We start from the raw sequence: 230686 nt of genomic DNA on the forward strand, positions 1-230686 counted from the left end.
CTCACGACGGTGATCTCGGCGCGGTGTGTCCTCACCCCCATCCGGACACAGGTGCCCACCACGAGTTCGAGGATCTCGTCAGAGACCGTGACCGAAGGCAGCAGCCGTTGCGCTTCGAAGATCTTCTCCCTCACATCGCCCTGTTCGGATGTGCAGGAGCGCGCGAACCCGTCCGGGTCTGCTTCGAACCCCTCCGCGACCTTCACGATCGCCATCCGCTTCGCGACGTCCTCGATCCCCTCGACGCTCACCTGGAGCCCGAAACGGTCGAGGAGTTGAGGGCGGAGTTCTCCCTCCTCCGGGTTCATCGTCCCGATGAGGATGAACCGCGCCGGGTGGGAGAGGGAGATCCCCTCGCGCTCAACGACATTCACACCCATCGCAGCGGCATCGAGGAGCACGTCGGCAACATGATCATCGAGGAGATTGACCTCGTCGATGTAGAGGATCCCCCGGTTCACGCCGGCGAGGATACCAGGCTCGATCGCCCTGACCCCCTCCTTGATCGCCCGCTCGATGTCGATCGTCCCGCAGAGCCGATCTTCGGTCACACCGAGAGGGAGGTCGACGACCCTGACCTGTCTCTTTTCTGCCGTGATGCCACCGGTCCGCATCTTTTCCGCACAGGCCTCGCACATCTCCCTGAGGGTCGCCGGGTTGCAGTTGAACGGACACCCTTCCGAGACCTCGATCTCGGGAAGAAGTGCCGCGAGCGCCCTCACCGCGGTGGACTTTGCCGTTCCTTTCTCACCCCTGATCAGGACTCCGCCGATCCTGGGATTGATCGCATTGAGAAGAAGGGCCTTTTTCATCTCTTCCTGCCCGATGATCGCGGTGAAAGGGAGGACGTGCCTCCGTGCATGGAAAACCATTCACAAAAATTCTCGTCCCCTCCGTAATAAACTTTTCATAATTGGTGTTATGAAAAACAAGCCCGATTATTTTGAATAATATCACGTATGAGAACCCTCCGGATGCTACCGTTCCCGTCGATCAGGAATAATGTGCCGGAGACCGAGAAGAACAGATCCTGAAGATGATGATTCCGCCCGCATAAGGGCGATAAATAGCCCCATATGCCGCAACAGCCCGAAGAAAAGCGATCAATATCAGAATATGTATTTCATACCGAATCCTATGAATTCATAATACGTCAGCGGCAACAATATATGATATCATCGAAGTCGAGTCCTTCTCCAAACGGTTCAAGACCATCGCGATCGTCAACCCGCTCACCTACCCCGTCACCGGGATCCGGTCCTTCACCATCGGCGCCCTCTGCCTCTTCACGCTGCCCCGGAGCGCCGTGAAGCATATGGTGCTGACGCGATACCGCCGGAGAGGGTCACAGAACACCGTCAGACCCGGAGCCCTGGCCCTGATCTTCGGGCGGAGAGAGAGTACCAGATCGTTCATCACGGATGAAAGCGATCTCTCCTCATGTCTCGTCGACAGAATCCGACTTCCCACCCTTCACAGACCACAGGACACGACCTCATACCGGGCGACACCGTCGACCTCGCCACCCTCCGGGCGATGAAGGAGGACAACGATATCGAGGTCTGGATCTACTTCGACGAAGACCTCGCCCGCTCCTCCTCCATCGAAGCAGACCTGAAGGCCTTCGAGTTCGTCGCCGAACCCGCTCGCCCCTTCCTGGAACTGCGCCGCTTCCTCCAGTACATGGAGAGCAGGGAACCGGGTTTCACAGAGACGATCGGAAGTATGAAAACCGAGGTTGTCGCCGTCGGCGAACGGGAGGCCTTCTGCGCCTGCGTCCTCTGCCCCAGGTCGTACGTGAAGGTGCTGCTCAGGTGAATTTTTTCGGTTGTGTAGAATTTGACATGAACCCCGGGCTCAAGCATACGTGATGAAAATTTCTCGTTGCAGTTCTCCTGAGTGCGGAGGGATACTTGATTCCTCTCCTCGCAACAGGGCACCTGAAGGATACTGTTCAATTGCCGCCCCCCGGTTATCTTCACCGTGGGGGGTCCGGGGGGCAACGCCCCCACGGTGCGAGAGGGCAGTGAAAATTCTTCAGTGGGGGCGGCACTCAGTTCACCTGCAGGTCCACCTCGCACCTATCGATCAAGCAGAAGAGAAGAACACCGGGAAAAGATCCTGAAAAACGCGACACCGTCCCCCGGCATCCCATCAGAAACATAACGGCACAGAATCAGCGACGCCATCCCCCCTGCCTGCAGCCAGAGGAGACAGAAGGGACTCCGCCACTGTCCACATCTTAAAAAATTATTCTGGAGAGAGGGAATTCACGCCAGATAATCGTCAGGCTTCGGGATCTGTTCCTTCAGACCCTTACGCTTCCTGATGCTCATCACGACCTCGCTCAGGAGACCGGACGGCACCATCTCGAACCCGGCAAACTCGGTGGACCACATCGCACGCCCTTCGGTCGCCGACCTGAGGTCGCCCGCAAACCCGAAGAGTTCGGCCACCGGCGCCCTGCCGACGACAGTGATCGTGTCGCCGATGCTCTGCATGTCAAAGACCTGGCCGCGCCGACCCTGGATCTGACCCGTAGCAGCACCCATCTGGTCCATCGGGACCGTGATCTGGATCTTCTGCATCGGCTCAAGGAGCGTGTCGCCTGCCATGAGGACACCGGCCTTGACCGCCGACCTGACCGCAGGGATGACCTGGGCGGGACCGCGGTGGATGGCGTCCTCGTGGAGCTTCACATCGACGAGGCGGATCTTGAGGTTCTGAACCTCTTCCTCGGCGAGCGGACCGCCGGCGAGAGCCTCGCGCCAGCCCTCGAAGACCAGTTCCATCGTCTCGTTGAGGTACTGGATACCCTTGGTCATGTCGAAGAAGGCGTTCGTGCCGTGGATAGCCTTGATATTCTTGGCCTCGTCCTTCTCCATACCTGCCTCCATAAGGGCTTCACGCCGTTCGATTTCAGGCAGGTTCATGGAGATCTCACCGCTCTTGATCAACTCGACGATCTTCGGGTCCATCGGTTCGAGTTCGATGTAGAACCTGTTGTGGCGGTTCGGGGACTTGCCCTCCACCGGTCCGGCCTTCTGGGAGACCGTCTCACGGTAGACGACGATCGGCGGGGAGGTGACGATCTCGACACCCTTGTCCCTCGCGATCCTCCCGGTGATGATCTCAAGGTGGAGTTCGCCCATCCCTGAGATGAGGTGCTCGCCGGTCTCCTCGTTGATGGTGACCTTGACCGTCGGGTCTTCCTTGGCGACCTGACGGAGCACGGTGACGAGCTTCGGGAGGTCCTTCATGTTCTTCGCCTCGACGGCGACGGTCATGACCGGCTCGGAGTAGTGCTGGAGGGACTCGAACGGAGTCATCTCCATCATCGACGTGACGGTGGAGCCGACGATGGCGTCCTTGAGACCGGTGACGGCGGCGATGTTGCCGGCGCAGAGGCTCTCGACCTCGATCCTCTCGGGGCCCATGAAGATACCGACCTGCTGGAGACGGTTGGACTTGCCGGCGGTGCCGGAGATGTAGACCTCTTCACCGCGGCGAAGCGTGCCGGAGAAGAGACGACCGGTGGCAACCTCACCCGCATGCGGGTCGAAGGAGATGTCGGTGACCATCATGGCGACCGGCCCCTTCGGGTCGCAGTCGATCATGGACTTGCCAACCTGAGAATCATAGTCGCCGTGCCAGATGATGTGGACACGACGGTCCTGTGCCTCGATCGGGTTTGGCAGGTGCCTGACGACCATATCAAGGAGAACCTCGGCGAGCGGGCTCTTCTTGGCGAGGGTCTTCATGTCCTCGGCGCGGCAGCGATCAAAGACCTCGCCGAAGTTGACGCCAGACTTCTTCATGAACGGAGCAGAGACCGCCCAGTTGTACAGTGCCGAGCCGAATGCGACGGTGCCCTTTGCAGCGTCGAGCTTCCAGCCTTCGTTGTACATCTTCTCGTTCATGCCCTTGATGAGCTTGTTCACCTTGTCGATGACACGGCCGAGACGGATCTGCATCTCGGTGGCATCGACCTGGAGCTCGTTGATCAGGCGGTCGACCTTGTTGATGAACAGGACAGGCTTGACACCCTCCTTGAGGGCCTGGCGGAGCACTGTCTCGGTCTGGGGCATGGTGCCCTCGACAGCGTCCACGACGACAACCGCGCCGTCCACCGCGCGCATCGCACGGGTGACGTCGCCACCGAAGTCGACGTGACCGGGGGTGTCGATCATGTTGATGAGGTACTCGTCGCCGGAGTACTCGTGGACCATCGAGACGTTGGACGAGTCGATGGTGATCCCGCGGGCCTGCTCCTCCTCGTCAGAGTCCATGAAGAGCTGACGACCGGCGAGTTCCTCGGAGATCATCCCGGCGCCTGCAAGCAGGTTGTCCGAGAGGGTGGTCTTTCCGTGGTCGATGTGTGCTACAATACCAATGTTACGGATCCGCTCCGGCTTGTCCATCAGCTCGGTGACCCGCTCTACCATCTTTTTTCTTCTAGTCATGGAAACGCCTCAGAACTCAAAAAAAAGTTATTTATCGTGCAGCCTTGGCAACACGCTCGCGTTCCTCTTTCTTTGAGACCGAGAAGCACTTGGCGTCACCCTTGGCTGCGGCGATCAACTCGTCGGCAAGGACGTCGGAGGCCGACCGCCTGCTCTTGTGAGAGCCATTATAGGTTGCGGTGGCGAGGAACCCGATAGCCGCATCCACCCGGCGCTGCGGGGCGGTGTCGACGGACTTGGGGACATTGATACCACCGTATTTCAGACGAACCGTCTCCTCGCGGGGGCCCGCATTGGAGACTGCATCGACAAGCACCTGGGCCGGGTTGTTCTTCGTCTTCTGGTAGACCCGTTCAAAGGCCCGCTCGACGATCCCGATTGCCACCTGCTTCTTGCCGGTGTTGTGTTCGGTCTGCATGATCTTGTTGATCAGCCGCTCAACGATGAGCATCTCGCTCTTTGCAAACTGCTGCTGCGAGAGTTTCCCGCAGGAGTGCGGCACGATCATGGAGGTGAGGTTGACGTACCTGGCAAGGCCGGGGTCGTTGATCTGCACCTCAGAGAGATCCCACTTGTTGAAGAGGAGCCTCTTTACACCGCTTTCTTGCGGTTCTTCTGCCTCGACAGGAACTTCTACTTCAGTCATCACGATCACCTGCGCGGCTTCTCCTTACGGCCGAGGACCATCTCAGGGAGAGATACGTCGTTGACCTTGGTCACCGCAAAACGGACACCAGGGATATCACCCTTGGAACGGCCGAGACGGCCGCCGATACCTTCGATTGTCACTTCGTCGTGCTCGTCGATGAAGTTGATAGCACCGTCGCCGACGGCAAACGCCGTGACCTGACGGCCGTTCTTGATCAACTGGACACGCACGCACTTTCTGATTGCCGAGTTCGGCTGTTTGGCCTCGACACCAACCTTCTCGAGCACGATGCCGCGGGCCTGTGGGGCGCCCTCGAGCGGGTCAGACTTAATGTCGAGCATCAATTCACGACGTGCGTAGTTCACATCGTTCCAACGAGTCTTGTTGGCCTCGCGCTTCAGCTTTCTGGCTGCAAATTTTCCCTTTCCCATTGAATACCCTCTCTGGAGTCGAATTCCTGGATGTGGATACTCCTCACTGTGGTATATACCAAAGCGCGGATTGAATTTATGTATTGTCCATCATCCAGAAACCTGGTAGTATTCATGAGACGTACTGTATAATAATCTTATATCCCCGCCCGCCGAATGATACATGATGGTCACCTGTATCTACAAGGTCGCGCACTTTGACGCGAGCCACCGCCTGCTCCATTACCAGGGCAAATGCAACCGGCTCCACGGTCACCGGTGGCGGGTGGAGGTCTGGGTGAAGGGGACGCCGGACCCGCGGACCGGGATCCTCGTCGACTTCAATACCATAAAGGACGTGGTGGACCGCTTCGACCACCAGGTCATCCTCAACGAGGAGGATCCCATGGCAGAATGTCTGGGGCATTTCCAGGAGGTCGTGACCACGACGGGCGACCCGACGAGCGAGGTGCTCGCAGCGGTCATCGCCGACCTCATCAATAGGGCGTGTGCCGAGGAGGGGAGCGATGCAACGGTGACAAAGATCAGGGTCTGGGAGGCCGAGACCTGCTACGCGGAGATCGAGTATGCGGGTCTGTGAGATCTTCGGGTCCCTCCAGGGAGAGGGGATACACCAGGGCCGACCCACCACTTTTCTCCGCCTTGCCGGGTGCAACCTGCGGTGCCGGTGGTGCGATACGCCGGGAGCGCAGGATCCGCGCCAGGGCGAAGAGGTGAGTGTCGATGTCGTCCTCGACCAGATCTGGCGGATGCGTCGTCGGCACGTCTGCATCACCGGCGGCGAACCGCTCCTCCAGGCAGGGGAGGTGGCCGAGATGTGCCGCCGCCTCCACCGGATGGACTACACCGTCGAGATCGAGACGAACGGGACCGTCGACTTCCGTCCGGTCCAGCCGTTTGCGTCCGTCTGCATGGATGTCAAGTGTCCGTCGTCGGGGGAGAAGAGCGACATCGCCCTTCTCCAGCATATCAGGGCCTCCGACTCGGTGAAGTTCGTCGTCGGCGATGCCCGCGACCTCACGTATGCCGAAGAGGTCATCACTCGCTGCCCGGTCAGGGGCGAGGTTTTCATCTCGCCGGTCTATGGATCGGACGAGCGTGGGATCGCCGCCTGGGTGCTCAACTCAGGCCTGCCGGTGCGGTTCCAGATCCAGCTCCATAAACACCTGGAGATGAGATGACGATGCGAGCGGTATGTCTTCTTTCAGGCGGGATGGACTCGACCACCCTCGCCTATACGGCAGCAGAGATGGGCTACGAGATCCTGGCCCTCCACCTCACCTATGGCCAGCGGACCGAGGAGAAGGAACGGGCGTGTGCAGAGAAGATCGCCGGGCTCCTCGGTGCCGAAGAGTTCTGTAAGGTGGACGTGGGGTACTTCAGTCAGTTCGGGGCGAGCGCCCTGGTCGACCCCTCGATCCCGGTCAAGGACTTCAGGGAGGAGCAGGACGGCGTCCCGAAGACCTATGTGCCGTTCAGGAACGGGAACCTCCTCGCGATGGCGGTCAGTTATGCCGAGTCTCGGGACGCCGACGCCGTCTTTATCGGGGTGCAGTCGTCCGATTTCTCAGGCTATCCTGACTGCAGGCCTGAGTTCATCGAGGCCTTCCAGCGTGCGGTGGATCTTGGAACCGCACGGGAAAAGCCGATCACACTGATGACCCCCTTTGTCAGGATGAACAAGACCGAGATTCTCAGGAAAGGTCTGGCTCTCGACGTGCCCTACGAGCACACCTGGTCCTGTTACCAGAACTCGGACGCCGCGTGCGGGGTCTGCGAGTCCTGCCACTTCAGGCTCGAAGCGTTCAGGGCCCTGGGGATCGAAGACCCGATTCCATACGTGGAGAGAGCATGACTGAGATCTATGCAGGGAAACGCCTGAAGGTGGAGTTGAATAAGTTCACCCTGCCAGACGGAAGGGAGAAGGAGCGGGTCGTCGTGAGACCGGGGAACGCGGCGGCGATGCTCCCGATCGAGGACGACCATTGCTACCTGATCCGGCAATACCGGTTTGCGATCGGGGAGTACATCTACGAGGCCCCGGCCGGCACCCTCGACCCCGGCGAAGCACCGGTCGAGACGGCGCACCGGGAGTTGATCGAGGAGTGCAGACTGGCGGCGGCGGAGATGATCCCGCACGGGTTCGTCTACACCACCCCCGGTTTCTCGGACGAGAAGATCTACCTCTTCGAGGCACGGGGGCTGACGCCGTCGCACGAGTTCGACCCCGACGACGACGAGATGATCGAGGTCGTGCGGGTGCCGCTCTCCGAGGTGAGAGCGATGTGCCGGGACGGCCGGATCGCCGACGCCAAGACGATTGCGATCGTCTGCCGGTGCCTCAGGTGAAGGCCTGTACGCCGGGATGCGTGTGGTTTATCTGACGCTGAAGAGAACACATACTAGCTTTGAAGATTGGTGAGCCAAGAGATGACCGAGAATGTGGAGATGGACAGTGCGAGGCAGCGCTACGAGTTCAAAAAGATGCTCGAACGACTGGAAGCGAAGCAAGGAAGCGGGACCGAACTTATTTCGCTCTATATCCCGCCTGACAAACAGATCTATGACGTGACGGCCCAGTTGCGAGACGAGTTCGGACAGTGCTCGAACATCAAGAGCAAGCAGACCAGAACCAATGTGCAGAGCGCCATCTCTTCCATCCTCTCCAGGCTCAAGTACTTCAAAAAACCCCCCGAAAACGGCATAGCGATCTTCTGCGGGACCGTCAGCACGGTCGGCGACCGCACCGATCTTGCGTGCGAGATCGTCCATCCTCCGGAGCCGTTGAACCTCTATATGTACCGGTGTTCTTCCTCCTTCGAACTCGAGCCCCTCAAGGAAATGCTTGAGGAGAAATATGTTTACGGTCTCCTGGTCATCGACCGAAGAGAGGCTTACTGGGGGTTCCTGAGAGGCAACCGGATCGAACCGATCGGCGGATCGACCTCGACGGTCCCTGGCAAGCAGCGAAAGGGAGGTCAGTCTTCGGCTCGTTTCCAGCGGCTGCGACTCATCGCCATCAACGAGTTCTACAAGAAGGTCGGCGACCACTCAAGCGAGATCTTCATGGCCGAGAAGGACTTCTTCGAACGGTTCAAGGGTCTGCTCATCGGCGGCCCGTCCCCGACGAAGGAGGAGTTCAACGAGGGCGGGTACCTCCACCATGAGGTCCAGAAGCGGGTGCTCGGGCTCTTCGATGTGGCCTACACCAATGAGAGCGGTCTCTCCGAACTGGTCGACAGCGCCCAGGACGCCCTCAAGGGTCTGACCGTCGTGGAAGAGAAGCAGGTGATGGAACATTTCCTGAAAGAACTGGTCAAAGACGACGGGGTCGCCGCCTACGGTGAGGAGAGCGTGAGGCGCAACCTGGAGACGGGGTCGGTCGATACCCTCATTCTTTCAGAACGGCTGCGGGAGACCCGCCTGAAGATCACCTGCGGCAATTGCGGCTACTCGAAGGACGAGACGATCCGGAACGAGCCCGGCAAGACGGTCAAGGATCTCGATCTCGGGATCTGTCCGAAGTGCAGTTCACCGCTCCGTATCGAGGAGGAGACCGACATCATCGACGAACTGACGGCCCTGGCCGACCAGAGCGGGACGAACGTCGAGATCATATCAGATGAATTTGAAGAGGGGTCGATGCTCTTCTCCGCCTTCGGCGGGATCGCAGCGATCCTCAGGTACAGGACGGGATACTGATGTTCATCGAAACACGAAAGGAGATTGAGGAGGCACTCCGGGCATGCACCGGAGAGGAGGACGTCGACGTCGTCGATGGTGGCGAACACGCCGACTTTGCAACGACGATCGCCTTTGCCCTGGCAAAGAAGCAGCGCAAATCTCCGGTGGTCATTGCAGGCGAACTGGCGACAGCACTGAAAGAGAACCTTGCACCGGCGGGAATCGTCGTCGAGTCGATGGGGCCCTACATCAACTTCACCGTGGGCGAGGCGTACATCCAGGAGGCGTTGAAGGCCGCCCTGGAGCCCGGTTTCGGGAAACTCCCGGCACACACCGAGCGGGTGCTGCTGGAGCACACGAGCGCCAACCCCAACGGCCCTCTCCATGTCGGGCATATCAGGAACTCGATCATCGGCGACACCCTGGCGCGGGTCTTCAGGAAGGCAGGCTATCCCCTCGAAGTCCAGTACTATGTCAACGACATGGGCCGCCAGATCGCCATCGTCTCGTGGGGCTTTGACAATCTCGATATCCCGGCCGACGAGGACGAGAAGGAAGACCACCACATCGCCAGGGTCTATGTGGCCGCAAACCGGGCGATCGAGGCGAAGCCCGAGATCAAGGCGGAGATCGACCGCCGGATGAAACTCATCGAGGAGGGCGACGCCGAGACCGCGAGGAAGTTCAGGGAGGTCGTCTCCCACTGTCTCGACGGGTTCAAGACGACGATGGGTAGGCTCAACGTCGTGCACGACCGGTTTGTCTGGGAGTCGGACTTTGTCCGCAACGGCGACATGGACCGGATCATCGGCCGGATCGAGCGTCTGCCCGAGGCGAGGCACGAGGAGACCCTTGCCCTCGACCTGACCGAGTGCGGGTTCGAGAAGAACTATGTGATCCGGCGGTCTGACGGGACGTCGGTCTATGCGGCCCGTGACCTTGCCTATCATACCTGGAAGGGACGGAACTTCGACCGGATCATCGATGTCCTGGGCGCGGACCACAAACTCATCGGGGCGCAGCTCCAGTGTACCCTGAAGCTCCTCGGCGAGAAGGCGCCCGAGATCGTCAACTTCGAGTTCGTCTCCCTGCCCGAGGGTTCGATGTCGACGCGGGCCGGGAAGTTCATCTCGGCCGACGAACTCGTCGCCGAGGTGACGAACAAGGCCTTTGCCGAGGTCTCGGAACGCCGGCCCGAACTCCCCGAGTGCGACCGCGAGCGGATCGCGAGGTCGGTCGCCCTCGCGGCGATCAGGTACGATATCGTCAAGATCTCGCCAGAGAAGTCGACGGTCTTTGACTGGGAGGAGGCCCTCAACTTCGAACGGCAGAGCGGACCGTACGTCCAGTACTCGCATGCACGCGCCTCTTCGATCCTGGAGAAGGCGGGCGAGTTCGAACCTGCCTTCGTCTTCACCGAGGAGCACGAGGTGGCACTGGCAAAAGAGATCGCCCGCTTCCCGGCGGTCGTCGACCAGGTGGTTCGCGATCTCCGCCCGCACTTGCTGGCGGCGTACGCCCGCGACCTTGCGGACCTCTTCAACTCCTTCTACCGGTACGTGCCGGTGCTGAAGAGCGAGGGGGTGACCAGGCAGAGCAGGCTTACCCTTGTGAAGGCGGCACAGAATACCCTCAAGGAAGCCCTGGAGACGCTTGGTATCGATGCGATCACCACGATGTAAAGACGATAGTCCGAGGGCGGCCCTGCAGAAGCAGGGCTACCAGTTTTTTTCCCCCGCGTCCACGGCGGCGGTGAAGCCGTGCATGTGGAACAAGCGCTCCCTGAAGGGGGGCGAGATGTGCTACAAGCACCAGTTCTACGGGATCACCAGCCACCGGTGCGTGCAGATGACCCCGACGCTGCGGTGCAACCAGCGCTGTCTTTTCTGCTGGCGGTCCTTCGAGTACGAGGTGGAGGAGGCGGAGGAGTGTCCGCCGGAGGAGATCTTCGCGAACCTGAGAAGGCTCCAGAAGCGGGCGCTCTCGGGGTACAAGGTCTCGCCGTACGTGACCGAGGAGCGGTTCAAGGAGGCGCTCGAACCCGACATGGTCGCGATCTCGCTCTCCGGCGAGCCGACCTGCTACTCGCGTCTGCCAGAACTGATCGACATGCTCAACGACGACGGGTACACGACGTTCCTGGTCTCGAACGGGACGCACCCGGAGATGATCGAACGGTGCCGCCCGTACCAGACCTATGTCTCGGTGGACGCACCGGACCGCGAGACCTATCTCGAACTCTGCAACCCTATCGAGGACTTCTGGGAGAAGATCCAGGAGAGTCTGGGGCTGCTTGCGTCCAGGCGGTCGGCGGTCCGCACGACGATCGTCAAGGGGATGAACGATTTCGACCCTGCCGGGTATGCGGCGATGTACGATGCGGCGAGGCCGAAGTATATCGAGATCAAGGGATATATGTATCTTGGATACAGTCGTAACCGTCTGTCACGGGAGAACATGCCCGAGCACGCCGAGGTCCACCGGTTTGCCGAGGCGGTCGCGGGGCACAGCGAATATGAGATCACGGACGAGTCCCCGATTTCGCGGGTCGTCTTGATGGAGAGAGTGGAATGAGGTTTGATCCGGAAGAATGGAAGGAACGTGCACGCAAGGACTTTGAGGCGGCGTGGCATGAGGGGCCGCAGGTCCTGGACCAGCCAGGGATAGCGGGGACGTACCCACGGAAGTTTTACCCGCGGGCGCGCCCGCACCCGATCGCGGAGACGATCCAGCGGCTCCGCGAGGTGTACCTGGAGATGGGCTTTGCGGAGGCGCGGGTCCCGCTCTTCATCGAGGAGCAGGATGTGTACAAGCAGTTCGGGCCCGAGGCGAGCGCCGTCCTGGACCGGGTCTTCTACCTGGGCGGGCTGCCGCGTCCGAACGTGGGGATCGGCAAGAAGCGTCTGGAGGAGATCGGGGCGATCCTGGGCCGCGAGGTCACCGACGTTGAGGAAGAAAAACTCCGCGAGACGCTCCACGGCTACAAGAAGGGGACGGTCGACGGGGACGAACTGACCCACGAACTTGCGGCGGTCCTCTCCTGCGACGACGGTCTGGTGGTCAGGATCATGGACGAGGTCTTCCCCGAGTTCAAAGAACTCGCACCCGAGTCCTCCCGCACGACGCTGCGCTCGCACATGACCTCGGGATGGTTCCTCACCCTCGGGGCGATGTGGGAGAAGGCGGCCCTGCCGGTCAGGATGTTCTCGATTGACCGGTGTTTCCGCCGCGAGCAGGAGGAGGGGCCGACCAGGTTGATGACCTACCACTCGGCCTCCTGCATCGTGGCCGGGGAGGACGTGACGATCGAGGACGGCAAGGCGGTCTCCGAGGCGCTCCTCTCGGCCTTCGGGTTCACCGACTTCGAGTTCCGGCCCGATGAGAAGCGCTCCAAATATTATATCCCCGACACCCAGACCGAGGTCTACGCGAAGCACCCGGAGCTCGGGTGGGTCGAGGTGGCCACTTTCGGGATGTACTCACCGGCGGCCCTGGCGCAGTACGGCGTCGGCGTGCCGGTGATGAACCTGGGCCTGGGCGTCGAGCGTCTGGCGATGATCGAGTATCAGGCCGACGATATCAGGGCGCTCACGTACCCGCAGTTCTTCCCGCAGCACCTCACCGACCTGGACCTCGCCCGGGCGGTCAGGCCGCGGGAGGAACCGCAGACCGCCACGGGACGCGAGATCGCCGAGGCCGTCGTCGCGACGGCGACCGAACACGCCGCCGAACCCTCGCCCTGCGCCTTCACCGCGTGGGAGGGCGACCTCTTCGGCCGGAAGGTCCGCGTCTCGGTCGTCGAGGACGAAGAAGACTCCAAGCTCTGCGGCCCGGCGACCTTCAACGAGATCTATGTCCAGGACGGCAAGGTGCTCGGCGTCCCCGACACCCCGCAGTTCGGGAAGGTCAGGAAGAAGGGCACCCCGGCGCATCTCTCGTACGTCCAGACGGTGGCGGCCCTCGCGGCGGCGAGGATCGAGGAGGCCGTCCGCTGCGGCGAGGAGACGAGCGTGCAGGTGAAGATGGCGAAGGTGCCCTCTGACGTGAACCTCAGGATCGCGGGGCACGCGATGCGGTACCTGACTGATAATAACAAGAAGATCGATCTCCGCGGGCCGGTGTTTGTGACGGTAAGGGCGGAGATTGTGGAATAATTTTTTTTGAGAAGGGCCGGGATATCCGGGCTTTCATTGTGTTCCTGTCACGAATCCCCACGTGATCCTACGTCTCGATCACCGTCCATACGCCGAGCCGCATACAGCGCAATGCATGCTATCAGGACTGAGAGAGGAGCGCCGTACCGGATGATCGCGTCTGAAGCACCCTCTCCGGTCATGAGGTAATGAGAGAGATCATAAGCGAGGAGAAGAGCGCCCAGGATCAGACCGATCTTCCAGATCCATATCAGGTCGTTTTTGATCTCCACGACCTGAGATCTATCTTTTGTAATATATACGCGTTGCGAACAGATCCTTTTCATGTCGCATCGACTTCATAGGGCCGGGAAGACGGTGAGACCCCAAAATATTTCTATATCATACATCAGCATCTCACGAGACCGAGATCATGGACGAACCGTGCGGACCTTCGTGGCAATGTGGAGACCGGCGCCAGATTGACCGGAAGACACCGGCTTGCATTATCCTTCAGTCCTCGTTTATATTCTCATACCCTGGTACTGCATATGAAGGATAGAGATAGAAGATCGTTGTTTTGTTATAAACCAGTGCAACTCTCTCGTTTTTCTGGTCGAAGACATGATAGGTTCTCGAAATCTTCTCCAGCGCCTGGTGGTACCCTTCCGGAAGGGGCCCTGAAATTGGAGTCGCATACCAGTATTCTGCGCCACAGTACCCATCGAGGGTGCGCCTCTCCTGTTCGTCGACACCGATGAAGAACGATAACTCATCTTTCTGGAACTCGACCTCGACATACGTTCTGTCTGGATCCGATTCTTCGCGTTTCATGGTTGCTGAAGTCATGGTCCACCCTCCTTCAAGGAGAATCCCCGTCCGGGATCATCGAGAAGGATAGAGATAACCGAAGAGAGATTTGCAGTGAAATTTTCCCTCTCCTTTATCTCTATGTCTGAGAGGTTGATTGGTATCGTCGTACTTCCGTTCTCATAATAAAGGATCATAGGAAGTTTTTCCTCCATCGATTCGTTTCCGGTTGGAGGGCCTGTGTTCACACACCCAGCACAGGCGAAGAGGAGGATCATGATAAAAATAGATAGTATTTTTTGCATTAAAATCCCTCATTTGCCGTATTGAGTCTCACCTTTGAAGAACTTCGAATCATGTCCTCGGAACAATACCCTGTGATCTCTCCTCGCAAGAACGAACACAAGACCATGCCTCAGGGCATTATGGGGTTCATTCAGTGTCCTGACAATACAACAGAGACCCACCATGAGATCATTGTGATCTATACGTCAGCAATTATCTCTGAAGTAACATATATTTATTGTGAGCAGTTCCTCTACCCATCCAGTCCAGCTCAAGGGACTTCATACCCGTCGACCCCAAAAACCATCAGAAGGGCTTTGTTGAAACCCCAACTTTTTCCTGATGCAAGCGCGATTCAACTGCCTTCCAAAATCTTCTCGCCGGGGGCGCTGCCCCTCGGACCCCTCGGGATGAAGATTGGGACGGGAAGGCTCAATCAATGACGATAAAGAGCGTATTGCCGCCCCCCGCCTATCGAATCGCACGGGGGGACTCGGGGGGCGGCCAGTCCCCCGCAGAGAGAGCAATCCAGATGATTTCAACAGAGCCTACCAGACACAAAGATTGATAGGACATCCCACCGACCATGTGCATAATCGAGGAGGGTAGACCATGAGCGGCATCGAAACAGACGTGAGGGAGATCAAGGAGAACATCAGAGTGCTCACCGAAAAGATCGATGAACTCCTCCATGAAAGAGAGACGGCAGCGATGATGAAACTCTCAGAGCAGTCGCTCTCCACATTCCTGAACGAAGAGCCCGATCTCTATACGGTCAGAGATGTCAGGGTCGTGTATCGATGAAAGGGAAGATTGTTCTGATACCTTTCCCCTTCACCGATCTCACCGCAGCAAAACTGCGCCCGGCACTTGTCCTTCATGAGGGCGACCAGGATGTCGTCCTCGCATTCATATCATCACGAATCCCTGCCAGACCGAATCCGGCAGGGGTCATGGTCCCCGTTTCAGATCCCGGCTTTGCGAAAAGCGGCCTCAAAGTCGATTCGGTGATCCGGCTGGATAAGGTCGCAACCGTTCTGAAAGATCTGGTGGTCGGAGAACTTGGAGAACTCGATAACGACCTCAGGACAGAGGTCAATACAAAACTGCCCTCTGTGTTCAGGTTATGATCTGAGGGCGCCGTCCGGGTAACCCCTCCACCCTGAGTCGATGCATTCGATCAAGATTATGGAACTTTATGGGCGCGCCCATAATTATGGACCAAAATCTCATTTCGACGGGCCCTCCTCCCGGACAGAATACACACCTCTCCGCGCTCCCCTCATTAAACCGGAGATCCATTCCAGGAGGTCATCCCTGAAATATTCACGGCTCGAACCATCCCGTGGATCAAAAACATTTTTCGACCCGGTAAAATTGCTTTTCTGGAGTGCACGTGCCGGGGGGCTGGCCGCCCCCCCGGACCCCCGACGTCAGGATAGGGGGAGGACGGCAAACCCCCACCATACAAAAGAAGCCATCGGGGGAAACTCACTTCGATAGAACAGCCCCTGTTCTTCATAAAGGCGATACAGCAACCTTCCCCCTATCGTCCGCGGGGGAGGGTGCGGGAGGGGGTGGCAACCCCCTCCCGGTCGGGAGTTCTGTGATATGCTCCAGGAGAAGACGGTACACGCTCGCCCGGCCCGAATGAAAAATTCAGGATAGCCTCTGGAAGAAAAATCGGATCTCATGCAGGTACATCCCACGACCGAATTCAAAAGGAGAAAAGAAAGAGTTTCACCTATTTCTTAGAAGGGCCGATCCATTCGATCGCGTTCCAAAAATGTATACGAATGTATCAAAAATGTATTCAAATCACGAAACTCCAGACATCAAAGTTCTTCCACAGGAAAGAACTCATCCCCCTCAAGGATGCGATTCCAGCGCCGGTCCAGCGAGGCGATCGCCCGCTCTTCGATCAACCGCTTGAGAATCTGATCGTCGCTCTCACCCTCGCATCCCATCTCCCTCAGAAGAATCAGCGTCTCCTCCGAGATGGTGATCTGTGCCGCGGCAGTCATCAAAGAGAGTGATCTCCGGCAGCGGAACATAAGGGTTTCGGACCGGAGCGTTCACGCGTGGTACCGCCTTCGCACGATAAAAATCGGCTCTTGAGAAACCATCCTCTTTTCATCACCGCAACCCCCCGGTGAACCCAACCCATCGCCTTCCCACATGCTCGCGGCGGGGGCGTTGCCCCCCGCCCCCGGGATTGCGATCGGGCCGGGAAGGCGGAGCGATGACCATGAAGAGGGGGTTTCCGCCCGCCGACCATCTTCGCGCGGGCGGCCAGTCCCCCCCGCAGAGATCGTTATACCAAAGATTCTACAGGGCCGAAAAAAACAAAAAAAAAGTTCAGCCCGTCCCCGGCTCTTCGAAGCCATACAACCATGCACACCAGAGTTCAGACCGATTGGAGACAATGATCCGGGATCCAAAGGAAAAGATCAAGATTATAGAACCATTATGGGGGTGCCCATACCATGAGCCATGAGGTTATGGACTTGATTATGGGCGCACCCATAAAATCCATTCCTGCATATGGGCAAGCCCATATCCTATGGACGAGGATCTCATTTCGACCAAACCTCATCTCGCACCGGCAACGGTACGCCGGACGCAAAGATTGATAGGACGTCCCACCGATCAGGTGCATGATCGAGGAGGGCGGACCATGACCGACATCGAAGCAGACGCCAGAAAGATCAAGGAACGCACAGAAGTGCTCACCGAAACGATCGACGAACTCCTCCATGAAAGAGAGACGGCGGCGATGATGAAACTCTCAGAGCGGTCGCTCTCCACGTTCCTGAACGAAGAGCCCGATCTCTATACGGTCAGAGACATAAGATCAGAAGAAAACATTCCGCCCCCTCAAACCCTCCATTGAATCTTCCCCGTCACAACCTTTATCCCCGCCCCCTACAGATCTCCCCTCATGAAGTCCCGGGAGGAGGTGCTTGCCACCCTCGCAAGCCTCAAAGACGAACTCTCGATCCGTTTCCATGTCAGGCGGATCGGAGTCTTCGGGTCGGTCTCCCGCGGCGAACAGACGCCGGAGAGCGACATCGACATCCTAGTCGAGTTCTCCCGGCCGGTCGGTTTTTTTACCTTCATGGAACTGGAAGCATTTCTCTCCGAACACCTTGCAGCCCCGGTCGACCTGGTGACACCCGACGCCGTCAAACCGGTCATGAAGGAGAGGATCGCGGCGGAAACGGCCTATGTCTGAGCCCGACCCGGTTCTCTCCTGTCATGACATCCTCGAAGCCATCGATCGTATCGAACGCTATACGGGGCCCATAACTTTTGAAAACTTTTTGCAGGATACGAAAACACAGGACGCCGTGATCAGAAACCTCGAAATCATCGGAGAAGCGGTGAAAAATCTCCCTGCCGATTTCACGAAGGCGCACCCCGGGGTGGAATGGCGTGCCGTCGCCGGGATGCGGGACAAACTCATCCACCATTACTTCGGTGTCGACATGAGGATCGTCTGGGAGACGGCACGCACCGACCTCCCGCTTTTTCGGGGCCGGGTCGAGTCGATCCTTAGAATACTGTCGTGAGACCGGACGACATCCGCCCCATCACAAGATCCATTTCATCCATACCCCGCCACAACCGATCGATCCAGTTGGAGAGGAAAGAAATGCGCCGCATCAGTTGCCGCATTCTTCTGCGGAAAGGACGGGAAGGAGGTTACACCGTCATGGTACCGACGCTCCCGGGTTGCGTCGCCTTCGGCGGCACGATCGAGGAGGCGATCGAGGTGTACCTCGAAGACCTGACCGAAAGAGGAGAAGAGATCCCGACCGAGAAGGACACCCTCGAAGCGTACGCCTGAGAGGCAGAGGACAGGATCACTCTCTGAATGATCACACCCTGCCTTCCCGGCCCTATCGCAATCCCGGGGGTCCGGGGAGCGTGCGGGAAGGCGTGATGATCAGACGTGCCGGCACCCCTGTCGCAGAATCTTCACTGCCGTCTCGCACCGGGGGATCCCCCGACTCGTCCCCGATTCAAGCGATATACCCGGAGATCATGTAATAATTCCCATTATACTCTACAATTTTTCCGTCATATCTCTCCCTTATGGTCATAAATTCGTCATCTGTTAATTCTATTCCGCTCCTTCCGTCAGCCCTGATCGTTCTGTTTACCGCCGGGAGGTCTTTGAGGTCAGCATCATCGATCCTGACAAGTTCCCATCCGGCACGAATGAAATCATCCGCTGTGCTGTCCCTGGGGATTTCAGGATATTCCCCGTTGCTGATATTGAATAGAAGGAGGAAACTCCCATCCAATCTTCCAGGCGGCCCTTCCGGGACTACATCGTCTGAAGAGTACGCATAATGGAGGATCCTCTCAGGGCACCTGGTGTCGGGCACTCCGGTGCTATCGGTATAGTATTCTGTGTAATTGACCCGGATCCTGCTCAAGAGCGTCCGATCACTGACCGTCAGCACAACCTCGCTCTTCTCGACATCGAGCAGCGTGCCGGCAAAAGAATAGATCCCGATGCTGCGGGATTCGGTATCAGTTGTATGCTCCTGAAGATCAGTCTTGAAGACCTGTCCTCCAAGAGAGAGAGTCAGGGGTTCGCCGCGGAGCAGCACGTCCCTGATCTTCTGCGTGTCAAAGACCACGACGTCGTACTCCGTGATCGATCGAGGGATGTCGAGTTCCTCACACTTCTCCGGAGAGAGGTCTCTTCTCTCTGTCATCGACTCGATACAGAACACCGTCTCTGGAGAGGGGGCGCTCGTCTCATTCACGGTATCGATACCTGCCGGCGTGATGTTCTGCTGCTGTGTGGGGTAGGCGGTATTCCCACCGGCGACCACGAGCATGATCACAAGTGCGCCGAGTGCTCCGATCAGAAATATTGCCACCAATACAGGTTTTTCTGGAAGCATTCCGCCACCTCAAATACAAACGACACTATCTCCGGACATTTTCGACCACCACACCTCAAGAATTATCATTTGTTTTATATATTGGCTCTGGGCTGATCCTCTACATGTCGGGCCACGCTCATGGGATCTCAGATCTTTCGACCCAAAAAAATCAGTAAAAAAATATAAATCTCTTGAATTCGGCGTACTTTCTGCCATGCCGTCACTCTCGCTCTCTCATCACCGGCGTTCTTCAAGACGAAAATCCCCGGCCCTGAGGATCACATGTGATTCGAAAACACACCTCAAGCATACCGCGTGAAAATTGTTCAGAACAGATCTCCGGCGTGTGGAAAGATCCTTGCTCTCCTCCCTGATCAATGCTCCATCGCCACCCCCCGGCGCGAGAGAACAGTCGAAATGTCTTCATCCTTCCAGTGGGGCGGCACGTCTGATCATCCGTGACCCTCGTCCTTGTGCCCTTCGATCTCATGCCCTCCCACCAGCCGCACCAGCGACCGCCAGACCCCCCAATAAGGCAACCTTAAGACCCCCGCCACCCATTCACCCACATGCACCGAAAGAAAAAAACAGACGGCAGCCCCCGTGACCACCTGTGCGCCAACACCGGTTCAAGGAGCATTGCCGACAAACCCTCGACCCGCCGGATGACGAACCCGATCGCCGCCGCCCTCGACACACTCTTCCCGGCGGGCGGCGTCGTGGAACTCCGCGCCCTCGCCGACCGGTTCACCCACTCCGGCTACTTCGACGACTATGCAAAACTCACGGCCGCCGCCGAGGCGCTCGACGCCGATCCTGAAGTGAAGGGGATCTATGTCACCCTCAACGTCGTGGACCCGGCGCTCCTCGCAAGGCGGGCGAACCGTGTGAAGATGCGGCTGACGCGCCACGATCCCACCACCGCCGACGCCGACATCCTCCGTCGCCGGTGGTTGCCCATCGACCTCGACCCGGTGCGGCCGAGCGGCGTGTCGTCGACCGACGAGGAACACGACGCGGCGCTTGCACGGGCCGATACGATCGCCGGATGGCTCTCCGGGCAGGGCTTCCCTGATCCGATCAAAGCCGACTCAGGCAACGGCGCCCACCTCCTCTACCGGATCGACCTTCCGAACGACGACGGGGCGACGGCCCTGGTGAAAGGCGTGCTCGCCACCCTGGACATGGTCTTCTCCGACGATGTGGTCGTCGTCGATACGGCGAACGTCAACGCCGGCCGCATCTGGAAATTGTATGGGACGGTCTCGCGCAAAGGCGACCACACCCGGGACCGCCCGCACCGGCGGGCAAAGATCCTCTCGGCGTCCGAGCACGCGGAGATCGTCACGCCCGAAATGCTCCGGGCGATCGCCGCCCCCCTCCCCGTCGATGCCCCGGCGCCGCCGAAAGGGAAGAAGGCGTTCGACCTCGACGCATGGCTTTCAAAGCACGGGATCGGCGTGCGGAGCACCAGAGCCTGGCAGGGCGGGACGCTCTACGTCCTGGAGGACTGCCCCTTCAGCGGCGCCCACCGCGACGGGGCGTTCGCGATTCAGTTCCCGAGCGGCGCGATCCATGCCGGATGCCACCATACGAGTTGCGGCGGCGGGGCGCAGCGGTGGCCTGAGTTGCGGGCCATGCACGAGCAGAAGCGGCAGAGCAGAACCCCCCCGCCGCCCGAAGCCGAAGCCGACGCGGTCAGGGAACGGGCGATGGAGATCCTCACCCGCGGCGACCCCCTCGCCTTCATCCTCGACACCTTCCACCGGGAGCACGTCGGCGACCACACCGTCGCCGAGTGCCTCGTCCTCTCGGTCGCCTCCCAGTCGGTCGAGAACACGCACGGCCTCCACGTCGCCATCTCCGGCATCTCCGGGAAAGGCAAGACCCACACCTGCGAGACCATGCTCGACCTCATCCCGAAAGCCTTCCAGATCACAGGCACGGTCTCGGACAAAGCGCTCTACTACCACGACGACCTCAGGTCAGGCAGCGTCTTTCTCTTCGACGACGTCTCCCTCTCCGACGACATGCAGGAACTTCTCAAGTCGGCCACCACCCGGTTCAGAGAACCCATCGAGCACCGGACCCTCACCACCGACCGCCGCCTGCGGGTCTGCACCATCCCGGAGCGCTGCGTCTGGTGGCTCGCGAAGGTGGAGAGCGTCGGCGACGACCAGGTGATGAACCGCATGCTCACCGTCTGGATCGACGACTCGAATCATCAGGATCTGGAGGTGCTCGGCCACATGAAAGCGGCAGAGGCAAAGCGCCGGCGCGACCGGGAGCAGGACGAGGACGTGCACGTCTGCCGTGCCATCTGGGAGATCCTCAAGGAGCGGACCGTCTACGTCCGCATCCCCTTCGCGACGCGGATCTCTTTCCAGTCGGCCAGGAACCGCCGCAACCCGGCCATGCTCTTCGACCTCATCAAGGCCTTCGCCCTGCTCAAGTTCTACCAGCGCGAGCAGGACGAGGACGGGAGCCTCATCGCCACCCGCGAGGACTTCGACGCCGCCCGCCGGGTGTTCCTTGCGATCAACCGCGACGCCGGCGGGCAGGAGACGAAACAGACCAGGAACGAGGCGGCGGCGCTGGAGACGATCGCGGCGATGGGCCTGGAGATCTTCACGATCAGGCAACTGCAGGACGCCCTCGGGCTTTCATATCAGAAGACCTACCGTCTGCTCCACGGCTACTCCAACAACAAAACGACCTACACCGGCATCCTGGACAAGTGCCCGGCGGTGAGTCTCATCGACGCCACGGTGGCCGAAGAACGGTACGGGATCGAGATGAAACGCCGGGAACATTATTTCTCGTTCGATTACCGGGTCTACCGCGAGTGGGCGGCGAATGCGGATGTCTGGCTCGACGACGATCCCGACTCTTTCACCCTCGCGCCCGGTTTACACCCGGCGGGTGAAAACCAGACGGCCGCGGAAGAGAGCCGATCATGACCCTGATTGGTGTATAGAGTACATAGAGAGAAGTGTGTACAGGTACCCCCGATAATTTACACACATTTCCAGGAACACCCGGCACACCTGATCGGTGGCCGGGCGGCTCCGGCTGTGAAAACGTGAAGGGTGTAAACGATGGGAGACAAACTGGCATTCAGGTCGCCATTCCCGGATCGACCGGCACAGGCGAGGGCGTTCTCGGCGCAAACCGGAAGTAAAAGAGTGAAAACCGTTGTAAAGGTGTAAACCACCGCCGGAAGAGGAGCGGCACGCCGATCATTTCGACCGGGGAAACGACGGAAAAAAGGGCGTGGCACCCTGCACCCACTCGCATGCATCGCCGTCGGCCTTCTCAGATCCGCCGGGAATCAGGGACGCTCCATCAGAAAGAAAAGTCTATTGCACACTTGACGGCAAATATCTCTATATGAAACAGATATTCTGGATCGCCCTTCTTCTTGCAGGCATGCTCCTCGCATGCGGCTGCACAGAACAGGGCACCGCTCCCCAGACACCGACGCCGACGCCAACGGCAACGGCGACAGTGACGCCGACACCGAACGCTACCGCGACCGTCACCCCTGCCGCATCGCTCCCGGTCGAGCTCTCCTCGTCCAGCCCCTACGCCACGCTCTCCCTCGACGCCGGCGTGCTCTTCGTCTCGTTCCACGCCGAAGAGGCACAGAAGATGGAGATCAATTTCGCGAATGCCACGCAGGGATTCGCCGAGATGGATGAGTTCTCCATGACCGGACCGTACAACGGATCGGTCGTCTACGAGATCCCGCAGAAAGACGAATATCTGCTGAACATCTCCGGGACCGGCGCATGGACCGCGGAAGCCTCAAGGTATGTCCCCGGCGAAGGCCTCAAAGCGCCGCTGAACCTCACCGGCACCGGGACCGAGGTTCCATCGGCGGTGTACCTGGAGCAGGGGCAGTATGTATTCGAGCGAAACGAGACCGGTGAAGCCTCGCCGCTGTACATCATGAGACACGCGAACGGCAGTTACCTCATGGACGCAAACCTCTCCCGTAGCCAGACCGCATTCGGCGTGCTGTCCACGGAAACCTCAAAGAACCTCACCATCTCAGAGTCGGGCACGTACATCCTGAGCGTCATCGCCAGCGAGAACCCGGCCCCATGGTCGGTCTCCATCTCCCCGGCAAACGAAAGCGCTTCGGCCTGAAACCGCGAACCCCGGGCGCCGTCGCAGACGCGGCGGCTCCGGTCTCTCCCCCCTTTTTTATCCGGCACCTGCCAGAAGATAATTATGCTCCAGGAAGGATCTCCCCTCCACCGACGATGAACGACAACGCACCCATCGACCTGAAGGCGATCGCACGGGGCGCCATGCAATCCTACGGCTTCTATTCCGGATTCTCCCGCGCTGTCGAGCGGGAGGTCGACATCATCGAGGCGCCGGCCGCCCCCGAGGACGTCGCCGACCTCCGGTCTCTCCTCTGGTCGTCCATCGACAACATCGACTCCATGGACCTCGACCAGATCGAGCACTGCGAACGCACCCGCCGCGGCGGGATCCTGGTCAGGGTGGCGATCGCCGACGTGGACGCCGCCGTCCCGAGGGCCTCGGCGACCGACCGGCACGCCGCCCACAACGGCACCGCGGTCTACACCGGCGTCGAGACCTTCTCCATGCTCCCGGAACGCCTCTCGCACGGGATCACCTCGCTGCTCCCGGGTGGACCGGGCCGCCTCGCGATCGTCGTGGAGTATACCGTCCGCAGGGACGGGAGTACCCGGCCGGGACGGATCTACCGGGCGGTCGTCTCAAACCGGGCAAAACTCGTCTACGAAGAGGTCGGGGACTGGCTGGAAGGCGTCGGCGGTCCACCTGCGACCGTCTCCGATCTTCCCGGCCTGAAAGAGCAACTCCTCCTCCAGGACGAGGCGGCCCGCCGCCTGCGAAGGCACCGGATCGAGCACGGGGCGCTCGACCTCGAGACCATCGAGGCCAGGGCCGTGATGGAGGAGGGGACGGTGACGAGCCTCGTCGTCCCGCGGCAGAACGCCGCCCGGCGCCTCATCGAGGAGTTCATGATCGGGGCCAACCGGGCGATGACAGCATTCCTGGACGGGGCCGGCGTCCCGATGATCCAGCGGGTCGTGCTGCGGCCGAAGAACTGGGAGGGGATCGTGAAGACCGCCGCAGAATATGGCTGGCGCCTCCCGGCGAGACCCAGCGCGAAGGCCCTCTCGAAATTTCTCGCCAGACAGAAGAAGGCCGATCCCGAACGGTTCCCCGACCTCTCCCTGACGATCGTGAAACTCATCGGGCACGGGATCTACCTGCCCCTCGGACCCGGCGAACCCCCGTACGGCCACTTCGGCCTCGCGGTCACCGACTACACCCACGGCACCGCCCCGAACCGGCGCTACGTCGACGTGATCATCCAGCGCCTGATCAAGGCGGCCCTCCGCGGGGAGCGGTGCCCGTACACCCGCGACGAACTCGAAGACCTCGCCGCATGGCTGACCAACCGCGAGATCGCCTCCGAGAAGGTGGAGCGGTTCATGCGCAAGGCGGCGGCCGCGGTGCTCTTGCAGGACCGGACCGGCGAGGTCTTCGACGCCATCGTCACCGGCGCCTCGGAGAAAGGGACGTACGTCAGGCTCCTCGACCTCCCGGTCGAAGGACGGGTCATGGAGGGCGAACTCGGGCTCTTCGTCGGGAAAAAAGTCCGCGTCCGCCTGATACGCACCGACCCGTACAGCGGCTACATCGATTTCGAACGGGTCTGGGGGCGAGAACGCTCCCATCTCACCCGCACGCCTGCACGCACGCCATACAGATCGCGATCTCGAGGACGGTGAGGCCCCCGATCTCGAGGAAGACGAGAGCGTGGGGAAGGCCGCCGAGAAACCGCCAGATAAGAAGAGTTCCGGCCCCGAGAAGGATCACCAGCCCGTTCAGGACCACGAGGAGAAGCGAGGCTGTCGTGAGCCACAGGAGGGCGGTGGCGGTGGCACCGAGTCGAAAGCCGTTCGAGAGACCGAGGAACACGACGCCGTTCCGGGGCGAGGGGGAGATCATGGAATGGCGGGAATGAGGCGGGAAAAGGGCTAAACATTCTGAAATGAAGCGCGGGGATAAAAGGAGATTTTTAAGAGTCCGATAATCTCCTAAACGGTGAAAAAATACTTAAAAGAGAGATCCCGACGCGGAGGGCCTCACGGCCCCCTCTCCAGACCGGCCGCACCCAATATATAGCATCGACAATGAGATCCTGACATTCAGATGGAAATTAAACCCGAGATCCTCGAAAAAATCAGAGAGCGGCAGGTGTCCGTCGAACAGTACTCCTCCCCACAGGCGACGCGGAACGCCGACGCCGTCCGGAGAAAAACCGACCCGGCCAGACCAGAAGAGCCCGTCATCCGCCCGCCCTTCTACCGCGACGCCGACCGGATCCTCCACTCCAAGGCCTACACCCGCTACATCGACAAGACCCAGGTCTTCTATCTCATCGACAACGACCACATCACTCACCGCGTCCTTCACGTGCAACTCGTCTCCAAGATCGCCCGCACCATCGGCCGGGCCCTCGGGCTCAACGAGGACCTCATCGAGGCGATCGCCCTCGGCCACGACATCGGGCACGTCCCCTTCGGGCACAAGGGCGAGGAGTTTCTCAACGAGATCTGCGTGCGGGAGGGGATCGGCGTCTTCAAGCACAACCTCCAGAGCATCCAGTCCCTCGACGTCATCGAAGACCTTGACCTCACCCTCCAGACCCTGGACGGCGTCCTCTGCCATGACGGCGAGCGCTTCGTCCGCCGCCTCCGGCCGACCGGATCTCTCGACGCGGCAACGCTCACGTCCAAGCGCGAGCAGATCCGGCGAGGGGCGGACGACCCGCCGGTCCTTCCGTCCACGATGGAGGGGTGCGTCGTCAGGGCCGCGGACGTCATCGCCTACCTTGGCCGCGACCTCCAGGACGCGATCGAGGTCGGGCTGATCGACGAGGACGACGAAGAACTCCTCGCGATCTGCCGTGATAGTCTCGGCATCGAGGATTACCAGACGATCAACTGGACGGTCATCGACACCCTCATCAAAGATCTGATCAACGAGAGTTTCGGAGAGGCGGAGATCGCGTTTTCCCGCGATGCCGCTGAGGGAGTGACGCGGATGCAGGAGTTCAGCATCGACCGCATCTACCAGAACCCCAGACTCACCGCCCAGCAGGAAAAGATCAGAACGATGTTCGTCACCCTCTTCGACCACTTCTCCGGCGACCTGGCGGAGGGGAAGGCGGACTCCCCCATCGCCACCGAATTTCTCGACGCCTCCTGGGTCTCCCGGACATATCTCGAGCATGCACGCGACGGCGAGAAGGTGCGCGACTTCATCGCGGGGATGACCGACCGCTACTTTGCCGAGACATTCCAGGTGGTCACCATTCCCGAACGGGTCAGGGGCACCTACCGGAGAGCATAGGAGGAGAGAACCCGCACTCCTCATATCCTCCCGCACCAAAAGTATCACTGATGCCAGACGCCGCCGACCGCATCCATGCCGCTGTCCCCCGCCTCGCCGCCTGCCAGACCAGAGGCGAACTCGGCGAGGCGATCGCGGAGGAACTGAAGCGATACTCTCTCTTCGATCTCCAGGTCATCGGCGGCGGCATGAAAAAAGAGGTCGACCCCCTCCCCGAACCCTACCGGAGCCGCGCCCGCCCGTACTTCGAGGAGCAACTTTTCGGGGCCTATCACCGGGCGATGAAGGCGTACCGGAGCGGGAGTTTCAGGGGGATGGACGAGGCGATCCCTGACCGCGAGCGCTTCGAGCGGTTCGTCGCCCTCGTCCCCGACGGGTGCCTCAAGAAGGAGCCGGAGACCGACTTCGGTCTCGGAGGAGCGCTCAACACGCTCTTCTATTATCTCGTCACCGGGTATGCGATGTTTGTCGAGGGCGGCCCCGGCCACCCGGTCGGCACCCCCTTCCCCGGCGGGTTCGCGGTGGAGCGCCGGGGCAAGAGGTACCTCTGCCCGATCCGGGACAAAGAGGAGGACGTCCCCTTCTCGATCTGCAATGTCTGCCCGGCGGAGCAGATGGAAGGGGTGTGACCCCCCGGAAAAAAGATTGTTTTTATCTCTTCTTCCGGAAGGCGCAGATCACACCGGCCAGGACCAGAGCCGCACCGACGCCGGCCACCTTCAACCAGGGAAGACCGCCTGAAGAAACCGGTTCTTCTGATGTCGCTACGCCATCCGATGTCTCCGCCAGGGCACCGACAGACGCTGTCTTCGTCACCCCGACAGAGGTGGTTTCAGATGGCGGCGTCACGGGTACAGGTTCGGCGAAGATTGCAAAGGTGGTGAAGTGGGACGTCCTGGCAATGACCTGGCGCTTCGCCGGGTTGAGCTTCGTCCTGAGCCGCTCCCAGGTGTCGGTCTTCGTGTTGTACCACCTGACCACAAACTCCTCGCCGGCGCCGAGGCTTTCCCACTCATCCTCGGTGAGGGTGAAAACGATCTCCACCGCCGGGTCGAACGTCGCCCCGTCGGGGCCGCACTTCAGGCCGGAACCGACCTGCCTGAGGTCGTCGTCGCCGGTTTCGGGAAGGCTCCCGGCAGAGATCTGTTTGACGCTGACCCTCTCCAGGGGCCTGCCGAAGAGGTCCAATGCCCTGACGCCTGTGTCGAGGGAGAGGGAGCCGTTCTTCTCGGTGGTCAGGACGACGGTCATGGTCTCGACCGTGCCGTTCACATTGAGTTCAAGATAGGCGCTCCCGATCTGTTCGACCACCTGAGGAACAGGCTGAGCCGGGGGACGCGGTGCGGCACCGCCGCCTCCGCCTCCGCCTCCTCCACCGCCGCCCGAGGGTGCGCCGGCCTTTGTGACGACAAAACTGAGGTTCTCGTAACTGTCGTCGCTGTTGGGCGAGTGCAGCGCATCGGTCAGGGCGGCCACCGCATCCCCGGCCGAGAGTTTGCCGAGATCGATCGTCTCCCCCTCTGCCGTCACCATCCAGGACTGTTTCCCTGCTTCAGCGGAGGGCCTGACATTGAAGATGCCGTCGGCCATCGGGTGCTGGACGATTACGGAATACGATCCTGAGAGTTTCTTCGTCTCGTCGGCCTTGAGGGTGTAGGCAAAGGTTCCGTCGTCGGCGACCGGCACCGGTGCCCCGACGACCCGACGGTTCGCGCCGAAGATCCAGAGCTGGAGCGTCTCGGGACTGCCGGTGGCCCCACCCGAGATCAACAGGGCGTCGCCCTGCTTGAGACTTGACTGATCGAGGGTGGCGGCGAGAGTAGGTCTGTGTAAGGACACGTCTACCGCGGCATGCCTCACCCGATGCAGGTGGGCGGCGTCGATAGCATGTCCGTAGAGATCATGGTCCGTGGCTGCAGCATAGAACGTATAGGTGCCGGGGTCGGGCGGCCAGACCGTGGAGGAGGTGTCCCATTGATATTCCCAGGTGCCGTCGGTCGCCACCTCACAGACAACATAGTTTCCATCTGACACGGGGGTACCAAGATTGTCGGGCGGGCACCCATCGCCGAGGTTCGGGCCGTGCACGAAGAGGTAGAGCGTGTCGGTGTCGGCGGCGGTGCCGGAGAACGTGATCGTGTCGCCGATCGCGTAGTTCCCATCTCCTTCGAAGGTGGTGGTGACGCCGTGCTCTCCGATCATGATGGAGAGAGCGTTATAAAGATCGTCGGATCCCGACGCCGTCATCGCATCGACGAGGGCACTTTCGGCCTCTGAGGCAGTCAGAGGGCCGAGGTCGATGAGGTTTCCGGCGGCGTCCTCGATCTGGTACGGCTTCCCATCCGCCGGGGCCGGGAGGACGTTGAAGATGCGGTCCGTCATCGGGTGCTGGACAAGGACCCTGACATCCCCGGAAAGGGCGGCGGACTCCCCGGTCCCCAGCACATACTCGTAGGTGCCGTCGTCGGCGACCGGCACGGAGACACCCGGAACCTTGGAGCCGTCCCCGAGGGCCCAGACACGGACAGTCGCCGGACTGCCGGTCGCCGTTCCCGAGACCTCAAGGCCCTCCCCCTTCAGGATATATGTACTCCGATTGAAGGAAGCGGAGAGAGTGGGCCGCGTCAGGGTCATGGTCGCCGTGGCGTTTCGCACCCCGTCGAGGTGGCTGCGGTCCACCGCGTGCCCGCCGAGGTCGTGGTCGCGGTCCGCGGCATAGAGGGTGTAGGTGCTGGCAGCAAGAGCGCCGCGGAGGGCGGCGGTGTCCCACCGATACTCCCAGGTGTCGTCTGCCGCCACCTCACAGATGACATAGTTCCCCTCCGACGCCGCGGCACCGAGATCGTCGGGCGCGACACCGTCGCCGAGGTCCCCACCGGTCAGGAAGAGATAGACCTTCTCGCTCCCGCTGTTGGTGCCCGAGATCGTCACTTCGTTACCCAGGACAAAGATCCCCGCGCCCTCCACGGCAACCGTCATCCCGTCGTCGTCGACGGTGAAAGAGGTCTCCGCATGGATGTCGTCTGAACCCGATCCCTCGATGGCGGAGAGGAGGGTGGCGACGGCTTCGGATGGGAGACAGGCGCCGAGGTCGATCCGACCCCCTGCTCCGTCCCGGATCTGGTACGGTTTCCCTTCCGCTGGCTCGGGACACACATTGAAGACGCCGTCATACATCGGGTGCTGGACGACGACGAAGTACTGCCCGTCGGGGAGGTTCGCGGTCACGTCGCCCCCGAGGGTGTACTCGAAGGAACCATCGCTCTGAACCGGTGCGACGATGCCAAACGCCGGGCGCTCTCTCCCGATGATCCAGATCAAAACCTCGTCAGGATCGCCATCGGCATACCCACTCACTTTGAATTCGTCGCCCCCGGCGATCCCGGACGCACCGTCATCAAGCGTCACCTTCGGTTCTTTCAGGTAGACACCGATGGTCTGGTACTTCACGTCCTTCAGGTTTGTCTGGCTGACGAGGCCGTCGGCGTTCTCTCTCTTGCTGGCCGCGTAGATGGTGTAGGTGCCCTGGTTCTGGAGGGCACCGAGGGGGGCGGTGTCCCACCGGTACTCCCAGGTCTCGTCGGACTCGACATCGCACCTGACCGCACCGTCGATGTCGAGATCGGTCTTGAGCCCGATGTCTTCAAGCGAGACGCCGTTGCGGTTCCAGAGGTCCCACCCGGTCATGAAGAGGAAGACTTCGTCGTTTTCGGTGTTGGTACCCGAGATCTTGATCTCCTCACCGAGGTAGTAGGTGCCCGCCCCCTCTGCGGTGATGGTGACCTCGCCCTCCTGGATCGTTACCCCGACGGCGTCGTTCCTGTCCTCATCCCCGGGGTCGACGACGCTGATGGTGAAGGAGCGGGGCGTGGTGTCGGAACTGGTCGAGAGACCGACCGTCCTGAAGCCGCTGTCGCGGGTCTGCACGATTGCAGCGGTCCGGTCGGGGAAGTGGGTACCGTCCCCGGCACGTCTCTCGTTCGCAAAGGCGGCGGCAGGCGCGTCAGGGAAGGGAGCGTCGCCAATGATCTCCACGCCCGGTTGACCCATCTTGATCAGCGGGTAACCGGCGTCACTGATGCTGGCGTCCTCAATGAAGAGGTAATACTGCTTTTTGGACTCGCCGCTGACAGTCACACAGAAGTCGTTGCTCCTGACAATGTTCTCCCTGTTAGCCTCAATGCTGACATTGGTCGACGCGGCGGCGATCTCGCCGGCAGGGGCGGGGCCTTCTTCGGCACTCAGAGCGAGGGTGTCGTTCCCGGCACCTCCATCATAAGTGGTATTTCCGCCGCCGCTCTCAACGAGATCCGATGCCGCTGCAGGAAGAGCGAGGAGCATGAAGGCCACCAGGACAACAGCAAAGACATGCATTCTATTCGAGATCATATTCTTTTACCTCGTCTTTTTTTCCGGGGGATGCGACTCGTCAGGCAGATCAACCTCAAAATCAAGATCTGAGAGCGACCGAGATGAATCAAAGAGCCAATAAAGACCTAATGACGAATCATAACCCCATATATGGTTAGATCCATACATTTGGCTCCGCATATAGTTTTCGATATATGATTTGATCCTGCCCAAACAGTTAACCACAATCATTGAACTCAAATGGACGCACGGCGGGGGGTCTCAAAATGGATATCGATAAAACAAAAAAAAGATAGAAAAACGGCCCTGTTGAATTCCTCTTCTGGAGTGAACATAAGGGCTGCTCACACCCCTGCCCCTCCGTGATGGACCGGCAGAGGATGGGAACACCCTCTGAACGATTCCCCGCCCGCCTTCCCGCCCTATCGCAATCCCGGGGGTTCCGGGGGCAACGCCCCCGGCGAGAGCGTAGGGGGAAGGCACGTCGATCAGAAGGGTCCCCCCGCCAGAAGAACGAGAAATGTTACCCTGCTCTCCCTCGCCGGGGGGAGAAAACCCTGACCCCTCCACGGCGAAGATAACCGAGGGGCGGCGAAGTGCTCGGTTCCCGTCACCCTCAAGGCCGGAAGAAGAGGGATTGAGGGTTTCAACAGAGCCAGAAAAACCCGGAGAAACCTCCCCGGTTCAGTCCGCCATCTTCCGGTAAAAAAATGTCACAAAGAAGACCTGGAGAAGGAGAAGCCCGACCGAGATGTAGGCCATCGTATACCCGACCATCTCATATCCAGGCAAGGCCTCCCGCCCCGCGATGAGCGCCATCCCGCCGACCGCAAGAGCGGGTGCCGCGATCATGACGGTCAGGTACGCCGCCTTCCCCGCGATCATCCCGGTCATCTCGTCCTTCTCCACCTCGCCGCTGACATACCGCTTTCGAAGGAGGAGGACGGCAAAGAGACCGGCAAACCAGGCGGCGATCGCAATGAGCGGCGACTTTTCCGCCACCGCCGCCCCGATCCCGGCAGCCATGGCGATGACGATGAAGAGTTTCACAATCTTGAAATGTTTGTTGTCCATGATACGGAGTCCCCTGAAGTTTGAAATATCTAACATCAAGTTAGATATTCCCAACATATCAGGGTGTCGGCACCACAGAATTCCATCCAATCCCTGAAGAGGGGGACGAAAGATCCCCGCCGCTCCGCAGCCCGAAGGTGAAGGGCTCTGAGAAGACGAGCGTGGGGTCGCCGGTCGCCGGGTCGAGGGGGCCGTCGCGGAGGTAGAACTTCACCGTCATCTCGCCGTTATCCAGGTCTGAACAGACATTCCAGAGCGTCCTGATGGGGAAGGGGTGGCCCGCACCCTCGGAGTCGTCGTCGGCATGGGCATAGACGCGGGCGAGAGCCGCCTCCGCATCGGCGGGCGAGGAGAGACCATGATGGGTTTCGAGCGCATCGGCAAGGGTCAGGTGGCGATGGAAGGTGTTGTACGACTTGTTCTCCGGCACCTCCGGGAAGGTCGAGGCGTCGGGGTATCGGAAGACCGCGTGGTTGGTCATGATGAAGGGATCGTCTGCCGCGTCGGTGAAGTGGACGTCGCCGTTCGTCGGGTCGATCTCGACGATGGAGGCATTGCCCGAACGATCGTAGACCATGAAGTGCATCCCCGAGACCGGGAAGTAGACGCGACTGTTGAGGATGATCATCTTCGCCTCGTCGACGGTCGCCGCCTGGTCGAGGACCGACCGGATCATCTGCAACCCGTTCAGACCCGAGGCATTGCCGCCATAGAGGGGCGAGGCGCTCGGCGTGAACCCGCCCACCGCAAAGGTCGCAACCCCGAGCCCGGCGGAGTTGACCCCGTCGAAGACACCCGACATCAGGTCCATGGACCCGACGGCAAGGGAGGCATACCCCTCGTCGGGATAGAGTTCCATCACGTAGGTCCGCGAGAAGAGGGCGTTCCCTTCATCGGTGGTATTGAGGCAGACCAGCACGTCGACCGGCACCATATAGTAGTCCATGTTCCGGCACGCCATCGCGTGGCCGGCGGTCGTGGTGTTCGGCGGGTAATAGATCATCGAACAGGCAAATGACCCGAGGTCATAGGGCAGGCCGCTGGTGTCATGGGTCGTGTTCGCCGGGTCCACGCCGTATGCCGAGGCGACGCCGAGCATCCTCTCGTAGAGCACCGGCGCGTTCCTCTGGAGATATTCCCGGCGGGCATCCGCATGCAGACGGTCGGAGAACGAGGAGAGGTTCGAGACGCCGTAATCGTCCTGTGCAATTTTTCCAAGGGCCGAGCCGATCTCCTCGTTCGTCCCCGCCACCACGATGTGGCGCACCTCCATGAAGGTGCCCGGTTCCTTCTGGAGCACCACCTCATCGGTGACGGTCGGCACGTCGCCGACCTCGGGAGAATACGCCAGAGCAGGCGATAGCAGCACAGATATCATGAGAAGCATGAGAGATATCCTGTACAACTGGAAAAATATCATATTAAAATCCTGATTCTGCCTCAAAAAAACATTCCGATATTCATTTCGACGATAGAGAGATCAAAAGGGCATATTTCAGATATTAGAGATGAAAAATGCGACCACATACCCCTGACCACAGCAGGCACGAAACCATCGATCTCTTCACAACCTTTTCATAGCACCACACCGATTCACCGGGAACCGCGGGGGGCGGCACCGATGTTCCCGGACCTCAAACCAAAGCCAGAGTTGAGCAAGAGCGATAAGAAGCAGGGGCTCTCGATGGTAATCTGGGACGGCCTGGCCACGCAGGCGATGGTCACCCTCACCGGTGGGATCTTCCTCGTCGCCTTTGCCCTGGAACTCGGCGCCTCCAACACCGTCATCGGCCTTCTTGCCGCCATCCCCCCGCTTGCCGAACTCCTCCAGGTTCCATCGGTCTATATTATCAGGAAAGTGCGGAACCGACGACTCATCACCGTCACCGCCTCGACCGCCGCCAGACTGGTCTGGTTGCTCATCGCCGCCATCCCCTTCCTCTTCGGGACAGAATCGGGAGTATGGGTACTTGTCGGGGCGATGCTCTGTTACTCGACCATCTCGTCGATCTCCCATTGTTCCTGGAACTCCTGGATGCACGACCTTGTCCCGCAACAGAAGATCGGCGCCTTCTTCTCGCGCCGGATGGGGATGTCGACCGCCCTGGCGATCCCACTCTCAGTCGCCGCCGCCCTCTTCGTCGACACCTGGAAAGTCAATCCGGGGGGCGAGGTCGTGGCCTATGCTCTGCTCTTCTTCGGGGGGTGCATCGCCGGACTGATCGGCGTCATCTTCCTTGCCAGAACTCCGGAGCCTGAACTTGGTGAAGATCAGAAACCCGACTTCGGTGAAGTGTTAAAGGAGCCTTTTGCCGACAAAAACTTCAGGAATCTTCTCATATTCCTGGGTTCCTGGAACTTCGCCATCAACCTCGCCGCCCCGTTCTTCACCGTCTACATGCTCCAGCGGATCGGTCTCGATATCTCATGGGTGATCGCCCTCGCCGTGATGAGCCAGATCGTCTCCATCATCTTCTTCAGGGTCTGGGGGGAGGTCGCCGACCTCTTCAGTCACAAGTCGGTCCTGCAACTCAGCGGCCCGATCTTCATCCTGGCCATCATCGCCTGGACCTTCACCACCCTCCCCGACCCCTACATCCTCACCGTCCCCATTCTCATCGTGATCCATATCCTCATCGGCCTCTCGACCGCCGGCGTCACGCTCTCGACCAACTACATCGGACTCAAACTCGCACCAAAAGGTAAGGGCACTGCATATCTCATGGCCTCGAGCATCATGACCTATCTTGCCGCCGGGGTCGCCCCGATCCTTGGCGGGGTCTTTGTCGATTTTTTCGCCTCACGCGAGGTCGCCCTCACCATCACCTTCAGCGACCCTTCGGGCGTCCTCATCCTCCGCCCCCTCGACTTCCAGCACTGGGACTTCTTCTTCTTCTTCGCTTTTCTCATCGGTCTTTACTCCCTCCACCGCCTCTCTTTTGTCAGAGAAGAGGGAGAGGAAAAGAAGCGGGTCGTCGTCCACGAACTCCTCACCGAGGTGCGTCGGGAGATGCGCAACCTCTCCACCGCCGGCGGGTTGCGGATGATGGTCAGCCCACCGGTATCGGAGTACCTTAAACCACCGAAAAAAGAGAAAAGACGGCGAAAACCGGTCTGGGAAGAAGAGGGGGAGCAAACAATTTAGAAGAACGCCCGGCGTCGGGCTTTGTAGAATTTGACATGAACCCCGGGTTCAAGGCTTATACACGATTCAACAAAGCCGATTTTTGGGCTTTGTAGAAATCCTCCCCTCTTCTGGGTACAAGCATGACCCAACCACCTTCCCGATGCTCGCGCCGGGGACGCTGCCCCCGGACCCCCGGTATGAAAACAGGGTTGGTAAGGCAAAATCAGCGAACATGAAGAGAGAGAGAGTTCCCGTCCCCTGTCCTATCTTGACGCGGGGGGACCGGGGGGCGACTAGCCCCCCGCAGAGATAACCACCTGGAGGATTTCCTATGACCTCTCCCTTCCAGACCGCACAGAGAGGGGAGACGTTAACTCTATCTAACATAAAGTGCGATATACCGCACAGATGCCTGCATGAAGACACAATACCTCCTCCAGATCTGCGCCGGTGTCCCGGTGGCGGCGGCCGGCATCGCCCTCACGCTCACCGGCACAGACACCACTCTCTCCTCGGCCCTCATCGTGGTCGGGACCGGGATGGTCACTCTCGGAATTTTCAGACACCGCCGTTTCGGCGACGGGATCGAGTCAGACGAGAGGACGGAGAGCATCGACGCCAGGGCCGCGACGAGATCGTGGTTCGTCACTCTCCTCTTCCTCTGCACCCTCTTCGGGGTCAACGAACTCGGCCTCCTCGCCTTCGACATCAGAACCACCATTCTGGCGACGATCCTGGTCATGGCTCTCTCGGGGATGATCTTCTCATGGCACCTCGCACGGAGGGTCGCGGCCTGAGGTGATGGATATGGACAGAAAAACACGATCCATCTTCCGGACCGTCATGGGCACCCTCTGGCTCCTCGTCGGGGTCGCCGGGACGGTCATGGGCAGGCAGGACACAACGGTGTCGGGCATGTTCGTCACCATCGGGATCATTATCCTTGTCTTCTCGGGGGAGCGGGCGATCTCGGCGGAGGTGTTTCAATGGTGGCTCTTCAGGAAGGGGGATCTGGAATGAAGCAAAAAAGAAAAGAAAATTACTGGCTCGGCCTGGTCGCCGGACTTCTCCTCATCACCGCGGCGATACCGGCCCGGGCCGTCTTTACGGACCAGCCGCGGATCGCCCTCTTCATCATCGTGGCAGGTGCGGCCCTGATCATCACGAGTATGACCGGGATCTATCTCAGGTCGCGGAAAGAAGAGGCAGAGGATCCGGACGAACGCGACAAAAAAATCCGGAGGGCAGCGTTTTCGGACTCGTGGATCATTACGTTCTGGTTCGCAACGGTCCTCCTCTGCATTGACTTCACCGGCATCGTTGAACTGCAGACCACCGATGTGCTTATGGCTATATTTTATGCTATGGGCATCAGTGCGACATTCTTCGGATGGAAATACAGAGAGAAGGGGGACGCGGAATGACTCTCACGCGAAACAGTCTCGTCGTCAGCGCCGCCGGCCTCCTTGTGACATGGCTCGGCCTCACCCTCGTCTGGCTCGGCGTCGTTGACGAGAAGAGCCCGGTCACCCTGGTCCTGGTCCTCGGCGGCATGATCGGAGTCTTTCTCCCGGCCCTGCGACAGACGTACCAGGACGAGATAGCCAGGTTCCCGGCAGATGTCGTCAGGAGGGCATGGTACGTAGGGTGTGCCGCAGGAGCGGCGACGGTCGTCGTCTTCATCGCCCTCAGGGCGGCAACGGCGGGCGACCCGAAGTTGCACACCCTCTTTTCTCTCCCGGTCGCGGCGATCGCCGGGGTTTTCATCTTTATGGTGACGGAAAAGAGCGTGATCAGGATCTTATCCAGGCAGAGAGGCGATCGTGATGACTGAGGACTCCGAATCTCCCGCGACCATCGCCCCCTCCCCCACCAGCACACAACATCTAAAAAGGAGTAATCTATGAGCATCATTAAGGTCAAAAATCTCAAAAAAATCTTCAATGGGAGAGAAGTCCTCGAAGGGATCTCCTTCTCCGTCGAAAAGGGAGAGGTCTTCGGCTTCCTCGGCCCGAACGGCGCCGGAAAGACCACGACAGTCCGCTGTGTCCTGGGGCTCCTCCACCCCGATGCAGGGAGTGTCGAAGTTCTCGGCGGAGATCTGGGAACCGATGACCCACTGCGCCGGCGTGTCGGCGTGCTCCTCGAAAGCAACGGTCTCTCCGACCGACTCACCGCCCAGGAGAACCTCGACTACTTCGCCAGGCTCTACGACCTGCAGAACCCTGAAGAGAGAGTCGCCGAGATGCTCAGGTTTGTCGGACTCGAAGAACGCAAGGACAACCCGGTCGGCACCTTCTCGACCGGGATGAAACGAAAACTCGGGATCGCACGGGCCGTCCTCAACGACCCCGAGGTTCTCTTCCTGGACGAACCTTCCTCCGGCCTGGACCCGGAGGCACAGTTGATGGTCCGCGACCTCATCCTCGACCTCTCGAAGAAAGAGGGAATGACCGTATTCCTCAACTCGCACAACCTCGACGAAGTCCAGCGGGTCTGCACCTCGGTGGCCATCCTCCACCAGGGGCGCATCCGTGCATTCGACACCGTCGAACGACTCAGAGGAGAGGAGAAAGGCACCCACCTTGAGGTCGTCCTCGGGGATCCGGCCTCGGCAGAACGAGCCTCCGAGATCCTGCGGGGGATGCCCGGCATCACCGAGGTCGATCGTGAGAACGAGAGCGTCACCGCAATCCTCACCGACGGAAGCGCCGCAGCGGCGGTCAGAGAACTGGTCCAGGCCGGCTGTGCCGTTGAAGAAATCAGAAAGGTCCGGAGGTCTCTGGAACAGATCTATCTTGAGGCCGTGCACCAGGCGGAGGGGTCGACATGAGCAGCATCATGACCGTGGCGCAGAAGGAGGCGAGGTTGATCCTCATGTCCAGACAGACGCTCATCTCGGCGATCATCATCGTCGCCGTCTTCTCGCTGACGATGGTTCCGACCATCCTGAGCATCGAGGGAGAGGAGGGCAACTCGATCGACCAGGCACTCTTCATGCTCCCGGTGGTCATCGGGGTCTTCCTGGGATACATCTTCACTGCCCAGGTCTTCCTGCGCGAGAAGACCGAAGGCACCATCGAGACCCTCCTCTGCACACCCATCTCACTCCGAAACCTCTGGGCGGGAAAGGTCATCGGGACCGTCGTCCCGGCTTACGCCCTCACACTTGTCGGCGTGCTGCTGATCGTGGGTACGGCCTCCACGCTCGGAGGAGAAACCGTCCTCCCCTCTCCCCCGATCATCGCCCATCTCCTGACGGTGGTGCCAGCGTTCATTGCCGCCGCCGTCGGGGGACTGGGTTTTGTCCAGCTCCTCCTCGGACTGAAAGAGAACCAGATCATCAATGTCATCATTATCTTCCTGGTGATCTTCTCCTTCTCACTCATGACAGGATTGCTGGACCCGGCATTCGGGATCGGTTGGAGTATGGTCGGCAGCCTCGCCGCCGTCGCCGCCGTACTCCTCCTCATCCTTGCCTGGGGGACGAGGTACCTGAACAAAGAGCGGATCGTGACCACCATACCGTGATGCCTGATGCAGACACGGATGCGTGAATATCGGGCCCGCCTCGGGCTCACCCAGGAGGAACTTGCCAGGCGGGTCGGGGTGCGCCGGGAGACGATCGTCTTCCTGGAGAAGGGGAAGTACAACCCTTCTCTCCGTCTGGCCTGGCGGGTCGTCCGCGAACTCGGGGCACAGATCGAAGAGGTCTTCGTCCTCGGGGAAGAGGATCTCGAGTGATGAACAGAGACGAGGTGATGGCCCGCCTACACACCCTCGCCGACCCGGCGTACCGGGAAGGGATGACGCGTTTCGGCCTTTCGGATCAGAACGCCGTCGGCGTCCGGGTTCCGGAACTGCGCAAACTTGCGAGGGAGATCAAAAAAGATCACGCCCTTGCCGTCGCACTCTGGGAGGAAAGTTCCAGGGAGGCGAAGATCCTCGCCACCCTCATCGATGATCCGGCACAGGTGACTCACGCACAGATGGAGGCCTGGGCCGGCGTGTTCGATTCCTGGGAGATCTGCGACCTGTGCTGTCAGAACCTCTTCGTCCTGACACCTCACGCCAGAAAGACGGCCGAGGCATGGATGCGGCGTGACAAAGAGTATGTGAAGAGGGCCGGATTCGTTCTGGTTGCAAAACTCGCCCGCGCCGAGAAGGACAGCGACGACGAATGGTTTCTCGCATCGTTCGATGCGATCAGGGCCGGGGCAAAAGACCCGCGCAACTTTGTGAAGAAGGCGGTGAGCTGGGCCCTCCGGGAGATCGGGAAACGGAACGAAAGATGTCGGGAGGAGGCGATCGCCCTGGCGGAGGAACTCGCGGCATCCAACGACCCGACCCAACGATGGATCGGAAAAGACACCCTCCGCGATCTCAACTGAGACCGAGAGCATACACCGCCGCACCAAGGAGAGGGGCGCGGCCCTCAAGAGGGCTGACCACAATCTCAGGGGTCGGGAGGTAGCGGTCGAGATGCGGGCACATGTGCCTGATGAGAAGGGCACCGTGGGCCCGCGCGATCGGGCCGTCCAGGACGATCACCTCAGGCGAATAGGCGACGATGATGTCGGAGAATGCCCGCGCACTGATCGCTCCGAGGGCGTCCATGAACGCACCGGCCAGAGAGTCGCCCCGCGCCGCCGCGCCCAGGATCCCTCGACTGGACGAGGCATCAAATGAAGAGGCCGGGAGATTGTTTTTCGCCAGCCATGCCGCAAAAAATCGGGGCATCCCGGTCCCGGATGCGTAGGCCTCCCAGTGGCCGGCGTGGCCGCAACCGCAGGAGAGGGCATACTCTGAGTCCACAAAGAGATGGCCCACCTCCCCGGCATTCCCGTCCCTGCCCTGGAGGAGTCGGCCGCCGACCACCGCTCCCCCACCGATCCCGGTCGAGAGTGTCAGGTACACCAGGTTGTCCACACCCTGTCCGGCTCCAAGCCACCGCTCGCCTAGGGCCCCGGCCCGGCAGTCGTTGAGAAGCCTGACCGGCAGACCGAACCGTTCAAAGAGCGGTGCGACAAGGGGGACTTCCTCAAAAGCCATGTTCGGCGAGCAGACGACCCGACCGGATGTCAGGTCGAGGGGACCGGCCGAGGCCACCCCGATCCCTGCAGCGCGGGACCAGCCAGGGATCGAGGCGATCGCATCTCCGACCGCCCGGGCCACCACCTCGCCCGATGCCCCCTCTCTCGGAGTGTCTCCTCGTACAAAATCCCTCACACAACCCTCAGACGTGACAAGGGCCGTACGGTAATGAGTCGCCCCGATGTCCACAGCGATGACGGAACCCTCTCCCATCCATCAGACCTTGCACCGCAGAGCATATCAGGGCATTTGTCCTTCCAGAAGGACCGTGACCGACCGCCTCACCTGAGGGAGGAGCGCGTCGCGGTTCTCCCGGGTAACCACAAAAATCTCCATGTCAGGTCTGGCCTTCACTTCCTCGACGAAGGGATCGCCGCGCAGCGCAGCCGTCGCTACGACCGGCATGGGGCCGTCGAGGAGATCGGTTACCAGTTCTCGAAAGTGCTCAGAGAGACATTCCATCCTCCCGATCTCATCGATCACCACAAGACCGGCCTCTGGTCGGTCAAAGGGCGTCGTCTCCAGGAAAGCCTCGAACGCCTGGAGATCGACACCATACCGCCCGACGCGGTGATGACTGATCGAGTGGACATGCGCAAAGAGCGCCCTGCGGCCGTCAAAACCGACCAGTTCAAACCCGGTCCGCTCACCCTGATCCCGTATCTCCTGGGTGTAAAAACCCACAACCCCGGGGAGACCGCGGACCGCCCGCCGAACCAGTGTCGTCTTCCCCGCCGCCGGTGCTCCGGTTACCAGCAAATTTTTCATCATATCACCTCCGTATGCCCCGTAAAAATTCCAGGATCAATCGATCACGCCTCCTCTTTTCTTCGGACCGTCATCTCGCAATGGGTGTCCCCCATACACCTGGCACGGACAAAACGCAGGGTATAAGCCGGGTTGAGGGACTCGACCGCCGCAAGAGAGAAGGGCAGGCACCACGAGAACCCGGTCTCCTCTCCGGCCCCCGCCTCACGCAACGTCCCCTGATGAGGACAGCCCTTCATGATGAGTGTCGCCGACGCCTCTGAGGTGCCGAGGATTGAGATCCTGAATTCAGGACCGAAGATCACGGCCGTACCGGCCTGCAAAGCCTCACAGATCTCCTCTGCCGATCCGGTCGGGAAACCGAAGGTTCCAGCGATCGTCTTCACCTCCTGTCCCAGAGTGTACCAGACCATCTGCTCGCGCTCCCCGGGATCCTCTCTCTCATCCCTGAGGGCGCGGGCATACAGGGCCGGCAGGAGAGAGGCCGCCCGGGCTGCAAACCGCCACCGCACCAGAGGCCGGATCTCCTCGATCAGGTCGCGCCCCACCGCCACCATCTCCGACAGCCGACGGCCCTCTCAGCGCCTCGGCTCGATCTGCACCTCGCACCGCCGGTCGCCAACACAGATCCCGCTCCTGTACGTGACTCCATACTCGGGGTTGAGTGAGGACACCGCTGTAGCGGTGTATGCACGGCAGGCCGGACAGAGTGAGTTCGTCTCTTCACCGACCTCACGGGCCCTGGAGACCATCGGGCATGCCGTCGTATACAATGCTGCACAGTCTCGACCCTCTGCAACCTTCACCTCTCCCTGGAGCTCCGGGCCGAGGAGGAGCACCGAAAGAGTCCCGAATGCGCGGGCAACATCCCCTGCATCCCTGAGGGGGAAGTTGAAGGCACGCGCCAGCCCGGCCTGACTCTTTCCGATCTCCTCCCAGACCTCCTCGTCCAGGTCTTCAAAGCCACTCCCAAACCGCCCCCTTATCGCCCGGCCATATGCGATCGGGATCGCTGTCGTTGCCCGAGTGGCAAGACTCCAGCGAACCTCGGCCGGGATCTGGTTCATTTCAACCATGGCTCACACCTCCGCACCGCCACCCATCAGCGGTGCAACAGAGACATCTCGCACCTGATATAAATATTACCGGAAAACAAAAGGAGCATATCATATCGGCCCTGAGATCCTCTTCGAGGCCTCATCAACATTTTCCTGTTCAGTAGTTCCTGTTCGACCACCGGTTACCCGACCACCCCGGTCGGGACGGGGGGACAGGTATATATACTGGCTGTCGGGAATCCCCACAGAACACATAAACCGGGGGAGACGTGAAATATGCGTACCATACCAGATTGGGCAGGCATCGCCATGATCGCCCTGCTCTGTTCAAGTGTCCTTGTTGTCTCGGGAGTGGTGCCCTTTCTCAGGCCGGCCGCAGTATATCCTTCCATCACGCCGGTGGCCGGAAGTGACGACCTTGATCCCGCTGAATTCGTATTCCCATTCGAAAAAGAACAATACCGCCTGCAGATGCCGGTAGACGCTGCCGTGTATGGCGGGGCAAGGGGGGGGGCAAAAAACGCCATTCTGTACGAAGATCTTGCAGATGAAATATGGATGGCCGATTACTACCGGGCCTTTCTTGAAGATCCCCATCAGGAAGACCTGTACACCGGTCTACTCAGGGCCTTCGAAGAAGTTCGAAACAAAAAAAACCTCGACTCCGATCGCTATCTTGAGATGATCACGGCGTTCGTGCAGGCAATCCCATACCAGGTCCATCCTCCCGACACCCCCCCCAAGTTCCCGGTGGAGACCGTCGCCGAACGGAAAGGGGACTGTGACGATAAAAGTCTCCTGCTCGCAGCCCTCCTTTCCAGAGAGGGCTATGACGTCGCGCTCTTTAATTTCGTGGACGACGGACACATGGCGGTAGGCGTTGCGAGTGACGGGAATACCTTTTGCCAGACCGGATACGCCTATATCGAGACAACCGACTCAGGTTTCGTCGGGTCTGTCCCTGACAACCTCGCAGGCGGGGTGACCCTCAACGAGGAACCCCAGGTGATCAGGATCGGGAACGGGACCATCAGATATACGAGCGGTGCCGAGACCGCCTACATCATCTCACGAGAAAAGGAGGCGAAAGAGGCTGCAGGCACGATCAACGAGAATATCGCCCACTATTCAGAGGCGCTCAGAACATCTGAAGAGAGACTCAGAGAAGAAAAAACCTCGATAATAACTCTGCTCGACATGGGAGATACTGCAGGCTACAATGCGGAAGTAATACCATTCAACAGGGACGTGAGAACCTACAATCAGAATCTCACCACCTACCAGAGCAAGGTGGAGCAGTACGACCGGATCGCAGGCATCTACAACTATATCCTCGAGCACCGCCATGACCGGGCCGGTACCTACCGGTGGCTTCTCGACCACCCGCTTCCGGCATAAATCGGTTCCCGGCTCTGTGCCCGGGCCTTCCAGATTACCCTGGAAATCTGGTTCCTGCGCTGGACCGCCGGGTAATCCTTTGCCCGCTGTGCGAGTGCAGAGAAGGTCATGTCTTCCATGATCATGCTGGGGGCGTGGGGGTATATGACTCTGGACCGGGCGGGGGGTGAAAGTGTCGTGCAGACGCGACAACGGTATTTATCCCCGGCGCGTGATATACTCTGAAGAGATACCCATGCTCAAAATCGAGAACCTGAAGGTCAAAATCGGGGACCGTGAGGTCCTCCATGGGATCGATCTTCAGATCAATGACGGGGAGACCCATGTCCTCATGGGACCGAATGGCTCCGGGAAGAGCACCCTTCTCATGACCATCATGGGGTTTGGCAACTATGAGATCACCGATGGGCGGATCATCTACAATGGCAGGGACATCACCCACATGCCCATTCATGACCGGGCGAAAATGGGTATTGGCATGCTATTCCAGCGCCCGCCAACCATATCGGGCCTGAAACTCGGCAAGCTCCTTTCGGCCGTCTCAGGCGGAAAGACCGGCGACATCCCGGCTTTCGCCAGGACGGTGAATATGGAGAACTTTCTTGAGCGCGACATCAACAAAGGGTTTTCAGGCGGTGAGATCAAGCGGAGCGAAGTGTTGCAGTTGATGGTGCAACGGCCTGACTTCGTGATGATCGACGAACCCGAGAGCGGGGTCGACCTGGAGAATATCGCACTGATGGGCAACTCGATCGCCCAGCTCCTCCAGAAAGACCAGCATATCGTGAACCGTCAGAAGAGCGGATTGATCATCACGCACACCGGCCATATCCTCAACTACATCGAGGCCGACTTCGGTCATGTGATGATCGACGGGCAGATCAGGTGTCACGGGAACCCGCGTGAGATCCTGAGTGTAATCAAGGAAAAAGGCTACAAGGAGTGCCTCGCATGCCAGCAGATATGAACGAGTTTTTCAGACTGCCCGAGTCAGAGCGGGAGCGGCTCACCGAGACCGGTCTTGAGGTCGGGCTTGAGAACCGGTGCGGGAGCTTCTTCCAGATGGACCAGGAGATCGTCCAGACCACCTGCTCCAGCGAAGGGGTCGAGGTCCTTGCCCTCCAGGATGCCCTTGATCGCTACGACTGGATGGAAGAGCGGTACTGGAACGCGGTCAAGAAGGACAAGGACAAATACACGAAGTACGTGGCAAAGCAGGAGAAACCCCGGGGCGTCGTCGTCATCGCCCACAAGGGAACCCGGACCGTCTACCCGGTCCAGGCCTGCCTGTACCTCTCTGCCGAACCGGTCCAGACCGTGCACAACATCATGATCGCCGAAGAAGGCGCCGAACTCCATGTCATCTCCGGGTGCGCGAGTGCCGCCGGGGCCAAAAGCGGCTCGCATCTCGGCATCACCGAGTTCTATGTCGGGAAAGACGCCCAGATCACCTCGACGATGATCCACAACTGGAACCCGCACATCTCGGTCTACCCGAGGAGCGCAGCAGTCGTCGAAGAGAACGGGGTCTTCCTCTCCAACTACATCTGCATGCAGCCGGTGTCACGGGTCCAGATGTACCCCGAAGCGCGGCTTGCTGAGAACGCCACCGCCAGATTCTCTTCCATCGTCGTCGCCCACCCGGGTTCGCACCTCGACCTCGGTTCACGCGCCATCCTCCAGGGCAAGGGGAGCAGTGCCGAACTGCTCACCAGGGCGATCACCAGGGGCGGGACCGTCATCTCCCGCGGCCATGTGCAGGGCACGACCGAGGAGACGAAAGGGCACATTGAGTGCCGGGGACTGATCCTGGAAGACGGGATCATCCATGCCATCCCCGAGATCGAGGGGCAGGTCACCGGCACCGAACTCACCCACGAGGCGGCGGTCGGCAAGATCGCAAAGGACGAGATCGAGTACCTGATGGCCCGCGGTCTCTCCGAAGAAGAGGCGACGGCGACGATCATCCGCGGCTTCCTCGACGTCAAGATCGAGGGACTGCCGCCGGTGCTCCAGCAGCAGATCGACGCCGCGATCGACGCCGCAGAATCGGGGTTCTGAGGGGATGACTGAGGAGTTCACGCATGAGCGCCACCAGATGGTGGAGCGCCAGATCAGGGCGCGGGGAGTATCGGACACCCGGGTTCTCTCTGCCATGCGCGACCTCCCGCGTCACCTCTTCGTCCCCCCCGGCCTGAGAGCGGCGTCCTACGGAGACCATCCTCTCCCGATCGGGAGCGGGCAGACGATCTCCCAGCCCTACATCGTCGCCGTGATGACCGAACTCCTCGAAGTGGAGCCTGAAGATCGGGTGCTCGAGATCGGGAGCGGGAGCGGGTACCAGGCGGCCATCCTTGGGAAACTGGCACACGAGGTCTGGAGCATCGAACGCCTCCCCGAAATTGCCGACATGGCGCGCCAGAACCTGGCAACGGTCGGTGCGGAGAATGTCCATGTGGTCGCGGCGAACGGGACGCTGGGCCTCCCCGAACATGCCCCCTTCGATGCCATCATCATCACCGCCGGCACCCCGTCGGTCCCGCAGCCGCTCTTCGACCAACTCGCCGACGGCGGACGGCTCGTCGCCCCGGTCGGCGGGCGCGAACTCCAGTTCCTGGTCGTGTACACCCGGCAGGGCGACGAGATCATCCACCGTTCCTGGGGGGCGGTATGTTTCGTTCCGCTCATCGGGAGACATGGGTGGGAGGAGGGAGACCTTGTTCTATGACATCACCCGCGCCCTCACCGAAGAGATCCTCATCTTTCCGGGTGACCCGGCGCCGGTCTTCAGACAGGAGGATCACGGGGAGTATCTCCTCTCCCTCCTCTCCCTCTCGACGCACACCGGCACCCACATCGACGCCCCCTCCCACTATCTAAAAAACAACCGGACCGTCGACCTGATCGACCCGGCCAGACTGATCGGCCGGTGCCGCGTCCTCGACCTCGGCGAGCGGACGGCCATCACACGGGCCGACCTGGAGGGACGGGTCGGCGGGACCGGACGTATCCTCCTCAGGACCTGGTTCTCCGGGGAAACAGCGTTCAACCCGGAATTTCCCCACCTCACCCAGGACGCTGCATCATTCCTCGTCGAGCAGGGGATCTCCTGCGTCGGGATCGACTCCCCCTCCATCGAGGCCTATGACGGGGACGGCTCGGTCCACCGCACCCTCCTGCAGAGAGAGATAGCCATAATCGAACTCCTCGACCTCTCGGGCGTGCCCAAAGGTGACTATTATATGGCCGCACTCCCACTCCGGCTCGAAGGGCTCGACGGGTCACCGGCACGGGTGATCCTCTCCGACCAACCCATTTCATGAGGTGAATATGAATCTGATCGCATCTGCTGTTGCCGAACTCAAAGAACAGATCAAAGACTCGGGGTGCGAGGACGGTGTCGTCGCCCTCGCCCGGAACGCAACCAGACCTCTCTGCCAGTACCCGCGGGGGATGTGTGTGGAGGCCCGTTTCGGTGACCGCACCGGGCATGTCGTCACCACCGACCCCATCGAGGTCGCGACCCGCATCTCCTTCATGTACGGGGCCCCGCTCAAGAGTCCGGTCGAACGGACCGCGGCCTGCGCGATCCTCAACGCCGTCACCGGGTTCTTCTGTATCAACCGGAAGATGAACGCCTGCGACCGGGCGCACCATGCCCCGTGCCTCGCCGAACTCGCCGCAACACTCGAAGGCAAACAGGTCTGTCTCGTCGGCGAAGCGGAGGGGGTCGCCGCGGTGCTCGGAGCGTCGGTCACCGCAACACCGGAGGAGGCCGATGTCCTCCTGGTCACCGGCCCCGGACTCATCTCAGACGAGGGACTTGCCGCGGTCGAAAAGGCCCTCGGGGAAAAACAGGTGATCTTTCTCGGCCCTTCGACCGCAGGGGTGGCCACTGTTCTCGGGATAGAACACTGGTGCCCTTACGGGAACTGAATCCCTTCTTTTTTGGACCCTGTAGAATTTGACATACACCCCGGGCTCAAGCATCCGTGATGAAAATTTCTCGTTGCAGTTCTCCCGAATGCGGAGGGATACTTGATTCCTCTCCTCGCAACAGGGCACCTGAAGGATACTGTTCAATTGCCGCCCCTCGGCCATCTTCATCCATGGGGGGTCCGGGGGCAACGCCCCCCGGCGCAAGAAGGCGGTGAAGAATCTTTGGTCGGGGCAGCGATTGAGAGAGTTCAAGGATCCTTCCACACTCCAAAACGCTGCTCAGAACAATGTTCATACGACATGCCTGAGGCATGCTCCCGACTCATGCCCGATTCTACACAACCACAAAGCCCCTTCTTTTCCCGGGCGGCGCGCCCGATCCGAAACCTCATATTCTGTGACAGACCATTACCACGCATGCTTTTCGGCTCTTCAGGGATCAGAAGAAGATACTCAGGAGCATTTCCCGGGCTGGCCGCCAAGGTCGGGGTTGCCGTCGGAAAGAACGGCCTGAGCGCAGCCGTCGGCAGGGACACCAGGGTGACCGGACAACTCATAGCCGACGCCGTCACCTCCGGCATACTCTCGGCCGGCGCCGATGTCTATGACTGCGGGATTGCCCCCACACCGACCATCGCCTGCGCCGCCCGCGGCCACGCCCTCGGGGTGATGGTCACCGCCTCGCACAACCCGGAAGAGTACAACGGGATCAAACTCCTCAATCCTGACGGTTCCTCCTTCACCTCGGTCCAGCAACAGGAGACCGAGGAGGCACTTCAAGCCGATCACCTGACCGGGTGGGAGGAGCAGGGGCGGGTCCGGCCCCTCGACGCCGTCTCGATCCACATAAAGGCGATCCTCGATCAGGTTAATGTCCCTGAAGAACTGAACGCCGTCGTCGACTGCGGCAACGGAGCGGGGAGCGTGATCACCCCCCGCCTCCTCGCGGACGGGGGCGTCCATGTCCTGGCCCTTAACGCCAACCCCGAGGGCCGGTTTGTCAGGCCCTCCGAACCCCTGGAAGAGCACCTCCCGTACATGCCCGCCATGATCAGAAAACAGAACGCCGCCTGCGGGATCATTCATGACGGCGACGCAGACCGAATGATGGCCTTCGACGGGTCGGGCAGGTACATCGGCGGCGACCACCTCATGATGCTCTTCGCCGAGTACCTCGGAGCAAAACAGGTCGTCACCACCGCCGATGCCTCGATGGCCATTGAAGAGATCGCCGAGGTGCGGCGGACCCCGGTCGGGGACACCTACGTCTCAGAAGAACTTCTGAAATGGGGAGATTTCGGAGGCGAAGCGTCAGGGGCCTGGATATTCCCGAAAAATTCTCTCTGCCCGGACGGGATCTATGCGGGCGCGCTCCTCTGCGAGATCGCAGGCGAGTGGAACCTCGCAGAGACCGTCGCCGCCATGCCCAGTTACCCGATCCTGCGCGACTCGGTCAGACTCGACGACGCCCGCGAGGTGATGACCGCAATGGGCGCCGCCGTCCCGACCGACGGGATCAGGATCGAGGAGGAGGACGGGTGGTGTCTTGTCCGGGCGAGCGGGACCGAGCCGAAGGTGCGGTTCACCGCCGAGGGCAGGGATCTGGCCGCGGCAAAACGGATGATGGAGACCGGGAAAGAACGACTGAGAACCGCACATCAGGGGAGGGACATCTGATGGAGTGCGTCATCCTCGCCGCCGGCGAAGGCACCAGGATGCGTCCGCTCACCGCCGACCGCCCGAAGGTGATGCTTCCTCTCGTCAACCGCCCGATGCTCGAACACCTTGTCTGCGCCGTCAGGGACGCCGGGATCACCACCATGATACTTGTCGTCGGCTACGGCGAACGGGAAGTGCGGGAGTGGTTCGGCGACGGGAGCCGTTTCGGAGTCTCGATACGGTACGTCACCCAGCGCCATCAACTCGGTACGGGCGACGCCCTCATGGCTACGAAGGGCCTGACCACCGGCAGGTTCCTGATGCTCAACGGGGACATGATCGTCGAGAGCGGCGACCTTACCGCCCTCTGCCGGATGGGCGCCCCCTGCATGGGAGTGCATGAGTCAGATCACCCCCAGGACTACGGTGTCGTCACCCTGGAAGGCGACCAGATCACCGGGCTCGAGGAGAAGTCAAAGCATCCCAGGAGCACCTGGATCAATGCCGGGGTCTACCTCTTCGACCAGGAGATCTATGCGAGGACCGAAGGCATCTCCCTCTCAGGACGCGGCGAGTACGAACTCACCGACGCCCTCGAAGGATACATCCGCGAAGGCAGTCTCAGGACCTATCCCCTCGGCACCTGGATGGACGTCGGGGCGCCATGGGATCTCCTCGACGCCAACGCCACGCTCCTCGCCGGGATGGACACATCCTGCGAGGGCACCGTCGAGGAGGGCGTCGTCGTCCACGGCAAACTCATCGTGGGCAAAAACTCGGTCGTCAAGGCCGGAACCTACATCGAGGGAGACTGCATCATCGGCGAAGAATGCACCGTGGGGCCGCACGCCTACCTCCGGGGTTCGACCACCATTGGCGACCGCTGTCACATAGGCCATTCGGTCGAGGTGAAAAACTCGATCATCTTCGCGGAGACCAAGATCCCGCACTTCAACTACATCGGAGACTCGGTCATCGGAGGCCACTGCAACTTCGGTGCAGGGACGAAAGTGGCAAACCTCAGGCACGACCACGGCATCATCAAGGTCAACGGCCGTTCAACAGGGAGAAAGAAGTTCGGGGCCATCATCGGCGACCATGTCCTCTTCGGGATCAACTGTTCGGTGAATGTGGGCAGCGTCATCGGGAGTTACTCACTCATCGGACCGCACAGTCTCGTTGAAGGGACACTGCAGGACCGGACCGTGATCAGGTAGGTGAATGAAGATGCAGGCAGTCATTCTTGCAGCAGGAGAGGGCAAACGTCTCCGCCCCCTCACCCATGCGGTGCCTAAGGCGATGGTACCGGTGGCCAACCGCCCGATCATCGAGTACATCGTGCGGGCACTGGAGAAGAACGGGATCAGAGATATCATCGTCGTTGTCGGATACCAGAAAGAGCGGGTGATCAGGTATCTCAACAGCCTTGATCTCCCGGTGAGGGTCGTCGTCCAGGAACGGCAACTCGGCACCGCCCATGCCCTGCAGTGCGCCGCCCAGTTCATCAAGGAGGACTTCCTCCTCCTGCCAGGGGACAACTACATCGACACGGCATCGATCGCACGGATCATGCAGCAGAAAAACGCCGTCCTGACCTGGGAACACCCCTACCCCTCCAACTTCGGAGTGCTCACGATCAAAGACGGTCTTGTCAGGCAGGTCATCGAGAAACCGGACGAAGCCCCCGGGTTCACCGTCTCGACCGGGATCTTCTCCCTCGAACCAGGCTTCCTCGATTATCTCGAGAGCACCGAGATCCCGGACGCCATCAATGCCATGATCGCAGCCGACACGCCGCTCAAGGCGGTCAGGGCCGCAGACTGGCAGGACGCCATCTACCCCTGGGACCTTCTGCGGCTGAACGCCGCCCTTCTCCGGGACGTCACCCAGGAAAGGGGCGGGAAGATCGGATCGAACGTGGTGATCAGAGGCCCGGTCTCCATCGGGCGGGGGACCACCATCGGCCCGAACACCACCATCCTCGGACCGGTGGTGATCGGCGAGGACTGTGCGATCGGTCCCAACTGTGTTGTCCTCCCTGAGACCAGCATCGGTGCCAGAACCGAGATCGAACCCTTCACGATGATCGGGCGGTCCCTCATCCTTGACGATGTCAGGATCGGTTCGCACGCCCGGATCACCGATGCCGTCATCGGGACCGGGTCGCACCTTGGCGACCACATGACCACCGTGCCGCACAAGACCATTTTCTCCATCGAGGGCGAGTTGATCAGGGCGAAGTTCGGCGCCATTGTCGGCGACAACGTCAGAACCGCTCCATTTTGCGTGCTCAAAAATTGCATCATCGGCAATGGTGCAGAGGTGGAAGATGGAAAAACGATCTATGGCGATGTCCCGGATGGAGCAAGAATTATATAAAATATAAAAAAATAGGCAGAAGGACAACAGAGAGTGATGCTGTTTGTGCGGGATTGTGGGATACATCGGATGGCGAGACGCTGCCCCCCTCGTTATCGAAGGCCTGAAAAGGCTTGAGTACCGGGGTTACGACTCTTTCGGAGTCGCCACCGAAAACGGCCAGATCAGGGTCGTGAAAAAAAGCGGGAGGATCTCAGAGAACGGCGCAGATCTCACATCTCTCACCGGGCAGATCGGAATCGGCCACACGCGCTGGGCGACCCACGGGGTGCCAAACGACACCAACGCCCACCCTCACACCGACTGTACCGGCCGGATCGCCGTGGTCCACAACGGGATCATCGAGAACTACGCGCTCCTCAAGAGGAAACTCATCGAGAGGGGGCACCGGTTCAAGAGCGAGACCGACACCGAGGTGATCGCTCACCTGATCGAGGAATACTACAAGGGCGACCTCCTGACCGCAGTCGGCGAAACGCTCCGCCACCTCGAGGGCTCGTACGCCGTTCTGGCCATCGCCGAGAACGATCCCAGGATCATCGTCGCCAGGAAGAGCAGTCCCCTCGTCCTCGGGATAGGAGACGGCGAGATGCTCTGCGCCTCAGACATCACCCCGCTCCTCGAACACACCGAGCGCGCAGTCTTCCTTAAAGACGGGGACATCGCCGCCCTCACCCCCTCGCGCATCGACATCTATCATGACGGCGTCCCGGTCGAGCGGTCGGTCGACCACATTACCTGGAGCCTTGACGACGCCCGCAAAGGTGGGTTCGAACATTATATGCTCAAGGAGATCTACGAGCAGCCAAAGGTCTTCTTCGACACCGTCAAGTCGACCGAGAACGACAGCCGCCTGCCAATGCTCAGGATCCCGGCCGAGGTGACGGTGGTCGCCTGCGGCACGTCGTACCATGCGGCCCTCATCTTCCGCTACCTCGCAGAGGAGTACAGCCACAAACGAGTGAGTGTGGAATTTGCCTCAGAGTTCAAATATTACACCCCGCCGATCAGAGACATGGTCATCGCAGTGACCCAGTCGGGAGAGACTGCAGACACGCTCGCTGCGATCGAACGGGCAAAATCCAGAAACTGCTCGACCCTTGCGATCACCAATGTCCTGGGAAGTTCGATCACCAGAATCGCCGACTGGACTCTCTTCATGTGTGCGGGACCGGAGATCTCGGTCGCCGCGACCAAGTCCTTCACCGCACAACTGGCGGTCTTTATGGCGATTCTCAACGAGATGTGCGACGGGAGGTTCACCGACACCCTTGCCCGCGCCCATTGCTCTGTCGAGCGGGTGCTCTCGTACGAACTCGAAGACGCGGTCGCGATCATCAAAAATGCCTCGGAGATGTTCTATGTCGGCCGCGGGGTCTTCTACCCGGTGGCGCTCGAAGGGGCACTGAAGATGAAGGAGATCTCATACATCCATGCCGAGGGATACGCAGCCGGCGAACTGAAACACGGCCCCTTCGCCCTCCTCTCCGAGGAGACGCCGGTGGTCGCGATCTGCACCCCCTCGCCGACCTATGGTGTAATGCTCTCCAACATCAAGGAGATGAAGGCGCGCGGCGCCCCGGTCATCGGCATCGGGGCCGAAGGAGACACCGAAGCCCAGAGTATCGTCGATGTCTTCATCCCGGTCCCCGAAGACCACCAGATCGTCCAGGCGCTCACGGTCTCGGTGGTCCTCCAGCTCCTCGCGTACCATACCGCCATAGCCTTAAACCGGGATATCGATAAACCTAGAAACCTAGCTAAGAGTGTGACCGTCGAATGATCGAATACGGCAGGAACAGAGTAGGAGAGGGTGCACGCATCTTTGATCCGGTCACCCTCGGATTCCCCTCACGAGACCGGATGGGGAATGAGGACTATCTCGGAACCATTATCGGGAGAGATGCAGTCCTCAGGTCGGGGACCGTGATCTACTGCGATGTAGAGATCGGCGACGGGTTCTCGACCGGGCATAACGTAATGATCAGGGAGCGGACCAAGATCGGGAACCATGTGGCTGTCGGCACCGCAACGGTGATCGAGGGCGACAGTGTCATCGGCGACCATGTCTCCCTCCAGAGCATGGTCTACATCCCGACAAACACCTCCATCGGCGACCGCGTCTTCATCGGGCCGAACGCCGTCCTCACCAACGATCGCTACCCGCCTCGGGGGCAGGCCCCTCTCCAGGGCCCGGCGATCAGGGACGGGGTCTCGATCGGAGCCGGCGCGGTGCTCCTCCCCGGGATCACCATCGGCGAAGGGGCGCTCGTAGCCGCAGGTTCGATCGTCACCCACGACGTCCCCGAGCAGATGATGGCCATCGGTTCACCGGCGCGCTTCGTCGACCTCCCTCAGGGGATGCGTGACTGAGATGGGTGTCCCGATCGCTCGTCCCCTCCTGGGGACAGAAGAAGCGGACGCGGTCTCAGCCGTCCTTGCCTCCGGGATGGTAGCCCAGGGTGAACAGACTGCGAGGTTTGAGGAAGAGTTCGCTGGTTTCTGCGGCGCATCACATGCCGTGGCGACGAATTCAGGGACGTCCGCCCTCCACGCAGCGCTGCTCGCCGCAGGCGTGGAGCCCGGCGACGAGGTGATCGTTCCGGCTTTCTCCTTCATCGCCACGGCGACGGCGGTCTCGATGTGCGGGGCGACCCCGGCCTTTGCCGATGTCGAAGAGGCGACGGCGACCATCGACCCCGAGTCGGCCGCGACACTGGTGACGCCCAGGACAAAGGCCGTCATCGGCGTCCACCTCTACGGTCAACCCTGCGATGCAGGGGCCATCAATGATCTCTGTGCCGATAGGAATCTCATCTTCATCGAAGACGCCGCCCAGGCCCACGGCGCAGAATATCACGGCAAAAAGACCGGATCACTCGGAGACCTCGCCTGTTTCTCGTTCTATGCCACCAAGAACATGACCACCGGGGAGGGCGGGATGGTCACGACCGGAGACGATGAGTATGCCACTCATCTCAGGAGGATCATCAACCATGGCCAGGCCGAGAAATACCTCCACACCGAACTCGGCTACAACTACCGGATGACCGATATCGCCGCAGCCGTCGGGCGGGTGCAACTCGAAAAACTCCCGGCATTCAACCAGCGCCGCCGGGAGACGGCCACCTATTATACCAGACACATCCGCGTCGGCGGGCTGCTGACCCCGGTCGTCACCCCTGACCGGAGTCATGTCTGGCACCAGTATGTCATGCGGGCCACCCCGGCATGTCCGTTGAGTCGGGATGACCTGATGGCACGACTGAGAAAGAAGGGGATCGGGACGGCCGTCCACTATCCTGTTCCCATCAACAAACAGCCGCTCTATCAGGCGAAATTTTCGTCCTGCCCGGTCTCCGAGCGTCTCGCCGCCTCGGTCTTCTCCATTCCGGTTCACCCCGCCGTCAACGACGAGGAACGGGCATATATTGCCGCAACGATCAACGAGGTGGTCTGAGATGGATGCAGGCGTCATCGGGACCGGGGTGATGGGCAGAAACCACGTCAGGGTCTACTCCGAACTCAAGGAGGTCGAAACCACCTATGTCTACGACCTCGACACCGCGGCCGCAGAACAGGTCGCGGCGACGACCGGTGCGGAGGTCTGTACCTCGATGGACGAACTCCTCAGGAAGGCCGAGTGCGTCTCGGTCTGTGTCCCGACCCCCTATCACTTCTCGACCGCACGCCAGGTCATCAACGCCGGGGTCAACACCCTCATCGAGAAACCGATCTGCCTCACCGCAGAAGAGGGCGAACAACTCCTCGCCGAGATCCCTGACGACATCACCGTCGGCGTCGGACACATTGAACGCTTCAACCCCATCGTCGAGGAGATCAAAGGCCTGGTCACCAATCCGCTCTATGTCCAGGTCTCCAGGCACAACCCGACCTCCGCCAGGGTCACCGGTTCCTCGGTCGTCGAGGATCTGATGATCCACGACATCGACGTCGTCCTCAACGCCCTCTTCTCGGGATCGCACACCCTCACCAGCACCGGCACCCAGGACATCGCCTCGGCCCTCTTCACCTTCGGTACCACCCCGGTCTACCTCTCGGCCTCAAGGAAGGCCTCCAAGAAGGTACGGACGATCTATATCGAGGAGGAGGAGGCGACGATCGAGGGCGACTTCATGACCCAGGAGGTCTATGTCTACCGCAAGCCGGGGGCGTACGGTCTGGAGGACGGCCATTACCGGCAGGAGAACATCATCGAGAAAGTACTCGTCAACAAGGTCGAGCCCCTCAAGACCGAACTCCAGGCCTTTGTCCGCGCAGCGCGGGACGGGACGCCCTTCCCGGTCACACCGGCACAGGGACTTGCAAACCTCAGGGTCTGCGAAGAGATCAAGAAAGGGCTCCTCGCCTGAGTGAGAGAGAAGGCACACCATGACAGACACACTCAGCGAACTGATCAAAGCACGGGGGCCGATCCGACGGATCGGGGTTGTCGGGATGGGCTATGTCGGCACCCCGGCCGCCGCCCTCTTCGCCGACTTACCAGAAATCAAAGAAGTTATTGGTTTTGAACGCGGCTCTCCCGTCTCGGAGGAGAAAGTCGCCACCCTCAACCGCGGCGAGTGTCCGCTGAAAGGAGAGGAACCAGGGCTTGCCGAACTGATCAAAAAGGTCGTGGCGGCCGGCACCTTCAGGGCCACCGGCGACTATGCCCCGGTCACCGACCTGGACGCCGTGACCATCTCGGTCCAGACACCGTTCAGGAACAAAAAAGACCTGATCCCCGACTACACCCCCCTTAAAAGCGCACTCCGTTCGGTCGGCGAGCACCTAACCGAAGGGACGCTTGTCGTCGTCGAGTCGACGGTCACCCCCGGCACCACCGTCGGCATGGCCAGGGAGATTCTGGAGGAGGCCTCCGGCCTCGTTGCCGGGGAGGGCTTTGCCCTGGCGCACGCCCCCGAGCGGGTGATGGTCGGGCGGTTGCTCAAAAACATCAAGGAACACGACCGGTGCGTCGGCGGGATCGACGAGGCGAGCACCGCCCGCGCCGTCGAACTCTACGCCCCGCTCCTCACCGCCGGCCATGTCATCCCGATGACCGCCACCGCCGCCGAGGTCACCAAGACCGCCGAGAACACCTTCCGAGACCTCCAGATCGCCGCCGCAAACCAGCTCGCCCTGTACTGCGAGGCGATGGGCGTCAACTTCTACGAGGTCCGCACCGGTATCGCCTCGCTCAAGGGCGAGGGGATCACTCGCGCCATCCTCTGGCCCGGGGCTGGCGTCGGCGGCCACTGTCTCACCAAGGACACCTATCACCTGGAGCGGGGAGTGCGGGCCCCCGGAGCAGGGGCCCTCGACTTCCCGGCGGACCGCGAGTCCCTGTACACCCTCGCACGAGGGATCAACGACTTCATGCCCCATCACATGCTCACCCTGACCGGATCTGCACTTGAACAGGCCGACAAGGATCTGGACGGCGCAAAGATCGCCCTCCTCGGATGGGCCTTCATCGCAGACTCAGACGATGCCCGCGAGAGTCCTTCCGAGACCTATTACGAGGCCGCAACCGCCGCCGGGGCAGAGGTCAGGGTCCACGACCCGTGGGTCAGGCATGCCGACGAAGCGGAGATCTCAGACGATCTCGAAGCGGTGCTCTCAGGCGCCGACGCCGTCGCCCTTTTTACCGCCCACCGTGAATACCGCAGCCTCGATCCCGAGAGGGTGAAGACCCTCTGCGGATGCGAACACCCGGCCGTCATCGACGGAAGGAACCTCATCGCACCCGACCCCTGGATCGAGGCCGGGTTCTCATACCGCGGCATCGGGAGAGGCGACAGAAACACCCACACCCTCCGGTGATCACCCATGAAAATTCTGCTCGTTTCAACCCAGGACTACATCCACCACCCGGTCCCGTCACGCCACCACTACATCTTCGAGGAACTCGCCACCAGACATGAGGTGCATGTCCCTCATTTCCATGTGAGCAACGGGCCCGAGCGGCCCACCCGCCTCCATGTCCACGAGGCGACCCTCTTCCCCTTCAAGAGTCCGGTTCTCCATTACACGACAAACGCCCCCTATCATGCGGCGGTGATGAACCGGATCATCAAGGAAAATGAGATCGACGTGGTGGTCGCAGGCCACCTCCTCGCAGGAACCGCAGTGATCAGGGCCGCACAGAAGAGAGAGATCCCTGTCGTCTTCGACCTGAAAGACTGGCTCCCTGACTCTGCAGCGGCCTATTATCATAACCCCCTCCTGAAGGATACCATCTACAAGACTGTCTGGGCAATCACCAGATACAATCTCGACCACAGCACGGCGATCACAACCGTATCTCCGTCACTGGTCGATCGGCTCAAAGAGCATGGTTATTCTTCTCAGTTGATCACAAACGGGGTGAATACTGATTATTTCAAACCGATGGACGACTCGGCAAAGAGAGAAGTCCTCGGAATACCTGAAGATACCTTTGTAGTTGGGTTCTCCGGCAGTATTGAACGGTTTTTCGACCTTGAATGGGTTATAAAATCCTTCAAAAAAGTTCTTGCCTTCCATGAAAATTCGGTTCTCCTGATCGTCGGCGGTTCACTCTTCACGACTTATGACCAGGAACTCAAGATCCTAGCAGAACGCCTTGGACTGAAAGACAAAATCATCTTCACCGGAACCGTCCCTTACCCGGAGATGCCTGAATATGTCGCCTGCATGGACGTATGTCTTATTCCATTCTCATCTGCGACCTGGGACAATATCGCCCTCCCGAACAAGTTCTTCGAGTACTCAGCCTGCGGCAAACCGATCCTCTCTACTCCAGTCCCTGATGTGATGAAGATCGCACAGGAGAACTACATTGTCTACCGCTCGGAAGAAGAATTCCTGGAACAAATAAAGGACTTGATCCAGACACCGCGCCGGTATGACCTTGATCTCTCTGATTACAGCTGGAAGGTGAAGGCACAGGAGTTCGAGGATCTCTTCACCAGACTTCTCCGGAATGGTCGATCATAATTATAATTACAAGAAATTAAATCATCAGATCACAAAGATCGTTGCAATATCAAAGAAATGCAGAGGTATCATATGGATTTAACAGCGCTTTCAAAGAAGCGGAACTACATCGTCATCGGCCTGGTCGCCCTCTTCACCGTGCTTGCACTCTGGGTCAGACTTATCCCGATGGCCGGCCTTACCGCATCAGGGGAGGTGAACCTCCTCGGCAACGACGCCTGGTATAACTTCAGGCAGGTCGAATTACTTGTCGCAAACGGGCTTGCATATGCCTGGTTCGACCCGATGACCCTCTACCCCACCGGCGACACCATCCACTGGGGGCCGCTCTTCACCACCATCGCGGCGGTCTTCACCATCCTCACCGGGGCATCCACCCCGCCAGAGATGGCCGTCGCCGCTTCAATGATCCCGGCCTTTATGGGCGCGGCGATGGTCCCGCTCGTCTATCTCATCGGCAGGAGACTTGCCGACTGGAAGAGCGGGCTCTTTGCCGCTGCGTTCATGGCTTTTGTCGGGGGTGCGTATTTTTACCGTTCCATCTTCGGCTTTCTCGACCACCATATCGCAGAGACCCTCTTTGCGACTATCTTTGCCCTCGCCTATATTGTCGCGATCTCAAAGGGACGCGAGCAGAGCGTGGATCTCAGGTCGGTCGAGACATTGAAACGGCCGGCCATTCTCGGTGCGGTCGCGGGCGTCGCCTATCTTCTCGGGCTCTTCGTGATGCCGACGATGATCCTCTTCGCCCTGATCGTGGCCATTTACACCCTATTCCAGTTCATCTTCGACGCCTGGCAGGGACGGGAGAGTGCCGACCTCCTGGTGATCAACACCGTGCTCTTCGCGGTGGCGACCGTCGGGCTCCTCATCTTCGGGCTCAAGCACGAGGGCTTCGGCTTCGCCAGGTATTCACTCGGGCACGTACTCTCGTACCTGCTGATCATCGCCGGCACCTGGGCACTCTATCTCCTGGCCAGAGTTACAAAGGAACGTCCAAAATACATATATCCCCTCTCGCTTCTGGGGATCAGTGTCTTCGGCCTCATCGGCATGATGATCGTCGCACCAGACATCTATGCAATCTTTGTCAGTAACTTCCTCGGTTTCTTTGGCCAATCAGCCCAGATCCTCACTGTCATGGAGGCAGCTCCCTGGAGCTTCGAGAAGGCCTGGTATGCCTTCGGATACGGCCTGGTCCTGATGGCCGGGGGCCTCGCCGTCCTGGGCTATGGAGCGGTTGCGAAGCGGCGGCCAGAACACCTCTTTGTTCTTGTCTGGTCGGCCCTCCTCCTCATCTCCACCTGGCGGCACCTCAGGTATGAGTATTACCTCGCCGTCAATGTCGCCCTCCTCGCCGGGCTCTGTGCCGGCACGGTCTTTGACTGGGGATGGAAGGGGCTTGCAACATCCAGAACGCGCGTTCAACCACAGAAAGAAGAGACGAATACCGGCAAGGGGAAGAAGAAAAACACCCCGAAAAAGTCGGAAAAGAAAGCCTCCGGGCCGGACCCGATGCAGATCCTCGGCATGATCATAACAGGGATCCTCTCCATCGCCTTCATCTTCACCTCGGCCCAGGCAAACATCGGTTTTTCAGAGAGCATGGGGTTGTACGGCGGGATGAACCACCCCGACGACCAGCAGTGGCAGGAGGCGCTTTTCTGGATGAATGAGCACACGCCAGACCCGGGCGTCGACTACTACCAGATCTATGAGAAGGAAGGCTTCCAGTACCCGCCCGAGTCGTACGGCGTGATGTCCTGGTGGGACTATGGCCACTTTATCACCACCATCGCCCACCGGATCCCGAACGCCAACCCCTTCCAGCACGGGGTTGTCGGCCCGAACGGCGTTGCAGCCTTCTTCGTGACCGGGGACGAGGACGAAGCGGTAAGGATCATGGAGGCCGACGGCACGAAGTACATCATGACCGACTATAAGATGGATAATACCGCGGTATTTGACGCAATGGCGACCTGGGACGATCCTGTGAATAAATCAGCACCATACAAACCGTATTTCCTCTTCCAGGATCCCGGGAATCCAGGTACATTCCAGACGGCCCAGATGTATGGGCCGGCCTATTTCGAGTCCATGACTTCGAAGCTCCACAACTTCGACGGTTCGATGGTCGAACCCTCACAGGTACTCTACGTCGAATATGCCGAAGCAGGGGCGTCCGGGTATTCCATGCCGGTGATCACCAATGCCGGGATGATGAATGCCACAGAGGCTGAGGCAAAGGTCGGGGCCTTCAATGCCAACGCAAAGTCGGGGATGAAGGCTGCCATCTACGGGACAGGGAGCCGGGTCGACCTCCCGCCGGAGAAGGTGCCGGCCCTCCATCACTTCAGACTGGTCTTCGAGTCAAGCGGAAGTATACTAAGCGCACTGTATCCAGGCACGCCCGACATCAAGAATGTCAAGGTCTTCGAGTACGTTCAGGGCGCGCGGATCAAAGGCGAGGGAACGATCGAGGTTGACCTCGTCACCAACACCGGACGGGCCTTCACCTATCGGCAGGAGAGCGTGAACGGCGAATTCGTGGTGCCGTACTCCACCACCGGGACATCGTACGACGTAAAAGCGACCGGACCGTACCGGATCGTCGGGACCGGGACGACCGTCGACGTCCCGGAGAACGCCGTGATGCAGGGGTTGGTCGTCGGGGCATGAGGTGTGCTGCGGTCACCGGGAAGGTGTTTGCCAGGCACGACATGGAGGCCTATCCGGGCACCTCCCATGCCGAGACCGGGGCGCGCCTGCGGGAGGTGCTCACCGGCCTCCCGCCTGATGTCCCGGTCCGCCCCCCGGTGGCCGCCGACCAGGCGGCGATCGAACGTGTCCATGATCCGGCCTATGTCAGATGGGTCTTCGAGATGGCCCGCGGCGGGCGATTTCTGGACGCAAACACCTATATCTCGCCGCAGGGCGTCCAGACGGCAATGATGGCGGCGGGGTCCGCTCATGCCGCCGTCGAGAGGGCCCTGGACGGCGAGAACTCTTTTGCGCTTGTCCGCCCTCCGGGCCATCATGCCGAACCCGACCGGCAGATGGGCTTCTGCATCTTCAACAACGTGGCCGTGGCCGCGGCAGAGATCCTGGAGGAGGTGGGCCGGGTGGCGATCCTTGACTGGGATCTGCACCACGGCAATGGGACACAGAAGATCTTTTATTCATCGGAGAACGTGCTCTTCTGCTCGGTCCATCAACGGGAAAGTTTTCCCGGGACCGGATGGCCCGAGGAGATCGGGACCGGCCGGGGAAAGGGCTGCTCGCTCAACGCCCCGCTGGCGCCGGGGTCCGGGCTCGCGGATTATCTCCACATCTTCTCGGAGGTCTTTCTCCCGGCGATCCGCGCACACCGTCCCGACGTGGTCATCGTCTCGGCCGGGCAGGACGGACTCGCCGACGACCCGCACGGTTCGATGCGGCTTGCACCCCGCGACTACGGGGACCTGACCGCACAACTCCTCTCCCTGGACCTCCCGCTGGCCCTGGTCCTCGAGGGGGGCTACGGCCCCTCGCACGGGCAGGCCGTGGCCTCGATCTTTGCAGCCCTGAAGGGGGGAATCTCTGTTCCTGAAGAGTCAGGGGTGCCGGGGCGTTCGACGACAGCCCTCGCAGAAAAATTGAAGAGATTGATCTATTACTGAGGCCGCTTTCCCGGGATGCGGTCCTTGTTCATATGGGAGACCTCGAAGCCGGGGACGATCACCCGCACCACCGGGACGCAGGTTCTCGTGAGGTCGCAGACCAGGACGTGTTCTGCCACCTTCCCGACCTCGTCGAGGGCCACCCCGATATCTTCGTCAAAATAGTCGGTGGCAAGGTTCGGGAGAGACTCGATCGGGACATCCTCTGCCTCCCTGAACCACTCTCTGTTGATCCGCTTCATCCGGTCATACCCGATCCGCTCCAGGAACTCCTGCCTGCCCGGGTTGACCCGGCCTCCCTGGAGTTGGCTGGCGCGGCTCTGCGCCACCTCGGTGAGCGCCCTGAGCGCTGCGATCTCCGGGTCGAGATGCGTGCCCGCACCCATCACCAGGAGGGAGGGATCCTTCGTGACCGTGTCATCGGCAGCCGCGGCAACCGTTGGGATCCCGGTCTTCCCTTCGAGGAGCCAGAGATGGATCGCGATGCCGTTCTCCTCAAAGATCTCAAGGAGATCACGCACCGGCCCGGACGCGCCGACCGCTATCCTGGTACCCATATTGTGCCGGCGTTCAGCGCTCGATAGGCAATCTCGTTCGATCACCTCAAGAAGAGCATGGAGGACCGCCTCCTCCATTACATTGCCCGAGGCAAGCCCGTTGGTATCGGAGATGAAGAGAGGAACGGTCATCCCCAGACAGTCATAGGGATGGAAGACCGCGTTGCTCGGGACCAGGAGTTCCTCCTCGTTGAGAAGATCCCAACCAGGGGTCCAGTGAAGTTTCTCGTTTTTCTCAAGGGCTCTTGGGAGGATGATTTCCTCGGGATCGAGAGCACGGCGGTGACCGAGTTCCTCGAAACTCGCATACTCCATATGATCGCCATGATACTCGCCCGAATATCGTTCGACCGCCTCCATCATCGCAGAGACCTTCGCCTGGAGCGGGCCCTTTCCCTTGCCTGCATGATACTTCGACGCACCGAGTGCGGCGCCAGGGCGGTATGCCGAGAAACACGGGATCCGGAGTCGATCCGATTCGGTCATCTCCTCGACCGAGACCACACCGATCTCCTCCATGAGGGGCTCGATAACCTTCAGGGTTTCTTCCGGGGATCTCGTACGATGGGTGCCATCGTAAAACTGTTTTTCGATGTGGGTGAAGGTGAGGGACATTATAAAGGAATTAGTGGGGTTCTATTTTATACCTTCACGCTCCACAATCCTTCATGGACGCCACTGAGGTCGCTGTGGGGATGGCAGTTCGCTACCCCAGGACCGGCACGGCCGGGAATGTGGCCAGGATCGAGGTGATCGAGGACGAGACCTTTGCCGCACTCGATTCCACCGGGCTCCTGTACCGCGTCGATACCCTTGAGCCTGCCGCCCATCCGACCCGCCATCACGCCAAGAAAAGCAGAGATCTTGAGAGCCTTGTCAGGAAGGAGGCCGAGTTCGGCAAAGACATCAGCGATGCCTGGCAGAACATCGACAACGCCTGCGAGGGCGGAGGTTAATCCACCTCTTCCTCGTTCCCGAGCGGAATTGTTGTCAGCTTCACTGACTCCACCCCTTTCTGCGACATGAGCCGCTCTGCGATCTTTTTTAGTTCGGTACCGTCGCCGCGCAGGAGGATCACCTCAAGGCACTGGTCGTGGCTGAGGTGGGCATGCATCGAGGCCTGGATGGTCTTGATATATTCGTGCTGGATGTCGGTGATCGTCTGGAGGAGACCGCGCTGATCATGATCATAGACCATCGTGATCACACCCTGCCGTTCACCCTTGACATCAGACATCCACTGATAATAGGTGATGTAACTCCTTATCGCGTCCCGTATACCCTCCGACCGGGAAGAGTAACCCCTGGCACCGATGATCCCATCGAACTTGTCAAGGAGATTCTTTGGAAGAGAGATCCCGATCCTGGAGAGTTCGCTGTCATGCTGCATGATATGGTATAGTACGCACGACAATATAAAGAATGCAGGTTGGGGTAACAATAAATCAGTACTTCGACCGGACGAGAGGCATACGTAGTGTGTGTGCCATCCTGAAACAAACCAGAAATCGGACCTCTGCCACCGGCACCGATTTATCTATAAAGACTGCGATATATATGGGAAGGGAGGTTTGAAGCAGTTTGCATGACGTAACGGTACCAAACGTCAATATCGGGCTCGTCGGCCACGTGGACCATGGCAAGACGACGCTCGTCTCAGGGTTAACCGGGGCCTGGACCGACCGGCACAGCGAGGAGATGAAACGGGGCATCTCGATCAGGCTTGGATATGCCGACGCCACCTTTTACCAGTGTGAGAAACACGAGGGCAGCGAGGCATTCTCAACGCAGTCGACATGCCCGATCTGTGGCGGACCATGTGAGCCGTTCAGGACAGTCTCGTTCGTCGACGCTCCGGGTCACGAGACCCTGATGGCGACGATGCTTTCGGGTTCTGCTCTGATGGACGGGGCGATGCTTGTCATCGCCGCCAACGAGCCCTGCCCGCAGCCACAGACAAAGGAACACCTGATGGCCCTGGAACTGGTGGGAATCAAGAATATCGTCATCGTTCAGAACAAGATCGATGTCGTCTCACAGGCCGAAGCCGTCAAACATTACCAGCAGATCAAGCAGTTCGTGAAGGGGACCATCGCTGAGAACGCACCCATCATCCCGGTTTCTGCACAGAAAGGGATCAATATCGGTGCCCTCATCGAGGCGCTCAACGAGTACATCCCCTCGCCCGAACGTGACCCCGAGGCCAGAGCCCAGATGCTCATCGCACGGTCCTTTGATATCAACAAACCAGGCTCGCACTGGCGCGAGATGAAGGGCGGAGTCATCGGGGGATCTCTGGTCAACGGTGTCATCAAGGACGGCGACGAGATCGAGATCCGGCCGGGTATCAGGACCGAGGTGGAGAACAAAACCGTCTGGGAACCGATCCAGACAAAGGTCGTCTCGATCCACACCGGAACGACAAAAGTCGCTGAAGCGACACCAGGCGGGCTGATGGCTCTCGGGACAAAACTCGATCCGGCGATCACCAAGAGCGATACGCTGGTCGGGCAGGTCGCGGGACATATCGGCGAGCTTCCGCCGGTCAGGGATCAACTCGTCTTCGAGGTGAAACTGATGGACCGTGTCGTCGGTTCGGGCAGCGAACTTGATATCGCCCCGCTGAAACACCGCGAGCCATTGATGCTCTCGGTGGGCACGGCCGTCACTGTCGGCGTCGTGACCAACACCAAGAAGGATCTGGCCGAGGTGGTCCTGAAACGCCCGGTCTGTGCTGAAGTCGGGGCACGGATCGCAATCAGCCGACAGGTCGAAGGGAGATGGCGGCTGATCGGGATGGGCACCCTCACCGAGTGAAGGTGCTCCTCGACACAAACGCCCTCATGATGCCGGTGCAGTTCCGGATCGATCTCTTCGACGAACTCCGGTCCCTGCTGGGGGGGTACGAGCCGCTGGTGCTCAGAGACGTCGTCGGGGAACTGAACGGACTGGCAAGAGGAGGGGGGAACGATGCCGCAGCGGCACGGGCCGGCCTCCTCTTTGCAGAACGCTGCAGAACAGTCGAGGGTAAGAGTACAGCCCCGTCGGTCGACGAACGAGTGGCTGCATATGCACAGACCGAAGGGTGCATGGTGGTGACAAATGACCGCCGTCTGCGGGAAGACCTGCTTGCAGCGGGTGTCCCTGTCATCTCCCTGAGAAAACAGAAGAAATTGGAACTACTGAGGAGTTAGCATGTATTATCGTGTGACGCTCCAGGACAAGGTCAGGGTGCCCCCGCACCGCCTTGGTGAGGACCTGGAGATTGTGATCCTGGACGAGCTCCAGAAGCAGCTCGAAGGGAGCATTGACAAAGAGATCGGGATCTTCATCGCCGTGACCACGATCGACGAGATCGGCGAGGGCGAGATCGTCCCCGGCGATGGGGCGGTATACTATGACGTGGCCTTCGAGGCGCTGGTGCTCAGGCTTGTCCTCCAGGAAGTGGTCGAGGGCGAGGTCGTCGAGACGACCGGCTTTGGAGCATTTATCTCGCTTGGCCCCATCGATGCCATGCTCCACGTGAGCCAGATCTCAGACGAATTCATCACCTACGACGAGAAGAACAACACCCTCAACTGCCAGGAGTCCGGGCGCTCGATCCAGGTGGGCGACGCGATCCGCTGCCGGGTGGTCACTCTGAGTCTCAACGAGCGTGAGCCCAGGGAGAGCAAGATCGGTCTGACGATGCGGCAGGCCGGCCTGGGAACCGAGAAGTGGCTGGACGAGGAACGCGAACAGGAGAAGAGTGAGTAAAAATGGCGACGGCGCGGAAGAAGAAACTGCTGAAGGTCTGCAGGGACTGCCACAAGGTGGTGGAGGGCGAGGTCTGCGTGACCTGCGGGTCCAGCAATCTGACTGAAGATTGGGCGGGCTACCTGGTCATCGTCGATCCAAACCGTTCCGAGATAGCGAAGCGGATGAATCTCGAGATGCCCGGAAGATACGCTCTGAAGGTTCGCTGATGTTGCTCCTGCCCGAAGAGCACAGAAAACATTTCAAAGAACCTTTCGGAGAACTCTTCCCCGAACTGGAAGATGCCCTCCCGACAATTGAAGGGAAGACCATCTACACCGTCGGAGATGTAGTGACGCACAACTTCCTTGCGGCCGGAGGGACGCCGGCGATCGCAGTGATCGACGGCTATACGATGCGTTCTCCATGTGGAAGGACTCCTCTCCTCCTCTTCAAACGGGTGCAGGTACAAAACCCGGCAGGCGCCCTGACCGATGAACTCATCGAGGCACTGGAGGAGGCGGTCAGGAACCCGCCGACCCTGATCATGGTTGAGGGAGAGGAGGACCTTGCGGTGATCCCTCTCGCGCTCATCGCACCGGAGGGTTCGGTCATTCTCTACGGTCAGCCCGGCGAAGGGGTCGTTGTCTGCAGGGTGACCGCAGATCTTAAAATAGCCGCAAAAGACCTCCTTTCTCTTTTTGTCCCCGCATAGGCCTGGCCCGGGCACCAGGCACCATGTTTTAAATAACCATGTCGACAATATTTGAGGGATATCGATGGAATTTAAGATCACCCGTGACTACCGGAACGAACTCCTGAGCCGGAGGGAACTCTACTTCACTCTCTCATATGAGGGTGCTACCCCCTCCCGGGCCGAGATCCTCGGGAAGCTGGGCGCAATGTTCGACGCCAAGAGAGAACTGATGGTGCTTGACTCGATGAAGAAGCAGTTTGGCAAAATGGAGCTCGAGGGTGTCGCCAGGATCTATGACACCGCAGACGACCTCGCAAAGACCGAGCGCGAATACCTTGTCAAGCGCAGCGCCGAGGTAAAGGCCGAGGAGGCCGAGTAACTATGGCGGCAAAGAAAAAGGCAGCGGCACCCGCGGCAGCGGTTAAGCGGAGCGCATTCTTCAAGGTCGAGGGCGAGACGGCTGTGCCGCAGCGGAAGTACTGTCCCCGCTGTGGGCCCGGTGTCTTCCTGGCCCAGCACAAGGACCGCCTTGCCTGTGGGAAGTGCGGCTATACCGAGTTCACCAAATAAGCGGAATGCAGAAGGGCGATAAGGTACTGGGGATCGAAGGGACAGCCTGGAACCTCAGTGCCGCTGTTTTTGGTGACGGCCTCATCTCCCTCTACTCAAAGCCGTATCAGCCGGTAAGTGGGGGGATTCATCCGCGAGAGGCGGCCCAGCACCATGCCTCCGAGATGCGGGAGGTCATTGCCAGGGTGCTCACCGCACCTGAGGAGATCGAGGCTGTGGCCTTCTCGCAGGGGCCGGGGCTCGGGCCATGCTTACGAACGGTGGCAACGGCAGCGAGAGCGCTCGCCCTCGCCCTGGACGTGCCCCTGGTCGGCGTGAACCATTGCGTCGCCCATGTGGAGATCGGTCGCTGGGCGACAGGGTGTGTGGATCCCATTACGCTGTACACCTCGGGGGCGAACACCCAGGTGTTCGGGTACCTGAACGGGCGGTACCGGATCTTCGGGGAGACGCTGGACATCGGGCTTGGAAACGGGCTCGACAAGTTCGCACGGAGCAAGAACCTCCCCCATCCGGGTGGGCCGAAGATCGAGGCGCTCGCACGAGGAGGGAACTATATCGATCTTCCCTACACCGTGAAAGGGATGGACCTCGCGTTTTCCGGGTTGATCTCCGCGGCACAGGAGAGCACGGCCCCGATCGAGGATGTCTGCCATTCTCTCCAGGAGACAGCCTTCGCCATGTGCGTCGAGGTGACCGAGCGGGCCCTGGCCCAGGCGGGCAAGGACGAGGTGCTGCTCGTCGGCGGGGTCGCCGCCAACACCCGTCTGCGCGAGATGCTCCGGACGATGTGCGAGGAGCGGGGGGCCAGGCTCTTCGTACCTGAACCGCAGTTCTGCGGGGACAACGGAGCGATGATCGCCTACACCGGCAAGGTCATGTTCGAGGCCGGGGCGACATTGCCGGTCGAGGCCTCCAGGGCGAACTCCCATTACCGGGCCGACGAGGTCGAGGTGGTCTGGCGGCATGACGACGAGACCGAGGTGCCCGAGGTCGGTCCTCGCCGGGGGGCCGAGGCGCTCGTCACCATCGGCGAGGAGACCGTGATCAAGAGGCGGGTCTCGAAGTCGTACCGGGTGGAGGCTCTCGACAGCAGACTGATCGCCGAACGGACGCGGGCAGAGGCGCGGCTCATCGCCGCCGCACGGAAGGCAGGGGTGGCGACCCCGATCATCGTCGATGTCTCGGGAGACACGATCACGATGGAGCGGGTGGAGGGCCCCCTGCTCAGGGACGCGCCGACGCCTGAGAATCTGGAACTCGCAGGTGTCGCGGTCGGCCGCCTTCACGGCGCGGGGATCATGCACGGCGACCTGACCACCTCGAACATGATCGAGCGCGATGGCCGGTGCGTGCTCATCGACTTCGGACTGGCCCATGCATCCGCGGAGGTCGAGGACCAGGGGGTGGACCTCCATGTCCTCTTCCAGATCCTGGAGAGCACGACCGAGAACCCCACAGACCTGAAGGAGAGTTTTATGCGGGGGTACGCCTCGGCCTTCCCCGGCGCGGCGGTGGCCGCAAAGCGGGAGCATGAGGTCGAACTGAGGGGGCGTTACCTCTGAGGCGGATCGCGGTGGTGACCTCCAACCCCCACAAGGTCGAGGAGGTGGCCAGTTTCTTCGCCGGGGTGGCAGAGGTCGAGCATGTCAGGATGGAGATCCCGGAGTACCGGGATGACGACGTGAGAGTCATCGCGCGGGAGAAGGCGCGGTATGCCTACTCCCAACTTGGCCAGGCGCTCATCGTGGACGATACGGCCTTCTCCATCGATGCGCTGAAGGGGTTCCCGGGCCCGTACGCGGCATATGTGCAGGACCGGATCGGAAACGACGGGATCCTGAAGTTGATGGAGGGCGTCACCGACCGGCGGGCGCACTTCGAGACGGCGATCGCCTACGCGGACGGCGAGGGCGAGGTGCATATCTTCTCGGGCGTGGTCGAAGGAGAGGTCACCGGAGAGGCGCGGGGCGAGGAGGGCTTCGGGTACGACCCGATCTTCGCCGTCGGAAGACGTACCTTTGCCGAGATCCCCCTCGGAGAGAAGAGCAAAATGTCCCATCGGGCGCGGGCGCTCGCGTCCTTCAGGGCCTGGCTTGAGGATCAATAAACCTTAAGTCGGCGAACATCATTGTACTTAGAACTGATTGCGTGGTGAGATAAGATATGGCACGGTTCCCCGAAGCTGAAGCACGGCTGCTCAATGTCAAGATCTGCATGCGTTGCAACGCACGGAACGCGGTACGGGCAACACAGTGTCGCAAGTGCGGCTACAAGCACCTGCGCCCAAAGAACAAGGACCGCAAGGCCTGATCACGGGAAGAACAGAGGGGGACTTGTGCCGGCAGGGGGGCCGGCGAGCCCTCACCATTCTTTTGTGTATTCGTTTTGCTGAGCCGTAGGTTCGGCTCACACACTGTAATAGGTGACTTTCTTTCCTTTCTCAGAGTATTCGCCGGCAAAGGTTTCGAGGTTGCGCTTGTACCCGATCCGATCGACGACGCCGAGTGCACGCAGATGTTCCCGCACCTGCATCACGTCCGCTTCGTCGCTCCAGTCGCGGGTGTAGACATAGACCACTTTGCGGTCGTCGCGTGAGTCGGGGTTCGGTCTGGCAGTGCTCACCTTCGCGGAGATGCCGAGGTCGCCGGCAAGGGTGGCGTCACGAATTTTCTTCCAGAGGGCGTCGACTCCTGAGATATCGGAGAAGATGAGCCATTTTCCGGCCTGTTCATCGTTGGGGCTGAGATCCTGGACCGCGGGGTTGTCGACGGTGATCCAGTACATCTGCGTGGTTCTGGTGGGGACGACCCCCTCGCCGGCCATGACCATCCGGTAGACTGCTTCGGTACTCCCAAAGCGCGTGAGGAGGGCGTCGGCGAGGGGGGGGTAGTCCCTGGAGAATCCGGCAAAGATCGCATCGAAGTCATTGAAAAAGTCGATCCCTGCTTCGACGCGGGAGAAGAGGGGGGCGCCGCGTGCTTCGAGCCCTCTGCTCAGCAGGATCTCAAAGATGCCGTAGGCGGCATCGGCAAGGGTATCGAAATCGACCTCATCCATGATTCATTTCTTGGAGAGAGGATGAAAAAAGGTTGTCATCCGGGCCGCGCCCGGTATCACGGGATAGGTCAGGCTCTGAGGGCGTCGGCCACGAGGGTCGCGGCCCGTTCGCCGGAGAGGAGCATGCCGCCAAAGATGGGACCCATCCGGCACTCGCCCGCGACGGCGTTGGCGGCCATGCCGCAGACCCAGAGGCCGGGGAAGACTTCTCTGGTGTGGTCGACAATCCTGGTCTCGGCCCGCTCGGCCCACATGTAGCCCTCGCCTTTGATCGCGAGGTCGGCACCCTTGCGGGCGACCATGTGGGAGATGGTGGCGTCGTGACCGGTGGCGTCGACGACGGCGCGGCACCTGATGGTGAGGGGGTCGACGTGGAGGCCGGCCATCTCGACCGGGCTCCAGTTGATGACCAGGCCGGAGACGCGGCCGTCGCCCTTGACGACGACGTCTTCGACGGCGATGAGGTTAAAGAACTCGGCGCCGGCGGTGCAGGCGCCGGCAGTGAGTTTGGAGACGGCCTCCACCGACTTCGCGACATGGTAGCCCGACTCGAACTCGGCCGAGACGATGCCAAAGTGATCGAGGAGGTGTTTTGCGCTGTCCTGGACGACGATCCTGGGGAACATCATCCCGCCGCCCCACATGCCCCCGCCGATGGAGAGTTTCTTCTCAATGAGCGCTACCTTGAGGCCGTTCTCGGCAAGAAGCGCGGCGCAGGCGATCCCCGAGGGTCCGCCGCCGACGACCGCGACGTCGAGGTCGAGGTACTCGGTCATTGTCTCCATCTGGGTGGCCAGGATCGCCCTGCTGATTGTCACTTCATCGAGTTCCATCGCTTCCACTTCGCAGAACAGATAGGGCATCACCCTACAAATAGCCACTCTCCGGCAGGGGTAAAGACAGAGGTATTATGAAGAGGGAAGGTACAGTGAATATCTGATAGTAATATGAAATGGAAGCGTGATCTGGGGCTCACGATGAGACAGATTATGACCTGGGCACTCCTGCTCCTGGTCTATCTGGTCTTTCTCACGATCCTCGGAACTTTGTTCGGTGTCGGGCCGTGGACGCTCATCGGTATCGCCTTCGTGATAGCGTTCGCTCAGTATTTCTTCTCGGACAAACTGGTGCTGATGAGCACCGGGGCCCGCGAGGTGTCGCCCGAGGAGTATCCCGTGCTCCACGACGTGGTGGAGAAACTGGCCGCCGAGGCCGGGATCCCCAAGCCGCGGGTCGCGGTGATGCCCACCCCGGTCCCGAACGCCTTTGCGACGGGGCGGAGCCCGAGCCATGCGGTGGTCGCGGCGACCGATTCGATCCTGCGTCTGCTCACCCGCGATGAACTCGAAGCGGTGCTTGCCCATGAGATTGCCCATGTGAAGAACCGAGACGTGATGACTCTCACCATTGCGAGTTTCCTTGCGATGGTGGCGGCGATCATCATGCAGAACGCCTGGCTCTTCTCCATCGCGGACCGCCGGGAAGGGGGCGCATGGATGGCCGCATGGGCCGTCTCCATCGTCGTCTGGATCGTCTCCACGCTGTTGATCAGATCGCTCTCCCGGTACCGGGAGTTCGCGGCGGACCGCGGCAGCGCATACATCACGGGGAACCCGAAGGCGCTCGTCTCCGCGCTCTACAAGATCAGCGGACGGATGGACATGGTGCCTGCCGAGAAGAGGAGAGAGGTCGAGGGGGCAAACGCCTTCTTCATCCTCCCGGCCATCTCGGGCAACACCCTGATGGAGCTCTTCTCCACCCACCCGACCCTGGAGAAGCGGGTGGAGGCGCTTGAGGCGCTCGAAGAAGAAGTCCGGTATATGCCGAGGTAACCCCTCGGGCAATACCATTTTATCTTCAGGGCGCGAATATTGTAAGGTATTCCCATACGGAATGCAACGCATCGATGGTCTAGTGGTATGACTTTGGCCTTCCAAGCCAATAGCCCGGGTTCAATTCCCGGTCGATGCATCGCTTTTGAAAAGATTGTTCTGAGCAGAGGAGCGCAGGCTTGTGCGCGGTTTCCGGTTCGTGCACGGAGCGAGGTGGTTGGCGGCACGGCGCCGGGAAGAAGATTTATTACCGCCCTGCACCTACCTATATAAGGACACGGGCTCGTGGTCTAGCTGGTTATGACGTCGCCTTCACACGGCGGAGGTCCTGAGTTCGAATCTCAGCGGGCCCACTTATCTTGCCATTTTTACAGATTTAGACCGATTCCACCATTACATTTGTTTGAAGATCGTACGTAGCGTTATCGGCCAATTGTCCAGTTCTTGGAGATCTATATTCTGGAACAAGTAATTCTCCGATTACATTGGGGCATGCCTCCGTTTCTGAACTCTATAGATTACAGCCGTTTTCGCTTTTTCCTCCTCGTTTCATATCTCTCATGTCCCCGATAGATCAATGAATATATCAGAGATGGCATCTACGCTGTACAACATATCCTGGCGGTGGAACAGCGATGGGGACCGACATAAACCTCTGTGTTGAGATCAAAGGAAGAAATGATGACGAGTGGAGACCGATCCTGGTTCCCAATCCCTACTATGACAAGGCCAACCTGGAATCAAAGCCTTACTCCCCGTCCAGAATGTACAATATACGAAACTCCGATCTGTTCGCGATATTGGCTGGCTTGGGAAACAGGACAATCAGTCCCAGTGGCGACAAATACGACAAGTTTACCATAATCTCCGAGCCGCGAGGTCTGCCTCCCGACGTTTCGCAGGAAGTCAGGGAAGAGCACGAGACGCTTTTGAAGGGTTACGATGGATGGGATGAGGAGGACTTCTATACATCGTGGCTTACGATCGGTGAGATCCTTGCTTTCGACTGGGACCAGTTTGTGACAATCAAGATCAACGTCAGTGAAAAAAACTATCTGAATATCATGAACGATAGGCCATTGGTTTATGATGGTGATCTAGACCTGCATAAAATCAGGAATATCTCTCGATCCGAGATGGACCGGATCATCAAGGGAGAAATTCCCAGGGAGGAGGGCACTTTTTACTACTCACTTATTGAAAAAGATATAACCTACCGCGAGCGCGTCGGCCCATTTCTAGAATTTTGCGAATACCTCGACTTCCAATTCAGTACTGGCAGCAATGCTGAGCGGGGCTCGAACGTCAGGCTCGTTTTCTGGTTTGATTTCTGAACGCATCGATAATGATAGTAAAAAAACCATTTTTTGGCTCTGTAGAATTAGGCATGAACGTGGGGTTCGAGCATACGTGATGAAAATTTCTCGTCACTTGCTCTCTCTCTCTTTTCAAGACAGGAGAATCGGTGGGGATCGTATTCCATCGCCGCCCCCACCATCTTCGGTCCGTGGGGGGTCTCGGGGGGTGAAACCCCCTCGGCGCGAGATGGCAGGGAAATCTCGACGATGGGGGGCGGCTGATCCATGAGAAGAATTTTCTATCCTCTGTGTATTGGCTTCAACGTGATATGACGAGTTCAAACTCTTATGCAAACCTGAAGAGAGGATCTTCGGGATCATTTTTCCATGAAAACCCCATTGAAATCAGAAATAGAATTCAATGTGTCGGTTTTCATTGGTTCAACTTGAGGCTCTTGCCTCATGCTGTTTCATGGTAAACCCTCATTTTTTTGGTTCGAGTATGATTCAACCTCCTTCCTCTATCTTCACACCCCCCGGCGAAGAGAATGATCGAGAGGATTTTTACAAAACCTTAGGAACCTTATTCACTGATGTTCTCGATATCTCGAATGTTTAAATGAGTCTTTAAATAAATAATAACCAGAAATTGGGAAAAAATTCATAAGGGTTTAATATGTACATATATTCCCCAGGCATATTATAAAATAAAGGATTTTAATGACATTCAAAAGAGAATTCGTGCAAGATGATCACGTCGGAGGCCGTACTATGAAAAAAACTATTGTTGTCCAGCGAAATGATCCAGATACCGATGCTGCTACCAATTCGCGGAAGCTGGCAGAACTCAAGGAGTTAGCACATGCTGCGGATTATGTGGTTGTTGGCACATTTGTGCAATCAATATATCCTAACAGGAAATACCAGATAGGTCCCGGGAAAGTGGATGACCTTGCAGGGCTTGTGGAATCTCTGGATGCTGAAAAAGTAATTTTTAACAACCAGCTGTCAATGACGCAGATCTACAATATCTCTGAGACGTGCAAATGTGAAGTAATGGACAGGTTCCAGCTTATTCTTGAGATATTTGCTGCAAGAGCCACTACAAGACGTGCAAAACTACAGGTAGAACTTGCGAAATTACGATATGAACATCCTAAAGCAAGATCTATTGTTTCCCTGCAGAAGAAGGATGAAAGGCAGGGCTTTATGGGTCTTGGAAGTTATGAGGATTCTTATGAGCAGGATATTAAGAAAAAGATCGTAAGAATCAGGACCGAACTTCTTCAGCATGGAAATGGGAGCGAGTCACTTCGCAGTTTCAGGCATGAAAGAGGATTTTCCCTTGTAGCTCTGGCAGGTTATACGAATGCGGGAAAAAGTACTCTTTTCCAGTCACTTGTAGAGGAAGAGACAGTAGTCAAGGACATGCTCTTTACGACACTATCTCCTACCACACGTTCTCTCATGGTTAATAACAGAAAAATGCTTCTGACCGATACTGTGGGATTTATCGAAGACCTCCCACACTTGATGGTGGATGCGTTCAAGTCAACGCTTGATGAGATATTCCTGGCCGATATCATTCTTCTTGTGGTGGATATGAGTGATCCGGTGGATATTATCAGACAAAAACTGGCTGTCAGTCATGATATCTTCGGGGAGAGAGCAGACGGTGTTGTGATCGTTACTGCTCTTAACAAGGCCGATCTTCTTTCTGATGAAGAACTGCAGGAAAAAATGGAAGTGATCAGTGATCTTGCTCCTGCTCCTGTCATGATATCTGCAAGATCAGGAGAAGGTCTTGACGAACTTAAACGGGTTCTCTATGAGAACCTTCCTGAATGGGAACATTGCAGGATATCTGTCCCGATGTCCGAAGAGGGTATATCCATGGTATCGTGGCTTTATGATGAAGGCATTGTGCACACGATCGAGTATGGGGATGCTATTCGCATGGAAATAGAAGCAAGGGATGAAATAATTCAAAAAGTGAAGCCTTTCGCCATGTATTCTTAATAATGTTCACAGAAAATTCATCGATTGCCAGATGAGTGAGATAAAGCAGGTTTTGCACTACTTCAGAGCACTCTGCCAGACTATCCCTGCGTATGCCGATCATCCTGAACACCGGTTTGACGGTGGGGCTCGCCGCCCCCCGATCCCCTGGCGTCACGATAGGTCGTGGACTGCAACGCACCCGTCATGGTCATCCATTCTGCCTTCCCGATCCTATCTTGATCCAGGGGCCCGGTGGCCGCGCCCCCGGTGAAAGGGTAAGGGAAGGCGTGATGATCAAAACGTGCCGCCCTCAATCGTTAAATCTTCACCGCCGTCTCGCGCCGGGGACAAGTGCCCCCACGACGATGATAAGTGGGGCAGCGATGGAACAAGATCCCCATCGGTTCTTCAGTCTTGAAAAGAGAGATCAAGCGACGAAAAATGTTCATCAGGTATGCTTGAGGCACCCTCTCACTTCATGCCCAATTCTACAAAGTAAATTCATCAAAATCCTTCTCCCTTTTGTATTTTGATAAATACGAATCCCGCTGTGGGTTCAAATGAAGCCGGATATCGCTGGCTGAAAAATTTCCTGGGTGACGCCTTCAATGTAATTCGTGTGCCACTGGTGCCTGAGATTCTCCATCTTGACTGTGTGCTTTCGGTTCCCAGAACGGGTCTTGCAATCCTATGTCCTGAAGCGTTTGCAGAAGGCATCCCGAAAGTGCTTGAAGACTTTGATACAATATCGGTTTCTCTGGAAGATGCCTCAAGGCTGGCTGTCAATGGTCTGCCCGTTGATGAAAGTCATTACATCATGTCCTTCAACGATCACAACGACAATGAATATATCAGGGAAGAATTGGAAAAACGGGGAATTTCTGTTTATCCGGTGTATTTCGGGGTTCACAACGGACAGGGCGGAAGTCTGCGGTGTGCAACCCAGGCACTGATTCGCAGGCGTGAACAATAATCAGTGATGAGGGAAGTCTTCGTACGGCAAAGAACAGGATCGCGAAGCCATGACCGAAACCAACTCCTCCGGGGTTTACGAAAATTGTGCGGATCCTCGTCTTATTACTTGCCGGACGTCTTCGATCGACCTACAACTCAATACACGATACAGGACTTCGAACAGAGGTTGTGGGAATACGGGATCCCCCCATCACACCACTTCGAGCACTTTCCCGACCACGGACTCAAGATCCTCACCCGAAGACGCAACGGTGAGATCGGCATACCTCTCGTAGAGCGGGACCCGCCAGTCGTACATCTCGCGGAGACTCTGGCCCGGGAGGAGGAGTAAACCCCGGGTCGTGATGTTCTTGAGCCTCTTTGCCATCTCGTCATACGAGATCTCGAGGTACACAACTACCCCTCCGGCCTTCAGGTGCGCCATCGCATCTTCGCTGCACACCACGCTGCCGCCCGTCGCGATCACCGCATGGCCGGGGTGAAGGGAGAGGATCGTCTCCTCCTCGATCCGCCCGAACGCATCCGGCCCGTCCTCGTCGAGGATCTCCTGCAGCATCCTTCCGGTCCGTTCCTGGATCAGGATATCGGTATCGATGAACTGGATGCCGAGGGATTTTGCAAGGATGACGCCCACGGTGCTCTTCCCCGCACCGGGCATGCCGATGAGGACGATGTTTTTGTGATAATGCATACGGCTCTCCCGGGACCCGGTGGACTCAAGGCCCCTCTATTGGTACCCGGGATGGGATCCTGGGGGGGATGAAGGTTTTGTCCCGGAAAATGAGTGCGTCCTGCAGGGATACCTGTACAGGAGGGCAGAAGAGGGAGACGGCTCTCCGTCGTGTATCGCATGCAGGGGAGGGGGCGCCCGGTCCCATTTTTACACATCTCTGGTGCATGGTCAGTGCTCAGGGGTGCAGATCCGCCATCGTCGCCGGGCGGGTCAGTGGGGGTATGCCCCCGGGTATCGGGAAGAAAAACATCTATGTATGAGACATCCCTCTCCTCCTCCATGGAAAACCGACCCCTGAAAGTTCTCGTCATTATGGGCAGCCCCCGCAGGGCAAATACCTACCACGCAGCCGAACGGATCCGCGAGATCCTCCAGGAGAACGCACCGGTGGACTGGGAATATGTCATGCTGCGGGACGTCAGCCTGGAGCAGTGCCGCGGGTGCTATACCTGCTTCGAGCGGGGGGAGGAGCACTGCCCGATCAAGGACGACGCAGCCCTTCTTGAGCGGAAGATGCACGACGCGGACGGAGTAATCTTTGCCACCCCGGTATATGGTTTCCAGGTCTCGGGATTGATGAAGGTCTTCATCGACCGCCATTCCTATATCTTTCACCGGCCCCGGTTCTTCCGGCAGAAGGCGCTTCTCCTCACCAGCGCCGGAGTGATGGGGAACAAAGACGTGCTGGAGTACCTCAACGCCGTGGCCCGCATATGGGGCTTTGAGGTTGCCGGCCGGGCGGGGATCACCTCCCACGCGACCATGGGCCCCCTCCCTGCCTACCGGCTGTGGGAGAACGAAGAGAAGTTGCAGGCGGCGGCAGGGGCCTTTCTCGCCGCACTCCGGAGGGGAACGCGCTCAAAACCGGGATTCTTCGACGTGATGGCGTTCCATATCGGGAGAGCCCCCTGCGATGAGTTAGGCGAACGGTCTCCTGCGGATCACGCCTACTGGACCGACCGGAGGTGGCTCCAGAAGGGAAGACGCTATTATGTGGATGTGCCGGTCAATCCTGTCTACCATGCACTCGGCACGCTCGCGGAATGGTACATGCGGCGGCAGATACGAAAGGATCTGAGGGAAATCGGTTGAACCGGGGCAGATGCAGAAGATGAGAAGGGCTTGCTATGATCACTACGGAATGAGGCGTGGTATGAGTCATGGAACTCCTCGAAGAGGCGGGCTTTGTTCCATCGCGGACTTCAATTCTTAACGAGAATCAAATCGGCATTAAGACTAATTCAAATAGCAAACACAAAAGGAGTTATGGAAAAGAAATACTTTCAAATTCATGGGATTCCAGCAATTCTCTGGGGTTCCCGCTCAAATAAATTATATCTATACATACACGGACAGGCCGGGCGTAAAGAAGAAGCTGAAGCGTTTGCTCATATAGCCTGTCATTATGCGTGGCAAGTTTTGAGTATCGACTTGCCCGAACATGGAGAACGCACAAGAGAAACAAATTCATTTGACCCGTGGCACGTCGTGCCAGAACTATTGTCTGTTATGGAATATATCAAAGGCCGGTGGACACACATTTCTCTATTTGCGAACAGCATTGGTGCATGGTTCAGTATATTGAGTTTTGAAAACGAACAGCTGGAAAAAAGCCTTTTTGTTTCCCCTATTCTTGATATGAAACAACTTATTTCCAATATGATGCTCCGGGCAAATGTATCGGAAACAGAGCTTGAGCGTGAACGTATTATCACCACTTCCTCTGGACAAACTCTTTCGTGGGAATATCTCCTCTATGCTCAAAATCACCCGATTACACAATGGGAGGTTCCAACAGCAATATTGTATGGCGAGCATGACGAACTTACCGATCATACTGTTGTAGAAAAATTTGTGCAACATTTTCATTGCAATCTAACTATTATGAAAAACGGGGAACACTGGTTTCATACCTCAGAACAATTGGAGGTCTTAAATTATTGGATCAAAACGTGCCTTCGAGAATAAACTATCAAAACCCCTCCCCCTTCCTCAATTTGACAGAGATCCCCTGCACAACGATCCTGCTCATGATCTCTTCCCGCAACCGCTCAGGGAGCCTTCCCGACTGCCAATCCCGCTCCCCGGCAACATCACCCCCGACCGCCGCGACAACTTTCAGGGCATAGTACGCCGCCCCGTAGGCGTGCTGCGGGACATGCGCAGTCGCCACCGCCTGGCCTGCGGCACGCGCCGCAAAACAGGCCGCGTCATTCTCTTTCGCCTCGCGGGCGGCGGCATGAGCGGCAAGAGAAGCGCCGCGGATCTCGGCCATCCTGAACACGCCCGTACGGACCCATCTCCGACACGTTTCGATGGCATGACGCGGCCGTTCGTCTCCCGGATATGCACGCTCAAAATATGGAAGCACCCGCTCTGCGCAGTCCGCGGCCCAGGTCGCCATCGAGATCTGATCTTCCCTGCGGTATTTTTTCACAAACAATTTTTGGGCTTTGTAAATCATTGTGATGGTTCTCTTCGACGGGAGGAAGACGGACGTCCGGATCGACGACGACGATCCCGACCCTTTCACCTTCGCGCCCGGTTTACACCCCGCGGGTGGCAACGTGACGACCGAGGGAAAAAGCCGATCATGACCTGGATCTGTGTACAGAGTACATAGAGAGAAGTGTGTACAGGTACCCCTGATAATTTACACACGATCCGGAGAACACCCGGCACCGGTGAGAAGGATAGGTCCCCGGTCGTGATCCGGGCGCGAGTGAAAACGACCGTGAGTACGCCGCATGCATGCTCAGATCGTCGAACGACGGTTGGCCGGCGAGAGATCTCCGGGTGTAAACCGGGCGCGAAGAAGAAAAATAGATCTCTAGATCTGTAGAATCAGGCATGAACCCGAAGATCATGCCGAATTCTCCAGAACCGAATAAACCGGTTGGAGCCGGGATTCGTTCTCCCGGCCCCTTCCGATCCTAACCCGTCGGATCGAACTTTATGGCCCGGTCGTACACGATCTCGTTGTAGGACGGCCCGGTTTTCGTAGCATTCTCCAGGTAACTCCTCCAGATAATGTAGAGCGGCTGGTCAGGCTCGATGCCGTAACTTCCTATACCGGAGGGAACCTCGAAGCAGTGCGGGTCACCCTCGCAATCCCTCGCGATCGTGTAGACATACAGGTACTTCGCATTGGGATTGTCAGGGAGGTACTCCTCGGCAGTCCCGCTGAAGTCCGCGTCGGTGATCGATCCGACGCCGTTCCACACATCCGCTCCATATAAGGAGAAGCTCGAGTACGTCGCCTTGCCCGTGGCTACGTGGTTGACCCCGTAGACGATGATGAACTCATTCGTATCATTGCCGAGGGTGAGCGGCGGGTTTCGCAGGAAGTCGTAGTACTGCGTGGTGTCGAAGAAGGGCGGCGTCGGCGAATTGACAGTCTGGTTCGCGCTCCATAAATACGCGGCATCGTTGCTCGGCCCCACTCCATCGATCCCCCGCTGGATAGCATCATTCCCCATCGGGAAGCCGATACTCGTCGGAAGCTCCGTGGCAGTCAGGTTGCCGTGTTTCTCAAGAATCGCGTTCCTGAGATCTTCGAGATCGTCGGTAAGGTCAAGTTCCGTCTTCCCGGTTCCCCGGACTCTCAGTTCCGGGTACCCGTACGGATCGAGTTCTGTCGTGTTTTTCGGCGTCACGCGGAAGACAGTCGCAGGAGTGTTGTTGATGTACTCAGCACCGGCCTCCTTGTCGGCGAAAAGGGCCGGGCGGATAAATAGGCCGAACGTATCTGAGTCGTTTTCGAGGCCCAGGTTCAGGACGGATGAGGGAAACACCTGGGTGTTCATCATGCCGTCCGAATATCCTGCCGATCGAGCGGCGGCACGGACGCGCTCGTCAATGCCCCTGTCGGCCGTGGCGACGATCATCGTCGTCCGGTTGAACGGATCTCCCGACCCTCCGTTCGTGTTGATGACCTTGTTGTTCAGCGAATCGGCGATGTTGGAAAAGATCCACCTGGTCTCGGTTCCATACGTCCTGCTCATGAGATAATTATCGTACCCGAAGTACCTGCACTCCGGCGGCGTCTGTCCTACGAAAACAACGGCTTCGTTGGGACCGAGATTCCAGAAGGAAGATGTGTTCCCGCTCATTCCAAGCGTTTTCGCAATTTCTGCTATCCGCTCGTCGACCGGATAGCCGGGTGCCGGTGGAACGAAATACGCCAGATACTTTGTGGCGGGATTGTTTCCATATGCAGAAGGCATCACCCCTGAATCATAGAGTTTGATGAGATCGAAATACCCGATCTCGCCTTCCTGCACGATGAACCCGTCCTCTTCTAACGCTTTCTGGAACGCGTCCACGTCACCTGTTTCTCCAGTCTGTGCAAGGCCATGCCCTACCAGCATGGCCACGAGTACTGCAAAGAGGATGTACCGTCTCAAACTCTTCCCCCCTCTGCGGGTGGAATACCATCCGGATGAGAAAAAGTTTTGGTTGTTTCCCGGCCCGACCGCTCGACCCCCTCAATTTCGGCGACCGGAATGTTCATGGGCCGCCACGCACTCTCTCTATCCGGGTGTCGCTTCAATGGATGAATTCATGCAGGCCGCCATCGAAGAAGCCAGAAAGGGACTGAACGAAGGCGGGATCCCCATCGGCTCGGTGCTGGTGATCGACGGTACGATCGTCGGTCGGGGACACAATCGCAGGGTGCAGAAGGGCAGCGCCATTTTACACGCCGAGATGGACTGCCTGGAAAACGCGGGCCGGCTCAAGCCCGGCGATTACCGTCGGGCGGCGCTGTACTCGACGCTTTCCCCCTGCGATATGTGCAGCGGTGCAGTCCTCCTCTACAAAATACCTCGGGTCGTGATCGGCGAAAACCGGACATTCCAGGGACCGGAGGAGTATCTCCGTTCGCGGGGCGTCGAAGTGGTCGTCCTGGACGATGAGGAGTGCGTGCGGATGATGTCGGAGTTCATTGCCGAGAATCCGGAGGTGTGGGACGAGGATATTGGGGAGGAGTAGAGAGATCATACCTTTTCGGGAGGAGGACGCCCCCGATAATCGAAGATACGAATCGAACTTTTCAGTGGGAAGTGCCCTGAATCATATCTCGACGAAACCAGCGAGAAGAAACAGAAGTGCAACGGTTGACTTCACAATCGGACAGAGTTTCATCGCGAGAATGGGGGTTCTGGCGCCGGTGAGGAAGGTCCACATCGCCAGCACGATGAGAATGACGGCGGAGGACCGGAGTACGATCACGGAAACAGGATTCTCCACTCCCGCCGAAAAAGCGACGAGAGCGGCAAGGGCACCGATGAAAATGAGTGTCAATCCCTCTGCAACCCATTCCATCGTGATGATCCTCCGGTTATCCTCAGATATCGGCCCAAAACCGGCAACCACCGACTTCACCGGCGCAATATGTGCCGCACCCCAGAGTATGCTTATCAGGGAACCGACGTAGACGAGGAGATCCGCACTCACCAGGCCATCCACGGCGACGGGTATGCAGGGAACGATTATTATGTGTATCGGCACTTTCCGTCCGGTATAGTCGAGGGCAAACGGCCGCCCAGCGACGCGCTGTTCTCTTCGTCACGATGGATTGTCTGCGTGGCCGGCAAGCGCCTCCTTAACCCCGGCACCCTACGAGAGAGAGTCCCGGCACGAGCATGAGAGAGCAAGGGATCATCTGTCTCTTCCGCCGGACTGGCAACGGGTGTTATGACGGGAGGGCAGATCATCCAATCTACAATCCGTGGAATAGTTGCGTGGATAACTATCCCCTCTGTTGTCAGGCTATATGTCGAACGAAATGTTTCCGTTTCGGAAACAAAACATTTCTGATCCGGGAACAATGTCGGACGCGCCAGCCCAATACTTCATCACATCGCCCAGATCTTTTGATCACACCATTCGGTTCAAAAACAGATCAAACCTCAACACCCAAGAAAAAGAGAAACCCCACCCACCCCGAAAAAAATAGTATCGGGAAGATTATCCTGAGACCTTACGCAACGTGCATGAAGCGGTCGACCAGTTCGCCAATCGCTTCTTTGTCGCCGTACAACTTCTCGCTGAGACCCTTGTCCTCATAGGCCTTGAGCGACGCCACCCTGCTGTCGATCATGCCGGCGGGGAAGATCCCGTTCTCCTCGAAGATCGCACGCTTGGCGGCGAGGGCGTCGGCCGACTCCCAGCACGATGCCGGGAGCTGTTCGAGCTGGTCCAGACGCTCGCGGTACTCGGGCTTGAAGATGTTCACGTCGACGTAGAGCTTCTTTGCCAGTTCGAGAGCGTCGGGCATGTTGATGCCGCGCAGCGAGGTGACGATGAGACCGGCGATCATCAGGTAGGGATCAGCCGAGCCGTCGGGCACCCTGAACTCGATCGTCTGCTTGGACGGGCGCTCCGTCGTGAGACCGCGGTCGTACGGGTTGGCGTCCTGGGTCATGTGGTGGGCACCGGTCCAGCCCAGGGGCACGCGGACCACGACCGAGCGGTTGCGGTCGCCCCAGCAGACGTTGGTGGGCGCCTCCTGGTGCGGCACGAGCCTGAGGTACGAGGTCGGGATGGTGTCGCCAAAGGCGGTCAGGGCGTCGGCGGCATCGAGGATACCGGCGATCATCTTCCTGGCGAGCGGGCTCAACTTCCCTCCCTCGACCATCAGGTTCTGACCATCCTTCTCGACGAGCATGTGGAAGTGCATCCCGCTCCCCGCCTTGCCGACGGTGATCTTGGGGGCAAAGCTGATCTCGACACCGTATTGGTACCCGAGCATCCGCAGAATCCACTTCGCGATGATCAACTGCTCCGCGGCCTCCTCGACCGGCATGGGCAGGAACTCGATCTCGTGCTGCTCGAAGTACTGATCTTCAGTGCTGAAGCAGCCGACCTCGGAGTGGCCGTACTTGATCTTGCCGCCGGCCTTTGCGATCAACCGCAGCGCCTCGGTCCGCAGATCCTCGAACTTGGCGAAGGGTGCGGCGGTGTGGTAGCCCTTCTGGTCGAGGCCGGGGTAGAGATCCTCACGCTCGCTGATCACATAGTATTCCAGCTCGCCGAGGGTCTTGAAGACGCCGCCGGTCTGTCTGGTGAACTCTTCGTTGGCCTTGCGCAGGACATACCCCGGAGCGCTCTCCAGGGGCTTGCCCTCGTAGTCATAGTACGAACAGAGGATCTCGAGCGTCGGCACCTCGGTAAACGGATTGACAAAAGCGGTCCGATAGCGCGGGATCACATACAGGTCGCTGCTCCCCGCTTCGATGAACGAGAAGATGTTGCTCCCGTCGACCCGCTCACCATCGGAGAGGATGGCGTCGAGGTGTTCCTTCGAAGAGATGATAAAGTTGAGCGTCTTGAGCTTGCCGTCCTCTGCAGCATAGCGGAAATTCACCATCTCGATACCATTTTCATAGCAAAAACGAATAATATCGTCTTTGGTAAATTCTGACGACGGCTTCTTGAGGAAGCGGACGAGGTCGTTTGGATTCATCAAGATCTCAGAGTCTTTCATGAGGTTCGGGGTACGTTACGACCGTATGGTTAATCATCTTTTCCTGCACGCTATGTCATGATCGAAGGGCGCCTCTCCCCCAAAACAATTGCATCGCATGATTTTAATAAAAATATACTGGTTATGATATACCCATTCCTGAAGATATCAAAAATCTGGGACAGGTTTCACACCGTCGGTCTGCCCTCTCACGCACCCGCCCAGGGGTGGCGAGGAGTCATTTCAAGATGGAAATATCCTCATAATTCAGGGAGAGAGGGGAAACGCCCCAGCGGAACGCGGCAGGTCCCGGCGGCGAACATTCCCAGTTCAATATACAAGATAGGGCCACGTAGAAATCCCCATACTCTTTACAGACCACTCTGATCCCACACCATCCCACATCAATCGCGCCCGGCGGGGCATGACCATACGATTGGCAGGAAGAGAGTGTGTGCCGCCCCCCACCTATTCTCGTCATGGAGGGATCGGGGGAGGAGCACCTTAGCATTCCTCGTCCTCCCGGTGGAGTGGCCCGTCGATCACGTCGGTGCCGGTCGGAGTCATCCCTGATTCACACTCCAGAAGAGGATTTCTGGAGAGCCAAAAAAAAATTTATCCCTGGCAGCCGGCAGGGCCTTCATCATCCTGTGTCGGACCGAAAACGACCTCAAGGACGCCGTTCCGGTAAGTCATCCACTCCACTTCAAGATCAAAGGAAGGGAGATCGACCTGCTTGCTGTACTGCCTCCCATGGTTCGCCGCGTCGATGTGCAGCACCGAACCCTCCTGCCAGACTCTGATCTCCTCCTCCTGCATCCCGGGGATCTCGGCGGTCACCAGATATTGTCGCTCGGTCTCCTGGACCTCGACCCAGGGCTCGTTCTGGTTCTCGTCATCTTCGACCACGTCCCCGCCGCTTATCTGGGACCAGACCGGTGGCAGGACATGACACCGCCCCCCCTGGATCATCAGGTCGACCCTGAACGCGATCGACCGGCCAGTGCCTTCCGCCATCGCCCGGCAGACCATCCGCCTGATATATTCATTGAGTTGCTGGAAATCTTCGTCTGGAATTTCAGAGTACATACTGATTGTGCCCCCCTTGTGGGTCCGTCGCCCGCAGGCTTGTCCACAAAAATATACTGGCCGCGGGATAATAGGAGTTTGGATGAGGGCACCCACGACCATTATTTGTGGTACGGCTCTCCCCGCAGGATTCTGAACGCACGGTAGACTTGCTCAAGAAGGATAACTCTGACCAGGGTATGGAGGAAGGTCATCCTCGAAAGCGAGAGGCGGAGATCAGAACGGACATAAACCGCATCGGAAAGACCCAGGGGTCCGCCGATCAGAAACGAAACATCCCGCACCCCCTCGATCTCCCACCGGCCAAAGTGCTCGGCGAGTTCTTCGCTCGACCATGCCACACCCGCGGGGTCGAGCGCGACGACCAGGGCACCGTCAGGGACTGCGGCAAGCAACCGTTCCCCCTCCCGCTCCTTGACCTGCACCTCCTCGGCCGGAGAGGCGTTCTTCGGGATCCGCTCGTCCCGCACCTCGACGACCTTCGCCCCCCCGTATGGACCCAGACGTTTCTCGTACTCTGCGATCCCCTCGGCAATGTAGCGCTCCTTCGCCTTCCCGACGGCGACGACACTGATCCGCATATCTGTCCCTCCCTTATTCCTCTATCAGGAGGATATTTACCCGCTCACTCCAGCGCCCCGATGTCCTCGTCCCAGAGTGTCGGGCGATCCAGAATAAACCGGTGCATCATCTCACGGCATGCGAGCAGGTCGAGGTCGACCACCTCGACCCCGTGCTCCTCCAGAAAGTCCCGGGCCCCGGCAAAGTTCGCCGACTCCCCGACGACCACCCGCGGGATCCCGAACTGGACCACCGCCCCGGCACAGAGATAGCAGGGCATCAGGGTGGAGTACAGGACACAGTCCCCATACCTCCCGACCCGCCCGGCATTCCGGAGACAATCGATCTCGGCATGGAGAATGGGATCGTCCTCCTGCACCCGGCGGTTGTGCCCGCGGCCGATCACCGCACCGTCCCGCACCAGCACCGCACCGATCGGGATACCCCCCTCGGCAAGGGAGGCCCGCGCCTCCCGCGCCGCCTCTCCCATGAACCGATCCATCAGTCTCACGATCGTACCTGCGTGTCATCAGATATAGAGTCTCCCAACCGGGCCTGCTCCACGGACAGAAAAATCTCTAAATAATAAAGATAACTGGATGAGTGGTGATAGCATGCAGAGAAAATACACCATTTTCCTTGTCGCCGTGCTTTTTGCTGGAATGATCGCCATTGCCAGCGCAGCAACCAGCGACGAAGGTCTGATCGGCGGGGACAAAGGCTACTTCGCCGTACACTGTAATGTCGACGGGGCGAAGGTCTACTTTGACGACGACCTGAAGGGCGAGATCAAGGACGGCCGCCTCCTGGTCGAAGTCTACACCACCGCAACGCCGTACAAGACGATCAGCGTCGAGGCGGACGGGTACCAGACGCACACCGCACCGATCCTCGAGTACCCGGCAAAAGACCAGACCGTGGACCTGACGGTGACCCTGGAGCAGGCACCCATCGGCGGGGACAAGGGGGCATACCTGGTGAAGTGCAATGTCGACGGAGCAAAGGTCTACTTTGACAACGACTTCAAGGGCGAGGTCAAAGACGGAGAACTCCTTGTCGAGATCTACACCACCGGCACCCCGTACAAGATGATCAGCGTCGAGGCAGACGGTTATGAGACCTACACCGCACCGATCGAGACCTACCCGGCAAAGGGTGAGAGCGTCGAACTCGACGTCACCCTCGAGCAGGCACCCATCGGTGGGGACAAGGGGGCATATCTGGTGAAGTGCAACGTCGAGGGTGCGGCGGTCTTCTTTGACGGCGACCTGAAGGGCGAGATCAAGGACGGAAAACTCCTTGTCGAGATCTTCACCACCGGCACGCCGTATAAGACGATCACCGTCGAGGCGCCCGGCTACCAGTCCTCGACCGTGCAGATCCAGCAGCACCCGGCAAAGGGTGAGACCGTCGAGGTCGACGTCACCCTCACGCCTGAGCCAACGCAGACCCAGACGCCTCTCTCCCTCTTCCCTGTACTCGGGGCGCTCGGGCTCTGCAGCGCACTCTTCCTGTTCTACAGGAAAAACTAACTCTTTTTTCCAGAGAGGCGCTCGAAGAAGGGGCGTTTCAGTTGACCGATCTCATAGTCGAAGTAGTCCACCCACTCGGCAACGAGCGAGGACTTCTTCTCTCCGGCGGCGAGGCGTGCCTCCAGCGCGGCGATCTCGGCCGCGAGTTCCCGGCGCTGCCGGTCCAGTTCTGCCCTGAGGCCTTCGATCTCCAGGGCCTGCCTGGCAACCTGGCCCTTGAGATCGCGGGCCTCCAGATAGGCGAGGGTGACCGGGGACGGCTCGGACTCTCCCTCATCTCCGTCACCCGCGGGTGCCACGGCAACCACAACCGGCCTCTGTTCCCCTCCACCCGCGGCCTCCTCGGCCAGACGTTTCACTGTCTCGACGGCGGCAGGGGCATACAGACGGACCGGCCCGATGCTCCGGCCGCGGAAGAGGTCGGGATAAGTATGGAGATACTCCCGCACCTCGTCCTCCGGGAGGCCGGCAAGGTCGGCGATCTCGGCAGGCTTCAGATAGACCATTCCTGTCTTCATGACTGAGCAGATCATCCCCCCGACACCGGAAAAAGTCTCCCATTTCGCACGACATGCGGTCTACACATCCCGGAGCAGGGGAAATAGGCGCACCCCACGCATCCAAGAGATTATATAATGTGCAGATCATCTCCCGCCCATGACCCTCTATGCGGAAGTACTGGACAAGATCGCGGCCCTGCTCACCGCCGCCTTCGGGCTGGTCGCCGCACTGGCATGGAACGGGGCGATCCAGGAACTCTTCAAGGAAGTCTTCGGGACGGCGGAGAACCTGACCGCACAGACCATCTATGCCGTCGTGGTGACGCTCATCGCCGTGCTGGTCACCATCCTGATCGCACGGGCGGCCGCCAGAGCAAAAGAAGAGACAAAGACGTGAAGGGGAAGACCCTTCACGGGATAAGCCATCCGAAGAGACCCTGGGCATCGGTCTCGTTCTGCACGAGAGCGGAGAGCCTGGCCTGGTCTTCTTCCATCACGGCGAGTTGATTCATCAGGAGTGTCCTGGTCTGGTTGTCGCAGGTGCAGTTCTCGACGAGCCGCTGCATCTCACGGATCTGCTCGGAGGTCTGATTGAGGTTCTGGCACAGGGCCGCCACCGCCTCCTGATCGCCGCCGAAGAGGAGACGGGTCAACCCCTGTCTCTCCTGGATCTGCTGCTCAGCCATCATCCTGGTCTGGACCGAGTTGTTGAACTCTCTGGCGATCGCCGAGATGTTCCCCCCGATCCCACCGTCCATCTCGCCCGCGGCAAGGAGGGTGTGAACCGCTGTCCGGACCTGGTTCTGGTTCTTCCAGGTCGAGGGCGGCCAGGTGAAATTTTCGGAGAGGTCAACGGTACCGTTCGTGCCGTTCACCGTGGAGGGGAGACGCTTCGCAAGTCCCGGAGGGAGAGGCTTCGTCGCATTCTCATCCTGGGGCAGGCGCTTGGCAATGCCGGGCGGGATCTTCTTGGTGGGTTTGACCACAGGCACCTGGTCGCTCTCGTTTCCAGCGATCTCAGGGACGTCTTCTGTTTCGTTCTCAGCGACGTCCGGAATGTCGTCGGTCTCGTTCCCGGCAAGAGGTGCGATCGACGTCATCACATCGCCCTGGGAAGGGCCAGCGTTTTTTTCCCATCCCTTCTCATGGACGTTGCCCTTCTCTCCGGGGACCGCAAGGGCAGGGGCGGCAAGGAGGAGGAGGGCGATCATCAGTACGGCTGCTCGATATTTCACAGGAATCACCGACACGATCTCTGCCGACCACACTATATGAGAATTCTGAACTTCTGAGTTGGATAAAAAAGGAGGAGGTTCAGACCGCAGGGGCGTACCGTTTCCAGAGGAGGACGATCCCGCCGAGCAGGGCGACGACCGCCAGGAGGGCCCCGCACCCCAGGAACACACTCTCCCTGAAGAGGGAGAGAAGGGCGGTGGTTCCGAGGGCGATCCCGAAACTGCTGATGACGCTCCCGGTCAGCACGCACCCCACCACGACTGCGGGGGTCAGTCCCATGATCCGTCCGAGGATGGTGGCATTCATCCCGCCGGAACCCTGGAACGGAACGATCACAAAGATGGTCAGTCCGACGGTGGAGAGGCGCCCGAGCCAGGGGTGGGCCTCGATGTACGAATGGCCACCCTCCATCACCCGTCCGATCCATGGGCCGACGAACGGGATCTTCAGGGTCAGGTCGAGGTTGAGGGCGACAAAGAGCGAGGTGCTCAGATCGATGACGACGATGATCATCGCCAGGAGCCACCAGGGTTCTCCAAGCCCTATCCCCACCGGGATCACCGATTCTTTCCCGGCCGGCGGGACGATGTACGCCGCAAGCAGTCCCGCGAGGGTCAGGTAGTCCTCGTGAGGCGTGGTCAGGAAAAGAGAAATGAGTAGAGCGGCGACGAGTCCGAAGGGGAGGGCCAGTTTTACCGCCCGATCGACCACGGGGTTGGGGTGGAATGAGACCTCCTTGGTGAGCAGCATCCCTGTCATCTCTCTCTGTAGGTTGGTGTCGGCCCCTTATCAAGGAGAGCCACGCGGCGAAGCATATACCCCGCGGCGACGAGAACGAGGAGAAGAACGATCCCCAAAATAAGTCCCCCGCCCGCAAGAGAGAGGGCTGTCTCGGCCCCGAGGGCAAGGAGGGTCGACCCGACTGCTGCTCCGAGAGTGACACCACAGATCACCCAGCGTTCGCCAAGGCCCAGGAGCCGGCCCACCACCGCTCCGCCGACCCCGCCCGAACCCTCCATCGGCAGGGAGGTGAAGAGAACGAGCCCCGCGTACGAGAGGCCCAGGAGCCAGGGCCTCCGTTCGAGAACGGTCCTGCCGGTCTCGACCACACCGGCCAGCCACGGCCCGACATAGGGGAGGGAGAGAACGAGATCAAAGTTGAGGGCGACGACGAGGCAGCCGACGACGTCCACATAGGTGCAGGTGAGCGCGGTCAGCCACCAGGGTTGGCCGAGGGCCGCGGCCAGCGGGATGAGCGCCTCACGCCCGACCGGCGGGACGACATAGGCCGCCATCAGGCCCGTATAGAAGACCGCCTCATCGGGGAAGACGAGAAAGAGAAAAAGAACGTAGAGGGGGTAGAGGAGAAGAGGGAGGACCAGCCTCCCGAAACGCCCACGCAGGTCTGCATATGAAAGTACCCGCCCTCCTCCGGCCATGTCACCACGATCTCTTCGCCCCCACATAAAATGGTGGCGACCGGGGCCATGCGGAACAAGAATCAGCGCCGGGTTCGCTCTTCGAGGATCCGCCCGACGATCTGGGACGAACTGGCAAGCGGCCCTTCGTATCGTCCGATCCTCGCCACGTCGGCCCGCAGCCCCCGCTCCTGTAAGGCCCTCTTCAGATCGTCCTCTTTGAAGAACTGGTTGAAACCGAGGGTGATCACGTCGGGATCGATCTCTCTGATCGGGTCGAAGATGTCGCCCTCCACCCCGAGCCGCGCGTGGTCGACCGGCTTGAGGGCCCGAACCATCGCGAGGCGCTGCTCCTGCGGGATGATCGGCTGCGGTTTGTGGCGGACATTGACGTCCCGTGCGACGATCACCCAGAGCTCGTCGCCGAGCTTCTTCGACTCCTCCAGATAGAAGAGGTGGCCGGGGTGGAGGAGGTCAAAGGTGCCGGTGGCGACGACCCGCCTCACCGGATCACCTCCAGGTCGTAGGGCTGGCCGCTGGCGGTGAAGCACCGCCAGTCGTCAGGGCCGTACGGCCACCCGATGATGAGGTGGTAGCGCCCGGTCCTGGGGAAAAAACCGAGGTCCGCGTCGGAAGGACGGATGACCCCGTTCGGATGGGAGTGCGCGCTCCCCGCGGTGTGGGTGTCGAGGGGAAGCATATCCAGAAAGACGCTGGCGCTTTCCTCATTGCTCGTCGTCCCGGGTACGAGGTTGAGTTCGCTGATGACGCCGTCGGTCTCCCTGAGTATCGCGGCAAACTCGTTCGGATGGTTTTCCGCCCCGAGCCTGAGGAGGAGGTCAAGAAGGTCGGCAGAGATGCCTCTGATCTTCATAGGTCTATGGGTGTTGGGTGCCATGCCCAATGAATGATTGGATCAGGGCCTGAATCAGAACGGTCCGTCCTGGACATAACTCCTGCCCAGGGCGAGGGCCAGTTCGGCCCGTGCCAGTTCCCGGCCCAGATAGGCGGCATGGTCGAGGCGGGTGACGCATCCGTCTCCGATGAGAGCAGCGGTCAGGTCGGCGGCGGTGCGGCCGCGATAGAGCCGCCCCTTCTGAGCGGCGAGGATCATTCCGCCGTCAACGGCGATCCTGATGTTCCCGGCAGGGTCGGGGACGAACTCCTCAGGTGCGGGGGACACGTCGACGACCTCTCCCTCAGGAAGCGGTTCCTGCCGGCGGCGTTTCTCCTTGAGGACGAGGAGGTCGATCCCGAGATCCTTGGGGTACGGGTGCTCGCCGAGGGCGGCCATCATCTCGGTCGCCCGACGCATCTCGGCCACCGACCCCCTCGTCTTGTCCGAGTGTTCGCTGGTGAAGATCACGGCGGCCCCGACCTCATGGGCACACGCGGCCAGGAGGGCGTTGGCCCCGACCGAGTCGGCGTCGATGAGTTCGACAACATTGCCCGCCCCAAAGAAGAGGGGGCACCCAATGTCCGCGAAGTTCCCGAGCGAGTCCACCAACCCCGATCCCGCTGGCTGGAGGAGGGGGTCGGCGATGAGGGCACCGATCCCGGCCCCCCTCGCGGCGGCGAGATTCGCGTCAAGCCCGGTCTCGCCGGGGACGACGACTGCCGCCGCCCCGGCCGCGGCCACAGCAGCCCCCACCGCCGGGATGTTTCCTTCATGGAGGGAGAGGATCAGGTCCGCCCTCGGGAGCGCCGCCAGGATCAGGGTCGGGTCCTGGGTGTCGGCGGCGAGGGGACCGTCGATCCCTTCCAGTGCCGCGAAACATCGTTCGACATCGGCGGGCGCGGCATCGAACCCGAAACCCAGGTCGACGATGTCGGCGCCCCGCGCGAAGAAGTCCTCCACCGCCGCACGGAGGTCGGGGTGACGGTGGGCATCCATGATCTCGGCGAGCACCTTCATCCGCGATCCGCCGCCGATCTTGACCTCCCTGATCATGATCTCAGGCTCGGCCGCCGCCTCGGCCGCGGCGATCCGCCGGTATGCCGCCTCACGTCGTTCGGCTGCGAAGAGTTCGTCGGCCGGGACCGTCCGTGAAAGGACCACCCTCCCGATACGCGAGAGGACCATTCCCAGGTCGGCCGCATGGCGCGGCCCCAGATAGATCGGGACGCCGGTCTCCTCCTCGACCGCTGCAAAGGAGGCCGTCGACATTCCTGAGACCATCACCAGGTCATACTCGCCCCGAACGATGATCTCCCGCAACTGGCCGGGGGTGAGGAACGCGGCGATCTCGCCGGTGACCACCACCTCCGCGTCAAAACCGGCGGCGACCTTCCGAACGACCGCGGCGGTCGCCTCGCCGGTAGGGAGCAGGATCCGCATACCATTCCTTAATAGTCGGGAGGGGAAAAATGGTATGATCTTATGCTGAGATGCGACCTGCATGTCCACTCACGCTATTCACGCGACGGTGAGAGCAGTATCGAGGAGATCCTCAGACGGGCCGAGGCCGTTGGGCTCGACGCCGTGGCGATCACCGACCACGACACCGTCGAGGGCGCGCTCGCTGCGCTCTCGTACAAAAGTCCGGTCATTGTCATTCCCGGAACCGAGATCTCGACAAAACAGGGGCACCTCCTGGCGCTCGGCGTCTCCGAGGCCTTCCCGAAAGGCATGGACTTCTTCGAAGCCGTCCACCGCGCTCGGGAGGCGGGGGCCGTCCTCATCCTTCCCCACCCGTACCATATGTGGCGCCACGGCGTCGGACAGAAACTGAAGGCCGGGCCGTCCCTGGTGGACGCCATCGAGGTCTTCAACAGCCGCTACATCACAGGCACCGCGAACCGGAAGGCAGCCATGGTCGCCCGATCCCTCGGCAAACCCTGCGTCGGCGGGAGCGACGCCCACCAGGCAAGGTTTGTCGGCTACGGCTACACCCTCGTCGACGCCGAACCCGACCTGGCCTCCATCCTCGAAGCCATCCGGGCCGGGCGGACCGCGGCGGGGGGGCGGATGACCCCCCTCAAGTCGTACACCAGGCAGTCCCTGAAGAGTTCGTGGAAGAAGATCAAGGCCAGGATACCCAAATGAGGCTTGCCTTCAGGATCGGCTACTGGGGCGATGAGTTCTTCGGCTCCCAGGTGCAGCCCGAGGTCAGGACCGTCGAAGGGGACGTGGCCGAGGTCTGCAGGAGACTCGGACTCTTCGACGATCCACGGGAGGCGCGCTTCTCCTTTGCCGGGAGGACCGACCGCGGTGTCCATGCCGCCGGGCAGGTCTGTGCCTTCACCACCGCCGAGCCCGAACGAGCGGTCGCCGCCCTGCGGTACGAACTCCCGGCAGACATCTGGACCACCGGATGGGCCGAGGTCGATGACTGGTTCAGCCCGAGAAAGGAGGCGACCGCCCGGACATACCGCTACTTTTTCGACGAGCACCCTGGCGACACCGCCCTGATGGACCTGGCGGCAGAGGCGTTTCTCGGCGAGCACGACTTCACCCTCCTCTCCAGACGGAGCGAACGCAACCCGGTGCGCCGGGTGCATGCCGCCAGGGTCTTTGATGAGGACGACTTCTGTGTCTTCGAGGTGACCGCGGAGAGTTTTCTCTGGAACATGGTGCGGTGCATGGCCTCGGCCCTCGCCGCGGTCGGGCGGGGAGACGAGAACCCCGGATGGATCGAGGAGATCCTCAGGGGAGAGGGGGAGAGACGTCTCCCTGCCGCACCGTCGGGCGGTCTGATCCTCGCGGACGTCGCATATCCCTTCCCCTTCACTCCCCTCCCTCCATCACCGAAGGCAGAACGGGCTCTTATCAGGCGAGAAAGAGAGTTCACGTTGAAAAAAAGAGTGAGTGCAACCCTACATGGGCTGAGCCTGGATCTCCCGGGGGAGGAGCAGGTTGATGATGAACTCAGGGATCTGCCGTGAGGTCTTGACCGTGAGGAAGAAATTCGCTTTTCCCTCAACAAGCCCTTGATACTTCATGAGCATCTTGAAGTCGGTGGACAGAAGGGTGACGCCAAAGATCTTCATGCCGGCATGGTGCTCTGCCACTTCACTCTCCTGGCCGACAACGATTTTTTCCCTGTTGCCATTGACATCGAGAATCAGTTCATCCCCATAACTGAGCACCATCATCTTGACGTTCCCGACTGTGACAGGTTCGCCGTCAGGGAACCAGACATTGTAGGTCACCGTGTACGGGTAGGTGGAACCCGGTGTCGGATCCCCGAACTCAACCTGGAGGGTGAAGGCGGCCGCAACGGCAAGGAGCAGGAGCAGCCCGAAGACCCCGAGAACAGCCTTCTTCTTCCCGCTCATTTTTTTCTGCTCAGGGGCCGGGGGAGACGGAGGAGATGTTGTTGGCTGCTCAACCGGCTCTGACCGGTCCGGCTGGATAGAGTCAGCCGGGGGGACGATGCCGTCCGCCGCGTCATTGTAGGTATGTTCTTCGGTCATGGTGTCTCGCGGGAGAGTGAGTCTCTGCACCATTTATGCGTGCTGGATTATGCCGGAAAGGAGGGAGGGCCGGACCAACAAACCCAAGTCAGCGCGCACCCAATCTATGTGCATCCACAGCAATCTACAAGAACACACCGACAAATGTAATGATCAATAATGAGCATCTATCACTGGTGAGGAGTTGAGTACGATTTCTGAGATTCCAAAGGAGGAGTACATCACGACCTGCACCGCGGCCTGTGCCGGATGTAGTTCGTCGCTGTCCCTCCGTTATGTCCTGAAGGCGGCCGGGCCAGACACGGTCCTGGTCGTCCCGGCATGTTGCACGAGTGTCATCCAGGGGATGTATCCGAACACCTCCTTCAATGTACCGGTGTACAACATCGCCTTTGCAGCGGCTGCAGCCTGTGCCTCAGGTATGAGCAAGGCGTTCAAGAGTGCAGGGAAGAAGACCAACGTCATCGTCTATGCCGGAGACGGCGGGACGGTCGACATCGGGATACAGGCGCTTTCGGGCGCATTCGAACGCGGCACCAATTTCCTGTACATCTGCTATGACAACGAGGCCTACGGGAACACCGGGATGCAGCGTTCCGGTGCGACGCCGCTTGGCGCCCTGACCACCACCACACCGGCCGGGAAGACCGAGACGAAAAAAGATCTCGACCAGATCGTGGCCGCCCACAATCCCCCGTACATGGCGACCGCGTGCAGCGCCTATCCGCTTGACCTGTACAAGAAGGTCAAGAAGGCACTCTCGATCGAAGGGCCGAAGTTCATCCACATCCTGGCGCCCTGTCCGCCGGGGTGGCGGTACAACTCCGACAAGACGATCGAGATCGGGAAACTCGCCGTCAAGACCGGGTCGTGGGTGCTGTACGAGCGCGAGTACGGCAAACTCACCGTCTCCGGTCCGTCCAGGACGGCGCTGAAAAAGCCGCACCCGATCGAGGAGTATATCCGCGCCCAGGGCCGGTTCAAGAAGGCCACGCCTGAGATCGTCGCCGAGCTCCAGCAGAGCATCGAGAAGAATCTTGCACGGATCAAGAAGGAGGAGGAAGGCATATGTTGATGATCTCAACCGGCAACAAGGCCATCGCAGCGGCGGTCAAGCAGGCCCGGCCGTCGGTCGTCGCCGCCTATCCGATCACCCCGCAGACCGAGATCATCGAGCAGATCGCCTCCTATGTCGCGAACGGCGAGGTCGAGACCGAGTATATCCCGGTCGAGAGCGAGCACTCGGCGATGGCGGCATGCATCGGGGCCTCGGTCACGGGCGTGCGGACTTTCACGGCAACGAGTTCGCACGGGTTGCTGTACATGCACGAGATGCTCCACTGGGCTGCGGGCGCACGTCTGCCCATCGTGATGGCAAACGTGAACCGCGCGGTGGGGCCGGGGTGGAACACCTGGGCCGAGCACACCGACGCCTTCTCCCAGCGCGACACCGGGTGGCTCCAGGTCTTCGTGGGCACCGTGCAGGAGGCCTATGACGCCACGCTCATGGCCTTCAGGATCGCAGAGGACGAGCGGGTGCTCCTGCCGGTGATGGTCAACCTCGACGGCTTCACCCTCTCGCATATCATGCAGTCCCTGGAGACCGTCGACCTCGGCGACTTCATCCCGCCGACCAGACTCCCGTACGCGATCGACGTGAAGAACCCGATGGGCTACGGGCCGATGACCGGGCCTGACGACTATTTCAGGTTCAGGTGGGATATCGAGCGCTCGATGCGGGACGCCCGCGACGTGATCCGCGAGACCGAGGAGGAGTTTGCCAGGCGTTTCGGCAGGAAGTACGGTCCGGCCGAGGAATACCTGTGCGAGGATGCCGAGGTCGTCGTCGTCTCGATGGGCACCCTCGGCAAGGAGGCCGAAGTGGCCGTCGACCTTCTCCGCAAGGAAGGGGTCAAGGCCGGTTCGATGCGCCTGCGCTGGTTCAGACCTTTCCCCGACCTCGACCTGAAGGGACGGGAGGTCGTGGTCATCGACCGCGATTACTCGTTCGGCTTCGGCGGGGTCGTGGCGGCTTCGCTCAAGGCGAAGACCGGGATCGAGTGCTACAATGTGATCGCCGGCCTCGGCGGGCAGGAGGTCACGTACGACGATATCGCCGACTTCGTGCGGAACCGTCGGATCGGTGAAGAGATGTGGTTCGGGGTGAGCGAGTAATGTACGAGATTCGGATACATTCCCGCGGCGGACAGGGCGGCGTGACCGCGGCCCGTCTCCTTGCCCTTGCGGCCTTCAGGGACGGGAAACACGCGACCGCATGTCCCTTCTACGGCGCCGAGCGCCGGGGCGCACCGGTCGTCTCCTTCGTGCGGATCGACGATGCGCCGATCAAGATCTACTCGCAGATCCGCAACCCCGACATGGTGGTCGTCCTGGACGCCTCGGTCATGGAGACCGTGGACGTCCTCCACGGCCTCAAGGAGGGCGGCAAGGTCGTGGTCAACAGCGAGCACCCCCAGGAGTTCCCGGGCTTTGCCTCCTATCATGTCGACCTGACCGGGATCGCCCTGGCCCAGGATCTCGCCATCGCGGGGACGCCCATCGTCAACACCCCCTTCCTGGGTGCGGCGGCTAAACTCGGGATCGTCTCCGTCGAGTCGGTCAGGCAGGCGATCCGGGAGATGTTCGCGGACGAACGGAACGTGAAGGTGGCTGAGGCCGCCTACGAGGAGTTGGTCATATGAGAGAACGGCTTGCACTGAGCAGACCGAAGAAGGGCGCATGCGGGCTCACCGGGTCGTGGCGGGTCTTCCGCCCGGTCGTGGACAGGGAGAAGTGCAACCAGTGCGGTATCTGCGAGATCCACTGCCCCGACGCGGTCATCGACGAGGAACTGAACATCGACCTGGACTTCTGCAAGGGCTGCGGGATCTGCGCGGATGTCTGCCCGAAGAAGGCCATCACGATGGTCAGGGAAGAGAAGTAACTGCATTCGGGGGCGTCGGCCCCTTTTCTTTTTTCGGCTCTGTAGAATCGGGCATGAACCGAGCGCCCGCTTCAAGCATACCGGATGAAAATCTATATCGCAGTCCCCCAGGGTGCGGAAGGATCAATCCATGATCCCCCGTCCTTGAGACAGGGCAACGGTCAGAAATCTCTCGGCCTTGCCGCTCCCGCCTATCCTCTGTCCGTGGGGGGCCCGAGGGGCACCCGCCCCCCGGCGCGAGACATCTGGAAAATATCTGTAATGGGGGCGGCACATCCGATCATCACGCCTTCCCACATCAATCGCGCCGGGGGCGCTGCCCCCGGACCCCCGGGATGAAGATAGGGTCGGGAAGGCATCATAGATGCTCCTGAAGGTGGGGTTGTCGCCCCGGTCCTATCAGTCAGGCGGGGGGAGCGGGGGCGGCCAGAAATTGATCGCCCTGCCGCCCCCATCCTGTCTTCGTCCTGGGGCCGGGGGGCAAGGCCCCCCGGCGCGAGACAGCGATGAAGATTCTTCGAGGGGGCGGCCCCCTCAATCCCCCGGAGTCCCCACGTCACCCGTGCATACCCTTTTGACTCAGGCAGAGAGACCAGAGAGATACGATGATCCGGGCAAACAGCACGCGGCGGGAGGTCGCTCTCGTCCACTGCCGTCGATATGACGAAGAGGAGGTCTTTCGGTCCGTCGAAAGAGCCGTCGATCTCATCGGCGGGATCGGGAGATATATCAAACCGGGAAGCCGGGTGCTCCTCAAGCCCAACCTCCTGATGGGAGCGGGGCCTGAGCGTGCAGTCACCACCCACCCGGCAGTGGTCTGCGCGGTCGCCCGCCTCCTCTCGGCCCATGGATGTACGGTGATCATCGCCGATTCTCCGGGGGCCGGGACGCGCTATACGAGACGCAACCTGGAACATGCCTACGAGACGGCCGGGTTCACCGCGGCCGCGGCGTATCCGGGGGTGAGCCTGAGCACCGACACCTCGTCTCAGGAAGTTTCCTGTCCAGAGGGGAAGGTGATGAAGCGCTTCTCGATCATCGACGAGGCACTCAACGCCGACGCCATCGTTGTCGTCTCCAAGGCGAAGACCCACCTCTTCACCACCTACTCCGGCGCCGTCAAGAACCTCTTCGGCGTCGTCCCCGGCCTTGAGAAACCGGTTTTTCATGCACGGTTCAGGCAGACGGAACATTTCGCCGAGATGCTCCTCGACCTCAACACCTGTGTCGTCCCGGTCCTCCATGTGATGGACGCCGTCATCGGGATGGAGGGCGACGGCCCGATGTCGGGATCGCCAAGACCGATCGGTGCCGTCCTCGCCTCTCCCGATCCCACGGCCGTCGACATCGTCACGGCGCGATTGATGGGAATGGACCCGGCCACACTCCCGACGATCAACGCAGCGGTCGGCCGGGGATGGGTGAGCCCAAACTTCGATGAGATCAAGGTGGTCGGCGACGACGAGGCGGCGGTGGCCGTCCCTGACTTCAGGCACCCCTCCACCCACCCGGCAGCCCCTGCCGTCTCCTTCCTCAACAGGCAGGTGCTCCGCTTCATGCAGGGACGCGGGACGCTCACCAGGCCCCTGCCTCTCCCCGACCCTGCACGCTGCACCGGGTGCGGGCGGTGCGTCCTCACCTGCCCGGTGAATGCCATCGCCCTTGAGAACGGAAGGGCCGTGGTTGAGGAGGAGAGATGCATCCGATGCTATTGCTGCCACGAGATGTGTGAGGAAGGGGCGATCGATCTGAAGCAGGGCCCCCTATCCAGGTTCGTCTCAAGGTTCCTGCCATGATCCTTTATCCCCGCGAAAATATCCCCCAAATCAATTTTTAGCCAAAATATAGGCACATAATTCAGAAAAACTATTTTTTAAATTCTCTTTCGCCATACCGGGCACCCAAAAGACCCAGAATTCCACCATGAGAGGAAGAATGCAGAAATTATTCATTTAAAATGATATAATAATCCCGTAACACCAGTAGATCAAATAGAATAGAATATATATCATTGCATGGAGATGATCATCCACCCAGGACCTACACCCGGGCACAGAGGAAGAACCTCTCACCCATGGTCTCGGCACCCAGGGGCGGCAATCCATGGGACCTGACAGAGAGCGACCGGCCGCACTCCCCCCACACACCAGACAGGAGACGACCATGCCAGATCACGAAAACATTATTGAAAGGTCTCAGGACGAGGCCACCATAACCAGGGTGATCCTGAAAGGGATGGACCAGGCCCCCGCACCCATCCAGGTCATTGACCCCGAGTACCGTATCCTCTACCTTAACCAGGCCGCAGCCGACCTGATCGGAGTACGGGCAGAAGACTGCATCGGGAAACCCTGCCATGCCATCTTCAGGAACAACCTCTGCAACTCTGAAGCATGTCCCTGCAGAAATGCCATGAAGAGCGGGCAGACCGAGACTGCGAGGACAGAACTCACCGGCGGATGCTGGATCGATTGCAGTGGAGCACCGCTGAAAGACGAGTCCGGACAGATCATCGGAGCCGTCGAATTCATCCAGGACGTCACGACACAGGTCAGAGCGGCCAGAAACCTCCTTGAGGTCGGCGAAGAGGCACAACAGGGCAACCTCTCGGTCAGGGCAAGCCTCGATGCCGAAGGCGACTTCCTCGAGATCGCGGAGAATGTCAATACTCTCCTCGATGCTGTCACCGAACCCTTCCAGATCGCCGCAACCGTCATCCAGGAGATCGGAAGAGGTAAGATCCCGGAGAGAATCAACGGTGAATACGAGGGCGACTTCAAAATCCTCATCGACGACATCAATCGCTGCATCGATGAGCTCTCAGCCCTTTCCAGCGCCAATGCCGTGCTGAAGCGGATGACCCTGAACGACTACACCCAGCGGGTCGAGGGGGACTTCAACGGCATCTACGCCGACATCGCCGCAGAGATCAACACCGTCATCGACCGCCTCCTCGTCGTGCAGAATGTAAGCGCTCACATCGCCGAAGGCAACCTCTCAGACCTCGACGCCCTCAAGAAAGTCGGCAAACGGTCAGAGAATGATCAGATTCTGCCGGCACTCATCACCATGGAGGAGAGCCTCACCGCTCTTGTCGAGGATACCGAGCGGCTCGCAGAAGCCGGAGCAGCAGGGAACCTCTCGGTCAGGGCCGACGTCACGCGCCACAAGGGCTCCTTTGCCGAAGCCGTGAGCGGGGTCAACCGTCTTTTCGACGTCGTCGTCCAGCCGCTCGACGAAGGGATGAATATCGCCGCCGCCCTTGCAGAGGGAGATTATACCAGGCCGTTCTCTGAGGACATCCGGGTTTCAGGCGACTTCAAGCGCTTCAAAGATTCACTCAATCAGATCATCGTCAAAGGGAACGCCGTCTTCAGGAAAGTCCAGGAAGCAGCAGAACAGGTCCAGTACGGCACCCTTGAGGCGAGCAAGGGCGGGGACCAGATCGCCAAGGCCGCCGAACAGGTGGCAAACACCAGCCAGCAGTGCGCCGACCTGAACAAGACGACCCTCACCAAGATGGAGGATGTCAGCCGGCGGATCAGCGATCTCTCCGCCTCCAACGAGGAAGTTGCAAGCACCTCCCAGGAGATCCTCAGCCGCGCCGATCTGGTGGCCCAGAAAGGGCGCGACACCCAGGAACTCGGAAGGGAGGCCAACGAGAAGATCGGAGTCGTCGAAAAGATTGCTCACGAGAGCGTGGAGGACATCACCCAGCTCAACAACGAGATGCACGAGATCGATAAGATCGTCAAGTTGATCACCGACATCTCCAACCAGACCAACCTGCTGGCCCTCAACGCCGCGATCGAGGCGGCACGGGCAGGAGAACACGGCCGCGGCTTTGCCGTCGTTGCAGGGGAGGTGAGAAACCTCGCCGGCGAGTCGAAGAAGGCTACCAACGACATCGAGAACCTCATCTCATCCATCCAGGCGAAGAGCGAGAAGACGGCCACGGCGATCAGCTCGGCAAACAACGAGATCACCGCAAGCGTCCAGAGCGTGAACAACGCCATCCTCGCCCTCAACGAGATCGTGGAGGGCGCAGTCGCCGTGACCCATGACATGGGCGAGATCGCCCGGGCTATCGAGGACCAGGCAAACACCACCAACACCGTCGTCCAGATCGTCGAGGACGGGACGGCGATGACGCGGGAGAGCCTTAATCAGGTCGAAGATCTTGCCGCCCTCGCTGAAGAGACAAGCGCCTCCACCGAGGAGATCGGGAGCGCGGTCCACGAGCTCAACAGGCTGGCAAGTGATCTGGCTGATGAGATGAAGAAGTTCAAGGTCTGATAAAGGAGGTGAATGGCATGGGAGAGACCATCGATATCGTGGCATTTGAACTCGGGGGCACACGGTATGCCCTCGACATCCTCCTTGCCCGTGAGATCGTGGAGATGCTGCCGGTCACCCCGGTGCCTCGGGCACCATCCCACATCTCCGGGGTGATCAACCTCAGGGGCGAGGTTACCAATATCATCGACCTCGGCACCCTCCTCCAGATCCCTGAACACCAGACTGTCCAGAACAAGAAGATCATCGTCCTCGTCCCCGATGTCACCGGCGGGTCCAACATCGGAATGATCGTCGATGATGTCCACTCGGTGATGCAGGTTGCAGAGAAAGACATCGAGGCGATGGATTCCTCGCTCTGCCGCGAGGCCTATGTGAAGGGGATCATAAGGGCCGGCACGACGACAGACGAAGGAGGGGTCGGAGGCGACCTCATCATCTGGATAGATATAAAGAAGGCCCTCGAAGACCTCGAATGCTTCTGAACGACCGGCACCAGCACGCACCACAATCTCAGATCTACCGGACCCCGGAAAACCATATATACCGTACCGACAGTCTCTCAACCGGGGGAGACGTATGGACACCTTTGAGGAGAAAGTCCGGGCGATGAAGAATATGGCCCCTGAAGAAGTTCAGGCGGCGGTTGAGAAGTTGAAATCGATGTGCGTCTGCCAGGGATGTCCGTCGTACAACCGGTGTGCTAAGGAGGGAAACGAGTCCCTCTTCTGCAGTTCCGGAAAAAGTTTCATGTGCATCAGCGATGAGAAGAGTTGCATCTGTCCCACCTGCCCGGTCCCAAAGGAGATGGGGCTGAAGTACACCTTCTTCTGCACCCGCGGGGCCGAGAAGGCGCAGCGGTACGAGCACACCGTCTGGGGGACGAAGATGGTCTGAAAGACCATCTTCCTGATTTTTTTCTCAAAAAAAGTTGGCTCCTCACTGTTTCTTGTGAGTGAAATCTCTGTTAAACCCTTCCGGATTGATCTCGTTGCGGGAGTGGCCGGCCCCCCGATTCCCCGCACGGACCGGGGGGGCAGAGAACAAGAACACCCTCTGAACGGTCACCCCAATCTTCATCCCTGGAGTCCGGGGACAGCGCCCCCGGCACGATTCGTGCGGGAAGGCACGTCGATCAGAAGGGCCGCCCCAAAAGACCGATCTGAACCTGCCGCCTCTCGCCGGGAGGCGGCGGTTAAGTGGTGCCCTTCTCGCCTTCTTTGCTGAGAGAGGGATCAAGGATCCTCCACACCTCGAAACACTACTCAAAACAATGTTCAATCGCGTATGCTTGAGGCCGGGGTTCATGTCTGATTCAACAGAGCCATATTTTCAGTCTTCAGATCCGGTGCCGCCGACCTGCCTCCTGCTCCCCGGTCTGGCAGAAGGAGGAGCAGGCCGAGCACTGTCGGGCACAGGGCTCGACCCGGATCGTCACGTTCGCACCGGGGAACGCACACCTGATGTCGGCCTCGATATGTTTCACAAGGTCGAAGGCCATCTGGAGACTGTCGTCCTGTGAGACGACAAGGTGGAGATCGATGAAACGCTCTGATCCGGCACGCCGAGTTCTGAGTGCGTGGAAATCGACGATATCTGAGGAGTGGTCACAGATGATCCGCCTGATTCTCTCCTCTTCCTCAAGCGGGAGAGCATGGTCGGTGAGATCAGAGAAGGCCCGGCCGGTCAGGTCACAGGCCGCCTTCATGATCATCACCGCAACGCCGAGAGCGAAAACAGCGTCGAGGACGACGAGGCCGGTGAGCCTGATAGCCACGAGCCCGGCAAACATGGCAAGGGAAGAGTACACATCGGTTCGCAGGTGCCAGGCATCGCTTTCGAGCGCGATCGACCCGGTCTCCTTCGCCACCCGCATCAGGCGGGAGGATACATACCAGTTCACGCCGGCAGAGAGGAGCATCACAGCCATGCCGAACCCGAGGGCCTCCATGGCAAGCCCCCCGCCACCGGCGATGAGGGTGCCCGCCGCTTCCCTGATGATCATAAGGGCCGCCACAAAGATGAGGATCGCCTCGATAAACCCTGAAAAGTCCTCAAATTTGCCGTGACCGAAACGGTGACAGGCGTCGGCAGGCTCCGACGCTTTTTTCACCGACAAAAAGGCGATACCCGAGGCTACAAGGTCGATCCCCGAATGAATCGCCTCGGAGATGATGCTGACCGATCCGATCGCACACCCAACGGCGAGTTTCATCGCCACGAGAAGGGTATTCGAGATTACCGAGAGACGTGCAGTCTTCTGCTTCACCAGATCCACAGAACCCGTATCTTCCCGAATGATATCACCATGAAGGGCGGAAGATCACCCATCGATAACTTTTATGATTTGCGCTTGAGCGGGATAGGGGTTGTGATCGCCATCCCGCGTGGCCGGGCTCACCATCTCCTCCAGTGCTTGTAGCCCTCCATCACCAGGACAAGGGATACGGCGACGGCAAGCAGGGAGAGCCAGATCGAGAGGGAGACCGGCGCGACGCCGAGGACACTTTGCATGAAGGGCGTCTGCATCGCAAGGAGGTGTATGCCCTGCGCCGCGACCACGCCGACGACCAGGAGGGGGTTTGCAGTGAGAGGCACCCGCAAGATCGACCGGCGCTCAGAACGGCAGTTGAAGGCGTGGGCGTTCTCCATGAAAACCATAAAGAGGAGGAGAACATTTCGTGCGGCCTCGTCCGTCCACCCTGCCGAGAGCAGCCAGGCCCAGAGGAGGAAGGCTGTCACCCCGATATATCCCCCCGAGACCAGGGTCTGTTCCACCATCTGGCGGTTGAAGATCCCCTCTTCAGGCGGCCTGGGCCTCCGTCCCATCACGTCTGGTTCCCCCGCCTCGAAGGCGAGGGCGACGTCCTGAATCCCGTTCGTCACCAGGTTAAGCCAGAGGAGTTGCACCGCGAGGAGCGGGATGGAGAGGCCGGCAAGGAGAGCGAGCGTAAAGAGGAGCACCTCGGCGGCGCCGGTCGAGATGAGGAGATAGGTGACCTTTCTGATATTGTCATAGGTGCCACGACCCCCCTCGATCCCGGTCACGATCGAGGAGAAGGCGTCGTCGGTGATGATGATCGAAGCGGTGTCCTTTGCCAGGTCGGTGCCTGACCCCATCGCCACCCCGATGTTCGCACGCCTCAGGGCCGGGGCGTCGTTCGCACCATCGCCAGTCACCGCGACGAAGTGCCCGGCCCCCTGGAGGGCGGCCACGATCTCGGACTTCTGGAGTGGGGCGACCCGCGAGAAGACCTGTCCGATCCTGACCAGGTCACGGTAGTGATCGCCATCAGGTTCTCCGGCCTCGTCGAGATCCTCACCGGTGACGAGGTCCGCCTCCGAGGAGGCGATGCCGAGGTTTCGGGCGATCGCCAGAGCCGTCGCCGGGTGGTCGCCGGTGACCATGATCACCCGGATCCCGGCCTGCCGGGAGGTCTTCACCGCCGCCGCGGCGTCGTGCCTGAGCGGGTCGATAAAACAGGCGAGGCCGAGGAAGGTGAGAGGCGGGATGTCCTCCTCGTCAAAGGGAGTGTCCACACCCCCGGTGATCTCGCCGTTCGCCACACCGATGACCCGGTACCCTGCGGCAGCCAGGTGGGCCGCCACTTCCGCCGCATCCCCGGGGGCCGACGGGCACCTCGGGATCACCACCTCGGGCGCACCCTTGAAGGCGACCCTGACCGAGCCGTCTTCCCGATAGAAGGTCGCCGCATACCGGCGCTCGGGCTCGAAAGGAATCTCGGCGAGGAGCGACACCTCGCCCTGCACCGTCTCGGGGGAGAGACCAAGTTTGTAGCCGCAGGCAAGGAATGCCACATCGATGGAGTCTCCGTAGTGCGCCCACTCACCGCCTTTTCGCTCCAGCACTGCCTCGTTGCAGAGCATCGCAGCCCCGACCATCTCCTGCAGACGCAAGAATTCTTTTTCTTCCGGCGGCAGACCGTCGGCGTCGGTCACCCTCCCCTCCCCGCGGTACCCCTCACCGAGGACCGTGTACCGGCCCTCGTCAGGGAGCACGATGAGAGTCAGGGTCTGCTCGTTGACAGTGAGCGTCCCGGTCTTGTCGCTTGCGATGCAGGTGCAACTCCCAAGCCCCTCGACCGCAGCGAGATTCCTGACCACGACATTTCGCCTGGCGATCCTGCTGACCCCCAGGGAGAGAGCGACAGTGATCGCCACCGGCAGACCCTCTGGAATCGCCGAGACGGCGAGGGCGACGGCCATGAAGAAGACCTCGACCGCCGGGATACCCCGGAGGAGGGCGGCCACTGCGAGGAACGCACTCGCTCCGACGACGAGCACTCCCACCCATCTGGAGAACTCCTCTATCCTGATGAGGAGGGGGGGCTTTGTCACCTCCATCGCCGAGATGCTTGTTGCGATCTTCCCGACCTCGGTCCCTCTGCCGGTGGCGATCACCACCCCGCACCCCCGGCCCGAGATGACGGTGGACCCTGCATAGGCCATGTTTTTGCGGCCCATCAGGGGCGTATCGGCATCGACCGTACCGGTGACCTTCCCGGCAGGGACTGATTCCCCGCTGAGGAGGGACTCGTCTATCGAGAGGGTGTTCTCCCGAAAGATCCTGAGATCGGCAGGGACGCGGCTCCCTGGTTCCAGGAGGACGATGTCACCCGGCACCACCTCTTCGGCCGGCACCCCCATCTCCGCCCCGTCCCGCCTGACACGGGCGGCGATCCTGAGGAGTGCCCTGAGTGCCGCCGCACTCTGTTCCGCCTTCCACTCCTGCACCATTCCGAGGATAGCATTGAGGAAAATGACCGCGAAGATAAAGAGAGCATCGGTAGACTCCCCGATCAGCAGGGAGAGGACGCCGGCCACGATCAGGATGAAGATGAGCGGACTCTTGAACTGACGGAGAAAGACCTGGAAGACTGACGGTGGTTTTCGCGTGGGGAGAGCGTTTTTTCCATAGACCGAGAGGCGTGCCGCGGCCTCGGCGGCGGTGAGACCCGGAGGTGACGAACCGATCGCAGCAAGCACCTCCTCGTCCGGCAGGGCGTGCCAGAGAGGCTCGGCCCCGTCCGCAGGCATTGCCGTCCACCCCCGCGCCGAGTATCGGTCGGTCAACTATATCGCCCTTGCGGGAATGCAGGGCCATTCAACAGATCCGAACTCCATTGCCCGGAGAAAAGAGGGGGCAGGATACCCCTGAACACCAATTATTCGGTGATCATCGTCCCGACGCCGGCGTCGGTGAAGAGTTCGAGGAGGATGCTGTGCGTCTTGTTGCCGTTGACCACATGGGCATACGGCACCCCGCCCTTCACGGCCCTCACGCAGGACTCGATCTTGGGGATCATCCCGCCCGAGATGGTCCCGTCGGCCATCAGTTCCTCGGTCTCCACGGCCCGCAGACGGCGGAAGACCTGGGTCCGCTCCCGGTCCATCACGCCGTCGACATCGGTGAGGTTGACGAGTTTGAAGGCGCCGAGCGCGACGGCGATCTCCCCTGCCGCCGTATCGGCGTTGATGTTCAGGTTCCGACCGGCCCGGTCGATCGCGATCGGGGCCATGACCGTGATGTATCCGGTCTCCAGGAGGGTGGTGAGCAGCGCCGGGTTGATCCCCTCGATCTCCCCGACATAGCCGAGATCGACCTCACGCTCCTCATCACCGATCCGCACCATCTGGGCGCTGATCTTTCTGGCGAGAATTATGTTGCCGTCGTTGCCCGAGATCCCGACGGCCCGATCCCCCTCGCGGGCGATGAGCGAGACGATACCCTTGTTGATCTTGCCGACCAGGACCATCTGGGCGATCTCAAGGGTCTCGGCATCGGTGATCCGCAGGCCCCCGACAAACTCGGGTTCCTTGCCCATGGCCCGCATCTTCTCGGTGATCTCGGGGCCACCGCCATGCACGACGACGACCTTCATCCCCACATAGTGGAGGAGGACGATGTCGCGGATCGCGTTCTCCAGGGTATCAGGATCGACCATGGCATGCCCGCCGAGTTTGATCACGATGGTCCTGCCATGAAACTGCTGGATATAGGGCAGGGCCTCCATCAGGACTTCTTCACGCCTCATGTTGTATACTTCCCGTTGATCTCGACATAGTTCTCGGTCAGGTCGCACCCCCACGCGACTGCCGAACCCTCGCCGGCCGCAAGGTCGAGGGAGAAGACGACCCGCTTCCCGTGCATCGCCTCCTTGGCACGCACCAGGTCGGAGACGATCGTCCCGTCCCTGACAAGTTCGGTCAGCGTCGGTCCCTCGCCGATGGTGAGGGAGACGAGGTCGGGGTCGAACCCGACGCCGGCCCGCCCGGCCGCCGCGATCACCCGGCCCCAGTTCGGATCCTCACCGTACACCGCCGTCTTGACAAGCGGCGAGGCCACGACCGTCCTGGCCACCGCCTCTGCCGCCGCCTCGTCGGGGGCGCCGACGACCTGCACCTCAAGAAGTTTGGTCGCGCCCTCGCCGTCCGCGGCGATCTGTTTGGCCAGGGAGATGCAGCACGCCTCAAGCGCCGCGTCGAACGCCGCCCGCGGCACCGGCCCGGCCTCGCCGGTGGCCGTGCAGAAGGCCGAGTCATTGGTGCTCTCGTCCCCGTCGACCACGACGCGGTTGAAACTCCGGCGCACCGCCGAGCGGAGTGACGCCCGGAGATCTTCAGCCCCGATCTCGGCGTCGGTGTAGATGAAGGCAAGCATCGTTCCCATGTTCGGGGCGATCATCCCGCTTCCTTTGCAGATCCCGGCGACCGTAAACCCGTCGGCCTCCACGAGGGCATGCTTCTCGGCGAGGTCGGTGGTCATGATCGACCTCGCGGCGGCGGTCTCGCCCTCCTCAGAGTGGGCGAGATGTGGGACGACCTCCGCACACTGCCGACCGATCAGGTCGAGGTCGAGGTACCGCCCGATCACCCCGGTGCTCGCCACCCCGATCCGCTCAGGCTCCAGGCCAAGGGATGCGCCGGCGATACGGCGCATCTCGGCGGCGTCGGCAAGCCCGCGCTCGCCGGTATAGGCATTCGCACACCCGGAGTTCACGACGATGGCGTCGAGGCGACCGGCCTTGATCGCCTCACGCATCAACAGAACCGGAGCGGCAGCGACCAGGTTGGAGGTGGAGGTCGCCGCGGCCGTGCCGCTCGCCCTGATCACCGCAAGCCCGTACTTCCCCTCCTTCATCCCGGCGGCTTCGACGCCCCGGACTGCGCAGATACTCCTCACGACTCTTCACTCTCCTCGTACGAGACACCAAGCCCCTGGACGATATCACGGCGGGCGATGATCCCGATCAGCCGCCCTTCCTCAACGACCGGCAGGCGGGCGATCCCTTCCCGCAGCATCAGTCCCGCTGCCTCCTCGATCCCGGCATCAGGGCCGATGGTGACCGGCGGCATCGACATCACCCGGCGGACCGGGGTCTTTCCAATGTCTGAGAGGGCCGCCCGGGTCCTCTCCCAGTTGATCATCTCCCTGATCGGAACCTCGATGAACTCAAGGGGGGAGGGGAGCCAGAGATCTTCTGAGAGTTCTCCGGTCTTGAGGAGCGAGAGGACATCGGCCTCGGTGATCACCCCGACCAGTTCCTCTCCGTCCATCACCGGCAGGCCTCCCACATCGTGCTTACGCAACAGGGCCGCTGCCTCCCTGACCGTTGCGTCGGCCCGGACAGTCACCGGCCCCCCTGTCATGATCTCCCTGACTTTCATGGTCTCCATCTCCTCCTCATTATGGCATGCAGGGCGGGGTCATAAGTCCGTCGTTCTCCGCGAACCCGCAGATGATATTCATATTCTGGATTGCCTGTCCTGCAGCGCCTTTGACAAGGTTGTCGATCGCCGAGACGACGACGACCCGCTCGTCCCGCGCCTCAAACCAGATGTCGCAGAAGTTGCTCCCGCGCACCGCACCGAGGGAGGGTTTCTGGAGACGGACGAAGAACTCGTCTTTGTAGAACTCCTGGTACCGCGCCTCCACCTCCTCCTGGGTCATGGGATCGTCCATGATGATATGGGCGGTGGTGAGGATCCCGCGGTTCACCGGCACGAGGTGCGGGGTGAAGAAACAGCGCGCCTTCGAGCCGAGGCGGCCGAGTTCCTGTTCCATCTCGGCGAGGTGGCGGTGGCCGGTCAACTTGTACGGCATCACGCCGTCGGCTACATTGGGATAGTGGGTGGTCGGGGAGGGGTTGACCCCCGAGCCCGAGACGCCGGTCTTCGAGTCATAGATCACATAGCGTGCACCGGACGCAAGCGGCGCCGACGCAAGGGTGGCCCCGGTCGGGAAACACCCGGGGTTCGAGACAAATTGCTTCCCCTTCACCTCTTCCCGGTGGAGTTCGGGGAGGCCGTACGGCGCCTCGAAGTAGTCGGTATGAGTGACCCCGTAGACCTTTTCATAGACATCCCGCGGCAGGCGGTAGTCGGCGGAGAGGTCGACGACCTTCATGCCCCGCTCAAGGAATCCGCCGGCATAGTGCATAGCGGCGGTGTGCGGCACCGCAAGAAAGGCGACGTCGGCATCGATATCTTCGACTGCGGGGTTGGTGAAGGCGAGGTCAGTGTATCCTTTGAGATGGGGGTGGACCGCGGCGACCGGCCGGCCCTCCTCTTTCCGGGAGGTGGCGGCGACCACCTCGGCCGAGGAGTGGCCCTGAAGGAGGCGGAACAACTCGCCCCCGGTATAGCCCGATGCCCCGACGATAGCAACATCCATACAGGACAATATACCGGAGGAAAAATTTAATCCTTTGGAGTAGCCAGGAGGAGTTCTCCGGCCAGACGCCGAATCTCTTCCCGGTTTTCAAGCCCTTCCAGAAGATCAGGGGGAAGCGCACCCACACCGTACTTTGCCCCGACATAGGCACCGCAGATGAAGGCAATGGTATCGGTGTTCCCTCCTATATTGGCCGCCACATAAAGGAGGCTCTCAGGGTCGTCGTATCGGTTCATCAGGAAGAAGGCAATCGGGATGGTCTGATAGATCGAGACGTCGCTTCCGATAACCGGGAGAGCACCTTCAAGACTGATCCCCTCGCGTTCGAGTTCGACCGCCCGCCTGAGCCGCGCCCCGAGTTCGGGATCCTCGGACGAGGCGCTGCGCAGAGCGAGGGCGAACGGATCCTCGACCGAGCGGAGGACAGCCGAGATGAGGAACCCGACGGTCACGGTTCCGGCCAGGGCCGCCGGGTGGGTATGGGTGACCGAGCAGGCCTTCGCAAGCCGCCCGGAGAGGTCGACCGGATCCAAATACTTGAGGGCAAAGGGAACCGCAAGGGGAACACAGCCTGCGGTGTCCGAGTTCACGCCGCTCCGGTCAGGCCCGACGACGAGCAGATGCTCGCAGGCCGTCATCACAGAACCGTCCGGGAACCTGAGGTCTCCGGAGAGGCAGAGACGCGAGAGGTCGGCGGCGTACCGTTCCTCAGAATAGGCACCCGATGCGAGAAGGGCCGCCACGAGAAGCATGATCTGGCTGTCCTCAGTGTACTGCCCGGGCTCAAGGCCGGCGTTCGGGTGCCGCTTCCATGCCCGCCGGTAACCCCGCTGCATATGCGAGAGGCTCATCGGAGCGGTCTCCCCCGGCATCCCCAGGGCGTCACCGATGGCCGCCCCGAGCATGCACCCACTGAAACGGTCCAGCATCAGATCGCTATTCTCCGGGGGCATGATAAGTTCTTCGCCCGATCATCCCGGATACAAACCCGCACAGGAAAAATAAAAGAACGATGCGCTTAGGCTCTGTTGAAACCTCTTCTGGAGGCTGTGTGGAAATCCTCTGGGTCGTTATCTCTGCGGGGGGCTGGCCGTCCCCCGGTCCCCCCGCGTCAGGATAGGAGGGGGGGACGGTAACCTCCCTCTTCATGTTCGTTGAAGGTGCCTTCCCGCCCCCATCGCAATCCCGGGGGTCCGGGGGCAGAGCCCCCGGCACAAGCATGGGGGAAGGCATGCCAATCAGACAGACCGCCCCAACAGGGCGACAAAGAATGCTGAGCTGCTTTCTCGCACCGGGGAGAGACCCCGGACCCCCACATATGAGGATGGCCGGGAGGCGGCGAGTGAACAGTGTTCGGGGGAGGGATCAAGGATCCTTCCATACCCCGGAGAACTGCGAGGAGAGATGTTCATGCGGTATGCCCGAGGCATGCTCTCGCCTCATGAGCGATCCCGGAGAGCCAAAAAATCTCAGACCCCTCGCGTGGAGAGTACGCGCCTGACCTCGGCAAAGAGTTCATCGATGGGGTACGGCTTCCTGACCACCCCGGCAAAACCGTACTCCTGGTACGAACTCATCACCGGATCCGTGGAATACCCACTTGATACGATCGCTTTCACCGACGGATCGGTCTTTCGAAGTTTTTGAATCGCTTCGACACCACCCATACCGCCAGGGACGGTCAGGTCCATGATGACAAGGTCAAAAGGACGCCCTGATACATAGGCCGCGGTGTATCGCCTCACCGCCTCACCGCCTTCAGACGCCGCAGTGACACAATAGCCCTCGCTTTCAAGGAGAGGAACAATCGAAGAGAGCACGCCTTCATCGTCATCCATAAAGAGAATGTATGCATCACTCTCAGGGGCATGCTCCCCCGTCTCCATACAACTGCCCTGCCATACCCCTCCCTTCCTGACTGAATTTGCAGGGAGGTAGACAGTAAAGACCGAACCGTCCTGATCAGATACAACGGTGACATATCCGCCGTGGTTTTTGACGATCGAACGGACCGTGGCAAGTCCAAGACCGCGCCCTTCTCCCTTCGTGGTAAAATAGGGATCAAAGATCCTGGGGAGGTGATCTGCCGGGATCCCAGTGCCTGTATCAGCGACAGAGAGAACAATATAACAACCTGCCGGGATCTGGCCGTTCTCACTGAAAATTCTATTTCTGGCTTCGGTCCGGATCGTTCCCCCACCCGGCATCGCCTGCTCGGCATTGATCATCAGGTTCTGAATGACCTGAGAGAACTGTGCCGGATCGATACTCACCTGCCAGAGATCGGGATCGAAAGTGGCCTTAAAGGAAGATTTTGTCCCCCTGAGGACAAACTCTGCGGTCCCGATGATAAGAGAGGAGAAATCCGGCGGTTCGACGGTTTCAAGGACAGGGGCACCACCACGCGAGAAGGTGAGGAGTTGCTGGGTAATTATCCGCGCCTTTTTCACCGCTTTCTCCGCCTCCCTCAAATTCTCTTCAGGAGAACACCCCGCTTCGATCTTCATCCTGGATAGGGTGATGTTCCCGAGAACCGAAGTGAGAACATTGTTGAAGTCATGGGCGATCCCACCGGCAAGGAGTCCGATCGACTCGAGTTTCTCGTTTCTCAGGTGCTCCTCCTCCATCGCCTTCTCCATGGTCACATCCCTGATCGACTCGATGCTTCCCACGACCTTGCCGTCCTGGTCGATGATGGGGGAGGCGGTCGCAGAGAGAGAGAGAGATCGACCGTCCTTAACCTGCAGATCAGATATGACTGAGGAGAGGATCAACCCGTCCATACGCCGGACTTCAGGATACAGCGCCCGCACCTCTTCGTCTTCGGCCTCGACCAGGTCAATGAGAACAGGTCGACGCCTGCCATAGAAGGGGATGGCATAGGCATGTTCCCCCTCTCCCAGGATCTCCTCCTTCCGGACACCGGTCAGTTCCTCCATCGCACGGTTCCAGGACACGACCCGCCCGCAACAGTCGGTGACCAGGATCGCGTCAGGAAGATGTTCTATGGTGTCGTTGAGGTGACGGTTCGCGATCATCAGTGCTTCCTCTGCCCGCCGGGTATCCGTAATATCTCTGATGAAGACCGCAAGCCTTGTCACTTCACCGTCGCAGCCACTGACCGGGGAGACCCTGACAAGACAGGCCCGCTCTCCCCACGCTGTCTCAAACTGAACAGACTTCCCTGATAATATCGCAGACCCAAAGGCCTCGGACAGACCAGGAGCAAATACCGGATCAACCATCTCCTCTCTATCCCGACAGGTAAGAGATGTCTCCCCTCCGAAAGCCACCCGGGCGGGCTCGTTGTATGAGACAATCCGCCCCTCACGATCAGCCAGAAAGGCGAGGTCCGGCGTTGCGTCGAGGAGCACCCTGGCCGTCTCCTCACTCTCTCTGAGGGCCTCTCCGACATGGTGACGCTGGAGGGCGATCGCAGTCTGGTTCATAAAGGCCTCGATAATATCGGCGTTTTTGAGCCTGGCACTTTCCTTCATCAGGATAATCGCAGACCCGAATATCCGATCTCTTCTGACAAACGGGACCACATAAGCCGCAAAAATCCCCAGTTTTGATTCTAGAGATCTACAAGTCTTGTAAGGAACCGTCTCAAGCATGATCTCATGGAGACCTGGGGCCCTGATGATCCCTCGTTCGGTGGTAAAGAGTTCCTCCACCTGATCGGTGATCGTAAATCTGGATCCAACAACATCAGACCCCAGCGCGTTTGCATAGATGGCGCGCTCTTCTTCTTGAGCAAGAACGACCCGCGTACAGAAGGACCGATCCTTCAGGTCATATGAATTCACGGTAACGATACTCTTCCCGGCCAGCGACTGGATCTGTCTCCCGATGAAGTCATAGATCTCAGGCCCTCCATCCATCTCGACAAAGGCCATCGCCGTACCCGAGAGGAGGCCAATGTTCCGGGCGTATCGCATCTGCTGGCACTCTGCCTCCCCCTGCTCGACAAGACCTCTGATGACAACGATCACGCCCTCCGAAAAGGGAGATACGGCCAATCCAGGTCCAGGAATGAGCGATAATTCTACAGGAAACCTTGTACCGTCCTTTTTCAGACAGATACCCTGCCGATATCCATGACCACGGATGAAACCACCGGTCCAGGATCGAGCACCCCGAACTGCCGTGACGATCTTGCGGTGGAACGCGCGTCCACCCTCCGGGACGACAAGATCGATGAAATCGGCGCCAAGAGCCTCCTCCTTGGAGTAGCCAAAGGTCGCAATGGCTGCATCGTCCCATCCGATCACCTTTGCCTCCCTGGAGATGGATATAACTGCATGACGGGATCTGAAGGCGGGTAGAGAGCATCCCTGATCCATTATTACAGTCCCTATCGAGAGATATTCAGTGACCGCCCCATCCGAGCCCCTGAGATTCCTGGAAAACCATAAGATGCGTGTCTCTGTGCCATCCTTCTTGATCACCCTGGTCTCATGCGGAGACTCCCCTTCCGGGTCTGCAGCAACCGCTTCCACCTGATGAATGAGCGGTCGACCATCTGATTCATACTCAGGGAGGAACGTCCCGAGAAGGGGTTTATCCAGGAGTTCTTCTGGAGTATATCCGAGATAATCGGCACCTGACTTCTCGATATACGTGATCCGATGTTTCGGAGTCCATTTAAGGATGATACTCCCCATGTGGCGGTCCTGGAAAGATGGATCAAATGATCCCTCCCATGCAAGAAGACCCTGCTCTTCAAAGGTGTCGAGAATATACTCGGTCCCGCGAGAGACGATCCGCTGGCTCTTCCAGGAAAAAAATCTCTCTCCACCGGAGAGAAAACGGCAGAGCGTACCTTCCGGTGCACCGCCCGGGACTCCCACTTCTCCTCCCCGCAGAACGACATACTGAAAAAAACGCGAGGCATCAGAACCCACAAGAGCACGATACCGTCTGCCTATGATCTCGGCCATAGCCGGACTGACATAGACGATCCTTCCGTCATCAGGCCGTGTCACGAGAGAGACGAATGCGAGGGCATCCAGAACTGTCTGCCACGGCTCTTCGTCTGCTGGCCAGGCCTCCTCCACACGCGGGGGCATATGGATGATAGTGATAGGGCAGAGCTACAAATAAATATCGAAACGAAACCTATTGCCGAAAAGAACGATCGGAGCACATAATCGAGCCCAAATTATAATGGTGGCCAAAATTTAATATTTTTCCAGTGGAGACGATCCGTCCACTCCGGTTGACGGCACCAAAAATTTTCTGATCTGAGCAGGAAGGAGAGAACCAAAGATCACCCTTTCCTCCTCTGTGAAGAGGCAGCACCAGACGAAGAGAAGATATAATATTCCAATCGCGCCTGAAATGACTCCGAGTTCAAGCCAACTCTCGATAGGAACCAGACCACCGAGTACGAGAGATACAAGAGCAATGGCCAGGGTAGCAAACGCCACTGCCACCAGAGGCTTGAAGAACGCCCTCACCGGGATGGAGAGCACCTTCGCACTGTACCATGGCATGAATATGCTGCTCTTGACCGTGAAAAGTATCGCCCCGGCTGCAGCAACACCAAAGACTCCCCACCCGGCACCCACAACAAGCCAGAGTGCAAGAAGGACATTTGCAGCACCGAGAACGATCGTTGCAATCCCCGGAATCTTCACTTTGGAGTACGAGACCGCGACATGATTGAGTGGGAGCACCGCGAGATTCACCCCCAGAGGGATGACCAACAGAACCAGGAGAGGTGCAAGGCCCGCATGCTCCGCCCCTACCCAGAGGGTCAGGAGTTCAGATCCAAATCCACAAATGAGTCCGACAGGAAGAGCCAGGGCCAGACCCATGCACTTCACCGAAGAGATGGCCATACGTTTGATTTCTGCGAACATCTCCCTGGCATAATAGATGAATATCATCGGGGCGATTACCCCGGCGAGTACGCCCCCCATGGTCCGCAGAAGAATGCTCCAGGTAAGAGCGACGGCATATTCTCCGCCGGCAAACGGACCGAGAAAGATATTGACGATGATCAGATCGACCTGGAGGAAGAGGAGGGATCCGATCTCGTTGACGAGCATCCAGCTCCCGAAGACCGACATCTCCTTCAGAGAGCTTCTGTTAAATGACCTGAGTCTGACCGAGAGTTGGGGCGTGAGCACCCGCCAGGCACCGATCATGAGGAAGAGAAGGAAGAAGGAGGTCACAAGGTAGGCGACACCGACATAGCCGAGACGAGGTGCGGCCCAGAGGAAGAGGGCGACGATCAGCCCCACCTCGAGGATACGGCCGAAGGCCTCCACGATATTATAGAGGTCAAGTCGGTTGTGAGCAAAAAAGGAGACGCTGAATGTACTCCCAACGGTCCTGATGAGAAACGAGATGTGAATCCCGAGAAAGAGGTAGATCACATCGGTCAGTTCGCCTGAAGGAACATTGAAGACGGCATCGACATTGAAGGCGAGGAGGAAGACGAGCGGGAAGACCAGGAAGACTGCAAGTCCCACGATCCCGAAGAAGGCCGTGTTGAAGGTGAGGTTGGCGCGGGTGTACTCCTGGCGTTGCAGGTCGACAGTGAGGTAGCGCGCGACGGTGAAGTTAAGAGAACGGGTGGCGAGACCGAGATAGGTCGTAACCGTGATCGCAAGGGGTATGAGCCCGTATGCGGCGATTCCGAGGGTTGAGATGAAGAAAGGCGTCAGCCAGAAACCGGTTACAACATTCACAATAAATAGAAGGATATTGGAGATGAGGTTGAGGGGAAACTGCCCCACAAAACTTCTGTTCACCTCGACGTGATCTTGATCTTCCATATTCCCCCCGCGGGACAAAACGGCGCTCTCAGACAGGGGGATGAAAAATACCTATCAGTCACCCCCCGGGGAAGAGATGCGGATGTTAAATAAAAAGATTTCTGTCCCATGAGAGAGGTCGCGAGAGGGAAAATTAAATATACCAGAGAGCGAGCCAAACAGTATCAATGACATGACCCCGGAAGGAAGGGCGCCCGCGGTCTCAGTGGTCGTCCCCCTCTATAACAAGGCCCCATATGTCAGGCGGGCACTTCAATCCGTCCTATCTCAGACGTTCCAGGACTTTGAAGTGATCGTTGTGGACGACGGTTCCACCGATGGAGGGCACCTCATGGTCGGAGAGGGGAGTGACTCCAGAGTGAGACTCATCACTCAGGAGAACAAGGGCGCTTCTGCGGCGCGAAACCTTGGAGTCCGCGAGGCGCGAGCCAGGTGGATCGCCTTCCTTGACGCTGATGACGAATGGTTGCCCACGTTTCTCGCAACCGTGATGAGGCTGCAGGACCGATTCCCCGGGGCCGGCGCTTATGCCACCGCATGGATGAAGATAGAGGAAGAAGAGGGGGAGAGATGGCAGGCGACTTACCGGAGGGTGCCGACGCCCCCATGGGAAGGGTACCTTCCCAGTTACTTTCTTGCCGCCGCAAATGCCGACCAGCCGGTGATCTCGTCGGCGGTGATGGTCCCGAAGGAAGTCATCCTTGAGGTCGGGGGATTTCCGGAGGGAACCCCGGTGGGAGAAGATGTGATCACCTGGTTCAGGATCGCCCTCACCAGAGAGATCGTCTTCACGTGGGAGGCCGGTGCGGTCTATCATATGGAGGCGACAAACAGAAGTGCCGATGAGGCACGAAACCCATATTGGACGCATAAAATTATAGATGAAGCACATTCAGCCCTTATGAACGGCCTGGTCCCGAAGAGAAAAGTACCCGAGGTGAGGGAGTTCATTGCAGGAAAACAGCTCTACCTTGCCTCCTCCATGCTCAGGCAGGGGATGCGGATGGAGGCGCGGGCATATCTTGAAGCATGCGTGACCGAACGCTTTTCTGCGGAAAAAATGCGTCTCTCCTTCCTGGCAGCCCTGCCCAGCTGGGCCTATCTGGCCCTTTCGGTGGCACACCAGCGGACCCGCGGGCTGGAGTGAAGTTCATTCTTCCTTATGAGAGACGATCAGATCTGACCGATGGGGCAGGGCCCCTACACGGTCTAAAATGAGAAGAAGGTGAAGGGCCTGTTCCCCTCATCTCCCACGGTCTGAATTCTCGTTTTCGACGCCTTCCCCTGATTCACCGGATATGTGGCCCTTCCGTCGCTTTTCTCCTCTGTCGGGAGGACGATTATCTCGCCCTCTGCTTTAGAGGCACCACCCGGGCCGACGACCGAGAAGGTCACGGTGTAGTTCCCGGGTTCTTCGTATCGGTGGACCGGTGCGGGTTCAAGAGAGGACGTGCCATCCCCGAAGTCCCAGGCCTGTGCTCTGACATCGCCTTCGATGACGTCGGTGAACTGCACGGTCAGCGGCGCCTCGCCCGAGGTGACATTCGTCTCGAAGGCGGCGTCCAGGAGTGTGGTTTCGTTGTTCTCATCTACCGGAGTTGTTTCGATGAACTGAACCTCAATGGGGGTGTCGCCCGATGTGGGGTCTACACTCTTACTGGCCTTCACGAGATTTGGATCGCCTTTCAAGAACGTTTTCGCGACAGTGTCGCTCCCTGCGCTATTCGTGACGGTGAGTTTGACCGTATAGTACCCGTAAGGCAGGTCGTAGTAACTATGGGACGGGTTCGGATCAGTCGAGGTCTCGCCGTCGCCGAAGTCCCAGAAGTACGAACGCGGGAATGTACCGGTACAGTTGTTGGAGAACTGGGTGCCGGGCAGATAATCCATCAGATACGATGCACTGAAATCGGCGGTGGGGGGCTCGGCTTCCCCTCTGGTGATCTCGAAGGCGTCGATACGCCCGCCACCGTCAGGGAAGGTGAGCCTGAGCACATGCCGGCCTTCAGGGAGATCGATCATCGTGTCAGCCGTCCTGAAACCTCCATAGATCTTTGGCATCCTCACCTCACCGACTTCGGTGCCATCCACCGAGAGGAGAACAGGTTTTTCTCCGCTCACGGAATCGTGCCCCAGCATGAAGGCCGCACGATACCGGCCGGCCTTGGGGATATCGACGGTGTACTCCACCCATTCCCCCGAATATATGGCGTAGATGAAGATGACGCCGTCACGCTCCAGAAGGTCGACCCCCTCGTCTCTGTACGCCCCGCCCCAGTTCTTGCCGGGATCACTGTCATGATAGGCGACGTCCGCACCGCCAAGGTCGAAGTCCTCGGCCTCGATACGGCAGGGGACGGTGTGGTTTGTGTACGGCTCCTGGACAGGGTCGGGCGAGACGACGACGATCTCCTTGCTGATGGAGGAGGAGAATAGCGAATGGCTGGTGAGCGTGAGCGTCACGATGTGGACGCCGGCGTCGGTGAAGATATGAGTCGGGTTCTCCTCATCTGAACTCCCGCCGTCACCGAAGTCCCAGGCGTACGAGAACGGCCCCGTGCCGGTGGTCCGGCTGGCGAACCCGACCGCGAGCGGCAGATCGCCGGAAGTCACATTCATCTCGAATTCAGCGCGCGGAGCCTCCACATCCCCTTTCAGCACTGTGATCGCATCGATGAACATCTCTCCTTCATCAAATGAGAGATCCAGAACCTGTTTCCCTGGAGAATCGATCCGGAACTGGTCCGGGAAGGTCTGGAAGATCATATCGTCGAGTTTTCGATACACAGAGACGCTCGCATCCTCCGAACCAGGAGAATGGAGGGTGCATCTTGCCCCGTGATCGAGAGCATGGGCGTGGAAGACTGCCGTATAGACTCCAGCCTCAGGGACGTCGACGGTGTACCTCACCCACTCGCCGGGCTCGGTGTGGCCAATGGCGGTGACACCGTCGATCTCGACGAGATCCACATCGTCGGAGCGATAGGTCGAGTTGCCCTGATTCCCTTCGTTTTTATCGTGGTACGCAACCTCTTCACCACCCCAATCATAGTCTTCGGCCTCGATACGGCATGGAAGAGTGTGGGTGCGATAGGGTTTCTGGTCGGGTTCGAAGACGGTGATGACGGTGCAGGCCTTCGAGGTGCTCCCGTCACTGCCGTCGACCGTGAGCCAGACCTCGTACACCCCGGACGTGCCGAAGAGATGGAATGGGTGCTGTTCATCAGACACCTCGCCATCACCGAAGTCCCATGACCAGCCGTTCGCGTTGAGCGAGGTGTCGGTGAACTGCACCGCAAGCGGAGGCTCGCCTGAGGTGACGTTTGCCGAGAAATCGGCCACCGGCGCTGCTGTCCCACCCTTCGTGAAAATGACGGCGTCGGCGTTCACCCACCCCTGCGGGAAGGTGAGGCGGAGCACGTGCGTCCCGGCCGGAAGGTCGACCTCGGTCTCGACCGTCTTGTAATTACCCCACCCGCCGGTGTTCGGCGAGGTCACCCGACCGACCTCAGTGCCGTCCACCGAGAGGACGCACTCCTTGCCGGCCTGTGGAGTGGCGAGGAGGAGGGCGGCCGTGTACGTACCTGCCTCCTCGATCTCGACGGTGTACTCAAGCCACTCCCCAGGGTAGGCGTACGAGGTGGTGACCGCACCGTTCCAGCTTTCGAGGTCGACGTCGTCTGAGCGGTAGTCAGAGTTCCCCTGGTTGCCGGTCTCGGTGTCGTGGTATGCGACGCCCTCGCCGCCGAGGTCATAATCCTCGGCCTCGATACGACACGGGAGTGCGTGGTTTTTGAAGGGCACCTGCCCACCCTCGCCGGTGACGGTGATCTCATGGCCGGATGTTCTCAATCCATATGGGCTGTCGACGGTCAGGACCACATGGTACGTCCCCGCTCTGATAAATTCATGGAGCGGGTTTTCTTCGTCGGAAGTCGTGCCATCGTCGAAATTCCAGGAGTACGAGAACGGCTGAGTCCCGGTGACCCCGCTCGTGAACTGCACTGCAAGGGGTGCCTCGCCTGACGTGACATTCGCCGATGTCTCTACAGATGGGGGTGACGGGTCTCCCACATACCAGGGAATATGTATGCTGTCGAGGTTCACTCCCCCCTCCGGGAAGGTGACCCGCACCACATGTGTGCCCTCCGGGAGATCGACAAAGATCTCGACCGGTTCGAAGGCACTCCAGTCCCCGGTGTTCAGGGCGGTCACGCGGCCGACCTCGGCGCCGTCCACCGAGATGACGCATTCCTTGCCGCTCTGAGGTGTAGCCGCTTCTAGGGTTATCTTGTAGTTTTTGGATTTCTCGATGTCAAGCGTATATTCGACCCACTCTCCCGGCTCGGTGTGCGAGATGGCCGTTACTTTGCCCCAGGTCGTGAGGTCCACCCCTTCTTCCCGATATGCACCGCCCTGGTTCACTTCAGGGTCGGCGTCATGGTATGCGACGCCTTCGCCGCCGAGATCATAGTCCTCCGCCTCGATCAGGTAGGGGAAGGACGGGATCTTGAAGGGCGCCTGCCCCTCCGGCGTGGTGACCGTGATCGCCTGGCTGGTCGAGTTTTTATACCCATAGTTGCCTTCGGCTTCAAATGTCACCGTGTAGATCCCATCCTCGGCGAAGAGATGTTCCATCTCGTTCTGGTCCTCGATCTCCGGGCTTCCATCGCCGAAATTCCAGGAGGTACTGACGGTACCTTCCGGGGGAACCCCGGTGAACCTGACCGCCAGCGGGGCCTTGCCCGAGGTGACGTTGGCTTCAAAACTGATTGCACCGAGATCGCGGTCATCGTAGAGATATGTTTCGCGGAGATGTTTTGTTACTTCAGAACTACCGGCACTGTTCGTGACGGTGAGCGAAATCTTCGGTCTTGAATAATAGTCAAACCTATGACATGGGTTTTCCTCGGTCGATGTCGATCCGTCGTCGAATTCCCAGAAGTATGTCATGGGATGGGCGCCGGTGGACGTACTCACCAGACGGTATGGGGCAATCCCGGGAGTGCGCCCGAACTCATAAAGCCGTTTCATTTCAAAGTCCGCAACCGGCGGTTCCACCGCGGCCCCTCTGGTAAAAGTGACGGCATCGAGATTCACTCCTCCCTCAGGGAAGGCGAACCTGAGCACGTGCTGGCCGGCAGGGAGATCGACCACCGCATCGACGCTCCTGAAGGCCTCTCCCGGGTCTGCCAGCATGGCAGGCACCTTCACCGCCTCTGCGCTGTCTACCGAGAGGGTGCAGTGTTTTACGAGACCATATTCTTCCGGATTGTCCGGGACCATATGGAAGGTCGCCATATACTCGCCGGCTTCAGTGATGTTCACGGTGTACTCCACCCACTCAAGCGGGGCGGTATCCATGATCGCGACCGCTCCGCCCATCTCACCGAGGTCCACATCGTCGGAGCGATAGGTCGAATCGCCCCGGTTCCCGGGTCCGGCGTCATAATATGCGATGCACTCATCACCCAGGTCATAGTCCTCGGCCTCGATACGGCATGGAAGAGTATGGTTCTTGAATGGATACCGGGCCTGACCCGGCGGGGTTACGGTGATCTCCTTGAGGGCGATTTCATCAAACATACCACATTTTGCCTCAAGTTTCACTACGTAGACCCCCGGATTCTCAAAGACATGGACCGGATGCTGCTCGGTCGAAGTCCCGCCGTCTCCGAAGTACCACCGCCAGGCTGTTGCATGGGGAGAGTGATCGGTGAACTGTACTGCTAGCGGTGCCTCGCCGGAGGTGATATTACGCGTGAAATTCGCGATAGTCCTGGGATTGCCGACACGGACACAATTTTCGCGAATGATGGTATTCTCACCGGCCGCGTTCTGGACGGTGAGTCTCACCGAGTAATGCCCCTCTTCGACATACCTATGCCGTGGGTTTTCTTCTTCGGAAGTGCTCCCATCGCCAAAGTCCCAGGTATGGGTGAGCGGCGGCGTGCCGGTGGAATGGCTCGTGAAGCAGACGGTATGCGGTACATGGCCTGAGATGAAAGTTGCCGAGAAGTTCGCGACCGGCGCCTCCAGATCCTCCTTCGTGAAGATGACGGCATCGGCGTTCACCCACCCCTGCGGGAAGGTGAGGCGGAGCACATGCGTCCCGGCCGGGAGATCGACAGAGGTCTCGACCATCTCATAGGTGCCCCACCCGCCGGTGTTCGGCGAGGTCACTCTCCTGACCGCGGTGCCGTCCACCGAGAGGACGCACTCTTTGCCGGCCTGCGGCGTCGCGAGGAGGAAGCCAGCCGTGTACCTTCCGGTCTCTTCGATATCGACGGTGTACTCCAGCCACTCGCCCGGATAGGCGTACGAGGTGGTGACCGCACCGTTCCAGCCTTCAAGATCGACATCGTCGGAACGATAATCTGAATTGCCCTGGTTGCCGGCCTCGGTGTCGTGGTACGCGATCCCCTCGCCACCCAGGTCGTAGTCCTCGACCTCAATGCGGCCCGGGAGAGTGTGGTCCTTGAATGGCGTCTGGCCCCCTTGACCGGTGACGATGATCTCGTCCTCCGTAGATGCGGTGCCGCCCGGACCGGTGACGGTCAGGGTGACCGTGTAGGTGCCGGCGTCCTCGTAGACATGCACCGGATGATCTTCATCTGAGGCCTCACCATCGCCGAATGTCCAGGCACACTCGGTCGCATGGAGCGAGGTGTCGGTGAACTGCACCGAAAGCGGTGCTTCGCCGGAGGTGGGGTCCGCGGTGAAACTCGCGACCGGTTGCTGATACCCGACCACGATCAGGTCTTCACGCACGAGCATATCCTCGCCAGCCCCGTTGCTTACCGTGAGCGTCACCGAATACGTACCCTCCCCGGCATAGAGATGCACCGGATTTTCTTCGGTTGAAGTCCCACCGTCCCCGAACTCCCAGGAGTACGTGAGCGGCGGGGTGCCGGTGCACTGGCTCATGAACTGGACGGCAAGTGGCGGAGCACCTGCAGTGACGTTTGCCGAGAAGTCCGCGACCGGTGCCGCCGGACCCTCCTTCGTGAAGGTCAGAGCATCGGTGTTCACCCACCCCTGCGGGAAGGTGAGGCGGAGCACATGCACCCCGGCCGGGAGATCGACAGAGGTCTCGACCTTCTCGTAGGTGCCCCAACTTCCGGTATTCCGCGAGGTCACCCTTCCAACCTCAGTGCCGTCCACCGAGAGGACGCACTCCTTACCGTTCTGCGGGGTGGCGAGGAGGAAACCGGCCATGTACCTCCCGGCCTCATCAATGCGAACGGTGTATTCCAGCCACTCGCCAGGGAAGGCGTACGAGGTTGTGACCGCACCGTTCCAGCCCTCGAGGTCGACATCGTCGGAACGATAATCTGAATTGCCCTGGTTACTGACCTCGGTGTCGTGGTATGCGATTCCCTCGCCGCCGAGGTCGTAGTCCTCGGCCTCGATGCGGCCCGGGAGAGTGTGGTCCTTGAAGGGCGTCTGGCCCCCTTCGCCGGTGACGACGATCTCGTCCTCCGCAGAGGCAGTGCCGCCCGGACCGGTGACTGTCAGGGTGACCGTGTAGATGCCGGTGTCCTCGTAGACATACACCGGATGATCTTCATCTGAGGTCTCACCATCGCCGAATGTCCAGGCACATTCGGTCGCGTGGAGCGAGGTGTCGGTGAACTGCACCGAAAGCGGGGCCTCACCTGAAGTGGGATCCGCCGTGAAACTCGCGACCGGTTTCTGGTACCCGACCACGATCAAGTCGTCGCGGACGAGCGTGTCCTCGCCGGCCTCGTTCCTGACTGTGAGCGTCACCGGATACGTGCCGTCGGTGGCATAGAGATGTATCGGATTTTCCTCAGTTGAATTCTCGCCGTCACCGAACTCCCATGAGTACGTGAGCGGCGGGGTGCCGGTCGAGGTGCTTGTGAACTGGACGGCAAGCGGCGGAGCACCTGAGGTGATGTTCGCCGAGAAGTCCGCGACCGGCGCCGCAGGCCCCTCCTTCGTGAAGGTGACGGCGTCGGCGTTCACCCACCCCTGCGGGAAGACGACGCGGAGCACATGCGTCCCGGCCGGCAGGTCGACCCCGGTCTCAATCGTCTCGTAGGTGCCCCACCCACCGGTGTTCGGTGCGGTCACTCTCCCGACCACGACGCCGTCCACCAAGAGGATGCACTCCTTGCCGGCCTGCGGCGTCGCGAGGCTGAAACCAGCCGTGTACCTCCCGGCCTCCTCGATCTCGACAGTGTACTCGAGCCACTCACCAGGATAGGCGTACGAGGTAGTGATTGCGCCATCCCAGAATTCAAGGTCGACGTCCTCGGAACGGTAGTCAGAGTTACCCTGGTTCCCGGTCTCGGTGTCGTGGTACGCCACTCCCTCACCACCGAGGTCATAGTCCTCGGCCTCGATGCGGCCGGGGAGGGCGTGGTCCTTGAAGGGCGTCTGGCCGGCACTGGATGCAAGGACGACGATCTTCTCCTGAGGGAAGAAGGAACCTTCACTTTCCTTCTCCCCAGCAGGGAGGACGATGATCTCGCCCTCCACTTTAGAGGCCCCACCCGGGCCGACGACCGTGAAGGTCACGGTGTAGTTCCCGGGTTCTTCGTACCGGTGGACCGGTGCGGGTTCGAGAGAGGACGTGCCATCCCCGAAGTCCCAGGCCTGCGCCCTGACATCGCCTTCGATGACGTCGGTGAACTGTACTGTCAGCGGCGCCTCGCCCGACGTGACGTTTGTCTCGAACGCGGCGTCCAGGATTGCGGTTTCGTTGTTCTCATCTACCGGAGTTGTTTCGATGAACCGGACCTCAATAGGTGTGTCGCCTGAGGTGGGGTACGCACTCTTGCTGGCCTTCATGATACTTGAATAGCCTCTCAAGAACGTTTTCGCGACGGTGTCGCTCCCTGCACTATTCGTGACGGTGAGTTTCACCGTATAATATCCATATGGCATGCCGAGGTAACTGTGGAACGGGTTAGGCTCAGTCGAGATCTCGCCGTCGCCGAAGTCCCAGAAGTACGAACGCGGGAACGTACCGGTACAGTTGTTGGAGAACTGGATGCTGCTCAGATCATCGTGCAGAGTATATGCACTGAAATCAGCAACCGGAGGCTCGTCCTCTCCTCTTGTGAGATAAAAGGCGTCGATACTACCTGCGCCTTCCGGGAATGTCAGCCGCAACACATGCCTGCCGGCCGGCAGTTCGATCTCGCCGCCATAGACTATCTCAAGGGAATCTTCGGCTCCGGTGTTCGGGCAGACGATCCGCACGATCTCTGAACCATCCATCGAAAGGATGCACTCTTTCCCGTCCTCAAGGGCCGCCAGGTTGAAGGACGTCATGTACGTCCCGGCAACCGGGATATCGACAGTATACTCCAGCCACTCTCCCGGATCAATAGAATAGACAGATTCCCCCCACCAGTCAATGTCCACACCCTCGGTTCGCCTGTGGTACGATCCACCCTGATTTACTTCAGGATCGCTGTCATGGTAGGCGACCCCTTCGCCACCCACATCAAAGTCTTCGGCCTCGATGCAACAGGGGAGTTCGTGATGTTTGTAAGGAGCCTGGCCATCCTCGGCGACGGCGGTGATCTGAAGAACGTCTGGGGTGGATCCATACCGATTCTCAACAGTCAGGATCACATCGTATGTCCCTGCCCGGGTGAACTGATGGACGGGGTTCTCCTCCTCGGAAGTTATACCGTCACCGAAATCCCAGGAGTACGAGAACGGTTGAGTTCCGGTGAAATTGCTCGTGAACTGTACTGTCAGGGGTGCTTCGCCCGAGGTGACGTTCGCCGTGGCCCTCCCCATCGGTCGTGTACTATCTCCCCGATCAAACCTGATTCTGTCGAGGTTCACCTCTCCCTGGGGAAATGTGACTCTCAGGATATGTTTGCCTTCCGGGAGATCGACAAAGATCTCGACCGGTTCGAAAGCACTCCAGGTGCCGGTGTTGGGTGCCGTCACGCGGCCGACCTCGGTGCCGTCCACCGAGAGGACGCACTCCTTCCCGCTCTGTGGAGTGGCCACATCGAATATAACTTTGTAGTTCTTCGATTCACGGATGTCAAGAGTGTACTCGACCCACTCTCCGGGTTCCGTATGTGAGATGGCCGTAACCTTGTCCCAGGTCGTGAGGTCCACGCCTTCCTCTCTGTACGCACCGCCCTGATTTACCCCCGGGTCGGTGTCATGGTAGGCGACGCCCTCGCCGCCGAGGTCATAGTCCTCCGCCTCGATACGAGAGGGAGTATAGGGAGGGAGATACCGGTCTTTAAAGGGTAACTGCCCCTCCGGGGTGGTGACCGTGATCATTTTGGTGGTCGAGTTGCCACGCCCATAGGTGCCTCTGGCCCCGAATCTCACCTCATATGTCCCATGATCGGTGAAGACATGCTCCAACTCATTCTGGTTCTCGATCTCCGGAGTGCCGTCACCGAACCACCAGTAGGTACTGACAGCGCCCGCCGGCGGATCCCCAGTGAACCTGACCGCAAGCGGGGCCTCGCCGGAGGTTACGTTGGCCTCGAAACTGATCTCGCCAAGGCCTGGCTCACGATGATAAAGACTTTTAGTTATCTCAGAACTGCCTGCACTGTTCGTTACAGTGAGTGTGATCTGATAATCCGGAGCTCCTTCTCCATCATAGAACACAGTATGCGGATTATCCACCGTACATGTCGTTCCATCACCATAATCCCAGAAGTAAGTCATGGGATGGGTGCCGGTGGATGTGCTCACCAGACTGTACGCATCGGTACAGGGATCAGTAGGTACATTAAGAAATTTCACTTCAAAGTCCGCGACCGGCGGTTCCACCGTGCCCCGCCTGGTTAAGGTGACGGCGTCGAGATTCACTCCTCCCTCAGGGAAGGCGAACCTGAGCACATGCCGACCTTCAGGGAGATCGACCACCGCATCGACGCCATGGAAGGTCTCTCCGGGTTCGGCCATCATGGCAGGTACCTGCACCGCCCCTGACCCATCTACCGAGAGAATGCAGTGTTTTACGATGTAATATTCATCGGGATCGTCGGGGACCATGTGGAAGGTCGCCATATATTCGCCGGCTTCCGGGATCTCAACGGTGTACTCCGCCCACTCGAGCGGGTTGGTATCCACGATCGCGACTGCCCCGTCCATCTCCCCGAGGTCGACATCGTCGGAGCGGTAGGTCGAATCGCCCCGGTTTCGGGGCTCGGCGTCATAATATGCGACGTAATCCCCACCGAGATCATAATCCTCGGCCTCGATGCGGCATGGAAGAGTATGGTTCTTGAACGGATGCTGGGCCTGACCTGCCGGAGAGACGGTGATCTCCTTGATAACAGAAGCGGGATAGTAACCGCTTGAGGTCTCAAGTTTCACCGCGTAGAATCCCGGGATCTCATAGACATGGACGGGGTGTTGTTCGGTCGAAGTACCTCCGTCTCCGAAGTACCACCGCCAACCGGCCGGATAGTCGGAGGTATCGGTGAACTGTACCGCAAGGGGTGCTTCTCCAGAGGTGACATTACAGGTAAAATCCGCGACAATCCTGGCATCACCGACATGAACATAGTTTTCGCGGATGGTGGTGTTTTCACCGACCTCGTTTTCGACCGTGAGTCTCACCGAGTAGTACCCCTCGTCAACATAGACATGCTCTGGATTCTCTTCGTCAGAAGTACCCCCGTCGCCGAAGTCCCAGGCATAGGTCAGCGGCGGCGTGCCGGTGGAATCGCTCCAGAACCGCACGGTAAGCGGCGGATCGCCATATGGGTATCCCGCCGTGAATAGTGCAACCGGTGCCTCCAGATTCTCTTTCGTGAAGGTGACAGCATCGGTGTTCACCCACCCCTGCGTGAAGGTGAGACGGAGCACATGCACCCCGACCGGGAGATCGACCTCGGTCTCGACCGTCTCATAGGTGCCCCACCCACCGGTATTCGGCGAGGTCACCCGTCCGACCTCGGTACCGTCCACCGAGAGGACGCACTCCTTACCGTTCTGCGGGGTCGCGAGGAGGAAGCCAGCGGTGTACCTTCCGGCCTCTTCGATGTGGACAGTGTACTCGAGCCACTCGCCGGGATAGGCGTACGAGGTGGTGACCGCACCGTTCCAGCCTTCAAGGTCGACGTCGTCGGAGCGGTAGTCCGAGTTGCCCTGGTTCCCAGCCTGGGTGTCGTGGTATGCAACGCCCTCGCCGCCGAGGTCGTAGTCCTCGGCCTCGATACGGCCGGGGAGGGCGTGGTCCTTGAAGGGCGTCTGCCCCCCTTCGCCGGTGACGATGATCTCGTCCTCAGCAGAGGCGGTGCCGCCCGGACCGGTGACCGTCAGAGAGACCGTGTGGGTGCCCGGGTTCTCGTAGAGATGCACCGGATTTGCATCGGTTGAAGTATCGCCGTCACCAAATGTCCAGGCACATTCGGTTGCGTGGAGCGAGGTGTCGGTGAACTGCACCGTCAAGGGTACCTCACCTGAGGTGGGGTCCGCGGTGAAGCTCGCAACCGGTTGCTGGTACCCGACTACGACGAGATCCTCACGGACGACCGTGTCCGCGCCGGCCTCGTTCTGCACCGTGAGCGTCACCGTGTACGTCCTCTCCTCGGCATAGAGATGCACCGGATTGGGATCGGTTGAGGTCTCGCCGTCACCGAACTCCCACGAGTAGGCGAGCGGCGGGGTGCCGGTGCAGTGGCTCGTGAACTGGACAGCAAGTGGCGGAGCACCTGAGGTGACGTTCGCCAAGAAGTCCGCGACCGGTGCCGCCGGGCCTTCCTTCGTAAAGGTGACGGCGTCGGCGTTCACCCAGCCCTGCGGGAAGGTGAGACGGAGCACATGCGTCCCGGCCGGGAGATCGACTTCGGTCTCGACTGTCTCATAGATGCCCCAGCCACCGGTGTTCGGCGAGGTCACCCTCGCAACATCTGAACCGTCCACCGAGAGGATACACTCCTTGCCGTTCTGCGGCGTCGCAAGACTGAAGATAGCGGTGTACCTCCCGGCCTCATCGATGTGGACGGTGTACTCCAGCCACTCGCCGGGATACGCGTACGAGGTCGTGACCGCACCGTTCCAGCCTTCAAGGTCGACGTCGTCCGAGCGGTAGTCCGAGTTACCCTGGTTGCCCGCCTCGGTGTCATGGTACGCGACCCCCTCGCCACCTAGGTCATAGTCTTCGGCCTCGATCCGGCCGGGGAGGCCGTGGTTCTTGAAGGGCGTCTGGCCGTCCTCGCCGGTGACGAGAATCTCGTCCTCCGCAGAGGCAATGCCGCCCGGACCGGTGACGGTCAGGGTGACCGTGTAGGTGCCAGGACTCTCGTAGACATGCACCGGATTTTCCTCTGTCGAAGTCTCGCCGTCACCAAATGTCCAGGCGCATTCGGTCGCGTGGAACGAGGTGTCGGCGAACTGTACCGAAAGCGGCGCCTCACCGGAAGAGGGGGCCGCCGTGAAACTCGCAACCGGTTGCTGGTACCCGACCACGATCAGGTCGTCGCGGACGAGCGTGTCCTCGCCGGCCTCGTTCCTGACTGTGAGCGTCACCGGATACGTGCCATCAGTGGCATAGAGATACACCGGATTTTCTTTGGTTGAAGTCCCACCGTCCCCGAACTCCCAGGAGTATGTGAGCGGCGGGGTGCCGGTGGAGTCGCTTGTGAACTGCACCACTAGAGGCGGTTCACCAGAGGTGACGTTCGCCGAGAAGTCCGCGATCGGTGCCGCCGGACCCTCCTTCGTGAAGGTGATGGCGTCGGCGTTCACCCACCCCTGCGGGAAGGTGAGCCTGAGCACATGCATCCCGGCTGGCAGGTCGACCTCGGTCTCGACTGTCTCGTAGGTACCCCAACTCCCGGTATTCCGCGAGGCCACACGTCCGACTTCGGTGCCGTCCACCGAGAGGACGCACTCCTTGCCTTCCTGCGGAGTGGCGAGGATGAAACCGGCCGTATATATGCCATCTTCTGGGATGTCGACGGTGTACTCCAGCCACTCGCCGGGGTAGGCATACGAGGTGGTGACCGCACCGTTCCACTCCTCGAGGTCGACGTCGTCGGAGCGGCAGTCGGAGTTGCCCTGGTTGCCGGCCTCGGTGTCGTGGTACGCCACTCCCTCCCCGCCGAGGTCATAGTCCTCGGCCTCGATACGGCACGGGAGTGCATGGGTCTTGAAAGGCGTCTGCCCGCCGCCGGGTGCGAGGACCGTGATCTCCTCCTGCGCAGAAGCAGTGCCCCCCGGACCGGTGACCGTGAGTTTCACGGTGTAGATGCCGGGACTGGTATAGGTGTGGGCCGGATCCTGCCCGGTCGAAGTACCGCCGTCACCGAAGTTCCACTGCCAGGCGGTTGCATGGCGGGAGGTGTCGGTGAACTGCACCGAAAGCGGCGCCTCGCCGGAGGTGACATTCGCCGTAAAACCAGCCAGGGGTGCGGGATGGCCGACCTCAATCAGGCCCTCGTGGATGACGGTGTCGCTCCCGGCACTGTTGGTCGCCGTGAGCCGTACGGTGTAGGTGCCCTCCTCGACATAGACATGCACCGGATTTTCCGCAATCGAAGTCCCGCCGTCGCCGAACTCCCAGGCATACGTGAGGGGCCCGGCGCCGGTCACCTGGCTGGTGAAGCGGACTGCAAGTGGCGGGGCGCCGGTGGTGACATTCGCCGCGAAATCCGCCACAGGCGCCGCCGGACCAACCTTTGTGATCTCAAATGAGTCCAGGTTCAGACCGCCACCCATCGTGACCCTTATCACATGGCGGCCCTCGGAAAGGGCGATCGCAGCAGGCGTCTCCACGGTGGTGAAGCCTGACCATCCGTTCTTCGGCGCCCTCACCGTTGCCCCACGCACACCGTCCACTGCGAGATCCAGGCTCTGACCTTCCAGGTCTGAAGTCATTCTGAAAGAGAAGAGATAGTTCCCGGCGTCGGAGACGTCCACCGTATATTCCAGCCACTCCCCTCTCGCGGTGTAGCCGACATTGACGACCCCGATGCTCTCCCATCTCTCGATATCCACATCGTCACTCCTGAAGGCACCTCCCTGGTTCCCCCTGGTGGCGTCATGGTAGGCGACACCCTCGCCACCATAGTCGTACTCCTCGGCCTCCACCCGGCAGGGAACCGTCCGCGCCACATAGGGTTCTGACTGACCACCGGTCACGACGACATACTCATTCTTCACCTCACCTGCAGTCCCGAACTCATTGGTGACCTTGAAAGAGACCGTGTAGCGGCCTGGAGATGAGTAGGTGTGCTCGGGATCTTTTCCGGTTGCATCAGTGACCCCGTCCCCGTTAAAGTCCCAGGCATACTCAAAAGGGGGTGTTCCCCCCGGGCTCCCGGTGAACCTGACTTTGAGCGGGGCCTTTCCATTCCGTGGATCCGCGGTAAAATCTGCCGACGGGATTGAAGGCCTTGGTAAGGCAGAAGAGAGAACCTCGTACCACCGGTCGGCCATCTTCTTCTCTCCCTGGTGGTTGGGATGAAGGTGATCCCTGAGGTCGGTGCCGACATTAAACCCGGAATTCTGGTCGACAAGTATGACCCTGGACTGAGATGTGTCCAGAGATTCTACCAGACCCGGGATCTCTGCATTGTATGCATCCACATATTGTGTGTAGAACGAAAACTTCATCGGGATGATCTCTGCGATGTAGACGGTGACCCTCGGATTGTACTCCCTGAGAATCCCGACGACCGCCCTGAGATCCTCGACGGTCTCATTGGCCACCTTCACAGGGGACTTGGGATAGCCCTGCTGGAGGAGGTCGTTGGTGCCCAGGTGGATGAGCACATGGTCGGGTGTATCCCCCCTCGTCTTGAGGGTGTCCAGCCAGACCGAGAGGTTCCCGTTCTGAGGTTCGTACTCAGCGTTCCCAAAGGCAACATGATCTGTCCGCCACCCGGGTCGCCCCTCATTGTCCTTATCAAAATCAAGTTGGAAATCCGGGCCCGGCCGGGTTCCGACAAAATTCACCTCATAACCATTCTCATTCAACAGGTTCCATAGGTGATACCGATAACTCGGATAATTTACACCACTCTGCTCGTCGATCGCCCCGGCCGTAACCGAATCACCCAGAGGCAGGATCTTCGTCTCATCACCTGCCGCCGAGACCATTCCGACGACAACAATACTGAATAGAACTAGCGATAACAAAATAAAACGTCTCGTAACCCGTCCCCCCATAGACATTGAATGTGAGGGGAGATATTTATTATAATATATAAATATTCCCAGATCGTTTGATCGTTCTGTGGAATTAAAAGAAATATAATAAAATAATATCCATAAATATTCCACCTAATATGGATAAGGCCAATAAAGTAATTCAAATGGAGAATTTAAGAATTTTTGATAATATCTATCCGAGCCAAGATCGCCGGAATGCATATATATAGAGAACTTCTCTCAAAGGGTGATCCTGACGGGGGAGACGAGGTGGAGAGAGATAAAGTCGCCATTCTGATCATCAACTGGAACGGTAAGGAAGACACGCTGGAATGCATCAGGTCACTGCAGGAGCAGGACTACCCGGCATGCGAGATCATCGTCATCGACAACGGATCGATCGACGGTTCGGCCGATGCCTTCAGGGCCATCGAACCGCCGATTAATCTTATTGAGAGCGAAAAAAACCTGGGATTCGCAGGCGGGATCAATCTCGGGGTTACCTATGCGATGGAGCACGGGATGCCCTACACACTCATCTACAACAACGACACCATCGCCGATCCCAGGATGGTCCGCAGCCTGGTTGAGATCCTGGAATCAGATCCGACTGTGGGGATCGTCACCGGCAAAGTCTATGACTACTATATTCCGGACCGGCTCCTTGTGGTGGGCAAAAAAATCAACTTCTCCACCGGCCGGATGTTTAATGAAGGGTATTCAGAGACCGACCGGGGACAGCACGACGAAATACGCGAATACTCATATATCGACGGGGTCTTCTGGCTTTCAAGGACCGAGGTCTTTCAGACAGTCGGGTTCTTCGATACCAGTTATTTCTATCAGTTCGAAGAAGTGGACTTCTGTGCCCGGGCAAACAAGCACTACCGGATCCTCTACACCCCACACGCAAAGATATGGCACAAAGGAGGAAAAAGCGTCGGCGGACGCAAGAGTCCGACTGAGGTCTACTACTTTGCCAGGAACAAGTTCATCTTCATGCGCCGGTATGCCACACAACGACAGTTCCTGACATTTCTCCTCCACCAGGTTCTGGTGGACAACCCCAGAGAACTCGGTGGGGCCCTGATAAAAGGGCGGTTTAACACACTTCTACCGCAAATCCGGGGAGTTGCGGACGGGGTCCGCAAGGCAAAAATGGAATCCCCGTCCATTCCCGGAAAATATGGGGGATGAAGTCCAACGGCAAGACGCCGGACCACACCCCATTCAAGAGCCGGATGTGCTGGCAAAGGAGAACTTGTCGAGGTTCAGAGAACCACCGAACGCCATTCTGATGGCGTGTTCTCCGGCGGGGAGAGCGATGCTCTTCTTCACCGTCGTGAACTTACCCCACGACCCGGTGTTCGGCGAGGTCACGGTCCCGACCTCTTTCCCGTCGACAAGTACTTTCATCGACTGCCCGCTCATGGCGGAGGCGACGACGAACTCGGCATCATATGTCCCTGCTCTCGGGACGTCAACGGTGTACTGGAGCCATTCGCCAGGGAAGGCATAGGCAATGGTGGTGACTCCGCTGTCCTTCCAGGACTCGATGTCGACACCGTCCGTACGGTACGCACCGCCTCTGTTCTCCACGTCCCTGTCATGGTAGGCGACGCCTTCGCCACCCTCGTCATAGTCTTCGGCCTGGATCGTAAACGAAACAGACTCCTGACCGGCGGTGACCGCAACCTTGTCAAGGTTCAGGGAGCCATCGAAGACAATCCTGATGGCATGCTCGCCGGCAGGAAGTTCAAGGCTCTTCTTCACCGTCGTGAACGTGCCCCACGAACCAGTGTTCGGCGAGGTCACGGTCCCGACTTCCTTACCGTCGACGAGCACCTTCATGGACTGCCCGTTCATGGCGGAGGCAACGGTGAACGCAACATCGTACGTCCCGGCCTCGGCAACATCGACAGTGTACTGGAGCCATTCACCCGCATAGGCATAGGCAATGGTGGTGACACCAGTCTTCTCCCAGTTTTCGATATCGACACCGTCCTTGCGGTAATCTCCACCCTCGTTCACGGCGTCGGTGTCATGATAGGCGACACCTTCGCCGCCTTCGTCATAATCTTCGGCTTCAAATGTCCCCGGAAGGGCGATTGCCGTCTTCTCTCCAGGGTTTGAACCCGATGAATCAGATGCCGAAAGCACCATCTTGTCGAAGTTCAGGGAACCGTCGAAGACGATCCTGATGATATGCTTCCCGGCAGGGAGGTCGATGTTCTTCTTTACTGTCGTGAACGTGCCCCACGAACCGGTGTTCGGCGAGGTCACGGTCTCGACTTCCTTGCCGTCGACGAGCACCTTCATGGACTGCCCGTTCATGGCAGAGGCAACAGTGAACGCAACATCGTACGTCCCGGCCTCGGCGACATCAATGGTGTACTGGAGCCACTCGCCAGGGAATGCATAGGCGATGGTGGTGACACCACTGGTTTTCCAGGATTCAATATCGACGCCATCCTGACGGTAATCACCGCCTTCGTTCACAGCGTCGGTGTCATGGTAGGCGACATCCTCGCCGCCTTCATCATAATCTTCGGCCTCGATGGTGCCGGGGACCGCAGTCCCCGCTTCAGAGCCAGAGCCATTGTCCGGGTTTGAGCCCGAAGAGGTGTTCTGGACAAAGGCGATCTTGTCCAGATTCAGGGATCCGTCGAAGGCAACTTTGAGCGTGTGGTCGCCAGCGGAGAGGTCAAAACTCTTCTTCACCGTGGTAAAGGTACCCCATGAACCGGTGTTCGGGGCTTCAACAGCGGCGATCTCTTCGCCATCAATGAGCACCTTCACGGACTGTCCATTCATGGCGGAGGCGACGGTGAAATCGACGTCATATGTCCCGGCCTCGGTGACATTGACCGAGTACTGGAGCCACTCACCTGGATAGGCATAGGCGATGGTGGTTGCACCGGTCTTCTCCCAGTATTCAATATCGACGCCGTCCTTGCGGTATTCTCCGCCTTCGTTCACGGCGTCGGTGTCATGATAGGCAACACCCTCTCCACCCTGATCATAGTCCTCGGCCTCGACCGTGCCGGGGAGAGTGTGCCTCTCCACCGGCTCGGGGTTCGGGTCGGGGTTCGGGTCAGGAGTCGGGGTTGGGGTTGGGTCCACCGGATCGGTGGACTTCTTGATCACCAGTCCTGATGTGTCCACGCCTGAAGACGGTGAGACAATCTTGAACGGGTTCTCCGCATAGTTGCCGGTTGCCGTTCCTTCGATGACATCGTTCACACCGTAGTGTGAGTACAGGATGTTCTCAGGCCCGCCTTCGACAGTCAGATCGAAGTACGAGTTCTGGCATGGCAGATCCCGACCGATGGCGGGGTAGTACTTCCCGAGCCTGATCATGGAGCCGTCAACACCCTCCGCGTTGATGATCTTGAAGTTCTCGAACCTCACGTCATTGGTGTTCGAGGCATCGATGGCGTACCCGCCTGCGTTCTCGCTCACACAGTTGGTGAAGACGTTCGGAGAGTTGAAGCCGTTCCAGTGAATCAGGAAGTAGTCAGAGGCTTCCGAGTCCTTGGAGTAGCAGTTCTCGAACTTCGCACCGTTCGACGACCAGATCATGAACCCGTGATGGTTCCCGATCGCCGTGCAGTCCTTCACCGTGACACCGTTGTTGAGGAAGAATCCTGCACCGAAGATGAGGTTCATGTCCCGCTGGGTGTCAGACTCAGGGAAACGTGCCTGTTTCCTGATACCATTGTCCTTGCTTGTACAGTTCTCGAAGACGACGTTCTTCACTGCAGGGGCTGGTTCGATGTGGAAACCGGATTCCCAGTTGTCCTCTGCATAGCAGTCCTTGATGAGAGCGTTCTCAAGGTCGTTGTGCTCTGCGAAGATGAACCCCGCAGTCCACGGGTGCGAGTTGTCGTTGGCACCACACCGGATCGCCTTGCAGTTCTCATACGTGATGTTAGAGACCTTCAGGCCAGCACTGGTTGCATCGATGTTGAATCCTGTCCAGGTCAGATCGATGGCCGTGCAGTCCTTGAACGAGATGTCAGTGAGGTCGTGCCCGGGGCACCAGACTGTGAAACCGCCGTTCATTCTCGTGTCACCGGTTACGGTCACACTCTGGACAGAGACGTGACTGTACTGAATCCAGACAGCACCCTGACCCGAGATGGTAAAACCCTCAAGGTGAGTGTTCTCATTAGCGAATACACCATCCCAGGTACCGCGGATATCGATCCTGGTCTTGTCTTCGCCTGAACCCATGAGCGTTGTTCCCGGTGCCATTTTGATACTGCCGTCAGAGTTGTACGTCCCGGCAGCAAGGTGAACCGTGCCACCGTTCCCGGCCGCGTTGAGCGCGTTCGTAATCTCGATCTGGTCAGATTTTCCGTCACAGACATAGTCTGCCTGTGTCTTTGCATCCTGCGAACTGTCAGAGGCGGCCACATTGAGCGTGGCAGCACTGACCGCAGGCGCCAGACATATGAGCACTGACGCCAGGAGCAGGAGGCGCAACATTGATCTATTGTTCATGGAATGTTCCTCATGTTCATCCCCCCGTCAAGATCAATTTTAACACAATGTACTTTTAAACATTGTGATCGAGAACTATTCAATCTCATAAATTATTTTGTGAATTTAATAACAAAGAGAGGAAATTCAAAATAATTTCCACAAAATAGGATAAGAGACATCGTCGAATAATTATCCAATATGAAGATGATTCCAGACGACATATCAGATTTCAATCTGTAATTCATTGATTAAATGGGTTTCTAAAGATCGAGATAATATTCAACAAGGGTACGCCAATAAAACAATCCGAATATAAAGAAAAAAACGACGATTATGACATATATGAGCATGAACGCCCTGATCATCCCCGAGCGCAGGCAGATAAAATCTTCGGAAAAAAATAGAATATTAATATCACACCATAATTAAAATTTGAGGCAATTTAGCGGAATGACCCGATCACCGGAGAACTCAACTCGAAAATCTGCCCAAAAATGTTCAAATGCTCAAAAATAATAGAGATTCGGCGTTTTATTGAATTCCTCATCTCGAATAGACATCAGTGACTGACCACACACACCCTGCGTGACCAGGAGGCAGAGGACGGGATCACTCTCCGAATGATTCCCCGCCCGCCTTCCCCCCCATGGCAATCCCAGAGGTTCGGGGGCAGCGCCCCCGGCGTGTATGGTGTGGGAAGGCATGTCGATCAGACGGGCCACCCCCACAGAAGAACGAAAAACTTTATCCTGCTCTCTCTCGCCGGGGGGAGACCCCCCGGACCCTCCCACGGCGAAGATAGCCGGGGGGCGGCGAATTTCTCGGTTCCTGGCACCCTCAAGGCTAGAAAAAGAGGAATTGAAGGTTTTAACGGAGCCATTATTTTCAACTCTGAAAAATCTGAGATACTCGTGAAAAGATACCATGAACAATATCGAAGAGTGGCCCGATTATCGGGATACCTGGTCGCCTTTCATCGATATATTCCTCCCCTCCACCATCAATCGAGAGATTCGAGACCACAACCTCACCCAGAGCCTCGTTTCTGATTCCTGCAGAGATCGAATCCCCGGAGATCACCGTATCCAGCACGCTCACCGTACCAGCATCAGGAAGAGTCTCACTGACACAGACCCCGACTCCCGACCCACCCATGACGATCCGCATTCCTTCGATGGTGACGCCCCCTGTCGTCTTCCCGCCAACCCCTCGCCGACCATCACTTGCGATCAGGAGGGGACATGAACCGGAGGTTTCGATCCCCCCCGAAAGCGTGAGGTCGCGCCCGAGATATACATAGACAATATTCGGCGAACCGCCACCCATCACGTTCAGGTCAAAGGAAGAGGCTTCACAAGGATAGTCCTGGCCAAGAGACGGCTCATAGCCCCCGATCTGAATGCAGGAATGACCGTCACCTGCCGGAGAAAATGCAGAGAAGTTCTCAAATCTAAGGTTTGCAGCATTCCGAATCGAAAGGGCATGTCGGCCGGCCTCGGTACTCACACAGTTTACAAAGGAGTTGCCAGTGGTGTACCCACTGTGGTGAACGATTGCGAAATCGTCTGTAAGTGATCGCACCGCAGAACAACCATCAAAATGTGCCCCATCCGTTGACCAGAGAAAAAAACCCCGGTAATTCTCTTCGGCGGCGCAGTTCTTCAGGGTGACCGCATTGTTCATAGTAAATCCGGCACCGAAAGTCAGCCCATTTAATTCAGGAGGGCCGGAATCAGGAAAAAGAAGGTTTTTTCGGATGCCATTCCTCATAGCCGTGCAGTTCTCGATGACCACGTTCTTTACCGAGACCTCAGGTTCAATATGGAATCCCGACTCCCAGTTGTCTTCAGCAGAGCAGTCCCTGACCGTAACATCTTCGAGATCGTTGTGTTCAGCAAGAATGAACCCGGCAGACCATGGATGCGAATTGTCATCGGCACCACACCGGACGGCCCGGCACCGTTCGTACCGCAGACCCCGTACCAGAATCGATTCTCCTCTTCCATCTACATTGAAACCCGTCCAGGTGAGGTCAATGGCAGCGCAGTCCTCAAAGACCACATCCTCGATGATCCGCCCCTCCGCCCAGACTGTGAATCCGCCATTCATCCGCGGATCGCCGGTCACCGTCACCTGCTGAATCCGGACATGACTCCCCTGCACCCAGACCGCACCATTCCCGGAGATCGTCAGGTTGCGTAGAATAGTGTGATCTTTTGCAAAAACCCCGATCCATCCACCCGAGAACTCAAGAATTGTCTTTCCCTCACCTGAACCCTCCAGACAAAAACCGTCTCTAAGGGTTATCGAATCATCGCAATGGTATGTCCCGGGTTTTAAGAGGGCCTTCCCACCATTTCCAGCTCTTTCCAGGGCCTTCTGAATTTCAATCTGATCAGAGATACCATCACAGAGATAGTCTACGCCCTCCGCCTCCGAAGACTCGACAGTGGCGACAGTAATAACCCCTGCAGATACTGGAACCCCGGAGAAGATCGGGATAATCAGTACGACAAAGAGCCATGACCCGGTTAGCCGGCTCATGCCCCCAAGAAGGATGTGGGGGGATATAAATCCTCTCACCCAGGAGGCACAAAACATATATATGACCGCAGGAGGATAAGGGCTCACGATGTCCTCTAAAGGACTTTCAACGATCATACTCGCCGACCTGAACAGGTATTATTCCTATCATAGCAGAGACATCACCGCCACAGGAAAACTTGCCATCATCAGAGCGGTCACTTTCCATCTCATATTCTCCAGAGGTTTCAGAGCGATCTTCTGTTACCGTCTACGCAACCATGCAGAAAAAAAGAAAATCCCCTTCCTCGGCAGCCTGGTCGGGATCGTCGATATCCTCTTAAACAGCATTGAGATCCACCCACAGGCCAGGATCGGACCCGGACTCTTTATCCCGCACCCACAGTGCATCGTCATTGGGGCCAAGACGGTCCTTGGTTCCAATATCACCATAAATCAGGGGGTCACCGTCGGGGCATCCCCGGGCAAAGATATTGGCGGGCAGACCGAACCGGTGGTTGAGGATAATGTCCTTCTTGGAGCCGGTGCGAAGATTATCGGCCCTGTCACCATCGGCAAAAACGCTATGATCGGTGCAAACGCCGTCGTAGTCAAAGATGTGCCTGCCTGGGCGGTTGCCGTCGGGGTACCCGCAGGAGTCGTCAACAGAGTGGAGATCCCATACCACGAACTTCTCAAACTCACATCACAGAGACAGATTACCTGAAGAGGTCGTCCCAAAACTGGCTCTGTTGAATTCGGCATGAACCCTGGGCCCAAGCATACACAATGGACATTGTTCTGAGTAGTGTTTCGAGGTATGGAGGGATCCCTGATCCCTTTCTTAGCAAAGGGGAGGAGGAGGGCACCAATCTCAACACCGCCCCTCGGCAAAGATGAGCAGAGGGGGCACCACAGGCTTCACGATCTCTTCCTGGCAATCGTATGACCGTGCATCCCAATCTTCGCATGCGGTCCGGAGGTCGCAACCCCCGGGCGAGTGCGAAGGAAGACGCGGGAACAGAAAGATATGAAAAAAGTCTGAGGGTTTTCAACAACCCCAAATCGACAATTTTTTCGAGGACTCAATCAGGTTCTGGGATGGGGTCAAAGACAACTGCTGTTCCTCCATCATAGATCTTTCCCCTGCCCACAACGATCGAATGCATCGGAAGATGGACCGGAACCCTGACCACCTTCCTGTATGCAGTCACTTTCACAGATTCACTTCTGAGATTTGCAGCCCCAAAAAAGAGATAAGAATCGTCAGGGGCATGTTTCCCCTCGGCAGCCATCGTCCAGGAATTCATCGCCGCAAAACCCCTTACAACCAGCCAGGAAATATCGTCTCCGTACAAATATCGGTCCTTACGTTCAGCGTCGCCAGCCGTTTTGGCAAGCCAGGACGCACCCACAACCTCAGGTTCTGAAAAAATCGGATACTCTTCAATTTCAGAGAGAGCCAGGGATGTTGGTCCGTCATCGGCAATCTCAAAGACAAAACCGGCGTTGAAGAGGAAAAAAACTGCAAGAAAGAGAGAGATCAGGGCCCGGCTCCAGGCGGTAACCGCCCCCGGCCTCCTCTTTCTGAACGGCCCTGCGATCAGACCGACGATCACCATGGCGCCGTATACAAAGAAGGGAGCAATGAAAATAAGCGATATCTGGTAAAGTCTTGAGGTATTCAGGGCGCTCGAAAAATATGGGAGGGCAATTCCCGCCACACAGAGGCCAAGGAACATGATGGAGAGAGCATAGTAATCTTTTGAGAACCTGGACTTCAACACTGCAAAAAGCGGCACCGAGATTATCCCAAGGGCGATAAGTACCTGAGAAACGAGTTGGAGAGACTTATAGAGTTCATGCAGAGGCGTATCCGTCGGAGAGAGGATAATATGCAATCCCTGTGACGCATCAGACATGAAAAGTTCATCCTGGAGACTGCTCAGAACACTCTCGCCGATCTCGGCGGCGGACTTAAACGCGGCGGCTTCACTGGTGAAGAGGTACCAGATGAGAATAAAAGCACAGAATACAAGGACAAAAGAGACACTGATCATCCGACGTGCCTTTCCAGTCAGAACAGGAGAGAAGAAAGAACACCAACACATCAGCCTTTTCACCACCCTGCCGACCACATTACGCTCGGCAAGAAGAAGGACGAGGATCGAAGGAACAAGGGCGGCAAAAAAGAGATACGTGAGGCCGTAATGCGAAGTCACCAGCCCGAAGGCAAAGAGAGCCATCAAGAACGCACGGTGTGATCGTTCGAGTGCATGATCCAGGAATACAAGCACAATGAGGACAAGAAAGAGTTCAGCGACCTGTTGGCGTGCAAGCTGGAGCATCTCGGTGAAGAAGACATAGAAAGAAACAAAGAAGAAGGCTCCAAAAAAAGCGGTCAAAGAAGACGTCTGCTGGCGATACGCCGCATAGAGGCCGAGAGGAACAAGTGAGAAAAAAAACGGATAGATCAACTTGAATACCCAGACTGGAGAGATAGCACAGAAACCGGAGAAGAGCGGGATGAGCATCACGATCGAGAGCATGGCATTGACATTTGAGTACAGGGTATGATCCCAGAGCCCGCTTTGAGCGGCAAGACTTCCATAATAGAGTTCCTCATTGATATCCCACCCCCATACATGTCCTGAAATCAGGACGGTATGGAGGAGAAGAGAGAGTCCAATTGAGAAGATAGCAAGAGGATAGATCTCCTCATGGAACACCCTCCCCGATCCGATCAAGAGGGGGATGCAGGCGATCAAAAGTATTACACCCATCAGAACAACACTCGTCCCCCATAATTCTTTTGCATAGGCCCCAAGTCCGGTGAGCAGAGGTAAAAAGATAAAGAAGAGGAAGGGCAGGCCTTTCGGATAAGAGATACCAGGCGTAGGCACCACTTCAGACCGCCGATCAACGATGAACGCTATGACCAGAAGAAAGATCAGGACCATACTCATCCAGAGGAGGAGATAAGAACCTGAGAGCGGACTCATGATACCGAAGACGGGGAGAAGCATGTTCATGGCAAATCCCAGGATCATCCAGAGAATAAGGCTCAAACCAACGGTATACAACAGAGTTCTGATTCCACCTACTCCTCTGATTTCCATCACACGCAATAGACAGAGCCCGGGGACAAAAGTGAGGAGAAAAAAACCGGCTGTCTGCCTGAGAAGGGGGATGCCTCCCCCCATCCCGTCGAGAGCAACCGAACCCCAGAAGAGAAGGAGGAGGGAAAAAGAGACTGTGACAATACGCCGCCAGGACCAGCGATGAATTTCAAGATCCAGCATACCTACTCTTCTCCCTGATTGAACTGCGGTATACCTCTCGTGTCCGCCTGGCAACAACATCCCATGAGAGTTCAGCCCGCATCTTCTGGTAACCGGCCTCACCCATCTCTGTGCCTCCCTTCGGATCGGTGAGAAGGCTTATCAATGCTCCCTCAAGCGCATCGACGTCCCGGGGCTGTACGACACGACCGGTTCTCCCATCATCCACAACCTCGGGAATACTCCCGACTGCGGTCACGACCACCGGTTTCCTGAAGGCGTACGCGATCGGGATTATCCCTGTCTGGGTACCCTCGATGTATGGGAGAACTACTACCGAGGCCTGCTTGAAGAAACCCGCGACCTCATCGTCTCTAATATATCGGTTATGCACCTCACACCAGGCAGGATCTATGGCCGCCTGATATGGTGAGAGATCCCCGCTCCCGGCGATGACCAGTCTGGCATCGGGAACACTCCGTACGACGCCGGGCATCGCATCCAGAAGATAGGACAACCCTTTATAATCCTCTATCCTCCCAAAAAAGAGGATGGTTCCTGTTTCTTCAGCAGATCCGCCATTATCCTCATAGTCCCCGAAAAAGGCATAATCCCCATGCGGGATCACATGACACTTCTCACCTGCACCGAGAACCTCTTTCGCCCACTGCCCGTGGACTATGACAGCGTCCGAGCAGGAGATATAGGCCTCATTGCTGATGACCTGGTCAAATGCCCTGCTACCTGTGTGGGGCCTGACATCATGGATGGTGGTCACCAGCGGGTATTTCCGTAAAAACGGAAAAAACAGGAGAAACCAGGGAGGAGTGAGCTGGAAATGGATGACTTCAGGTCTCTCTTGCTGCAGGGCCGTAAGAAATCGGACTGCCCTGGGGAGATAAGCAGTGTTCACAATAAAATTCCGGAGTGTATTTCCGACCGGCAGTTCCTTCACCCTCACCTTCGGCGAGAAATTCTGCCGATCTACCCCCACAGGGGCGAAGAGCACGGTCTCATCCTCCTCGGCAAGGGCATTTGCAAGTTGGGAGACATAGTGAACGATCCCGCCCGAGACATTATCGGTGACCAGCAGCACCTTCAATTCCGGGCCACCTCCCGAAAGGCTCTGATATATTGGTCTGCGATCCCCGACCATTTGAGATTTTCAAGGGCGTAACGGCGTGCATTCGTCGCATGGGCTGCGACACCGTTCTCAAGATAGGCGGCCACCGAACTGGCGGCAACAGTGGGTTGTGACGGATCGATGACCAGACCGGCATTCGCCTCCTTCACCAGACCAAGGGTGGGGATATCAGAAACGATGCTAGGGAGACCGGAAGAGAGAGCTTCCAGAAGAGTAAGCGGTTGCCCCTCATACCGTGAGGTCATCAGATAGAGATCTGCAACGGCATAGAGAGACGGGACATCTTCCCACGGCATTCTCCCAGGGAATATAGCATTTCTCACGCCTTTTTCTGCGGCATATGCTCTGGTCGCCTCAAGGAGAGAGCCATGACCTGCTGCAACCAGGGTGAGGTCGTCACGCAGGTGTTCAAGTTCCGAGAAGAGATCAACCATACCGAAAGGATTCTTCTGCGGGATGAAACGACCAACTGAGAGCACGACCGTGCGACCATCAGGAATGCCTAACCGCTCCCGTAAATCTCCGGGGTCAGACGAAGGGGAAAAACGATCCGTGTCGACACCATTCGGGATGTACCTGACCTTCTGCGGGTCCACTCCCATCCCGACAATCTCGTCGCAGACACCACGACTCACCCCGGTGAAGAAGGCGCTGTCCGGGAAAGACTGCAGACACCGGCGCTCACAGAGAGAAGAGAATCTCTTATAGGCCTTGATGTGACGGGCAGTGCTGTCCGGCCAGTGAGTATACTCGCCATACGAGGTCGAATGCAGAGTCGCAACACATCGGTTGAACGGCACCCTGCCTGGAAACATCGGCTGATGCATCCAGACTGCATCATAATCGCCCTCTCGGAGTCTTCTGGTGACGGTATGCCAGTAATGGAAGAGCCCTCCGACCCCAAACCGCATGATGAGGGAGCGATTCCCCAGTTTGATGTCCGGACCAGTCGGCGAGGCCACGGTGCATGTGATCCCGCGTTCTTCAAGTTTCTTCACCACATTATAGGTGACGTTGGCAATCCCTGTCCCGTATGGATAATATTCAAAACTGCAGATCAACAGATTCATGGTATCGTTCCTTCAGCCCTCTTTCTCAGGAGAGTGGGCACTGTGGGGCGGTATCCCGTCCTGTGCAAGTGCCCCCCTGTCCAGGACTGATCTGACAAGGGTCTCGATCTCATGGGACCACCTCCCCCTGATAACGTCCCAGGAAAAACGCTCTCTGACCGACCTTTGCGCCGATGCACCAAGTCCTCTGGCGATTTCAGGATGTTCGATGAGGAACGTGATCCGCTTTACCAGCGCCTCTCTGTCCCCCGGACGGACAAGAAAACCATTCTTGCCGTCAGTGATGATCTCACGCGTCCCGCCCACATCGGTCGCCACAACGGCACATCCTGCCGCACATGCCTCGATCACCGAGGTGGGCAGGCCCTCGGAGTACGAGGGGTTGACAAAAATCGTGGTCGACGTGAGGATCTCGGGGATCTCGTCATGTGAAATGGTGCCGAGAAATGAGACTCCCCTCATCCCCGATGCAATCTCCTCAAGATCGAACCTGTACGGGCCGTCGCCCACGATTTTCAGGTTCACTCCCTCCGGGAGGGAGGGATAAATCGAGAGGAGATCCTGGACCCCCTTCCCGTAGACCAACCTCCCGATGAAGGTGATGTCGACCGAAGGACGATCGCCGTTGCCTCCGGCCTGTGCAGCCCTGAAAGGTGCAAGGTCGATGCCGTTGTGGAGCACCCGCGGGCTTTCGGCACCAAGATGACTGAGGAATTCGGCAGCTGCAGCCGATACACCAAACGTAGCCGCGGCATCCCTGACGATCATAGATCCGATGGTGTGATCATAGACCTCAGCGAGTGCCAACGCGGCCCGCCCCTCCAGGTAGGGATGGGAGGAGCCGTGCTCAAGGTGGACGAGCGGGATCTTTTTGACCTTTGCCACAAGCCATCCCAGCAGAGTGACAGAGAAAAACCTGGTGTTCGTGCAGACAGCATGATAGTCTCCCCTCAGGATCCTGATGAAGAGGTGGAGCGCGGCAGGAGAAGGAAGAGGCACCGGATATCGTGCGCCGAGCAGGTTCAGAGAAGGGAACCGCAGAACGTGAACTTCACCATATTCTTCAGTCTGAGGAGCATGGTCGGTGTTGCAGGTGACCACATCCACCTTATAGCCCACTCGAACAAGATTCTGAGAGAGTTCATAGGTCACCTTCTCAAGTCCACCAATCCTTGGCGGAAACCCGGCGGTAAAGATAACAATATGATCTTTTTCGATACCTTTCGGTACTCGATCTCTTGATATAGATCCCTGAATAGCCGTCCCCCCCGCGTAAGGCCACTCTTACGTAACCAGTATTGCTGGTTCATGGGGGATATTGAATATAAATGTTTCTCTCCCTCCAGGGAGACCTATGTCCCAATATCCACAATAATAACCCATTCCCGAGAATTACCGATACATTGCCCGGGATATTCTGCGAAAAGTTCTCGAAAAAGAGAGGTGTCCGGTCCTTCAGCAGTCCCTGAGGGCTGCAGCAAAGCGGGCCCTGATCTCCTGAGGGGTAAGAGGGATATTGCCGACCGATGCATTTCCAGGCCTGAGCATCACATGAATGAAGTTCGGACCCTCATCGGCTGAAGCAGCCATCACTGCCCCGATCTCTTCAGGGCTCCCGACCTTCCAGGTCCTGGTAAAGCCGCTGGCCCGAGCCAGGAGTTCAAGATCGACATTGGCGGCCGCATAGGTGGGCTGATTGCCGGTGGAACCAAAGGCCCCGTTGTCCAGACCGATCACCGTGAGGTTTTCCGGGGCGGCGGCCGCCACCACAGAGAGGACCGAGGAGCCCAGGAGACTGCCGTCACCGTCGATGACGACCACCCGGCGGTCGGTACCAAGAGCGAGCCCGAGGCCGATGGGCGTCGCCTGCGTGTATGAACCAAGCATATAGAAGGTGAGCGGGCGGTCCAGAACTGCATACAGTTCCTTGCTCGGGACACCGATGTTCGAGACGACTGCAGCGTCCCCCAGATAGGGGGCCAGGGTCCTGATGGCGTCATATCGTGCCATCGTCGGTTCCCCAATTTCGGCATCATAGACGAGCGTCGAGTGCCGGGCCCGCACCGGTACGATGCGGGAGACCGCAGGGCATGCCTCGCCTTCCCAGACCTTCGGCGAGATGAGGGCGACGTGCGGGCGGGAATGGGCGAAGGCGTCCTCGACCACCTCGCCGATCTGCGGGAGGTCGGAGGGCTCGGCGATGATCGTATAGGTGATCCCGAGGGCGTCGAGCACGCCGGGCAACTGGCTGTTGAAGGGGATCTGGGCGGGGATCCGTTCCTCGTAGACCCCGCGCCAGCTCGCGAGCACTGGCAAAGGAAGGCCGAAGGTGACGGTGAGCGACATGATCGCATTGAGCATATTCCCGAGGCCCGAACTCTGGATGACCACCACCGGGCGCAGCCCGGCAAGCACGGCGCCGGCGGCGATCCCGACGCCGTCTTCCTCGCGGGTGAGGCCGACGGTCCGGATCCGATCGGGCAGGAGGAAGCAGAGGTCCCCGGCCCGGTCGCAGGGGAGGGTGAGGGTGAGGTCGACTCCGACATCCTCGAGGATCGTACAGACGAGATCTTCATGCATGGTTTCTCACCCATGATAGGACGTCGCCGGCAAGAGCGGTTGTCTCGACCCCGGCGGAGACCCGGAACGCCGGTTCGATCCGGTACTGCTCGTGATCCTCGGCGACCCGCCGATACCCGCCGCCGGTGAGATTGAGGAGGACGATCTCGTCAGGGCCGACCGATCCGGTCTCGACGGCGTCGGCCAGGGCGGCGAGCGCGACCGCGGCCGCCGGATCGAGATCGATCCCCTCGGCCTCCTCGCACCAGCGCGCCGCTGCCTCCGCGGCAGGGTTGGTGACCGCATGCATCGTCCCCCTGGTGGCCGTGAGGGTGTCGAAGACCCCGCCCCCGATCCCATAGGGAGGCTTCCGATTGGTCAGCACGTCGGCGTAGACCGCAGCGACCGCCGTGCGGGCGTCGGGCATATCGGTCGCCGGCACGATCTCCCGCCGCGCGACCTCCCATGCCCTGACCATCGGGACGAAGGGGAGGTTCTGGACAAGGTGAAGACGCGGGAGGGCCTGCCCGAACCGTCCGTCCCCGACCAGTCGCATCGCCGCTTCCCACGCGGCGATCCCGCCGGTCCCGCTCCCGACCGCCTGGAAGTAGCGGTCAGGGAGACGCCCGATGGTGACCGCCGCGTCGAGCATCACCGTGCCCATCCCGTCCCGTCTCGCGACATTTCTGGCCCCGCCCTCAGGAAGGAGGGAGGGGTGGGCGCAGAGGGCGTCGGCGACGGCGATGGTGTCCGAATAGTCGCCGTCCACCAGGACCATACAGACCCCGTCGGTCTCGACGGTCGTCCAGAGACGCGTGGCGGCCTTCTCAGGCACCACCACTACGACCTGTCCCCCGGTGGCGGCGACGGTCTGGCAGAAGGCCCGACCGGTGTTCCCTGCCGAGGCCACGACCAGCGTACCGTCTCCGGTCTCCCTCACCCTGACCATCGTGGGCAGGGCTTCCAGTTCTTTGAACGAACAGGTATGGATCTCGGCGCCCCGTTCCGGCCAGTAGCCGTTGAAACCGATATACAGATTCTTGAGCCCGAGGTCGCGGGCCAGGCCCTCGCTCCGGTAGGTCACCGGCCCGGCCGCGGCCTTCAGCGTCCCCTCGACCGGGAGCCAGTCGGCGAAACGGAATATTCCGGGTTCGTTCCTGACACCCAATTTTTTTCTCTGGTATCTGGCCCTGATCAGTGCATCGCACCCCTGCGGACATGAGAGCGTGTAATGATCCTCAAGGACCACTCCGCACCCGGGACAGACGAGTTCATAGTGTCGCATCTTCTTTTCACCTCTAGAGTTCAAATGATCCGTCCAGGAGAGCGCCTTTGAGGCGCACACAGAGTTCTTCAGCCTTCTTCCGGTCAGACTGCCGCATGGTGATCGGGACCGTCACACCGGCGACGTCGAGGGTTCCGAGGTCGGCATGGACCGAGCCCCCCGTACAGGCGACCGCACAGGCCCCGCACGAGGCGCAGAGGCAGGGGTCGATCCCCTGACCGACCAGGAAGGCCCCGGTCGGACAGATCGCAGTCGCCCGACATGGTTCGCAGAAGAGGCAGGTGGAGGGTTCATAGACCACCTCGTGATCGGTCCCCCGCCAGACCTCCGCGTAGGTGGTCCTCGTAAAAGGCCGCCGGTCCTTGATATCGGCGACCGGAAGGGCGACCTCATCGTCCAGGACCGACAGGGCGTCGATCGAGCCCTGATCCAGCACCGGGATCGGGGCGGCGATGCTGGTGATGCACTCCGGGCCTGCGGCCGTGACGAACCCGCCGCAGGTGCAGGGGTCCATCCCTTTCATCTCGGCAAAGACCGAGAGGTTCGGTTTCTCCGGCGTACTTCTCGTCCCCTCGCCCATCACCAGACCAGGGGCCCCGTTCAGCAGCACTCGAGCGCCGGGCCCCAGCACCCTGAGCGCGGGGTCGTTCTCCACCGGACTGATCTCGCCGCATCCGCTGACCGAGGCCTCGGCACAGGAGCCTTTCAGGCCGGTCACCGAGAAGATCGTCTCCTCTGGGGCGGCAGAGCAGTTCACAAAAGCGGTGTAGTTCTTGAAGGCGCTCCTGGTGGTAAAGAGGCGGGCGGTGCCGCAGTCGTCGAGGGTGAACTCGGCTTCATAGGTCCGCCCTCTCGCATCGACCTCCACATGGACCTCTTTCCCTGCCGCAAGGTCGGCGAAGAGGTGGCCGCCGCCATAGCGTGCCCCCAGATGGGCGGTGCCATAGACGATCATATCGACGAGACCGAGGCGTTCGTTCGGGCAGGGGCCGGGATAGGCCGGGACACCGTTGAGCCTCACCGCCTCTGCACGGCCGAAGGTGCCTGGCGGCGCGACCGGGACCGAGAGGAGAGCGGCGGTCCCTGACATCACTCCGCAGGTCCCGCAGGTGACCACGTCCACGTCCACGGGCCCCGGACGCTCCCTGGCCCTGACCCGCGCCTTGAACTCCGACGCAGTCAGAACGACGGCCTCCCCATCCCTGACACGCTCCCTGATCTCAGAGATCGTCTTCATATGATGACGTCCTCCACCCGCACATGCAACCCCTCCGGGCGCTCCACTATCATATTGGTAACCCCGGTATGGGCGAGGGCCATCATGCAGAAGCCGGGGAGAAACCGCTGGCGTTTTCCGAAGACCGGGGGAGAGGAGAGATGGGTGGCCATCCCCTCGAACCCGAGCATATGATAGGCCCTGACGTCGTGGTACTCCCCTTCCCTGGAGAACTCGGGGCCGACGACATGACCGGTGATCACCCCGGTGACGGGGTCGGCCTCGATCACCCTGATCACATGCTGGACAGGGCAACCTGCGCCCATCGGGCGGCCGACGACGATCTCGCCCTCCGCGATCTCCCACCGCTCCACGAGGTCCGGCCTGAAGGGGAGGACGATCTTCCTGGCCGAGGGTTCGCCGGGAAGGGGGTCGATGACAAAGTCGTAGGCATTGCCGACGAAGTCCCGGCCCGTATAGATCGCATCGGGGGCGACGATACAGGCCTCACCCGCGGAGAAGGGGCAGTCGGCGACAGATCGTTCCCCTGCGGCGACCATCTCCATGAACGCCTCACAGGTCCGCGCCCCGCAGAGCCCGCAGTTTTTTCCGGGCGGTGTCCACCCCATCTAATCACCCCGGAAGAGGTTGCCCGCATCCCCGAGTCTTCTGACGACCCCGAAATGGTGCTGCCACCCGATCTCTTTCTTGCCGACACAGACGGTGCAGACACCGAGGGGCGGGACACCGCGGAGTTCGACGGTGGCAGCGTCCCGCACCTCGTCGGCCTCTGCGATCCTCCGGAGCAGATAGCGCATGCCGGTTCCCTGCACCGCGTTCGTCTCCACGATCTCGATCTCGGGCGCCACCTCCCTGATCCCCTCCCTGAAGACCTCCTTCTCGGCCTGCGAGACGAGGTCGATCCTGGTGACGACCGCCACGTCCGCGAGGCCGATCATCGGCCCCATCTTGAGGGGGGCGTGGGTGCCCGAGACGGCGCTGAGGACGACAATGCCGAGGGCCTGGGTGACGTACGGCGAACACCTGAGGCAGAGGCCTGCAGACTCGACGATGAGGATGGACGCCTCTTCCTTCTCCGCCCACCTGAGGGCGTCGGCCATCACCATGATCCCGGCATGGTCGGGGCAGAGGTCGCCGGAGTAGACTTTCCGTGTGGGGATGCTGAACTCGGTTGCAAGTTCTTCGTCCTCGAAGGCCCGGACGACGTCGATCTTGAGGTAGGCCGCTTTCTCCCCGGTCCCGAGGTTCCTGAGGATCTGGCGGACGACCGCTGTCTTGCCGGCCGAAGGGGGTCCGGCAATGACGACCAGTTTCATACTGCCTGCACCCCGCCGGTGATGGCCTCGCCCGCACGTATCCGTTCTCTGAGACGGCAGAGGATGCCGTCCATCTTTTTCACCGCTGAAAGGGCCTCGTCTTCGCTGTCGGTGTGTTCGATGACCCTGACGACCGTGCCGTTCCGCATCACGACCCTCCTATCGCACATCAGGGCGACGAGGGGGTCGTGGGTGACGAAGACCACCGCCTTCTGGTAGCGGCGGAGCACCTCGATCACCCGGTCCTTGAAGATCCCGGCATTCTCGACCTCGTCCAGGATGATCACGGGCGTGCTCCCGACGAGGATCGCGTCCGCCACCATCAGGGACCTGGTCTGCCCGCCTGAGAGGGAGGTCATCCGCGCCCCCGGCGTGATCTTCTCGCCGGTGAACTCGTTTGCAAGGGCGATCGTCTCGCTGATGATCTCGTCCCCTTCGATCTTTCGCGACCTGACATGCATCTCCAGAAACGCCGCGACCTTGAGGTCGGCGAGGCATTTGGTGTTCTGGGTGATGAGGGCGATCGGCTTTTTCGCCGGATCACGTACATAGTCGTCGGGAGGTATCGCTCCGTTGACGAGGACGGTCCGTCCGGTGACGGTGTCGTCCCTGGCAAAGACTTCGATGTCATTGATGAATGCACTCTTCCCCGATCCGGTCGGGCCGACGATGGCGAGGGTCTCGCCCGGTCTGATGACGATCCGGTCGAAGTGCTCGGTCTCGCCGTTCTTGTCCCTTCCGGGGAGGACGGTGATCTCGGTGACCTGCAGGTCCATGCAGGGGCGTTTTTCTCCGGGGTCAGATAAGAGTATCTTTGTGTCATATCATTGTGTGACAGAAAGAAAAAAATAACACTAAATGAGTACAGAAAGACATCAATATTCTCTGAAGATCTCCGGTCGCCAGACCGCACCCTGGCCAGATGGAGAGTACAGACCCGGTCTCTGGACAGATGTCGGGAGAGGAACAGGGGGATGCGGCCCCTCAGTGGTCAAAATGGAGGACGACACGGCACCGCCCGTTCTCCTCTGCACTCCGGGCCGTGTCGGCGTACTGCCCTGCCATGTACCAGGCGAATGCGGCAAAACCGAGGTCGTCTTCGAGCATCTCCTCCTCCGTGGGACGGGAGGCAGGGAAGGCCAGCGCCTGCCCGGTATAGCCGACCGCAAGGTCGAGGTTCAGTTCGTCGAAGGAAGCCGAGACCTCGACAGGGCCGTCGGTGAGAGACCCCATCGTGCCCTCCGCGACCTCGGTGGCCGCGGCGACGGCGCGGACGACCACCTCCTCGCGGGCGCCCCACTCCTCCCCTTTGCGCTGGAGGAAGGCCTCGATCTCCCTGGACGCGGCTGCACCCGGTTCGATCACGATGCTCTCCTCCTGCCTGATGCCGAACCTGAGGGCGAGGTTGAGCACGATGGCGGTGATGGTCGCCAGGGTGATCGAAGAGGCGAAGACAGGTTCGAAGATGGGGGGGACGTCCTCGAAGACGTACGGGACAAACTGGACGGAGAGGCCGAAGACCAGGGAGAGGCCGATGACCAGCACCTTCCGCGTGTCCATCATCCTGGAGAGCATCGTCGTGATCCCCACCATGATCAGGAAGGCGCAGATGTAGACGACGACCGCACCGATGACATAGATCGGCACCAGGGAGAAGGCGGTCGTCGCCTTCGGGACGAAGGCGCAGACGACGAGCGCCCCGCCGAAGAGGAAACCGATGTACCTGCTCGTGATCCGGGAGGCGACCGAGATGCCGAGTTCGGAGGAGGCGGTGGAGACGCCCGGCGAACCGATAACACCGGCAAAGACGTTCGTGAGCCCCATCGTGAAGACGCCGTCCCTGATATTCTCCATGTCGGGCCTGACCCAGGCGGCGTCATTCACCCGCTGCCCGATCGTAACATTGGTGATCGTCTGGATCGTCGTCGCGATCACGGCGATGAGAAAGATCGGGAGCAGACGGAGATCGAAGGACCAGAAGAAGTACGAGAGGTCAGGGGCCTGGAGGAGGGGGGCCGCCATCACCTGCTCGAGAGCGTCGGCCGGGTACAGGCCGAGGAGATAACTCGCGCCAAGGCCGACGGCAAGGGCGGTGATGATCGCGTTCGCCTCATACTTCTCGCCGAACCGGGGCGAGATGACGAGGACCGCAAGGGTGAGGACGGCCACGCCGACACCGGCGGGGACAAAACCGGCAGTGTCCGTCCCGCCGGTCATGCCGAGAAAACTCTGGATCCCGAAGGGGATGAGGGAGAAGCCGAGGACCGTGATGACCATCCCCATCACCTCGGGCGGGAAGAGGACGCGTAGTTCCCTGACGACGCGGGAGAGGCCCATCTGGAGAAGGCCGGCGACGGCGGTCATGCCGAACGCGAGGGCGAGGCCGCCTGCCTGGGCGGCATGGAGGGTCGCCACCAGGAAGGACTCGTCGCAGGCGTTCGGCATCAGGTAGCCGCAGCCGATGCCGCGCCCGCGAAGGGCCTGGAGGGCGGTGCCTACTCCTTCGGCAATGAGAAGGGAGGAGAGGAGGGCCGCCGTCATTGCGGGCGGACCCCCGACGGCCGCGACGATGATGATCGGGATCATCAGGGAGAGGGCGACGTGCTGGACGACGAACTGGAGGGTGAAGGGCACCGCTACCGACGCGGGCGGGCGTTCGTCAACGCTGTACACGAGGTCTTCAGGTCGCCTGCTCATGGTCCCCTCCCTGTGCTGTCATCTTCATCTCCTGTCTCCTAGTGGTCGAAGTGCAGGTGGAGCGTGCACCTGCACGAAAGGTCGCTCGCATCGGCCATGCCGCCGGCGCCGGTCGTCAATCGCCCGCCCTCACCTGACCGCCGCGTCAGGTACGAGACGAAGACCTCCAGGTTGAACTCGTCGAAACGCATGATCACCCGCACTGGCGCCTCGGTCACTCCCTGGGCCTCGATGTCCCTGATACAGGCCTGCACTGCCTTTACCGCCCGGGAAAAGACCTCCTTGCGTGCCCCCCACGCCCTGGCCGGCCCCATCATCGCCGCATTCACGTCGGCAGGCGATCCTGCCACAGGGTCGTGGAAGAACTCGACGGTGTCCTTCACCCCCACCTGGTACAGGGCATTGAGGAGGATCGCAAGGAGGGCGGCGACGGTGAGGGAGGTCCCGAAGGCCGGGGAGAAGAGGTCGCTCATGCCCGCGATCTTCTCCGAGACCAGGTCGATCCCGACCCCGATCGCCAGGGGGACGCCGATGACCAGGGACCGCCGGGAGTCGAGCATGCGGGAGGAGATGATCGCAAGACCCGAGACGATGATGAAGGAGACGGCAAAGAGGGAGACGGCGGCAAGAACGGACGCGGGCACGGAGGTCAGAGCCCTGATAAGCAGGGGTGAACACCCGGCGAGGATGAGGAGGATGCCGGCAGCGATACCGATGATCCGGGAGAAGGCGCCGTTCGCGATAGAGACCCCGACGGCCGCAGGCGACGCACCGACGCCGGCGCCGCCGATCAAGCCGGAAAAGGCGGTGGCAAGGCCGGTGACGAGGACGCCCTTCTCGATGTTCCCGAAGTCCGGCCTCTGCCATGCCTGGTTGGTGCTCACCTGGCAGAGGGTGAAGGTGCCGAGGTCGTTGAAGACGGTGCAGAAACCGGCGACAAAGAAAGGCACGAGGAGGGCGGCGTCGAAGGACCAGCCGATCTTCAGGGGGTCGGGGAGGGCGAAGAGAGGGGCGGCGGCGATCCCGGCGATCTCGGCAGGGCCGAAGGCGCCGGTGGCGACGGCGATGAGCCAGCCCGCGCAGATGCCGAGCATGATCCCGGCGGTCCTGACCGCCCCGCGGCCATAGACGTAGACCACGACGAGGAAGCCGAGGAGGAGGATGCTTGTGACGGCCGAGGCGATGTCGGTGCCCGGACCTGAGCCGTACTTCCCCATGAACGCGGGCATGATGTGGCTGATGAGCATGATGCCGAGCATGAGGAGGATCATGCCGGCGATCTCGACAGGGAAGTACTTCCTGAGGCGGGAGATGTAGCGTGAGAATCCGGCCTGGGCGAGGCCGGTCACCGTCGTCATGCCGAGGAGGAGGGAGAGGCCGCCGGTCTTGACGGCGAGGACCATCGGCCCGAGGTATGCGGCCGAAAGGGTGTACGGCGCAAGGTATTGGACGCCGAAGCCCCGGTACCCGACGGCATTCACGACCGTCGCCGCACCGGAGGCGATCGCGATGCCGCCGATGAGGACGAGGAGGTCGTCGTCGCCGATGCCGGCGGCTCCGGCCAGGGCAGCGATGACCTGGAGGCTGATCACGAAGAGGAAGAGGTGCTGGACGGCGAGCACCAGCGTGACCGACCATGGCGGACGGTCGTCCGGCCTGTACACCATGCCCGGCAGTTTCACGATAAATAGTGGAGATTCTGCGGAAAAAAACCTGTGGTTTTCGCTTTGTAGAATCGCTCATAAAACGAAGTTTCAGGCGGTTCTTTGAAAACCACCTCAGAGGTTTCGATCGTATGCCGCCGGCCTGAGGAGGGGCATCAGCCTGGCGATGTGGTAGCCGCAGATGACGGAGATCCTCTCGCCGAAGGCGGCGTCGAGGGCCGGATCGCCGGTGTCGACGAAGAGGGCCGGTGTTGCGGCGAGTTTGCCGGGCGTGGCGACGACGATAAGGTTCTCCGGCCCCGCGGCCCTGAGCACCGCGGGGGTGATCGGCCCGGTGCCCCGGCCGATGACCGCACCCTGCGCCCCGATCGGGCTGACGATGATCCTGCACCGGCCGGCACTCTCGATATGCGCGAGGAGGGCGGCCTCGTCGGCGTCAGGGGCGGCAACCTTCCCGTCCACGACCACGTCCACGCCAAGGAGGGTCGCCTCGATCCCGGCCTCCCGTGCGATCGCGGCCGTGGTGCCCCCGGCCCCGAGGACAACGCAGCCGCCCGCCCGGATCAGGTCGGCCATGAAACGGGCGATGCCATCGAGGGCGGCGGCCTCGTCCCCGAAAGAGGCCTCCTTCCCGCACTGCACACGGCCGGGGAGGAAGGGGATCCTGGCCGTCGCGTAGAGGCGGGCCCGCAGGTCGCCCTGCCTGTACGCCTCCTCGTCAATGTCCATCACCTCGGCCTCGCGGAGGGCGTAGTCCCCGGCAAGGACCTCGCCCACCGCGGCGGGACGGACCGCAAAGACGCCCGAGTACATCTTCACGCCCGCGGGGATGCCGAGGATGGGGGTCTCCCCCGCAGCCGCCGCGACGTCCCGCGCCGTGCCGTCGCCTCCGCAGAAGAGGATGAGGTCGGCCCCGGCATCGACACAGGCCCTGACAGCGGCGCGGGTGTCGTCGGCCGTCGTCTCCGGGCCTCGGGGAGTATGGACGACCTCGTACTCCCTGATGCCCCCGGCGTCCAGGGCGTCGGCCCCCATCGCCCCACTGGAGGTGAGAAAGCGGAGGGGGAGACCCCGGAGAGAGAGGAGGGCCTCGACCGCACGCGTCCCCGCCCGCGGCAGCGCTCCCCGCCGCCGCGCCTCGTCAGCCGTCCCGTCCGTCCCCTTCAGGCCGACCGTGCCGCCGAGGCCGGCGAGGGGGTTGATCACAAGCCCGATCGTCGTCATGGAGATGCAGAGTATGCCGCCGGAGAGGGAAAAAGATGTATGAGAGGGAGGGAAGGGTCGAGCATGAAGGCGCCAAATGAGGAGGAGAGAAACCGGGAGAGGATGTCTGACATCAGTTTCCGCATCATGTCTGTCCTCTTCAGGATCCAGGACCTGGTCTGGCCCCCCGATCGCCTCATCGACCGGATCGGGATCAGGGAGGGGATGGTCGTGGTGGACTATGGCTGCGGCCCGGGCAGGTATATCGCGGGGGCGTCCGGGCGGGTCGGCAGGACAGGCCGCCTCTACGCCGTCGACATCCATGAACTGGCGATCGAGGCGGTGAAAAGACGGGTCAGGGAGGAAAATCTTGCCAATGTCGTCCCTGTCCTCGCACGCGGCTACGACTCGGGCATACCTGCCGGGACGGTGGACCTCGCCTATGCCCTCGATATGTTCCACATGATCGAAGATCCGTCCGTCTTCCTCGGAGAACTCCGCAGGATCATAAAACCCGACGGCATGCTCGTGATCGACGACGGCCACCAGCCGCGCACGACGACCCTGAAAAAGATCCGTGCCTCGGGACTGTGGGAGGTCGCGGAGGAGACCGCGGCATTTCTGCGGTGCCGCCCAAAAAAATGAGATAAATGGCGCGGGTACCGCCTTTCCCAAAAACAGAGAGAGGGTCAAGCCCCTTCCCTGACGGCCCCACACAGTCCGGCGACGAAACTCTTCAGTTCGGCGCACATCACATCACTGTCCCCCGGATGTCGCTCGACGATCTCCACGATCGCGCTGCCGGCGATCACGCCGTCCGCCCCCGCGGCCGCGAGCGCCCTGACCTGGGCGGGGCCGGCGATCCCGAAGCCCACGGCGATGGGGAGGGGGGTGCGTGACCGCAACGCGGCGATCCTCTCCTCCATGCCGGGGGGGAGGCCCGCCCTCGCGCCGGTGACGCCCTGCACAGAGACGAGATAGAGGAAACCCCCGGCATGGTCGATGATGCGGTCCAGCCGCTCGTCAGGGGTGTTCGGGGCCACGAGAAAGATCTGGTCGAGGCCGTGCCGCCGTGCCGCGGCGACGGCCTCCCCCGACTCCTCGGGCGGCATGTCTGGTATGATCACCCCGTCGGCCCCGGCCGCGGCCGCCTCTCCGTAGAAACGATCGATACCGCGGACATAGACGATGTTATACGCCGTCATCAGGACGATCGGGACGGCGGTTCCCTCCCTCACGGCCCGCACCAGGTCGAAGATCCGGGCCGGCGTCGTCCCGGCCGCAAGGGCCCGCACGTTCGCCCGCCGGATCGTCGGGCCATCGGCGATGGGGTCGGTGAAGGGAACGCCGATCTCGATGATGTCCGCCCCGGCATCGACGACCGACCGCAACGCCGCAAGAGAGGTCGCGGGGTCGGGGTCGCCGCCCGTCAGGTAGGCGATGCAGGCCGGCCTGCCGAGGCCTGAGAAGAGGGGCCCGATCCGGCTCATATCGCCACCCCCATCCTCGCCGCGACCTCTGCCACGTCCTTGTCCCCCCGCCCGGAGAGGGTGACGACGACGATGTCATCCCCGTCCATCTCCCGGGCCATCTTCACCGCGTGGGCGACCGCATGGGCCGACTCCAGGGCCGGGATGATCCCTTCCCGCCGCGAGAGGAGGGAGAAAGCGGCAAGGGCCTCCTTGTCGGTGACCACGACGTACTCGGCCCGCCCGGCGTCCTTCAGCATGCCGTGCTCGGGCCCGACGCCCGGGTAGTCGAGGCCTGCCGAGACCGAATGGGTCTCCAGGACCTGCCCGTCCCTGTCCTGGAGGAGGTACGAGAGGGCGCCCTGGAGCACACCCTTCGTCCCGGCGCAGAGGGTGGCCCCGTGCTTCCCGGTCGAGAGGCCCTCGCCCCCGGCCTCCACCCCGACAAGGCGCACATCGTCGCCGAGGAACGGATGGAAGGTGCCGATAGCGTTCGAGCCCCCGCCGACACAGGCGACCACCGCCGTGGGCAGACGCCCCTCGGCTTTCAGGACCTGTTCCCTCATCTCCCTCCCGATGACGCACTGAAAGTCCCTGACCATCGTCGGATAGGGATGCGGGCCCACCGCGGAGCCGAGGAGATAGTAGGTCTCCGCGGGACGGGCGATCCAGTCGCGCAGGGCCTCGCTGACCGCGTCCTTCAGGGTGCGGCTGCCTGTCCGCACAGGGTGGACCGTCGCCCCGAGGAGTTCCATTCTGAAGACGTTCAGCCGCTGCCTGGCCATGTCCACCTCCCCCATGTAGACCTCGACAGGGATGCCCAGGGCCGCGCCCGCGATCGCCGTCGCCACGCCGTGCTGGCCGGCGCCGGTCTCCGCGATGATCCTGGTCTTGCCCATGTGCCGCGCCAGCAGGGCCTGCCCCAGGGTGTTGTTGATCTTGTGTGCGCCACCGTGGAGGAGGTCCTCCCTCTTCAGGTAGATCCGGCAGCCGAGGTCGCGGGAGAGGTTCCGGCAGTACGTGAGGGGAGTCTCTCTCCCGGCAAAGGTCGAGAGGTACCCCTCCAGTTCGGCCTGAAAGGGGGGGTCGTTCTTCGCGCGTTCATAGGCGGCCTCAAGCGCCCCGAGTTCCCCCATCAGGGTCTCCGGGACGAACTGGCCGCCGAATTCACCGAAATATCCCTTCTTCATGGGGATATGCTCCTGCATGCCATGATAAATTCCGTCATCTTTCGTGTGTTCTTAATGCCCGGGCTGTCTTCGACGCCCGACGAGACGTCCACCCCGTACGGCCGCACGGCCCTCGCCGCCTCGCCGACGTTGTCCGGTGTCAGGCCGCCGGAGAGGAGGACAGGGACAGGCGACCGCAGGACAAGCGACCGGGCCTCATCCAGATCATACCGCCTTCCTGTGCCCTCGCTCCGGTCGAGGAGGATGGCGTCGTACCTTCCGGCAGGGGGCATCCCGTCGGCGACCGCCCTGATCACCGCCACGCTCGGCGGTACAGGGAGGTCGCAGTAGAGTTGCACCGCAGTCGGGCCGAGGGCGAGAACCTCGTCGAGTTCTGCCGGGTCGTCTGTCCGCGAGACGCAGATCCTGGCCGTGGAGGGGCCGAGGGCGGCGAAGATCTCGGCCGCCTTTTCAGGGGCGACCGACCGCGGCGAGTCGGAGAAGAGGACGACACCGATCGCATCGGCACCGGCCTTTTCGGCGGCAAGGGCGTCGGTGGCCCGCGTGATCCCGCAGATCTTCACGCGCATACCAGCCTCTCCAGTCTCTTTCCCGGGTTCGCCGAGGACATGAGGGCCGAACCGACGAGAAACGCATCGCAGTACGGCCGCAGGGCCCGGACGTCGCAGGGCCAGACGACGCCACTCTCGGAGACGACGATCCGGCCCTCGCCGGTGACGAGGGGAGCGAGTCTCTGTGTGGTGTGCAGGTCGATGGCCATCGTGGAGAGGTTCCGGTTGTTGATCCCTATCAGGGACGCACCGGCGGCGCAGGCGAGTCCAGCCTCCTCCCTGGTCCTCACCTCCACCAGGGGTTCGAGACCGAGGGAGAGGGAGAGGTCCACGAACCGTCCGAGGTCGCGGCCGAGCACACCGGCGATGAGGAGGACGGCGTCGGCCCCGAGCGCCGCCGTCTCCCTGAGCTGGAGTTCGTCGACGATGAAGTCCTTCCTCAAGACAGGGACAGGTGCGACCTCCCGCACCCGCCCGAGGTTGCCGGTGCTCCCCCCGAAGAAGAAGGGCTCGGTCAGCACAGAAAGTCCGGCGCACCCGCCGGCGACCAATGCGCGGGCCAGCGCCTCGGGGGGGACGCCGCAGTGGAGGTGGCCGCGCGAGGGCGAGGCGTACTTCACCTCCGCGATGACCGCGTTCCTCCGTTCAGAGGTGCGGATCGCCTTCGTCAGGCTGAACCGCCCTGAGGCCCGGTGGTCGGGGATGTGCCCGGTCGCCTCAAGCCCGGCCACCCGCTCGCGGGTGCGGGCGAGGATCTCGTCCAGGATCATCGGGCACCTCCTGTCGCCCTGACAAGGGCATCGAGCTTCTGCCGCGCCTCTCCTGAATCGATCGAATCTTTCGCACGGCGAAGGCCGTCCCCGAGGCATCCGGCCCTTCCCCCGAGATAGATCGCGGCGGCAGCGTTGAGGAGGACGATGTCGCGGGCAGGCCCGTGCTCGCCGTCGAGCATGCCCCCGAGGATCGCCGCGTTCTCGGCCGCGTCCCCGCCGGCAAGGTCGGAGAGAGAGGCCGGCGGGATCCCGAAGTCCTCGCAGGCGAGGTCATAGGTCAGGACCGCCCCCTCGCGGAGTTCGGCGACACGGGTCGGCCCCACGGTGCTGATCTCGTCGATGCCGCTCCCGTGGACCGCCATTGCCCGCCCGACGCCGAGGCTCTTCAATACCGCGGCGACCGTCTCCACGAGCGCCGGGCTGTAGACGCCGACGAGTTGCGCCTCCGCACCGGCCGGATTTGCAAGAGGGCCGAGGAGGTTGAAGACCGTCCTGATACCGAGTTCTGATCTCGGCCCGGCCACCCGGCCGAGGGCCGGGTGGTACGCCGGTGCATAGAGGAAGACAATCCCGACCTCCTCGACGACCTCCCGGGCGCGTTCAGGTCCGAGGTCGAGGCCCACACCGAGGGCGGCGAGGACGTCGGCCGATCCGCACCTGCTTGTTGCGCTCCGGTTGCCGTGCTTCACGACAGGCACGCCGGCGCCGGCGACGACAAAGGCCGCCGCGGTGCTGATATTGAAGGTGCTGCTACCGTCTCCGCCGGTGCCACAGGTGTCGACGAGGACGCCATCGACCCGCGGCATGATCCTGAGGGAGGCCTCGCGCATCGCCTGTGCAAACGCGGAGATTTCATCTACAGACTCGCCTTTCATCCTCATTGCGGCAAGAAAACCACCGACCTGTGCCGGGGTGGCGACGCCGCAGAGGATCTCGCGCATGACCTCTCCCGCCTCTCTGCCGGAGAGTTCGCGGCCCTCGGCCACCCGGACGATCGCCTCCCTGATCATGCCCGCACCCCCTTTCCGGCAAGGAAATTCCTGATGATCCGGTCACCCTCGGGAGAGAGGATGCTCTCCGGGTGGAACTGGATGCCGTCTATGGGATAGTCCCGGTGTCTGACGCCCATCACATAACCGTCGTCCAGACTCGTCGCCGTGACCTCCAGTTCCCGCGGGAGGCTGTTTCGGTCGGCCACCAGCGAATGGTACCGGGTGGCGTCGAAGGGATCGGGAACGCCGTCGAAGATCCCGGTGCCGTCGTGGACGATCCGGGAGGTCTTGCCGTGCATCAGACGCCCGGCCCTCGTCACCCGCCCACCGAAGACGGTGCAGATCGCCTGGTGGCCGAGACAGATCCCGAGAGTCGGGACCTCGCGGCAGATTGTCCTGAGGGCGTCCAGACAGAGCCCCGACTCTTCGGGCGTCCCGGGACCCGGGGAGAGGATGATCCGGTCGCAGTCGATCTCCCGGAGCACCGACGCAGGGGTGTCGTTCCTGACGACGATCGGATCGCTGCCGAACTTTCCGACCTGCTGATAGAGGTTGTAGGTGAAACTGTCATAGCAGTCGATGATGAGCACTCTCATAGGTCGCTCCTCCCCTGTGCGATCGCCCGGAGCATGGCCGCAGCCTTGTTCCTGGTCTCTTCCCACTCGTTTTCGGGGATGGAATCGGCGACGATGCCGGCGCCGACCTGGACCGACGCCGTCCCGTCCTCGAGGACAACGGTCCTGATCGCGATGGCAAGGTCCATATCGCCGTCGAAACCGACATGCCCGACAGCACCGGCATAGATGCCGCGGGGGCAGGGCTCCAGGTCGTCGATGATCTGCATCGCCCTGATCTTCGGGGCGCCCGAGACCGTGCCTGCCGGGAAGCATGATGTGAAGGCATCGAAAGAGTCGTACCGGTCGTCGAGCGACCCCTCCACCGTGGAGACGATATGCTGGACATGGGAGTACTTCTCGACGCCCATGAACGCGGGCAGGCGGACCGAGCCATAGGTGCAGACCCTGCCGAGGTCGTTTCTGGCGAGGTCGACGAGCATCGTGTGCTCGGCGCGTTCCTTCGTGTCGGCAAGGAGATCCTCTCCGAGGCGGTCGTCCTCCTCAGGGGTCGCACCTCTCGGCCGCGTCCCGGCGATCGGGACGGTCGTGACCGCCCCCTTCTCCACGCGAACGAGCATCTCGGGACTTGCTCCGGCGACCTGCTGGTCCCCGAAGTCCAGGAAGTACATGTACGGACCCGGGTTGATCGCCCTGAGCGCCCTATAGATCGCAAAGGGGTCGCCCGGGTAGTCGCAGTCGATCCGCCGGGACAGGACGCCCTGAAAGATGTCGCCTGCCGCGATGTGCTCTTTCATCCTCAGGACGGCGGCCTCGAAGGCCTCCTTCGAGACGGTCGAGCGGCAGGGGAGGTCAATCCCTGCGGCTTCGGGTCGGGCTCTCTCTTCCTCCGGTTCGAGGGTCCGGATCTGTGTAACCAGCGCCCTGATCCTTGCCCTGCTCTCCTCGTACGCCCTGAGAGGGTCTGTGTCTTCGGTCAGCAGGGGGCTTGAGAAGATGTACATCCTGCCGGCGAGGTGGTCGAAGACGATACAGTCCTGTGCAAGGAGAAGCCTGGCCAGGGGGGCGTCGGGACCGTCCCGGCGACCGGGCCCGACCTTCGGATGGAGACGGTGGACGAGGTCGTACGCGAAGTAACCGACAAAACCCCCGAAATATCTCGGGGCGCCGACATCGGCGACAGTAAACCTGCCGAGGATAGACCTGACCATCTCGACCGGGTCGGCCCCATCAGGAGAGGCAGCGACCCGGACAAAGGGCCGCGTGCCGCTGATCTCGACCGTCTCCCCCAGGGAGATCCTGAGGGCCGGGCCGACCCCGATCACCGAGTAGCGTGCACTCCGGTCACTTCCCTCCATCGACTCGAGGAGAAAACCGACGCCGTCGCAGAGCCCGACATAGACTCCCGGAGGCGTCACAGGGGGAAGGGGAAGCTCCTGGCAGAGAGGAATGATAAGGGGCCGGGACCGCCCCTCTGCAGCGGCAAGAAATTCCTGATAACCCGGCTTGAATATCTCTGTTTCACCGATTACGGCACTATCCATTCCACCGGCATCACCCCACCTTCGGCAGGTGCGCGAGCGATTCGCGGATCAGCTCGGCCGGGTATTCGTAGTCAGGGAGGCCGCCCGCAAGATAGGCATCATAGCTTGCGAAGTCGAAGTTGCCGTGGCCCGAGTTGTTGAAGAGGATCACCTTCTCCTCGCCGGTCTTCCGGCAGGCGAGGGCGGCGTCGATCGCCACCTTCACGGCATGGGCCGCCTCGGGGGCGACGATGATCCCCTCGGTCCTCGCGAAGGTGAGGGCGGCATCGAAGACCTCGTTCTGGTGGCAGGAGACGGCCCGCACCGCCCCGGCGTCGGCGAGGTGGGCGACCAGAGGCGAGACGCCGTGGTACCGCAGCCCGCCCGCGTGGATCGCCGGCGGCACGAAGTCGTGGCCCAGGGTGAACATCTTCAGGAGGGGAGTGAGGCCCGCGATGTCGCCGTAGTCGTAGGCGAAGAGCCCCTTCGTGAGGGTCGGGCAGGCCGCGGGTTCGACGCCGACGACGTCGGTCTCCGGGTGCTTCCCGCGGAGTTTGTCCCCGACAAAGGGGAAGGCGAGGCCGGCGAAGTTCGAACCGCCGCCGACGGAGCCGATGACCATGTCGGGATAGGCGTCGTCCATCGCCAGCTGCTCCCGCGCCTCAAGGCCGATGACCGTCTGGTGGAGACAGACATGGTTCAGGACCGAACCGAGGGCGTAGTTTGTATTTTTATGATGCACCGCGTCCTCCACCGCCTCGGAGATCGCGATGCCCAGGCTCCCCGGCGTGTCCGGGTGATCGGCAAGGACCTTCCTGCCCGCGTCCGTCCTCTCGCTCGGCGACGGGATGCACTCGGCCCCGTAGACCTGCATCATGCTCTTCCGGTACGGTTTCTGGGCGTAGGACGACCTGACCATGTACACGGTGCAGGCCATGCCGAAGAGGGCGGTCGCAAAGGCGAGGGAGGAACCCCACTGCCCGGCGCCGGTCTCTGTGGCGATACGCTCGACACCTTCCTTCATATTGTAATAGGCCTGCGGCACCGCCGTGTTCGGCTTGTGGCTGCCCGGCGGGCTGACACCCTCCCACTTGTAATAGATCCTCGCCGGCGTCTTCAGGTACTTTTCGAGGCGCCGCGCCCTGTACAGGGGGCTCGGCCTCCAGAGCCTGAGGATGTCCCGCACCTCGTCGGGGATGGGGACGGAGCGCTCGGTCGCCATCTCCTGCCTGATCAGTTCGCGGGGAAAGATGGCCGCCAGGTCATCAGGCACCACCGGTTTTCCCGTGCCCGGGTGAAGAGGCGGGGCGAGAGGCGTCGGCAGGTCGGCCTGAATGTTGTACCAGGCCTTCGGGATGGCGTCCTCGTCCAGGAGGATCTTCGTCTGCATGAAAGGGAGTACACAATGAACATAGATATACATTGTGGAACAGAACGTTACATCGGAGATTGGAGACGCCGGGCATGGCCCGATTTTATAGAGCAGGACGATTCATGATGATGGAGATGGACGGCATTGCAGGGGCCCTGATTCTCGGCCTCGTCATCGGTCTTTCAGGCGCCCTTGCGCCGGGACCGACCCTGGTGGCGACGATCAGGGGGGCGCTCGCGGAGGGGTGGGCGGCAGGGCCGAAGGTCGCGGCCGGGCACGCCGCCCTGGAGACGGCGGTCTTCCTCGCCGTCGTCGCAGGCCTCGGGATTGCAGCCGCGTCTGTCGGCCCCGCGGTCGCCCTTCTCGGCGGGGCGGCCCTCGTCGTCTTCGGCGCGATGACCATCAGGGAGAGCAGGACCGCGGTGCTGGAGGCCGCTCCTGCCGGGACGGCTGGGAACCCGTACGTCGCCGGGGCCATAACGAGCGCTGCAAACCCCTATTTCTGGATCTGGTGGCTCACCATCGGAGCCGGCCTCCTCCTTGACGGCCTCGCCGGGGGTCTGGCCGTCGCCGGCGCCTTCATGATCGGCCACTGGGCCGCGGACTTCGGGTGGTTCGGGCTCGTCGCCGCGGCCACCGCGGGAGGGAGGAGAGTCATGAGCGTCGGGCAGTACCGCCTCGTCCTCGGCGCATGCGGCCTCTTCCTCATCCTCTTCGGGGCGTCGTACCTCTGGCGGGCCTTCGCCTGAGGGTCATCTCTCGCCCGCGGACCGTGCCGCGGCATCGTCGTACACGCGGGCCTTCCCCCGCACCTCGCCCTTCTTTGCCCGCGGGCTGAGACGGTCGAGCACGACAGAGGCCGGGTCGGCACCGGAGAGAAGGGCGAGCGCGTCGACGATCTCGGACCTCGACGGGATGGGGCCGACAAACCGCGCCGTAAAATCGATCTCGATCCTCCGCCTCTCCTCCTCCCTCTCGTACCGGGAAAAATCGATGTCCATGTCTCACCATGCAAGAGGAAAAGAGTTGAAGGTTTGGGAACGTGGCTCTGTTGAATCGAGCATGAACCGGGGGCACGCCTCAGGCACGCCGGCATGAAAATCTTTCATCGCTGATCTTCGGAGTGTGGAAGGATCGGCTCTGTTGAATCGGGCATGAACCCCTGGCTCAAGTGTACGCCATGAAAATTGCTGAGTAGCGTTTCGAGGCGTGGAGGGATCCTTGATCCCTCTCTTAGCAAAGGAGGCGAGAAGGGCACCATTCAATCGCCACCCCCCGGTTATCTTCGCCGTGGGGGGTCCGGGGTCTCTCTCCCCAGCACCGGACGGCAGGTTCAAATCTTTTGGTTGGGGGGGCACTTCTGATGGATGTGCCTTCCCCCATCTTCACGCCGGGGTCGCTGCCCCCGAGACCCCCGAGATGAAGATAGGAGCGGGAAGGTGGAGGGCTGATCATTCAGAAGATGCCTCTGACCTCTGCGTATCAGTCATGCAGAGGCTCGGGGCGATTAAATATTTATTCGCCACTACTGAGCAGATATTCTGGATCATTTTCATGGTAATTGCTCATGAAGCGAACGCACGCTTCATGCATACCATATGAAAATTTCATGTTGCAGGTCTCCGGGGCATGGAGGGATCGAGATGAAACGCCGGGAACCTTGGACCCGACCCTTACACCCTCGCGCCCGGTTCGCGCCAGGGTGGTGGCAATGTGGCGATCGAGGAAAAAAGTTGATCATGACCCGGATCTGTGTACAGAATACATAGAGAGAAGTGTGTACAGTTACCCCTGATAATTTGCACACGATCCGGAGAACACCCGGTACCGGTGATCGTGAGGTAGGTTTCCCCGGTCGTGATCCCGGCGCGAGTGTAAACAACATGGAGCACCCCGCATGCATGCTCCGATCATCGATCGAGGGTTGCTGGCGAGCCATTATCCGGTGCAAGCCAGGCGAGAAGAAGAAAATAACTCTCTGGTCCTGTAGAATTTGCCATGAGCGGGGGGCACGCCTCAAGCATACTGGATGAAAATTTCTTGTCGCTCGATCTCCGGGTGTTGAAATAGTTTAGATCCCTCTTTTCAGGACATAGGATCAGTGGAGGTGCTGTTCAAGCGCCGCCCCTCGGTTATCCTCATACGTGGGGAGTCCGGGGGGTCTCCCCCCGGCGCGAGACGACGGTGAAGATTCTACGATCAAGGGCGGCAATTGAACGTATCCTTCAGGGGCCCTGTTGCGAGGAGAGGAATCAAGTATCCCTCCGCACTCAGGAGAACTACAACGAGATATTTTCATCACGTATGCTTGAACCCGGGGTTCATGAACAATTCTACAAGGCTGAGATTCTTATTATTTCTCAGAATTCATCAAGATCTGCACCCTGCAATGTCAGCATCGAACACATTGAAGGACACCATCCCCCTTTATACAACCCGAAATAAATTCTCGCTGAAAACTTGAACCAACCTATTCAATCCCTCTCTCGAACAGAATCGATGAACTCATCATCGTCTGCAGCCCACACACATCGCCCATATCTTCTTATATCATCTCAACCATGCTCAATCGTGGTTTCCATGACAGGAGAAGAGATGGTCAGAGTAACCGCCGAAGAGCTCAGGAACTTCATCACAGCAAAGGCGGTCATTGGTGAACCCCTCGACCTTGGAGATAAGGTCGTCTTTTCGATCGCACGATTCGGGTTTGCTTTCGGTGCCGGAGCAGGAAGAGGAAAAGAATCTGAGAAAGGCGGAGAAGGAGTGGGAGAAGGAGGAGGAGCAGGAGGGGGTGTCGATCCTATCGCTCTGCTCGTCGTCCATAAGGATGTAAAGGGCCCAGGAGGCGTCCAGATCTTTCCGATGACCAAGAAAGGGATGGTCGCGGAAGTGATCGAGACGATCGGGGAGAGCATCCCGCCGGTGATCGAGCAACTGGCCTCTGTCATCGGAGAGAAAAAGCAGGAAGCAGAGAAACCTGAAGAGGAGTAGTCGTCCAGAACCATGGGAGGCAGCGAAATAATCCTCCTCTGCACCCTTCTAGGATTTGTCGGCCTCTTCATGTTCCTGATCCTCCTCATACCATTACGGATCAGAGGAGGCGGATCGTTTGAGGGCGGAGACTGGGCGATCGCCCTCACTGCGAATTGGGCGGCCGCGGGGATCAGAGTGGAAGGCGGAGAGAAGTGGAAGATGACCTTCCTCCTCAGCAGGACACCGGTGATGAGAGTGTGCCTGCCTTCAGATGAAAAAATTCTTGAGACAGAGGAAGCGGAAGCGGAGGAAGAAGTGACGTTGCCGGGTCTGAAAGCGGTCAGAGAGGCAGGCTCGACACTCCCATATCTATTCCAGTATTTCAGGCAGATCATTGCCCATACCGGCCTTGAAAAAGTCTCTCTCTGGTTTCGCGGGGGATTCGGAGACCCGGTTACAACCGGCGAAGTTTTCGGTGCAGTGCAGGCATTGAACGGAGTTCTGTGGCCGACACCAATACACCTGAAGATGGAACCCCTCTTCGCAGAGGGTGAACCCGCCGGAGAGGGGGAGATCGCCTTCAACATCAGACGACCGGTTGCTCTCCTCGTCTCCGGGGCACGCCTGATCATTCAGCCTGAAGTCCGCACCACCATCCAGAGAGCAACACGGAGAGACGAATGAAAGATATCGTCGTCGGAGAAGCAGTCGTCACCGGTGACAGGGCAGTGGTTCCCTTCATAAAAGAAATCGAACTCTCGGGCGCGGGAGGGATCCTCTATTCGGCGCGACCGGTCGCTCTCATCGTCGCTGAAACCGGGAGTACGCTTCTCTTCCGTCTCGACACCGGGGTGTCCCTCTCTGAAGAGACGATCCACAAGGGGGTAGAACAGGCCTCTGATGCCCTCAAGAGAGAATGAAACCGGCTCTGTTGAATACCTCTTCTGGAGTGACCATGAGGGGCTGCTCACACCCTTGCCCATATGTGATGGTTCGGCAGAGGACGGGAACCCCCTCTGAACAATCACCGCCAGCCTCCTCCCCTATCGCAATCCCGGGGGTTCCAGGGGCAGAGCCCCCGGCGTAAGCGTGCGGGAAGGCACGTCGATCAGAAGATCTTTTGAACAATTTTCATCGCGTATGCTTGAGCCAGGGGTTCATGCCTGATTCAAAAGAGCCATCAGACCAATATCTCCACAGAAAGAACACCTCCCACTGTTACCTCATGATCACCCTAACCCCTGAAGCGTGAAAGGCGGTTGCAACACTTAGTAGCAAGTCACGAACAAAAGACCACCAATAAATGCGCTTGAACGACGAAAATTTTTGACCGCGAAAAAATCCTCTGTACTAATCTTTGTGCGGGAGGCTGACCGCCCCCTGGTTCCCCACGTGAAGAGAGCGCCGGGGACGCCAACACCCTCTCCATGATCTCCCCTCTGCCTTCCCGACCCAATCGCAATCCCAGGGGTCCGGGGGTAGCGCCCCCGGCGCGAGGGTGGGGGAAGGCATGGGATCGGACAAGCCGTCCCACAGAAAAACGAAGAAATTTTTGCCACTCTCTCGCACCGGGGGGAGACACCCCGGACCCCCCCCGCAGCGAGGATAGAGGCGGGGCGGCGACGAAGTGATGATCCCTCGCTGCCCCACCGTGAAGAGTGTAATCAACAGCCCCCCGGCCAGACATTTGAGGGGTGACTCGCCACTCGATCGAGTTCTCAGTCAAGAAACCCTGGCTTAAAGAAGATGGGATCGAGCCTATGGAAGTCATGATGATACATTACATGACGGCACCTGGCGGCGGTGACCCTCGGCGCTCTGCGGCGGACCTAATCCTCCTCTTTTTCCCACCATATGTGCGCAGCGCGCGAGCGTTCCCGCATGACCAGGCCGTCTCCCTCCGCGACAAGCCACCACCCCAGGGCCTCGCGCACCACCTTTTCCTGTCCTGCATCGGTCACCCCGAACTTCGGAGCATAGTGGACAAGGGCCTCCTCAAGATCTCTAAAATGTTCTTCCTCGAAGAGAGGCATCATGCTCAGGTTCGGATGGAGCCCCATCTGCCAGAGGAGATTAAAGACCACGTCGGCCTTCGGGACCGGACAGTATGGTGCTCCATGGAGGGAAGGCCAGATCTCGAGGTAGTGCCGTTCCCATCCGGGGAGATCAGCGAACCAGAAGAGATGCACCGATTCTGAGGAGACGGCGTCCATCTTCTTCAGGGCCGCCGCGAGGTCTTCCATCGCAAGGGAGAACGAGGCAATGACAAGGTCGTACGGCCCCTCCAGATCGCGGGCGGGCACCACCGCCTCCCACCGCTTCTGCACCACCCGTATGTTCTTCTGACCACTTGCACCGGTTTTTTCTTCGATAACCGACACCATTCCTGCAGCAGGTTCCACTGCGGTGACCGACTTCACCCGCCCGGCGATAGGAAGAGCAAGGGTTCCGGGGCCGGCACCAATATCGAGGACCGAGATCCCCGAAGCCAGAGGGAGGAGGGCCAGCGTCGCGGCCACCCGCTCAGCCGGCACCCTGTACTCTGCCGCCACCCTTCTTTTGCCCCAGAGATCTCTTCCAGTCCTGAAACCCGGGACCGAATGATTCTCTCTGATCATCTCCGCCCAGACCCTATTCCAGTCCGTCTCCCCTGCTTCCATGGACTATAATAGATTTGAAGAGACAAAAAAATGGTTCTAGCCCCCTTATGATCCACAGATGGGGATAAGGCTCATATGCAGGACCGGACAATCACTCTCCGGTGACGCTGCCTATGGACAAGACTGGTGTTGCAATGATTGTCGTGGGGTTGGTCCTGATTGCCGCCGGCATCTACGGGATCACCCTCCTCACCCCTGAAGTGGTGACCTTCCTGATCGGTCTCATCGAACTCGCCATCGTGATCATCGGCCTCGGACTCCTCGTGGTCGGCGTGATCATGGCAAAAGAGTGATCATTATTCTGGAGCACAGACAGCGGGCCTTCATACCCCTGTCCATTTTCTCCTGCAGAAATGAGTGATGAAAAATAGTTCTTCAGTTTTTCGGTCCGACGCCCCCCCGCCGATCTTCGCCGTGGGGGAGTTCGGGGGGTCGCTCCCCGACACTCGCACCTCAGAAATACTACAGAGCCTATTTCTCGTTCTCCTTCGCCTTCTTCCACGAGCGAAAGATCACCGCACCGGCAATCACCGCAACGACAAGAATGAGCACAACAGCGGTTATCGGGAAGGACTGACCCTCTCCCTCTCCACCGGTCGGGAGCGTGGCCTTGACCCCGATCATGACGGTCGTCGAGTAGGTGTTCCCGTCGGCATCCTTATAATCGATGACTAGGGGGACTTCGGTGGCGTTCTCCACCTTGAAGGTGACATCGAAGTTTGCAAGGTCGTCAGGGTCGAGAGACGCAACCGGATAGACCTGGTTCGGGTCCACAGGCACTGCCGGGTCACCAGTGGTGATCACCACCGCCTTCGCCACCTCGAGACCGGTGTTGGTGACATCGCCGTTCGCCCGGTAGTGCCCCCCTTCTGCAGTGACTTCAACCCCTGAGACCACGATCTCGGCCCGCTTTTTGTCCTCTGAGAAGACAATCGGGAGGGGCACCTCGATGTCCCGCTGGTTGTCGCCGTTCCGGTAACGGAGGGTGAAGACCAGATCAGTCTCTTCAGCAGGAGTAATGTTGAAGGTGACCTCGCCAGCCTGGTCAGGCTCAAGGGCGCCGATGAAGGCGCTCGTCGGGGTGACCTCAAGGCTCTGACCTGACGGTACGACCGAGACACCGTTGATCGGGCCGGCACGCGGGTTGCTCACCGACACCCGCACGATCTCCTTCTTGTCCCTGACAAATGAGTCAGGTCTGGAGGTGACAGAGAACCGCGGCTCTGTCCCGTCCACCTTCACCGGGACAGGATACCTCAGTGACCCTGCATCTCTGAAGTCGAGGACAAAGACCGGGTAAAAGGTTCCTTCATTCAGCGAGGCCTTTACCCTGAAGGTGAAGGTGGCCTCGTTCCCCGGCCCCAGGGCTCCGAATGTCTGATAAGGGTTATTGATGACTGCCACGTTCTTCTCAGTATACAACCGAGCACTGCTGATCGGGACACTCTCTTCGGCGGTGTTCTTTATCGTCACGGTGACCGTCGCCTCGTCGCCAGGCATCAGAAGTGCCGGATCGGTCTGGAACCCGAGGACCGTCACTCTCGCCGCATTCTCCTCACCGTTGACTGCCGCCGCAGTTGTCGGAAGGAGAAAGAGGAAGACCATGAAAAATATCCACATCGCCCGCATCTAGAGAACTCCCAGCGACCAGATCTGAATGATGATATATATCCCCACCGGCACCCCGACGGTGATGGCCGCGTTGCGCAGGGTGAGGGAGCGTGCATGCCGCATCCCGAAGATCCAGATGTTCGCGGACCAGAGGATAAATAGAATCCCAAGAATTGCGGACATCATGGTCATCGGAGAACTGGCGATCGCCTGGCCAAATGCCTCCGCTCCGGCCGGGGTGGTCGGGTCGACCTGCGGGAGTACAATGGAGGGGGCGTAATAGAGGATGGCCACAGACGAGAGCACATACCCTAAGACCATCGGGAGAAAGCCATAGCCCACTGCCTCAAAACTCTTTTTTATATCGCCTACACCCCTTAAAACCGCTGAAAGGAGATGGAAAACGATTACGAACAGAATAAAAATGAAAATCGTACCTATAAGAGAGAACAAAGCCGCAATGACTCCTCCAATCCAGAGAAACGACTGGGCCTCGGGGGGAAGAAGCGGCCCCATGATCCCGACCATCGTGTATGCACCCGGTGCTGCAGCAAGCCCGGCTAGCAGGACAAACAGCAACGGGAACTTCAGTCCGGCCTCCTGACCCGCCCTCTCTCTGAAGAAAGCATCGGGGTTGAGAAGGAGGTCGACAATCCAGTGACTCATGGTGATCTCTGGAACGTCCATGCCATATAAATATAAGGCGCTTATTCCTCCAGCGCCAGGAGGATCGCCTTCCTGAAGATTATCTCAGGAACGACGCATCCCGCATGTGCACCGGAGGCATAGGCAATCTCCGGATGACCGAGTTCCTCCATCCTTGATGGGCCGGTGCAGTAGGCCGCGGCACCCGCGACTTCGTCAACCAGATCCTCCAATGGGATCTCATTGAAGAAGACCTCGGATCTGTCGTCAGCGGTCTCTTCCACCCTTATCTCAATCTCGATCCCGTTCTCCTCAAGGAGAGGGCGCATCTCACTCAAGACCGCACCCAGTGAGCGACCGGTATCGGTGGTGCGATACTGACATCTCACCCCCACGCCCCGACGCCAGAGGACAACAAACCGGTTTTTCATCAGGCTACCTCCCGGTTCCGCATCAACATACCCCACAGGATTGAGAGCAGACCATATCAACCTGCGCCGGGGGGAACATCAGGTCACCCCCGCTTTCTGAGATAAGCCTGCACCTTCTCCGACTCGATCCATCCCTTATCAAGACGGTCAATGATCTCATCGATGATCCTGGCCTGTTCAAGGATCCGCTCCGTATCTTCCTCTGTGCAGTTGAGATCGGCAAGCCCAACGATCACCGAGAGGGGGTTTCTGATCTCATCCCCGAGAGTGGCGAACTGGGCGATGTTCCGATCGATCTGAGCATATGCCTCTTCACGGGCCTGCTCCATCTCCCGGCGCTCGGTGACGTCACGCACCACCCCCTGGATCCCGGTCACCACACCTCCGATCATGATGGGGGCGGCATTGATCTCGAGGTACCTGGGGGATCCGTCCTTCGCACGGATAGAGACCGCAACACCTTCAACCGCGTTGCCACCTTTAAGAGCACTATTTGCCTCTTCCACTATTTTTCGCCAGTTTTCATCGAGATCGACAAAGTATGATTTCCCGACGAACTCTTCTGGATCATAACCGGCAACCCTCCTGATAGAGGGGGAGAGATAGGTATACCGCCCTTCTGCGTCGGTGATAAATATTATATCGAAACTGCGCTCTGCAATCCCACGGAACATCTCCTCGCTTTTTCTCAGGGCAATTTCGGTCTTTTTTCTCACGCTAACAGTATATCCCAGAAACGTAACCAGGAGAAGAAGGATCACAAGAGCAAAGATCACCACCGTCAGGACGTCGCGATCAATCTCGACGGCCGTCTTGGGGGCATTGATCACTATGCTCCCGGCCGGGAGATCCGACTCCTGAAGATCGAACCGTTCTAACTGGTGATAATCGAAGGTGTACACCCCTTGCAGATCTTTTTTGATCGGGATTGTCGAAGCGGACTCGCCCTCGAGGATCCGCAGGGCCGTTCCACCCGCTGCAGTCCCCTGCTCTCTCCCTGAGGTGAGACGGCCACCTATCAGCCCTTCACCCAGATAGATATTCCAGACCCCATAGACAGGAACCGAAGAGGCATTTGAAACATCGCTGATCACTTCGGCATAATCATACGAGGTGCCGTCAGGGTCCAGATAATAGGTCATCAGGAGGACGACCGCATCGGGAGGGAGAGTTGAGACATCTTCCAGAGTCTGGTCAAAACTCTGCTCCGCCGGCGAGATGATCTCAATACGACCGCGATATTCTTCGGCCGCCCTCTCGATCACCTTCTGATTGGAAAGACCGGTCTCTGATCGGTCGTTGACGACATAGACTCTCCGCACGTCTGGATCAAGGGTGATGGCGGCATGTATGGTGCCGACCACATCGTAGGCCTCGACAATCCCGGTGCAGTCTTCCCAGTCATCAAGGTACGAGTCTTCGAAGTAGTTCACCCCGCAGAACACGACCGGGACACCCGGAAAGAGGTCGTCGTGATATTCGCGCAGAAAATGGAAGGCGTACTCGTCGGAGCAGATGATCACGTCAAAAGAGGTACCTGCATACTTGACCTTCAAAAGGTCGAGCATCTTCTCTGCATACCCGGGCGAGTCCACCCGTGGCATATCCATATATTCAATGTACAGATCGACGTCCTGTTCCGGGCCGTCCAGAACCGAACACACCCCGTCCGTCACATCGTCGCTCCAGGAGAGACCGTCATAGTAGGAATGAAGAAGAAGGACATTGTGATGATTGTCCGGGACAGTTGCTCCGACCGGTGAAAAAGGGGTGATTATAAGGGAAAATAAAATGAGAACCAGGAGGAAAACCTTCCAGACGCCACCCCTGCCGTCGGAACCGGGCCTTCCTGTCATCTTCTCAGGCACCGCCTCGCTCTAATTCCCACTCTTCCAGAGCCTGATACGGTGCATCGCCTCTTTCAGGGTCTCAAGGGAGGCCGCATAACTGACCCGTATCCAGCCAGGAGCGTTGAAGGCACTGCCCGGCGTCGCAGCCACGTGCGCCTTGTTGAGCCACTCGTGAGCGATGGCCATGTCGTCGCCTTCCACCTTCACGAAGGCGTAGAAGGCACCGTCCGGTGGGGCGACCGTGTAGCCCATCGAACCGAACTCGTCGAGCATGTACATCCGGCGCCGCTCGAACTCCTGCCGCATTGCCTCGACACAGGACTGGTCGCCGGTGAGGGCCGCCACCCCGCCCCACATCACGAAGGTGGTCGGATGAGAGACAGAGTGCTGCTGGACCTTGACCATCTGGCGGAGGATCGGCAGCGGTGCCACCGCATAGCCAAGCCGCCACCCGGTCATCGCATAGGCCTTCGAGAACCCATTGATGGTTACCGTCCGCTCGGCCATGTCGCCGATGGAAGCAAGAGAGAGATGTTCTCTCCCATAGATGAGTTTCTCGTAGATCTCGTCTGAAAGGGCGATGAGATCATAATCTTCACAGAGGTCGGCGACCAGTTTGAGCGATGCCTGCGAGAGGACGGTTCCAGCCGGGTTGGATGGGGAGTTGACCACGATCATCCTGGTCTTCTGCCCCACCCGTTCAAGGATCGAGTCGTCGATCTGGAAGTCAGGCTCATCCATCATATGATGGACGACCCGGCCTCCGGCCATCTGGACGCAGGGTTCATAACTAACCCAGGCGGGGTCCGGGAGGATGACCTCATCGCCGGGGTTGAGGCATGCCTGCATCACCTCATAAATGGCACTCTTGGCCCCGCAGGTGGCGATGACCTGTTCGGGCCCGCAGGGGATCCGGTTCTCGGTCCGGCACTTCTCCGCCACCGCGTGCAGGAGTTCGGGGATACCGTTTGAAGGGGCATAGTGCGTCTCGCCCCTCTTCAAGGCATCACAGCAGGCCTGCACGATGTGTTCCGGGGTATCGAAGTCGGGCTCGCCGATAGAGAGAGAGATCACGTCGATCCCCTCTCTCTTCATCCGCTTGGCGGCGTCCGAGATCTCGATCGTCGCCGACGGGGCGACAGCACCGACCTTCTCAGAGAGGGCTCTCATCCTAATCTCTGCACCATCTTGATGGCCGACTCGACCGCACGCTTTGCATAGTCGATCCGCTCGTTGGCCTCAAGTCTGGTCATGCCAGGCCCGGAGATCCCGAGAGCTACGGGCTTGTTGTATTCTAGGGAGAGGTCGATGATCTTACGGGCGGCGTGCTGGACCACGATCTCGTCGTGCTGCGTCGCACCTTCGATGACGCAGCCGATGGTCACGACGGCGTCGACCTTCCCGTCTTCCAGCATCTTCTTGATCGCAAGGGGCATGTCGTAGGCGCCGGGCACATAGAAGCACTCGGTCACCTCTGCGCCCAGGAACTTCGCGTGCTCCCGGCCCTCGATCTCCATCATATAGGTGATGTCGCGGTTGAATTCCGCCACGACGAAGCCAAGTTTGATTGTCATGGTGATCTCCTCGATTGATCCTTTTTCCGGTCTTCTTTTATTCCTGCCGGTCTACTGCCTGGCCGGGCCGGCGTCTTTGAAGCCCTGCCGCTGCCCGGTGCCGGCCATTCTGGTCAGCACCTCCGGGCGGAGGACGAGGTTCACGGCATTTTCGGCATGCTCTCTCGTCCGCCGCTCGGCAAGCCATGCAAGTTCCTGGTCGTCTCCGGCCTCGTCCTCATGGACAAAGACCTCGATGATATGGTGGTTGGTCATCAGTTGAGCGAGCATCAAGCCCTGGGAGGCCTCGTGGGCACAGAGTTTGTCTTTCTCCTGCCCGCCCGGCATTCCGAGGGCGATGACGATGTCGCAACCTCGCTCTTCGATGAGTTTCTTACAGGCCACCGGGAGATCCTTGAATCCCGGAACCGTAGTGCGTTCGATCGCCACGCTGGCGTGCCGCTTCAGCTCGTTGATGGCGATCGCGCCCATGTTGACGCGTGCAAAGGTGGTGTCGGCAACCCCGACCTTCATGGGTTCAGCACCTCTGCCGCGGCCTCGACACCGTCACCCACACCGGCGACGCCGGCCTTGCGGAGTGCGTGCTGGACTGCGGCGAGAGTGGCGAGGATCTCCGGGGCGCTGACCGCACCCATCGAACCGATGCGGAAGATCTTGCCCTTGAGGTGGTCCTGGCCGCCGGCGATCTCAATGCCCATCTGCTTGACCCTGCCGCCCACGTCGGCGACACCTTCGGGCATCCGCACCGCGGTGACGGTGTTCGAATAGGCCGAGTGTTCGTCGAGCTGCGGGAACATCTCAAGTCCCCAGGCGGCGACGGCGGCGCGGACCGAGGCCGACATCCTGCGGTGCCGGGCGACCCTGGCTTCCATACCCTCTTCCTTGATCATCATCAGGGCCTCGTGGAGACCGAGGAACAGCGGCACGGCCGGGGTGTACGGGGTCTGCATCGGCTCCTTATGGGCGCTCTTCCTGCATGCCGCAAGGTCGAGGTAGAAGGGCCGGTCTTCGACGATCCGGTCCCATGCCCGGTCGGAGACGGTGACGGCAGCGAGGCCTGCCGGGGCGGCGAGGCACTTCTGCGACCCGACGATGGCGACATCGACTCCCCACTCGTCGACGAGGACTTCGTCACCGCCAACCGAGGTGACGCCGTCCATCACAAAGAGGGCGTCATGTTTGCGGGCAAGGCGTCCGACTTCCTTCGCCGGATTGAGGATACCGGCGGAGGTCTCGTTGTGGACCATCGTCACCATCTCGGCGCCGTTCTCAAGGGCCTCCTCAAGGGCGGCGAGGTCGACTGGTGTCCCCCACTCGGAGGCGATCTCGGTTGCATCGCCGTTCCGCGCCGCGATCTGGTAGAGTCGGTCGCCGAACTTACCGTTGACAAGCGAGGCGATCTTCTTCCCCTTCCCGAAGTTGGAGATCGCGGCGTCCATCCCGGCGGTACCAGAGCCACTGAGAATAAAGACCTCATTCTCTGTCCCAAAGCACTCTTTGAGAACCGCAACACTCTCGGTATACGCGGCGCCGAACTCAGGGCCGCGGTGGTTGATGGCCTGACGCATCATGGCCTGGCACACCCGTTCAGGGAGCGGGACCGGGCCCGGCAGCATCAGAAGTCGTACGTCTTCCATAGGTACAGGTTTGATTTGCCGTACGTGGCAATGTAGATTGCCCCCGGTAGGGGCCGGGACAAGGCATAACCGTCCCGCCCCCCTATCTTGGAAGAAGACCTGGAGATAAAATCATGCCAGATGTTGCGGTCATCACAGGATCGGCCTCGGACAGCGCAATCGCCGAGAAGGCCACATCTATGCTCACTGAATACGGGATCTCATATGATGTCCAGGTGATCTCGGCCCACCGGGATCCTGAGCGCCTGGACGAGTATGTGAAGGCCTCGGACGCGAAGGTCTTCATCTGCATCGCCGGGATGTCGGCGGCCCTCCCCGGCGTCGTCGCGTCCAAAACAAAGAAACCGGTGATCGGGGTGCCGGTCTCAGGCAAACTCCTCGGCGGCCTCGACGCCCTCCTCTCGGTGGTGCAGATGCCGAAGGGGGTGCCGGTTGCGTGTGTCGCCGTGGACGGCGGCGAGAACGCTGCTCACCTTGCGGCACGGATCCTGGGCGTGGCGTAAAGGTCACACCGGGGGTTCACGCATCCGTACCTCCTCATGACTGGGTGGAGACGGTGGATGGAAGAGCATGATGAGAAAAGAGCGCATGAAGAGCGTGGTGCCCCCTATCTTCGCCGCGGAGGATCTTGCATTGGGGGCGTGCCCCCCCCGACATAATTCAGGTGAACCCCTCTATTCGGCTCTGTCGCATTCCTCTTCTGAGTAAACACGAGGGATTGACCACACCCTTTCCCCTGCACGACAGATCGGCAGAGGACAGGATCACCCTCTGAACGATTACCCCGCCTCCCTATCTCAATCGCAACCCTGGAGCCCATGGGCTGCCTGAGTTCTCTCCCGAATGCATCCCTGATATTGCGGCACCCTTCAGAGTTCGAACTGCTCCATATCCATCGCAAGGTGCGGGGTGTCCCACGCGAGGAGGTGGCTCGCATGGGTGCACCGGAACTCGGCAGGCGCCAGTTCTTCGGCGAGTTGCAGGGCGTCGGCATAGTTCATGTGCTTGGTGATGGTGAACCCTTCAGGTACAATGGTGTCCAGAACCAGGAGGTCGGCGCCGGAGAGGCACGCTTTGCTGGCGCGGGAGAGGCGGGCGCTGGTGTCGGCAGTAAGGGCGAGGACCGCACCCTCGTATTCGACCCGCACCCCAAAAGTCGGCATGGGGGGATGGTTGACCGGGAAGAGTGTGATCCTGGCACCGAAGAGGTCGAAGGGGCGGTACGGCTCGACGGTGTGTTTGTCCAGGGGGAGGAACGAGAAGACCGAACCCGCGTACTCCATCGTCGGGGCCGCAGCATAGACCGGTGGGATCTTCTGGACCCGGTAAAATTCGCCGTAGCCCATGAAGTGGTCGTAATGGCCGTGGGTCCAGATGACGGCGTCGATGTGGGGCGAGCCAGCGGCCATGAGTTGGGCCCGCAGGTCAGGGCCGGTATCGACCAGAATATGCTTCTCTCCGACCTCGATGAGCGTCGCTGAGCGGAGCCGTTGCCGGCCGTTGGTACGCGCAAAGGTACAGACCGGGCAGGAGCACCCGATCTTCGGCGTGCCGATGGCGTCCCCTGTCCCGAGCAACGTGACTTTCATGTTATCCCCACGAACACCCGCGGATGACGCTCCGGTTCGCCACCTGGGCGAACGCACTCTCGATATCCTCCTGGGAGACTGTGCGGCGGCCGTCCATCAGGGCCGAGAGCACCGCCTCCTTGACGGTCATCTTCAGGTCGGCACCTGAGAAACCCTCGGTTCGTGCGGCGACGGTGTCGAGGTCGCACTTGCACGCAAGGGTCCGGGTGACCGTCCTGAGGATTGCCGCACGCATCGCCTCGTCAGGGAGGCCAAACTCCACGACCTCGTCGAAACGACGCCAGGCCGCCTGATCGAGGAGTTGCGGGTGGTTCGTAGCCCCGATAAGGAGGACACCGTTTCTGACCAGACTGACCTTGTCGATGTTTTTGAGGAGCATGTTCACCGCCCGCTTCATCGCCCCGTGGTCGTCGGAGACGCGGCTCTTGGCCACAAAGTCGAACTCGTCGATGAAGAGGATACAGGGAGAGAGGTTTCTGGCGAGATCGAAGATCCGGTCGATGTTCTTTGAGGTCTCGCCCAGATACTGCGAGGTGATCATCGAGAGGCGCACCTCCAGCACCGGCATATGAAGTTCGTGGGAGATGGCAAGAGCGAGCGAGGTCTTGCCGGTGCCCGGAGGGCCGACGAAGAGAAGTTTGCCGACCTCGGCGATATTGTGCTCTTTCAGGAAGTCACGGTTCTCGATCGCGGTCCTGATCCGTCTGATCACCTCGAGTTGGTCCTCGGTGCAAACAAGGCCGTCCATCTGCTGCTCGATCTCTGAAGAGGCGTTGACGATGACAAGTTCCAGGGCCTCGTTCATCTTCTCGTCCTTTGCGGTGAGGCTTGCGATTTTGTGGTCGAGGTAGGCCCTGGAGTCGGCGAACCTGGGGTTCTTCGCCCTGACCTCCTCGTATTTCACCTCAAGGGAGTCGTAGTCCCCAACGTAAAAGGCGAGCACCGGATTCTTCTCCACCATCTCTTTCCCGCCATGGGTGGCGAACCACACCGACGCCGCACGGAGGTCGGTGAGGTGATACTGGAGTTTGAGGGTATCAAACTCGACGAAAGGATTTTTGACGAGATCTTTGAGCGGTTCCTCCGAAGAGCCAACCGCCCGCTTGAGCAGACCTTCGGTGATCATGACCGGACGCTTCACCTCGGCGGCATCGGGGCCGGCGAGGAAGAGGGTCCGGCATTGAGGAGGGAGGTCGTCCAGATCGAGCTGAGGATTCGTGTTGTAGACCTCAGCCGTCAGGAGATGCTCTATCAGACGAAGGACTTCGTCTCTGTTGTCAGCACATGGCATGGGTTCCAACATCACCTATGGTGGGGGAGTATCAATAATACTATCTCATCGGGTCGTCACAATGGCGCCGTCTGCGGTGACGATGAGGGTGTGCTCGGCCTGCGATACGAAGGAACCCTCCACATCATGGAGTACCGGGTAGCCGTAGACGACTCCCTGCCGCACCAGCCCTGCAAGAGCAAGTTCGATCTTCTCCTGCGGGAGCCAGCGGCGGGAAAACGGCATGCCCCGCCGATCTCTCACTTTCGAGAGGATGCGCTTTGCTGAGGGGAGGCGTACCGGTTTTACGTCGACCTGCTGGTAGATCTCGATCCTGGAACGGTCGCCCACCCGCCCGCTGCCGGTGGTGGCGAAGGGTTCGATGGCGATGGCCATGCCTTCCTCGAGGACGGCCCCCCCCTGGATCCCGATGTTCGGGATAGTGGGGTCGGTGTGGATCGAGTACGATGCCAGGCCGTGGCCGGTGAGGTTTGCCACCGGCTGATATCCTCTTCCTTCGATCTCGGCCTGGATCGCCGCACCGATCTCGCCGGTGGTGACGCCGGGTCTGACCAGGTCGATCGCCCGGTCGAGAGCGGCCCTGGAGGCCTCGACCAGGTCGGCGTGTCCGCCGAGGTCGACCGAGAGGGCGGTGTCGGCGATACAGCCCTCGATGGCGACGCCGAGGTCGAGTTTGACCAGGTCGCCCTCGGCAAAAATCCGTTCGTCGCCTGCCGAGGCGGTGTCGTGGGCAGCGTCGGCGTTGAGCGAGAGGTTGAGGGGGAAGGCGATCTGGGCGCCGGCGTCCAGGATCTTTCCTTCCATGGTCTCTACGACTTCGAGGACCGAGGCCCCGACCGTCACCATCTTCTCGCCGTCGTGCAGGATCGTGTGTGCAAGACGACCTGCTTCCAGATAATATTCCATCTCTTCTTCGTTCATAAGATCAGATCCCGTGTATACCGGGTAAAGCGGTCAAAGCCCGACTGCGTGACCGCACCCATATTTTCAACTCGTATGCCGCCGATGCCCGGATAGTAGAGGCCGGGCTCGACGGTCACGACGTTTCCGGCCTCGAGGGGGGCGCCGGAGGGGGAGAGCGAGGGGCCCTCGTGGACTTCGAGCCCAACCCCGTGGCCGAGGGAGTGGATGAACCCTCGGTTCTCGCTCTCGTACCCCTTCTCCTTGAAAAGGTCGACAACAGCGTTGTGGACGGCCGACCCCTCGACGCCGGCGGCGATGAGGGACTCGCCCAGGGCCACGGCCTCGCAGACGGCGGCGTGCATCCCGGCGATCTCAGGGGAAGGTTCGCCTTTCACGACTGTCCGGGTCATGTCGGCATGGTAGCCGGTCGCGTCGTGCTGGGGGAAGAGGTCGATGACGACCGGTTCGTCTTCGAGAAGCGGGCCGTCGCCCTGGCGGTGCGGCATCGCCGTCTCTTTCCCGCAGGAGACGATGGTGTCTCTCGCGGTGTAGCCGCGCTCCATCAGGTAGGTGTGCATCGCCGTCCGCACCCCCCCGGAGGTGAGCGGGGCGTCATCGAGGTAGAGCACCCCATTTTTCGGAGTCGAGCGCCGGATCATCGATATCCCGATGTCCATCGCTGTCTCGGTCGCCTGCTGTGCGGCCCTGATCGCGGCGAGTTCGCGGGAGGTCTTGACGGCCCGCATCGAGCGGACCGCGCCTTTCTCGTCGGCGACGACCCCGGTCTGCTCTTCGAGGAGTTTGCCAAGCCAGTACGGGAAAGATTTCGGGACCATGACGGGGCCCTCCCCGACAAGCGAAACGGCGGTGCGGGCAAGGGCCCGCCAGGGGTCTTTCTCTTCGTCCAGGAATTTCAGAAATCCCGACTCGGCCCGGGTCACCGGGATAGCCGAGGACTCGGTGGCCGCCCGCTCGTATTCCATCTGGGGTACGACAAGCATCCCGGTCTCGCCTCTTTTCTTCAGGTACAGGAGGGGATCGGAAACCTGGAACCCGGTGAGGTACCTGAAGTCCGCGTCCGCCGAGGAGGCATAGAGCAGATATGCCGAACATTCGGCGGCAGCAAGAGCATCGTCCAGTTTTTCCATGAGATCATCCGTGCCGGAAGGTATTCCGGCCGTTCTGTGTAGGTATGGCCGGGAGACCACAAGTACTTTTAGAAGGACGCACAAGTACGATCGATGGAGGAAGCGGACAAACAGGTCTTCAAATGGAAGTTCTGGAAACTCACGATCGTCCTGAACATCATCATCATCATGGTTGCCCTCGCGATAGGGCTCTTCTTCAAACTGCCTTCACCCCTCGGACCATCCATCGCCACCGTCCTCATCCTCGCAGACCTCCCGCTCATCTGGTACTTCAGGAAGGACTATTACCGGACCAAGGCGTGGCTGGACGTCCATGCCGGGCCGTCGGAGAAGGATGATTGATCATGCTTGAGAAACTGAAGACAGAGATCGAACTGCTGGGCCGGCACCTCGAGGTGCTCAGGGTGGTCGCGGCCCACCAACCGATCGGGATCATGAAACTCGCCGATATCCTGGGCCTCCCCTATCATCGGGTCCGCTACTCGTTGCGGGTCCTCGAAGGGATGGGGTACATCAGGGCCTCGTCCTCAGGGGCGGTGGCGACCGAGCGCGCGCTCGAGTACCTCGACGGCCTGGACACCGAGATCGACGAGATGATCGAACTTCTCGAGGGGATGCGCGACGCCCCATCCCATAATCTTTAATAGGAACGAAAAGATAGGTATTAGGGCGCAAGATGCGCATTGCCGCCATAACTCAGTTGGTAGAGTGGCTGGCTGTTAACCAGCATGTCACAGGTTCGAGTCCTGTTGGCGGCGTATCTTCTTCTTTTGTGAATTCAACGCTGAAAGAGAGCGTATGCTCCGTTGTGGTACGGTCTTAGAGAGCCCGGACTTCGACATACGTCTGATATAATCGAGGGCGGCAACACCCCCCTCATGTTCATCGATTATGCCTTCCCGGCCCAATCTTCATTCCGGGGGTCCGGTGGCTGCGACCGGAGGGAACTTGAGAACACGGAAAATCGAAGATTTTCCTGTTCAGGCAAATCTTTGATTTGCCATGGACCCGCAGGTCTTCGATAGAGCCCCCGGCGCGATTGATACGGGAAGGAACGTCGATCAGACGGGCCGCCCCACCAGAAGGGTGATGATTTCTCAATTGCTCTCTCCCGCCGGCGGAGACCCCCGGACCCCCCACGGCGAAGATAGGCCGAGGCAGGCGAGGCACCCCCTCCCGATCGTGAGTTCCGGGATATGCCCTCAGCCTATTTTTCCCATATCGTTTTCACCCGACCGACGACGTGCTCTCGTACAGCACGGCCCCTTCAGGAGTCATGATCGTGATCGAGATCCCGACACATTCTCCTTTCTCCCTCGGCACACCGATCACGATCGGGTCGGCGGCGTCGACCCCCTCGAAGCGTTGCCGGTCCACATTCGCCCGGGTGGTGTCGTCCACCCGCACCTCGTAGATCACCAGATAGTCGGAGACGTCCGTGCCGGTCGGGACGAACGAGAAGACGACCCGATCGTCAAACGCACCTGCCGTCTCGTAAAAGGGTCCGATCTCGCCAGCGGCGATATCGACGCGGGCCGGTTTTTCCACAGGCGTGGGCGGGTGCTCGGGCGGCGGTGCGGTGCAGCCCGAGACGAGGAGGGCGGCACACAGACAGCAGAGAAGGACGAGGGGTGTGGGTCGGATGTTCATCGCAGGATAAACGTGGGGGAGAGAAAAAAATGTGATGGGAGGGCAGGTTCCACCGCCGGAAGAGATAGAGACCCGCGCCGAGCGGGCCATCAGATCAGAACGGTAAATAATCACTCTTCAGGGCTGTCCACCTCAGGACACCTCTCCCCCTGGCTCCGTCCGCATCCAGCGATCCGGATCGCCTTCCCGTGGACGAGGGCGTCGGCGACTTTGCGTCTGGCCTCGTGGAGGTCGCGCCAGAGGGTCTTTCTTGAGACGCCGACCGCTTCGGCTGCCGCCGTCTGGTCCATATCCTCCAGATCGACGAGCCTGAGGGCCTCCACCTCCTCGGGGAGGAGGAGGACAACCTCTTCGGGCCGCCCGCAGAGGGGGCCGAAGCACCGGAACGAGGCGCCACCCTGAATCATCCGGCGAGCCCTGGGTCGCCCTCTCCCGCGACCGCAGCACCTGCCCTCGCCACTGTCATCCATCAAAGACCAAGCTCCTCTGCAAGCTTCTCTTTGATCTGATATAGGGCCTCTGACGCCGGCGACTCGGTTGAGGTGACCGGCACGCCCCGGCGCACTGCGGCCACCACCGACGGGTCGAAGGGCACCTTGCCGAGAAGGAGAAGTCCTTCGTCCTTGCAGACACGTTCGATCTCCCCGCATACGTTGGCTTCGAGATCGAAACGGTTGATGACCACAAAGATCCGCACGCCGAAGCGCCGGGAGACGTTGACGACTCGTTTGAGGTCGTGGAGGGCCGAGAGTCCGGGCTCGGTGACAACCACCACAGCGTCCATCCCGCTGACCGTCGAGATGAGCGGGCATCCGATGCCGGGCGGCCCGTCGGCAAGGAGAAGCCGGCTCTCGCCGGCCATCGCCTCGGCCTGTTTTCGCACCTCGTGGACGAGCAGCCCCGAGTTGCCTGAACCAGGGTAGAGCCTCGCGTGGGAGAGGTGGCCGCGGGTGGTCGAGGAGGCGAGTACCTCGCCGGCCTGGTACGGCTGCATCGTCACCGCCTCGGCGGGGCAGACGTGGACGCAGACACCGCATCCCTCGCATTTCAAGGGGTCGACACAATACTCCTTCGCCTCTTCATGGATCGCACCGAACCGACAGGCGGCCTGGCAGCGCCCACAGAAGAGACAGAGTTCATGATCGATCTCAGCCTTCTCCAGTCCCATGAAGGGTTCGGAACCGATCAGATCGCCGTCGAGAAGAAGCCCGAGATTGGCGGCTTCTACATCGCAGTCGGCGAGCACCTGCCCGTTCGCGAAGAGGTCGGCAAGGGCGGCGGTGACCATCGTCTTCCCGGTCCCGCCCTTCCCGCTGATCACGGCAAGCCTGATCATGCCCTCACCTCGCAGCGCCTCGCGACCTCGACCCAGAGTTCGGCGAACCGTTCCTCCCATCCGGGGAGATCGCGGGCGATGAGTCCGCCCCGATTCTGGACCGCCGCGACGCCGCGGTCGAAGGGGATGGTCATCAGGACCGGGAGGTCGTGCTCGGAGCAGAAGGTAAGGGCCGTCTCGTCCTCGCCGTCGCTCCGGTTGATCACCACGCCGGCCGGAACCCCGAGGGCCGCGGCCGCCCTCACCGCGAGGTCGAGGTCGTGGAGGCCGAAGGGTGTCGACTCAGTGACCAGGATGCAGAAGTCGGAGCCTTCGAGGGTCTCTATCACCGGGCAGGCGACACCCGGCGAGGCGTCGTAGACGATCCGTCCTTCTTCACCTGCCGCTTCCTTGGCGGCGGCGACGACCTTCGGCGCCAGGACTTCGCCCTCATGCATCACGCCCGAGACCAGGGTGAGACCGGGGAGGGGATGCGAGGTGTTGACCACGCCGACCTCTCGCCCGACCTCGGTGACGGCCCCGGACGGACAGACCAGGAGACATCCGCCGCACGAGTGACAGAGTTCGGCGAAGAAGAGGACGCGGTCTTTGAGGACGGTGAGCGCCCCGTACCGGCAGAAATGCCCGCACTCCCCGCAGAGGGTGCAGCGTTCGGGATCGATCGCGGGGACCGGGACCGGCACCCCTTTCTCCTCACTTTCTCCGGGAAAAAAGAGATGGAGGTTGGGCTCTTCCACGTCGCAGTCGACGAGGGTCACCCCGCCCCTCCGTGCGAGGGCATAGGCAAGGTTTGCCGAGACCGTCGTCTTCCCGGTCCCTCCTTTCCCGCTGGCTACCACGATCTTCATATCGACGGTCAGAGGATCTCTGAGAGGTCGCCCTGTGTATAGTCCTCAAGGGCCTGGGCAACGGTCGCGGCGTTCCCAAAGCTGTAGACCTTGATCCCGGCCGCCTTGAGAGCGGTGGCGGCGTTGCCACCGAGTTGGCCGGTGAGCAGAACGGTGGCGCCGTGGTCGACGAGCACCTGAGCGGAACGGGGGCCGACGCCGCCTGCGGCATCGACGAGTTCGTTCTTGACCGAGACAAAGGTTCCGGCATCGGTGTCGGCAAAGATAAAGTACGGCGCCCGGCCAAACCTGGGCTCGACCGCGGCCTCAGCGCCCTCTCCCTTCGCGGTGATGCAGACGATCAATGACATCCCCCGTCGCAGTTGTCGTGTCCCTCTTCGCCCTGGGTGCAGGTGCTCTCCCCTGAAGTGAGGTGACCGGCGGCGTACTCCGCGGCTACGGCGTCGATCTCCCCGGCGATCCCGATGAAGACCTCCACCCCGTTTGCGTGGAAGAGGTCGACGGCCCGCGGGCCCATACCACCGGCGATGACGGCGTTGACACCGTGCTCGGCGAGGAACGCCGGGAGGCGTCCGGGCTCATGGCCGGGGCTGAGAAGGTCGGCCTGCCTGGCGAGGTTCCCGCCTTCCACTTCAAAGATCGCGTATTTCTCACAGTGTCCAAAATGTGCTGAGACGATCTCTCCGTCTTTTGCAATCGCGAGTTTCATCTATATTCCACCTCCGCGACCGGCGGGGGCCTGGCCGTGCCGCCGGTGCACAGACATAATTTGTACTCATATGCGCATAAAGAAAAACCCTCCGGTCCTGGCACCAGGTGAGGACGGTGACGACCCTCTTCTGGCGAGAGCGATGCACGACTTCATAGGAGCGCACAAATTATTTCAGGGGACAGGGCGATGTATATCAGTCTCATCTTTCCGGGCCCGTAGCTTAGTGGTGGAGCGTCCGGCTCATAACCGGACGGCCGTGGGTTCGAATCCCTCCGGGCCCATGTTATTTTGGATAAATATTGTTTAAAAGCAGTCAAATTCTACATATAACGGTTAAAATACAATATTATCCAAATCGGGGCACTTAAATTCCATAATTTTACAGATCTCCATCCCCCTCTCCCGACAATGTGAAAGCGCATATTCTCCTTTTTCCCCCGTATTCCTTTTCTTTTGTCCTGATATCTCATTTCCTTCTACTTTTCTACTGTCCGTACAGTTCTGTATCTGTCCGGACAGTTTCGGATCGTCCGAACACCTCATGTAACGTGGGCCGTGCGTGAGGAGGACTCCATTGAATGATGCGCCACCCGTCCGCTGATATGTCGGCGCTCTTGACCCTCCTCCATACTCTCTGAACCCCAGTAGAGGAGATCCTCTTTAGGCCTCCGTCCTTGATCCGTCTATTCAGATGTCCTTCTTGCTGGGAGGGAGCGATCTCCCCAACTAACCTCTGGCCTCCATACTATCCAAGAGAATACTCCTTCAAAACAAGAGAAATAGAGGAGAAGAGAATAGAAAAGAAGAAATATCCTAGGAGAGGAAAAGGAGAGTTCTCCAAGAGAAATAGAAATTACACAGGAGAAAAGAAGAGTAAAAAAGAGAGAAAGTCTCACAGACTTCAGAGAAGAGAACAGACGCCTCTATGGTGAAGAAACAGATCTATGGATGCGGAAAGGTCAATCCGCTCACGGCGGGGAGAGAGTTCGGCCAGATCGTGGACGGAGCGATCGCGCAGTTCATCTCGCAGTCGGATGAAAAAATCACTTTCAAGATCGAGATCGAAGTGGAGGATGAGAAAGATTTTGATGAGAACCTTCAGCAGGGGACACGGTAGAACCGTGCTGTCCTCCACATCAAAAAAGCAGAGTCTAAAGCGGAATGAAGAAAATTCTCCATTTTTTCTCCACCTTGTTCAAGATAATGACGATATCCTTGGAGGGATGATAAACGCCCATACAATCCCCTTCAGGGTAGATGAAAGAGAAAACATCCCCCTCAATACCATCTAAGAAAATCATTGAATTAATGACTTAGATTAAATAAAATCATCGAGATCCAATGGATTAGTGGAAATCGCTGTTAGAATACAAAATATTCTTAGAGGTATAATTGATATAACCCGCATTAAATTTCGTCTCATCAGAAATTAGAGGCGACTTAATTGCCAAAAATGACTGCTGCCCCTCTATCCACTGTAATATTAAGTCCCTTTGTTTTTGGGTAAAGTTAATTTCACGAATTAAGTCTTCGACTTCATCGATACAGAACCCCCTTAGTTTTGCACGGAATATAAACAGAATGGGATCAAGGATTGTATTATCGATGGATCGTATTTTATCAAATATCTGAGATTTATCATAATAACTGGCATTAACAGATTTAAACTTGTAGGAGCAAATATATTGTTCATACTCCACCATTGGGGCGATTATGAGGAACAGGTTGAATAAATCATCAGCGGTATAATTGATAACATATTTCTGAAAAGCATCCATCATATGTTGGAAATGTTCTGAGAATGGTGAGTTTTGTATTGGTATTGTATTTGTTGACCACGGAACAGGAATAAGTTGCATCTGCTGGCAAAGATATGAAATGCGACTAAGAACTATACTGGGATCATGAGTATTACAGATCAAATCTGTCAAATTTGAAAAAACGCAATCAATAATTGATGAAGTCAATACAGGAGAAGTGCCGTGGATAATATTAACCGAGAACAAAACCCCTGGGCCATATGTTTCAATAATATCATCTAATGGTATAATCTGATAATAAACCCCATCCAAGGCATTAAACCGGTTATTTTTACATAGTGAGTAAATTTGTCTTTTATTTTCTTGAAAAACTTCAAATATCAACTTATCCAATCCAAGGTGATCTGAAACGATTTTTTTCTCCTTTATCTCATAGTAGAATGAAAAGTAAGGGAGAACCGAAAATACACTTAATGCAGAAGATGCTCTATCATTTTCACTACAATTTATGCCATTGGATATATACTCAATCAAAGATTTACGAATGGGAATTATATTGACAGTATCTGCGGTCACCAATGGATATATAAGCTCATTAATAGGCATGCTTTCATTGAAATAGGATCCATTCTGTTTCGCATCTAGATTCAAGTCAATGCATAAGGCCATACAAGAAAAAACTATGTTTTTCGTCACATCAGGAGAAGGCGCAATAAACTCAAGAGAACGCACAACAAAGGATAAAAGATTGAATCGAGATTGAAGATTCATTCCTTCACTTGCATCAAGAATTAAAGACAGCAATTCATTCGCAGCATCTTCTTGATTTCTATTCTGGATTTGGAGAGATAATTGGGCGACTAAATCCCATTCGCCATTACTTATTTTTGGCAATAGGAAGTTACCCAGATCTTCAGGAGACTTATAATTCCTGACCAAAAAATATGCAGTAAAATATTCTAAAAAGGTTCTATGTGTGAATTGGTATAGGTTATCACTGATACCAGGGGAACCCACTTCAGAAAATACCCATGCTCGACCTTTACAAAACTTAACAAATTTCTTTGCAGTTAACAAGGCCATATCAGGGTCATCATATCTTTTAGGATAGAGATAATTCTCTGTTAATTCTATGAACGTTCTTTCTGGGACACCCGTTTGTAGTTTCTCATTTGAATACACTTCATTAGCAATGTACATCAGTGTTGGTCTTAAATGGGCTTCAAAGGAGACATCAGAATCTATTCCTCTTATTTTATCCCACCTCTCAAATAGCAATTCAGAACATTTTCCATAGACATCAGGACGATTTTTAGGGATATATCCTTCTCCACGGTATAATTCACACATTAATGATAGCATGAGTGGGTTTGAACGCAAATCCTTCACACTAATACTTTCATTTAAGAAAGAAACGACATTTTCAACTATTTCTTTATCATCCGAGTTCAGATTATGTTTGAACCATTTCTCAACATATTCCTTCACTTGTTTGTTGTTAAAATCAGAGATATAGTACTTCTTAAACCGATCTTTGCTTAGGGGGGCCTGTTCATATCCTACTTTTCTCGATGTCACAAGTATAGGAACAGATGGGTATAGATCGCAGAATGACTCTATGTTATCACTAATAGTCCGCCTCTTACTGGTGTCTAATAGTTCATCAAGACCATCAAAAATTACAAATGCCCGTCCATTCATCAATAAATATTCAAAAGCTCCAGCAGGGGGTTTTTGTTGATACAAACTTCTTGAGATTTCTTCGATATATTCAAGAATTGAACAATGGTTGGACTCGAATTTAGTCCCATAATCACGTAATACTACCAGTATTGGCGTAACATCTCTTCCACCAAGTTGTTTAGATGTAAAACCTCTTCCAAAATCATAACACAATTTGTAGGTTAGAGTTGTCTTCCCAGCACCAGGATCACCCAAAACAACCGAACGATATATCAAAGAGACAAAATCCTCACAGGCTATCAATTTGCGATTTTCAACATCTGGACTCATTGAATCTAAAAAATTAGGGAAAACATAAAGGTCATCAAGAAGTATTTTTTCTGCGTTTTTGAAGTGTGCTGTGCTTAAATACTTATAACGTTCAGTAACTTGGCGTCGATATTTCCTTTCAAATTCAAGATATTGTTGCACGGTAGGTTTATCATTGCTTTCAAGTTTTCGAATATTGTAGTTTAAATTCTCTAACTCATCCTGCAACATCCTAAATCTGAGATTTTCCATCATTTCATGCGCGAAAAGACTGCCTCTCCTAATATCCTCCACATATACATTTGCGCAACCTGCTATTAATGCATCAAAAAGAGAATCCGAAATTTTGACGATATTGTCTTCGGTTAGATCTAAATGAAGTAACAATAATTTTCCGAATTCACGACGTATCATATCAATATTCGCGTCATGATCTTTTTTTAGGACTTTTGCAGAAAATATTTGCCTAACAACAGTTTCCACTTCCTGAGATCGAAGGAAAACCTCGATCTGCCTTACATCATGCCCATTGTTTGTTTCAATTTTCTCAACAGCAGAACTAACAATATCAGAAAGTTCTCTGTCGGTTTGAAGATCTCGTCGAAATTTCCTAGATACTTCACCAAATAATTGGAAGGTAGCATTAGAAATTACACCAATAATAGCCTCAGCAATCACCACTCAGATCTCCCTTAAGATCAATACCAAACCTTCTGTGAGAGCAAATAAAATCCTTTCCTTTTAATAAAATTTTAAAAAGAATTCAAATCATCCTAATCGACAGGAGATAGCATAATACGAGATCAAATAGGAACAAAAAAGATCCCCAAAGATTTTGAGATTTATGCTGTTATAAAAAGACCGCAAATACTCTAAAATTAAGAAGGCACGTAATATCTTTATTGGGCTCTGTAGAAACCCTCACCATTTCTAGGTACGAGCGTGATTCAACCGCCTTCCCCCATCTTCTCGCCGGGGGCTAGCACCCCGGACCCCTGGGATGAAGATAGGGCCGGGAAGGCAAAATCAATCGTCATGAAGAGCGTAATGCCGCCCCTCGCCTATCTTCGCGCGGGGGGACCGGGGGGCGGCCAGCCCCCCGCAGAGATATTCAGCAAGAGGTTTTCTACAAGGCCCTTTATTGAGCGAATTCGTTTGTTAAACTATAGAAGTGCCATGTTCTTTCATGCTGAGGAAACCGAAAGGAGCATTCCTCCCGCCTTCTGCATGAATTTTTCCGCGTGTGTTTTTTCGTCTTGATTTATTTCCGATATGGCCTTCTTCTTGAATTATCTCGCCATTCTGTTGCGTCCGGCTCATAACCGGACGGCCGTGGGTTCGAATCCCTCCGGGCCCATCTTTTCCTTCATAATCGTTCCCGAGTATCCATCAGATCAGCCAACGGCGTCGTTTCCTTTTTGCTCCTGCAGGTCGCCCCGTCGCCGCCAGAAGAGGTACCCCAGCAGCGCCGAGACCACCGCGAGCCCGAGCCCGAACTCGGTCGTGATATAGAGCGTCGCCCCGGCCGGGACGGTCAGAGGGTCGAAGACGCCCTGGATGAGAAGGTTATGGCTGCCATGATACAGCACCGCCGGCCAGAAACTGCCAGAACGGAGCCTGAGCCAGGCGAGCATGGTGGCGATCCCGACGATGGAGACAGTGAAGCAGAGGAGAGCGTACGAGGTCTGGGTGCCCGAAGTGTAGAGCCCAACAAGGATGAGCGGATAGTGCCACACGCCCCAGATGAGCCCGGAGAGGAGAGCAGTGCGGGTGAAGGTGGTGCACCGGTACAGCCCCGGCACCAGCACCCCGCGCCACCCGAGTTCCTCCCCGAGACCCAGAAATATGCTCTGCGGGAGGGCGAGCAACGCCGCACCGACCAGCATAAAGGCGACACCGTCACCCAGGATACTGCCCGGCCCAATGAACCAGACCGGGAGATAGATCACAAGACAGTAGAGAAGCGGGATGAGAAGGGCGAAGAGCAGGTATCGGAGGGGGCCGGGCGGCCACCCCATCCCCCGCAGGGAACGTTCAAAGACCATCTGGGTGATCAAACCCGCTACGGCCGGCGACCACATCAGGCCGACGACCAGCGCGGGTTCAAGATCACCGGCGGCGGCGATCAGGTACCAGAAGACCGAACTGAAGGCAAAGACCAGCACCACATAGAGGCCGACTTTGAAGATGGCACGCCGCCGGGCCGTCTCAGATACAGCATCTCGACGATCCATGAACCTCCCTGGTCACTGAGATGATATGGGGATATCGATCCCCCCGACCGGTTCCCCTCGATACATGGTGGGCTGAACACTACCTCGTCTCAGAGTCGGCATAATAATTCGCGAGCACCACCCCGGCGATGATCAGGACGCTCGCAACGGCGTGGTAGGAGAGGAACGTCTCCTGCAACACGAGCACACCAGCAACCACCGAGACCACGACCGAGAGGTTCTGGATGATGCCCACCTGCGCCGCTTCCAGTTCTTTCAGGCTGTACATCGCGAGAAACGAGGTCGCAACCGAGGTGAAGAGGGCGAGGTACAGGATCTCAATGAGAAAATCGGTACTTCCGAGCAGCACGAGCGTGCCGTCAAGGTCCAGGCCCTCGCACCCCACCGCCGCAGCGAGAAAAACCACACATCCGCAGAGCATCATGAGAAAGGTCAGGCTCACGGGGTCGATGGTGCGGGAGAGACGTCGGCCCATCACGATGTACAGGGAGGTAGCAAAGACCGAGAGGACGGTCAGGACCAGACCCAGGGTGCTGACCCCAGCCTCGCCGATCCCCTCCATCAGGAAGAGGAAGACGATCCCCGCGATGGAGACGAAGAAGCAGACGAACTGTTTCGCATTGACCCGTTCCCCCAGGAGCACGAGACCGAGGACCCCTACACAGACCGGCGTGAAGGCCGAGATGATCCCCGCCTCCGACGAGGATATCGAGAGTAGACCAAAGGCCTGCAGAGAGAAGAAGAGGATCGGTTGGGCAAGAAGAAGGACCATGAGATCGCGGAGCCCAGTTCTCGGAAGACGCACGCTGATCACCCCGGCCGCGACCAGGGCCAGCATCACCAGAAACGAGAGGGTGAAACGGAAGGCAAGCGTCGTGAACGGTTCGGCAGAGTCCAGGGACTCCTTGACGAAGAGGAAACTCAGACCGATAAAGGAGGCATTCAAAACGGCTGCCAGGTACGCGATCGTCCTTTGATCCATGAAATCCCAATAAATTGTGAGAACCGAGCAGATACGTCTTTTGAAGCACACACGCTGAATAATTCGGGATTTATTCTCATCACCACATCAGGTCCGGATTCGCAGACCTGGCACGATTGCGGCCCGGTACCCCCCAGGAGAGGAAAAATGGCGATGGACATGATCCATGAATGTTCGACCGCCACGATACACGGGATCGCGCTGAAAGAACGTTCTCAGGAAAAAAGAGGAGACCCGGAAAAAATACCGGAATATCGAAATTTCATGCAACGGCCGTACGGTCTGGCCCGCCTTCCGGCCAACCCCGTCACCGGTAGATATATATGTTTATTTTTATATTTCGGTGTGTCTGGTGATTACATGGTCACTCGTGAAGAGATCTATAACGAATCAAAACGGGAGATCGCGGACAGTCTCCCAAAAATTCTCGTAGAGATCGTCATCGCATTCCTGATCTGGCTCTTTTCAGTTTACATCTTCATTCCACTCGCCGGAACACTGAGCGACCCGACCTTCCTCGGCCTGATCGGGCTCCAGTCACTGATCTCAGGGATCGTCATCGTCGCGCTCATCATCATCTTCATTGCCATCCTCAAGGAGGTCATCGACGTCACCAACGCCATTGCAGGGTATGCGACGCTCGCCTTTACCAAAGGTGAAGTTTCAAGTGACAAACTGAGCCGTTACCAGAGCGGGTTCAGGCTGATCGGTTACGTGCTCCTTGCCATCATCGCTTACCTCTTCTTCCTGCCGCTGATCGCCGGCATCCTCGGAGTACTCGCCGGCGTGATCTTGGTGCTCCTGGTCATCTGGGCGATCATCGTCCTCTTCCAGGCGGGGAGGATCTTCTCGGCAGAGATCGAAGAAAAGGCCGCCGATTTTTCAAAGCGCGTTGAAAAACTGAAAGAAGAAGGGGAACCAGAGGAGAAAAAAGCGTGAAAACGTGACAGGCCGGACATGAAAAGAATCCCCATTTTTTCCATTCTTCTGATGATCACGCTTGGTCTCACCGTCATCATTCCACATTTCCCGTTCCTCCTCGAATCGGCGGCATCGGCCCTCGGGATCGGTTTCGATCAGGTGCTCGCCCTCTTCATCGTCTTCATGCTCCTGCTGGCGATCCTTCTCTGTGTCCTCTTTGTCCTGGAGTCTGTCGCCATCCTCAGAGCACACTTCCCATCCGCCCGGAGCAGGCCGGAGAGACAGTCGTGACCGGGGATGTCTCTCTCTCATCGCTCGCCTGCCTCCTCGTCATCGTGGCTATCCTGACGGCGGGCATGCACCTCGCCGCCGCCCTGGTGAACCCCGTCCTCTTCGCGTTCGTCCTCTCAATCCTCACCACCCCCATCGTCCACCGCCTCGAAGCAAAAGGCATGCCCAGGTGGACGGCCGCGCTCGTCTGCGTCGGGGCGATCGTCGGGATCAGCCTGGCCCTGATCGCCTTTCTGAGCGCTTCGGTCATCCAGCTGGACCGGGCGCTCCCTGCCTACCAGGATCTCTTGAAGACACAGACCACCGGCCTTCAGGCAATGCTCGCCGGATGGGGGATCGATCTCGACCTCCAACCGCCCACATCATCAGAACAGGGATCGTTCATCCCACCCCTCGAAACGATCCTCACCGACCTCTCAGCCCTGGTGATCGATTTTCTGGTGATCATCATCGTCACCGTCTTCATGCTCCTCGAAGTCTCTGGCATCGAAAGAGAGAAGGAAATAACACCGTCGGTTGCAGACCTCCTCATCGGGTTCGGTGAGAAGTTGAACGGCTACGTGACCGCGAAATTCAGGGCCAGTCTGGCGACCGGTCTCATCACGACCGGCATTTTTCTGGTCATAGGTATCGAGACGCCGTTCCTGTGGGGACTGCTCATCTTTCTGCTGAGTTTCATCCCGTTCCTCGGGCTTCCCATCGCCTCCGTCCCTCCCATCGGACTGGCATGGCTGCAACACGGACTGGGCGGCGCACTCATCGTCCTGGTCGGGATCGCCGTCGTCGACCTTGTCTCCAGGAGCGTGTTCATCTCCGAACCCCCCGAACGGAGACTCGAACTCTCGCCGCTCGTCATCGTTCTCTCGGTCTTCTTCTGGACCTGGGTGCTGGGTGTCCCCGGACTGTTTCTGGCAGTCCCGCTCACGCTGATGGCGAAGGCCGTGCTGGAATACTCCGATGAAACCCGGTGGATCGCCGGTCTCCTTGGGCCCGCAGAATAATGGGGAAGACAGGCGTCAGGCGGAAAGTCGCCGGAAAAACACTCGGCACCGCCACCCTCATCGCGATCTTCCTCATCCTCGCAGGATCACTCGTGATGCGGATCCTGCATTTCTCCAGGGGTGCACTCGCCGTGGCCGGCGGACTGATCCTCCTTGTCCTCGCTCTGCGCATGTGCTTGCCGGCGGGGAGAAAGAAACCCCCGGCCCAATGAACGAGGAGCGCCTCATGGAAATGGCCATCCCGCTCCTCCTCAACCCGATCGGTATGAACATAACGGTGGAAGGATTCCCCAAACCCCACACACACCCTTTACGATCGTTTTTCTCTTTGCTTGTCTCTCCTTTGCCTTCCCCACCCGATCCCGGAGGAGTACGGGGACTCGAACCCCCGGCGAAGGCGAAAAGGAAGGCGAATATTCAGAGGGACACAACGACAGAAGGATAAAAATTTCAACAGAGCCAAAAAAGAGAGTGGTTCAGAAATTGGGCGGCAAAAGTACGCCGTTGATCCCGTAGACTACGCCGTTGCCAGCCTCGATCTCTGACGTGGCCACCCTGATGCCGTTCACCGTCACATTGCCACCGACGGTTGCAACCTCGATCGAGGTTCCAGCAAGTGTCGTCAGGTTTGTGGGTGCTGCAAAATCAGCCGGAGTATACGTGCCTTCCACGATGTGACCGAGGACTAAAGGCCGCAGATCAATCTCAGGATATGCCCGCATCTCGGTCTCCTTGTCCCGTGGGATATACTCCTCCACCCCCTCATCGAGCGGTACAAAGATCGTATACGGTCCCGGACCGGAAAGATCCTCATTGACCTCGGTCAGGTACACGAAGTCGAGAAAGGTGCGGTAGCTCCCGGCCTTAATCATCTCATTGACCAGGGTGTCGGCAACCTCAGCCGATGTCCCGGTCTCGTTCTCCATCCCGATGACCGCGGCAGGTGTTTCCTCCGCCGTTGTTTCGACCGGAAGAGGTGTTGGTGTCGGTGTCGACGGTGCCTGCTGGGTACAACCCGCAATGAATGCCACTCCTACAACACAGAGGAGCACATAGAGCAGGATCAATTTTTTCATCCCAAATCCCCCCATATTCCGCTGAGCGGTTTTACTATCCAGAACACAATCTCACATATATACATTTTTATAATTGACGTGCCCCGCCCACTGCAGAAGAAACCCCGGAAACAAAGACTGAGGGCTATAATTCTTCTATCTTCAGATCCGCCGCCAGCATTTCACCCAAACATAAAAGCAGGCAGATAAATACCCCCACACCCCAGTCCCTTCTATGCAATGCCCGGTCTGCGGTGCCGCCTGTCTTCAGGACGCAGGTTCGGTGCTCGACACCCTCCAGAACGTCTTCGCCCCCTGCGACAGGTGCGCCGCCGTCCCCCTCGACAAACGCCGTCCTCTCCCCGCGGATTATGAACCGGCACCCCCCTGCCGATGCGGGCACCGGTTCATCGACGACGTCTTCGCCGCCTGCTACCTGATCTTCATCGAAGAAGGGATCTTCACCGGCGCTGAGGCGCTCGGTGCCATCGCCACCCCGGTCGTCAACCCCGGGTTTGTGATGGCCTCCCCTCCTTTCCTCCCCCAGCATAGTCTCGTCATCCTCTCCCCGCACCCGAACCTCACAGCGGCCGACCGGATCGTCCGCGAGGTGCCTGAAGTGCAGGGGGTTGTCCGGACAGGCGCGACCGTCCCGGGTGTCGGACCCGATGGAGCCCTCGCCTCCCACACCCTGCTGGCAGGCTGCGACGTCCAGGCAAACATCTTCCCGACATCTTTCGGAGACCTTGTGGTGTACAAGGAACTCTCGTGTCTCCACCTCGAGTTCCCGCTCCCTGCCAATCCGAAGATCCGCGCCGTCGAACGGGCATTACGACGCGAGAAGCCGAGCGTCTTTGTCGATGCCTGTTGCGGGGCCGGCACCCTCGGCCTCGCCGCCGCGCTCGCGGGAACCCCCGAAGTCGTCTTCAACGACGCCTACGGCCCGGCGACCTTCTGGACGGCGGTCAACCTCATGGTAAACCGCAAAGCACTGCTCATCGATGAGGTCATCCTCCATTCCGAACGTAGCGACCTTCCTGCAGTCAGCAGTGAGCCAATCCTCGTTGCCGAAGGCCTCGGAGAACAACACATCGCCGTTTACCTGGGTGACTTCAATCGCCTCCCGGCCGCCTTCCCACCGGCTTCCCGGAGCCTTACCGCGCTTGACATCTTTGGAAAAGAGGAAAACCAGGCCTGCGCGGCCGCGCTCGATCGGTGGAAGAATGCCGGGGGAGGGAAGGCATTTATCCCGTGAGCCATAGTATATATGGGGACTAGCCTGGGTGGTTAGGCGTCACCTGTAAGCCGAAAACGCCGATACGCGGCGGGCGAAGTCCGAGGAAGGCCTTGGCGATCTGTAGGCGCCCTGTGCTTCCCGACTGAGAAGCCTTGTCCCATGAGGTCGATGGCCAGGGATCGATGCTCCGTAGGGAGCGGAGACCTGTTGTCGCGGAAACCGGTCCAGGCCCGGAAGGGAGCAGACTTACCGTGAACATACGGCGCCCATGGGAGTGCGGGGTGGAGAAGGGGAGCCCCGGCAAGTGCAGGCACGCATTGTCGACCAAGGACACGTCCCCAACTATTGATTTCTATGGCAAAAGTCACGATCATCGGAGCCACCGGGAGACTGGGCTCTTTTGCATCCCATCCCATCGCCGGGATCCCGCGTGTGGACGAGGTTCTCCTTATGGGAAGACCGGGCAGAGAAAACCTGCTTGCCGGACTTGCTCACGACCTCACCGACTCGTGTGCTGCCAGAGGGATCTGGACTGAAATCTCTTCAAGCACCAGAGAAGAGGACTGCGCCGACTCAGATATCATCGTGATCACCGCAGGTGCTCCGCGGCACGAAGGGCAGGACCGTATCGATCTCGCCCTCGCAAATGCCAGGATCATCAGACCTATCGCGGAGTCGGTCGGACGCCACGCCCCGAACGCTATCGTCATGATGGTTACGAACCCGGTCGACGTGATGACCGCGGTCGCCCTCCGATACTCGGGGATGGAGCCAAAACAGGTCTTCGGCCTGGGTACCCATCTCGACTCGATGCGACTCAAGGCGCTCATCGCCGATTACTTCCATGTCCATGTGAGCGAGGTCCACACCAGGATCATCGGCGAACATGGGGAGAGCATGGTCCCGCTCTGGTCGGCAACGACGATCGGCGGCATCAGGATCTCGAACCTGCCGGCATTTTCGGGCCTGCCGATGGACGAGATGATGCAGCGGGTCAAGAGCAGCGGGAGTTTTATTATCAAGAACAACGGGGCTACTATTTACGGCCCTGGCGACGCAATCGCCACCCTCGTCGAGACGATTCTGGGCAACGAGAACCGGATCCTCACGGTCTCCAGTTACATCAAGAGCGAAGTCCACAATGTCGGCGACGCCTGTATCGGGGTGCCGGCGCGGGTCAACCGCAGGGGTGTCTTTCCGGTACCGATCCGGATCGAGGAGAGCGAACTCGATGCCTTCCGCAGTTCTGTCGGAAAGATCCGGGCAATCACCGGAGAAATTCTGGAAAAATTGGAATAATTTTAGATCATCCGGTTGACATCGGTGATCTCGGCGCTCGCGATGCCTTCGACACCGGCGAGCTCGGACTCAAGCGCGTCAGTCGCACCTTCTTCGTCCTCGATGACCGCGGCGACCTTCAGTGCCGAGAGACCAAAACCGATCGGCTCCTCCTGAATGTCGTCAACGCCCGGTGCTGCAGCCCTGACCGCTTCTTTCAACGCCTCGATCGGAATTTCGGCTGATTCGGGCATCAGTTTCAGAATGACTGCCACTTTTCCCATATTCTTCACGGCCCCTGGAACCCGCACTTGGTACAGGTGTATCCGATGCTCTGTTCCCTGCACTGCGGGCAGCGCCTGATCTCATTCCCACATTTCGGACACGCAAACTTGGTTGCTCCGCCTTCCGCGAGCGGGGCATTACATGAGGTGCATTTCTCCATAGCCATAGAAAATCCCCAACAAAGAGTTATTGATCTTTGCACCTAGCGACAATTAAATGCTTGGATGGACGCGGGTGCAGACCACCCGCTCTTCTCTGAGGAGCGCAGCAAGGCGGCCTGCTGAACGCCCGTTGACTATTTTAGCCCAGATATGATGCTCAAAGAGATACGAAAGGAGGGAAAGGTCGACCTCCTCACAGGCATAGGGCTCAAAAACTTCCGAGACAAATGTGCCGTCTTTCGTAAGCCCATCAACCGATTTAACCATTACAAGAGGGATTCCGAGTTCGCCGGCGACCCAGGCGGCGATGGTGTCGGAGGTGATCTCCCAGGAGTGGGGGAGAGGGTCGCGGGCTCGCATGAGGGTGTACGGAAGAAGAACTGAAGGACGGTCAGGGACTACCAGGTCTCCGGTCGGGTGCAGCCCGAATGAAGAGAGGTACCACCCATAGGCCTCCATCGCTGAGATGGCCATCCAGTGGGCCGGGGTGGATGGGGGATCGAGGGCGCGGACGGCGTCGGCGAACCCTCCACCCCCGGGAACGATCAGGGCAGGCCGGCCTGCGTCGATGATCTCGTCGACGACCGCGCCGGCACGGTCCATCAGGCTCCCTCCGATCTTGACGACGACCGCCGTTTCCATAGGATCAAGGTGGGTGAGAGGGATATAAAAAGCAGGGCGGGCCACAGAGATCCATGCTGCGGCGCGCCCCCCTCTGCCTGCTCATCGCCTTAACACTCCTCGCCGCGCCGGTGGCGGCTGTCCAGATCGTCGAGTTCTGTCCCGACCCCTACCGCGCCGGAGAGCCGGACGAGTATTTTGTCCTTGAAGCGGAGGGAAGTCTCGATGGTGTCGCCGTCACCGACGGCGAAGGGACGCTCAAGTTTCCGCCGAACTCAATGGCTACAGGCCAGGTGACAGTAGCCAGAGAGGCGACCGGATTCCTCCGGACCCATGGCCGTCTCCCCGACTATGAGATCCTGGACACCGACCCCACCGTCTCCGGGGTGCTCGGGGGGGGGCGGTTCAGGCTGGCCAACAAAGAGGACAGCATCGCTCTTCTCATTGACGGGGCCACCGTCCAGGAGGTCGAATGGCCCGAGGATGTCGAGGCCAGGGAAGGGCAGGTCCACTTCCTCGAGGGTGGCGTCTGGGATCCCCACCCCCGACTCCTGGGCCAGTCGCGCTTTTTTCCCGAGACCTTCGAGAACGCCACCGTCACCCTCTTCGTCTCCCCTGATTGCTCGTACGAGGTCTTTGAGAGTGCTCTCGGTACGGCGAAGAAAAGGGTCGAGGTCAATGTCTATGAGTTCACCCATCCCGGGATCGCAGCGATGCTTGCAGAGGCCGGAGACCGGGGTGTCGAGGTCTCGGTCCTTCTGGAGGGTGGGCCGGTCGGTGGGATCTCCCCCGAGGAAGAGGCGGTCGCGGCGACACTCACCGCCCACGGGGCCGAGGTCAGGATGATGACCTCGACCCCTGAGGCCCATGCGAAGTACCGTTTCGACCATGCCAAGTACTTCGTCGTCGACAACGAGAGTGTCCTGATCACCTCGGAGAATTTCAAACCAAGTGGGATCCCTGAACCCGGTATGAGAGGAAACCGGGGTTGGGGCGCGTGGGTGGAGGACACGAGGGTCGCGAGATATTTTGCGACCGTCTACAGGTGGGACACCAGAGGCGGCGACATTGCCGCCGCGCCCACCGGCGGGAGGCCCGGAGAGGACGGCGGTTATGAAGAGTATGACCCGGCCTTCTCCCCTCTGACCGTCAGGGGGGCGCGGGTGACACCGATCCTCGCCCCGGAAACAAGTTCTATGGTCGTCAATCTCATTGCCGAAGCAGATGAACAGGTTCTCATCGAGCAGGCATCCATCAGAAACAGCACTGCGGGTGGACCAAACCGGTTCCTGGCCGCGGCGATCGATGCCGCCAGGCGGGGGGTCGAGGTGCGGGTGCTCCTTGACGCTGCCTGGTTCAATGTCGAGGGCGCAAAGGACAACGATGAGATGGTGACCTGGATCAACGAGGTCGCCAGGACAGAGAAACTCCCACTTGAGGCGAGGTGCATCGACCTGGACGCCGCCGGACTTGTCAAGGTCCACACCAAGGGCGTGATCGTCGACAACAGCAGCGTGCTCATCTCAAGTATCAACTGGAACGACAACTCGGCAGATTTCAACCGGGAGGCCGGCGTCATCATCGAACATCCGGAGGCCGCTGGATATTTTGTCGCTGCCTTCGAAGCCGACTGGGAGGCAGGGGGACAAACTCTGAATGAGACCTACGATAGCAGACTCATATGGGCAGCCGGTATCGTCTTCGTCTTCTTTATCCTCTACCTGTTGAGGAGGAAAAGGCGTTAATCAGCCTGTTCGGATCCTGAGAAAAAGAGAGTTCTTTGCGTTCAGATCGCCTCAGCAACTTCCTGAGGCCTGCACTCGTAGATGATCTGGCGTGCGTCCTTGAAGTTGAACTTCTCGATGATGAGATTGTTCTCCTTCAGCCTCTTCAGGGCATATCTGACCGTCCGCGGAGCAAGACTCGAGTTCCTGACGAGATCTTTGTGCGTCATCGCACCACCGTCCTCAAGGATCAGAAGTACCTTCCTCGAGGAGGGAGGGAGGGAGGTTTGGTGCATACACTATAGTTAACAACGTTAACATAAGAAGGTATCGGGCACATATATAAAAGATCACAATATATTTACTATGCTTGATCTCCCCGAAAAACGCGCCCTCATCATCCTGATCGGAATATCGACCCTTCTTCTTCTTGTTCATGCGGGTCTCGATCATGTGGGGAGCGCGGCCTTTGCCACGCCCTGGAGCCCTGATGTAGAGGACGGCACCTTCGTCCTCCTCCGCGGCGAGGTGGGAAATGTGCGCGCCCTGAGTGGCGGTCACCTCCTCGCAGAGGTGAACGGGACACGGGTTTTCCTGCCTGCCGGAGTCGCGGCCAGGGTGGAGGTCAAAGAAGGAACTTTTGTGCAGGTCGCGGGAACAGTCCAGACCTATCAGGGGAAAAAAGAAGTGGTGGTCAGGTCGGCCTCTGACCTCACCCTCATTTGATCGGCATCGTCGCCCAGTCGGGGAGGGCCGGGGTGAAGCCGAGGGCCCACATCACGACGGTGAAGATGAAGAAGGTCCAGAGTCCGACCCCGATGAAGTTGAGCACCCAGCCCGAGCGCATCAGGTCCTTCATGTCGATGTACCCCGAGGCATAGGCGACGGCGTTCGGCGGTGTGGCAACCGGGAGCATGAAGGCCATCGAGGTACAGACGGCCACGGTGAGCATCAACATGTAGGGGTGGATCCCCATCGAGACCGAGGTGACCGCCATGATCGGCATCATCAGGGAGGCCATCGCCGTGTTGGAGGTCACCTCGGTGAGGAGCGAGACAGCGATCCCGACGATCAGGACAAGCAGGACAATGGGCAGTCCACCGAACATGGCGAGTTGTTCGACGATCACGTTCGCAAGTCCGCTCTTGATGAAGGCGACCGAGAGACAGATCCCGCCGCCGAAGAGGATAAGAATCCCCCAGGGGATCTTCACCGCCCATTCCCAGTCCATCGTGTAGATTCCCTTCTTGCGGTCCACCGGGAGGAGGAAGAGGAGGAGGGCGCCGGCAATCGCTATAGTCGAGTCGTGGATGCCCGGGAAGATCATGTCCAGACCCGGGATCGTGAAGTCGCCGAGGTACTTGGTCTTCGCAAAGATCCAGGCAAGGGCCGTGAGGACAAAGACCATCAGGGTCCACCGCTCGCCGCGGCTCATACGGCCGAGGTCCTCCATCTGGTGGTCGATGATATCCTCGGCATGGGCTACTTTTGTGGGAAGGTGGCGGTATGAGCCATAGGTGAGCCAGAACCAGGTGAGCGGGATGAAGATCATGACCAGCGGGACGCCAAACTTCATCCACGAGAAGAAGTCGATCGCCGGGGCAGCCGGGAAGAGTGCCTTCATCTGGGCGGCGAAGATCCCGTTGGGCGGGGTGCCGATGAGGGTGGCGATCCCGCCGATGTTCGCCGCATAGGCGATGGAAATAACGATAGCCTCAGAGAAATCCCGCTGCTGCGGGGTCATGTCTTTGAGAAGGGTGCTGGCATTGGGGATGATGGTGGTGATGATCGCGATCGCGATCGGGATCATCATCATCGCCGTAGCGGTGTTGGATATCCACATCGAGAGGAAGGCGGTCGCAATCATGAACCCGAGGATCAGTCGTCTCGGACTCGTTCCAACCACTTTTATGATGTTGAGGGCGATTCTGCGGTGGAGACCCCATCGCTGCATCGACATGGCGATGATGAAGCCGCCCATAAAGAGGAAGATAACTTTGTCGGCATAGGGTGCCGTCGCCTCCGTCGGTGTCAGGACACCGAGGGCAGGGAAGAGCACCACAGGTAGGAGGGCGGTTGCCTCAAGGGGAACGGCTTCGGTGATCCACCAGATGATCATCAGAAGCGTGACGGCGGCGACATATCTCGCCGACGTCGGGAGCACGGTCTGGTCGATGGGGGCAAAAACGAGTGCCAAAAACACAAGCACCCCAAGGACTCTCCCTACCGTTTTTTTCATCGGATTGAAAGATTGGAATTGGTAATATTTCTAATATTCTCTTTGGATGCAGAAACGGACACATTATCCATTAATCTCCGATTTTAAGATAAATTTCTGATTTTTCAAGTATATAAACCGATATCTCGCCCAAAAATAATATCCCCATATCTTCGGGACTGCGGCAAATAACCTGATCAGAGGCGTTTTTCTGGATCTGATCGAAAAAAATGAGTTCAGATGTCCAGAGAGTTCTACAGATGTCCAAAAAAAGTGAAATCACCGCAGGAACGGGTCAGAGTTACTTACCCCCTTCTGCAGCCTCAATACCTTCACTTTGGTCACCTGAAAGGTTCAAATCAAGGAATGGCCCCCTTGATGGCAGGGAAAGATCCAATTCTGGAGTTATATCAAGCAGAACCCTGACGCGCTCTGTCGTGCACCCGAGGAGGTGGCCGCCACCGTTCCGGTCATCGGAAAGAAAATGGAGATGAAAACCTGATACACCGACTCCCTCCAGATACGCAGGGAGATAGAAACCGACTATCGTCCCTTCAGTCCGATCAAAGGAGAAGACATGCTGGTCTGCAGTCACTTCGACAAGAGGCGGATACGGGGCCTCCTGCCGGTCTACGCTCCTGGCCGTGAGGTTGGCAAAGGTGCCTTCGACCACCACGGCGCACGGGAGATTCTCTGAGGGGAGTGCGTCCCGGATCGCCGCTTCGAGGGTCGGCAGATCGAGGGGCCCCGAGAGCTCGAGGGTGATGTCTGGACTGAAGGACGTGACCGATGCATAGGGAGTTCGTACCGTAGGATCAACAGCATGCACTGATCCGTCACCGCACACCTGCCAGGCCCTGCCGTCCAGGATGATCAACTCGCCGTCAAGGGTGTTGAGGGTACCGATCCCGGTGTCGCCCTTCTCCAGCAGGGTGCCGATCTCGGTCTCACCGTCGTACACTCCTTGAAGAAGGGCACTGAGAGTCGAAACCTGAAACAGTGTCTCACTCTCCCCGATGTTCCCGGCAAAACTATCATAAAAAGAGGAGGAAGCGAAGATTCCGGCCACCGCAATGACCATCAAGAAGAGGGCAAGTTTCCATTCCTGGGGTTTCATGGGTCGTTCCCTCTGCCAAGAGGGGTGACCGTCGTCTTCTTTCCGACGATCACCGAATAGGTGTCGACTTCCTTGTTGTACTTCACCTTTACATTAGCGAAGAAGAGAAGATCCCCATATTCTGCAGTCAGGAGAGACGCATTCTCTTCGTTCATGGCATACTCCGGAAGGACGGCATACACCGGTTTCTTCGTCGTCCCGTCACAGATCTTGACTACATGTCGTTTCTCGTCCCCGATCTCCCCCGACATCCTGGCGGCACAGAGGTTGACCTGCCTGCCGACATGAGAGGAGAGGGCACCGAGATGGGCCGACTTCGCCGGTCTCTCCAGATCTCCCCAGCGCGTGAGGCCGTCAGCGCGCAGCACGGCATACGAGACCTTGATATCGGTGTTCCTGAACCGATACCCTTCTTTTCCGGCGACAAGGGCCTCCATGAGTCTTGGGGGTCTGATCTCCGGGCCGCTCTCGAAGGTCCAGCAACGTTCGGGCTGGCAGGGGGCACCCCAGAGATAGGTGCAGGGGGCATAGACTGTCATCCCGCTGCCGACGAGGGCGCGCTGCACCTCGCGCAGGCCGGTCGAGGTCTCTTTCTCGGCGGGCTCGGCGAGGAGAATCGATCCCTCCGGGGAGAGGAATCGGGCATATCCGGCAACAAGATCAGCTTTTTCCTCCGATCCAAGGCCCCGGAGTTCATTGAGGACATTGGAAAATACGATGAGGTCGAAAGAGCCCGTGAGGACGTCCTCAGGCGGGTTACAGAGGTCGGCCATGACCGGATCCCTGACTGAAACCACCCCTTTGTGTCCGGCATATGGCCTGACAATCGCCGCGTAAGCCTCAAGGTTTTCCTCAGACCGGTCAAGACCGGTGACCTCAGCGGTCGCTCCTTCAAGTCTCCCGAAATAATCAACGACCGCGGCCGAGACGACGCCCGGACCGCATCCCACATCGAGTACCCTCAGATGGCGGGGAAGGAGCCCCTCGGTCACGAGACGGTGAAGGAGAAGTTCGGTCTGGACAAGGTAGACCGGGGTGTGATAGGCCAGATAGGCGAAGACATTATAGCCCTTCTCGTACGAGATCTCCCGCCGTCGGCCCCGAGCCCAGTACTGCCCTTTCTGGGCGACGACCGCCGCCCTGATCCGTTCGAGGACGACCCTGTCGTCCCAGGCCTTCCCGGTTTTTCTGCCGATGTATTCTTCGATCAACCGTTCAAGCCGTCTCGGCACCCGTGGAGCCGAAAAAAAGACCTCCTGTTTCCTGGCCCCCTCAGGAGAAAGGAGAAGTGGGTCAGAGGGTCGCGTCATAGAGAATGTATCGCTTCCTGCCCATATACGCTTACGGGCCGGTGACATCCCCCGAGGAGACGAGACCGGTGATACACCCGGTCTCATCCCGCACGATGGTATTGTGCCAGAGAACCTCCACCTCACGCCCATCTCTGGTGATGACAGGGGTGGTCTCTTCCTCGGGTGGGACGACGACCCCCTCCATCAACCGTCTGAAATTTCCTTCAAACCTCTCCCTGAGGGAGGCCGGGACGAGAGTTGCAAACCAATTCTTCCCCACAAGTTCATCTTCACGGTACCCGAGGATCCGGCACCCCATCCGATTCATCCGCTCGATCGTCCCATCGGTTCTGATCACCGCGATCATCACCCCGGCCACCTCGAGGTAGCGCTCGGCCCGGTCACGCTCCATTCGCACTCTTTCCTGGGCATGGATGCGGCCGATCACATTACTGACCTGCGCGGCGACCGTCTCAAGGGCATGCGTGGCGTAGGCCGGGACCACAGCATGGTGACGGGATGCTACAACCAGGACTGCAACCGGCAGACCCTGACACATGATCGGCCTGGAAGCCACGACAGCAAGTGTCTCATCTGCAAAAGGACCAAGTGCCGGATCGGTTGTCGCAAGCACGACACCAGGACAGGATTTCACCTCTCCCTCAAGGAAAGGACCCACCGCCGGACCCGCAGGAACCCTGGCCATTGCTTCAGAGAATTTTTCGGAGAGACCGGACGCACCGACAAGAATCAGGTCACCAGTTGTCTCGTCGACCGCAAAGACAACACCGGCCTCCATTCCTGACACCTGAAGAGAGGTCTTGAGGCAGAGAGAGAGAGCCTCACCAAGGCCCGTCGCCGATCCCAGAGCCAGAGCAAGGTCTCGCTGCTCGCGCAGGAGGAGATCGGCCCTTACATGAGTTGTGATGTCGCAGATGATGGAGAGGATATACTTTAACTCGCCGTCCCCACCTGAGATCGGGATCTTCTTGACCTGAAGGAAATGTTTTTCTCTCCCTTTGAGGGTGACCGCAGTCTCAGGGCATTCATAAGGGACCATCCGCTTTCGGACCTCTTCCTCCCCGCAGGACATGAAAGGAACGAGGTGAGGGGGGAAGATCTCCTCGTCTCTCTTCCCGGTGAACTCTTTCGAGCACATCCCCGCAAATTCCTCAGCCGCCCGATTGAAGAAGACATAGGTTCCTTCTCTGACCTCTTTGACAAAGACCATATCAGGGATGTTCTGGACGATCGAATGGAGAAACGACTTCCAACCTCGCATGCGCCGTTCTGCCTGCTGTCGCTCGGTGACATCCCTGGCCACCATCCGATAACCGGCAAAACACCCTATCTCATCAAAATTGGGAGTGCCGCTCGCTTCAAAGACGATCCTGCCACCATTCCGATGCATCATCGGAATTGAAACCATGGAAAAGGGCTTCTTCGAATGGAGATGTTCTTCGAGACGTTTTTTCACCTTCTCATGCTCTGCCGGAGGGACGAAGTCCATGATATTGTGCCCTTCGACTTCTTCAGGAGCATAGCCAAGAAGGTCAAAACTCTTCGGGCTGACATAGACAAAGGTCCAGGCCTCGTCTATATTCCAGATGATGTCGTTGATGTCCTCGACAAGGGCCCTGAACTTCGCTTCTCCCTCCCTGAGTGCCTCTTCTGAACGCTTCTGCTCGGTGATGTCTTCGAGAAGAATGGTGATTCCCGGACTGCCGTCATTGAAGACAGTCGAAAGGACTTTCATCCTGAAGAAGAGTTCGCCATCAGCCCTGAGAAACCGGACCTCCTCGACGACATCCTGCCCTTCGAGGGCGGCCTCGATACGGCCCCGGATCAGGGGGTGATCAAAGGCTGAGAGGCGGGACTCACCCAGGGGTTTTCCGACCACTTCATCCCGGGTGGCCTGAACGACCTCAAGGACACGGTCGTTGGCCTGGACAACGGTGAATTCATGGTTGAGGACGAAGACACCATCCGCGGAGAGGTTGATCACCGCCGAGAGGGGGACGCGCTGGGAGAGATAGAAGACCTTGGCCTTGCCATAGGTGCGCATCTCCAACTCACCGGCGATGAGGAGCATATCAAGATATCTGGAGACGGTGTTTCTGTTGACCCCGAGGCCCCTTGAGAGATCGCTGACCGACATGCCACGCGGATTCGCCTTCAGTCGGTCCAGGATCCGGGAGATCTCTTCAGGATAGGGGTTCATGCCATATTTAATCTGCCACCGGCCAGTACTTATCGGTTTCGCTGATGCGAGGCATTGTGCTCGACCATATTGCCTCACCTCAATGCAAGGCAATAAACGAAAATAATATATATCACTAAAAGCAACATAGTGATCGCCGGTGCCTTGTCGGACACGGGGAAGTTCGAACAGGGCGGCAGCAACAGACAGGAACACACAGCAGCAGGCACCAGTTATCACCTGAGCACGATAATTCACCTACGAACTATCACCTAACTCAAAGAGGCATCATGACACACAGGCGGCGCCTGCATGCTACCACCTCTCAATACGTCAACATTCATCCGGCGGGGGGGCGGACACCCTCCCACCTGTGCAACAATACACGTACACTCCTCATAGGGGGGATCTATCCCCCCAATTCCCACTCCTGACAGACATTTCTCCGACATCTTCAGATCAATACGAGTATCTCTCTGTATGCCCCAATGACACAGACGAGAGGTACGCGAGATGGAGATCACCGTTGCACGCAGCTTCTTCTGGGAGCATATTTGGGCCACCCTCTGGGAAGAGAACGACGCGGACCCCGAGGAGTCAGCACTCCTTCATCTCTTTCTCATCAGACGGGGGCGTGACATTGGTTTTGCTGCCCATGTCGCCACAGAGGCATTCTCGGATGAACAAGCGAAGAAGAAGTTCAGAGAAGCACTTTCGAGGGCACTCTCCAGAGATGTCCCGGAACTCGCAGGGAAGGAGCGAACAGACTATTTCTGGCATTGTTATATCGAGAAACTCGAGAGAGGAGACCTCCGCGGCGCACGGATGATGGAGACGGCCCTTGCCGCAGGCGTCGGGACCGATGACGGCTATCTTGCCCCACCGGTCCCGGCAGGGGAATCTCCGGGGATGCGGTGCTGGACACAGCAGGAGAAGGCGATCGTGACCCACCTGGCCAGGTGGTCAGACCTCTACTTCGAGGCGCCTTTCTTCACCGACTTTCCGAAGACCCAGATCATCCCGGCAGAACTTGAAACCGCCTCATTTACCTTCGTCACCCTTGGAAAATTGCTCGGAGGTGCGATACCACCAGGCGGTGCAGAATCATTCGAGAAGTATGTCGACGACGCAGCGGCAAGTATCGCCCTCTTCTGGTTTATCGGGATGAAGAGAAAGGAACAGATCGCTCTTCTCAACACCACATATCCTTTCTCTATCGAGGAAGAGACTCTGGATGCTTTCGTCGACCTTTTTGACGACTATGAAACGCTCCTTGAGGATGCCACCGATCTGGTCAGGCGAGGGTTTGGCGAAGAGGCCAGGACGGTTTACGCCTATATCATCCTCCATGATCGGAACCCGATCCATAGACACGCGGCATACACAAACCTGGCCGTACTCTTCAGAGATGATGACGAAACCGGCAGGGCGGTCGAATGTGCGGAACGGGCCCTCTCCGTCCTGGAGGCCGGAGCAGATCCTGATCCGCATCTTCTCGCTCTCGCCAGAAAAGACGTCGGAGAGACCAATTTTCTGGACGGAAATATCGAGAGCGCAGGAATTGCCATCTCCTCAGCCATCCGGGCGGCAGAAGATCTCCCCCCTGAACAGGCCGCCCCGCTCCTCTGGGGAATCGCCTCATCCCTGCGGCGGATCGGACAATTTGAAGACGAGTACGCTGTTCTGACCAGGGTTCTGGATCTTGAAGATACCGGTGAGGCCATGGACGCCGCCATGGAGAGACTCTTCTCTATGGACCAATACGCTAAGCCGAACGGCACCTTCGACCGGAAAGGGCTGTTCGAAGTCGAGAAGAGACGTAAATATCTCGATTATTTCGGGAAAGGAGCTGCACTTCTCCAGACCTTCCAGTTCGAGCGGGCGATCACATGCTTTGAGGCGGCGCTCTCCCTCTCCAGGGACCCCGAACTCCTCAGGAACACCGGGATCGCCCACCGCCTCTATGGTTCGCCCGAGAAGGCCCGGACCCTCCTGGAGGAGGTGCTCGAGGGTTGCTCGGACGACCTCTATGCCCTTGTCCACCTTGGCCTCCTCGTCGGCGGGGATAGAGGAAGAGATCGGATCAGAACGGCGGTGGACGAGGCTGTCAGGCAGGGTGCCGACCTCGCCCTGGTGCTTTACCCGGTGGTGCAACATGCCGCCTTCAGCCCGGAGGACGGGATCATCACCAAGATTGAGCGATACGCCGACCTTCCGACACAGGAGGGGAAGCGCAGTCTCTTCTACCTCGGGGTCGGCACCGCCCTCGCTGACCTGGGCTTTCAGCAGGAGGCAAACACCTGCTACCGCCGCGCCCTGAAGGCGAACCCACCCGCACCGGTGCGGGCGCGGGTGCTCAGGAACATAGGTGCCCTGGCCGCCGACGGGGACGAATATGAGCGCGCCGCCTCGCTCCTCGGGCAGGCCCTCCTGGCTGCCCCCAGAGATCCGACGGTCTGGCACCGCCTCTCCCGCGTCAGGACGGCCCTCGGCGATGCAGGCGGGGCGGCCGAAGCAGCAAGAGAGGCCGCACGCCTTGCCCCGACAGACGAAACATATCAGCAGGAGAAGGTCCTCAGGGCCGCAAAAGAAGAGGTGCCACCTCCGGCGCCGGAGGATCCAATCGCAGCAGAACTCATCACCGCAGGCGAACGTCTGATCGAGCACCAGGCAGGGGTACCGGCCGCGCTCAGGGCCTATGCAGCCGCCGCCGCCCGACTCGGCCTCGACCCGGATGAGCAGACCCGCGAAGGGAACGCCCTCTCAGAGCGGGCGAGACTCTTCACCCTCATTAGAGGCGCCTGAGACGAGAGTGCGCCGCACCGCCGCGACCAGGTCGGCGGTGTCGGTCACCACCTCGGCCGACTCTTCGAGCATCAGGTTGACATGTTCGCAGGGTCCGGCCCGGCGGAAATCAGTTCTCAGGGCCACGGCCGGGATGCCGCGCCCGGCCGCATACCCCATCTCCCACGAAGTTCCCGAATCGGCATCCGCACCGTCCACGACCGCAAGGACGAGATCGACACCGCGAAGAACCTCCACATGGCGCTCGAAGATTTGCCGGCGACCGCCCATATCGCAAACCGCCCCGTCGTCCCCCGCCTCCTGCGGGAGATAGACCTCGTAGCGGTGCTCCTCAAGGAGGTCGCGCACCTGCCGGTTGAACGCCCGCTCGGCCTCGGAGAAGAGGGGCGCGGCAAAGTAGATATGGTAACGCGCGAAGTCGTAGACATCGACCGCCTCGATCTCAGGGAACCTGGAGAGGAAGGCACCGCGTCCAGGAACCCGCGCATCGTACCAGGTCCGGTTCACCCCGCAACAAGGGGAGGAGTCGACGCCGACGATACAGAGGGGGGGACCGCGAGCGGCGATGACCCTCCACACCTCCTCTTCCATCCGGTCGAGGACGGCGCAAAAGTCCGGGGTATCGAGGCGCTCCACGAAGGTCGAGGGCGGACGGGGGCGCCCCAGGTAGGCGGTCTCAGGACAGGGGAGAGGGACGACCTCAATCCCGAAGCGTCGGCAGCGCTCCAGCACTCTCCTGAAGGCTTCGAGATCTGCGGGCCCGGTGATCCCCTCGGCACGGAGGGAGGAGTCGAGGACGCATGGTGCGCAGAGGACATACATTCATCTTCACTCTGTCCCAAACCGAGATAGATGATACGCCTCTATGCCTTCAGGGACAACTCCTGCGACCCCAGGAAGTGCACGGTCAAGAGGATGGAGAAGTGGGAGATGGTGAGGGTGGTCGACTCCCTCGACCGCATCCCTCGTTCCTCGCTCATCCTCGACCCGACGGCCGAGCAGGCCCTCTCCCCGGCAGACAGGGGCATCCCCTCGATCACTGCACTCGACTGTTCCTGGGAGGTGCTTGATACCCGGACGATCAAACGGTGGCCGACCCGCCGGGCCCTCCCGTACCTCGTCGCCGCCAACCCGGTGAACTTCGGCAGGCCGCTGCGCCTCACCTCGGTCGAAGCCTTTGCAGCGGCGCTGTACATTCTCGGTGAGGAGGATCAGGCCAGACAGGTTCTCTCCAAGTTCAACTGGGGCCTGCACTTCCTCGAACTGAACGCCGAACCCCTCGGCGAGTACGCGGCGGCGAAAAATTCTGCCGAGGTCGTGGAGATCCAGAGTTATTACCTCTGATCACCTTTTCTTCTCCTTCTCCATATATTCCCGCACCTTTCGCTCCTCCCACTCAGGCCCCAGGATACGCCCACCCAGAAACGTCCCCACAGCATGAAAGAGGAGCCCGACTCCCCAGAAGAGAGTCACCCAGTAGAACCACCATGCTCCGGGCGAAGTGACCGCATTGATCGCGAAGAGCAAGAGGTTGACGACCAGATAGATCCCCAAATGTTCATAGAATCCCCGCAGTTCCCGCACCCTTTTCTGTGCCCGTTCATACGATTCTTCTTCCATAATTATTCACCTCCAGATCCGTAGCGCCGGGATGCCCGCACAGGCGATCATCTCCGGGCGGGCGGGGTTCACGTACTCTTTCACCATCATTCTTGCCGAAAAATGGGGGGCGGTGCTCTTGATAACCCCCTCCACTGTTTCATCAGGTCTCCGTTCATCAGGTTCGTCCGGATGCGGCCAGGAGATATATAGATATGGCATATTATGCCACATTCAAAATATTCTCCATTAGAGACGACTTCTATGCCTCAAATCATCAAATTTAAATAAAAATAGAATAAAGGATCGCAAGACCATGGATAAAATATATATAAAATCACAAACATCAAAGCCCGCCGCCACGCCCGACTCTCTGGCAGGAGGAGGAAGAAATACACAGAAGGTGCTCCTGACGATCGTGCTCCTCATCGGGTTGACCTCCACGATGATCGGGATGGCAGTGGCCTGCACCTTCCCTGACCTCTTCCTGAAAAATTCTTCTTCCGCCGGAGATGAACTGACAGGTGTCCCGGATGTACGGCAGAGCAATGGGGACGGATCGGCTGCCGCCGCATTCCAGGGGGTGATGGCTTTCTATGGGATTGACCGGGGAGAACAGGAATGGCGGGAGGCCATCGGCCCGTCTACCGACATCAAAGAAAAGGCAACGGCAATGGCATCCGCAGCAAGAGAGCAGGGTTTTGAAGCAGATGTGATGGAGGGGATCGGAACCGACGAACTGACAGCCCTGATCGCGGAGGGAGTCCCCGTGATCGTCCCGCTCGACGGAAAACAGTATGTCATTGTCGTCGGGAAAGACACGGAGGCATTCATTCTCGAAGACCCTGCAACCTTTGGTGGGCGCACGCATCTAAAGAGAGACGAGTTTGCCGCACGCTGGATCGGAGGGACCGCAGTCGCGATCAGGAGCATGACCCGCGACTGAGGTCACCGCCTTCCGTCGTCCACGCGGCAAGGTCGCCGGCAATCCCTTCGTTGAGAGAATACCGCGTCGTTCGGCCCTCGCGTTCCTCCATCATAAATCCATCCTCCTCCAGTTTTTTCATATGCCAGTGGACCGCGGGGCCTGAGATCCCGACGATTTCGGCGACCTCTTTCCTCGACATCCCTGGCTGCCTGAGGACTTCACAGAGGATCTGCCGTGTGGTCGGGTTCATGAGATGTTTGAGCAAACGCTGCTGGGTCAGGGTGTACGTTCCGCTATTTTCATAATACATCAGGCGGCCGTCTTCCTGGAGGACGGCGACCTTGTGATTCTGGTGGAGAATACCCAGATGATACCTGAGCGTGCCCATCGGCGTACCGGTAGTGGCCGAGAGGGCGCGCAGATGGATGCCGGGCCGCGCCCTGATGCACCGGTAGATCGCACCTCTCACTGGATGATCGAGGAGCGAACTTCCACCCTGTCGAGAGCGGAGGAAGAACCAGATACCCGACCAGGTGAAGAGATCAAGGGGGGCGATACAGAGACTGTACACCAGGACATAGAGAGGGAGTTCCCAGGGGGCAACTTCCACAGGAGTGAGTGGTTCTCCTGTCGGCGGACGATCATACCCGGGGGTGACGATATAGGCTCCAGCGCCCTGGACCAGCATGATCAGACAAAAAAGAAACAGAGCAGATCGTCGGTCCATGTGATTCACCCGACATACGTCCTGAAACTATAGTTGTGGGCCACCGGGATCCTGGGGCCGCTCACCCGATAATACCATGTGCCGCCTTCGACACCATCCTGGTCCGAGATCCGCAGGAATATTCTTCCATTTTTCTTCCCGTCGTCGATATCTCTGAAGGTGCCGAGCAGGCCCGAGGGGTGCCAGACAGAGAGGGAGAGATCCTGCTCGCTTTCCCCCCAATCGAGATCGACCCAGTGGTGTCTGGTGCCTTCAGGCACCTCCTGGGCATAGTACACCGGGGCGCTCGATCTGGAGGTTCCCTCGCGGTTGACCAGATTATAGATCGGGACGGTCTCTGTCATACCTGATGCCGAAGAAAACACAATCCCTGTTTCCACCGCCACTTCAGGCGCGTCGTCACGTATAATCACCATATCCCCACTATCCCCGGCCATCGTGATCGTGACCTCAGAGGACGAAAGAACGACTTCCTCGACAGGGACGACCCTGTATGCATAGTCAATATATGAGAGAGAAGGGTAGGAGTCGATGAGGGCGTCGTTGGAGGCCGCCACATCGGTGATGATAATAAAATTCTCAGGGGGTTCCTCGTGGAACACAACTGGATCATACTCTATGAATATCTCTACTGTCTCGACGTGCTCATCCTCCGAAGCGACCGATGGGGTCAGAAGACAGACCAGCACCAGCATCCAGAGAAGAGCCCGCCATTTCATAGGTACCATCTCTGCCTCACCTGATAATAAACGATCTGGCACAAGTATTTACACATCCTCTTGGTCTGACCTATTGAACGATCTGTAAAGGATTGTGCCACAACTGATTTTATAATACAACTCCAATAGATTGTTCGCCATTATAAAGTGAGATGAATAATCCATGAAATGTTATGAACTTCTCTGCAAACCATTTCAAGGCGTTCTTGCCGTCGAAGACCTCAGCCTGGAGGTGCCCTGGGCGGAGTGGGGCCGCCTCATCGAGGTGAGCAAGGCCTGCACCTCCGCGGGCATTCTTGCACACGGCTCACTCATCGCCACCGTCGACATCAAGAGCCCCAAAGCAGAACACCCTGACATAGAAGGCGTATTTCTCTCATACCCTCACGCCGCGGAGGATGCCGCATGAGAACCGAAGGTCTCAGGGTCATCGCCGGCAAGGAGTTCCATGATCATGTCAGGAGCAGACGTTTTCTCAGCCTCCTCGGGATCATGCTCGTCATCGCCGCCGTCGGCCTGGCCTCGGGCACGGTCCAGTATCACAAAGACCTGAACAACTACAACCAGGCACGTGTAGCGGTCGGCGATGATGAACTTGCACAGACCCCACTCATCACGAAACCTTCGCCGCTCTTTGCCTTCTACGAGATGGCACTTCTCCTCTCCTCTCTTGGTGCCGTCACCGGGATCGCGATGGGCTTCGACCTCGTGACCAGAGAGAAGGAGAGCAAGTCCCTCAAGATCCTTCTCTCCCACCCGATCTATCGCGACGAGGTGATCACCGGCAAGGCCCTCGGTGGCGCCGCGGCAATCGCCCTCGCAATTCTTCTGTTCGTCGGGGTCTCGTTTGCGGTGCTGCTCGCATCAGGGGTCGTGCCCGATCTTGACGAGTCGATACGGATCTTGATCTTCGGACTGCTCTCATTCCTGATGATCGTCTCCTTCTTCGCCCTCGCCCTCTTCTTCTCGACGGTCACGAAGACAAGCGGGAGCGCCCTGGTTTCCACGCTCATCGTCTTCATCACCCTCTCCTCGGCCACCTATCTGGCCACGTCGAGCGCGGGGATCACCCTCCTCATCGGCGACCCCCCGGAGATGTCCGGGATAGAGTATCAATACTCCTTCATGACAGGCCCGAACAGCGAGACCGGGATCATGGGCATATCGGACGAAGGGATGGCGCCGGGAGAGTTCGAGGAGAGGATGGAGGAATATGAAATAGAGTCTAAGGCCTACCAGGGCAAGAGACAGGCGATAGAGGATATGTTCAACCTCATCTCCCCGGACCGAAATTACCAGGAACTTACCTTCGCGGTGGTCAGACCAGGACTTGTCGCGGCGACCCTCGCTGACGGAGAGATCGTCTCTGAAGACGGCCTCTCCGCACTTTTCACTCTGCTCGGGAGTCTTGCAAGCAACATCGTCGCCATCCTCGTCTTCCCCGCGGCCTTCTTCGGGCTTTCATGGATACGTTTCGTACGGGAGGACATTCGATGAGGACCGGTGTCCTCAGGATCATCGCCGGCAAGGAGTTCCAAGAGCAGGTATGGCGCCGAAGGATCGGGATCTCTATCAAAGTTCAATACTTTAAACAATGGGCTGTGTAGAAACCCTCTGGACAGTTATCTTTGACAGGGGGCGTGCTGCCCCCCGCGTCAGGAGAGGCGTGGGGACGGCGACACTCTCTTCATGTTCATTGATTTCGCCTTCCCAGCCCAATATTCGTCCCGGGGTCTGGGGGATGCGACTGGAGGGAGCTTGAGAAAATCTCTGATTTTCGATGGAGCCCCCGCGCGATCAATGTGGGAAGGCTGTTGGTTCACACGTGTGCCTGGAAGAGGGGAGGGGTTCTACAGAGCTAAACAATGAACATATCCCAGACATCTCTGAGGCCCGGATATCCCCTCGAACCGAAGCGCTTCCTTCCAGGAATTCTAAACATATATCTCCCACCGGGGAGCTGGCCGCCCCCGGCGCGAGTGGATAGGGAAGGCGATGGATGCATGGGTGCGCGACGAAGAGGCAGGAGTCTCTCAGCCATCATCCATCGCTCGATTCTGTGAGGGCAGGGTCGAGGAGTTTCTGGATGATCTCAAAGTGTAGAGGATTGTGCCACAAGTGATTTTATAATACAGTCCCAATTGATGACTCAGAGTTACAGAACAGGACGAACTATCTATGATACGTTGTGACCATCTCTGCAAGATCTATAATGGCGTTCCCGCCGTCGACGACCTCTGCCTTGAAGTGCCTGAAGGTGAGGTCTTTGGCCTCCTCGGCCCGAACGGCGCCGGTAAGAGCACCACCATCCTCATGCTCACCGGCCTCATCGAGCCTACGTCAGGCGCATGCTACATCGACGACCTCGAGGTCGCCACCCACCCCATCGAGGTGAAAAAGAAGATCGGCTACATGCCTGAAGACGTCGGGTTCTACCCCACCCTCACCGCCGAGGAGAACCTCGAGTACTCAGCAAAACTCTATGGCATGGGAAAGGAGCGCAAAGAGCGGATCAAAGAACTTCTCGCCCTCGTAGGGCTCGAAGGCGTCACCAAGGAGGTCGGGGGGTTCTCGAAGGGGATGAGGCAGCGCCTCGGCATCGCCAAGGCCCTCATCAACCACCCGACGGCCATCATCCTCGACGAACCCACCGCAAATCTCGACCCCCAGGGCGTCGCAGACTACCGGAGGATCATCAGGCAGGTCGCCGACCAGGGCACCACTGTCCTGGTCTCCTCCCACATCCTCTCTGAGGTGAGCAAGGTCTGCACCTCCGCAGGCATCCTGGCCCACGGAAAACTCGTCGCACATGGTACCTGGGACGAACTCGCACACATCGGCGGCGATGAGAAGATCGTCATCCACATCGAGACGCGCACCCCCATGCCTGACCTCCAGAGCCCTGCACTCGTTGCCGCAGAGTTCGCGGAGAACCGACACCGTGCACGACTCGTTGCCACCGTCGACATCAGGGACGAACTCGCCGACGTCCTCGCCGAAGCGGGGGTTGCGATCAGGAGCCTCGAAGCAGAACACCCCGACATCGAGGACGTATTCCTCTCATATTATCACGCTGAGGAGGATGCCACGTGAGGACCGAAGGCCTCAGGGTCATCGCCGCAAAGGAGTTCCGCGACCACATCAGGAGCAGGAGGTTCCACATCCTCCTCGCGATCTTCCTGGTCATCGCCGCCGTCGGACTCATCGACGGATCAGTACAGTATAATAAGCAGATCGAAGACTACAACGAACGCCTGGCCCAGGCCTCGGACGACCCGATGATGGAGATGGGGCACGGTTACTTCGACTGGAAGCCCTCCATCCTCTCAGCCTTCTTCAGGATGTCCATGCTCATCGTCACCGTCGGGATCGTCCTCGGATGTGCAATGGGTTTCGACCTCATCTCGCGTGAGAAAGAGAGTAAATCCCTGAAGATCCTCCTCTCCCACCCGGTGTACCGCGATGAGGTGATCAACGGCAAGGCCCTCGGGGGCATCGCAGCCATCGCCCTCGCAATGGGGATCATGCTCGCCCTCTCCTTTGCCGTCATTCTCATCTTCGGGATCGTCCCGAACCTCGACGAGAGTGTACGGATCCTGCTCTTCGGCGGGCTTTCGTTCCTGCTCATCTTCTCGTACTTCGCGATCGCCCTCTTCATGTCGACGGTCGCAAAGGACAGCAGCAACGCCCTCATCTACACCCTCATCGTCTTCATCGTCCTCTCCACCCTCATCCCGGCCATCGCCACCAACGAGAGCGTGATGAACACCGTCATCGGCGAACCGCCGGAATTCCCTGATATGGACAGAGTTTATTACGGCGATACATTCGGCGTCTCAAGTGTCAAGACGTCCTCTTCGACGGATGAGCCAATAGACACCTCAGAGATCGACCGGGCCTGGGAAGAGTACGAGGAGAAGTCGAGAGCCTACTGGGAGAAGAGACGCGCCTTCACCGACACCTTCAACCTGCTCTCGCCTGCCAGCAACTATCAACAGATGGCGATGGCCGTGACCAACCCGCGCTCTGCCATTGCACTCCAGAACACAGGCGGTTATGATCCGGATATGTATGAAGACCTCCCTGAGAGCGGACTTGCGATCCTCGCAAGCCTCCTGGGAGTCCTTGCAAAGTACATCATCGCCCTGTTCGTGGTCCCCGCCGCGTTCTTCGGGCTGGCATGGATCAGGTTCATGCGGGAGGATATCAGATGAAAGAAAGAATTGAAAAGGGGCTCGCAGTTCTCTGCACGGCCCTCATGCTCCTGCCCCTCCTGGTCGCCGCACCGGCGGCGGCCCTGGATAACCAGGCAGACGGGAAGGTCTCCATCCACTGCGACTTCCCCGGCCAGGTGATCGAAGCCGGAGAGACGGCGACCTTCACCCTCTCAGTGACCAACAACGGCAAGACCGATCAGATGAAGATGTGGACCGAGTCCTTTGCCGGGTGCAGGGATTGGGAGATGCGCTATGTCGACGGGAAGACCGAAGTGAACAAAGTTTCCATCTCGCCGGGCGGATCAAAGAGCGTCACCCTTGAGGTCGAGACCGCGGCCGACACGTCGATCGGCGATTACCCCGTGAAAGCCCGTATCGGCGACGGCTCGATCTGGCTCCATGTAGGTATTTCAAAGACCCACACCGGCGAACTCGGCACCCTCGAACTCACCGTCACCGACAAGGACGGCGAGAAGGTGAAGGGTGCAACCGTCCTGATCTATGAGGACAAACATGCCGAACCTTCCGATAAGGTGATGACCACCGCGGACGGCAAGATCAGCACCGGTCTCCCGCAGGGGATCTACGATCTCGTCATCGAGAAGGCCGGATACAAAGGGGCCGAGAAGAAGGACGTCAAGGTGAAGTGCGGGATCACCACCGACGCCGGGACCGTGATGTTGGAGAAGTCCCCCTACGCGGCCGAGGTCAACATCAAGTCCCCGACCATTACTTCACCGGTTGGAAGGAACGCGATCTTTGAACTGGGTCTGAAGAACGCAGGTACCGGTGACGACACCTACACTCTCTCAACAAAGGATCTCCCTGAGGGATGGTATGCGCGCTACAAGGAATCAGCCACTGCCTCGGGCGACCTTTCCGAGATCTTCCTGCGGGCCGGCGAGGAGAAGACCCTCTATCTTGAGGCGATTCCCCCTTACGGTAGCGGCACCGGCGACTACACCTTCCAGGCCTTCATCGGTTCTTCGGCAGGAGAATACTCCGATGAACTGACCGCAAAACTCCGCGGGAGTTATGAGATGCGGGTCTCGGCCGATCGGTATCGATACGAGACCGACATGGGTGGCACGGTCAGCTTCGACCTCAAGGTGAGGAACGCAGGCACGGCGGGAGCGTTGACCGGGATCGGCTTTGAAGTGATGGCCCCACAGGGGTGGAGCGCCACCGTGACCCCGGCCAACATCACAAGCCTCCAGCCCGGAGATCGGGAGACCGTGAAGGTGACGGTGGCACCCCCCTCCAACATTGTCGCCTCAGATTACAAGGTCAGCGTCAAGGTGATCTCTGACCAGGGCGAACAGGAAGAAGAGTTCAGAATCGTCGTGAAGGAGCAATCTTTCGCGGCCATCCTCGGGATCCTCCTGCTGGTCGGGATCGCCGGTGGAGTCTGGTATTACTTCAGGAAATACCAGCGCCGTTGAACATTTGCCCTGGTGAATCTCTTTCAGGGCACGAATGAGGGGGCTGACCGCCTTCTCCCGTCCCTCGCGCGAAATAAAGCGCATGGGGGACGACAACACCCTCTTCTTGATCTCTCCGGGTCTATGCTTATACGGCTCTTTAGAATCTGGCATGACCCCCTGGCTCACGCATACAAGATGAAAATTACTGGATTTCTCTGGAGTGAGCGGATCTCTGCTCCCTCTTCATAGCAAGACACCTCATTGCCGCCCCCGCCTATCCTCTCTCCGTGGGGGTCAGGGGGTGAACCCCCGGCGCGAGATGACGGTGAAGGTTTTGCGATGAGGGCGGCCATTCTGATCGGCATGCCTTCCCACACCATCATGCCGGGGGCTCTGCCCCATGACCCCCTGGAGCAAGATAGGGGCGGGAAGGCAGAGAGAAGATCATGAAGACAGGAAGCGATCCCCCCACTTATCGTGTGGCGAAGGCGGCGAGCGAACAAGGTCTCCACCGATTCTCCGATCTTGAAAAAAGAGAGAAAGCACGCGACGAGAAATTTTCATCCCACATGCCTGAGCCCAAGGTTCATGAGTGACTCCACAGAGCCCAGAAATTATTCTCCACCTCTTTCTCTCAATTTCACAGAAGCAGGGTGACTCCCAGACTCAGACTTCCCAAGAGAAATTCTAAAAAATTATTTTTTCTTCTCATCACCCCGTAAAGGATTGCACTGACATGTAGAGGATTGTTACAGAACCTATTTTATAAAAGAACTCTCATGGATCTTCAAACCAGAATATTGGAGTGAAGAACCATGATACGTTGCGAACATCTTTGCAAGGTCTACAACGGCGTCCCGGCCGTCGACGACCTCTGCCTGGAGGTGCCTGAGGGGGAGGTCTTCGGCCTCCTCGGCCCGAACGGCGCCGGTAAGAGCACCACCATCCTCATGCTCACCGGCCTCATCGAGCCTACGTCGGGCGCCTGTTATATCGACGACCTCGAGGTCGCCACCCACCCCATCGAGGTCAAGAAGAAGATCGGATACATGCCCGAAGACGTCGGGTTCTACCCCACCCTCACCGCCGAGGAGAACCTCGAGTACTCCGCAAAACTCTATGGCATGGGAAAGGAACGAAAAGAGCGGATCAAAGAACTCCTCGAACTCGTCGGCCTCGAGAAGGTCACCAAGGAGGTCGGCGGGTTCTCGAAGGGGATGAGGCAGCGCCTCGGCATCGCCAAGGCCCTCATCAACCACCCGACGGCCATCATCCTCGACGAACCCACCGCAAATCTCGACCCCCAGGGCGTCGCAGACTACCGGAGGATCATCAGGCAGGTCGCAGACCAGGGCACCACTGTCCTGGTCTCCTCCCACATCCTCTCTGAGGTGAGCAAGGTCTGCACCTCCGCAGGCATCCTGGCCCACGGAAAACTCGTCGCACATGGTACCTGGGACGAACTCGCACACATCGGCGGCGATGAGAAGATCGTCATCCACATCGAGACGCGCACCCCCATGCCTGACCTCCAGAGCCCTGCACTCGTTGCCGCGGAGTTCGCGGAGAACCGACACCGTGCACGACTCGTTGCCACCGTCGACATCAGGGATGAACTCGCAGACACCCTTGCAAGAGCAGGAGTCGCCATCAGGAGCCTCGAAGCAGAACACCCCGACATCGAGGACGTATTCCTCTCATACTATGAGGCCGGAGAGGGAATGACATGAGGAGCGGGGGCCTCAGGGTCATCGCCGCCAAGGAATTCCGTGACCATATCAGGAGCAGGAGGTTTCACATCCTCCTCGCGATCTTCCTGGTCATCGCCGCCGTCGGACTCATCGACGGATCGATCCAGTATAACAAGCAGATCGACGAGTACAACGAAAATTTGGCCCAAGCCTCGGACGACGAGATGGTGCCCGGGTACTTCGGGTGGAAGCCCTCCATCCTCTCGGCCTTCTTCAGGATGTCCATGCTCATCGTCACCGTCGGGGTCGTCCTCGGGTGTGCGATGGGGTTTGACCTGATCTCACGAGAAAAAGAGAGTAAGTCCCTCAAGATCCTCCTCTCTCATCCGGTGTACCGCGACGAGGTGATCAATGGCAAGGCCCTCGGAGGCATCGCCGCCATCGCCCTCGCGATGGCGATCGTGCTCGCTCTCTCCTTTGCGATCCTGCTCATCTTCGGGATCGTCCCGGACCTCGACGAGAGTGTACGGATCCTGCTCTTTGGCGGGCTTTCGTTCCTGCTCATCTTCTCGTACTTCGCGATCTCGCTCTTCATGTCGACAGTCGCGAAAGACAGCAGCAACGCCCTCATCTACACCCTCATCATCTTCATCGTCCTCTCCACCCTCATCCCGGCCATCGCCACCAACGAGAGCGTGATGAACGTCGTCATCGGAGAACCCCCAGAATTCAATGGCCCTTCCGGCCCATACGCGGTCTCAAGCTCTTCGGCAGCCTCTTCGACAGGAGAGGTAGTAGACACTTCAGAGATCGACCGGGCCTGGGAAGAGTACAGGGAGAGGTCGGATGCATACTGGGAGAAGAGACGTGCCTTCACCGACGCGGTCAACCTGCTCTCTCCCTCCTACAACTATCAGCAGATGGCGATGGCCGTGACTGAACCACGGATCTCCATTGCAGTTCAGAATGTCGGCAGTTATTCTCCAGATATCTATGAAGACCTCCCTGAAAGCGGGCTTGCGATCCTCGGGAGTCTCATGGGAGTCCTTGTAAAGAACATCATCGCACTCCTCGTGATCCCTGCCGCCTTCTTCGGGCTCGCATGGGTCAGGTTCATGCGGGAGGACATTCGATGAGAACTGGTATCCTCAGAATCATCACAGGCAAGGAACTCCGCGACCAGATCAGGAGCAAGAAATTTCGAACTCTTTTTGCGATCTTGCTTATCATTGCTGTTGCCGGACTGATCGACGGGGCGACCTCGTACCAGGAGGGCCTTGAACGGTATAATGAGATGCAGGCAGCCGCTTCCGAAGGAGAAGAAGACTTATCATACAGTTATTATGAGGGGAAACCCTCGTTCCTTGGGGCTTTCAACATAATAGGTTATCTGCTCTCGACGGTCGCGGCAGTCCTCGGGATCGCAATGGGATTTGACCTCATCACTGCGGAGAAGGAGAGCAAATCCCTCAAGATCCTCCTCTCCCATCCAGTGTACCGCGATGAGGTGATCACCGGCAAGGCCCTTGGTGGCGCCGCAGCCATTGCCCTCGCGATGGGGATCATGCTCATCGTCTCCCTTGCCCTGATGCTTGTCTTCGGGATCGTCCCGAACTTCGAGGAGACGGTGAGGATTCTGCTCTTCGGCATCATCTCCTTCCTCGGAGTCTTCACCTTCTTCGCAATCGCCCTCTTCATGTCGACAGTCGCCCGAAACAGCGGGAACGCCCTCATCGGTTCGCTTGCAATCTTCATCGTCCTCGGGATCTTCCTTCCGTCCCTTGCCGGGAATGGTGCCCTGACCAATGCCCTCTTTGGCGAGCGGCCTGAACCACCCCAGACGAGTGGCCCCTCCACCTTCGCCGACGTAGAGGAACATAACCGACTCTGGGACGAGTACCAGGAGAAAAATAGAATTTACCAGATGAAAGTGCAGGGCCTTCACGACACGACAGACCTCCTCTCTCCCACAAGAAACTATATGGAGATGGTGGGGGCGGTGGCGGATCCGCGCGACACGGCGGCAATGGTATCCGGGGCTTTTTACCTGGACTGGGAAGACACCAAGGAATTTTACGCAACCCTCCCTGACAACGGGCTTGAGATATTCGTCGGACTGCTCGGGTCCCTCGCAAAGAACATCGTCGCCATGCTCGTCGTCCCCGCCGCCTTCTTTGGGTTGGCGTGGGTACGGTTCGCACGGGAGGACATTCGATGAGGACGCAGCCACTCAGGACCATCGCCGGCAAGGAGTTTTGCGATCACATCAAAAGCAGGAGGTTCCACCTCATCTTCGGGATCCTCCTGATCATCGCGATCGTCAGTCTGGCCTCGGGGATGGCCCAGTACCAGAAAGAACTGGAGATCTACAACGAGGCCTACGGGAGCGTAAGCGACGAAGCTCTTGCACATATGCCCGCCGGGATGACCCCCACGCCTCTCACGGGCTTCAACCAGATGGCGTACTTCATCGGATCGCTCGGCGCCGTCATGGGGATCGCGATGGGCTTCGACCTCGTGACCAGGGAGAAGGAGAGTAAGTCACTCAAAATGCTCCTCTCCCACCCAGTCTATAGAGACGAAGTGATCAACGGCAAGGCACTCGGTGGGGCCGCAGCCATCTTCCTCGTGATGGGGATCGTACTTGTCATCTCCTTTGCCGTTCTTCTCGTCTTCGGCGTCGTCCCGAACTTCGAAGAGACCGTCAGGGTTCTTATCTTCGGAGGGCTCTCGTTCCTGATGATCTTCTCCTTCTTTATCCTCGCCCTCTTCTTCTCGACGGTGGCGAAAGATAGTGGGAGTGCCCTTGTCTCAACGCTTATCCTCTTCATCACGCTCTCCGCGGTCACGACACTGGTCATCTCCGGTCCGGGGATCACCTTCCTCATCGGCGAACCGCCTGAGCGACCGGAATCTCCCGAATTCACATTCAGCGTCTCAACCGATTCACCCGGCATGGGAAGCAGTACGTCTATCGTCCCGGGGGATTCAGCCAGGGCGTTCGACCTGGAGGAGTACGAGGAGAAGATGGAGGATTACAGGCGCGAGTCCAGGGCATACCAGGAGAGGCGTATGGCGATCACCGACACCTTCACGATACTCTCCCCAGACCAGAACTATCAACGCCTCGCCTTTGCAGTAAACGAACCCGGCTTCGAAGCGATCTGGCAGAACCCGGGCGAGGGGCCTCCGATCGACCCCGCAACCGAACCGAAGGACGGACTCGGCATTCTCTCTGGACTCCTCGGTGCGCTTTCACAGCGGATCGTCGCCCTCTTTGTCTTTCCGGCGGCCTTCTTCGGGCTCGCGTGGGTGCGCTTTGCGCGGGAGGACATTCGATGAGGACACAGATCCTCAGGATCATCGCCGGCAAGGAGTTCCGCGACCATGTCAGGAGCAGGAGGGTTCACATCATCCTCGCGATCTTCCTGGTCATCGCCGTCGTCGGGCTCATCGACGGTTCGGTGCAGTACCAGGAACAGATCGAGAGTTACAACGAGCACCTGGCCCACACCAACGATGAGATGGGACTGCCCCACTTCTTCTGGTGGAAACCATCCATCCTCTCGGCGTTCACCCGGATGTCCGGTCTCATCGCAAGCGTCGGGATCGTCCTCGGGTGC

218 protein-coding genes, 4 tRNA genes, 1 other RNA gene and 1 pseudogene (2 of these 224 cut by a window edge) are annotated in these 230686 nt (G+C 59.2%); 117 read left to right on the forward strand and 107 right to left on the reverse strand.

Translation table 11 applies throughout. The features are described from left to right. Both RJ40_RS06810 and RJ40_RS06815 read right to left on the reverse strand, forming a co-directional pair. Positions 1 to 872, reverse strand: partial view of a putative cobaltochelatase gene (locus RJ40_RS06810; RefSeq protein ID WP_265580108.1) — the beginning only. It extends 1174 nt beyond the left edge of the window; the window shows 872 of its 2046 coding nt (coding positions 1-872); its start codon is at positions 870 to 872; its stop codon lies off the left edge, out of view. A 364-nt stretch (positions 873 to 1236) separates the two neighbouring features. After that, on the reverse strand, positions 1237 to 1416 hold the full coding sequence (locus RJ40_RS06815) for a hypothetical protein (protein ID WP_265580109.1): 180 nt from the start codon (positions 1414 to 1416) through the stop codon (positions 1237 to 1239). A 24-nt stretch (positions 1417 to 1440) separates the two neighbouring features. On the opposite strand from RJ40_RS06815, the gene RJ40_RS06820 reads away from it, so the two are divergent. Next, positions 1441 to 1818: a hypothetical protein gene (locus tag RJ40_RS06820; RefSeq protein WP_265580110.1), complete on the forward strand. Its 378-nt coding sequence runs from the start codon at positions 1441 to 1443 to the stop codon at positions 1816 to 1818. A gap of 452 nt (positions 1819 to 2270) precedes the next feature. On the opposite strand, the gene RJ40_RS06825 is transcribed toward RJ40_RS06820, so the two are convergent. Genes RJ40_RS06825 through RJ40_RS06835 form a run of 3 tightly spaced genes read right to left on the reverse strand, consistent with a single transcriptional unit; the run spans position 2271 to position 5543 of the window. Further along, a complete protein-coding gene (locus tag RJ40_RS06825; protein ID WP_265580111.1) occupies positions 2271 to 4463 on the reverse strand; it encodes an elongation factor EF-2 in 2193 nt (730 codons plus the stop codon). A gap of 31 nt (positions 4464 to 4494) precedes the next feature. Then, positions 4495 to 5109 carry a 30S ribosomal protein S7 gene (locus RJ40_RS06830; RefSeq protein WP_265580112.1) on the reverse strand — a complete coding sequence of 205 codons (615 nt, stop codon included), beginning with the start codon at positions 5107 to 5109 and terminating at the stop codon, positions 4495 to 4497. Between the two features lie 5 nt (positions 5110 to 5114). Beyond that, complete coding sequence (locus tag RJ40_RS06835; RefSeq protein WP_265580113.1) at positions 5115 to 5543, reverse strand: 30S ribosomal protein S12; 429 nt, start codon at positions 5541 to 5543, stop codon at positions 5115 to 5117. A gap of 166 nt (positions 5544 to 5709) precedes the next feature. Here RJ40_RS06835 and RJ40_RS06840 point away from each other — a divergent pair, with 166 nt between their 5' ends. The 8 genes from RJ40_RS06840 (at position 5710) to sepS (ending at position 13381) form a co-directional block, all read left to right on the forward strand. Then, positions 5710 to 6123 (forward strand): 6-carboxytetrahydropterin synthase, encoded by a 414-nt coding sequence (locus RJ40_RS06840; RefSeq protein ID WP_265582623.1) that lies wholly within the window; start codon positions 5710 to 5712, stop codon positions 6121 to 6123. Then, positions 6110 to 6724 (forward strand): 7-carboxy-7-deazaguanine synthase QueE, encoded by a 615-nt coding sequence (locus RJ40_RS06845; RefSeq protein WP_265580114.1) that lies wholly within the window; start codon positions 6110 to 6112, stop codon positions 6722 to 6724. Before RJ40_RS06840 ends, RJ40_RS06845 begins: the two co-directional genes overlap by 14 nt. A gap of 2 nt (positions 6725 to 6726) precedes the next feature. Next, entirely contained in the window at positions 6727 to 7398 is a 672-nt protein-coding gene (queC, locus tag RJ40_RS06850; RefSeq protein ID WP_265580115.1) for a 7-cyano-7-deazaguanine synthase QueC, read from the forward strand. After that, positions 7395 to 7892, forward strand: coding sequence for an NUDIX hydrolase (locus tag RJ40_RS06855; protein WP_265580116.1), 498 nt, complete (start codon positions 7395 to 7397; stop codon positions 7890 to 7892). Before queC ends, RJ40_RS06855 begins: the two co-directional genes overlap by 4 nt. Positions 7893 to 7973: 81 nt before the next feature. Beyond that, positions 7974 to 9245, forward strand: a complete 1272-nt coding sequence (gene prf1 / locus RJ40_RS06860; protein WP_265580117.1) for a peptide chain release factor aRF-1 — start codon at positions 7974 to 7976, stop codon at positions 9243 to 9245. Then, the gene (argS, locus tag RJ40_RS06865; RefSeq protein ID WP_265580118.1) at positions 9245 to 10909 is read left to right on the forward strand and encodes an arginine--tRNA ligase; all 1665 of its coding nucleotides are present in this window, start codon (positions 9245 to 9247) and stop codon (positions 10907 to 10909) included. Before prf1 ends, argS begins: the two co-directional genes overlap by 1 nt. Next, a complete protein-coding gene (gene twy1, locus RJ40_RS06870) occupies positions 10890 to 11801 on the forward strand; it encodes a 4-demethylwyosine synthase TYW1 (protein ID WP_265580119.1) in 912 nt (303 codons plus the stop codon). Before argS ends, twy1 begins: the two co-directional genes overlap by 20 nt. Further along, a complete protein-coding gene (gene sepS / locus RJ40_RS06875) occupies positions 11798 to 13381 on the forward strand; it encodes an O-phosphoserine--tRNA ligase (protein WP_265580120.1) in 1584 nt (527 codons plus the stop codon). Before twy1 ends, sepS begins: the two co-directional genes overlap by 4 nt. Before the next feature lie 47 nt (positions 13382 to 13428). On the opposite strand, the gene RJ40_RS06880 is transcribed toward sepS, so the two are convergent. The 3 genes from RJ40_RS06880 to RJ40_RS06890 all read right to left on the reverse strand — a co-directional run bounded on the left by RJ40_RS06880 (position 13429) and on the right by RJ40_RS06890 (position 14475). Beyond that, positions 13429 to 13653: a hypothetical protein gene (locus tag RJ40_RS06880; RefSeq protein ID WP_265580121.1), complete on the reverse strand. Its 225-nt coding sequence runs from the start codon at positions 13651 to 13653 to the stop codon at positions 13429 to 13431. A gap of 220 nt (positions 13654 to 13873) precedes the next feature. Next, the gene (locus RJ40_RS06885) at positions 13874 to 14209 is read right to left on the reverse strand and encodes a hypothetical protein (protein WP_265580122.1); all 336 of its coding nucleotides are present in this window, start codon (positions 14207 to 14209) and stop codon (positions 13874 to 13876) included. Next, complete coding sequence (locus RJ40_RS06890; RefSeq protein WP_265580123.1) at positions 14206 to 14475, reverse strand: hypothetical protein; 270 nt, start codon at positions 14473 to 14475, stop codon at positions 14206 to 14208. The genes RJ40_RS06885 and RJ40_RS06890 overlap by 4 nt, the downstream gene beginning before the upstream one ends. A gap of 592 nt (positions 14476 to 15067) precedes the next feature. Between RJ40_RS06890 and RJ40_RS06895 the strand changes: the two genes are divergently transcribed. Then, on the forward strand, positions 15068 to 15259 hold the full coding sequence (locus tag RJ40_RS06895; protein ID WP_265580124.1) for a hypothetical protein: 192 nt from the start codon (positions 15068 to 15070) through the stop codon (positions 15257 to 15259). Further along, positions 15256 to 15585 carry a type II toxin-antitoxin system PemK/MazF family toxin gene (locus RJ40_RS06900; protein WP_265580125.1) on the forward strand — a complete coding sequence of 110 codons (330 nt, stop codon included), beginning with the start codon at positions 15256 to 15258 and terminating at the stop codon, positions 15583 to 15585. The genes RJ40_RS06895 and RJ40_RS06900 overlap by 4 nt, the downstream gene beginning before the upstream one ends. Positions 15586 to 16290: 705 nt before the next feature. Here the strand turns inward: RJ40_RS06900 and RJ40_RS06905 are convergent. Continuing rightward, complete coding sequence (locus tag RJ40_RS06905; protein ID WP_265580126.1) at positions 16291 to 16479, reverse strand: hypothetical protein; 189 nt, start codon at positions 16477 to 16479, stop codon at positions 16291 to 16293. A 653-nt stretch (positions 16480 to 17132) separates the two neighbouring features. Between RJ40_RS06905 and RJ40_RS06910 the strand changes: the two genes are divergently transcribed. The 4 genes from RJ40_RS06910 (at position 17133) to RJ40_RS06925 (ending at position 18305) form a co-directional block, all read left to right on the forward strand. Next, the gene (locus RJ40_RS06910) at positions 17133 to 17348 is read left to right on the forward strand and encodes a hypothetical protein (protein WP_265580127.1); all 216 of its coding nucleotides are present in this window, start codon (positions 17133 to 17135) and stop codon (positions 17346 to 17348) included. Positions 17349 to 17396: 48 nt separating this feature from the next. Next, a complete protein-coding gene (locus RJ40_RS06915; protein ID WP_265580128.1) occupies positions 17397 to 17690 on the forward strand; it encodes a nucleotidyltransferase family protein in 294 nt (97 codons plus the stop codon). Next, complete coding sequence (locus tag RJ40_RS06920) at positions 17683 to 18027, forward strand: HepT-like ribonuclease domain-containing protein (protein ID WP_265580129.1); 345 nt, start codon at positions 17683 to 17685, stop codon at positions 18025 to 18027. Before RJ40_RS06915 ends, RJ40_RS06920 begins: the two co-directional genes overlap by 8 nt. An 83-nt stretch (positions 18028 to 18110) precedes the next feature. Continuing rightward, on the forward strand, positions 18111 to 18305 hold the full coding sequence (locus RJ40_RS06925) for a type II toxin-antitoxin system HicB family antitoxin (protein ID WP_265580130.1): 195 nt from the start codon (positions 18111 to 18113) through the stop codon (positions 18303 to 18305). A 175-nt stretch (positions 18306 to 18480) separates the two neighbouring features. On the opposite strand, the gene RJ40_RS06930 is transcribed toward RJ40_RS06925, so the two are convergent. Beyond that, positions 18481 to 19377 (reverse strand): hypothetical protein, encoded by an 897-nt coding sequence (locus tag RJ40_RS06930; RefSeq protein WP_265580131.1) that lies wholly within the window; start codon positions 19375 to 19377, stop codon positions 18481 to 18483. Positions 19378 to 20024: 647 nt separating this feature from the next. On the opposite strand from RJ40_RS06930, the pseudogene RJ40_RS06935 reads away from it, so the two are divergent. From RJ40_RS06935 to RJ40_RS06945, 3 genes and pseudogenes are all read left to right on the forward strand, one after another. Beyond that, positions 20025 to 22247, forward strand: a pseudogene (locus RJ40_RS06935) (hypothetical protein); the annotation flags it as partial. A 502-nt stretch (positions 22248 to 22749) separates the two neighbouring features. Continuing rightward, on the forward strand, positions 22750 to 23511 hold the full coding sequence (locus RJ40_RS06940; protein WP_265580132.1) for a hypothetical protein: 762 nt from the start codon (positions 22750 to 22752) through the stop codon (positions 23509 to 23511). A gap of 116 nt (positions 23512 to 23627) precedes the next feature. Further along, a complete protein-coding gene (locus RJ40_RS06945) occupies positions 23628 to 25157 on the forward strand; it encodes an RNB domain-containing ribonuclease (protein WP_265580133.1) in 1530 nt (509 codons plus the stop codon). On the opposite strand, the gene RJ40_RS06950 is transcribed toward RJ40_RS06945, so the two are convergent. After that, entirely contained in the window at positions 25105 to 25377 is a 273-nt protein-coding gene (locus RJ40_RS06950; protein WP_265580134.1) for a hypothetical protein, read from the reverse strand. The genes RJ40_RS06945 and RJ40_RS06950 overlap by 53 nt on opposite strands. A gap of 204 nt (positions 25378 to 25581) precedes the next feature. On the opposite strand from RJ40_RS06950, the gene RJ40_RS06955 reads away from it, so the two are divergent. Beyond that, entirely contained in the window at positions 25582 to 26784 is a 1203-nt protein-coding gene (locus RJ40_RS06955) for a deoxyguanosinetriphosphate triphosphohydrolase family protein (protein WP_265580135.1), read from the forward strand. Between the two features lie 50 nt (positions 26785 to 26834). Next, entirely contained in the window at positions 26835 to 27413 is a 579-nt protein-coding gene (locus RJ40_RS06960) for a DUF2115 domain-containing protein (protein WP_265580136.1), read from the forward strand. A gap of 22 nt (positions 27414 to 27435) precedes the next feature. Here RJ40_RS06960 and RJ40_RS06965 read toward each other — a convergent pair whose 3' ends face one another. From RJ40_RS06965 to RJ40_RS06975, 3 genes are all read right to left on the reverse strand, one after another. Beyond that, positions 27436 to 31173: a hypothetical protein gene (locus RJ40_RS06965; protein WP_265580137.1), complete on the reverse strand. Its 3738-nt coding sequence runs from the start codon at positions 31171 to 31173 to the stop codon at positions 27436 to 27438. Between the two features lie 666 nt (positions 31174 to 31839). Then, the gene (locus RJ40_RS06970) at positions 31840 to 32229 is read right to left on the reverse strand and encodes a DUF2178 domain-containing protein (RefSeq protein WP_265580138.1); all 390 of its coding nucleotides are present in this window, start codon (positions 32227 to 32229) and stop codon (positions 31840 to 31842) included. A gap of 58 nt (positions 32230 to 32287) precedes the next feature. After that, positions 32288 to 33616 carry a C45 family autoproteolytic acyltransferase/hydolase gene (locus RJ40_RS06975; protein WP_265580139.1) on the reverse strand — a complete coding sequence of 443 codons (1329 nt, stop codon included), beginning with the start codon at positions 33614 to 33616 and terminating at the stop codon, positions 32288 to 32290. A 234-nt stretch (positions 33617 to 33850) separates the two neighbouring features. Between RJ40_RS06975 and RJ40_RS06980 the strand changes: the two genes are divergently transcribed. From RJ40_RS06980 to RJ40_RS07020, 9 genes are all read left to right on the forward strand, one after another. Continuing rightward, entirely contained in the window at positions 33851 to 35374 is a 1524-nt protein-coding gene (locus tag RJ40_RS06980) for an MFS transporter (protein ID WP_265580140.1), read from the forward strand. Between the two features lie 398 nt (positions 35375 to 35772). Beyond that, positions 35773 to 36153, forward strand: a complete 381-nt coding sequence (locus RJ40_RS06985) for a DUF2178 domain-containing protein (protein ID WP_265580141.1) — start codon at positions 35773 to 35775, stop codon at positions 36151 to 36153. Between the two features lie 10 nt (positions 36154 to 36163). Beyond that, positions 36164 to 36376 (forward strand): hypothetical protein, encoded by a 213-nt coding sequence (locus RJ40_RS06990; protein ID WP_265580142.1) that lies wholly within the window; start codon positions 36164 to 36166, stop codon positions 36374 to 36376. After that, positions 36373 to 36780, forward strand: a complete 408-nt coding sequence (locus RJ40_RS06995; protein WP_265580143.1) for a hypothetical protein — start codon at positions 36373 to 36375, stop codon at positions 36778 to 36780. The genes RJ40_RS06990 and RJ40_RS06995 overlap by 4 nt, the downstream gene beginning before the upstream one ends. Then, entirely contained in the window at positions 36777 to 37190 is a 414-nt protein-coding gene (locus RJ40_RS07000; protein WP_265580144.1) for a hypothetical protein, read from the forward strand. Before RJ40_RS06995 ends, RJ40_RS07000 begins: the two co-directional genes overlap by 4 nt. A 69-nt stretch (positions 37191 to 37259) precedes the next feature. Beyond that, on the forward strand, positions 37260 to 38189 hold the full coding sequence (locus RJ40_RS07005) for an ABC transporter ATP-binding protein (protein ID WP_265580145.1): 930 nt from the start codon (positions 37260 to 37262) through the stop codon (positions 38187 to 38189). Then, complete coding sequence (locus RJ40_RS07010; RefSeq protein ID WP_265580146.1) at positions 38186 to 38887, forward strand: ABC transporter permease subunit; 702 nt, start codon at positions 38186 to 38188, stop codon at positions 38885 to 38887. Before RJ40_RS07005 ends, RJ40_RS07010 begins: the two co-directional genes overlap by 4 nt. A gap of 6 nt (positions 38888 to 38893) precedes the next feature. Beyond that, positions 38894 to 39100, forward strand: coding sequence for a helix-turn-helix transcriptional regulator (locus RJ40_RS07015; RefSeq protein ID WP_265580147.1), 207 nt, complete (start codon positions 38894 to 38896; stop codon positions 39098 to 39100). After that, complete coding sequence (locus tag RJ40_RS07020) at positions 39100 to 39747, forward strand: DNA alkylation repair protein (RefSeq protein WP_265580148.1); 648 nt, start codon at positions 39100 to 39102, stop codon at positions 39745 to 39747. The genes RJ40_RS07015 and RJ40_RS07020 overlap by 1 nt, the downstream gene beginning before the upstream one ends. On the opposite strand, the gene RJ40_RS07025 is transcribed toward RJ40_RS07020, so the two are convergent. The 4 genes from RJ40_RS07025 to RJ40_RS07040 are packed head-to-tail and all read right to left on the reverse strand — an operon-like array spanning position 39740 to position 42294. Further along, complete coding sequence (locus RJ40_RS07025) at positions 39740 to 40663, reverse strand: ROK family protein (protein WP_265580149.1); 924 nt, start codon at positions 40661 to 40663, stop codon at positions 39740 to 39742. The two genes, RJ40_RS07020 and RJ40_RS07025, sit on opposite strands and share 8 nt — an antisense overlap. Positions 40664 to 40690: 27 nt before the next feature. Continuing rightward, the gene (locus RJ40_RS07030) at positions 40691 to 41218 is read right to left on the reverse strand and encodes a nucleoside-triphosphatase (protein ID WP_265580150.1); all 528 of its coding nucleotides are present in this window, start codon (positions 41216 to 41218) and stop codon (positions 40691 to 40693) included. A gap of 44 nt (positions 41219 to 41262) precedes the next feature. Further along, a complete protein-coding gene (locus RJ40_RS07035) occupies positions 41263 to 41775 on the reverse strand; it encodes a hypothetical protein (protein ID WP_265580151.1) in 513 nt (170 codons plus the stop codon). Positions 41776 to 41796: 21 nt separating this feature from the next. Continuing rightward, complete coding sequence (locus tag RJ40_RS07040) at positions 41797 to 42294, reverse strand: hypothetical protein (protein ID WP_265580152.1); 498 nt, start codon at positions 42292 to 42294, stop codon at positions 41797 to 41799. 258 nt (positions 42295 to 42552) lie between these two features. Here RJ40_RS07040 and RJ40_RS07045 point away from each other — a divergent pair, with 258 nt between their 5' ends. The 17 genes from RJ40_RS07045 (at position 42553) to RJ40_RS07125 (ending at position 62291) form a co-directional block, all read left to right on the forward strand. Further along, positions 42553 to 43674: a hypothetical protein gene (locus tag RJ40_RS07045; RefSeq protein WP_265580153.1), complete on the forward strand. Its 1122-nt coding sequence runs from the start codon at positions 42553 to 42555 to the stop codon at positions 43672 to 43674. 235 nt (positions 43675 to 43909) lie between these two features. Continuing rightward, positions 43910 to 44641 (forward strand): ABC transporter ATP-binding protein, encoded by a 732-nt coding sequence (locus RJ40_RS07050; protein WP_265580154.1) that lies wholly within the window; start codon positions 43910 to 43912, stop codon positions 44639 to 44641. Then, on the forward strand, positions 44626 to 45735 hold the full coding sequence (locus RJ40_RS07055; RefSeq protein WP_265580155.1) for a SufD family Fe-S cluster assembly protein: 1110 nt from the start codon (positions 44626 to 44628) through the stop codon (positions 45733 to 45735). Before RJ40_RS07050 ends, RJ40_RS07055 begins: the two co-directional genes overlap by 16 nt. A gap of 4 nt (positions 45736 to 45739) precedes the next feature. Next, on the forward strand, positions 45740 to 46402 hold the full coding sequence (locus RJ40_RS07060) for a protein-L-isoaspartate(D-aspartate) O-methyltransferase (protein ID WP_265580156.1): 663 nt from the start codon (positions 45740 to 45742) through the stop codon (positions 46400 to 46402). Beyond that, positions 46392 to 46997, forward strand: coding sequence for a cyclase family protein (locus tag RJ40_RS07065; RefSeq protein WP_265580157.1), 606 nt, complete (start codon positions 46392 to 46394; stop codon positions 46995 to 46997). The genes RJ40_RS07060 and RJ40_RS07065 overlap by 11 nt, the downstream gene beginning before the upstream one ends. 7 nt (positions 46998 to 47004) lie before the next feature. After that, positions 47005 to 47610: a hypothetical protein gene (locus RJ40_RS07070; RefSeq protein ID WP_265580158.1), complete on the forward strand. Its 606-nt coding sequence runs from the start codon at positions 47005 to 47007 to the stop codon at positions 47608 to 47610. A 420-nt stretch (positions 47611 to 48030) separates the two neighbouring features. After that, entirely contained in the window at positions 48031 to 49290 is a 1260-nt protein-coding gene (locus tag RJ40_RS07075; RefSeq protein WP_265580159.1) for a phosphopentomutase/phosphoglucosamine mutase, read from the forward strand. After that, positions 49290 to 50489, forward strand: a complete 1200-nt coding sequence (glmU, locus tag RJ40_RS07080) for a bifunctional sugar-1-phosphate nucleotidylyltransferase/acetyltransferase (RefSeq protein WP_265580160.1) — start codon at positions 49290 to 49292, stop codon at positions 50487 to 50489. Before RJ40_RS07075 ends, glmU (RJ40_RS07080) begins: the two co-directional genes overlap by 1 nt. 10 nt (positions 50490 to 50499) lie before the next feature. After that, the gene (gene glmU, locus RJ40_RS07085) at positions 50500 to 51651 is read left to right on the forward strand and encodes a bifunctional sugar-1-phosphate nucleotidylyltransferase/acetyltransferase (protein ID WP_265580161.1); all 1152 of its coding nucleotides are present in this window, start codon (positions 50500 to 50502) and stop codon (positions 51649 to 51651) included. Between the two features lie 43 nt (positions 51652 to 51694). Further along, positions 51695 to 53434, forward strand: coding sequence for a glutamine--fructose-6-phosphate transaminase (isomerizing) (gene glmS, locus RJ40_RS07090; protein WP_265580162.1), 1740 nt, complete (start codon positions 51695 to 51697; stop codon positions 53432 to 53434). Beyond that, positions 53431 to 54024, forward strand: a complete 594-nt coding sequence (locus RJ40_RS07095) for an N-acetyltransferase (RefSeq protein WP_265580163.1) — start codon at positions 53431 to 53433, stop codon at positions 54022 to 54024. The genes glmS and RJ40_RS07095 overlap by 4 nt, the downstream gene beginning before the upstream one ends. A 1-nt stretch (position 54025) precedes the next feature. Next, a complete protein-coding gene (locus RJ40_RS07100) occupies positions 54026 to 55111 on the forward strand; it encodes a DegT/DnrJ/EryC1/StrS family aminotransferase (RefSeq protein ID WP_265582624.1) in 1086 nt (361 codons plus the stop codon). Between the two features lies 1 nt (position 55112). Beyond that, complete coding sequence (locus RJ40_RS07105) at positions 55113 to 56024, forward strand: Gfo/Idh/MocA family protein (protein WP_265580164.1); 912 nt, start codon at positions 55113 to 55115, stop codon at positions 56022 to 56024. Between the two features lie 19 nt (positions 56025 to 56043). After that, the gene (locus tag RJ40_RS07110; protein ID WP_265580165.1) at positions 56044 to 57477 is read left to right on the forward strand and encodes a nucleotide sugar dehydrogenase; all 1434 of its coding nucleotides are present in this window, start codon (positions 56044 to 56046) and stop codon (positions 57475 to 57477) included. 6 nt (positions 57478 to 57483) lie between these two features. Continuing rightward, positions 57484 to 58632 carry a glycosyltransferase family 4 protein gene (locus RJ40_RS07115; RefSeq protein WP_265580166.1) on the forward strand — a complete coding sequence of 383 codons (1149 nt, stop codon included), beginning with the start codon at positions 57484 to 57486 and terminating at the stop codon, positions 58630 to 58632. 72 nt (positions 58633 to 58704) lie between these two features. Further along, positions 58705 to 61311, forward strand: a complete 2607-nt coding sequence (locus RJ40_RS07120; RefSeq protein WP_265580167.1) for an oligosaccharyl transferase, archaeosortase A system-associated — start codon at positions 58705 to 58707, stop codon at positions 61309 to 61311. Then, on the forward strand, positions 61308 to 62291 hold the full coding sequence (locus tag RJ40_RS07125) for a histone deacetylase family protein (protein ID WP_265580168.1): 984 nt from the start codon (positions 61308 to 61310) through the stop codon (positions 62289 to 62291). Before RJ40_RS07120 ends, RJ40_RS07125 begins: the two co-directional genes overlap by 4 nt. Here the strand turns inward: RJ40_RS07125 and RJ40_RS07130 are convergent. Beyond that, positions 62285 to 63463 (reverse strand): YcaO-related McrA-glycine thioamidation protein, encoded by a 1179-nt coding sequence (locus tag RJ40_RS07130; RefSeq protein ID WP_265580169.1) that lies wholly within the window; start codon positions 63461 to 63463, stop codon positions 62285 to 62287. The two genes, RJ40_RS07125 and RJ40_RS07130, sit on opposite strands and share 7 nt — an antisense overlap. Before the next feature lie 53 nt (positions 63464 to 63516). Here RJ40_RS07130 and RJ40_RS07135 point away from each other — a divergent pair, with 53 nt between their 5' ends. Beyond that, on the forward strand, positions 63517 to 63804 hold the full coding sequence (locus RJ40_RS07135; RefSeq protein ID WP_265580170.1) for a DUF2098 domain-containing protein: 288 nt from the start codon (positions 63517 to 63519) through the stop codon (positions 63802 to 63804). Here the strand turns inward: RJ40_RS07135 and nikR are convergent. Next, entirely contained in the window at positions 63801 to 64238 is a 438-nt protein-coding gene (gene nikR, locus RJ40_RS07140) for a nickel-responsive transcriptional regulator NikR (protein WP_265582625.1), read from the reverse strand. The genes RJ40_RS07135 and nikR overlap by 4 nt on opposite strands. 191 nt (positions 64239 to 64429) lie before the next feature. Between nikR and RJ40_RS07145 the strand changes: the two genes are divergently transcribed. The 10 genes from RJ40_RS07145 to RJ40_RS07190 all read left to right on the forward strand — a co-directional run bounded on the left by RJ40_RS07145 (position 64430) and on the right by RJ40_RS07190 (position 70163). Beyond that, positions 64430 to 65665, forward strand: coding sequence for a translation initiation factor IF-2 subunit gamma (locus RJ40_RS07145; protein WP_265580171.1), 1236 nt, complete (start codon positions 64430 to 64432; stop codon positions 65663 to 65665). A gap of 2 nt (positions 65666 to 65667) precedes the next feature. After that, positions 65668 to 66042 (forward strand): type II toxin-antitoxin system VapC family toxin, encoded by a 375-nt coding sequence (locus tag RJ40_RS07150; protein WP_322743867.1) that lies wholly within the window; start codon positions 65668 to 65670, stop codon positions 66040 to 66042. 1 nt (position 66043) lies between these two features. Next, complete coding sequence (locus RJ40_RS07155) at positions 66044 to 66604, forward strand: DNA-directed RNA polymerase (protein ID WP_265580173.1); 561 nt, start codon at positions 66044 to 66046, stop codon at positions 66602 to 66604. A gap of 2 nt (positions 66605 to 66606) precedes the next feature. Beyond that, positions 66607 to 66813 carry a transcription elongation factor subunit Spt4 gene (gene spt4, locus RJ40_RS07160; RefSeq protein ID WP_265580174.1) on the forward strand — a complete coding sequence of 69 codons (207 nt, stop codon included), beginning with the start codon at positions 66607 to 66609 and terminating at the stop codon, positions 66811 to 66813. Beyond that, positions 66813 to 67298, forward strand: a complete 486-nt coding sequence (locus RJ40_RS07165; protein ID WP_265580175.1) for a GTP-dependent dephospho-CoA kinase family protein — start codon at positions 66813 to 66815, stop codon at positions 67296 to 67298. The genes spt4 and RJ40_RS07165 overlap by 1 nt, the downstream gene beginning before the upstream one ends. Before the next feature lie 64 nt (positions 67299 to 67362). Beyond that, entirely contained in the window at positions 67363 to 67659 is a 297-nt protein-coding gene (locus RJ40_RS07170; protein WP_265580176.1) for a 30S ribosomal protein S24e, read from the forward strand. Between the two features lie 2 nt (positions 67660 to 67661). Then, on the forward strand, positions 67662 to 67850 hold the full coding sequence (locus RJ40_RS07175) for a 30S ribosomal protein S27ae (protein ID WP_265580177.1): 189 nt from the start codon (positions 67662 to 67664) through the stop codon (positions 67848 to 67850). A gap of 5 nt (positions 67851 to 67855) precedes the next feature. Beyond that, on the forward strand, positions 67856 to 69415 hold the full coding sequence (locus RJ40_RS07180) for a bifunctional N(6)-L-threonylcarbamoyladenine synthase/serine/threonine protein kinase (RefSeq protein ID WP_265580178.1): 1560 nt from the start codon (positions 67856 to 67858) through the stop codon (positions 69413 to 69415). An 11-nt stretch (positions 69416 to 69426) separates the two neighbouring features. Continuing rightward, on the forward strand, positions 69427 to 69960 hold the full coding sequence (gene rdgB, locus RJ40_RS07185; protein ID WP_265580179.1) for an RdgB/HAM1 family non-canonical purine NTP pyrophosphatase: 534 nt from the start codon (positions 69427 to 69429) through the stop codon (positions 69958 to 69960). 56 nt (positions 69961 to 70016) lie between these two features. Then, entirely contained in the window at positions 70017 to 70163 is a 147-nt protein-coding gene (locus RJ40_RS07190) for a 50S ribosomal protein L40e (RefSeq protein WP_220680557.1), read from the forward strand. Positions 70164 to 70259: 96 nt separating this feature from the next. On the opposite strand, the gene RJ40_RS07195 is transcribed toward RJ40_RS07190, so the two are convergent. After that, a complete protein-coding gene (locus RJ40_RS07195; RefSeq protein ID WP_265580180.1) occupies positions 70260 to 70910 on the reverse strand; it encodes a putative phosphothreonine lyase domain-containing protein in 651 nt (216 codons plus the stop codon). A gap of 68 nt (positions 70911 to 70978) precedes the next feature. Next, positions 70979 to 71743: a sulfide-dependent adenosine diphosphate thiazole synthase gene (locus tag RJ40_RS07200; protein WP_265580181.1), complete on the reverse strand. Its 765-nt coding sequence runs from the start codon at positions 71741 to 71743 to the stop codon at positions 70979 to 70981. Between the two features lie 114 nt (positions 71744 to 71857). Here RJ40_RS07200 and htpX point away from each other — a divergent pair, with 114 nt between their 5' ends. From htpX to RJ40_RS07230, 6 genes are all read left to right on the forward strand, one after another. Beyond that, positions 71858 to 72742 carry a zinc metalloprotease HtpX gene (htpX, locus tag RJ40_RS07205; protein ID WP_265580182.1) on the forward strand — a complete coding sequence of 295 codons (885 nt, stop codon included), beginning with the start codon at positions 71858 to 71860 and terminating at the stop codon, positions 72740 to 72742. Between the two features lie 68 nt (positions 72743 to 72810). Further along, positions 72811 to 72881 (forward strand) — tRNA-Gly (locus RJ40_RS07210). Positions 72882 to 73021: 140 nt separating this feature from the next. Beyond that, positions 73022 to 73095: transfer RNA gene (locus RJ40_RS07215), tRNA-Val, on the forward strand. Positions 73096 to 73377: 282 nt separating this feature from the next. Then, positions 73378 to 74076: a hypothetical protein gene (locus RJ40_RS07220; protein WP_265580183.1), complete on the forward strand. Its 699-nt coding sequence runs from the start codon at positions 73378 to 73380 to the stop codon at positions 74074 to 74076. Positions 74077 to 74811: 735 nt separating this feature from the next. Then, the gene (hflX, locus tag RJ40_RS07225; RefSeq protein ID WP_265580184.1) at positions 74812 to 76059 is read left to right on the forward strand and encodes a GTPase HflX; all 1248 of its coding nucleotides are present in this window, start codon (positions 74812 to 74814) and stop codon (positions 76057 to 76059) included. Positions 76060 to 76591: 532 nt separating this feature from the next. Next, positions 76592 to 77014: a hypothetical protein gene (locus RJ40_RS07230; RefSeq protein ID WP_265580185.1), complete on the forward strand. Its 423-nt coding sequence runs from the start codon at positions 76592 to 76594 to the stop codon at positions 77012 to 77014. 192 nt (positions 77015 to 77206) lie between these two features. Here RJ40_RS07230 and RJ40_RS07235 read toward each other — a convergent pair whose 3' ends face one another. Beyond that, on the reverse strand, positions 77207 to 77707 hold the full coding sequence (locus RJ40_RS07235; RefSeq protein WP_265580186.1) for a shikimate kinase: 501 nt from the start codon (positions 77705 to 77707) through the stop codon (positions 77207 to 77209). Between the two features lie 294 nt (positions 77708 to 78001). On the opposite strand from RJ40_RS07235, the gene RJ40_RS07240 reads away from it, so the two are divergent. Beyond that, complete coding sequence (locus RJ40_RS07240) at positions 78002 to 78841, forward strand: flavodoxin family protein (RefSeq protein WP_265580187.1); 840 nt, start codon at positions 78002 to 78004, stop codon at positions 78839 to 78841. Positions 78842 to 79015: 174 nt separating this feature from the next. Beyond that, on the forward strand, positions 79016 to 79717 hold the full coding sequence (locus RJ40_RS07245; RefSeq protein WP_265580188.1) for an alpha/beta hydrolase: 702 nt from the start codon (positions 79016 to 79018) through the stop codon (positions 79715 to 79717). Between the two features lie 4 nt (positions 79718 to 79721). Here the strand turns inward: RJ40_RS07245 and RJ40_RS07250 are convergent, their stop codons facing one another. Then, a complete protein-coding gene (locus tag RJ40_RS07250; protein WP_265580189.1) occupies positions 79722 to 80213 on the reverse strand; it encodes a putative immunity protein in 492 nt (163 codons plus the stop codon). A 469-nt stretch (positions 80214 to 80682) separates the two neighbouring features. After that, a complete protein-coding gene (locus RJ40_RS07255; protein WP_265580190.1) occupies positions 80683 to 82155 on the reverse strand; it encodes a hypothetical protein in 1473 nt (490 codons plus the stop codon). 145 nt (positions 82156 to 82300) lie between these two features. On the opposite strand from RJ40_RS07255, the gene RJ40_RS07260 reads away from it, so the two are divergent. Beyond that, complete coding sequence (locus RJ40_RS07260; protein ID WP_265580191.1) at positions 82301 to 82741, forward strand: nucleoside deaminase; 441 nt, start codon at positions 82301 to 82303, stop codon at positions 82739 to 82741. A gap of 81 nt (positions 82742 to 82822) precedes the next feature. On the opposite strand, the gene RJ40_RS07265 is transcribed toward RJ40_RS07260, so the two are convergent. From RJ40_RS07265 to RJ40_RS07285, 5 genes are all read right to left on the reverse strand, one after another. Next, positions 82823 to 83260, reverse strand: a complete 438-nt coding sequence (locus RJ40_RS07265; RefSeq protein ID WP_265580192.1) for a hypothetical protein — start codon at positions 83258 to 83260, stop codon at positions 82823 to 82825. Between the two features lie 472 nt (positions 83261 to 83732). Continuing rightward, positions 83733 to 85217 (reverse strand): glutamine synthetase family protein, encoded by a 1485-nt coding sequence (locus tag RJ40_RS07270; protein ID WP_265580193.1) that lies wholly within the window; start codon positions 85215 to 85217, stop codon positions 83733 to 83735. Positions 85218 to 85832: 615 nt separating this feature from the next. Next, positions 85833 to 86306 (reverse strand): Hsp20/alpha crystallin family protein, encoded by a 474-nt coding sequence (locus RJ40_RS07275; protein WP_265580194.1) that lies wholly within the window; start codon positions 86304 to 86306, stop codon positions 85833 to 85835. Positions 86307 to 86407: 101 nt separating this feature from the next. Beyond that, on the reverse strand, positions 86408 to 86887 hold the full coding sequence (gene rlmH / locus RJ40_RS07280; RefSeq protein WP_265580195.1) for a 23S rRNA (pseudouridine(1915)-N(3))-methyltransferase RlmH: 480 nt from the start codon (positions 86885 to 86887) through the stop codon (positions 86408 to 86410). A 44-nt stretch (positions 86888 to 86931) separates the two neighbouring features. Continuing rightward, entirely contained in the window at positions 86932 to 87369 is a 438-nt protein-coding gene (locus tag RJ40_RS07285; protein WP_265582626.1) for a nucleoside deaminase, read from the reverse strand. A gap of 112 nt (positions 87370 to 87481) precedes the next feature. On the opposite strand from RJ40_RS07285, the gene RJ40_RS07290 reads away from it, so the two are divergent. Further along, positions 87482 to 88399 (forward strand): hypothetical protein, encoded by a 918-nt coding sequence (locus RJ40_RS07290; protein WP_265580196.1) that lies wholly within the window; start codon positions 87482 to 87484, stop codon positions 88397 to 88399. Here RJ40_RS07290 and RJ40_RS07295 read toward each other — a convergent pair. Next, positions 88396 to 88932 (reverse strand): hypothetical protein, encoded by a 537-nt coding sequence (locus RJ40_RS07295; protein ID WP_265580197.1) that lies wholly within the window; start codon positions 88930 to 88932, stop codon positions 88396 to 88398. The genes RJ40_RS07290 and RJ40_RS07295 overlap by 4 nt on opposite strands. 124 nt (positions 88933 to 89056) lie before the next feature. Here RJ40_RS07295 and RJ40_RS07300 point away from each other — a divergent pair, with 124 nt between their 5' ends. Beyond that, positions 89057 to 89296 carry a DUF5654 family protein gene (locus RJ40_RS07300; protein WP_265580198.1) on the forward strand — a complete coding sequence of 80 codons (240 nt, stop codon included), beginning with the start codon at positions 89057 to 89059 and terminating at the stop codon, positions 89294 to 89296. 13 nt (positions 89297 to 89309) lie between these two features. On the opposite strand, the gene RJ40_RS07305 is transcribed toward RJ40_RS07300, so the two are convergent. From RJ40_RS07305 to RJ40_RS07330, 6 genes are all read right to left on the reverse strand, one after another. Continuing rightward, positions 89310 to 90134, reverse strand: a complete 825-nt coding sequence (locus RJ40_RS07305) for a hypothetical protein (protein ID WP_265580199.1) — start codon at positions 90132 to 90134, stop codon at positions 89310 to 89312. A gap of 79 nt (positions 90135 to 90213) precedes the next feature. Next, positions 90214 to 90894: a small multi-drug export protein gene (locus RJ40_RS07310; protein WP_265580200.1), complete on the reverse strand. Its 681-nt coding sequence runs from the start codon at positions 90892 to 90894 to the stop codon at positions 90214 to 90216. Next, complete coding sequence (locus tag RJ40_RS07315) at positions 90891 to 91574, reverse strand: small multi-drug export protein (RefSeq protein ID WP_265580201.1); 684 nt, start codon at positions 91572 to 91574, stop codon at positions 90891 to 90893. Before RJ40_RS07315 ends, RJ40_RS07310 begins: the two co-directional genes overlap by 4 nt. 62 nt (positions 91575 to 91636) lie before the next feature. Continuing rightward, positions 91637 to 92059, reverse strand: coding sequence for an FAD synthase (locus tag RJ40_RS07320; RefSeq protein ID WP_265580202.1), 423 nt, complete (start codon positions 92057 to 92059; stop codon positions 91637 to 91639). Beyond that, positions 92056 to 92427: a Mov34/MPN/PAD-1 family protein gene (locus tag RJ40_RS07325; RefSeq protein ID WP_265580203.1), complete on the reverse strand. Its 372-nt coding sequence runs from the start codon at positions 92425 to 92427 to the stop codon at positions 92056 to 92058. Before RJ40_RS07325 ends, RJ40_RS07320 begins: the two co-directional genes overlap by 4 nt. A 54-nt stretch (positions 92428 to 92481) precedes the next feature. Beyond that, entirely contained in the window at positions 92482 to 93891 is a 1410-nt protein-coding gene (locus RJ40_RS07330) for a dihydropteroate synthase-like protein (RefSeq protein WP_265580204.1), read from the reverse strand. 42 nt (positions 93892 to 93933) lie between these two features. Here RJ40_RS07330 and RJ40_RS07335 point away from each other — a divergent pair, with 42 nt between their 5' ends. Then, positions 93934 to 94599, forward strand: a complete 666-nt coding sequence (locus RJ40_RS07335; RefSeq protein WP_265580205.1) for a PHP domain-containing protein — start codon at positions 93934 to 93936, stop codon at positions 94597 to 94599. Then, positions 94596 to 95438 carry a tRNA pseudouridine(38-40) synthase TruA gene (gene truA, locus RJ40_RS07340; RefSeq protein ID WP_265580206.1) on the forward strand — a complete coding sequence of 281 codons (843 nt, stop codon included), beginning with the start codon at positions 94596 to 94598 and terminating at the stop codon, positions 95436 to 95438. The genes RJ40_RS07335 and truA overlap by 4 nt, the downstream gene beginning before the upstream one ends. On the opposite strand, the gene RJ40_RS07345 is transcribed toward truA, so the two are convergent. After that, complete coding sequence (locus RJ40_RS07345; RefSeq protein WP_265580207.1) at positions 95370 to 95969, reverse strand: hypothetical protein; 600 nt, start codon at positions 95967 to 95969, stop codon at positions 95370 to 95372. The genes truA and RJ40_RS07345 overlap by 69 nt on opposite strands. 193 nt (positions 95970 to 96162) lie before the next feature. Here RJ40_RS07345 and RJ40_RS07350 point away from each other — a divergent pair, with 193 nt between their 5' ends. The 8 genes from RJ40_RS07350 (at position 96163) to RJ40_RS07385 (ending at position 104106) form a co-directional block, all read left to right on the forward strand. After that, complete coding sequence (locus RJ40_RS07350; RefSeq protein WP_265582627.1) at positions 96163 to 97044, forward strand: thiamine pyrophosphate-dependent enzyme; 882 nt, start codon at positions 96163 to 96165, stop codon at positions 97042 to 97044. Further along, a complete protein-coding gene (locus tag RJ40_RS07355; RefSeq protein ID WP_265580208.1) occupies positions 97038 to 98144 on the forward strand; it encodes a transketolase C-terminal domain-containing protein in 1107 nt (368 codons plus the stop codon). The genes RJ40_RS07350 and RJ40_RS07355 overlap by 7 nt, the downstream gene beginning before the upstream one ends. After that, entirely contained in the window at positions 98144 to 98671 is a 528-nt protein-coding gene (locus tag RJ40_RS07360) for a 2-oxoacid:acceptor oxidoreductase family protein (RefSeq protein WP_265580210.1), read from the forward strand. Before RJ40_RS07355 ends, RJ40_RS07360 begins: the two co-directional genes overlap by 1 nt. Next, a complete protein-coding gene (locus RJ40_RS07365) occupies positions 98668 to 98913 on the forward strand; it encodes a 4Fe-4S binding protein (RefSeq protein ID WP_265580211.1) in 246 nt (81 codons plus the stop codon). Before RJ40_RS07360 ends, RJ40_RS07365 begins: the two co-directional genes overlap by 4 nt. Before the next feature lie 605 nt (positions 98914 to 99518). Next, the gene (locus RJ40_RS07370) at positions 99519 to 100709 is read left to right on the forward strand and encodes a DUF362 domain-containing protein (protein WP_265580212.1); all 1191 of its coding nucleotides are present in this window, start codon (positions 99519 to 99521) and stop codon (positions 100707 to 100709) included. Between the two features lie 367 nt (positions 100710 to 101076). After that, positions 101077 to 103209, forward strand: a complete 2133-nt coding sequence (locus tag RJ40_RS07375; RefSeq protein WP_265580213.1) for a methyl-accepting chemotaxis protein — start codon at positions 101077 to 101079, stop codon at positions 103207 to 103209. Positions 103210 to 103226: 17 nt separating this feature from the next. Then, a complete protein-coding gene (locus RJ40_RS07380) occupies positions 103227 to 103694 on the forward strand; it encodes a chemotaxis protein CheW (RefSeq protein ID WP_265580214.1) in 468 nt (155 codons plus the stop codon). A gap of 94 nt (positions 103695 to 103788) precedes the next feature. Beyond that, the gene (locus RJ40_RS07385; RefSeq protein WP_265580215.1) at positions 103789 to 104106 is read left to right on the forward strand and encodes a DUF2769 domain-containing protein; all 318 of its coding nucleotides are present in this window, start codon (positions 103789 to 103791) and stop codon (positions 104104 to 104106) included. A 442-nt stretch (positions 104107 to 104548) separates the two neighbouring features. Here RJ40_RS07385 and RJ40_RS07390 read toward each other — a convergent pair whose 3' ends face one another. The 9 genes from RJ40_RS07390 to RJ40_RS07430 form a co-directional block, all read right to left on the reverse strand. Further along, entirely contained in the window at positions 104549 to 105478 is a 930-nt protein-coding gene (locus tag RJ40_RS07390) for a cation diffusion facilitator family transporter (protein WP_265580216.1), read from the reverse strand. Positions 105479 to 105606: 128 nt separating this feature from the next. Then, positions 105607 to 108267, reverse strand: a complete 2661-nt coding sequence (locus RJ40_RS07395) for a cation-translocating P-type ATPase (RefSeq protein ID WP_265580217.1) — start codon at positions 108265 to 108267, stop codon at positions 105607 to 105609. A 128-nt stretch (positions 108268 to 108395) separates the two neighbouring features. After that, positions 108396 to 109265 carry an acetylglutamate kinase gene (gene argB / locus RJ40_RS07400; protein WP_265580218.1) on the reverse strand — a complete coding sequence of 290 codons (870 nt, stop codon included), beginning with the start codon at positions 109263 to 109265 and terminating at the stop codon, positions 108396 to 108398. Continuing rightward, positions 109262 to 110413, reverse strand: a complete 1152-nt coding sequence (argJ, locus tag RJ40_RS07405) for a bifunctional ornithine acetyltransferase/N-acetylglutamate synthase (RefSeq protein ID WP_265580219.1) — start codon at positions 110411 to 110413, stop codon at positions 109262 to 109264. Before argJ ends, argB begins: the two co-directional genes overlap by 4 nt. Then, a complete protein-coding gene (locus RJ40_RS07410; protein ID WP_265582628.1) occupies positions 110410 to 110898 on the reverse strand; it encodes a CBS domain-containing protein in 489 nt (162 codons plus the stop codon). Before RJ40_RS07410 ends, argJ begins: the two co-directional genes overlap by 4 nt. Before the next feature lie 19 nt (positions 110899 to 110917). Further along, positions 110918 to 111904 (reverse strand): N-acetyl-gamma-glutamyl-phosphate reductase, encoded by a 987-nt coding sequence (gene argC, locus RJ40_RS07415; RefSeq protein WP_265580220.1) that lies wholly within the window; start codon positions 111902 to 111904, stop codon positions 110918 to 110920. A gap of 26 nt (positions 111905 to 111930) precedes the next feature. Beyond that, positions 111931 to 112857, reverse strand: a complete 927-nt coding sequence (locus tag RJ40_RS07420; protein ID WP_265580221.1) for an ADP-ribosylglycohydrolase family protein — start codon at positions 112855 to 112857, stop codon at positions 111931 to 111933. Positions 112858 to 113373: 516 nt separating this feature from the next. Further along, positions 113374 to 116757 carry a PAS domain S-box protein gene (locus RJ40_RS07425; protein ID WP_265580222.1) on the reverse strand — a complete coding sequence of 1128 codons (3384 nt, stop codon included), beginning with the start codon at positions 116755 to 116757 and terminating at the stop codon, positions 113374 to 113376. 330 nt (positions 116758 to 117087) lie between these two features. Next, positions 117088 to 118692, reverse strand: a complete 1605-nt coding sequence (locus RJ40_RS07430; RefSeq protein WP_265580223.1) for an oligosaccharide flippase family protein — start codon at positions 118690 to 118692, stop codon at positions 117088 to 117090. Positions 118693 to 118864: 172 nt separating this feature from the next. On the opposite strand from RJ40_RS07430, the gene RJ40_RS07435 reads away from it, so the two are divergent. After that, a complete protein-coding gene (locus tag RJ40_RS07435) occupies positions 118865 to 119839 on the forward strand; it encodes a glycosyltransferase family 2 protein (protein ID WP_265580224.1) in 975 nt (324 codons plus the stop codon). A gap of 62 nt (positions 119840 to 119901) precedes the next feature. Here the strand turns inward: RJ40_RS07435 and RJ40_RS07440 are convergent, their stop codons facing one another. Beyond that, a complete protein-coding gene (locus RJ40_RS07440) occupies positions 119902 to 134802 on the reverse strand; it encodes a PKD domain-containing protein (protein ID WP_322743868.1) in 14901 nt (4966 codons plus the stop codon). A 282-nt stretch (positions 134803 to 135084) separates the two neighbouring features. On the opposite strand from RJ40_RS07440, the gene RJ40_RS07445 reads away from it, so the two are divergent. Next, positions 135085 to 136011, forward strand: coding sequence for a glycosyltransferase family 2 protein (locus RJ40_RS07445; protein ID WP_265580225.1), 927 nt, complete (start codon positions 135085 to 135087; stop codon positions 136009 to 136011). Positions 136012 to 136044: 33 nt separating this feature from the next. Here the strand turns inward: RJ40_RS07445 and RJ40_RS07450 are convergent, their stop codons facing one another. Next, complete coding sequence (locus tag RJ40_RS07450) at positions 136045 to 139320, reverse strand: carbohydrate-binding protein (protein WP_265580226.1); 3276 nt, start codon at positions 139318 to 139320, stop codon at positions 136045 to 136047. Positions 139321 to 140187: 867 nt separating this feature from the next. Then, entirely contained in the window at positions 140188 to 141963 is a 1776-nt protein-coding gene (locus RJ40_RS07455) for a right-handed parallel beta-helix repeat-containing protein (protein WP_265580227.1), read from the reverse strand. Between RJ40_RS07455 and epsC the strand changes: the two genes are divergently transcribed. Continuing rightward, positions 141935 to 142552 carry a serine O-acetyltransferase EpsC gene (epsC, locus tag RJ40_RS07460; protein ID WP_265580228.1) on the forward strand — a complete coding sequence of 206 codons (618 nt, stop codon included), beginning with the start codon at positions 141935 to 141937 and terminating at the stop codon, positions 142550 to 142552. The two genes, RJ40_RS07455 and epsC, sit on opposite strands and share 29 nt — an antisense overlap. A gap of 358 nt (positions 142553 to 142910) precedes the next feature. Here epsC and RJ40_RS07465 read toward each other — a convergent pair whose 3' ends face one another. From RJ40_RS07465 to RJ40_RS07525, 13 genes are all read right to left on the reverse strand, one after another. Further along, positions 142911 to 145187 carry a DUF2206 domain-containing protein gene (locus tag RJ40_RS07465; protein ID WP_265580229.1) on the reverse strand — a complete coding sequence of 759 codons (2277 nt, stop codon included), beginning with the start codon at positions 145185 to 145187 and terminating at the stop codon, positions 142911 to 142913. Beyond that, positions 145114 to 146202, reverse strand: a complete 1089-nt coding sequence (locus RJ40_RS07470) for a glycosyltransferase family 4 protein (protein ID WP_265582629.1) — start codon at positions 146200 to 146202, stop codon at positions 145114 to 145116. Before RJ40_RS07470 ends, RJ40_RS07465 begins: the two co-directional genes overlap by 74 nt. 2 nt (positions 146203 to 146204) lie before the next feature. Then, a complete protein-coding gene (locus RJ40_RS07475) occupies positions 146205 to 147320 on the reverse strand; it encodes a glycosyltransferase family 4 protein (RefSeq protein ID WP_265580230.1) in 1116 nt (371 codons plus the stop codon). A gap of 12 nt (positions 147321 to 147332) precedes the next feature. Then, positions 147333 to 148472, reverse strand: a complete 1140-nt coding sequence (locus RJ40_RS07480; RefSeq protein WP_322743869.1) for a glycosyltransferase family 4 protein — start codon at positions 148470 to 148472, stop codon at positions 147333 to 147335. 303 nt (positions 148473 to 148775) lie between these two features. After that, on the reverse strand, positions 148776 to 149900 hold the full coding sequence (gene comE, locus RJ40_RS07485) for a sulfopyruvate decarboxylase subunit beta (RefSeq protein WP_265580231.1): 1125 nt from the start codon (positions 149898 to 149900) through the stop codon (positions 148776 to 148778). Next, complete coding sequence (locus RJ40_RS07490; RefSeq protein ID WP_265580232.1) at positions 149893 to 151164, reverse strand: cysteate synthase; 1272 nt, start codon at positions 151162 to 151164, stop codon at positions 149893 to 149895. The genes comE and RJ40_RS07490 overlap by 8 nt, the downstream gene beginning before the upstream one ends. Before the next feature lie 13 nt (positions 151165 to 151177). Beyond that, positions 151178 to 152401, reverse strand: coding sequence for a methanogenesis marker 16 metalloprotein (locus RJ40_RS07495; protein WP_265580233.1), 1224 nt, complete (start codon positions 152399 to 152401; stop codon positions 151178 to 151180). Then, complete coding sequence (locus RJ40_RS07500) at positions 152398 to 153009, reverse strand: (Fe-S)-binding protein (RefSeq protein WP_265580234.1); 612 nt, start codon at positions 153007 to 153009, stop codon at positions 152398 to 152400. The genes RJ40_RS07495 and RJ40_RS07500 overlap by 4 nt, the downstream gene beginning before the upstream one ends. Continuing rightward, a complete protein-coding gene (locus RJ40_RS07505; RefSeq protein WP_265580235.1) occupies positions 153010 to 153717 on the reverse strand; it encodes a GTP-binding protein in 708 nt (235 codons plus the stop codon). Continuing rightward, positions 153714 to 154493, reverse strand: a complete 780-nt coding sequence (locus RJ40_RS07510) for an ATP-binding cassette domain-containing protein (RefSeq protein ID WP_265580236.1) — start codon at positions 154491 to 154493, stop codon at positions 153714 to 153716. Before RJ40_RS07510 ends, RJ40_RS07505 begins: the two co-directional genes overlap by 4 nt. 208 nt (positions 154494 to 154701) lie before the next feature. After that, a complete protein-coding gene (locus RJ40_RS07515; protein ID WP_265580237.1) occupies positions 154702 to 156414 on the reverse strand; it encodes a uracil-xanthine permease family protein in 1713 nt (570 codons plus the stop codon). Between the two features lie 38 nt (positions 156415 to 156452). Then, complete coding sequence (locus RJ40_RS07520; protein ID WP_265580238.1) at positions 156453 to 158081, reverse strand: uracil-xanthine permease family protein; 1629 nt, start codon at positions 158079 to 158081, stop codon at positions 156453 to 156455. A 111-nt stretch (positions 158082 to 158192) separates the two neighbouring features. After that, entirely contained in the window at positions 158193 to 159302 is a 1110-nt protein-coding gene (locus tag RJ40_RS07525) for an ATP-NAD kinase family protein (RefSeq protein WP_265580239.1), read from the reverse strand. A 63-nt stretch (positions 159303 to 159365) separates the two neighbouring features. On the opposite strand from RJ40_RS07525, the gene RJ40_RS07530 reads away from it, so the two are divergent. Then, positions 159366 to 159926, forward strand: a complete 561-nt coding sequence (locus RJ40_RS07530) for a class I SAM-dependent methyltransferase (protein ID WP_265580240.1) — start codon at positions 159366 to 159368, stop codon at positions 159924 to 159926. A gap of 44 nt (positions 159927 to 159970) precedes the next feature. Here RJ40_RS07530 and trpA read toward each other — a convergent pair whose 3' ends face one another. The 8 genes from trpA to RJ40_RS07570 form a co-directional block, all read right to left on the reverse strand. Beyond that, positions 159971 to 160771, reverse strand: a complete 801-nt coding sequence (gene trpA / locus RJ40_RS07535) for a tryptophan synthase subunit alpha (RefSeq protein WP_265580241.1) — start codon at positions 160769 to 160771, stop codon at positions 159971 to 159973. Continuing rightward, on the reverse strand, positions 160768 to 161940 hold the full coding sequence (gene trpB / locus RJ40_RS07540) for a tryptophan synthase subunit beta (protein WP_265580242.1): 1173 nt from the start codon (positions 161938 to 161940) through the stop codon (positions 160768 to 160770). Before trpB ends, trpA begins: the two co-directional genes overlap by 4 nt. Beyond that, the gene (locus tag RJ40_RS07545; RefSeq protein WP_265580243.1) at positions 161937 to 162509 is read right to left on the reverse strand and encodes a phosphoribosylanthranilate isomerase; all 573 of its coding nucleotides are present in this window, start codon (positions 162507 to 162509) and stop codon (positions 161937 to 161939) included. The genes trpB and RJ40_RS07545 overlap by 4 nt, the downstream gene beginning before the upstream one ends. Continuing rightward, positions 162500 to 163261, reverse strand: coding sequence for an indole-3-glycerol phosphate synthase TrpC (locus RJ40_RS07550; RefSeq protein ID WP_265580244.1), 762 nt, complete (start codon positions 163259 to 163261; stop codon positions 162500 to 162502). Before RJ40_RS07550 ends, RJ40_RS07545 begins: the two co-directional genes overlap by 10 nt. Next, positions 163258 to 164274 (reverse strand): anthranilate phosphoribosyltransferase, encoded by a 1017-nt coding sequence (gene trpD, locus RJ40_RS07555; RefSeq protein ID WP_265580245.1) that lies wholly within the window; start codon positions 164272 to 164274, stop codon positions 163258 to 163260. Before trpD ends, RJ40_RS07550 begins: the two co-directional genes overlap by 4 nt. Further along, a complete protein-coding gene (locus tag RJ40_RS07560) occupies positions 164271 to 164852 on the reverse strand; it encodes an anthranilate synthase component II (protein WP_265580246.1) in 582 nt (193 codons plus the stop codon). The genes trpD and RJ40_RS07560 overlap by 4 nt, the downstream gene beginning before the upstream one ends. Further along, positions 164849 to 166249 carry an anthranilate synthase component I family protein gene (locus RJ40_RS07565; RefSeq protein WP_265580247.1) on the reverse strand — a complete coding sequence of 467 codons (1401 nt, stop codon included), beginning with the start codon at positions 166247 to 166249 and terminating at the stop codon, positions 164849 to 164851. The genes RJ40_RS07560 and RJ40_RS07565 overlap by 4 nt, the downstream gene beginning before the upstream one ends. Before the next feature lie 136 nt (positions 166250 to 166385). Continuing rightward, positions 166386 to 167744 carry a TrpB-like pyridoxal phosphate-dependent enzyme gene (locus tag RJ40_RS07570; protein ID WP_265580248.1) on the reverse strand — a complete coding sequence of 453 codons (1359 nt, stop codon included), beginning with the start codon at positions 167742 to 167744 and terminating at the stop codon, positions 166386 to 166388. 104 nt (positions 167745 to 167848) lie between these two features. On the opposite strand from RJ40_RS07570, the gene RJ40_RS07575 reads away from it, so the two are divergent. Beyond that, positions 167849 to 168475: a LysE family transporter gene (locus RJ40_RS07575; RefSeq protein WP_265580249.1), complete on the forward strand. Its 627-nt coding sequence runs from the start codon at positions 167849 to 167851 to the stop codon at positions 168473 to 168475. 3 nt (positions 168476 to 168478) lie between these two features. On the opposite strand, the gene RJ40_RS07580 is transcribed toward RJ40_RS07575, so the two are convergent. Continuing rightward, positions 168479 to 168727 (reverse strand): eS24 family ribosomal protein, encoded by a 249-nt coding sequence (locus RJ40_RS07580; RefSeq protein WP_265580250.1) that lies wholly within the window; start codon positions 168725 to 168727, stop codon positions 168479 to 168481. A 1594-nt stretch (positions 168728 to 170321) separates the two neighbouring features. On the opposite strand from RJ40_RS07580, the gene RJ40_RS07585 reads away from it, so the two are divergent. Genes RJ40_RS07585 through RJ40_RS07595 form a run of 3 tightly spaced genes read left to right on the forward strand, consistent with a single transcriptional unit; the run spans position 170322 to position 171619 of the window. Next, a complete protein-coding gene (locus RJ40_RS07585; protein ID WP_265580251.1) occupies positions 170322 to 170717 on the forward strand; it encodes a spore germination protein GerW family protein in 396 nt (131 codons plus the stop codon). Between the two features lie 12 nt (positions 170718 to 170729). Then, positions 170730 to 171383, forward strand: a complete 654-nt coding sequence (locus RJ40_RS07590; RefSeq protein WP_265580252.1) for a DUF2953 domain-containing protein — start codon at positions 170730 to 170732, stop codon at positions 171381 to 171383. Further along, positions 171380 to 171619, forward strand: a complete 240-nt coding sequence (locus tag RJ40_RS07595) for a hypothetical protein (protein WP_265580253.1) — start codon at positions 171380 to 171382, stop codon at positions 171617 to 171619. The genes RJ40_RS07590 and RJ40_RS07595 overlap by 4 nt, the downstream gene beginning before the upstream one ends. 909 nt (positions 171620 to 172528) lie before the next feature. On the opposite strand, the gene RJ40_RS07600 is transcribed toward RJ40_RS07595, so the two are convergent. Further along, positions 172529 to 173317: a class I SAM-dependent methyltransferase gene (locus tag RJ40_RS07600; RefSeq protein ID WP_265580254.1), complete on the reverse strand. Its 789-nt coding sequence runs from the start codon at positions 173315 to 173317 to the stop codon at positions 172529 to 172531. Positions 173318 to 173472: 155 nt separating this feature from the next. Here RJ40_RS07600 and RJ40_RS07605 point away from each other — a divergent pair, with 155 nt between their 5' ends. Beyond that, on the forward strand, positions 173473 to 173652 hold the full coding sequence (locus tag RJ40_RS07605; RefSeq protein ID WP_265580255.1) for a hypothetical protein: 180 nt from the start codon (positions 173473 to 173475) through the stop codon (positions 173650 to 173652). Positions 173653 to 173830: 178 nt separating this feature from the next. On the opposite strand, the gene RJ40_RS07610 is transcribed toward RJ40_RS07605, so the two are convergent. The 8 genes from RJ40_RS07610 to RJ40_RS07645 form a co-directional block, all read right to left on the reverse strand. Further along, entirely contained in the window at positions 173831 to 174964 is a 1134-nt protein-coding gene (locus tag RJ40_RS07610; RefSeq protein ID WP_265580256.1) for a COG1361 S-layer family protein, read from the reverse strand. Between the two features lie 24 nt (positions 174965 to 174988). Next, positions 174989 to 175636 carry a YIP1 family protein gene (locus tag RJ40_RS07615; protein ID WP_265580257.1) on the reverse strand — a complete coding sequence of 216 codons (648 nt, stop codon included), beginning with the start codon at positions 175634 to 175636 and terminating at the stop codon, positions 174989 to 174991. Between the two features lie 41 nt (positions 175637 to 175677). Continuing rightward, on the reverse strand, positions 175678 to 176046 hold the full coding sequence (locus RJ40_RS07620) for a DUF2703 domain-containing protein (RefSeq protein WP_265580258.1): 369 nt from the start codon (positions 176044 to 176046) through the stop codon (positions 175678 to 175680). An 83-nt stretch (positions 176047 to 176129) separates the two neighbouring features. Beyond that, a complete protein-coding gene (locus tag RJ40_RS07625; protein WP_265580259.1) occupies positions 176130 to 177902 on the reverse strand; it encodes a PAS domain S-box protein in 1773 nt (590 codons plus the stop codon). Between the two features lie 21 nt (positions 177903 to 177923). Beyond that, a complete protein-coding gene (locus tag RJ40_RS07630) occupies positions 177924 to 179066 on the reverse strand; it encodes a pyridoxal phosphate-dependent aminotransferase (RefSeq protein WP_265580260.1) in 1143 nt (380 codons plus the stop codon). Further along, positions 179063 to 179470 carry a 6,7-dimethyl-8-ribityllumazine synthase gene (gene ribH / locus RJ40_RS07635; RefSeq protein WP_265580261.1) on the reverse strand — a complete coding sequence of 136 codons (408 nt, stop codon included), beginning with the start codon at positions 179468 to 179470 and terminating at the stop codon, positions 179063 to 179065. Before ribH ends, RJ40_RS07630 begins: the two co-directional genes overlap by 4 nt. Before the next feature lie 51 nt (positions 179471 to 179521). Beyond that, positions 179522 to 179983 (reverse strand): riboflavin synthase, encoded by a 462-nt coding sequence (gene ribC, locus RJ40_RS07640; protein ID WP_265580262.1) that lies wholly within the window; start codon positions 179981 to 179983, stop codon positions 179522 to 179524. Next, on the reverse strand, positions 179980 to 181107 hold the full coding sequence (locus tag RJ40_RS07645) for a pyridoxal-phosphate-dependent aminotransferase family protein (RefSeq protein ID WP_265580263.1): 1128 nt from the start codon (positions 181105 to 181107) through the stop codon (positions 179980 to 179982). Before RJ40_RS07645 ends, ribC begins: the two co-directional genes overlap by 4 nt. A 113-nt stretch (positions 181108 to 181220) precedes the next feature. On the opposite strand from RJ40_RS07645, the gene purE reads away from it, so the two are divergent. Next, a complete protein-coding gene (purE, locus tag RJ40_RS07650; RefSeq protein WP_265580264.1) occupies positions 181221 to 181610 on the forward strand; it encodes a 5-(carboxyamino)imidazole ribonucleotide mutase in 390 nt (129 codons plus the stop codon). Positions 181611 to 181976: 366 nt separating this feature from the next. Here purE and RJ40_RS07655 read toward each other — a convergent pair whose 3' ends face one another. Genes RJ40_RS07655 through RJ40_RS07670 form a run of 4 tightly spaced genes read right to left on the reverse strand, consistent with a single transcriptional unit; the run spans position 181977 to position 186038 of the window. After that, positions 181977 to 182696 carry an MBL fold metallo-hydrolase gene (locus RJ40_RS07655; RefSeq protein ID WP_265580265.1) on the reverse strand — a complete coding sequence of 240 codons (720 nt, stop codon included), beginning with the start codon at positions 182694 to 182696 and terminating at the stop codon, positions 181977 to 181979. A 1-nt stretch (position 182697) separates the two neighbouring features. Next, the gene (locus RJ40_RS07660; RefSeq protein ID WP_265580266.1) at positions 182698 to 183987 is read right to left on the reverse strand and encodes an ATP-binding protein; all 1290 of its coding nucleotides are present in this window, start codon (positions 183985 to 183987) and stop codon (positions 182698 to 182700) included. A gap of 45 nt (positions 183988 to 184032) precedes the next feature. After that, a complete protein-coding gene (gene map / locus RJ40_RS07665; RefSeq protein WP_265580267.1) occupies positions 184033 to 184908 on the reverse strand; it encodes a type II methionyl aminopeptidase in 876 nt (291 codons plus the stop codon). Continuing rightward, a complete protein-coding gene (locus RJ40_RS07670) occupies positions 184905 to 186038 on the reverse strand; it encodes a M24 family metallopeptidase (protein WP_265580268.1) in 1134 nt (377 codons plus the stop codon). The genes map and RJ40_RS07670 overlap by 4 nt, the downstream gene beginning before the upstream one ends. Before the next feature lie 93 nt (positions 186039 to 186131). On the opposite strand from RJ40_RS07670, the gene RJ40_RS07675 reads away from it, so the two are divergent. From RJ40_RS07675 to RJ40_RS07685, 3 genes are all read left to right on the forward strand, one after another. Then, on the forward strand, positions 186132 to 186380 hold the full coding sequence (locus RJ40_RS07675; RefSeq protein ID WP_265580269.1) for a hypothetical protein: 249 nt from the start codon (positions 186132 to 186134) through the stop codon (positions 186378 to 186380). A 2-nt stretch (positions 186381 to 186382) separates the two neighbouring features. Next, entirely contained in the window at positions 186383 to 186682 is a 300-nt protein-coding gene (locus RJ40_RS07680) for a hypothetical protein (RefSeq protein ID WP_265580270.1), read from the forward strand. Positions 186683 to 186723: 41 nt separating this feature from the next. After that, positions 186724 to 186796: transfer RNA gene (locus tag RJ40_RS07685), tRNA-Asn, on the forward strand. 469 nt (positions 186797 to 187265) lie between these two features. Here RJ40_RS07685 and RJ40_RS07690 read toward each other — a convergent pair. The 6 genes from RJ40_RS07690 to RJ40_RS07715 all read right to left on the reverse strand — a co-directional run bounded on the left by RJ40_RS07690 (position 187266) and on the right by RJ40_RS07715 (position 190581). After that, positions 187266 to 187688, reverse strand: coding sequence for a hypothetical protein (locus RJ40_RS07690; RefSeq protein ID WP_265580271.1), 423 nt, complete (start codon positions 187686 to 187688; stop codon positions 187266 to 187268). A 110-nt stretch (positions 187689 to 187798) separates the two neighbouring features. Further along, complete coding sequence (locus tag RJ40_RS07695) at positions 187799 to 188158, reverse strand: DUF134 domain-containing protein (RefSeq protein WP_265580272.1); 360 nt, start codon at positions 188156 to 188158, stop codon at positions 187799 to 187801. Beyond that, the gene (locus tag RJ40_RS07700; RefSeq protein WP_265580273.1) at positions 188158 to 189024 is read right to left on the reverse strand and encodes an ATP-binding protein; all 867 of its coding nucleotides are present in this window, start codon (positions 189022 to 189024) and stop codon (positions 188158 to 188160) included. The genes RJ40_RS07695 and RJ40_RS07700 overlap by 1 nt, the downstream gene beginning before the upstream one ends. Continuing rightward, positions 189021 to 189872 (reverse strand): ATP-binding protein, encoded by an 852-nt coding sequence (locus tag RJ40_RS07705; protein WP_265580274.1) that lies wholly within the window; start codon positions 189870 to 189872, stop codon positions 189021 to 189023. The genes RJ40_RS07700 and RJ40_RS07705 overlap by 4 nt, the downstream gene beginning before the upstream one ends. Before the next feature lie 8 nt (positions 189873 to 189880). Then, positions 189881 to 190216: a NifB/NifX family molybdenum-iron cluster-binding protein gene (locus tag RJ40_RS07710; RefSeq protein ID WP_265580275.1), complete on the reverse strand. Its 336-nt coding sequence runs from the start codon at positions 190214 to 190216 to the stop codon at positions 189881 to 189883. Next, the gene (locus tag RJ40_RS07715; protein ID WP_265580276.1) at positions 190213 to 190581 is read right to left on the reverse strand and encodes a NifB/NifX family molybdenum-iron cluster-binding protein; all 369 of its coding nucleotides are present in this window, start codon (positions 190579 to 190581) and stop codon (positions 190213 to 190215) included. The genes RJ40_RS07710 and RJ40_RS07715 overlap by 4 nt, the downstream gene beginning before the upstream one ends. 212 nt (positions 190582 to 190793) lie before the next feature. Between RJ40_RS07715 and RJ40_RS07720 the strand changes: the two genes are divergently transcribed. From RJ40_RS07720 to RJ40_RS07735, 4 genes are all read left to right on the forward strand, one after another. Further along, positions 190794 to 190865: transfer RNA gene (locus RJ40_RS07720), tRNA-Ile, on the forward strand. Between the two features lie 393 nt (positions 190866 to 191258). Next, positions 191259 to 191516, forward strand: a complete 258-nt coding sequence (locus tag RJ40_RS07725; RefSeq protein ID WP_265580277.1) for a hypothetical protein — start codon at positions 191259 to 191261, stop codon at positions 191514 to 191516. Beyond that, complete coding sequence (locus tag RJ40_RS07730) at positions 191510 to 191701, forward strand: hypothetical protein (protein WP_265580278.1); 192 nt, start codon at positions 191510 to 191512, stop codon at positions 191699 to 191701. Before RJ40_RS07725 ends, RJ40_RS07730 begins: the two co-directional genes overlap by 7 nt. Continuing rightward, the gene (locus RJ40_RS07735; protein WP_265580279.1) at positions 191673 to 191876 is read left to right on the forward strand and encodes a hypothetical protein; all 204 of its coding nucleotides are present in this window, start codon (positions 191673 to 191675) and stop codon (positions 191874 to 191876) included. The genes RJ40_RS07730 and RJ40_RS07735 overlap by 29 nt, the downstream gene beginning before the upstream one ends. A gap of 54 nt (positions 191877 to 191930) precedes the next feature. On the opposite strand, the gene RJ40_RS07740 is transcribed toward RJ40_RS07735, so the two are convergent. From RJ40_RS07740 to RJ40_RS07750, 3 genes are all read right to left on the reverse strand, one after another. Continuing rightward, entirely contained in the window at positions 191931 to 195017 is a 3087-nt protein-coding gene (locus RJ40_RS07740; RefSeq protein ID WP_265580280.1) for an NACHT domain-containing protein, read from the reverse strand. 713 nt (positions 195018 to 195730) lie between these two features. Further along, positions 195731 to 196570: a CPBP family intramembrane glutamic endopeptidase gene (locus RJ40_RS07745; RefSeq protein WP_265580281.1), complete on the reverse strand. Its 840-nt coding sequence runs from the start codon at positions 196568 to 196570 to the stop codon at positions 195731 to 195733. 79 nt (positions 196571 to 196649) lie between these two features. Continuing rightward, positions 196650 to 197552 (reverse strand): DMT family transporter, encoded by a 903-nt coding sequence (locus RJ40_RS07750; RefSeq protein ID WP_265580282.1) that lies wholly within the window; start codon positions 197550 to 197552, stop codon positions 196650 to 196652. A gap of 360 nt (positions 197553 to 197912) precedes the next feature. On the opposite strand from RJ40_RS07750, the gene RJ40_RS07755 reads away from it, so the two are divergent. The 4 genes from RJ40_RS07755 to RJ40_RS07770 are packed head-to-tail and all read left to right on the forward strand — an operon-like array spanning position 197913 to position 199977. Beyond that, the gene (locus RJ40_RS07755; RefSeq protein WP_265580283.1) at positions 197913 to 198491 is read left to right on the forward strand and encodes a hypothetical protein; all 579 of its coding nucleotides are present in this window, start codon (positions 197913 to 197915) and stop codon (positions 198489 to 198491) included. A gap of 18 nt (positions 198492 to 198509) precedes the next feature. Further along, positions 198510 to 198764 carry a hypothetical protein gene (locus RJ40_RS07760; RefSeq protein ID WP_265580284.1) on the forward strand — a complete coding sequence of 85 codons (255 nt, stop codon included), beginning with the start codon at positions 198510 to 198512 and terminating at the stop codon, positions 198762 to 198764. Next, entirely contained in the window at positions 198761 to 199765 is a 1005-nt protein-coding gene (locus RJ40_RS07765) for an AI-2E family transporter (RefSeq protein WP_265580285.1), read from the forward strand. The genes RJ40_RS07760 and RJ40_RS07765 overlap by 4 nt, the downstream gene beginning before the upstream one ends. Next, positions 199765 to 199977 carry a MarC family protein gene (locus RJ40_RS07770; RefSeq protein WP_265580286.1) on the forward strand — a complete coding sequence of 71 codons (213 nt, stop codon included), beginning with the start codon at positions 199765 to 199767 and terminating at the stop codon, positions 199975 to 199977. Before RJ40_RS07765 ends, RJ40_RS07770 begins: the two co-directional genes overlap by 1 nt. Positions 199978 to 200241: 264 nt before the next feature. Here RJ40_RS07770 and RJ40_RS07775 read toward each other — a convergent pair whose 3' ends face one another. Next, positions 200242 to 200841, reverse strand: a complete 600-nt coding sequence (locus tag RJ40_RS07775) for a fasciclin domain-containing protein (RefSeq protein WP_265580287.1) — start codon at positions 200839 to 200841, stop codon at positions 200242 to 200244. A gap of 214 nt (positions 200842 to 201055) precedes the next feature. Between RJ40_RS07775 and RJ40_RS07780 the strand changes: the two genes are divergently transcribed. The 3 genes from RJ40_RS07780 (at position 201056) to RJ40_RS07790 (ending at position 203356) form a co-directional block, all read left to right on the forward strand. Further along, positions 201056 to 202075, forward strand: a complete 1020-nt coding sequence (locus RJ40_RS07780) for a hypothetical protein (RefSeq protein WP_265580288.1) — start codon at positions 201056 to 201058, stop codon at positions 202073 to 202075. A gap of 12 nt (positions 202076 to 202087) precedes the next feature. Next, an RNA gene (gene ffs / locus RJ40_RS07785) (signal recognition particle sRNA) lies at positions 202088 to 202399 on the forward strand. A gap of 12 nt (positions 202400 to 202411) precedes the next feature. Then, positions 202412 to 203356: a malate dehydrogenase gene (locus RJ40_RS07790; RefSeq protein WP_265580289.1), complete on the forward strand. Its 945-nt coding sequence runs from the start codon at positions 202412 to 202414 to the stop codon at positions 203354 to 203356. 2 nt (positions 203357 to 203358) lie between these two features. On the opposite strand, the gene RJ40_RS07795 is transcribed toward RJ40_RS07790, so the two are convergent. Genes RJ40_RS07795 through RJ40_RS07805 form a run of 3 tightly spaced genes read right to left on the reverse strand, consistent with a single transcriptional unit; the run spans position 203359 to position 204423 of the window. Further along, complete coding sequence (locus RJ40_RS07795; protein ID WP_265580290.1) at positions 203359 to 203619, reverse strand: elongation factor 1-beta; 261 nt, start codon at positions 203617 to 203619, stop codon at positions 203359 to 203361. A 5-nt stretch (positions 203620 to 203624) separates the two neighbouring features. Continuing rightward, the gene (locus RJ40_RS07800) at positions 203625 to 203786 is read right to left on the reverse strand and encodes a zinc finger domain-containing protein (RefSeq protein WP_265580291.1); all 162 of its coding nucleotides are present in this window, start codon (positions 203784 to 203786) and stop codon (positions 203625 to 203627) included. A gap of 46 nt (positions 203787 to 203832) precedes the next feature. After that, complete coding sequence (locus tag RJ40_RS07805) at positions 203833 to 204423, reverse strand: amino acid kinase family protein (protein ID WP_265580292.1); 591 nt, start codon at positions 204421 to 204423, stop codon at positions 203833 to 203835. Positions 204424 to 204476: 53 nt separating this feature from the next. On the opposite strand from RJ40_RS07805, the gene RJ40_RS07810 reads away from it, so the two are divergent. Then, positions 204477 to 206147 (forward strand): phospholipase D-like domain-containing protein, encoded by a 1671-nt coding sequence (locus RJ40_RS07810; protein WP_265580293.1) that lies wholly within the window; start codon positions 204477 to 204479, stop codon positions 206145 to 206147. 41 nt (positions 206148 to 206188) lie between these two features. Here the strand turns inward: RJ40_RS07810 and RJ40_RS07815 are convergent, their stop codons facing one another. Next, a complete protein-coding gene (locus RJ40_RS07815) occupies positions 206189 to 206422 on the reverse strand; it encodes a winged helix-turn-helix domain-containing protein (protein WP_265580294.1) in 234 nt (77 codons plus the stop codon). A 70-nt stretch (positions 206423 to 206492) separates the two neighbouring features. Here RJ40_RS07815 and RJ40_RS07820 point away from each other — a divergent pair, with 70 nt between their 5' ends. Then, on the forward strand, positions 206493 to 206852 hold the full coding sequence (locus tag RJ40_RS07820) for a single stranded DNA-binding domain-containing protein (RefSeq protein ID WP_265580295.1): 360 nt from the start codon (positions 206493 to 206495) through the stop codon (positions 206850 to 206852). Here RJ40_RS07820 and RJ40_RS07825 read toward each other — a convergent pair. The 4 genes from RJ40_RS07825 to RJ40_RS07840 form a co-directional block, all read right to left on the reverse strand. After that, positions 206845 to 208365 (reverse strand): SLC13 family permease, encoded by a 1521-nt coding sequence (locus RJ40_RS07825; RefSeq protein ID WP_265580296.1) that lies wholly within the window; start codon positions 208363 to 208365, stop codon positions 206845 to 206847. The genes RJ40_RS07820 and RJ40_RS07825 overlap by 8 nt on opposite strands. Before the next feature lie 280 nt (positions 208366 to 208645). Further along, entirely contained in the window at positions 208646 to 209461 is an 816-nt protein-coding gene (budA, locus tag RJ40_RS07830; RefSeq protein WP_265580297.1) for an acetolactate decarboxylase, read from the reverse strand. Beyond that, positions 209458 to 210771, reverse strand: a complete 1314-nt coding sequence (locus tag RJ40_RS07835; RefSeq protein ID WP_265580298.1) for a small ribosomal subunit Rsm22 family protein — start codon at positions 210769 to 210771, stop codon at positions 209458 to 209460. Before RJ40_RS07835 ends, budA begins: the two co-directional genes overlap by 4 nt. Before the next feature lie 31 nt (positions 210772 to 210802). Next, a complete protein-coding gene (locus RJ40_RS07840; protein WP_265580299.1) occupies positions 210803 to 212974 on the reverse strand; it encodes a PAS domain S-box protein in 2172 nt (723 codons plus the stop codon). A 492-nt stretch (positions 212975 to 213466) separates the two neighbouring features. Here RJ40_RS07840 and RJ40_RS07845 point away from each other — a divergent pair, with 492 nt between their 5' ends. Next, the gene (locus tag RJ40_RS07845) at positions 213467 to 215758 is read left to right on the forward strand and encodes a tetratricopeptide repeat protein (protein ID WP_265580300.1); all 2292 of its coding nucleotides are present in this window, start codon (positions 213467 to 213469) and stop codon (positions 215756 to 215758) included. Here the strand turns inward: RJ40_RS07845 and RJ40_RS07850 are convergent. After that, the gene (locus RJ40_RS07850) at positions 215717 to 216580 is read right to left on the reverse strand and encodes a nucleoside 2-deoxyribosyltransferase (protein ID WP_265580301.1); all 864 of its coding nucleotides are present in this window, start codon (positions 216578 to 216580) and stop codon (positions 215717 to 215719) included. The genes RJ40_RS07845 and RJ40_RS07850 overlap by 42 nt on opposite strands. Positions 216581 to 216610: 30 nt before the next feature. Between RJ40_RS07850 and RJ40_RS07855 the strand changes: the two genes are divergently transcribed. Beyond that, positions 216611 to 217102, forward strand: coding sequence for a DUF367 family protein (locus tag RJ40_RS07855; protein ID WP_265580302.1), 492 nt, complete (start codon positions 216611 to 216613; stop codon positions 217100 to 217102). Here the strand turns inward: RJ40_RS07855 and RJ40_RS07860 are convergent, their stop codons facing one another. Further along, a complete protein-coding gene (locus RJ40_RS07860) occupies positions 217103 to 217378 on the reverse strand; it encodes a 2TM domain-containing protein (RefSeq protein WP_265580303.1) in 276 nt (91 codons plus the stop codon). A gap of 295 nt (positions 217379 to 217673) precedes the next feature. Between RJ40_RS07860 and RJ40_RS07865 the strand changes: the two genes are divergently transcribed. Then, on the forward strand, positions 217674 to 218303 hold the full coding sequence (locus tag RJ40_RS07865) for a cysteine peptidase family C39 domain-containing protein (RefSeq protein ID WP_265580304.1): 630 nt from the start codon (positions 217674 to 217676) through the stop codon (positions 218301 to 218303). Here the strand turns inward: RJ40_RS07865 and RJ40_RS07870 are convergent. Together RJ40_RS07870 and RJ40_RS07875 are read right to left on the reverse strand one after the other, a co-directional pair. Continuing rightward, positions 218281 to 219012, reverse strand: coding sequence for a winged helix-turn-helix transcriptional regulator (locus RJ40_RS07870; RefSeq protein ID WP_265580305.1), 732 nt, complete (start codon positions 219010 to 219012; stop codon positions 218281 to 218283). The genes RJ40_RS07865 and RJ40_RS07870 overlap by 23 nt on opposite strands. Positions 219013 to 219017: 5 nt before the next feature. Further along, positions 219018 to 219740 carry a hypothetical protein gene (locus RJ40_RS07875; protein ID WP_265580306.1) on the reverse strand — a complete coding sequence of 241 codons (723 nt, stop codon included), beginning with the start codon at positions 219738 to 219740 and terminating at the stop codon, positions 219018 to 219020. Positions 219741 to 219894: 154 nt separating this feature from the next. On the opposite strand from RJ40_RS07875, the gene RJ40_RS07880 reads away from it, so the two are divergent. The 10 genes from RJ40_RS07880 to RJ40_RS07925 form a co-directional block, all read left to right on the forward strand. Beyond that, positions 219895 to 220140, forward strand: coding sequence for a hypothetical protein (locus tag RJ40_RS07880; RefSeq protein ID WP_265580307.1), 246 nt, complete (start codon positions 219895 to 219897; stop codon positions 220138 to 220140). After that, a complete protein-coding gene (locus RJ40_RS07885; protein ID WP_265580308.1) occupies positions 220137 to 221228 on the forward strand; it encodes an ABC transporter permease in 1092 nt (363 codons plus the stop codon). Before RJ40_RS07880 ends, RJ40_RS07885 begins: the two co-directional genes overlap by 4 nt. 681 nt (positions 221229 to 221909) lie before the next feature. Next, positions 221910 to 222824 (forward strand): ABC transporter ATP-binding protein, encoded by a 915-nt coding sequence (locus tag RJ40_RS07890; RefSeq protein WP_265580309.1) that lies wholly within the window; start codon positions 221910 to 221912, stop codon positions 222822 to 222824. After that, positions 222821 to 223945, forward strand: a complete 1125-nt coding sequence (locus RJ40_RS07895; RefSeq protein WP_265580310.1) for an ABC transporter permease — start codon at positions 222821 to 222823, stop codon at positions 223943 to 223945. Before RJ40_RS07890 ends, RJ40_RS07895 begins: the two co-directional genes overlap by 4 nt. After that, positions 223942 to 225390 carry an NEW3 domain-containing protein gene (locus RJ40_RS07900; RefSeq protein ID WP_265580311.1) on the forward strand — a complete coding sequence of 483 codons (1449 nt, stop codon included), beginning with the start codon at positions 223942 to 223944 and terminating at the stop codon, positions 225388 to 225390. The genes RJ40_RS07895 and RJ40_RS07900 overlap by 4 nt, the downstream gene beginning before the upstream one ends. A 797-nt stretch (positions 225391 to 226187) precedes the next feature. Then, on the forward strand, positions 226188 to 227102 hold the full coding sequence (locus tag RJ40_RS07905) for an ABC transporter ATP-binding protein (RefSeq protein ID WP_265580312.1): 915 nt from the start codon (positions 226188 to 226190) through the stop codon (positions 227100 to 227102). Continuing rightward, complete coding sequence (locus RJ40_RS07910; protein ID WP_265580313.1) at positions 227099 to 228199, forward strand: ABC transporter permease; 1101 nt, start codon at positions 227099 to 227101, stop codon at positions 228197 to 228199. The genes RJ40_RS07905 and RJ40_RS07910 overlap by 4 nt, the downstream gene beginning before the upstream one ends. Beyond that, positions 228196 to 229281: an ABC transporter permease subunit gene (locus RJ40_RS07915; RefSeq protein WP_265580314.1), complete on the forward strand. Its 1086-nt coding sequence runs from the start codon at positions 228196 to 228198 to the stop codon at positions 229279 to 229281. Before RJ40_RS07910 ends, RJ40_RS07915 begins: the two co-directional genes overlap by 4 nt. After that, a complete protein-coding gene (locus tag RJ40_RS07920; protein ID WP_265580315.1) occupies positions 229278 to 230405 on the forward strand; it encodes an ABC transporter permease in 1128 nt (375 codons plus the stop codon). Before RJ40_RS07915 ends, RJ40_RS07920 begins: the two co-directional genes overlap by 4 nt. After that, a protein-coding gene (locus RJ40_RS07925; protein ID WP_265580316.1) for an ABC transporter permease crosses the window boundary here: on the forward strand, positions 230402 to 230686 show its 5' portion. It continues 813 nt past the right edge of the window; the window shows 285 of its 1098 coding nt (coding positions 1-285); the start codon lies at positions 230402 to 230404; its stop codon lies off the right edge, out of view. Before RJ40_RS07920 ends, RJ40_RS07925 begins: the two co-directional genes overlap by 4 nt.

It is taken from the genome of Methanofollis aquaemaris (assembly GCF_017357525.1).
In the GTDB taxonomy this organism is placed as follows: domain Archaea; phylum Halobacteriota; class Methanomicrobia; order Methanomicrobiales; family Methanofollaceae; genus Methanofollis; species Methanofollis aquaemaris.

Bases quoted from the DNA above. Each gene is read 5' to 3' on its own strand.
- RJ40_RS06930 (WP_265580131.1), bottom strand. From the start codon at position 19,377: ATGCTTCCAGAAAAACCTGTATTGGTGGCAATATTTCTGATCGGAGCA.
- RJ40_RS07575 (WP_265580249.1), top strand. From the start codon at position 167,849: ATGATGATGGAGATGGACGGCATTGCAGGGGCCCTGATTCTCGGCCTC.
- RJ40_RS06915 (WP_265580128.1), top strand. From the start codon at position 17,397: ATGAAGTCCCGGGAGGAGGTGCTTGCCACCCTCGCAAGCCTCAAAGAC.
- trpA (WP_265580241.1), bottom strand. From the start codon at position 160,771: ATGAGCCGGATCGGGCCCCTCTTCTCAGGCCTCGGCAGGCCGGCCTGC.
- RJ40_RS07770 (WP_265580286.1), top strand. From the start codon at position 199,765: ATGGGGAAGACAGGCGTCAGGCGGAAAGTCGCCGGAAAAACACTCGGC.
- RJ40_RS07335 (WP_265580205.1), top strand. From the start codon at position 93,934: ATGCTGAGATGCGACCTGCATGTCCACTCACGCTATTCACGCGACGGT.
- RJ40_RS07500 (WP_265580234.1), bottom strand. From the start codon at position 153,009: ATGGGGTGGACACCGCCCGGAAAAAACTGCGGGCTCTGCGGGGCGCGG.
- RJ40_RS07450 (WP_265580226.1), bottom strand. From the start codon at position 139,320: ATGAACAATAGATCAATGTTGCGCCTCCTGCTCCTGGCGTCAGTGCTC.
- RJ40_RS07915 (WP_265580314.1), top strand. From the start codon at position 228,196: ATGAGAACTGGTATCCTCAGAATCATCACAGGCAAGGAACTCCGCGAC.
- RJ40_RS07490 (WP_265580232.1), bottom strand. From the start codon at position 151,164: ATGCGACACTATGAACTCGTCTGTCCCGGGTGCGGAGTGGTCCTTGAG.
- RJ40_RS06885 (WP_265580122.1), bottom strand. From the start codon at position 14,209: ATGACTTCAGCAACCATGAAACGCGAAGAATCGGATCCAGACAGAACG.
- RJ40_RS07175 (WP_265580177.1), top strand. From the start codon at position 67,662: ATGGCGGCAAAGAAAAAGGCAGCGGCACCCGCGGCAGCGGTTAAGCGG.
- RJ40_RS07825 (WP_265580296.1), bottom strand. From the start codon at position 208,365: ATGAAAAAAACGGTAGGGAGAGTCCTTGGGGTGCTTGTGTTTTTGGCA.
- RJ40_RS07700 (WP_265580273.1), bottom strand. From the start codon at position 189,024: ATGATCAGGCTTGCCGTGATCAGCGGGAAGGGCGGGACCGGGAAGACG.
- RJ40_RS07360 (WP_265580210.1), top strand. From the start codon at position 98,144: ATGTACGAGATTCGGATACATTCCCGCGGCGGACAGGGCGGCGTGACC.
- queC (WP_265580115.1), top strand. From the start codon at position 6,727: ATGCGAGCGGTATGTCTTCTTTCAGGCGGGATGGACTCGACCACCCTC.
- RJ40_RS07705 (WP_265580274.1), bottom strand. From the start codon at position 189,872: ATGAAGATCGTGGTAGCCAGCGGGAAAGGAGGGACCGGGAAGACGACG.
- RJ40_RS07385 (WP_265580215.1), top strand. From the start codon at position 103,789: ATGGACACCTTTGAGGAGAAAGTCCGGGCGATGAAGAATATGGCCCCT.
- RJ40_RS06905 (WP_265580126.1), bottom strand. From the start codon at position 16,479: ATGACTGCCGCGGCACAGATCACCATCTCGGAGGAGACGCTGATTCTT.
- RJ40_RS06985 (WP_265580141.1), top strand. From the start codon at position 35,773: ATGAAGACACAATACCTCCTCCAGATCTGCGCCGGTGTCCCGGTGGCG.
- RJ40_RS06840 (WP_265582623.1), top strand. From the start codon at position 5,710: ATGGTCACCTGTATCTACAAGGTCGCGCACTTTGACGCGAGCCACCGC.
- RJ40_RS07030 (WP_265580150.1), bottom strand. From the start codon at position 41,218: ATGAAAAATTTGCTGGTAACCGGAGCACCGGCGGCGGGGAAGACGACA.
- RJ40_RS07325 (WP_265580203.1), bottom strand. From the start codon at position 92,427: ATGAAGATCAGAGGCATCTCTGCCGACCTTCTTGACCTCCTCCTCAGG.
- RJ40_RS07380 (WP_265580214.1), top strand. From the start codon at position 103,227: ATGGGAGAGACCATCGATATCGTGGCATTTGAACTCGGGGGCACACGG.
- RJ40_RS07780 (WP_265580288.1), top strand. From the start codon at position 201,056: ATGCAATGCCCGGTCTGCGGTGCCGCCTGTCTTCAGGACGCAGGTTCG.
- RJ40_RS07395 (WP_265580217.1), bottom strand. From the start codon at position 108,267: ATGCCTGCGGACGGGGCCGAGCCTCTCTGGCACGCCCTGCCGGACGAG.
- RJ40_RS07560 (WP_265580246.1), bottom strand. From the start codon at position 164,852: ATGAGAGTGCTCATCATCGACTGCTATGACAGTTTCACCTACAACCTC.
- map (WP_265580267.1), bottom strand. From the start codon at position 184,908: ATGAACGAAGAAGAGATGGAATATTATCTGGAAGCAGGTCGTCTTGCA.
- RJ40_RS07345 (WP_265580207.1), bottom strand. From the start codon at position 95,969: ATGACCGAAGAACATACCTACAATGACGCGGCGGACGGCATCGTCCCC.
- RJ40_RS07715 (WP_265580276.1), bottom strand. From the start codon at position 190,581: ATGAAACTCGCGATTGCAAAAGACGGAGAGATCGTCTCAGCACATTTT.
- RJ40_RS07455 (WP_265580227.1), bottom strand. From the start codon at position 141,963: ATGATCGTTGAAAGTCCTTTAGAGGACATCGTGAGCCCTTATCCTCCT.
- RJ40_RS06910 (WP_265580127.1), top strand. From the start codon at position 17,133: ATGACCGACATCGAAGCAGACGCCAGAAAGATCAAGGAACGCACAGAA.
- RJ40_RS07845 (WP_265580300.1), top strand. From the start codon at position 213,467: ATGGAGATCACCGTTGCACGCAGCTTCTTCTGGGAGCATATTTGGGCC.
- glmU (WP_265580160.1), top strand. From the start codon at position 49,290: ATGGAGTGCGTCATCCTCGCCGCCGGCGAAGGCACCAGGATGCGTCCG.
- budA (WP_265580297.1), bottom strand. From the start codon at position 209,461: ATGAAACCCCAGGAATGGAAACTTGCCCTCTTCTTGATGGTCATTGCG.
- RJ40_RS07735 (WP_265580279.1), top strand. From the start codon at position 191,673: ATGAGAACCTTCAGCAGGGGACACGGTAGAACCGTGCTGTCCTCCACA.
- RJ40_RS07530 (WP_265580240.1), top strand. From the start codon at position 159,366: ATGAAGGCGCCAAATGAGGAGGAGAGAAACCGGGAGAGGATGTCTGAC.
- RJ40_RS07580 (WP_265580250.1), bottom strand. From the start codon at position 168,727: ATGGACATCGATTTTTCCCGGTACGAGAGGGAGGAGGAGAGGCGGAGG.
- argS (WP_265580118.1), top strand. From the start codon at position 9,245: ATGTTCATCGAAACACGAAAGGAGATTGAGGAGGCACTCCGGGCATGC.
- RJ40_RS07910 (WP_265580313.1), top strand. From the start codon at position 227,099: ATGAGGAGCGGGGGCCTCAGGGTCATCGCCGCCAAGGAATTCCGTGAC.
- RJ40_RS07800 (WP_265580291.1), bottom strand. From the start codon at position 203,786: ATGGCTATGGAGAAATGCACCTCATGTAATGCCCCGCTCGCGGAAGGC.
- RJ40_RS07620 (WP_265580258.1), bottom strand. From the start codon at position 176,046: ATGAAAAACCGGTTTGTTGTCCTCTGGCGTCGGGGCGTGGGGGTGAGA.
- RJ40_RS07105 (WP_265580164.1), top strand. From the start codon at position 55,113: ATGGATGCAGGCGTCATCGGGACCGGGGTGATGGGCAGAAACCACGTC.
- RJ40_RS06970 (WP_265580138.1), bottom strand. From the start codon at position 32,229: ATGGACAACAAACATTTCAAGATTGTGAAACTCTTCATCGTCATCGCC.
- prf1 (WP_265580117.1), top strand. From the start codon at position 7,974: ATGACCGAGAATGTGGAGATGGACAGTGCGAGGCAGCGCTACGAGTTC.
- RJ40_RS07645 (WP_265580263.1), bottom strand. From the start codon at position 181,107: ATGGAAGACGTACGACTTCTGATGCTGCCGGGCCCGGTCCCGCTCCCT.
- RJ40_RS07010 (WP_265580146.1), top strand. From the start codon at position 38,186: ATGAGCAGCATCATGACCGTGGCGCAGAAGGAGGCGAGGTTGATCCTC.
- RJ40_RS07790 (WP_265580289.1), top strand. From the start codon at position 202,412: ATGGCAAAAGTCACGATCATCGGAGCCACCGGGAGACTGGGCTCTTTT.
- RJ40_RS07605 (WP_265580255.1), top strand. From the start codon at position 173,473: ATGGACAAGACTGGTGTTGCAATGATTGTCGTGGGGTTGGTCCTGATT.
- RJ40_RS07240 (WP_265580187.1), top strand. From the start codon at position 78,002: ATGTATGAGACATCCCTCTCCTCCTCCATGGAAAACCGACCCCTGAAA.
- RJ40_RS07600 (WP_265580254.1), bottom strand. From the start codon at position 173,317: ATGATCAGAGAGAATCATTCGGTCCCGGGTTTCAGGACTGGAAGAGAT.
- RJ40_RS07220 (WP_265580183.1), top strand. From the start codon at position 73,378: ATGGGGACCGACATAAACCTCTGTGTTGAGATCAAAGGAAGAAATGAT.
- RJ40_RS07025 (WP_265580149.1), bottom strand. From the start codon at position 40,663: ATGGGAGAGGGTTCCGTCATCGCTGTGGACATCGGGGCGACTCATTAC.
- RJ40_RS07465 (WP_265580229.1), bottom strand. From the start codon at position 145,187: ATGTTGTTGCCAGGCGGACACGAGAGGTATACCGCAGTTCAATCAGGG.
- RJ40_RS06815 (WP_265580109.1), bottom strand. From the start codon at position 1,416: ATGAACGATCTGGTACTCTCTCTCCGCCCGAAGATCAGGGCCAGGGCT.
- RJ40_RS07250 (WP_265580189.1), bottom strand. From the start codon at position 80,213: ATGATTTACAAAGCCCAAAAATTGTTTGTGAAAAAATACCGCAGGGAA.
- argB (WP_265580218.1), bottom strand. From the start codon at position 109,265: ATGAGGCGTGAAGAAGTCCTGATGGAGGCCCTGCCCTATATCCAGCAG.
- RJ40_RS07180 (WP_265580178.1), top strand. From the start codon at position 67,856: ATGCAGAAGGGCGATAAGGTACTGGGGATCGAAGGGACAGCCTGGAAC.
- RJ40_RS07625 (WP_265580259.1), bottom strand. From the start codon at position 177,902: ATGACAGGAAGGCCCGGTTCCGACGGCAGGGGTGGCGTCTGGAAGGTT.
- RJ40_RS07810 (WP_265580293.1), top strand. From the start codon at position 204,477: ATGCTGCGGCGCGCCCCCCTCTGCCTGCTCATCGCCTTAACACTCCTC.
- RJ40_RS06830 (WP_265580112.1), bottom strand. From the start codon at position 5,109: ATGACTGAAGTAGAAGTTCCTGTCGAGGCAGAAGAACCGCAAGAAAGC.
- RJ40_RS07235 (WP_265580186.1), bottom strand. From the start codon at position 77,707: ATGCATTATCACAAAAACATCGTCCTCATCGGCATGCCCGGTGCGGGG.
- RJ40_RS07585 (WP_265580251.1), top strand. From the start codon at position 170,322: ATGGTCAGAGTAACCGCCGAAGAGCTCAGGAACTTCATCACAGCAAAG.
- RJ40_RS07195 (WP_265580180.1), bottom strand. From the start codon at position 70,910: ATGGATGAGGTCGATTTCGATACCCTTGCCGATGCCGCCTACGGCATC.
- RJ40_RS07690 (WP_265580271.1), bottom strand. From the start codon at position 187,688: ATGAACATCCGACCCACACCCCTCGTCCTTCTCTGCTGTCTGTGTGCC.
- RJ40_RS07815 (WP_265580294.1), bottom strand. From the start codon at position 206,422: ATGCACCAAACCTCCCTCCCTCCCTCCTCGAGGAAGGTACTTCTGATC.
- RJ40_RS07590 (WP_265580252.1), top strand. From the start codon at position 170,730: ATGGGAGGCAGCGAAATAATCCTCCTCTGCACCCTTCTAGGATTTGTC.
- RJ40_RS07155 (WP_265580173.1), top strand. From the start codon at position 66,044: ATGTATTATCGTGTGACGCTCCAGGACAAGGTCAGGGTGCCCCCGCAC.
- RJ40_RS07595 (WP_265580253.1), top strand. From the start codon at position 171,380: ATGAAAGATATCGTCGTCGGAGAAGCAGTCGTCACCGGTGACAGGGCA.
- RJ40_RS06965 (WP_265580137.1), bottom strand. From the start codon at position 31,173: ATGATCTCGAATAGAATGCATGTCTTTGCTGTTGTCCTGGTGGCCTTC.
- RJ40_RS07495 (WP_265580233.1), bottom strand. From the start codon at position 152,401: ATGAAGACGATCTCTGAGATCAGGGAGCGTGTCAGGGATGGGGAGGCC.
- RJ40_RS07695 (WP_265580272.1), bottom strand. From the start codon at position 188,158: ATGGATGACAGTGGCGAGGGCAGGTGCTGCGGTCGCGGGAGAGGGCGA.
- RJ40_RS07115 (WP_265580166.1), top strand. From the start codon at position 57,484: ATGAAAATTCTGCTCGTTTCAACCCAGGACTACATCCACCACCCGGTC.
- RJ40_RS07610 (WP_265580256.1), bottom strand. From the start codon at position 174,964: ATGGTCTTCCTCTTTCTCCTTCCGACAACTGCGGCGGCAGTCAACGGT.
- RJ40_RS07170 (WP_265580176.1), top strand. From the start codon at position 67,363: ATGGAATTTAAGATCACCCGTGACTACCGGAACGAACTCCTGAGCCGG.
- RJ40_RS06975 (WP_265580139.1), bottom strand. From the start codon at position 33,616: ATGCTTCTCATGATATCTGTGCTGCTATCGCCTGCTCTGGCGTATTCT.
- RJ40_RS06890 (WP_265580123.1), bottom strand. From the start codon at position 14,475: ATGCAAAAAATACTATCTATTTTTATCATGATCCTCCTCTTCGCCTGT.
- RJ40_RS07760 (WP_265580284.1), top strand. From the start codon at position 198,510: ATGAAAAGAATCCCCATTTTTTCCATTCTTCTGATGATCACGCTTGGT.
- RJ40_RS07275 (WP_265580194.1), bottom strand. From the start codon at position 86,306: ATGTACTCTGAAATTCCAGACGAAGATTTCCAGCAACTCAATGAATAT.
- RJ40_RS07355 (WP_265580208.1), top strand. From the start codon at position 97,038: ATGTTGATGATCTCAACCGGCAACAAGGCCATCGCAGCGGCGGTCAAG.
- RJ40_RS07330 (WP_265580204.1), bottom strand. From the start codon at position 93,891: ATGCGGATCCTGCTCCCTACCGGCGAGGCGACCGCCGCGGTCGTTCGG.
- RJ40_RS07860 (WP_265580303.1), bottom strand. From the start codon at position 217,378: ATGGAAGAAGAATCGTATGAACGGGCACAGAAAAGGGTGCGGGAACTG.
- RJ40_RS07070 (WP_265580158.1), top strand. From the start codon at position 47,005: ATGAATCTGATCGCATCTGCTGTTGCCGAACTCAAAGAACAGATCAAA.
- RJ40_RS07035 (WP_265580151.1), bottom strand. From the start codon at position 41,775: ATGGTGGCGGTGGGGCGCGACCTGATCGAGGAGATCCGGCCTCTGGTG.
- RJ40_RS07630 (WP_265580260.1), bottom strand. From the start codon at position 179,066: ATGAGAGCCCTCTCTGAGAAGGTCGGTGCTGTCGCCCCGTCGGCGACG.
- RJ40_RS07515 (WP_265580237.1), bottom strand. From the start codon at position 156,414: ATGAGCAGGCGACCTGAAGACCTCGTGTACAGCGTTGACGAACGCCCG.
- RJ40_RS07300 (WP_265580198.1), top strand. From the start codon at position 89,057: ATGACCCTCTATGCGGAAGTACTGGACAAGATCGCGGCCCTGCTCACC.
- RJ40_RS07615 (WP_265580257.1), bottom strand. From the start codon at position 175,636: ATGAGTCACTGGATTGTCGACCTCCTTCTCAACCCCGATGCTTTCTTC.
- twy1 (WP_265580119.1), top strand. From the start codon at position 10,890: ATGCGATCACCACGATGTAAAGACGATAGTCCGAGGGCGGCCCTGCAG.
- RJ40_RS06955 (WP_265580135.1), top strand. From the start codon at position 25,582: ATGGAAATTAAACCCGAGATCCTCGAAAAAATCAGAGAGCGGCAGGTG.
- RJ40_RS07885 (WP_265580308.1), top strand. From the start codon at position 220,137: ATGAGAACCGAAGGTCTCAGGGTCATCGCCGGCAAGGAGTTCCATGAT.
- RJ40_RS07755 (WP_265580283.1), top strand. From the start codon at position 197,913: ATGGTCACTCGTGAAGAGATCTATAACGAATCAAAACGGGAGATCGCG.
- RJ40_RS07000 (WP_265580144.1), top strand. From the start codon at position 36,777: ATGACTCTCACGCGAAACAGTCTCGTCGTCAGCGCCGCCGGCCTCCTT.
- RJ40_RS07270 (WP_265580193.1), bottom strand. From the start codon at position 85,217: ATGAATCCAAACGACCTCGTCCGCTTCCTCAAGAAGCCGTCGTCAGAA.
- nikR (WP_265582625.1), bottom strand. From the start codon at position 64,238: ATGCAGCATGACAGCGAACTCTCCAGGATCGGGATCTCTCTTCCAAAG.
- RJ40_RS07435 (WP_265580224.1), top strand. From the start codon at position 118,865: ATGACCCCGGAAGGAAGGGCGCCCGCGGTCTCAGTGGTCGTCCCCCTC.
- RJ40_RS07745 (WP_265580281.1), bottom strand. From the start codon at position 196,570: ATGGATCGTCGAGATGCTGTATCTGAGACGGCCCGGCGGCGTGCCATC.
- RJ40_RS07835 (WP_265580298.1), bottom strand. From the start codon at position 210,771: ATGACGCGACCCTCTGACCCACTTCTCCTTTCTCCTGAGGGGGCCAGG.
- truA (WP_265580206.1), top strand. From the start codon at position 94,596: ATGAGGCTTGCCTTCAGGATCGGCTACTGGGGCGATGAGTTCTTCGGC.
- RJ40_RS07880 (WP_265580307.1), top strand. From the start codon at position 219,895: ATGAAATGTTATGAACTTCTCTGCAAACCATTTCAAGGCGTTCTTGCC.
- RJ40_RS06845 (WP_265580114.1), top strand. From the start codon at position 6,110: ATGCGGGTCTGTGAGATCTTCGGGTCCCTCCAGGGAGAGGGGATACAC.
- RJ40_RS07475 (WP_265580230.1), bottom strand. From the start codon at position 147,320: ATGAATCTGTTGATCTGCAGTTTTGAATATTATCCATACGGGACAGGG.
- hflX (WP_265580184.1), top strand. From the start codon at position 74,812: ATGAAAAAAACTATTGTTGTCCAGCGAAATGATCCAGATACCGATGCT.
- RJ40_RS07020 (WP_265580148.1), top strand. From the start codon at position 39,100: ATGAACAGAGACGAGGTGATGGCCCGCCTACACACCCTCGCCGACCCG.
- RJ40_RS07730 (WP_265580278.1), top strand. From the start codon at position 191,510: ATGGTGAAGAAACAGATCTATGGATGCGGAAAGGTCAATCCGCTCACG.
- RJ40_RS07260 (WP_265580191.1), top strand. From the start codon at position 82,301: ATGGATGAATTCATGCAGGCCGCCATCGAAGAAGCCAGAAAGGGACTG.
- RJ40_RS07680 (WP_265580270.1), top strand. From the start codon at position 186,383: ATGCTTGAGAAACTGAAGACAGAGATCGAACTGCTGGGCCGGCACCTC.
- RJ40_RS07655 (WP_265580265.1), bottom strand. From the start codon at position 182,696: ATGAAAGTCACGTTGCTCGGGACAGGGGACGCCATCGGCACGCCGAAG.
- RJ40_RS06820 (WP_265580110.1), top strand. From the start codon at position 1,441: ATGTCTCGTCGACAGAATCCGACTTCCCACCCTTCACAGACCACAGGA.
- RJ40_RS06825 (WP_265580111.1), bottom strand. From the start codon at position 4,463: ATGACTAGAAGAAAAAAGATGGTAGAGCGGGTCACCGAGCTGATGGAC.
- RJ40_RS07045 (WP_265580153.1), top strand. From the start codon at position 42,553: ATGCGTACCATACCAGATTGGGCAGGCATCGCCATGATCGCCCTGCTC.
- RJ40_RS07370 (WP_265580212.1), top strand. From the start codon at position 99,519: ATGATCCGGGCAAACAGCACGCGGCGGGAGGTCGCTCTCGTCCACTGC.
- RJ40_RS07005 (WP_265580145.1), top strand. From the start codon at position 37,260: ATGAGCATCATTAAGGTCAAAAATCTCAAAAAAATCTTCAATGGGAGA.
- RJ40_RS06995 (WP_265580143.1), top strand. From the start codon at position 36,373: ATGAAGCAAAAAAGAAAAGAAAATTACTGGCTCGGCCTGGTCGCCGGA.
- RJ40_RS07795 (WP_265580290.1), bottom strand. From the start codon at position 203,619: ATGGGAAAAGTGGCAGTCATTCTGAAACTGATGCCCGAATCAGCCGAA.
- RJ40_RS07525 (WP_265580239.1), bottom strand. From the start codon at position 159,302: ATGACGACGATCGGGCTTGTGATCAACCCCCTCGCCGGCCTCGGCGGC.
- RJ40_RS07365 (WP_265580211.1), top strand. From the start codon at position 98,668: ATGAGAGAACGGCTTGCACTGAGCAGACCGAAGAAGGGCGCATGCGGG.
- RJ40_RS07055 (WP_265580155.1), top strand. From the start codon at position 44,626: ATGCCAGCAGATATGAACGAGTTTTTCAGACTGCCCGAGTCAGAGCGG.
- rlmH (WP_265580195.1), bottom strand. From the start codon at position 86,887: ATGCGGATCAGTGTCGTCGCCGTCGGGAAGGCGAAGGAGCGCTACATT.
- RJ40_RS07675 (WP_265580269.1), top strand. From the start codon at position 186,132: ATGGAGGAAGCGGACAAACAGGTCTTCAAATGGAAGTTCTGGAAACTC.
- RJ40_RS07420 (WP_265580221.1), bottom strand. From the start codon at position 112,857: ATGCCCCCGGAGAATAGCGATCTGATGCTGGACCGTTTCAGTGGGTGC.
- RJ40_RS06950 (WP_265580134.1), bottom strand. From the start codon at position 25,377: ATGATCTCCCCCTCGCCCCGGAACGGCGTCGTGTTCCTCGGTCTCTCG.
- ribH (WP_265580261.1), bottom strand. From the start codon at position 179,470: ATGACAATCAAACTTGGCTTCGTCGTGGCGGAATTCAACCGCGACATC.
- RJ40_RS06855 (WP_265580116.1), top strand. From the start codon at position 7,395: ATGACTGAGATCTATGCAGGGAAACGCCTGAAGGTGGAGTTGAATAAG.
- RJ40_RS07015 (WP_265580147.1), top strand. From the start codon at position 38,894: ATGCAGACACGGATGCGTGAATATCGGGCCCGCCTCGGGCTCACCCAG.
- RJ40_RS07920 (WP_265580315.1), top strand. From the start codon at position 229,278: ATGAGGACGCAGCCACTCAGGACCATCGCCGGCAAGGAGTTTTGCGAT.
- RJ40_RS07040 (WP_265580152.1), bottom strand. From the start codon at position 42,294: ATGGTTGAAATGAACCAGATCCCGGCCGAGGTTCGCTGGAGTCTTGCC.
- RJ40_RS07100 (WP_265582624.1), top strand. From the start codon at position 54,026: ATGGGTGTCCCGATCGCTCGTCCCCTCCTGGGGACAGAAGAAGCGGAC.
- RJ40_RS06835 (WP_265580113.1), bottom strand. From the start codon at position 5,543: ATGGGAAAGGGAAAATTTGCAGCCAGAAAGCTGAAGCGCGAGGCCAAC.
- RJ40_RS07290 (WP_265580196.1), top strand. From the start codon at position 87,482: ATGCAGAGAAAATACACCATTTTCCTTGTCGCCGTGCTTTTTGCTGGA.
- RJ40_RS07375 (WP_265580213.1), top strand. From the start codon at position 101,077: ATGCCAGATCACGAAAACATTATTGAAAGGTCTCAGGACGAGGCCACC.
- RJ40_RS07505 (WP_265580235.1), bottom strand. From the start codon at position 153,717: ATGAAACTGGTCGTCATTGCCGGACCCCCTTCGGCCGGCAAGACAGCG.
- RJ40_RS07110 (WP_265580165.1), top strand. From the start codon at position 56,044: ATGACAGACACACTCAGCGAACTGATCAAAGCACGGGGGCCGATCCGA.
- RJ40_RS06990 (WP_265580142.1), top strand. From the start codon at position 36,164: ATGGACAGAAAAACACGATCCATCTTCCGGACCGTCATGGGCACCCTC.
- epsC (WP_265580228.1), top strand. From the start codon at position 141,935: ATGTCCTCTAAAGGACTTTCAACGATCATACTCGCCGACCTGAACAGG.
- RJ40_RS07820 (WP_265580295.1), top strand. From the start codon at position 206,493: ATGCTTGATCTCCCCGAAAAACGCGCCCTCATCATCCTGATCGGAATA.
- RJ40_RS07310 (WP_265580200.1), bottom strand. From the start codon at position 90,894: ATGACAGGGATGCTGCTCACCAAGGAGGTCTCATTCCACCCCAACCCC.
- RJ40_RS07870 (WP_265580305.1), bottom strand. From the start codon at position 219,012: ATGGACCGACGATCTGCTCTGTTTCTTTTTTGTCTGATCATGCTGGTC.
- ribC (WP_265580262.1), bottom strand. From the start codon at position 179,983: ATGAAGGTCGGGGTTGCCGACACCACCTTTGCACGCGTCAACATGGGC.
- RJ40_RS07750 (WP_265580282.1), bottom strand. From the start codon at position 197,552: ATGGATCAAAGGACGATCGCGTACCTGGCAGCCGTTTTGAATGCCTCC.
- spt4 (WP_265580174.1), top strand. From the start codon at position 66,607: ATGGCGACGGCGCGGAAGAAGAAACTGCTGAAGGTCTGCAGGGACTGC.
- RJ40_RS07120 (WP_265580167.1), top strand. From the start codon at position 58,705: ATGGATTTAACAGCGCTTTCAAAGAAGCGGAACTACATCGTCATCGGC.
- RJ40_RS07805 (WP_265580292.1), bottom strand. From the start codon at position 204,423: ATGGAAACGGCGGTCGTCGTCAAGATCGGAGGGAGCCTGATGGACCGT.
- RJ40_RS07840 (WP_265580299.1), bottom strand. From the start codon at position 212,974: ATGAACCCCTATCCTGAAGAGATCTCCCGGATCCTGGACCGACTGAAG.
- argC (WP_265580220.1), bottom strand. From the start codon at position 111,904: ATGGATGTTGCTATCGTCGGGGCATCGGGCTATACCGGGGGCGAGTTG.
- RJ40_RS07295 (WP_265580197.1), bottom strand. From the start codon at position 88,932: ATGATCTGCTCAGTCATGAAGACAGGAATGGTCTATCTGAAGCCTGCC.
- RJ40_RS07545 (WP_265580243.1), bottom strand. From the start codon at position 162,509: ATGCGCGTGAAGATCTGCGGGATCACGCGGGCCACCGACGCCCTTGCC.
- RJ40_RS07125 (WP_265580168.1), top strand. From the start codon at position 61,308: ATGAGGTGTGCTGCGGTCACCGGGAAGGTGTTTGCCAGGCACGACATG.
- RJ40_RS06960 (WP_265580136.1), top strand. From the start codon at position 26,835: ATGCCAGACGCCGCCGACCGCATCCATGCCGCTGTCCCCCGCCTCGCC.
- trpB (WP_265580242.1), bottom strand. From the start codon at position 161,940: ATGAAGAAGGGATATTTCGGTGAATTCGGCGGCCAGTTCGTCCCGGAG.
- sepS (WP_265580120.1), top strand. From the start codon at position 11,798: ATGAGGTTTGATCCGGAAGAATGGAAGGAACGTGCACGCAAGGACTTT.
- glmU (WP_265580161.1), top strand. From the start codon at position 50,500: ATGCAGGCAGTCATTCTTGCAGCAGGAGAGGGCAAACGTCTCCGCCCC.
- RJ40_RS07135 (WP_265580170.1), top strand. From the start codon at position 63,517: ATGGACGCCACTGAGGTCGCTGTGGGGATGGCAGTTCGCTACCCCAGG.
- RJ40_RS06895 (WP_265580124.1), top strand. From the start codon at position 15,068: ATGAGCGGCATCGAAACAGACGTGAGGGAGATCAAGGAGAACATCAGA.
- RJ40_RS07550 (WP_265580244.1), bottom strand. From the start codon at position 163,261: ATGATCCTGGACGAGATCCTCGCCCGCACCCGCGAGCGGGTGGCCGGG.
- RJ40_RS07410 (WP_265582628.1), bottom strand. From the start codon at position 110,898: ATGAAAGTCAGGGAGATCATGACAGGGGGGCCGGTGACTGTCCGGGCC.
- trpD (WP_265580245.1), bottom strand. From the start codon at position 164,274: ATGATCAGGGAGGCGATCGTCCGGGTGGCCGAGGGCCGCGAACTCTCC.
- RJ40_RS07890 (WP_265580309.1), top strand. From the start codon at position 221,910: ATGATACGTTGTGACCATCTCTGCAAGATCTATAATGGCGTTCCCGCC.
- RJ40_RS07165 (WP_265580175.1), top strand. From the start codon at position 66,813: ATGTTGCTCCTGCCCGAAGAGCACAGAAAACATTTCAAAGAACCTTTC.
- RJ40_RS07315 (WP_265580201.1), bottom strand. From the start codon at position 91,574: ATGGCCGGAGGAGGGCGGGTACTTTCATATGCAGACCTGCGTGGGCGT.
- RJ40_RS07775 (WP_265580287.1), bottom strand. From the start codon at position 200,841: ATGAAAAAATTGATCCTGCTCTATGTGCTCCTCTGTGTTGTAGGAGTG.
- RJ40_RS07520 (WP_265580238.1), bottom strand. From the start codon at position 158,081: ATGGTGTACAGGCCGGACGACCGTCCGCCATGGTCGGTCACGCTGGTG.
- RJ40_RS07875 (WP_265580306.1), bottom strand. From the start codon at position 219,740: ATGGTACCTATGAAATGGCGGGCTCTTCTCTGGATGCTGGTGCTGGTC.
- RJ40_RS07900 (WP_265580311.1), top strand. From the start codon at position 223,942: ATGAAAGAAAGAATTGAAAAGGGGCTCGCAGTTCTCTGCACGGCCCTC.
- RJ40_RS07430 (WP_265580223.1), bottom strand. From the start codon at position 118,692: ATGGAAGATCAAGATCACGTCGAGGTGAACAGAAGTTTTGTGGGGCAG.
- RJ40_RS07865 (WP_265580304.1), top strand. From the start codon at position 217,674: ATGGATAAAATATATATAAAATCACAAACATCAAAGCCCGCCGCCACG.
- RJ40_RS07245 (WP_265580188.1), top strand. From the start codon at position 79,016: ATGGAAAAGAAATACTTTCAAATTCATGGGATTCCAGCAATTCTCTGG.
- RJ40_RS06945 (WP_265580133.1), top strand. From the start codon at position 23,628: ATGAACGACAACGCACCCATCGACCTGAAGGCGATCGCACGGGGCGCC.
- htpX (WP_265580182.1), top strand. From the start codon at position 71,858: ATGAAATGGAAGCGTGATCTGGGGCTCACGATGAGACAGATTATGACC.
- RJ40_RS07285 (WP_265582626.1), bottom strand. From the start codon at position 87,369: ATGGATCGGTTCATGGGAGAGGCGGCGCGGGAGGCGCGGGCCTCCCTT.
- RJ40_RS07905 (WP_265580312.1), top strand. From the start codon at position 226,188: ATGATACGTTGCGAACATCTTTGCAAGGTCTACAACGGCGTCCCGGCC.
- RJ40_RS07130 (WP_265580169.1), bottom strand. From the start codon at position 63,463: ATGTCCCTCACCTTCACCCACATCGAAAAACAGTTTTACGATGGCACC.
- RJ40_RS06980 (WP_265580140.1), top strand. From the start codon at position 33,851: ATGTTCCCGGACCTCAAACCAAAGCCAGAGTTGAGCAAGAGCGATAAG.
- RJ40_RS07570 (WP_265580248.1), bottom strand. From the start codon at position 167,744: ATGCAGACGAAGATCCTCCTGGACGAGGACGCCATCCCGAAGGCCTGG.
- RJ40_RS07855 (WP_265580302.1), top strand. From the start codon at position 216,611: ATGATACGCCTCTATGCCTTCAGGGACAACTCCTGCGACCCCAGGAAG.
- RJ40_RS07850 (WP_265580301.1), bottom strand. From the start codon at position 216,580: ATGTATGTCCTCTGCGCACCATGCGTCCTCGACTCCTCCCTCCGTGCC.
- purE (WP_265580264.1), top strand. From the start codon at position 181,221: ATGCCAGATGTTGCGGTCATCACAGGATCGGCCTCGGACAGCGCAATC.
- comE (WP_265580231.1), bottom strand. From the start codon at position 149,900: ATGCATGAAGATCTCGTCTGTACGATCCTCGAGGATGTCGGAGTCGAC.
- RJ40_RS07670 (WP_265580268.1), bottom strand. From the start codon at position 186,038: ATGGAAAAACTGGACGATGCTCTTGCTGCCGCCGAATGTTCGGCATAT.
- RJ40_RS07050 (WP_265580154.1), top strand. From the start codon at position 43,910: ATGCTCAAAATCGAGAACCTGAAGGTCAAAATCGGGGACCGTGAGGTC.
- RJ40_RS06940 (WP_265580132.1), top strand. From the start codon at position 22,750: ATGAAACAGATATTCTGGATCGCCCTTCTTCTTGCAGGCATGCTCCTC.
- RJ40_RS06900 (WP_265580125.1), top strand. From the start codon at position 15,256: ATGAAAGGGAAGATTGTTCTGATACCTTTCCCCTTCACCGATCTCACC.
- RJ40_RS06920 (WP_265580129.1), top strand. From the start codon at position 17,683: ATGTCTGAGCCCGACCCGGTTCTCTCCTGTCATGACATCCTCGAAGCC.
- RJ40_RS06925 (WP_265580130.1), top strand. From the start codon at position 18,111: ATGCGCCGCATCAGTTGCCGCATTCTTCTGCGGAAAGGACGGGAAGGA.
- RJ40_RS07510 (WP_265580236.1), bottom strand. From the start codon at position 154,493: ATGGACCTGCAGGTCACCGAGATCACCGTCCTCCCCGGAAGGGACAAG.
- RJ40_RS07095 (WP_265580163.1), top strand. From the start codon at position 53,431: ATGATCGAATACGGCAGGAACAGAGTAGGAGAGGGTGCACGCATCTTT.
- RJ40_RS07060 (WP_265580156.1), top strand. From the start codon at position 45,740: ATGACTGAGGAGTTCACGCATGAGCGCCACCAGATGGTGGAGCGCCAG.
- RJ40_RS07075 (WP_265580159.1), top strand. From the start codon at position 48,031: ATGCTTTTCGGCTCTTCAGGGATCAGAAGAAGATACTCAGGAGCATTT.
- RJ40_RS07190 (WP_220680557.1), top strand. From the start codon at position 70,017: ATGGCACGGTTCCCCGAAGCTGAAGCACGGCTGCTCAATGTCAAGATC.
- RJ40_RS07200 (WP_265580181.1), bottom strand. From the start codon at position 71,743: ATGGAACTCGATGAAGTGACAATCAGCAGGGCGATCCTGGCCACCCAG.
- RJ40_RS07660 (WP_265580266.1), bottom strand. From the start codon at position 183,987: ATGCCATGTGCTGACAACAGAGACGAAGTCCTTCGTCTGATAGAGCAT.